The organism is Ruminococcus sp. YRD2003 (assembly GCA_900109435.1).
Classification (GTDB): Bacteria; Bacillota; Clostridia; order Oscillospirales; family Ruminococcaceae; genus Ruminococcus; species Ruminococcus flavefaciens_G.
Genome location: FNZT01000007.1, coordinates 57,672 through 225,196, shown reverse-complemented (window position 1 = coordinate 225,196; position 167,525 = coordinate 57,672). Strand labels below are relative to the sequence as shown.

Here is a 167,525-nt window from a genome sequence, read left to right as displayed (position 1 = left end):
ACAGTAGGTAAAAATACAAAGGCAATAACAGAGTACATACAGCGGCAGCTTGAAGAAGACAGAATGGCGGGTCAGCTGACATTGGACGATACAAACCCGTTTAACGGGTAAGCAGTAATAAAACGCAGGAAAACGTAGCCGCATGCGTCCGTGTTGCTACGCCTTTTCAGGCGTGGCTTGTACCATGAGCCCCTATGGGGCGTTTAAGGAAAAACCCCCGGCTCTGCCGGGGGATGTTTATTAGAAGTAAACTTAACTATTACGATTAGATTTATTTTAATACTGACTCATGTAGAGTGAAATGCATAGGGATGCCCATGTTCATGCGGATATTCAGCTCGCCCTGTATCAGTGGCATAAAGTAGCTCATCACCGCGTCGGTGATGTTGTTACCCGCGGAGTTGATGTACTCGCGCGGCAGGAACTTCTCCTTGTTCGCGATGAGGGAGGAGTCTGCCGCCTCGATAACGACCGTGTACGGCATATCCTTCACGCGGCGGAATGCCATCATCTTGCCCGTATTTCCCGCAAGCGCACATCTCACGCCCGCAGCTCCGACTGCCTCGGACTCGTCGATATCCGTGCGCGAGCAGAGGTGCGATGAGCAGCGCTGCATTACGTTGAGCTCGATAGAGCGCACCTTGCAGCCTATCTGCTCGCGTACCTGCTCCTCGAGATACTTGCCTATGCCAGAGAGGTACTTGTGTCCAAAGTTGTCGACTACTCCCGACTGCACGCCGTCAGGCACCTCCATGCCTTCCGATACCGCGACGATGACCGCCTTGTGCTTAGCCATCTGGTTGCGGACGTCGTTCATGAACTTGTCCAGCGAGAACTCTGCCTCGGGGACGTATACAAGGTGCGGAGCAGACTCGCCGAGCGCGTGCAGTACGGCGCTTGAAGCTGTCAGCCAACCCGCGTGACGTCCCATGACCTCGACGATAGTGACCGAGGGTATGCTGTATACCGAGCTGTCGCGGACTATCTCATGCATGGTCGCGGCTACGTACTTAGCCGCCGAGCCGAATCCGGGGGTGTGGTCGGTCACGCAGAGGTCGTTGTCTATGGTCTTGGGGATTCCGATGACCTTGATATCTATCTTCTTCTCGGCAAAGTACGCCGAGAGCTTGTCCACTGTGTCCATTGAGTCGTTTCCGCCGATGTAGAAGAATGCGCCTATCCTACGCTGTTTCATCGTCTTGACTATCTTCTTGTAGGTCTCCTCGTCCTCCTTGTAGTCGGGCAGCTTGTATCTGCACGAGCCGAGCACCGTCGACGGCGTCTGGCGCAGGAGCTCCATGTCGTCGTTGGTGTTGATGAAGGCTTTGAGGTCGATGAGGTGGTTCTCTATAATGCCCTCAATTCCGTTCACCGAACCGAATATTGCGTCTATTTTAGGCTCCTTGAGTGCCTCGCTGAATACGCCCACGAGTGAGGCGTTTATCGCGCAGGTGGGACCTCCCGACTGCGCTACTGCAATGTTCATCATATTGCTTCCCTCCGTTGTCGAAATACGAACGTATACCTTATTATAGCATACGACCGTAAAAAAATCAACATATTGAGCATTATTTTTGATGTTTAGAAGCTCTTCTATAATCGAATTCTTTGCCAATTCTAAGATGCGCTTTATTTGATGCCCGCGTTTTTCTGTACTTGACAACTGCATGTATATATGATACAATATTGATACAATAATAATTTTATGTATATCCAACATTGTGAAAGGAGGACGTATGGTGAAAACGCTCAGGATAGCGGGCTACTGCCGAATCTCGGTAGATGACGAGCTCGACCGCGACAACACCTCAATCGAGAACCAGAAGTCGCTCATTACTGATTATGTGACCCGCACTTTCCCCGAGGCGGAGCTCGACTTCTATGAAGACCGTGACCGTTCAGGCTACACTTTTGAGCAGCGCGAGGGCTATCAGGAGCTTCGCAAAAAAATGCTGCGACTGGAGTACGATATACTTATCGTCAAGGACTTCTCACGTTTCAGTCGTCGTAACAGTAAGGGACTTGTTGAGCTTGAGGATCTCCGTGACGCTGGAATGCGTATCATTTCAATAGGCGACAGCATAGACTATCCTACCTATGATGACTGGACGGCGATACAGTTCCGTTTCCTTATCAATGAGATGCCTGTTACGGACACTTCAAAGAAGGTCAAGTCTGTGATCAAGCGGCGTCAGGAGGAAGGCAAGTGGATATGTGCTGTTCCATATGGTTATATCATGCAGAATACCAAGACACAGAAGTTCATAGTGGACGAGCCGGCAGCAGAGATAGTACGTGAGGTTTTCAATCTCTACGTTCAGGGGTGGGGGTATCAAAAGATAGCACATTACCTGACCGACAAGCATATCCCGACTCCGAATATGGCAGAGAAAATGCGCCGTGAAGCAAACGGCGAGGAGTGCCATATCAAGGCAAAAGAGGCGTGGAGCGCTGTTACGATAAGCGAGATGCTTTCCAATGATTTCTACATCGGCACGCTCAGGCAACGCAAGTACAGGCGGAAGAAGATAAACGGAGAGCCGGAAAAGCTTCATGAATCTGAGCATCTTGTCTTTGAGAATAATCACGAAGCAATCGTGAACTACAATGTATTTTCTCAGGCGCAGGAACAGCAAAAAAAGCGCGGAACCGCCCACTATCGCGGCGTCAAAAAATATGATAATGTCTATTCGGGATATCTTTTCTGCGGAGACTGCGGATCTCCGATGTTTTCAATGAGCAGGTCAAATCTTCCGCCTGCATATCGCTGTGGAACGTATCACAGGCAAGGAGTGAAGGGCTGCACTTCACATCATACGAGAGTCGATATGCTTGATGGGTTGTTAAAAGAGTATATCAGGAAGGTTCGTGATAACTCTTCAGATATGCTTAAACAATTGCAGGAAGCAATTGACAATACTCAGACCGAGACTGATTCCAGTAAGAACCTTATTGATACTCTGGAACAGCAGATTGATGATGCAAGGCTTGAAATAAAAATGCTAACACGACAGCAAGCTCGTGAGGCGATGCTTCATCCGGAACGTGAAGAGATACTTAATGAAATCTATTCGGAGCAGATAGACGAGCTTACAATACGTATAGAAGGACTGAAAAACCAACTTAAAATGGCAATAGATAAGCACAATACGTTCATCCAGTCCAGTCGTATTGCGAAGAGAGTAATTGAGGTATTCGACGACATACTTGCAAAGGAAAGTCTATCAAAGAGCGATGTCGGCTTCATTATCGATAAAATAGTTGTTTACAATGACCGCATAGAGATTCGCTTGAAAGCAGATATAGACAGGCTTCTCCGCTGCGGAATACCTACCGAAGCCGTTCTCGTTGCGGCAGGAGAAAACGCAAATTTTGAGCAAGGCACGGAAATAACCGAAAATGAGCCGTTTATCGCCCAAATACGGAATAAAAAGGGCGATATTTTCCGTGTCAATGTAGTCAGTGACGGCGACCCCTTAGAGATATACACAAACAGCGAAGGCGAGGTCATATTCAAGAAATACTCGGCTATGAGTGAGCTGAGCGAGAACGCGGCAAACGTGGCGGAGGTCATGTACAAGACGGCGGGGTGTCCCGTGGTGATATTTGACAAGGACCACGTAGTCGCGTCGGCGGGAGTACCGAAGCGCGAGTTTGCGGAGCGCCGCGTGACGGGCCAGCTTGAGGAACTCATGGACAACCGCGGGCAGTTCTTCTGTCCCGACGGGCGGAGCAACAGCTTCTTCCCTGCGGAGGGCGTAGAGCGCACCGCAATTGCAGCCGTGCCGATAATCACGGCAGGAGACGTTTCGGGAGCAGTAGCCTTTATGACGTCGGACAAGGGCGCAGAGGCGACAGACTTGCAAAAGAGCCTTATCACGGCAGCAGCGCAGTTCCTTGCGAAGCAGATAGAATAAAGGACGCATTCCCTGCGCTGTTCTTAGCGAAAAATCGGATTACCGAGCCTGAAATAACGGGCTCGGTATTTCTTTGCCGCAAAGCTGTCCGAAGCGGCTCATGCGTGCGTCCATTTTATTGTGTATGGTATCTTCATGCAGGAGTGTCCTTTTGTAGTCCCCGAGTTACAGGATGATAAGCTTATTGCCAATGGAAACCGCTGCGTTTTGTGATAAAAACAGTAAAATATTGACATCTTCCGAAATATGCTGTATACTAATAGAAATAAATTTTTTGGGGAGGTACATACCATGAAAGACCTGATAGCTTACTGCGGACTCGACTGCGAAAAGTGCGAGGCCCGCACAGCCACGCTCAATAATGACGACGCGCTTCGCGAGAAGGTGGCGCGGGAGTGGTCTGAGATGAACTCCGCGGACATCAGACCCGAGATGATAAACTGCGACGGCTGCCGTGTGGAAGGCCGCAAATTCGCCTACTGCGAGTCGCTCTGTCCGATAAGGCGGTGTGCAATGGAGCGTCAGGTCGAGACCTGCGGTGAATGTCCCGAAATGCCGTCGTGCGAGAAGGTAGCAATGGTGACCGCGAACAGCGAGGAAGCTCTCGACAATCTGAAGGGGTGAGACAAATGGAGATACGCAGATTCCGCGAGGAAGACGCAGAAGCCGTCTCCGCACTTGTAATAAAAACGGTCAGGATATCCAACGTAAAGGACTACACTCCCGAGCTGATGGAGGAGGTCGTCAAGAATATGCAGCCTGCAAACATACTTGAGCGTGCGGGCTGGACCCACTTCTACGTCGTTGAGGACGAGGGCGGCATCATCGGCTGCGGAGCAATAGGACCGTACTGGGGCAAGACCGACGAAAGCAGTTTGTTCACCATATTCGTGCTGCCCGAGTATCAGGGCAGGGGAGCAGGCAGACTCATAATCGAAACGCTCGAGCAGGACGAGTTTTTCCTGCGTGCGAAGAGGATAGAGATACCGTCATCGATAACGGCAGTGAACTTCTACCGACGCATGGGCTATGACTACAAGAACGGCATAGCGGAGGTCGATGACGAGCACGTATACCGCTTGGAGAAGTTCAGATAATTGGAGACAGAAAGGAAATCAGACAATGAAAAGATGCATAATATGGGCAGTGATAATGCTTGTGGTACTGGCAGTTCTCAATATTATAGGGACTGTAGTCCACAAATTCGTGGTCTGCGATATGCTTACGCCGACCATGACGGGGTACGTGGCAAAGAGCGAGGAAATGCTCCACCCGCAGCTTAAGGAAAACGGCAAGACCAATGGTCTTGAGCGCCTTTACATACGCCAAATGCTTGACAACAGCCGCATCGAATCGGACGGCAGTATAATCCCCACCCTGCTTTTTATCGACATCAAAGCAGACCAGTCTATCATCTTGTTTGACGGTGATGGCATGAACCAGTTCTCGAAGGGCACGTTCGCCGCAGCCTACGAGGAGACCGAGGAAAAGCTGGACGGTATCAAGCGCACGATAGGACTTGTCTCCGTGGACGAGCTGTGCGGCTATGACGAGTCGAAGGAGCTCTGCGACGTGCTTGAAAAGCATATTGACGCAAATTTGCGGCTGGACTCCTACACCATCGACGACTATCTGGTAACGCCCGTGAAGGTAACGGTCATCGACGGCAGCGGCAGCGAGCTGAAGAGCATCGAGTTCCCGAGCAGCGGCGAAGTCATCGAGCGCGAGAACATCTACATTTACGGCGGTTCAGACCTTGATTCCGAGGTGGACAGGTCTGAGAGAAACAGCCTTTACACTGACATGAAGACCGCGTATCTCGGGGAGAGACGTGCCGATAAAATCGCTGAGAAGCTTGCAAAGAAGGTCGACCTGAGCCGCGACGAGACAGTGACTAAGTACAGGCTCGGCTTCGGACACGTCGCAACGCGGAGCTATGAAGTAGCGGACGGCAGAGCAATGGTATGGGTGTTCGACAGCAGCTACATGAAGAGCATACTGATATGGGCAGGGATAATATGTGTGCCCGTAACGCTGATAGTATTCCTCGTCGGACGCAGAAAGAAGAACGATTATTGACAGATACGGACCTGTCCCCTCGGGGGCGGGTCCTTTGCTTTTTGTGGAGTGAATGCCGTCTGCTCATTTTTTTCTTGCTATTTTCAGAAAAATATGGTATCATATTACTGTATGGATTGGCGGACGCGGCGTTCGCAGAACAGGAGCTTGCTATGAACATCAGGAAATCTCTCGCAATGCTTGCGGCAATGGCAGTTTTAGGCGCTGCTGCGGCGGGTTGCGGCAAGAGCGGCGGTGATAATGTGGAGTACGAGTGGAGTAACGTCGCGATAGGCGGCGGCGGTTACATTACGGGCATTGTTTACAATCCAACCGAGGAAGGGCTTGCTTATGTGCGCACCGATATCGGCGGAGCGTACCGCTTTGACAAGGAAAAGGACAAGTGGCTCCCGATAACCGACCACCTCGGCGGTGACGAGTGGAACCTCATCGGTATCGAGAGTATCGCCACCGACCCTGTCGAGCCCAACCGCGTGTATGCGGCTTGCGGCACATATATGGGCGAAAACGGCGCTATACTCTCCTCGGAAGACTACGGCAGAACGTGGAAGCGCTTCGACCTTGATTTCGGCTGCGGAGGCAACTGTTCGGGACGCGGAGTAGGCGAGAGACTGAAGGTCGACCCTGTAAACAACAGCAATGTATATTTCGGCTCGCGTACCCGCGGATTGTGGAAGTCCGAGGACTACGGCGAGACATGGAAAAAAGTGGAGACTTTCCCCGTGCAGGGAGACTACTATCAGGAGGGCAACGCCATCGGCGTGATGTGGGTCGAGTTCGACCCGACGAGCGGTGATGTCTATGCGGGAGCTGCACAGATGAACGGCGAGTGCGTGTACAAATCGTCGGACGGCGGCGCAACGTGGAAGGCTCTGCCCGCGAATAATGCAGGAATGTACCCGTTACAGGCGGTCATCTCCGAGAACGGGCATATGTACCTTGCCTACTCTGACACGGCAGGTCCAAACACCGACCCGAAAAACGGTGCAGTCTCCGCACTCGACCTTAAATCGGAAAAATTCGAGGACATAACCCCCGATGTCGGCGACGGCAGATACGGCGGCTTCGGAGGCATAACGCTCGACGCTCAGGCTCAGGATACCATAGTTGTGACTTCACTGAGCTTCTGGGACGACAGGGGACACAACATCTACCGCTCGCAGGACGGCGGAAAAAGCTGGTCTTCCCTGTATACAGGCAAGGAAAAGAACTACAAAATGGATGTGTCCGAAGCGGACTGGCTCACATGGGGGCGCGAAGAGGCATCTATCGGCTGGTGGACAGCAGCAGTGGCGCTCGACCCGTTCAACTCTGATAAGGTCAGCTACGGCACGGGAGCAACGCTCTACTCTACAGTCAACCTCACCGACCTCGGGAGCGGCACGCCCGTGACCATAGAATTCGATGCAAAGGGCATAGAGGAGACGGCTGTATTCGACATGGTGGCACCACCGCATGAGGACGGCAAGCCGCAGATGTACTCGATAATGGGCGACTTGACAGGCTTTGCGCATCTTGATGTGGAGACTCCGCCCGACGACGCTCACTTTATGAAGAACGGCAATGCTACGTCGGTCGCGTGCGCGTGGCTCGACAGCAATTACGGCGTGTATACGAGCGAGTCGAAGAAGTCGCTCAACTACACGACTGACGGCGGCGCTACGTGGAACTGTATCAAGTTCCTGCCCGAGAAGTCGCAGGGCGGCTATGCGTGTATGTCAGCGGACGGCGGGACGATAATATGGCGTCCGTCAGCACTCAGCGGAAAGTCGTATATGACCCCAGACTACGGCGAGAAGTGGTACAACTGCGAAGGACTGAGCATCGGTGCGACAGTCATCGCGGACAAGGCGAATCCCAAGAAATTCTACGCTGTCAGCAGCGGAAGCTTCTTTGTATCCGAGGACGGCGGCTACAACTTCAAGTCCACAGGCGCGATACTCACCGATAACAGCAAGCTTGTTGCCGTCGGCGGACACGAGGGACACGTCTGGGCATACAACGGCTCGCACCCGATGTACAGCGAAGACGGCGGAGAGACTTTCACCCTGCTGAAAACAGTGAATGCAAAGGCTCTGGGATTCGGCGCTCCCGAGAAGAAGGGCGGCTATCCTGCAATATATATCATCGGCAACGACAATGTTGAGGGCAACGCCTCTCCTCACGGCGACGGCATCTACCGTTCGACCGACAAGGGCAGGACATGGCAGCGCCTCAACGACGACAAGCACCTTTTCGGCAACATCACCCCGTCCATAACGGGGGACAGCGAGGTTTTCGGCAGGGTCTACTTTGCCACGAACGGCAGAGGAATAGTTATGGGAGATGTGGCAGAGTAAATGGCAGACAAGAAAAAAAACGCCTTTATCGCGGCAGGAGCTGTAATGACTGCGGCAGCGGTCGGCGTATCGGCAGTTCTGTCGACGGCTGTTGTAAGCCGTAAACGCTACCCCGTGTTCGGAGTGGACGTCTCGAACTATCAGGGCGAGGTCGACTGGCACCTTCTCGAGGAGCAGGGCGTACAGTTCGCGTACATCAAAGCGACCGAGGGCAGCGGACACGTTGACGAGTCCGCGCGGCGCAATATCGAGAACTCCGCAGACACGGGAATAAAGCGTTCATGCTATCACTTTTTCAGCTTTGACAGCAGCGGACACACTCAGGCGCAGAATTTCATCTCTACCGTCGGCAGGGACGAGATAGACCTTCCGCCCGTGGTAGATATCGAATACTACGGAGACAAGGCTTTCGATAAGCCGTCACGCGATGAGACGGAAGATGTGCTGATACCGCTCCTTGACGAGCTGGAGCAGTATTACGGCGTAAAGCCCGTGATATATACGACTCTGCCCGTGTACTTCCGCTATGTCAAGCCGATATGCGGCAGTGATTACCCGCTGTGGATACGCTGCAAACAGACCGAGCCCGACTTCGTTGACTGGACGTTCTGGCAGTACGACGACCACGGCGAGCTCGACGGCTACTACGGCGACGAGCGGTATATCGACTTCAACGTCTTCAACGGCACAGCCGAGGAGCTTGAAGAACTGACATTAAAATAATGTAGGGGCGCATTCTGTGCGCCCGCAAATATGCGAACGTCATACACGGGCGGCGAAACGCCGCCCCTACAAGATGTTAATTCAACCAAATGTAGGGGACGCCGCCCTCGGCGTCCCGCATTGAAACGTCAGCTATCGTGTTCGCAAACAATTCACTGGATTGTTTGCGAAGACCAAATTAATTGGAATTAGTTTTATGCCGCCCATAGAGCGGCACCAAGGACGCTGTCCTTGGAACCTGCGAGGCTCTGTCCTCGACCCGCAAGCCTTTGAAAAGGCTTGAGCGAAACTTTCGGTTTCGCGTTCAACTTTTTTTAATCGGCAGATACCTCCGCGCGAGAAGTTGTTCGTGCGGCAAATCATACACCACAGGAGGTCACAATGAGACCATTTGAATTGATACCGCCCATAAAGGACTACATCTGGGGCGGAACGAAGCTCCGCGAGGAGTTCGGCAAGGAGAGCGGACTTGAACGCCTCGCCGAGAGCTGGGAGCTGAGCTGTCACAAGGACGGCGTCAGCGTGATAAAGGGAGGGGAGTTCGACGGCATGACGCTTCCCGACTTCATCGCGGAGCACCCTGAAGCACTTGGCAAAAACTGCGGAAGATTCGAGTTTTTCCCTGTGCTGATAAAACTTATAGACGCGCGGGATGATCTCTCCGTGCAGGTACACCCCGACGACGACTACGCAATGCGCGTCGAGGGCGGATACGGCAAGACGGAGGTTTGGTACGTCATTGACTGCGAGGAGGGGGCAGAGCTGATATACGGCTTTGCTGAGGAGACCGACTCCGATACCTTCCGCCGAGCGATAGAGGAGGGGACTCTCCTTGATATCGTCAACCGAGTGCCTGTAAAAAAAGGCGACGTGTTCTTCATTGAGGCGGGAACGCTCCACGCGATAGGCAAGGGCATACTCATCGCTGAGATACAGCAGAACTCCAACACGACCTACCGTGTCTACGACTACGGCAGGCTCGGAGCCGACGGCAAACCTCGCGAGCTCCACATAGACAAGGCGCTTGACGTCACGAGGTGTACACCGCCGACCGTGAAGTACGGTCAGCCGAAAAGCGTGAATATGGCGGGTATGTGGCGGACTCCGATAGCGGAGTGCGGCTACTTCTCCACCGAGAAGTACGACATCTTCCGCAGTATGAGTGTCGGCAGTCCCGACAGCTTCACTCATCTGCTCTTCCTCAGCGGAGAGGCGGACATCGTGTATGACGGCGAGACCGTCCTGCACGCTAAAAAAGGTTCAAGCGTATTTGTTCCCGCAGGAGCGGATACGTGCGATATAAAGGGCAAATGCTCAGTAATAATCACAAAGGAATCCAGAGGAGGAAATCAAAAATGAAATATTACGTAGGAATCGACCTCGGCGGAACAAACATCGTTGCGGGCGTAGTTGACGAGCAGTACAACATAGTTGCCAAGGCGAGCACCAAGACCAATTGTCCGCGTCCCGAGAAGGAGATAGCGGAGGACATGGCAAAGATGGCTGTTCAGGCAGTCGAGAACGCAAATCTTACGCTCGACGATATTGGCTGGATAGGTATCGGTACTCCCGGTATCGCTAACAGTTCAACAGGCATAATCGAATACTCGAACAACCTCGGCTTCAAGGACACACCCATGGTGAAGTACATCAGTGAGTTCGTCGGCAGGAGCGATATCCCCGTATTCATCGAGAACGACGCAAACGCGGCAGCATACGGCGAATATGTAGCGGGAGCAGCAAAGGGCGCGACAAATGCGGTATGTATCACACTCGGCACAGGCGTAGGCGGCGGTATCATCATCGACGGCAAGATATATGCAGGCTCAAACTTCGCAGGCGCTGAGATAGGTCACACTGTCATTGAGGTCGACGGAGCACAGTGCTCATGCGGACGCAAGGGCTGCTTCGAGGCTTATTCCTCGGCTACGGGACTTATCCGCATGACCAAGGAGGCTATGGCTGAGCACCCCGACAGCATCATGAACAAGTCGGCAGAGGAGAAGGGCAAGGTCACAGCCCGCACATCGTTCGACTGCATGAGAGCGGGCGACATCTACGCAAAGGCGGTCGTTGACAAGTACATAAAGTACCTCGCAGCAGGTATCACGAACACTATCAACATCTTCCAGCCCGACGTACTCTGCATAGGCGGAGGCGTATGCAACGAGGGCGACCCGCTTCTCCTGCCTATGAAAGCGCTTGTTGAGAAGGAGGTCTATACCCGCAATTCTCCGAAGAATACGAAGATAGTGATAGCATCGCTCGGCAACGACGCGGGCATCATCGGCGCGGCATTCCTCGGACGCGCGAACGCATAATTATTATTGTAGGGGCGAGTTCCGCTCGCCCGCAAATTCGGCGAATAAATGTCGGGCGCACGGAATGCGCCCCTACATCGCTGATATCTTTGGCTATATGTTACAATTGCGGCGATGGCTGTTTGTGCATATAGCCAAATTTTGTATCACGGTGCAACAATTTCTGCCTTTTCCGACACCCTATTAGTGAATCGATTCAAAGGAGGGATTCGTATGAATGATTTCTCCACAGATGTGAAGCTCGCAAGAGGCGGCGACTCCGAAGCCTTTGCGCGGCTCTATTCTCTGGTTTATAAGGACTTGTACCACATTGCTTTGTACAGCCTCAGAAGCTCTCACGACGCCTGCGACGTTGTCAGCGATACAGTTCTCGACGCCTTCACAACGATAGGCAGGCTAAAGGACGAAAAGGCATTCCGCGGGTGGATAATGAAGATACTTTCCGCGAAGATAAAGCGCAAGCAGAGGGAATACTTCGCGAATACCGCCGAGCTCAAGGACGAGGAACTCCCCGAGGAGGAATTCGGCTACGAGAATGTCGAGCTCAGGGAAGCCGTCGGGCGGCTTGACCCGCAGTCGAGGCTGATACTGTCGATGTCGGCGCTCGAGGGATACACGGGCGACGAGATAGCGCAGATATGCGGCATGAACGCCGCTACCGTGCGCTCGCGGCTGTCGCGCATAAAGGAGCGGCTCAGACTTGAGCTGTCGGGTACATAATGTCCGAACTTGCGGATAACAGAAAGGTGATGCACTATGAGAGAAAATGATGAGAAGCTGAGAGAGATGCTCACGAGCGAGGAAGTCCCCGAGCAGCTCAGCCCCGAAAATATCAAGGTTATGCTCGACGAGAAGGCACCGAAGAAGAAGCGGAGCGGAATATCCATAGCGGGCAGGATAGCTGCGGGAGCGGCAGCCTGCGCGGTAGTAGCAGGCTCGTATGCGGGAACGGCGCATCTGATGAAGGCACACAAGGACAGCGGCAGCTCGTCCGTGAGCACTATTGACGGAAACGGCAAGACAAAGGTCAGCGGCAAGCGTGTCGAGGCTCCGTACATGAACGGCGCGGAGAGCTACGAGGAAGTATACGAGCTGATGGAGACAAGCGCTAAGAAGTGGGAGAAGCAGCAGAAGCGCATGGAGCAAGGCAACGTGACAGGCGGCTTCTTCAATTTCACGAATAAAGATAAAGAGGTTTCAGCCGTTGCTGATGCAGCAATGCCCGAAACAGTGTACGAAGAGGCGGAGGAGAGCGGCACTTCTGCTGTCCCTGCGACAGAGGCTCCCGATACTCCCGACTATTCCGAGACCTACGACCAGGAAGAGGGCGTGCGCGAGGCTGACATCGTCAAGACCGACGGCAAAAACATCTACTACCTGTGGAATGACCGCGTCGACTATTACTATGATGAAGAAACAGACGCGTATGTCAACTCCTTCGACCATAACTTCCCGAAAATGGACATTGCGACTGTAAAGGACGGCGAATTCACAGACTCCAAGGTCCTCGACCTCACCCCCGACCTCAGCGCATTTGACATAGAGGGCAGATTTAACGTTACCGTCAGCGATATGTACGTATACAACGATATGATAGAGGTCATCGGCTCGGTCGATGAAAGCGGAAAGACTTATTATTCCAACGGCGGCTACTATATAGACGATGAGGGCGTGTACCATCCGCCTGTCAGCAGTACGTTCGTCTCCTTCTACACCACGGGCGACGAGCCCGAGCTCATCGGCACGTATTTTCAGGACGGTTTCTACAACGACGTGAGGATAGCTCCCGACGGCTGTATGTACCTGATATCCACGTATAACACGGTCGATTTCAACAGCGTTGAGGACAAGAAGAACGTCGAGCGCTATATACCCTGCTGCGGCACGGACGACACGATACAGTGCATACCTCCCGAGGACGTACTGCTCCCGACAGAAGCACCCACGGCGAAAACTCTGCTCAGCTATACCGTCATAAGCGGTATCGACCTCAGCGAAGCGGGCACATTCAATGTTGTTGACAACAAGGCGCTTGCGGGTTTCACGGGAACTGTTTACAGCTCCGCAGACAACATCTACGCGGCAGTCAACAAAGGCGGCGGAGACTCCGATATCACGCGTATCGCGGTTGACGGCGGAACTATCGAGCCCATGGCTTCGGGTACGGTAGAGGGCTACGTGCTCAACCAGTTCTCAATGAGCGAGTACGACGGACACTTCCGTATTGCGACCACTATCAACAAGTACCACGATAACAGCTCGGTAATAGGCGACATATTCGGCACAAACGAGCCCTCATACACTGAGCGCTGCAATGCGGTGACAGTTCTTGATATGGACATGAACACCGTTGGCAAGATAAAGGACTTCGGAGCGGACGAGCAGATAAAGTCCGTGAATTTCAGCGGAGATATGGCATATGTCGTAACTTTCAGACAGACCGACCCGCTCTTTGCGATAGACCTCTCCGACCCGACAGAGCCGACTATCCTTGACGAGTACAAGATAAACGGCTTCAGCACCTATATGCAGAAGTGGGACGACGGACTGCTCCTCGGCTTCGGGGTAGACGCCGACGAAAACGGCTTGCAGAACGGCGTAAAGCTCGTTATGTTCGACAACTCAGACCCGAATGATCTCAGGGAAGTGGGCTTCTGCTCGCTCAATCGGTTCACTACGGATTCTGCGTATGTAAACTCAGTTGCGACATATGAGCGCAAGGCTCTGCTGATAGCTCCCGAGAAGAACCTCATCGGCGTACCTGTTCAGCTTTATGACGAGTATACCTACGAGTCGAAGTACAAGTATATGTTCTATTCCTACGAAGACGGCGAGTTCGTCCTTCGCGGCGAGGTCACCGACGTGTTTGATACTGAGCGTAATACCTCCGCAGACAGAGCGCTCTACATCGGCGATTATGTATATGTGCTCGCGGGCGAGAAGTTCATCTCTGCTGATATCGAGAATATCGGGATAGTTGACAGCGTGACTTTTGAGTGAGGAACAATGAAATAACTGACAGGGCAGCATATGTGTGCTTCCCCTAACTAAAAAAGTGGGCTGCCGAGCCGTGACCTTACGTTACGTATTTGGCAGCCCACGAAACTGCCCGAGGGGGCTCCACTCATCCGCCCTGTTTTTTCGAGCACTGAACTAATGGTTGCAAAATCCTTCAAAACATAGTATAATCATATCAGCACATAATAATGCAGGAGGTGTTCGCATGAACCAGCACACACGTTTCAATCTGCCTATCTGTCTCGCCGTCGAGGAGGACGCTTTCTTTCACTCCGACGAGATAATCAGACGCTATATCCCTGACATCATCGGTAAGAAGACCCTCGTGATATCCGAGGAATTTCTCATTGGCATATACAAGGAGAAGATAACCGATATCAGCCGCGATTTCGGCAATGCCGAGATATACGCAATGGGAAGCGCGAGCTTTGACGAGGCTGTTTCTATCGCCAAGAAGGTCTGCATCGAGGACATAAAGGTCATCATCGGCATTGGAGGCGGCAGAGTGCTCGATACAGCCAAGTACGCAGCTCATATAAGCAAGGCGGTCTATATCTGTATGCCGACCTCGCTCAGCAACGATTCCCTCGCTTCACCGTTTGCAGTTCTCGAGACAGAAGGCAGCGCCCGCAAGACACTCGACTGCAAGATACCGACGGCAATAATCGTCGATACCAATATGATAATCAACGCTCCCGAGACACAGACTCTCTCGGGAATAGGCGACACCATTGCCAAGCACACCGCCCTCTATGACTGGAAGCTCTCGGCGGCGCGGACGGGCTCGCAGGTGGACGACTTCGCCTATGCTCTCAGTCGCATGAGCTATGATTCCGTCTACCACTGCGACGAGCAGGATATGAAGAGCCGCGTGTTCATACGCATACTCTCACGCGCTCTCGTGATGGGCGGACTTGCAATGGAGATAGCGGGCTCGTCGAGACCGTGCAGCGGCAGCGAGCACCTCTTCGCACACGCTATCGAGGAATACTACCCCGAGATAAAGATATCCCACGGACTGGCAGTCGCTCTCGGAAGTGTGCCCGCGTGCATTTTTCAGGGACAGGACCCGAGCGGCATGATAAGCTTCTTTGCGGCGCATAACCTTGTCATCGACCCGAAGGCTTATGGTATCACGGAGGATATGTTTGCGGATATGTGGGAGAAAGCACGTACAGTCAGAGCGGGCAGGATAACCATACTCGACGACGTGAAGCACGACCGCGTACAGCTGAATGAGATATACGCAAGAATGACGGAGGGCAAATGAAAACAGGACTTATTTTTGATATGGACGGCACGCTCTGGGATTCCTCCGAGGGCGTAGCCGCATCGTGGACCGAAAAGGTGCGGGAGCTTGGCTATGACCGCCCCGCGATAACGAAAGAGGACGTTATGTCAATAATGGGGCTGACCATGGACAGGATAGCCGATATCATCTTCGCTGACCTGCCCAAAGACGAGCGTATGCGCCTTCTTGACCTCTGCTGCGCGCACGAGAACGACTATCTCCGTGAGCACGGCGGAGTGCTCTACCCCGACCTTGAAACCACGTTCAAGGCACTGAAAAAGGAAGGCTATGAGCTGTACATCGTCAGCAACTGTCAGAGCGGCTATATCGAGGCTTTTCTGGAGCATTACGGCTTCGGGCATTACTTCTCGGACATCGAGTGCTATGGCAACAACCTCAAAGGCAAGGGCGAGAACATCGCACTGCTTGCGGAGCGCAATTCCCTTGAAAAAGCATGGTATATAGGTGATATACAGGGAGATTACGATGCAACGGTGCAGGCGGGACTTGAGTTTATCCACGCCGCCTACGGCTTCGGCACGATAGAACAGACAGTCCCCGAGCTGGAGCGCTTCAGCGACCTGCCGAGGCTGCTGAAAACACTGAAATGACCTAAAGCGAGCATAATTTACACAAAAAAGGCAGTCCTCGCAGGACTGCCCTTTTTATGTTTCTATTCATCAATCTATATCAGAGTTTGCTTTTGGGGGAGCGCGGCTTACGCTGTTTACCCATTAGAGGCGGATAGTCAGCGCATTTGCCGCGCGATATAGGAAAGGAGGTAGTTATTCAGCTGCGGCCTCTGTTGCCTCTTCTACAACTTCCTCAGCTGCCTTCTCGTGAGCCTTGGGTCCCTTAGGTCCCTTGTCGTTCTTCTCGGGAGCCTTGGGAGCAACGGGCGGAACGGGCTTCTCAGCCTCGTCGGGCTTAGCGGGTTTCTCGGGAGCTACAGGCGGAACAGGCTTCTCAGCCTCATCAAGCTTAGCGGGCTTCTCGGGAGCAACGGGCGGCTCGGGCTTCTCGCCATCCTCGATAACGGGCTTCTCGGGAGCTACAGGCGGCTCGGGCTTTGTCTTGTCGTCCTTCTCGGGAGCCTTGGGAGCCTTGGGCTCAAGACCTTCCTTGATGAAATCGAACCATGAAGCCTTAGCGTCAGCGCTCTTGAAATCCTGAGCATCGATGTCGAAAGTCTCGTCGATCTTCTCGCAGATCTCGTGCTTGCCAACGTGCTTCTTCGGAGCGGGCTTCTCAGCCTCTTCCTTCTCCTCGGGCTTTTCAGCCTCTTCCTTTTCCTCGGGCTTTACGAGCTCGGGAGCAGTGGGCTTCTCAGCCTCCTCAGCGGGAGCAGCAGTCTCTTCCTCAGCAGCAGGAGTCGCCTCGTCCTCGGCAGCCTCTGTTGATTCAACAGCCTCAGCCTCTGTAGCAGTCTCGGTCGTAACCTCAACTGTCTCAGCGGGCTTGTCGTCAGAAAGTGTGATAGCAGCGAACGATGTCACGCCTGTTGCTGTGGAGAGGATGGATACTGCTGCGATAGCAGCGATGATTGACTTCTTGTTTTTCATGATGAATTACTCCTTTTTAATAAATTTTCGGTTTTGCTTTAGCTCTTTTCGAGCTTCTGTTAGTAGTTTACGGAGCACATTTCCAAAAAGCGGGGTAATTCAAAAAAATTTTTGAAATTTTTTTGTACGGAGCAGCTCATAAGCCGAAAAACAAGAAATATCCGCAAAAAAAGGCGGCAGAAGGGGATCCGCCCCTCTGCCGCCTGAAAATATTGTCACATTTCGGAGATGTCGTTGGCTGTCAGCCTTATGATACCGCCGTTTTCGAGAGCCGCATACGCAGCGTCGTTGTCATCGACGCGGATAACGAAAGATACCGACCTGTCAGACTTTCCGAGGAAAGCGTAAAGGTATTCGATATTGACGTTCTGTTCGCCGAGGATATCGAGCACGCGGCTGAGCTGTCCGGGAGTATCGGGGATAGTGATAGCAACTATCTCGGTCTCTGCTACGGCGTAAGACGCCTCTCTCAGAGTGTCGACAGCCTTGTCCGTATCATCGACTATCATTCTGAGTATCCCGAAGTCCTTGGTATCTGCTATGCTGAGGGCTCTTATGTTGATCCTGTGATTTTTGAGCAGTTTCATTACGCCTGTAAGCTGATTCGGTTTATTGTCCAGAAATACTGAGATCTGTTTTACATATGCCATTGAAGTTCCTCCTTGCAGATTATTTACGTATCGGAGCTTACTTCTCCTCGTATATTACGAGGGCGGAGAAGTCCTCGATAAACTCGTTTACGTGAGTCTGAGCATCATGGCAGAGACCTGCCGCAGTGCTGTACTTGATGTCGATTACCTTAACGGTAGCGATAAACTCGTTGATATCGTTCTCGAAGTTAGCATACTTCTCGTATTTCTCCTGAGCGGGCTGGAAGCTTGTTGAAAAGATCTTTACTTTCATGATAATTTCTCCTTTAAAATAAAATGTATAATTCGCGGCAGAAGCTCTGCCTGAATCACGTTACTTCTTGGCGGGCGCGTCGTGGAGCTTGCGCTTGTCTATGACGCGGACAGCCTTGCCTTCACTTCTTGTGATGGACTTGGGTGATACAAGGTGAACCTTGGGATTTATGCCGAGCATGGTCTTGATAGCGAGAGCGAGAGCGCGTTCCTGATCCTGCATATCCTTAACCTTGTCCGAGAACTGTTCGGGCTTCATCTCGACGCTGATGTCGAGGGTGTCGCTGTTGTTGACGCGGTCGACCTCGATGATGTAGTTGGGAGCGTAGCCCTCAGCGATGAGTACGGTCTCTATCTGCGACGGGAATACGTTTACGCCGCGGATTATCATCATGTCGTCGCTTCTGCCCATGGGCTTGGTCATCTTGACGAGTGTGCGTCCGCACGAGCACTTGCCCCTGCTGAGCACGCAGAGGTCGCGTGTGCGGTATCTGAGAAGCGGGAATGCTTCCTTGGTGATGCTTGTGAATACGAGCTCGCCGACCTCACCGTCGGGGAGCACCTCGCCCGTATCGGGGTCGATTATTTCGGGGATGAAGTTATCCTCGTTGATGTGCATACCTTTCTGCTCCGAGCACTCGAAGGCAACACCGGGACCGCTTGTCTCGGTGAGACCGTAGATGTCATATGCTTTTATGCCGAGTGACGTTTCGATAGTCTGACGCATTTCCTCAGTCCAGGGCTCGGCACCGAAGATACCCGCCTTGAGCTTGAGATCATCGGGAGATATGCCCATTTCAGCGATTGTCTCGCCGATATACGCCGCATATGAAGGCGTACAGCAGAGTATAGTAGCTCCGAGGTCCTGCATGAACTGTATCTGTCTGTCGGTATTTCCCGATGACATAGGCAGAGTCAGACAGCCGACCTTATGTGAGCCTCCGTTGATACCTGCACCGCCCGTGAACAGACCGAATCCGTAAGCGACCTGAACGACATCTTCATTGGTGCCGCCCGCCGCAGTTATAGCTCTTGCAACGCAGTTGTCCCACATATCAATGTCGTTCTGCGTATAGAATGCTACAACGCGCTTTCCCGTGGTACCGCTCGTTGAGTGAATGCGCACGCAGTCCTTCAGCGGAACTGCGAGCAGACCGTAAGGGTAACCGTCGCGCAGGTCGGCTTTGCTGATGAAAGGAAGCTTGTGCAGATCGTCGACGCTCTTGATATCCTCGGGCTTGACGCCTTTCTTATCCATGAGGTCGCGGTAGTACTTCACGTTGTCATACACGTGCTTGACTTGCTTTACGAGGCGTTCGCTCTGAAGAGCCTTCATGTCCTCGCGGGGCATCGTTTCGATGTCCTTGTCCCAATACTTTTCCATTGGACTTCATACTCCTTGTTAATTAAGATATTATGCATATCCAGAGATGTTTGGATCATTATGATATATACAAGGTATCAGTTTCCCGTACCCTCGTATTCGATGATGTTGCTGACGCGCACATAGGTGCCGTTGATATATGCGACGAGGTAGACCGTGTGCTTGCCCTCGCTGCCCTTTATCCACTGATATGACGTATCAAGGCTGAGTTCAGCCGCACCCGTGCGCGGATTTTCAGCCGACCGTCTGAGTACCTGGACCCCGTCAAGCTCTATATGCCAAGTAAGGCTTTGGAATCCGTCGTGTTCGTCGCGAGTGATAGTGCCGTCGTCGTTTCGGGTGAGGTGGAATGTCTCCACGACCTCGACCTCGTCCTCGCGCTTTTGTCTGTAGGAGAGGTAATCGAAGGGCTTACCGTCGACGGTCACGTCTGCGGCGCAGTTTTTGAAGGTAATAGATGTCTCTCTGCCGATAATGGCGCCGTAGTCATCACTGCCTCCCGATACTCTGCCCTGCACGCGGACATTCGTCCAGGTAGTCGTGAAGTATATCTCACCGCCTGCGATACCCGTACAAGCCGTGCCGCTTACGTCGGCATTCGTGAAGCTGATATCGTGCATCACCACGTCTGTACCATAGCCGATGAAGCCGCAGTCCTCATAGTCAAGCGCGATCTTCATACCGTTTATGTTATGACCTTTGCCGTCGACCTCGCCCGAGAATCGGTGATCGCCCGCGTTACTCCAGCCTATCGGCATCCAGTCGTAGCCCGTGAGGTCGATATCGTCCTCGAGAGTGATATTTACGGGAGCTCCGTCCTTGTTGATGCCGTTTACGTAGTAGACGGCAGAGGCAAGCTCTTCTGCTGTAGAAACGTGGAAATCGGGAGCATTGTCCTTAGCCCACTGCTTGTCGGCGAGCTCCATGATACTGCCCGTATCCCATTCGCGTTCCCAGTCGGTCTCGTATGCGGTCGCGTTGGCATCATAGGCGTATTTTGAAACGTCAAAGCCCCATGCGCCGTACCACTGATATGCGTCGGCGAGCAGGTAAACTCCCTGCTTGTCTATGTATGCGGAGACCTTACTGCCGTCGGTATCGAGCTTGAAGCCTTCTACAGTGTCGTAGGACTGTTCGTCCTCGTTATAGTAAAGCATCACGAGGTTTTTCTCGGGGATCCCGCGGAGCTGCTCCTTGTCGTAGACGAAGCACAGCTCGGGGTCGGTCACGGATTCATCGTAGGTTATCTCTATCGGCGGACCGACAAGTCCGACCACTCCGCTGGAGATGTAATCCACACCGTATAAGTCGTCAACGTTCGCGTGTCTCTTGATATTGCCGTCGCACAGACCCGAAAAGCGTATCTTGACTACCTCGGGTCTCTCGTCGTTGACGAGGGTCTTGGAGCAGGTCTGACGTTCCTCATAGCTGTTCGGGAGGTCGCTCTCCGAGTCGGCGGACGTCGTATCCGCCGCAGTTTCCTCGGTCGAGGGCTCCTCGTAGTATTCTATCATATCGGACTGGAATGGTCCGCAGGCTGTAAGAGAAGCCGCCAACGTCAGCGACAGGATAAATGCGCCAAATCGTTTCATAGCAATCCCCCCAAGAATTGATATTTCTGATTTGGAATCAGCTCAGACCGATTTTGCGTTGAGTCCGAGCTCGAAAGCCTTCTTGTTGAGTTCGAGGAACTTAGCGGGTACGCGGTCCTCGATAGCCTTCTGCCAGAGCTCCATGGGATAGTCCATGCGAGCTGCGAGGACGCCCATAAGTACAACATTTGAAGCCTTTGCCGTACCTGCCTGCTCTGCGAGAGAGAGGGCGTCTACCGCTACGAGCTCCGCGCCCGCAGCTCTGAGCTTGCCGACGAGGTCCTCGGGGTATTCAGCCGCGCCCGTGATGACGGGCATGGGGTCTATCTGCTGTGTGGAGGTGATGAGATGACCGCCCTTTTTGAGGTAGGGGAGACACCTTGCCGCCTCGAGCAGCTCGAAGGAGATAACAGCGTCAGCCTCGCCCTTCTCTATAATGGGCGAGTATACCTTATCGCCGTACTTTACGTATGTAACTACCGAGCCGCCGCGCTGGCTCATGCCGTGGACCTCGCTGACCTTTACGTCATAGCCCTGTGCGAGAAGCACGTCGCCGAGCAGTCTTGAAGCGAGCAGTGAACCCTGTCCGCCTACGCCGACTATCATGATTGATTTCGTTTCCATTTATATTACTCCTTTGATGTTATTTCGTATGAAGCATTTGCAGCTCTTCGTCCACGAAGCCTGCCGCAACGCCCTTGCTGTCTGTGAGGATATGTCCGTACTTGCCGTTTTTCAGGTACTCATCTATCATCTCGCAGAAGAGTTCCTGAGCGTGTTCCCGTCCCGTATCGTCCTCGTCGGAGGTATCGACGGTGAAGATGTTTTCCTCGCAGCTCCATATCTCCTCGCACGCCCATTCGCCCTCTTCGTCGTCTGGGTCGAATCGGTCGGATGCGATGAGCTGTGCCGCGTAGAGGTGTTCCTCGTCGGACTCCTCATAGAGGTTGAAGCAGAAAGCCGCTGCATCCTCGGGCATATCGTTATTTTCGAGGAGGTCGTCCAGCCAGTGGGCGAATTCCTCGTATATCGGTAGTTGTAGCATTTTCTTACCTCATTTTTTGTATCTGAAAAATTCGAGCTTGGAGCACGTCGGACATTCGTAGATGCTCACAGGAAGTGCTATCCAGCCTGTGCGTCCGAGCTGTATACGTTCTGTACTAATGTATTTCATTTCTATATTGCAGTACGGGCAGTTGATTTTTCTTATTTTCATGTTTACTCCTTATATGCGGAACGCCGAGGGCGGCGTTCCCTACTCTATAGCGCCATCTTGCACTGCTCCTTGCAGATGCCGCAGGCGGGGAGCCCCCGCAGGCAGCTTGGCTGCGGCTGTTTCATACAGTTTATTCGATGGCTCCGACCTTGCACTGCTCCTTGCATATGCCGCAGCCTACGCACTGAGTATGGTCGATGACAGCCTTGCCGTCTCTCATCGAGATAGCGGGACATCCGAGTTTCATGCACATCTTGCAGCCCACGCACTTTTCGGTGTTTACCTTGAAAGGCGGGTTGTGCTTGACGTACTTGAGCAGAGCGCACGGTCTGCGTGAGATGATAACGGAAGCCTCGTCAGCAGCGAGCTCCTCCTTTATCGCCGCCTCTGTCTCGGCGAGCTTGTACGGGTCTGTCACGCGCACGCGCTTGATACCGATAGCCTTGCAGAGCTCTTCGAGGTTTACAGCCGCAGCAGGGTCGCCCTTGAGGTTCTTGCCTGTTGTCGGGTTCTGCTGATGACCTGTCATGCCTGTGATTGAGTTGTCGAGTATGATAACAGTTGAATTTGAGTTGTTGTAAGCGATATTTACAAGCCCCGTCATACCGCTGTGCATGAAGGTGGAATCACCGATAACAGCAACGGTCTTGTGTTCGGACTCAGCTCCGCGAGCCTTGTTGAAGCCGTGGAGTCCCGAAATGGAAGCTCCCATACAGATAGTGGTGTCGATAGCGTTGAGCGGTGCTGCGGCTCCGAGAGTATAGCAGCCGATATCGCCCGAAACGGTAACGCCGAGCTTCTTGAGGCAGTAGAACAGTCCGCGGTGAGGACATCCGGGGCACATTACGGGCGGACGGACAGGGATATTGTCCTCGAGAGCCGAGAATTCCTTCTTTTCGCCGAGGAGCTTCTCGGCGATGACGGACTGCGGGAGCTCGCCTATGTAGCCGAATATCTCCTTGCCCTTTACGTTTGTGACGCCGATGTTGCGGCAGTGTGCCTCGATGATGCCGTCGAGCTCCTCGATGACGTACACCTGCTCGTACTTAGCAGCGAAGTCCTGTATCAGCTTCTCGGGGAGGGGGTTCACCATGCCGAGCTTCAGCACGGAAGCCTTCTCGCCGAGAGCCTCCTTGACGTACTGATAAGCGGCACCGTTAGTGATAACGCCGAATTCAGCCTTGTCGGATATCTCGACCCTGTTGAGGGGAGTTGTCTCAGCGTACTCGATGAGTTTCTTTGTGCGCTCCTCGACGAAAACGTGTCTGCCCTTTGCGAAAGCGGGCATCATAACGAATTTCTGCGGTGTCTTCACGTAGGGTTTGAGCTCAAGCTCCTGTCTGTCCTCTATCTCGACAATGCTCTGGGAATGAGCAACGCGGGTAGACATTCTCACGATGAACGGAGCATCGAACTGCTCGGAGAGCTCGAATGCGAGCTTGACGAATTCCTTGCACTCGGTCGAATCCGAGGGTTCGAGCATGGGCACCTTTGAAGCTATAGCGTGGTGGCGGCTGTCCTGCTCGTTCTGAGAGGAGTGCATACCCTGGTCGTCGGCAACGGCGATGACCATTCCCGCATTAACGCCCGTATATCCCGCGGTATAGAGCGGGTCAGCGGCAACGTTGAGTCCGACGTGCTTCATTCCGCAGAAGCTCCTTGCGCCCGCGATAGAAGCGCCCAGAGCAGTTTCCATTGCGACCTTCTCGTTGGGAGCCCACTCCGCGTATACCTCGTCGTACTTAGCGACCTCCTCGGTTATCTCGGTGGAGGGGGTACCGGGGTAGCTTGATACTACCTTACATCCGGCTTCGTACAATCCCCTTGCAAAGGCTTCATTTCCAAGCATGAGTTTCTTCATTTTATGTATTTCCTTTCGTGTTGAAAATATATGATATGCGGCTGACAGCAATTGTTGTCAGCCATTAGCTTTTAGCCGTTAGCCATTAGCTTGCGGTGTCCGCTGACGCGGACGATTTTTTAAATCATATCGCCGCAAGGCGATACCATAAGCTAAAGGCTAAGGGCTAACGGCTAACGGCTTTAATATTCACTGTCAGCCATTTAATCACGCATTATGAATTTTTTCTGAGCCACTTCGCGACGCCGTCCTCGGAGTTGGTGCCTATCACGATATCCGCCGCGTTCTTGAGCTCCTCCTTGGCGTTGCCGACGGCTATTTTCACGTCAGCCGCCTCGAACAGGCTGAGGTCATTGAGGTTGTCTCCGAAAGCGACAACTTTGTCAAAGCCGTATTTGTCACGCAGAAAGCGAATGCCGTTCGCCTTTGAGGCTTTGTCGGAGAACACCTCAAGGTACCACTCACCGTTGTACACATCGAGGTAGAATGCGTGGCTGACGCCATTTATCTGCTCTATCTCGCATTTCAGCGGATACAGGTCATCGTGCGGACCTGTAGTCGTGAAATAGACGGTATCGCCGTTTGCGAAGTCTGCAAGACGCGGCACCTGTACGAACGGCTTCTTGTATTCGTGCTTTCTGACCTCTGCGAAGCTCCGCATCACCTTTGTGGTGAGCTCGGAGTAATAGCAGGTCAGCCACTCGCCGTCGATACGGTACATAAAGCAGCGTATGCCGTGCCTCTCGAAGGCGGCGAGCACCTCTGCCGAAGCTTCGGTAGATATGTACTCGCTTTTTATGTAGCTTCGCGCCGCGATGTCGTATACGCTCACGCCGTTCATCAGCAGGCAGGGGACATTTATATCCAGCGCCGAGGTTATCGGCAGAGCAGAATAAATGCTTCTTGCGGTGGCAAAAGTGAAGTGCATACCTCTTGCGATGAGGGAGTTGATGACCTCCGCAGTATGCTTCGTTATCGCAGGCTCTGGACTTAAAAGGGTTCCGTCAAGGTCGGATACATACAGCGTTTTCATTTTCTATTCTCCTTCGGCGCATAGTTAGACACAATAATAGTATATCACAGTTTTATAAAAAAATAAAGAAATAAATGCTTCCTCTCCCGAGATTCGTTATTATACACGAATATCCCCGTTCATTCATGTGTATACTGCCCAAACCGAGCAGCGTGCTCAGCTTTGCACCATTTACAAAAAAAATGCGCAGATATTGCGCTAATAGTGTAAAATGCCAAATTTATCCCCGCCTATTGACTTGTTTCTGCTCGTATCGTATAATATTATCGGTGAAAGTCGATTCACCGCAAGCTGAAGAGTAAAAGCGAGTTCGTTAAGTGCCTGTCGGACGGGGAGTTGTCGGCAGGACGAAGGTGTCATACCGCGGTTCGCGCTTTGCATCCCGCTTCATAGGACAACTTACAAGAGGTACGCCTCCTTTTCTTGTCGTATGATGTGGAAAAGGAGGTTTTTTATGTATACTACAAAAGCAAAAAATTCGCCCGTGAACAACCTCAAGCTGTTCGGGAACGTCCGCGTGCTCATCATCGCGGCATTTCTCACCGCCCTCAGCGGTGCTGTCGGCAAGGTGTTCTCCATTGACGTCATGCCCTTCGCGAGAATAGGCATCGAGAATCTGCCGATCGTCATGGCGGGTATATGGTTCGGTCCATTTGTCGGCGGAGCAGTAGGTCTCGGAGCAGACCTGTTCGGCTGTCTGCTCAAGGGCTATCCGCCCAACCCCGTGACAACCGTAGGATTCATCAGCATCGGCGTTGTTTCGGGGATAGTGTCGATGTATATGTTCAAGAACAACAAGACGCTTGCTGTTGTTCTCGCTGACCTTGCGGGACACATCGCAGGTTCAATGGTTATCAAGACTATCGGGCTGTATTACCTCTTTGGCGGACAGTACCCGATAGCGATAATGTTCGCATGGCGGATCCCTCTGTATATAGGCATAGTAGCCGTTGAATCCTTCCTCATCGCCGTTATTATGAAAAACGAGGCGTTCTCACGCTGCCTCGACAGGATATGCAACCATGGAAAGATACGTTCAAACGCTTGAATACCTGAAGACCGCCGCTAAGAGAGGCAGCAAGCTCGGGCTCGAACGCATTACCGAGCTCTGTCGGCTCCTCGGCGACCCGCAGAACGAAACAAAGATAATACACGTGGCAGGAACCAACGGAAAAGGCTCGTTTTCGGCTATGCTCAGCCATATTCTCCGCGCATCGGGATATGTTGTGGGCACCTTTTCCTCGCCTGCGCTCACGGGCGTAACAGACAGTTTCCGAATAAACTGCCGCGAAATATCCCTCAACGTCCTTGACTGGGTGATGTGTGACGTCATCCCTGCGGCTGAGTCCATGGACGACAAGCCCACCGAATTCGAGGTGCTCACCGCCGCGGCATACGAGCTCTTCCGCCGCGTGGACTGCAATGTTGCGATAATCGAGTGCGGAATGGGCGGAGATACCGATTCCACGAACGTTGTGGAGTCGCCGCTGCTCTCCGTCATCACCAATGTAGCCCTCGACCACACAGCCTTCCTCGGCGAGACAGTCCGCGACATCGCGCGTCATAAGGCAGGCATCATCAAGGAGGGTAGACCTGTCCTCTACGGCGGCACCGACCTTGACGCATTCGAGGTCATAACTGTGGCTGCTTTTGAAAAGAATGCCCCTCTCAGCGTCACCGACCACTTTCGCACACTCGGCACGTCCACTGGCATAAACGGCACAGAGGTCGAGTTTGACGGATTCGGCAAGGCGCGCGTACCGCTTATCGGTACATACCAGATATACAATATCGCAAACGTCCTCACGGCTGTGGAGCTTCTTCGCCGTGAGGGACTGGATATCCCTGACGAAGCCATCCGCAGAGGTCTTTCCGAGACCAAATGGCACGGCAGATTCGAGCTCCTGAGCTCCGACCCCGTTGTCATATTCGACGGCGCACACAATCCCGACGGCATACGTCAGGCGGCGGCGAGCATCTGCCAATGCTTCGGCGGCGGAAAGGTTGCTCTGCTTGTCGGCGTGATGGCGGACAAGGAGTACGGGCTCTATCCGTCGATACTCGGACAGTACGTCAGCCGCGCATTTACAGTCAAGCCCGATAATCCGCGCGCTCTCGAGAGCAGCGTCCTTGCCCGAGAATTCACGCGTGCGGGCATAGAGGCGCAGAGCTTCACCGACTTCGGCGAAGGTGTCAGGGCGGCTTACTCCTATGCAAAGGAGAGCGGACTGCCGCTGATAGCGCTCGGCTCGCTCTATATGTACAGCGAGTTCTGCGAGGAGCTGGGCAAAATCGGAGTACAGTGACCCCGCTGCAAAATAATTGCAAATTATCGGCTGTTTTGTTTACAAATGCCGACTTTTATGGTATCATAGAAAAAAAGAAACAAAACGGAGGACAAAATGGCTTCGGCAAACAGAAAAAGCGCTCTCTTCAAGGTCATAGCGCTCCTTGAAGCGATGATAATACTCTTTATGGCAGTCGTTTTTGTCGGTTTTATATTCATTCGCGGCGGAAAGGATGCAGTACCGGCTGCCGAGCAGGACCCCGAGGTACGCACTCGTCCGGTCATAGAAAAAGAGGAGACCTACTACCAGCTCGACGGCAAAAAGATACTCATGCACGATACTACGCTCGGCGAGGTGTTCGTGCCTGTATACAGCGATGTGCCCGTCAGCGACATTGACACCGATAAGATAGTCACCCGCAACGGCTACTCCTTCTACATGGAGGGAGATACGGTCAAGTCGGTCACGGGTGTTGACATTTCCGAGCATCAGGGCGAGATAGACTGGGGCAAGGTCAAGGGCGCGGGTATTGACTTCGCGATGATACGCGCAGGATACCGCACTTATGGCGGCGGAGTAGTCACCATGGACGAGAGCTTCACCGACAACCTCGAAAAAGCTCACGCCGCAGGTATCGACACGGGAGTGTACTTCTTCTCTCAGGCGACCACCACCGACGAGGCTATCGAGGAGGCTGACGCTGTTCTTGATGCGATATCGGGCTATGAAATAAAGTATCCCGTTGTATACGACTGGGAGCTCATTTTTGACGACCACGCCCGCACAGATGACGTCGGCGTAGAAACGCTTGCTGACTGTTGCATCGCGTTCTGCGAGCGCGTCAGGTCGGCAGGATATACTCCGATGATATATCAGAACAAGTCCACCGCGATGCACAAGCTTGACCTGCCGCGGCTGAAGGACTACGACTTCTGGCTCGCTGAGTACGGCGACAAGCCTACATATTATTACAAGTACGACATCTGGCAGTATTCGAGCGACGGCACAGTTCCTGGAATAAACGGCAGAGTCGACCTCAACATCTGCTTCCGCGACTATTCGGGGACAGAGCAAACAGCTTCGGAAGATGGAGCAACGTAACAAACAGCCCGAGAATATTACATCTCGGGCTGTTTTTCTATACTGCTTCGCTTTTTCCGATGCTGAGCGCGAGCGCCGAGGCGAGAAAGAGCATCCCGATGACGAGACAATAGGCTGCCGACAGTCTGACGTGGGTATCCGAGAGGAGCATATATGTCCCCGCGAACAGCATATTCACGAGCATCCCTCCGAACAGGAAAAGACAGCTCATAAGGAGACTTTTTTTGCGCCCTACGGTGAGAAAAAGCACGAGAAGGGCGATATCCGCGCCCTGCAATGCAACAGTCAGGACCGAGAAGAACACAGCGAAGCAGAACGTTATCGCAGGGACGGTGTCGCTGCCGCGTTCGCGGGTCATGAGCGAGATTATCAGCGATGCTCCCGACGGTATCAGAGTGAGGAACATCAGCACACCGAGAGCAGTCCCCGCATATCCGACAAACCTGTTGACAGTAGTTTTCATTATATCTCCCCCTTTGCAAGTATTATACCCCAATCCGCAGCGTGTATAAAGATTGAAAATGTCACTACAGCAGTGACATTTGTCACTGCTTATAACATAGGAGAAGCCCTTGCGGAAGGAGTTTCTGAGCGATGAGCTTGTTTGCTGAAGATTATTTTTGTAAAACAACAGACAAAATCAGAAAAAATATGAAACCCCTTGACTTTTTTTTAGAGAAATTGTATAATAGAAATGCAGAGGCAGTGGGAGCTGAGGCTTGCTGCTGCACGTTCGGCATATAATACAATAGGAGTGATGTACAATGGGTCTTCTCGATAAGATCGGTGACGCGAGCAAGGGCTTGACTGATAAGACCAAAAGTATCTCTGAGGCAAATAATCTGAAGAGAAAGATACTGTACGAGGAGGAGCGTATCGTTGAGATATTTACCGATATCGGTAAGAAATACTACAAGAATCCCAACGAGGATCCCGCTAACCTCAAGGTGCTTTGCGATGACATTGATACAAGACGCAGAAGAATAAAGAAGATGAGATTCGAGCTCAACGGCATCAGAGGCTACAAGATCTGCCCCAAGTGTGACGCTGAGGTCAACGAGCGCTTCCAGTTCTGCGGACGCTGCGGAGCAAGACTTCCCGACATGGAGGACGATGATTTCATGTCGCTCGAGCCCAACGATTATTATACAGAGAGCAGCAATCAGTTCTTTAATGCAGATTCTAACCAGAATTACTAATACCAATTGGACTGTTGCACACAGGTGCAGCAGTCCTTTCTTTTTATAATTATGAGATTTTTAGACCTTTTTTTACTGCTTGTATTCTACAATCTTGTCCCTTTGTGGACAACGTTCACGGGCGTGCCTGTGGCTGCGAGAGTGGTGTTTACCGTCGTCATCAGCATAGTCTACCTTGTCATTCTGCTGCGCGGCGAGAAAACGCCGCTTAAAAGCTTCCGTATGAGGTCGCTGCGGCGCGGACTCAGCCTCACGTGGCTGACGGGAGCCTCGATACTCTGCGAATGGCTGATAATCGCAGTCTATATCATCCTCACACCGTGCGGAGCTGTTGCTAAGGCGTTCTCGGTGGTGATGCCTGTACTGGCGGTGCTGCTGACGTTCATAGTAGCGGTCGTGCGGACAGCTATCGGTTCAAAGCAGATGAAACTGCTTGATTATCTGCTGCTGTTCATTTTCTGGTGGCTGTTCCCGCTGAACCTCGTTTTGCTCGCCCACTTCTTCAGAAAGGCGCGCCGCGAATACTGGTTCGAGGCGGACAAGGCGGAGCTTGACATATCCCGTGCGGAGAACGAGATATGCAGGACGAAGTACCCGATAGTCATGGTACACGGTATATTCTTCCGCGACTGGCAGTTTTTCAACTACTGGGGCAGAGTCCCCGCGGAGCTCAAACGCAACGGCGCATTGGTCTACTACGGCAATCAGCAGTCGGCGCGCTCGGTACACGACAGCGCAGTGGAGCTGAAAGCCGCTATAATGCAGGTCATTGAGGAGACGGGCGCAGAGAAGGTAAACATCATTGCTCACTCAAAGGGCGGGCTCGACTCGCGCTATGCGATAAGCTGCCTCGGCATGGATAAGTACGTGGCGACGCTCACGACCGTAAATACGCCGCACAATGGCTGTGACATGGTGGATTTTCTGCTCGGGAAGGTGCCGGGGAAGATAGCTGACGGCATTGCCCGAAAGTATGACAGGATATTCGGCAGGCTCGGAGACAGCCGTCCCGATTTTATGGCAGGCGTGCGCGACCTCAGCGCCGTGCGGATGCAGTCGCTGAACAAGGAGATGCCTGATTCTCCCGCAGTCTCGTACAGGAGCTGTATGTCGGTGATGAAGTGCTTTTTGTCGGCGGGATTCCCGCTGTGCATCAGCTATCTCATCATCAAGAAGCTCAACGGACGCAATGACGGTCTCGTATGGGAGGAGAGCGCTAAGCACGGCCGTTTCCGACTTGTGGACACGAAACATATCCGCGGCATCAGCCACGGCGACGTCATCGACCTCATGCGCGAGAATATCGAGGATTACGACGTCCGCGAGTTCTACACGGGTCTCGTCGCGGAGCTGAAGAGAGAAGGGTATTAAAAGCGGAGCTCCTACATGAGCTGACGCGCTATCTTTCGGCATAAAAAATACGCGGGTATGCACAGCACGAACCACAGCAGACTGAACAGGGGACAGACCTGCCCAAGCACATTCAGCGGGATATCCGAATAATCCCACACCTGCCAGCCCATGATGATATTGTCGAATACTCCGACAGCAAACTCTATCGCCGTTATCGCGATAGTCCCGAGCAGACAGGTTCGTATCAGCGAGGTCGCAGGCCTGCTGCTCAGAGTATAAATGACCGCGAGAACTATCCCGCCCGTAATACACATTGTCCAGTGAGTATAGCCTCTTCCTGCAACCTCAATAAAAGCATACAGAAAGAATCCCATTAAAAACACAAAAGCATAGCGCGAAAGCTTCATAATACACCTCTTTACGGATAGTATTTGCAGCCGCGCCCTGATTATACATTATACATTTAGGAGTGAATATATGAGAAAAAGCTGCATAATAATGCATATATCAAGCCTTCCGTCCGAGTACGGCATCGGCAAAATGGGGCGCCACGCCTTTGCCTTTGTCGACTTCCTGAAAAGCGCGGGCGTGAAATGTTGGCAGATACTTCCGCTCTCGCCGACAAGCTACGGCGACTCGCCATACCAGTCATTCTCTGTGAACGCGGGCAACCCCTATTTCATCGACTTCGAGGTGCTTGAGGGCGACGGACTGCTCGAAAAGCATGAGTATTCGAGCTTTACGTGGGAGAGCGAGCCTGACAAGGTCGACTACAGTCTCATCTACGAGAACTGCTTCAAGGTGCTGAAGATAGCGTATTCTCGCTTCAAGCCGTCGAAATTCCCCGAGTACAAGCGTTTCTGCGACGAGAACAAGGAATGGCTCGACGAGTACGCGCTCTTCATGGCACTCAAATCGAAGAACGGCGGCAAGGCGTGGTACGATTGGGACCCCGACCTTGCAATGCATAAAGGCAAGGAAGTCACCGCCGCGAAAAAGGAACTCAAAACCGAGATAGGCTTCTACAGGTTTATGCAGTATGAGTTCGCGCGTCAGTGGTCGGAGCTGAAAAGATACGCCAACGACAGCGGGATAGAGATAGTCGGTGATATACCGATATACTGCGCTCTTGACAGCGTCGAGGCGTGGGCGGACCACAAGCTCTTCTGGTTTGACCGCAAGCGCCGTCCCGTATGCGTGGCAGGCTGTCCTCCCGACGAGTTTTCACCGACGGGACAGCTGTGGGGCAACCCGCTCTACGACTGGGACTATCACAGGAAAACGGGCTATAAATGGTGGATAGGACGAATAAAGTCCGCCGCGGAGCTCTACGACATCGTGCGCATCGACCACTTCCGCGGCTTTGAGAGCTACTACACCATTCCCTACGGCAGCGAGGACGCGACAGTCGGCGAATGGAAAAAGGGCCCCAATCACGAGCTGTTCAGGCTCGCGGAGGAGGAGCTCGGCAGGCTGAACATCATAGCCGAGGACCTCGGCTTCCTCACTCCCGAGGTACACGAAATGCTCAATAAATGCGGCTATCCTGGGATGAAGGTATTGCAGTTCGGATTCTCGGACGGCGAGAACGATTATCTCCCGCACAATTTCACGACGACCAACTGCTTCGCGTACACGGGCACTCACGACAACGAGACCCTCAACGGCTGGGTGGAGTCGCTTGACAAGAAGTCGCTGAAATTCGCGAAAAGATACCTCAATGTGCGAAAGAAGAGCGAGATACCAATGGCTGTCGTTCGCGCAGCATGGGGCAGTGTTGCGATGGTGGCGTGTGCGCAGATGCAGGACTTCCTCAACAGCCCGAGCAGCGACCGTATGAACACGCCCTCTACTCTCGGCGGCAACTGGCAGTTCCGCACAAAGGAGACTGACTTTACACCTGAGCTTGCAAAGAAGATAAAGAAACTGAATAGGATGTATAACAGGTGAAAAAAATAATTCTAACACTTACAGCGGCAGTCATGCTTACAGGCTGTACTGCTAAAAATACTGAAACACCTGAAAAATCAGAGCCAACAGCAGTTACGGTCAATGCCGAAACCGAAACAACTGCAAATAAAGAAGCATTGATAATAACTGCTGCCGAGAATACAATTCACGCTGAGACAGTTACCGAAGCTGTCACTGAGACATCAGCGGTCAGCGAAGAAGAATATGAGAGCGAACTGCATACCTCTCACATAGAGAACGTACCGATTGAGGAGCAGGCAGCTCTTGACAAGCTTCGTACAAAGTACGGCAAAGATTTCACTTTCATATGCAGAGATGTTCAGTGGGAGTTCATCGGCGTGCCGATACCCGAAAAGAAACCCACGACCTATACGCTTGAGGATGATGAGGGCAGACGTTTTTTAGCTTTCGGAACAGAGGACAGCGATGAGATAACCAGCGATAACTATACTTTCCCCTTGTACAAGGATGATCTTTTCGATCATACGAGGGACTATATCCGCAGCTATACTCAGGCTGGCAAGCTGTGGATACTGACTCCGTATAAGACCTGGCTGTCCTTTGAGGCACCTGCCGAAATGACGTATGAGGAGTTCTTTTCTTACTTCTGCCAGCAGGAGGGCAAGATCTTTGCAGACATACTCCTTCCCGAGGGAACGGAGCTGCCTGAGGAGCTGACGTCCTTTGACGGTCTGAACAGCATATATCTTGATGGCTTCGGATGCCCTGTCAATCTCGGAGTATACTATCTGCCGCAGAGTGATTATGACAAACTTGAAGATGTGACATACGGCGATATAGGCATCGACCGTGATCATCTGAAAGGCGCAAACGCAGAGATAAGAGTATCTTGATCAGAAAAACTGACTTCCGTGAGAAGTAAATGAATAATGGAGGAAAATGATGGATAAGAAAGTGTTTATGGAAAAATTCACTGGCAGACTGCCCAAGGATATCAAGTCCGCGACGCCCCAGCAGCTCCACAACGCGCTCGGCGAGACGGTCATGGAGCTCTATTCTGACAGGTGGAGCGTAGCACGCGAGGAGCACCTCAGCAAGCGCCGTGCCGCCTACCTTTCAATGGAGTTCCTCGTGGGGCGTGCGGTGTTCAATAATCTGCTCTGCCTCGGCATATACGACGAGGTCAATGACGCGTTCAAGGAGCTCGGGCTCGATCTTGCCGACCTCGAAGTAATTGAGGACGCCGCTCTCGGAAACGGCGGTCTCGGACGTCTTGCGGCGTGCTTCCTCGACTCGGCAGCAACTCTCGGTCTGCCTCTTGACGGCTACGGTATACGCTACAAGTACGGACTTTTCAAGCAGTCTATAGTTGACGGCTTCCAGCGCGAGGATATCGACGACTGGACGAAATACGGCGACCCGTGGTCACGCCGCTGTGACGAGGATACCCTCCTCATAGAATACAGCGGCCAGACCGTCAAGGCAGTGCCCTATGATATGCCGATTTTCGGCTGCCGCACCGAGAACGTGGGGACGCTGCGCCTGTGGCAGGCAGAGCCCGTCAAGGAGTTCGACTTTGACACCTTCAACAAGCAGGACTACCTTGAAGCCTCGAAAGAGAAGATATACGCGGAGGACATCTCGCGTGTGCTCTATCCCAACGACGACACCAACGAGGGCAAGAAGCTTCGTCTGAAGCAGCAGTATTTCTTCAGCTGTGCGTCACTGACGGACATTCTCCGCAAGCACAAGGCTCGCTTCGGAACACTCGACAACCTCGCGGACTACATTTCCGTGCAGCTCAATGATACTCACCCCGTCATCTCGATACCCGAACTTATACGCCAGCTCGTCGACAACGAGGGCTGGACGTTTGAAAAAGCTCTATCCACAGCCAAGAAGGTGTTCAACTACACCAACCACACCGTTATGCAGGAGGCTCTTGAAAAGTGGTGGACAGGACTTGTCGAGGAAGTGCTCCCGCGTATATACGAGATAATCATACAGATAAATGAAGAGCTCATCGCTGAGATGTACGCAAACGGCGTACAGAAGGACAAGACGAACCGCATAAAGATAATCAAGGGCGAGCTCATCCACATGGCGGATATGGCTTGCTATGCGTCGAGCCACATCAACGGCGTCGCGGAGATACACACGCAGATACTGCGCGATTCCGTACTCGCAGACTGGTACAGCCTTTACCCTGAGCGCTTCCGCAACGAGACGAACGGCATAACACAGCGCCGCTGGCTCGCGCTGTGCAACAAAGAGCTGTCGTCACTTATCACCGAAAAGATAGGCGACGGCTGGCTGACAGACCTCTCGCAGCTCCGCGAGCTGAGCAAGTACGCAGATGACAGCTCAGTCCTCGACAGCTTCATCAAGGTCAAGCAGACCAAGAAGCAGCAGCTCGCCGACTACATCAAGGCGCGCGAGGGCGTGGAAACAGACCCGAATTCCGTGTTCGACATACAGATAAAGCGCCTCCACGAGTACAAGCGCCAGCTTCTCAACGCCTTCTCTATCCTGTGGATATACTACGGCATCAAGGACGGCAGCATCACGAATTTCAAGCCCACCACCTTCATATTCGGCGCGAAGTCCGCACCTGGATATAAGCGTGCGAAGGCGATAATCAAGTATATCAACGAGATAGGGCGCATCGTGTCCACTGACCCCGATACCCGCGACCTCATCAAGGTCGTGTTCGTGCAGAATTACAATGTTTCTTATGCGGAGAAGCTCGTAGCGGCGGCTGATGTCTCCGAGCAGATATCCACCGCGGGCACTGAGGCGAGCGGCACGGGCAATATGAAGCTCATGCTCAACGGAGCAGTCACTCTCGGCACCTACGACGGCGCTAATATCGAGATAGTGCAGGAGGCAGGCGAGGAGAACAACTACATCTTCGGCGCGCGCGTTGAGGACCTCGCACGTATCGTCCCCGAGTACGACAGCCGCAGAGTATTTGCGGAGGACAAGATGATAAAGCGCGTGGTATCGTCACTTATTGACGGCACGGTGTCGGACGGCGGCAGCGGCGACTTCCGCGAGCTGTATATGTCTCTGCTTGACGGCGCGAGCTGGCACGCTCCCGACCACTACTATCTTCTCGGCGATATCCGCAGCTATGTAGAGACGAAGCTGCGCTGCATATCTGACTACGACAGCGACAGAGCTGCTTTCGCACGTAAGCAGTGGCTGAATATGTGCAATGCGGGCAAATTCAGTTCTGACAGAACTATAGCTGATTACGCGGAGAATATCTGGAATATCAAGTAAGACAAGAAGCCTGCATGGTCTGTACTCATACAGAAGCAATACGGAGTATTTATTGAGGGAAACCCTTTTGAAAAAGGGTTCTTCCTAAAACTTTCAATTTAAAATTTGCCCCTATGGGGTACTCTCCTGATACGAAAAGAGTTAGTCTTTCTTTTCAATGAGAGTCCCCCATAGGGGCAAAATTTTGACTAAAAGTCTTTGAAATGGGGGTTCTGGGGAAACCTTTCTTCAGAAAGGTTTCCCCGGATAAGTGTCCCGTATTGTTTTTGTATAGGTACAGCCCTTAGTAGGTGCCCTGTTGGATTTGCCGCTCGGCTTAGTTTGCAGGCAAACCTGATATGACCTTTGCGTCGAGCTTCTGGACAGCAAGAGCGTCATTTGCGGTTATCCCATCGCCGACGTTATAGCAGTCTGCATTCTTTTTCCCCGTCACGGAAAGCGCATACTTGTCCTTGTTGGCGATGAATTGCAGGATGGCGACTGCGTCTGAGACCGTAACTTTTTTGTCGCAGTTAGCGTCGCCTATGAGGAGTTTTTCCGTTATCTCAAATACTGCCGCGGTGTCGGGAATGGCAATTCCATTTGCGGAGATATCGCCCATAAGCTTCCATTCGTTACCGCTGTCCTGTAGGAATACGCGGATATCCTTGAGCTCATCGCCGCCGCCGACCCCGAAAATATCGAACGGAAGGCGGAATTCGACCGTGTCGTCCTGCCATTTGCACAGGCAGCCGTCATAGGAAGGCTTGTTGAAGTAGACAAAGCCGTTTGAGGCGTAGTAAAGCCAGAAATACTCGTTGTCGCTCGCACGGTGGAGCTGGATATTGAACACGGGAGCCTGTGCTTCGTTCGGCATTTTTGCCATGACGTAGAGGTACTCACCGTCTGCACGCACGGACATTTCAGTTTCGGTTTCAGAGTCGGCGACAACGTTTTCAGCAGTCCACTCGTTCGCGTGAGACACCGCACCGTCAACAGTAATGATATCTCGGTATGAGTACATTTTTGAGTTGGCACTGTCCCTGCATCCGACGACGCCGAAGCAGTTCCCCGAGGTCGGAGCGTCAGCCTTTTTCACGTCTATACAGCCGAGGAGGTTCGCTCCGAGCACGCCGTTCCAAGTGCCGTTGTTGGCAAACCTTACAGCCCCCTTGTCGGGAGCATCGGGAGTCGGCTCGTGACCGATATCAGCCTTGAAATAAACATTCCAGATACCCGTTTCAATATCGTCGGGGAGCTGTATGCTGAACGTATTCACTCTCTTGGTGCAAGAGCGCCATTCGCGGCAGTCGATATCAGTCCGCGCACAGAAGTACAAGCCGTCGCGCTCAAGTATCACGTAGGAGCGGCAGGGCGGGATAATGCCTGAAAAGCCTGTATTCTCGACCGTGAACCTCACGTCCGCAGTGCCGCCCTGCACTGTTTCCGAAGACAGCTCCGAGCTGCGGAGAACGAGCCTGTAGCCGAGGTGGTCGCGTATGAAATCGAAGGCAGACCTGCCGTAGTAAGCGGAGTTGGCAGCGCCCTCGACATCGCAGTCTGCTCCGAAGGTATAGTCCTTGTAGAGCTGAAAGATATTACTGTTTATGTAGCTGAGGTGGGTCTTGTACATTTCGGGGATAGCGTTCTCGGGGAGATAGGTGTCATACATCCGTGCAAATTCGAGGTCTCCCGAGAATTCACCGCCGAAGTAAGAGGTAAGGGTCTGCCGCCCGAGCCATTCCGTATCGGAAACGCGGTCGGCATATGTTCCGAGGTCGCTGTCGCTGCCCATATAGCCGTCGTCGTAGAGACCTATACGGCTGCGGTATCTCTGTATATCGGGACAGTATTTGCTCGAAGTCAGGCTGTCCACGAGCTCGCTGTCACTTATCTCCGACTGCTTTATACCTGCCCATTCAGCGAAGATATTCGGTGTTCTCACAGTTACGGGGACAGGTTCGGGCACTGCTTCGAGCAGCTTTTGCAGCAGCCTTGCCTTGTACTCGAGGGAGGTATACTTGCCGCCGTGCTGTTCGCCCCACTTGCCGACGAAGCCTGACTCCACGTAAACGAGCATATCGCCTGCTTTTCCGAAGAAATCGTGCTCGGCAAGCTGGTCGATGTGCGAGAGCAGCGCGTCAAAGCTTGCAGGCTCGGGATTGTCGGTACCGTTTGCATCATAGCGGAAGCGAACAGCTACGGTGCATCCGTTTTTGCGGCAGTTGTCGAAGGTCTGCTCCCACGATTTGAAAAAAGTTTCGTCGAGGGGGATATCCTTGCCCGCGGTATATGTACCGTCCTCGTTTTTCGTACCGTTCATGCCCGAAGAGAAAGCCCCGATGTCGATGAAGAACAGCACGAGCTTGGCAGAAGGCGAGTATACGGGAGTAGCCCCAGGCTTGCAGACTGCCCATATCGTATTCGTGTAGCCTGCCGCAGGATTGTTTATAGTTCCGACATATTCGGTGTAATCAAGTCCGCAGTCGGTGAGCGGCTGTGACTCGGCTGATGCAGAATATGGCAGCAGCGCCGCTGTAAATGCGGTGCAGAGCGCGAAGCCTGCCGCGCGATTTAAGACCTTCAGCATATCGTACCTCCCTCATTTTCCTTTTCGTTTCTCAAAGGCGTTTCAATTTTTGCCGTATGTAACATCATACATACAACAGAACTCACAAAGATTATATCACATTTTTCTCTTTTTTTCAAGGAATAAGCTCTTAGCCTGCCCCGCTGCTGTTTCGGAGCCGCAAGCCGAAAACATCTTTTTAAGGGATAGAAGCAGAAAAGGCACTTTCATATTATGAAAGTGCCTTTTCAAAAAGGTTAGGGCAATACCGCACAAAGCCTTCATGCGGGCTTTGTGCGGTGTTGCCTTAGGTCATATTACGCAAGAGCGGAGCGTGAATCCATTTTCTGTATCTCCAGCGCGTCGGCAGCTGTTACGCCGCCGTCGCCGTTGACATCAGCGTTTTTTCTGCCCTGTTCCGTGAGGTCGTATTTGTCGCGGTTGGCAATGAACTGCAATATCGCTACAGCGTCTGCCAGGCTCACTTTTTCGTCGCAGTTGGCGTCGCCCTTGGGCATGAACTGTTCGGTTACGGATGTATCCACAGCGGTATTGCGCTCCCAGCACTCCGGATAGTTTATCCTGATATATGCCATAGCGCTCATCACATCATAGAGGTCGCCGCTTATACCGTTAGAGTTGAGGTCGAATTCCTCATCGAGGAACTTGCGTATCTCTTTTGTGAGCTTTGTCTCATCAGCGGGAGTCTTTGCCCATATCTCTTTTTCGTACTGTTCAAGATATCTGTAGTCATCCTTGTCGATGACACCGTTTTTATTGATATCGGGCATATCAGCTGTGCCATTATCGACAGCTGAGCTCCACTCCTCATAGAACGAATTGAAGGTGTTTTCGTTGAAGCCGAGTTTAGTGGTCGTATAGCCGCGGCTGCCTGCGAACTGCTTGACAAAGCTGTAGAGATCTATCCTGTCGTATAACGGCAAGCCCTCACAGTTCGGACGCTCGTTAGTGTAGTATTCGGGAGTCGTATATATGAGTTTGAAATCGTTTCTCATGAAGAAAAGCTCTATCATGTTCTGGAAACCTATCCTTACAATGCCGTCGATACCCGCATTCTGCTGATAGCCCCAGCCATATAGGTTTTCGTACTCTCCGTTGACCATTTCAAGCTTTACGCAGTTCTTGAAGACAGTTTCGGTGATGCTGTCGGGGGAATTCGGATACTCCCTGTATTTGGTAAGATCAACAGTATCGGCATTGACGATAGCGTCATAATCTGCTCTGTAGACCTTATACATAAACTGGTATTCAACGTAGTCCTGCACATCGTGGAGGTCGAAAACTCCGTCGCCGTTGAGGTCATAAAGAGGGTCGAGGTCAGTAAAGAACTTATCTCTGATGGTGTTTAAAAGCGAATTGCGGCACCAGCCGACCTGTCCCTCGAATTTGTTGGCAAAGAGGTCGAAGCACTCAAAATCGTTGTAATAATCTACTTTAAAGTATTCGGGGCTGAGGGTATGTGTGAGGTGATAGCGGATAAGCAGGTCGGAATCCAGATGTGCGACCTGTATCGGAGAATAATACTTGCTCTTGCCGAAAAGCTCCTTATCGCGGATATCCTCTCTGTTTTCGAGGAATTCCCAAGCCTCATCCGAAATCGAGCTTCCGTCATATGAAATGATACGTTCTCTTGTGGACTCGGTAGTCGTTCCGTCGTCAGCTTCTTCGGGGTGTTCGATATAAAATCTGCGGGTCTCGTAGAAGAAGAGGAGCTCCGCATCACGCATATCGAGCTTGCCGTTGCGGTCGATATCAATGTCGATAAGACCGTTTTCTATCCTGTCGAACAACTCCTGTTCGGCAGGTCCGACATATTTTTCTTCCTCAGTATAGTATTTGCTGCCCAGACCGTATTTCTGTGCAGGGTCTTTGTATCCCGCATCCTCGGCGTAAACTCTGTTTGCGGTCATAGGTGTCAGCATAACAGCTGCTGACATTAAACTCAGTACTTTTTTCATGTCATAACTCCTTTCATCGGTCTGCATCTCAGTCGTAACAGGCTGAGCTGCGGTAGTTGGGTTAGCAGTTGTTTGTAAGGCAGCCGTGCCGCTGAACACTGTTTGCGAAGTTTCGGCAGCCTGCTTCTTCTGAGCAGTCGATACAGCTGTCTCAGCGACGACGGTTTTCATTGTCACGGCAGGTTGGGTCCGAGAGGATGAGCCTTCATCATTGACTGTGGTGGTACGGGTAGTTTTGGTGCTTCTGCTCGTTGCAGCCGTATCAGCATAGGAGGTAGAGCCGCTCTGAGGAGCTGTCTCCGTTTCGGCGGTAACGCTTTCGGTCACCACAGGGGACGAAGGGGCGGTACTGATATGCCTGTTCGGGACGTATTTGCCATTGCCGCCGAACATGAAGCCTGATACTCCGATAACGAGCAGGACTGCCGCCGCAGACAGAGCGAAGGTATAGTATCCGTGTTTTCTCGCGGGAACGTTTGCCTCATCAATGAGGTCGTCATCTATGTGGTTTATGCCCTCATAAAGCTTCAAGTCACTCATTGATATACCCCTCCTTCTGCAAATGTTCTTTCAGCTTTTTCCTCACACGGAAAAGATATGTAGCTACGGTTTTTTCGTTCATTCCGAAGAAGTCGGCGACCTCCTCGATAGACTCGGAGTACCAGTATCGGCGCACGAAAACCTTTCGGTACTTTTCGGGCTGAGCCCTGAGAAAACTGCTTATCTCAGCACCGAGCTGCTCGGCAGCGATGCTGTCCTCGATGCTTGAACCGTCAGCGATGCACTCTGACAGCTCATCCAGTGAAACAGCCATTTCGGAACTGCGCTTATCAGCGGTATTGCGCCTCAAAATGTTAAGGGCTGCATTCTTGACAAGTCTGCAAATATAGTTTTTCAGGCTCGCGGGGCGATTCGGAGGTATTGACCTCCATACGTCCATATAAGCGGAATTGACGCATTCCTCGCAGTCTTCCTGCTGAGAAAGAATGCCTCCTGCCACATGAAAGCACAGTCTCTCGTAGCTCTGCTTCATTTCGGATATAGCATTTTCATCTCTTTTCCATAACAGTTCAATGATAGATGCATCGTTCAAGGCTCAACCTCCTTTCTGAGGTCCTCTGACTATATAGACACCATTTATCGGAACACATTTCACTTTTTCCAAATTTATTCTTCTCCCGAATAAACATAGTCATTTTGGCATGGTTAAGCAGCGGGAGCAACAGTTCTTATTGCCATAAATGGCAAAACAAAGTTCAAGATAAATCTTCATGCACTTTGACAACCCAAAATCGGCTTTATCAGGCTGAAAAAAGATTATCCATTAATTCAATTATGCCATAAGAACAGCAAAAAATCAAGAAAAAAGGTCCTGCGATATCAGAGCAGTTTTTTCAAGTATTTGCTGTATACGCTTTGGCTATTGCCTGTGATACGTTTATTGTATTGGACAGAGCGGCATTCGTGTGTTATGATAAAAGCATAGAAACGACAAGGAGTGATACGATGAGAGTTAGAGTATATCAAATATTCTCGGAGCGAATGCGATGTTGCGCCGCTCATACGAACTGAAACAAATCAAAAAAGGATACAGGTGATAAATAATGAAGAATAACAGGTTAAAGTTTCTTTCCATACTTGCTGCTGCGGCTCTGTTCACAGGCTGCGGAGCATTAAACGAATCGAGCTCGTCTTCCGAGAGCAAGCCAGCCGCAACAACTTCCGAATCGACCGAGGCTGCCTCTGAGACAACAGAAGCTGCTGCGGAATCACAGACAGCGGAAGCTGTAGGAGCTCCCGAGAAGACGGACATCAACATCGGCTACCTCAACTCCACAGCTCATCTGCTCGCATTTGTAGCGCAGGAGGAGGGCTACTTCAAGGAGGAGGGGCTCAACGCAACGCTGACTCAGTTTTCGAGTGCAGCCGAGCTCATTAACGGTATCGAATCCGACAAGCTGGACGTTGCATTCATCGGCTCGGTCCCGACTCTGACCTTCCAGAGTCAGGGACATGAAGTCTCGATATTCGGCGGTGCGATGACTAACGGTCACGGCTACGTCATCAAATCCGAATTTACTGACAAGGACGAGGCAGGCGTGGAGGTCTTAAAGGGCAGAAACGTCGCCTCAGTCAAGAACAGCGTACAGGACGCCGAGCTCCAGATACTTCTGAAAAATGCGGATATCGAGATAGGCGAGGGTGACGACAAGGTCAACATCGTCTACTTTGACAGCCAGAAGGACGCATATGCGGCGCTGCTGAACAGCAGTATAGACGCGGCATCCGTTTACTCGCCGTATGCCTCGCTCGCTAAGTCGCAGGGCTACAAGGTGGTTTACTACTGCGCACACGAGGAAGCACTTAAAAACCAGCCATGCTGCCGTCAGGTAGCCAAAACAGCGGCACTCAGTGACAGACCGAATACGTACATAGCGCTTGAGCGCGCGTTTATCAAGGCATACCATTTCACTCAGACCGACCGCGACAAGACCATCAAGGACGTCAAGAAGTATATCGACATCGACGAGAACTTCATAGATACCGAGGTCTACGGCGGATACAGCGTATCGAGCCCCGACCCCGACAAGAAGGGCACTCTCACGCTGAAGGATACTATCATTGACCTCGGCTACACTAACGATTACGATATCGAGCCGCACTACAACACCGAAATATACAAAAAAGCCCTTGACAGCATAATAGCCGAAGGCACGGACGATATCTACAAATCACTGGAAGACCACTTCAACGAATTTGAATAACGCTCATTGTCGGACATCATCGCAGGCACATCGCTTGCGGTGATGTTCTGAGAGATATATGCAAAGTATGAAAAAAGTGTCCCCGATAACCGCAGATATGGGTCATCGGGGGCACATTGCATTATTATTTGCTTGGATTTGCAGCAAGTCCGTCAACGCTGTAAAAAGCGTATCTGATGTCCTCGCTCACAACTTTTAAGCTCTGCGGCGAAACGGTGAATTCGTAAGAACCTATAGACTGACTTTTACCGTTGTCAGGATTGTGGAGGAGAAGAGTGACCTTGAAATCACCTCTGTCGGTCTTGAAGTAGGTCGTATAGGATCTAAGTGCGGGAACAGTAAGGATCGAAGTCGTACGGTGCAGAGTCTCGTCGCCGTAAGTGATGATGTACTCCAGCGTGAATCTTCCCTTGCCGTTTACGGGGAAGGGAGTACGGAACGCGATACTGTCATCATCGGAGCTCTCATCGACGATGCAGCTCTCTGTCGGTGCGTCCTCGGGGGCGTCTGCGGAGACCACCTTGACCTTTATCTCAGCCTTGACATCGGGATTATCCACACTGTAAACAGTGACCACACACTCTCCGGCGCTCTTGGACGTTATCCAGCCCATATCGTCAACAGTAGCTATACTTGTATCAGAGCTCACCCACAGTTCGTCCTTGTTTGCGGCGGTGGCGGGGAGCATCGTAACGTACGAAATTGCTTTCTTGCCGAGCTCGATCTCAAACTCGGTAGCTGTGAGGTTTATCTTCCTCACCTTATTCGCGGGGAAGACCTTTACGCTGACATCAGCCTTGACGTCGAGGTTATCGGCGCTTCTTACGGTTATGGTGCATTCGCCCTCTCTGACAGCGGTGATATTTCCGTAGATATCGACAGTCGCGATCTTCGGGTCGCTCGACGACCATATCTCGTTCTTGTTGAGAGCTGTTTTCGGGAGCATCGTTACGTAGGAAATACCCATTTCGCCCACACTCAGCTCAATTGAAGTAACGCTCAGTTCTATTGCCGAAACGCGGCTGGCATCGAGGGTAGTTGCGGCAGTAGTGGTTGTCGGCTCTGTGGTCGAAGCGGCAGCAGTAGTCGCGGACTCCGCTGCTGTTGAAGCAGCAGTAGTCGCAGTCTCGGAAGATGTCGCAGTCGTTGTTGTATCGGCAGCGGACGTCGTTGCCGAGACGGAAGTCGTACCGCTCGTGACTGTTACCTCCACAGTCGCCTTTACATCGGGGTTGTTTGCACTTTGAACGGTTATCGTAGCTGTACCCGCGGATTTGGCGATGACCCAGCCAACGTTATCGACGATCGCGACGCTCTCGTCGCTGCTCGACCATATCTCGCGCTTGTCGGTGACTGTGGCAGGGAGCATGGTCACATTTGCCGAGAGCGCGCCCATTCCGACCTCAAGAGTGAATTCGGTGCGGTCGAGGCGTATCTCCTTCACCTTTTTCGTATCTGTGACCGTGAGTTCTACAGTAGCCTTAACATCGGGATTATTTGCGCTCACAACGGTAATGGTGCAGCTTCCCTCGCTCTTGCCCGTAACCCAGCCCTGAGAGTCAACGGTAGCCACTTTTTCGTCGCTGCTTATCCAAATCTCGCGCTTGTCGGAAGCAGTGAGCGGGAACATCGTGACGTTCGCGGAGAGCTTGTCCTCACCGACCTCAACGCTGCATTCCTTATTGCTGAGCCGTATCTCCGACACCTTGTCGGGGGCGGCGGCAGTGACGGTAGTAGAAGCGGGAGCTTCTGTTGTGGCAGCTGTTGTGGTCGAGGCGGTCGCGGGAGCCGATGAAGCGGTCGATGTTACAGCTGAGGCAGTCGTTGTGTTTGCAGGAGCGGTCGCAGTTGTAGAAGTCGTGGTCGCCGTACCTGTTTCCGACTGTTTCGGATCTGCAAGGTAAGCAGCTAAGTCCAGGTCTCCTCCGGTTGAGACATAGGAGTAGAAGCGGAGAACGTCAGAAGCGTCGGAGGAATCTATCTTTCCGTCCTTGTTGACATCCGCAGCCTCAGCACGCGAGCCTTTGAAGTATCCTTCCTGACTTGTCGAGAGCCTCGAATACTCAGCGAGTATTTCCGAAGCGTCCTTGGCGTCGACGGTGCTGTCGCCGCTGGTATCACCGAGAGCGAAGGTCACACCGCCGTCGTTTGCATAGGAGACGAGCCCTGTGCCCGTCGTGAGATTTGCAGCAGCCATCGCAAATGCGAGCAATACTGCCGTCAGATTCTTTCTTTTCATAGTCAATTCCCTCATCATTGATTTTGTTTCAAAAAAACGTACAGAAAAAATTATACATCTAAAATGTAAAAAAATCAATAGATTTTACGTATTGCAAGCGCATTTTCAGAGAATCGCACAAAAAAAGCACCCGCTTGTGCGCTTCCCTTAATGGAAAAAGCGGGTCACCGAGCCTCGAACTTGCGTTCTGAACTCAGTGACCCACGAAACTGCCCGAGGGAGCTCCCCTCTGCGGGTGCTTTTTAATCAGACTAAAGGCAACACCGCACAAAGCCCGCCTGAATGCTTTGTACTGGATATGCTTGCATATTTTCCGTCATCTTGCACAGAAATTCCTTGACATACGTCAGTATGCCTGCGGAATTTCTATACAATCTGACGAAAAATCTGTCGGCGCATCTCCAGCACAAGCTTTGTGCGGTATTGCCTTAAGTTGTTTTGGTGCGTTTTACAGACACCTTCGAGTTTGTAGTTACCCATACGTTGTCGTACTTGCAGGAGAATCTCGCATTCCAGCTGAACGAATCCGAAGTGATATTCGCATTCAGGAGGTCGATATCGACCATGATATCCTCGGGAGTCACCTCTGAGAGCACGTCCTCGGGACCCATTAACGTTATCTCGAGGCGCTGGCTCTGAACCTCGTACTTGTAGTTCGATGCGTCAGGCTCGTTGCTCGTATTGATGCGGCTCTTGTCGATTATCATCGGTTTCTCCACGAAGTCGGAGTCATTGAAGGTAACGGTTATCGCTTCGATGTTGGATACGTTCTCATAATCGGTACCCTCGAGCCTGCTGCTGAGCAGGAAGGTCTTGCTGAAGTCCTTCTTCAGCTCGCTGAGCGAGACCTTTCCGATATCGAGCTTGTCGGGTATCTCGGTCTGCGTGTTATTGCAGGCGAGGACAACCGAATCAGCCGAGAGGTTGAAGCGGATTATGCTTGTATCGAAGTTCTCGGGAGCATCGATTATCGAGACGAAGAGCTCAACTTCCTTCTGTGTGAGCACGGGCACCGTGATATCGAAGCGCGACTCACTGAACTTGAGCCCGCTCTGGTCGATGAGGGCGTTATCCTCGGTGTAGAGCTGGAGCTCCTCAGCGGAGACGACATAGGTTCTGTCGAGGCTGAGCTCCTTGTTTGCCACAGCATAGCACTTGGATATCTTGTCGAGCTGTGATGAAGGACCTGTTATGCGTATTACCGAGGGGTCGCAGGTCATATCGTTCTGGTCGACAGCCTTTCCCTCGACTACATGGACATTCGGCACCTTCGGAGCAACGTCGAATTCACGTGTATCTATTTTATCGAAGACGACGTTGGCGGTAGCAGGTTTCACGGACTTTATCTCATAGTTGATATTGCTCGCGCCCTTAATTTTGATAGTGAGGTTGCGCGAGCCCGCGCTCGAGACGGAATCGGCATCAATGTAAGCCTCAAGGTTCTCATTGTTGAGGTTGCCGACCTGGAGCTTGTTGCCGAGCAGTTCGACCGTCACCTCTTCAACATCCGAGGAGATGAAGCTGAGACCGTTGCTCTCCGCGACCGAGCCCGAAATATTGTGCGAGAGCGGGATATGCTCTATCGTCTTCTGGGAATCGGGGTACTGCGTGAGCGAGATTATCAGCCATACGAACACAGCGATTATGACCGAGAGTATCGCGAGTGCGAAGTTGCTCTGCATATGCTTTTCGCGGAATTCCTTGAGAAATCTCATTTATTCTTCCTCCTTTCAAATAAGGAGGAGATTTTTTTCTTGCGCTCTGTTCTCTCCTCACTTGCTGCGAAGAGCTCCTTTTCGAGCAGAGCCTTTAGCTTATCGCGTGTGAAGTCGCGGGTGAGCACACCGTTCATCGCGACGGATATCTGTCCTGTCTCTTCAGAAACGACGATGACGACAGCGTCGGAGTTCTCGCTCATGCCGATAGCGGCACGATGGCGCGAGCCGAGCTTCTTGTTGATAGCCGCATCATTCTGCGGTTTCGGCAGAAAGCACGCCGCCGCGAGTATCATACCGTCGCGCATTATCACAGCTCCGTCGTGGAGCGGGGTCTTGGGGTAGAAGATGTTCCCGAAGACCTCTTTGCTTGGGGTAGCATTGAGGATAGTGCCTGTCTCTATCTGTTCGCCGAGGCGAGTCTGGCGCTCACAGACTATGAGCGCGCCCGTACAGCTTGCCGAGAGCTCCACGCACGAGTCGCAAATCGCGTCGATGGCGGTCTCCCATCTCTGCTTGACGTCGCCCGAGAACGTACCGATGCCGAGGAGAGTAACTCCGAAGCGTGTGCGTCCGAATTTTTCGAGTGCGCGTCTCAGCTCGGGCTGGAAGAGGATTATCATCGCGATGAGACCGATGTCGAGAGCGTGACCGAGGATATATTTCATAACCTTCAGCTGGAAGAAGCTGCTGGCGAAATAAGCTGCTACAAGCAGGAGGATACCCTTTACGAGCTGACCTGCGCGGGTCTCGCGGATGAGCTTCATCAGAAGATAGATTATGTAAGCGAGAGCAGCGACGTCGACGATATCTCTCAGCTCTATCGTGCTGGTGAGGCTGAAGAACGCGTGCTGCATTTCATTGAACGAGGGCATCTTTCCACTTCCTTTCTTTTGCGGAGCCTGTCTTGGGCGAGCTCCTTTATTCTACATTTGGCAATTAATACCGATAAAAGCAGCGAAGCCGTCAGGCGGCCATTAAGGACACATTATATCTATGTACGTCCCCCGCGGAAACGAGGGACATCTCCTGCGGACATATCTCTCGCGTCCGCAGCGGCACACGCTGCCCATCATATATATTGTACCACAAATCGAGAATATTTCAATAGTTTTTTTGGATTATCACGTAATCATCACATACTTTTTATCAACTCGGCGAGCTTGTCGGCGTCCTCACCGCGGCTGAAATACGAAGGGGAGAACCGTACAGTGCCGTTTTCGGTGCCGAGAGCGGTATGTGCGAGTGCCGAGCACTGGTATCCTGCCCGCAGGCAGTACCCCTCCTCGGCGAGCCGTGCGGCGACATCGCCCGAGGTCATTCCCCTGATGTTGAAAGAAACTATCGGCACATAGCTCGCGGCAGGCGAGCGGTATACGGTTATGCGGCTGTCTCGGCTGAGCCCGCGCAGGAAGCGGCGGCAGACCGCGTCCTCATGGCGGCGGATATTGGCTATACCCGTCCGTTTTACGAAGCCGACCCCCGCCTTGAGCGACATTATGCCGATGACACCGACAGTGCCGCTCTCGAGGCTTTCGGGCGTGAGCTGGGGCTGACGCAGGCTCATCGAGTCAGTACCCGTGCCGCCCTGCATTATCGGAGCAACAGGGAAGCGCCCGTCCGTGACGAGCAGTCCCGTCCCCGTTATGCCGTAGAGCCCCTTGTGACCCGCCGTGCATAGGATGTTTATGCCGTCCGCGAGCTTCACGTCTATGACACCGCAAGCCTGAGCTCCGTCTGCGATGAAGCAGATATTGTGCTCGCGGCAGAGCCGTCCTATCCCGCGGAAGGGGAGTATCTGCCCCGTGACGTTGCTCGCGAGGGTGCATACTATCGCCTTTGTGTCGGGACGTATCAGTCTGCGAAAGCTTTCAAGCGTGCGCTCGTCCTCGGGGTAAACCTCTGCGACCGACAGCGTTATCCTGCCCTCGGCAGCGAGCTTTGCCGCGGGACGAGCCGAGGAATTGTGCTCAAGGCTGCTGATGATGAGGTGGCCGCCCTCTGCCATAATGCCCTGTATCGCCATATTCAGCGCGTGGGTACAGTTCATGGCAAAGACGGTATTTTCGGGCTCTGCACCGAAGAAGGAGGCTATCTCCTCACGTGCGGAGTACACCGCCTCGGAGGTCGCCGCCGCGAGCGCGTGCCCGCCTCTGCCCGCATTGCCGCCATAGTTGTCCATAGCCTCCCATACCGCTGCTTTTACGCAGTCGGGCTTGGGGTAGGTGGTAGCCGCGTTGTCGAAATTGACAGTCATGGCGAGCTGCCGTTTTCCCTCAGGACATACGGTATGCCGTACCTGTCAAGTATATGAGCGGCAGTGCGGCACTCCGCCCCGACGTGCAGGACGTACCCGCAGCCTGTACTGCGCCGCTTGATATCGCTCGGTATCCCCTTTGTCCTCAGCAGGCGTTCAGCCTTTTGCGCATAGGTGTAGGATGGCATCTCCAGAATACACTTGTTCATATTATCACCCCTGACGGGAGGCAGCGCTGTCGGTATTGCGGTACACCTCATTATATGCCGCGGACTCTCACATTGACATACCGCTGCCCTTATAGGGACGTCGCCTTGTGATAATTCACAGATTTCGGCTCGCAGATTTGTGCATCCATACGAAGTTTAAAGAAAACGCAAAATTTTTTCGTCTATTTACGGCTTGAAAGTCACTAATATATAGGCAGCACCGCACAGGGCTCATGCTGAAGAAACGAAAGCAGCTTCGGTGCAGCTCCGACAGGCAGTGGGAGGCGCGCAGTACTGCGGGCTAACAGCTCTGAGCAGGTCATGCTCAGGGAAAAAGGAGGATTATCAATGAAAAAGATACTTGCATTAATGTGTGGACTCGCGATGATATCGGGCTGCACAGCGTGTTCTGAAAAGGGCGGGAGCTCGGCAGTGCCCGTCAGCTCCGCCGAGCAGACGCTCTACAAGGAGGACAAACTGCCCGTCCCCGACGACTTCAACTACCCGAAGGCACTCATACCGACAGTTGACGGCAGGCTGATGTTCATCTACAACGATATGTACTTCGCCGACCGCGCAGTGCTGTACGATCCGCAGCTGAACATGGGCGAGAGCTTCGCCATTGAGCACGAAGAGGGTGAGGGGCTCTTGTTCTACGCGCTCTCCGATTCGGAGATAAAGGCGCTGAGCTCGCGTATTTCGGACAGCGAAACGGTGCTGTCGGTCAAGACATATTCGACGGACGGCAAGGTCACTTCGACAACGGAGCTCGGCGACCTCGGCGGGCGCCTCAGCATGAGCGACGTCCGCGTGGATCATGCCAGCTTCCGCGGAGATGACTGCCTCATCACCCTTGATAGCGCCGCAGTGATAGCCGACGGCAGCGGCAATGTGACGGACAGCTGCGACATCGACAGAGGCGCGAGCTACACCTTCGACCGTGACGGCGGCATAATTTGCAGTTTCGACAAATTCGCCACCCGCCTTGACAAGCTCCGCAAACCAAATGAGACGGAAATCTCCGAGAACCCTAACAGCTCGTCAATGCGAATAGCTCCAATTATGGGAGACGACCGCTATCCGGCGTATCTCATTCTCAACAACGGTGTCTACGGAATGAACGCAAAGGGTGAGAAGAAACTGCTTCTCAACTTCACAGCCTCGAATGTCAAGGCGTCGGAGATAATTGGTATCACGCCGTTTGGCGAGGGCAGATTCATAACCTGCACCGAAAGCGGGCTTCATCTGCTGACTGTCCGCCCCGACGACTATACAGATGACCGCGAGACAGTAATCGTCGGTATGCACAACCACGTCAACACGATGGAACTCGATATGGCGACCGACTTTGCAAGTCATTGCGACGGCTATCAGGCGGAGTTCCGCGAATACGAATACGGCAAGGACGACCTGTGGAGGGACATTCTCGCGGACGACTCGCCCGATGTCTATATCCCCTTCGACCACGGCGAGCTCTACAGGTACATTAATCTCGGAGCTCTCGCGGATTTCGGCGAGCTCCACGACAAATACGGCGGCATGAGCGAGGACGACTTCCTGCCGAATGTCGTCAGCGGAATGAAGTACAAGGGCAAGCTCTACTCGATGACGGGCTATTTCACGCCCCAGCTCAACATAGCCAAGCACGGCGTGCTCAGCCGCGAGCAGGCAAAGTGGGACTACGATGAATTCTACGACTTTGTGGCAGCTCAGCCCGCCGATATGTACCTCGCGGAGCACTACGTCATGGACACCCCCACGGATGTATTTACGTGGCTCTGCGGCGAGAACTGCGCCGACTGGATAGACTATGAAAAGGCGGAGTGCCGCTTTGATTCGCCCGAGTTCGTAAAGCTCCTTGAATTCTGCAAGAACGCAAACTGTATCGGCACCTACGGTGACAGCTACTACGCGAATATTACTGAGGAGCAAATGGCACTGGACGCGGGCGAGAACATGAATATGCTCGGAAACGAAAAGGCACTTTTCGGAAATATACTCGGCGGAGACAGGATTGATTCCTTTATGATGTCAGCCGCAGCTCACTCGATGTCCATAGACGATGCAACATTCATATCACCTCCGAATAACAGCCGCGGCGGGACGTTCAGAGTACAGGACGAATACTGCGTGCTGACGAGCGGAAAGTGTCAGCAGGGGGGCTGGGAGTTCGTGAACTATGCGCTGAGCTACGACGTGCTTTCCGACCCGTGGGGGCCGTGGGACTTCACCACGCGCAAGGACGCATTCGACTATATTTACAAAACCAAGTTTGATACGATGAATGCCGATGACAACAAGGTCTCATCGGCTGTGAACGGCTATCAATTCTCCTATTCCGATAACATAACACAGGAGCAGTTCGACTACATCAAAAGTGTCATACTCTCATGTGACAGGCTCGGCGTATGGGACGACAAACTCAGTCCGATACTCACCGAGGAGTTCGGCGTATATATCGCAGGCGAATCGACTGCGGAGCAGTGTGCCGAGCACATACAGAACCGCGTATCCCTCCTCCTCAGCGAGCAGTCGTAAGCACAACACAACAGAGACATTCGCTAAAGGCTGTACCTATACGGAATATTTATTGAGGGAGAACCCTTTTGAAAAAGGGTTCTCCCTCAAGGACGTTCCTTTAAAGAATGAGTTAGTCCTCTCTATCCAATATTTATACTTTATGATTACTTTTGTCTAAACATAATGATTTTTGCGTGTTTTACTTGTGTGGTTAATCGTTTCATATAGTTAGTACCGCACTTACGATACTGTTTGCAGGACTGTTTCTGCCTGTAATGCCATATTTACTGAGCTTTGCCGCCGGTGCAATGATATATGTGGTCGTTGAAGAACTGATACCCGAAATGTCCGAGGGCGAGCATTCAAACATTGGTGTTATCATGTTTTCGGTGGGATTTACGCTGATGATGATACTTGATGTTGCGCTCGGATAGCAAGGAAGTAAACTATCCTATACAAAAAATAGTGATAAAAAATTCGCCTGCATTTTTGCAGGCGAATTTTAATGAGGTGGTCTATATTCTATGGACTCAGGATCACTTTTTGATATTGAACGCACCCATACCGGGATAGCAGGCAGAAGCACCGAGCTGTTCCTCTATGCGGAGCAGCTGATTGTACTTAGCAACACGCTCGGAACGAGAGGGAGCGCCTGTCTTTATCTGGCAGGTGTTGAGCGCAACAGCGAGGTCAGCGATAGTAGTATCGGCTGTCTCGCCCGAACGGTGAGAGGATATTGCTGTGTATCCTGCCTTGTGAGCCATTTTGATAGCTTCGAGAGTCTCCGAGACAGAGCCTATCTGATTGAGTTTTATGAGGATCGAGTTGCCTGCACCGAGGGAGATACCCTTTGCAAGGCGTTCGGTGTTTGTTACAAAAAGATCATCGCCGACAAGCTGTACCTTGTGACCGATCTTTGCAGTCATCTTCTGCCAGCCCTCCCAGTCCTCTTCGTCGAGACCGTCCTCAATGGAGATTATCGGATACTTGTCAACGAGAGCCTCCCAGTGAGCGATGAGTTCATCGGAAGTGAATTCTTTTCCGCTCTTTGGCTGCTTATAGAAGCCCTTGCCCTTCTCGCTCTTCCATTCTGAGGAAGCGGCGTCCATAGCGATCATAAAGTCCTTACCGGGCTCGAATCCTGCTGCCTTTACAGCTTCGAGGATCTTCTCGATAGCTTCTTCGTCAGATGTGAGTTTGTTCGGAGCAAAACCGCCTTCGTCGCCGACTGCTGTGACATCGCCCATGTCCTTGATGAGCTTTTTCAGAGTGTGGAAGACCTCAGCGCACCAGCGCAGAGCCTCACTGAATGAAGGAGCACCAACAGGCATTATCATAAATTCCTGAGTATCGACAGCGCTGTCAGCGTGAGCTCCTCCGTTGAGAATGTTCATCATCGGAACAGGGAGCTTTGTGCCCTGAATACCGCCGAGGAAACGATAAAGCGGAATGTCGAGCGAAGCTGCGGCTGCTCTTGCACAGGCAATGGAGACAGCGAGGATAGCATTTGCGCCGAGGTTCGACTTGTCCTTTGTACCGTCAGCCTTTATCATAGCTGCGTCGATAGCGTAGATGTCGGAAGCGTCCATACCTGTGATAGCCTCGGCGATAACTGTGTTGATGTTCTCAACCGCCTTTGTTACGCCTTTTCCAAGATAACGTTCGCCGCCGTCACGGAGCTCGAGAGCCTCAAATTCTCCTGTTGAAGCGCCGCTCGGAGCAGTACCTCTTGCAACAGTTCCGTCTGCGAGGGTTATCTCAGCTTCGACAGTAGGATTTCCACGGGAGTCAAGTATTTCACGTCCCACAACTTTTTCGATTTCTAAATAGTCCATAGTCTTCTCCTGTTATTATATTTTAATGTGAATACTCACATTATTGACGCTTGCAGGCTCGTATATTCAGGATATTCGCACTTATCCTGTTATCTGAAAGGAGCCTGCAATAATGATATATTCTCTGTTAGTGTTTTCTAACACAATGATTATAGCATTATTCAGGGAGGATGTCAATTTGCAGATACAATATTTGTACAAACTAACAATTTTGCTGTTTTACTTTCGTTAGTTTAGTATAACCTCACGAAAATAAAGCATCTTCATTGACACCACGCATCGAAAGTGATACTATTATTGTGTTATAAAAAGCTAACGAGTAGGCGGTGAAAGCATGACGGAATACAGGCTGTTTCCTGATATTAGACTTTTTTATGGTTCGGACAGCCTTACGGAATACAGCGGAACGGAGATATGCTGCTGTACAAGCGGCATATGCGAATACAACATACGCGGCGAATACTACTACCTCACAGAAGGGAAATGCCTCATCACTGAGCGCTGTGAGGGGCAGTGTCAGGTCGTTCATTCGCCTGATTTCTGCGGTATATCGCTGCTTTTAGACTCAGGAGGCGATAGCGCAGGCGTTTCGGGGATACTTGACGTTTCAGGGATACTGAGCAGCACACAGCGGAAGTATACGCATATTTTCAGTGCGGACAGCAGAATGAAGGCGCTGTTTTCGGACATTACCGAGGAAGTCGGACGCTCGCGCACATCGGCTCTGAAAATAAAAGTTCTCGAGCTCCTTGTACTGCTCAGCGATCAGAGCTATCCTGAGATAAGGCACCGCAGCATACTGAAAAAGGCAGGCAGTTTCATCTGTCAGAGTGCCTTCACACATTACACTATCGCCGAGCTTTCTGAGCTTTCCGGTATAAATCCCACGGCGCTGAAAAAGGGCTTCAGTGAGTATTACTGCTGTTCGGTATACAGCTATGCGAAGAAGAACAAGATGTTCCGTGCTGCGAAGCTTCTCAGGGATACGGATATGAAGATCATCGACATTGCCGAGGAAGTAGGCTACTCGAACGCAAGCAAATTCTCATATGCGTTCCGTTCGGTGATGGGAGCCGCTCCGAAGCGCTTCCGAATGGAGCAGAACAAGGGTATCAGGCAGCAGGAATGCAGGAATATCTGCATTTCAAGCCATTAGCACCGTATATCAGCTTTCGGCTTTTTGGAGCGGAACAGACGTATCATATATGGTATCATAATATCAGCAAAGCTCATCTTCAAGATTATTTATGAGGTGATAATTATGATAAAAATGAAGGACATACCGTGGAAGCAGATCGGTCTTTTCGCAGGCGGCGTACTGTTCGGAACAGCAGGTATCCGCATACTTTCGAGCAAGGACGCAAAGAAGTGCTACACTCATGCAACGGCAGCTGTGCTGCGTGCAAAAACAGACGTTATGCAGACTGTTACAACGGTCCGCGAGAACTGCGATGACATACTCGCTGACGCAAAGGAGATCAACGAACAGAGAGCGCTGAAGGAAGAGGCTGACATTATCGCGGATGAATGTGAGGAAATAGCTGACGCAAGCGAAGAATAAGCAAAAAGCAGACCGCTCGGACGGTCTGTTTTTATAGGAGGACACAGATATGAAGTGTAAGATACTTCACGAATCAAAGGGGCGTATCCGTGTGCGCTTCTGTATGAAGCGTATGACGCTGAAGCAGGCTGATATTGCAGAATATTCACTGTATGCCGTATCAGGCGTGAAACGGGTACAGGTATTCGACCGCACCTGCGATGCTGTGATAGCATATAGCTGCCCGAGGGCTGAGATCATCAGTGCCCTCTCGCATTTCTCGTTCACCGATGAGAAAAATATATCTCTCGTTCCCGAGCATACAGGACGCGAGCTTAACCGTTGCTACGAAGACAAACTTGCAGGTCTCGTGCTGAAGCGGATAGTGAACAAGGTCATTGTACCGAAGCCGATACGTCAGGTCATAGCTGTATTCAAGGCGGCAAAGTACATCTGGCGCGGAATAAAATGTCTGCTCAAAGGAAAGCTTGAGGTCGCGGTGCTTGATGCAACAGCGATAGGAGTTTCACTCCTGCGCGGCGATTTCGATACCGCAGGCTCAGTTATGTTCCTGCTGAACGTGGGCGATATTCTCGATGAATGGACTCACAGGAAATCTGTCGATGACCTCGCGCGGACGATGTCGCTCGGTATCGAGCAGGTGTGGACGAAGACCACCGACGGTCAGGAGCTCCTGATGCCCGTGAACGAGATCAACAAGGACGATATGATAATCGTCAGGACAGGCTCGATGATACCTCTCGACGGAAAGGTCATCTTCGGTGACGCAATGGTGAATCAGGCTTCGATGACAGGTGAATCCGTACCTGTCCACAAGTCGGAGGGAGCGTATGTATACGCAGGAACGGTCGTCGAGGACGGCGAGTGTACCATCTGCGTTGAGAATACGGCAGGCGGCGGACGCTATGACCGAATCGTGAAGATGATAGAGGAATCGGAGAAGATGAAATCCGCCGCTGAAGACAGAGCATCACATCTCGCAGACAAGCTCGTTCCGTGGAGTCTCGGCGGAACTCTGCTGACGTGGCTGCTCACGCAGAATATCACGAAGGCACTTTCGATCCTTATGGTGGACTTCTCCTGCGCACTCAAGCTCGCAATGCCCATCTCGGTGCTTTCGGCGATGAGGGACTGCAGCCGTGCAGGCATCACAGTCAAGGGCGGACGCTTTATGGAAGCTGTTGCCGAGGCTGATACAATAGTATTCGACAAGACAGGAACGCTTACACATTCAAGCCCGAGAGTCGCCGAGGTCATCACCTTCGGCGGACGCGATGCGGACGAAATGCTGCGGCTCGCGGCTTGTCTTGAGGAGCACTATCCACATTCGATAGCAAATGCAGTTGTTTCCGAGGCAGAGAAGAAGGGACTTGTCCACGAGGAATTTCACTCGAAGGTCGAATACGTTGTCGCGCACGGAATATCGAGCACTGTTGACGGCGAGCGTGTACTCATCGGAAGCCATCATTTCATAATTGAGGATGAAAAGTGTGCTCCGCCGGACGAGCGTATCTTCCGTCATCTCCCGAAAGAGTATTCGCATCTTTATCTCGCTATCGGCGGCGAAGTCGCGGCAGTTATCTGCATCGAGGACCCTCTCCGTGCTGAGGCGGCAGACGTTATAAAGAAGCTTCACGAATCCGGTATCTCCCGTGTAGTTATGATGACCGGCGACAACGAGCGCACAGCTAAGGCGGTCGCAGAAAAGGTCGGCGTTGACGAATACCGCGCAGAGGTGCTGCCCGAGGACAAGGCAGCATTCATTCGTGCCGAGCACGAAGTCGGACGAAAGGTCATTATGATAGGCGACGGCGTGAATGATTCGCCTGCACTCAGCGAAGCCGACGCAGGTATAGCGATAAGCACAGGCGCAGCGATAGCGCGTGAGATAGCAGACATAACTATCTCAGCCGATAATCTGTATTCTCTCGTTGAGCTGAAACGTCTGAGCAGCGCGCTCATGGAGCGTATCGACTGGAATTACCGTACGATAATCGGCTTCAACGGAGCACTTATCGTACTCGGTGTGCTCGGAGTGCTCCCGCCTGCAACGTCAGCTCTCCTGCACAACGCATCGACGCTTGCGATAGGTCTGAGGAGTACGACCGAGCTGAAATAACCTGCTTTTTGTACAATAATAATACCGTAATATTGAATCGAAATAACGCCCCCTCCCGATGGTCACACGCAAGTGCAAGCTGTCGGGAGGACTTTTACTCTCATTTATAAATAATCATTGCTTCGTCTGTAGGAACTCTTTAAGCAGAAATGCGGTAAGGAATAATCATTATCCTAACAAAAATCTCCGAGGGAGTAGCTCCTCGGAGATATAATAAAACCGATGTTCGTTAGCAAACGTGGACTAAAAGTCTTTGGAAAGGGGCTCGGGGGGTGACTCCCCGCAGTGCGGGGAGATGTCGCGAAGCTACAGAGTGGACCGCCGCTGTTGGCGGAACCTTTCTTCAGAAAGGTTCCACCGATATATGTCCCGCATCGCTTCCGTACAGGTACAGCCTTTAGTGAATGTCTCTGTTTTCTGTTATTATCTGATCGGGAGCTCCGACTGCTTGTAGATACCCGCATCCACCTGCTGGATCACGAGAGCATCGTTCGCGGTCAGTCCGCCGACTCCGTCAACATCGCCATTTATTTTAGACTGCTCGCCAAGTCCGTATCTGTCTCTGTTGCCGATGTACTGGAGTATCGCGACCGCGTCCGCGACGGTAACTTTGCCGTCGAGGTTGACATCTCCGAGCATACCTGCCGCGATATTTGTTTCTGTAGACGCAGTGGTTGAAGTCTCGGTGACTGTAGCCGTGGTAGTAGTTGATGCAGTTGTAGTAGTTGTCGGTGCTGTAGCAGTGGTAGTGGTAGTAGTTGTAGTAGTCGTTGTTGTTGTTTCCGCCGACTGAGCGAGCTCGATGAACCAGTTCTGAGCGGCACTGCCGTCGATAGTCCACTCCTGTACGTTGCCGCCCTCTCTTTCGGCAGAGATACAGGAAGCGTCATTAGCTATCTTCGCGACGAGCTTATACGAGCCGTCGCTGTTTTTCACGGCTTTGAACTGCTGATTATCGCCGCCGTTGAGCGCATAGAGCTCGATATTGGTGCCGTCGGAGGTCTTTTTGCCGTTGATGTCGAGCGCGTAGGACGCTCCGTCGCCGAGCAGTGAAACGAAGGTATAGTACCCGTCTCCCGCGGCTTCCGCCCTGAACTGTGACTGAGCGCCGTTATAGCCGTTCTGCACAATATTTGTATTATTTGCGGGATTGGCGCTCTCCGCACCGAGGTACAGCCCGCTCTCGACGTTGCGCAGCACATATATCTGACCGTCCCGAAGCTCTGCGGCAGGCTGCGGGGTCACAACAGGCGCCGCAGTTGTAACAGTTTCGGAAGCAGCGGGAGCAGTTGTGACCGCAGGCTCTGTCGCATCGGGGATATCAATAACGGAGGTGTCGGGAGTGTTATTGAGCTTGACATTCGGTCTCTCAGGGAGAGCGGCATCGCTGCTGAGATAATAGCTCACGTGCGGAGGCTGATTGTAGCAGCTCTGCTCGCAGGCGACCTGTGCGCGGTATTGCATATCGTGCATAAAAGTGGTGAGGCGCACCTTCGTCGTGTCCGTGGTACACCAGATGCGAAGTTTCGAGTTGTCGCTCGTGCGGAGAATGAGTTCTTCTCGCCAGTCGCCGAACAGGTCGGCAGTGAGGCAGGGGACATTCTTCGAGCTGTTGTTTGCGGAGCAGTCCGCAGCGGTGAAGATGTTCTTATATGTGCCTGCGCCCGTCATCTTTGTGATCTTTGTACCGTCGAGGATCTCGCGTTCAAGGTCGCCGTCCCAGTAGATGAAGAAGTTCTGTGCGGGCTTGGAGCCAGCGATCTTCCTTCCGTTCGCATCGTAAACGTTGTTGTCGGCAGCTCCCCAGAATTCAGCCCCTTTATTGCCTGCCCAGACGTTGTCGGCGGCACATCTTCCGGTATCCTTTGCACCGTTGATATGGAAGAGACTCTTACCGGTTGCGGCGTCGTAGCAGGTCTCGCCGTACGGCTTGTCCTCGTGGCACTCCCACACCTCAAGCCCCTTGTTATCGGGAACAAGGTCGCCGACGTGCATGGCGTCGCCGTGTTTGTCGCCTGAGCACCAGAGCAGCTTGCCGTCATCGTCGATACAGGATGCTCCCGTCAGGACTTCCTGCTTGCCGTCGTTATCCACATCGGCAGCCATTACGTTGTGGTTGCCGTTGCCGAAGGCTCCGCCCTTGTTGCCGCTGTCGTATACCCAGCGCTTGACGAGCTTGCCGTCCCTGACGTCCACAGCCGACCAAGTGAGCCGCGTATAGTAGCCGCGCCCGTATACCGCAGAAGGGTGAACGCCGTCGAGGTAGGCGATACCGCTGTTCATGCGGTCGACGCGGTTGCCGTAGTTATCGCCCCATTCGCTGACCTTTCCGCGAGGAACGGGATAGTCTATGGTGTCGAGGCACTTGCCTGTCTGACCCTCGAACAGCGAGAGGTACTCGGGACCGTCGAGGATATATCCCTTGCCGTTGGCATAGTTTTTGCTGCCGTTGCCTATGACCTTGCCTGTACCGTCCTTAGTGCCGTCAGCGGTCTTTGTTATGAGTTCGGCTTTGCCGTCGCAGTCGAAATCGGCGACGCTCATCTGAGTGTAGTGCTGTCCCGCACGGATATTCTGTCCTATATCAATGCGCCAGAGCTGCTTTCCGCCGAGGGTATAGCAGTCGATATAGACCTTGTCGGTTTTGCCCTCCTGAGAGTTGTCCTTAGCGTTGGACGGGTCCCACTTGAGGAATATCTCATACTGTCCGTCGCCGTCCACGTCACCGACCGTGCAGTCGTTCGGCGAATACTGAGAGCCGGGACTGTTGAGCTTGATGTCGAAGTAGCTGCTGCCCGATGTGAACTTGCAGTTCTGCGAGTTCACGACCTTCCCGTCTTCAACGCAGTCAACACGGTACTTCGAGCTGGTGGAGCCGCTGTTGTCCTGATAGCAGGTAGCTTCGCCCGATCTGCTCGTATAGATGAGCTTATCGTCGCGGTAGAGCCTGAACTCCGCGCTGTCGGAGTCATTGGCGTTCCAGCGCCAGCTCACGAACATACCGCCGCCGTTTTTGACGGCGTAGATACCGCGGTCGAGGTACTCCATTATCGCCTTGCCGTTGCCTCCGACGCCATAAGCCGCATCAGCGCTGAGCGGAGCAGCGAGCGAGCCTCCGACGGAAGCCGCGACAGCTAACGAAGCGAGAGCAGCTGATAGTTTTCTTGCCTGTTTCATGATTCTGATCCCTCCTGAAAAAAATGTTGATTTCCACCGATTTACGTTTGCCTTAACACTATATTAACATTCGGTACATAATTTAGCAATGTACATTTTAATCATCAATTTGCAAATATATATCATTTTATATTTGACTTTCGTTACGATTTCTACTATAATTGTATATAAAGAGGATACAAAGGAGGGCGATCCCGTGCGAATAAATATGGTCGGCTGGAACTGGAAGCATCCCGAAGATTTCAAGATAGTCCGCCCGAACGGCGTTCACGGGATGCAGCTCATACTTGTCCGCTCGAAAGCGCGTATCGGAATGGGCGGAGAGACATACACGGTCGGAAAAACACCGTATTCATAGTTGAGAGCTGTTTCCCCCACGAATTATATGCCGACGGCGAAGAATATGCCGATGACTGGATAAGATTCGATATTGAGGACGGCGACGGTGATTTTCTCTCGGAGCTCGATATCCCTGCAAACACGCCGATACTGCTTGATTCCGACATAGTCTCGGAGCTGATAAGGCTCTGCACGGAGATATTCGATTCGGAAAAAGCAGAGAAAGACGAAACGCTGCGCAGTCTGATGAGGGCGATATTCCTACAGATAAAGAGCTGCTGTGACTCGGCGCGGCACGTCGGGAAAACGCACTACGACACCGAGCTCGACGCTCTGCGTCAGCAGATATACGACTCTCCCGACGCAGACTGGACAATACGGCTGTTAGCCGACAGACTGAGCCTGTCCGTGCCTCATTTTCAGCGCCTGTACAAACAGCGCTACGGCATTTCGTGTACCAAGGATATCCTTACGGGCAGAATGGAGCACGCAAAGCAGATGCTGATAAATACGGATAAGTCAGTAAGTGAGATAGCCGAGGAGTGCGGTTTCTCCGACTACGCACATTTTTCGCGGGTATTCGCGAAATACGCCTGTGTTTCGCCCGCTAAATTCAGGAAAGACAAGCATTGAATCGGATATCAGACAATGAAAGAAGCGCATCCCGAGCGAAGAGGGATGCGCTTTTTCGTCAGTATAAAGATAAGGAGCAGTTCTCCCGATATCGTCATCAGCAAGCCTGCCGCCGATCATTTGCTCACCGAGTGATTGAGCGTGCGCACCGCAGGCAGAGCCGCAAGCAGTGCTATGACGACATTAGCGGCTGCTGAGGCGGCGAGCGTGAGCGTACCTGCTGCCGCAGCATTCATATTGAGGATGAACCGCATTATCAGCTGATAGCCGACGACGCTCAGGAGAGTACCGCTGACAGCCGAGACCGACGAGAACAGCAGGCTTTCGAGCACTACGGTCCCCATGAGCTGTTTCCGCGTCATACCGACAGCTCTCATCATAAGGAGCTCGCGGCTGCGGTTGAGAGCGCTCGTGTTGATGGTGTTCATCATCGAGACAATACCGCAGAGCCATATCGACAGCATAAGAATGAGAGCTATCGTGACGATAGTTTTCACGAATTCGGTCAGTCCCGTGCCGCCCTTGTAGTCATCGTAGACATTATCCGTATAGAGCTCAAGAGCGTTTATGGCTTCTTTAGCGGCGGGATAGTGTTCGGCGTCCTTCACGAGAAGGTAAAAGTTCGCAGACATCGGCTTGCCGTCCTCCATGAGCTTCATAGCCTTGTTCATCGGCAGAAGTATGCTTGTACCGTAGTCAGCGTGAGCGATACCGCGTATCCTGACCTCCTCACCGTTATCTCCGACTAAGGTTATAGGCTCGGAGAGCTCGGTATAGCCGTAGCCGAAATTTCTACCGCCGTCGGGTCTTTGCTGCGGGAGTTTCAAAACGGCATCGCCCTTCTCGAAGTCCTCGAAGCTCACGCCGAGCAGCTCCGCGTAGGAGGTCTCGTCGCGCTCCTCATAGGGGATATTCATATCGCTGAGCCCCTTATATCCTGTCTCGAACTCATTTTTATCGACAGTATAGAGATTAACGGGGTAAATATCGCCCGCACCGTTTTCCTTCATGGGCGCTCCGTCATCGCCGAGCTTTTTTATCTCTTCTTCCGAGAGCACGATACTGCCGTGGCAGTTATAGTGCGAGGACTTGAAATTCCCGCTGTCCATGAGCGTTTTCTGAACTGTATCGACGTCTGAGGCGCTCAGATAGATGTAGAAGTCGGATGTAGGCTCGCCGATGTAATCCTTGACCTCGCCGTAGAGCGTGATGCCGAGCTGCAAACAGAGCGTGAATATCAGCACGCCGAGTGCCATAGCGACGGAGGAGATGATGAAGCGGCGCTTGGTGCGGAAGATGTTCTTGAACGTATAGCGTATCATGAAGCGTTTCGAGCCGAGGCTGAGCTTCGACTTCTTTTCCTTCGGCTTGCGCCCTGACTTCTTCTTCGTCTTTGGCTTGCCGTAGCTGAGAGCCTCTGCGGGCGTGAGCTTTCTTGACGCCCACATCGCTGAGGTGTAGGTGGAGATGAAAACGCCTGTCAGGCAGAGCAGGGTACAAATGAGCACAGTCAGTGGGCTGACATAGAATTCAAAGGTATCGAAGCCGACGCTTCTGAATGAATGGAAGACGTACCTGCACGCGAGTGTCGAGGAGACGATGCCGAGCGGCAGCGCAGTCAGCGCGTAGAACAGCCCCTCCGTGAAAACGAGGGTGGCGAGCTGCGCCTTTGAAGCTCCCATGATACGCAGTGCCGCGAACTGCACGCTTCTCTCCTGCACGGATATCTCGAAGGCGTTGTCGATGATGAAACGCGAGAAGAACCACACTATAAGGAGCAGTATCAGATAAGCGCCGATATACGGCACAGCCTTGCCGATACCGTCGATACTGCGGAACGAAGTCAGCAGATATGGCGTATTGAGTTCTATGCTGTAGCCGTGCATAGCGAATCTGAAATCGTCGTAGGCGTCGTCGTCCGTGAAGCCGAGGTCTTTGAGCAGCAGCTCCATATCGTACTCGAATGAGGCGTTCTGATTTGTGAGAACGAAGCAGCTGCCGCCGCTCTCGCAGCTGAAAGGGAGCTGTGAATCCTTCAGCGGCGAGAGGTCAACGTTTGAATCAAGTGCAGTAATGAGCCACATCGACGACGATTCAGGTGAAGTATAGTCGAAAGCCGCGATCTTCGCAGTTATTGTGATGGGAGAGCTTGTTTCGCGGTCATTCAGGTCAAAGCTGTCCATATCCGAGTACGTGTCGATAAGGCTTATCAGGCTCTTTTTGATGAGCCTTCTGCCGTTTCGCTCGGAATTGTCAGCCTCCTCGCCGTCGATGATGTAGTAGAACTCGTCCGATTTTGCGTTCTGTTCGGCGAGTGTCCTGCGAACGGAGAGCATCGGCTCGGAGTTCTCGTCGAGGGTGCCCATTTCGGGGGTTATCGTCATGGTTATCGTATCCCCGACCTCATAGCCCGCCTTTTCTATCCACCGCGGAGCAACTATCAGGTCCGAATCGAGCTTATCGGCATAAAGTGCGCTCGGGGTATAGGAGTTTTTGAATTTGAGGTTGCCGACACGGCTCGTTCGCATCACGGATGTTACACGTTTGGTCGTGCCGTTGTCGAGCTCGATATCGAAGAATCCTACGGGCTCACTCGGTTTCTGCGTAAAGCCGAAGTTATACCTGTCGGCAACGTAGATGTCGCACTTATCCACAGCGACATGATGGGATATTATCTCAGCCGCCTCGGGGACGGACTTCACGGTCTCGGAGCGCCCGTCCCTTATGGCATCGAGCACGCCTGAGAGATTAGCCTCCCACTCGCCGTTTTCCTCGGCTACGGTGTTGCGCACCGAGCGTATCGTGCTCGAGGTGTAGACGAGGAAGGTATTCAGCACGAACACCGACAGCGTGACGCTGAGGAACATCAGAGCCGTGCGGAGCTTCTGCCGCGTGACGTATTTGAGAGCAAGTCTGAAAAGGTGTTTCATCTCAGAGTCCCCTCGCTTTCGGTGAGGACGCCGTCCTGCATACGGAAAATGCGGTCAGCCTGAGCCGCGATGGAAAGGTCATGCGTGATGAGTATTAGTGTCTGTGCATACTTTTTTATCGAGCTTTTGAGTATCTCTATCATCTCGCGTGAGTTTTTGCTGTCGAGGTTTCCCGTCGGCTCGTCCGCGAGGATAAGTTCGGGCTTGTGAATCAGCGCACGCGCGAACGCAACTCTCTGCTGCTGTCCGCCCGAGAGCTCGCTCGGGTAGTTCCTGCGCTTGGACTTGAGCCCCGTGAGCTCGAGCAGCTCCTCGAGATAAGCCATATCGGGCTCGGTGCTGTCGAGATTGAGCGGGAGCACGATATTCTCCTCCACATTGAGCACGGGGATGAGGTTGTAGCTCTGGAATATGAATCCGATAGAGCGCCGCCTGTAGGTCGAGAGCTCGTTGTCCGACTTCCTTGTTATCTCGTCGCCGTTGAAGAATACCTTGCCCGACGTCGGCTTGTCGAGCGAGCCGATGACGTTGAGGAGAGTAGTCTTACCGCTTCCGCTCTCGCCCGTAACGGCGACGAATTCGCCGCGCCCGACCTCCAGCGACACATTGTCGAGCGCCATGACCTTAGTCTCGCCCTCACCGTACTGTTTAAAAAGCGAATCGGTTTTGATGATAATATTGTTGTCCATAAACAGACCTCCTTTCTTTATGAGGTCATTGTAGCACAGTAATCTTACGCCAAAGTTACAAAATGAAGGTCATCACAAATTTTGTTCCAATGCCTTTCTCGGAGTAGACGGTGATGTCGCCGCCGTGAACAACAGCTATTTTACGCGCTATGGAGAGCCCGATACCGACGCTCGACATATTTCTGCCTTTGGCGGCTCTGCCGAATCGCTCGAACAGCCTTGGTATATCCTCCTGCGGTATTCCCTTTCCGTTATCTGACACGGACAGCCTCACCACCGACGGAATCGACTCTGCTTCAACACGCACAGCAGTACATTCCGCGTGGTCGACGGCATTCTTGATGATGTTCTCGACCGCCTCACAGAGCCACGTCCTGTCGTGCGCGAATGTGATATCGGGACAGCTCACCTCCGCCGTTATCCTGTTCTCACGCAGCAGGGGAGCTAACCTCTTCACGGCTTCACCGCAGGTCTCCGCGAGGGACTGCGGCTTCATCTCGTACTCTACCGCATCCGCGTCGAGTTTGGCGAGCTTCAGTGCCGCGAGCACGAGCTCCTCCATACCGTCAACATTTTTCGTCATCTCGTCCGTGAGCTGTCTGCGGCGCTCGGGAGCGAGGCAGTCCACCTCCGCGAGAATATCGCTGTTGAGCCTTATCACCGCCAGCGAGGTCTTCAGCTGGTGGGAGAGGTCGGCGAGGAAATCCGCCATACTGTTCTTAGCCTCCGTGAGACATGAGTTTATATAGCCGAGCCTCCGTGAGGCAACGGCAACGCTGTCGGAGAGCCTCCGCACGCAGCTCATCTCGTCGCCGACAGTGACAGTTGAGCCTCCGAGCCTCTCCGAGAGCTCAAAGCACTGTACTCTCACTCGCTCGATACCTCCGTAAACGCGGAATATCTGAGTGAGGGCGAAGCCGAGCCACAAAAGACCTGCCGCCGCGAAAGCTCCCAGACCGCAGAGGAATATTTTCAAGCGCAGTTCACCGTACCCGCCCATGAGTCTCGGGTTCATATCCGCACTGATGCCGAAGTCCTGTGCAAGCTCGGCGCCTCGCAGCACGTGCTCCTCGTCGGGGACATCGGTGAATCGCTGTCCGCCGCTGAAAGCGAGAGCGCCTCTGATGCGCTCGGTCATGGCAGCGTCCGCGAGTGCTCCCGACAGCAGATACCACACACCCGCAAACAGTAAAAGTATGACCGCGAACATCAGCAGCATACGCCTCGGCTCGCGGTTATTTATCAGCTTGTCTGTTTTGTCCATTTGTAGCCCACACCTCTCTTGGTGATTATCTGACCCATCCCGTGCTCTTTCAGCTTGTCGCGCAGTCGGCTGATGTTGACAGAGAGGGTATTGTCATTGACGAAGCAGCCCTTTGAGTCCCACAGATAGTCGAGTATCTGCTCGCGTGTGAGAAAGCGTTCGCGGTTGAGCATGAGGTATTCGAGCAGCTTCTGCTCGACCGCCGTAAGCTCCATGTCGGGGAGTTCCACAGTGCATCTTCGCAGCACCGCACGCACCCGTGACAGCAGGACTTTCAGGCGAAAAGGCTTGGTGATGTAGTCGTCTCCGCCGAGGTCGAGCCCGCGGAGGATATCGGCTTCCTCGTCGTAGGAGGTCAGGAATATTATCGGGATATCCGAGTCTGCGCGTATAGTCCTGCACAGCTCGAATCCGCTTTTATCGGGGAGAGAAACGTCAAGAAGGACAATATCTGCATCCGCGAGCCTCGCTTCCGCCTCTGCCGCAGAGTAAGCCTGAATGACGCTGTGTCCGTCCGAGCCGAGCGCGAGAGCGATGCTGCCGCTCAGCGCAGTGTCGTTCTCAACGATAAGGATATCAGCCATACCGCACCTCCTGAAAGATGATACTATGTGAGTATTATAACACATAGCGTCGGCAAAGGCAAGGCATTTTGAAAGCATCGGGGGCTTTTTCCGCACCGCGTCTTGACTTTATGACCGAAATGTTATATAATAATAATGTATACTTTGGCGCTCTTCGGAGATAATAGCTTTACAACCATTTATCGGAGCGTGAAGTATGGAAAACGAGAAAAACAACCCGTCCGCAGAGGAAAGCGGCGGTCAGAACACAAAGCATCTCATCCACTGCCTGACAGTCATCGGGCAGATAGAGGGACACTACGTCCTCGCCGAGCAGAACAAAACGACCCGCTACGAGCACATAATCCCCGCACTCGTCGCCGTAGAGCAGGACAGGAGCGTCGAAGGGCTTATGATAATCCTCAACACGGTCGGCGGAGACGTCGAAGCGGGGCTCGCTATCGCCGAGCTCATCGCAGGCATGAAGACCCCGACGGTCTCGCTCGTGGTGGGAGGAGGGCACTCCATAGGCGTGCCGCTCGCAGTCAGTGCGAAGAAGTCGTTCATCGTGCCGTCGGCGTCGATGACGATACACCCCGTCAGAATGAACGGGACAGTGCTCGGAGTCCCGCAGACCCTTGCCTATTTTGACAAGATGCAGGACAGGATAATCAGCTTTATCACGCGAAACAGCCGCGTCCCCGAGGAGGAGCTCAGACAGCTCATGATGAATACCGAAGAGCTCGTGCTCGACGTGGGCTCGGTGGTAGACGGCGCAAAGGCAGTGGATATCGGGCTGATAGACAGCCTCGGCAGTCTCGGCGACGCCATGGACAGCCTTTACGAAATGATAGAAAGCTCGGACGAGCGATACAGATAGATAGAACAAATGAAGGAGAACAAAGCAATGCCCGCAAAGAAGAAAAAAGCACCTATGGGCGCGGATTTCCGTGACGAGGACCTCACGCCCAAGGGCAAGCCGAGAAAGAAGAAGGCAAACGAAGCTGCCGCCGAGGCGGAGGACGACAGAGAGCAGAGCCGCATATGGTCAGTGATACTTTTTGCGCTCGGCGTACTCATAGCCCTCATGACCTTTATCCCGGGCACCGCAGGGTGGCGCGGGATACATACATTCATGCTGGGATTATTCGGAATATCGGCTTTTCTCGTACCTGTGGTGCTGATATACACCTCGGTGCTCATCGGACTTGAAAAGAGCCGTGACAACGTCGCGGGAAAGGCGATACTCGGCATCGTGATGACCCTGCTGATATGCTCGGCGATACAGGTATTCATGGTCGGAGAGATACCGGGGCACTCGCTCGGCGAACACATCTCCAAGGTCTACCGCGACGGCACCCAGCTGCGCGGCGGCGGACTTGCAGGTCTGCCCATATCGGGTCTGCTGCTGTCGGTGATGGGCAAGCTCGGAGCGCGCATACTCACGGTGATACTCTTCTTCGTGATAGCACTGCTGCTGACGGGCAAGAGCCTCATCGAGTTCCTTGAAATGCTCGCATCGCCTGTAATATACGTGTACAAGCTGTTCACGGGCGAGGATGAAGAGCTTGCCGAGGAGGAAGAATCCGCCCCCTTTCCTGCCGCCGAGAAAACGGCAAGGATACGAAAGACGGCTGAACGTCCCGCAGTGAGCTCCGCAGAGGCCATCGGAGCCGCAGCCGTGACAGATAAGCAGGCTGTCCCGGCAGAGCAGCCGATAAAGCCTGCCGCCGATACAAAGGTCGGCGAGGACGAATTCAGTATGTTCTTTGATATACCGCTCCCCGACGAGAACAGGGAAGCTCCCGCAGCCGTGCCCGCCGCACCCGCACCTGCCGCGGAGAAGGCGCCTTCTTTTGATAAGCCCGCTGCTGACGCTGACGATATCGACATAGACATCGACCTCGAGAACCTCATCAACAAGGCTGCCGAGGAAAAGGCTAAGCGCGACGGCGAGACTGCGAACGAAGAGACAGAGGAGGAGCCGCCCGTTCAGCAGCAGCTCTACATACTCCCGGGCATAGAGCTTCTCACGCCGCCCGAGGTACGCTCCAATACAGCGGAGGCTGCCGCAGAGATGCGCGAGAAGGCTGACAACATCGTAAACACGCTGAAAAGCTTCGGCATAGACGTAAAGATACGCAACATCTACCGCGGACCGTCCATAACCCGCTACGAGATACAGCCTGGAGCGGGCGTCCGCGTATCGAAGATAAAGGGGCTCGAGGACGACATCTGCCTCAGTCTTGCAGCTCAGGGCGTGCGAATAGAGGCGCCTATCCCGGGCAAGGCAGCCGTGGGCATCGAGGTGCCGAACATCAACAAGGACACGGTAACGCTTCGTGAGATACTCTCCTCGTCCGAGTTCCGCAGTTCGCACAGCAAGCTCGCATTTGCTGTCGGCAAAGACATCACAGGCAATGCCATAGTCGGTGATATCACAAAGATGCCCCACGTCATCATCGCGGGAACAACAGGCTCGGGCAAGTCTGTCTGCACGCGCTCGATAATCATGAGCCTGCTGTACAACGCCAAGCCCGACGAGGTCAAGCTCATACTCATAGACCCGAAAATGGTCGAGTTCAAGGTGTTTGAGGGCATACCGCACCTGCTCATCCCCATAATCACACAGGCAGAAAAGGCGGCGGGCGCGCTCAACTGGGCGGTGCTCGAGATGATGCGCCGCTACAATATTTTCGCCGAAGTGGGCGCGAACGACCTCAAGTCGTACAACGAGCTCTCCGAGGAGGACGATGAGCTCGCCTTCATGCCTCAGATAGTCATTTTCATCGACGAGCTCGCCGACCTCATGCTCGTTGCGGGCAAGGAGGTCGAGGACTACATCTGCCGTCTCGCACAGATGGGACGTGCGGCAGGAATGCACCTTGTAGTTGCAACTCAGCGTCCTACCACGGACGTCATCACAGGTCTTATCAAAGCCAATATCCCGAGCCGTATCGCTCTCTCGGTAATGTCTCAGGTCGACTCGCGTACCATTATAGATATGGCGGGCGCGGACAAGCTCCTCGGAAACGGCGATATGCTCTATATGCCGATAGGAAGCGGAAAACCAATCAGAGTACAGGGCTGCTTCGCTTCGTCGAGGGACATAAACGAGACGCTCAGCTTTATCCGTTCACAGATGTCGGAGGAGTACGACAGCAACATCATCGAGGCTGTCGAGAACTATGTTCCCCAGACAGGCAAGGGTGACAAGAGCGGCTCGACCGACAGCGGATTCGAGGTCGGAAGTGACGAGGATTACATCATCAGAGCGGCGGAGGTCGCCGTAAACAACGGTCAGCTCTCAACGACCATGCTCCAGAAGAAGCTGAAGCTCGGCTACGCAAGAGCCTCGCGCATAATCGACGAACTCGAAGAGCGCGGTATCATCGGTCCGAGCGAGGGCTCGAAGCCGAGAAAGGTCCTGATGTCGAAGATGCAGTTCGACGACTGGAAGCTCAGAATGCAGGAGGATTGATATTATGCTGCTTGTCATATTCTGCGGTATAGCGGCGCTGTTTGCGGCGCTGGCGGCTTTTTCCGCATACAGGAAGCGCAAGTTCTACCGTGAGCACACACAGAAGATGTCGGCAAAGGTCACGTCCCACAGGCAGGTCATGCTCATGGGCGACAGAGCTTATGAGCTCATAGTCCTTGCCGAGAACTGCTTTACATACAAGATAACCACCACCTGCCGTGCGGCGAAGAAGCTTGTGGCAGGCAAGAGCGTGGATATCCTTGTGCCCGACAAGGCTGAGCCCGATACGGGCGACATCATCATGGAGGACCTCCAGAACAAGGAGGCTATGGGCATACTGCGTCCCGACGAGGCAGAGACTCTTGCTCTCCTGCGCGAGCTTGCCGAAGTTACGAGCAGAATGGGCAGCGTAGCCGTCCCCGAAGAGAAGCGCGTGATACTTTGTCAGGAGTGCGTGAGCCCGCTGGCTTTCTGGCGGAATGCCGCTGTTGCAGCCGTGTTCATGATGTTCAACGTAGTCATTCTCGTGACTATGATAGTCGAGAACAGATTTGAGTTTTAGCATCGGCATTGAATAATGAAAAGCAAAGGCGGTGATACCATGTACGAAGGCTTCTTACCGACGACAAAAAAGGAAATGGACGAGCTCGGCATAGAGCAGTTCGACTTCATATACATAACGGGCGACGCCTACGTTGACCACCCGAGCTTCGGTGCGGCTATCATCACCCGCCTTATCGAAGCGATCGGCTTCACCGTTGGTATCATCGCTCAGCCCGACTGGCATACCGACAGGGACTTCCGACGTTTCGGCGCTCCGAGGTATGCCTTCCTTGTGACGGCAGGAAATATCGACTCTATGGTCGCGCACTATACCGCCGCCAAGAGAAAGCGCTCCGACGATGCATATTCCGCGGGAGGAGTTGCAGGCAAGCGTCCCGACAGAGCGGTCATCGTCTACTGTCGGAAGCTGCGCGAATACTTCGGCGATGTGCCGATAGTGATAGGCGGACTGGAGGCTTCCCTCCGCCGATTCGCCCACTACGACTACTGGGACGACACAGTGCGCCCGTCCGTACTCGTCGACAGCGGAGCCGACCTTCTCATGTACGGCATGGGCGAGCACCAGATACGCGAGATGTGCGAGCGCTTCGCAGCAGGTGAGAGCATACACGATATGCACGATATCCGCGGCACCTGCTACCTCACCGAGCCCGTGAACACTCCGCTCGGAGCGGCACAATGTCCTTCCTTCGAGCAGGTGCGCGAAAGCAAGACCGAATACGCAAAGGCGGTAAAAATACAGTATGACTGGCAGGACGAGGTCTACGGCAAGACCGTAATACAGCGCCACGGGAAGATGATGCTCGTGCAGAATCCGCCCGCCCTCAGTCTCACGACCGAGGAGCTCGACTATATCTACAGCCTTCCCTATACACGGCAGGTACACCCGTCATACGAGGCGCAGGGAGGCGTCCCGGGCATCGAGGAGGTCCGCTTCTCCATCACTCATAACCGCGGCTGTTTCGGCTACTGCAACTTCTGCTCGATAGCTCTTCATCAGGGGCGCAGGGTAACAGTCCGCAGCGAGGAGTCGGTCCTTGCGGAGGCGGAGCGTATCACTAAAATGCCTGATTTCAAGGGATATATACATGACGTAGGCGGTCCGACGGCTAATTTCCGCCATACCTCCTGCGAGAAGCAGCTCAGCAAGGGCTTGTGCATGGGCAAGAAGTGCCTCGCGCCGACTCCGTGTCCCGCGCTGAAAGCCGACCACACCGAGTATCTCGCCATGCTGCGCAAGATAAGGCAGGTCAAGGGCGTGAAGCGCGTGTTCATACGCTCTGGCATACGCTACGACTACCTCATGCAGGACAAGAACGACGAGTTCATGCGTGAGCTGATAAAGCACCACGTAAGCGGTCAGCTCAAGGTCGCCCCCGAGCACTGCTCGGCTGTGGTGCTCGACAAAATGGGCAAGCCGCACATCGAGGCGTACAAGGCGTTCCAGAAGCGGTTCTACGAGATAACCAAGGGCATGGGCAAGGAGCAGTATCTCGTACCGTATCTTATGTCCTCGCACCCTGGGAGCACCTTGAATGAGGCGATAGAGCTCGCGCTCTTCCTGCGTGACAACCACATACGTCCCGAGCAGGTGCAGGACTTCTACCCGACCCCGGGCACGATATCCACGGCGATGTTCTATACCGAGCTCGACCCGTATACAATGGAAAAGGTGTACGTCCCGAAGACACCGAAGGAGAAGGCGATGCAGCGTGCTCTGCTGCAATACTTCCGCCCGCAGAACAGGGAGATAGTGCTCGAGGCTCTGAAAAGGGCTGGCAGGTACGACCTCATCGGTCCGTCGCCCAAGTGCCTCGTCGAGGACATGAAGGGCGGTGACAAGCGTTGGCAGAAAAAGGACGCCGCTCCCGACCGAAGGACATCACACAGGACAGGGAACAGCTCTTCAAGGAACTCCGCAATGAAGTCAAAGCACGGCGGAAAGAAAGGAACAGGCGGCAAAAAGCACTGAGCCTGTTCTTCATAGCAGTTTTCACGGTATGCCTCGTGCTGACGTTTATCCCGAAACAGCCTGTCTATCCCGCAGAGGGCGAGATGCAGGCGCATTTCATAGACGTCGGACAGGGCGACTGCATATACATAGCCGCGGGCGGGCAGAATATGCTCATCGACTGCGGCGAGGCTGACGAGTCGGTGCGGGTCGTGAGCTATCTCCGCGATATGGGCGTGAAACGGCTCGACTACGTCATCGGCACACATCCTCACTCCGACCACATGGGAGGAATGGACAGGATAATAGGAGCGTTCGAGATAGGAGAGTTCATCATCCCGCACCTCGACGACGAAGATATCCCCACGACCTCATATTTTCTCCGCTTCCTCGATGCCGCAGAGGAGCACCGCGTTAAGCTCACCGAAGCTGTCACGGGCAGCGAGTTCACAGTCGGCGACGCTCACTGCGAGATAGTCGCACCGAACAGCAAGAAATACGAGGATATCAACAACTATTCCGTGGGACTTGTCCTGCGGCACGGAAGCGAGAGCTTCATTTTCACGGGCGATGCGGAGGGAGTCGCGGAGCAGGAAATGCTCGACGGCGGCAGGCTCGGTAAAATGAGCGTATACAAGGTCGGCCATCACGGGAGCAGTTCGTCGAGCACGGCAGCATTTCTTGAAGTGATACGTCCCGAAGCGGCGGTCATATCATGCGGAGCGGGCAACGCCTACGGCCACCCGACCGACGCGGTGATGAAGCGCCTCTCGGCTTACACCGACAACATCTACCGCACGGACCTGTGCGGAAACATAGTTATCACGTCGGACGGCAGCAGTCTGCGCGTCGCGGCGGAAAGGAGCAGCAGATGACTATCGACAGATTTGAAGGCGACTATGCAGTGCTCGAGACTGAAGAGGGCATGGTCAATATCCACCGCGCGCATCTCCCGAGCTCAGCTCGCGAGGGCGACGTAGTTACCTACAGCAACGGCGGCTATACCGTCGACCGCGAAGCCACCGATGACCTGCGTGCGGAAGTCCGCAGCAGGCTGCACAAGCTGCTGACGGGCGAAGATGACTGATACTATTATAATAGGCGGAGGAGCTGCGGGCTGCATGGCGGCAGTGTATGCGGCGCGATACGGCAAGTCGGTGCTGCTTTTCGAGAAAAACGAAAATATCGGGCGCAAGCTCCGGATAACGGGCAAGGGGCGTTGCAACGTCACCAACGACTCCACGACGGAGGAGCACCTTCGCAATATCCCGACAAATCCGCGTTTCATGTACAGCGCGTTTTCAATGTTCGGTGCGGAGGAGACCAAGAGCTTCTTCGAGGAGCTGGGAGTCCCGCTGAAGACCGAGCGCGGCAGCCGAGTTTTCCCTGTCAGCGACAACGCCGAGGACATCGTTGCGGCATTCGGCCGCGAGCTGAAACAGCTCGGCGTGAAGATAGTACACAAGCGCGTGAGCTCGCTCGTCATCGAGGACGGCGCGTGCGTCGGAGTCAGAGCGGGCGGGGAGGAATACCGCAGCGGCAGTGTCCTCATCGCGTGCGGAGGCAAGTCCTACCCGAATACGGGCTCTACGGGCGACGGCTACACACTCGCGCAGAGTGCGGGCCACACGGTCACTGAGCTGAAACCGAGCCTTGTGCCGCTGGTCTCGCCCGATAAATACTGCGCGGAGCTGATGGGGCTCTCGCTGAGGAACGTCACACTTTCGCTGTACGACGGAGACAAGCGCATATTCTCGGAGCTCGGCGAAATGCTGTTCACCCATTTCGGCGTGAGCGGTCCGCTCGTGCTGAGTGCGAGCAGTCATATCCGCGATATGCAGCCGAACAGGTACAGGCTCGTTATCGACCTCAAGCCCGCTCTCTCGCCCGAGCAGCTCGACGCAAGGATACAGCGTGATTTTGCCGAAAATCTCAACCGCGACTTCATCAACGGAATACGCAGGCTCCTCCCTGCAAAAATGCTGCCTGTTATCGTGAAGCTGTCGGGGATAGCCCCCGAGCAGAAAGTAAACGGCATCACCAAGGAGCAGAGGCGGAGCTTCGGCGAGCTGATAAAGGCATTCCCCGTCAGGATATCGGGCTTCCGACCGATAGATGAGGCTATCATAACGAGCGGAGGCATCTCCGTAAAGGAGATAGACCCTAAGACAATGGAATCCAAGCTCTGCCGCGGGCTTTTCTTCGCGGGAGAGGTCATAGACGTAGACGCCTATACGGGCGGCTTCAATCTGCAAATCGCGTTCTCGACCGCATATGCGGCGGCGCTGTATCTGTGAGGCAATATGAAAAGAGAAGCATGGCAGCGGGTCTTCCGCTATATATTTGAATTTGTCGCCGCGGGCTTTTTCGGCTGGATATACGAGGTCGTGACGGTGTATATACTGTATCACCACTTCGTCAACCGCGGCATACTCCACCTGCCGATAGTGCCTATCTACGCCGTGGGAGCGTTCATACTGCTTGCGATGCTCGGCGAGCGTGAGAGGCATCCCGTTTTCGTGTTCATATTCTCGGCGGTGGTGACTACCGCATTCGAGCTCGGAGCATCATACCTGCTGGAGTTCATATTCCACAGGCAGTTCTGGACGTATGAGGGCTGGTGGGGCTCGATACAGGACCGCTCGAGCCTGATATCGAGTGGAATATTCGGTGTACTGGCGGTCGGGTATTTCTTCTGGCTGCACCCGCTGTCGGGAAAGCTGTGCGACAAGCTCCCGAAAGCCGTATGTATCGGCTTCTCGGTACTCGCATCGGGAGCGATACTCACCGACCTTGCGGTTTCCGTGAAGGGACTGCTTGAAGCAAAGCAGTGAGCGTAGGGGCGAGTTTCGCTCGCCCGTCAAAAAATGAATATGCGGGACGTCGAGGACGCCGTCCCCTACATAATAAACAACAAAATCGGAGGAAAACATCATGAAGACAATCAACATCGCTATCGACGGACCTGCGGGCGCAGGCAAGAGCACTATCGCAAAAATGGTATCAAAGAAGCTCGGCTACATCTACGTGGACACAGGTGCGCTCTACCGCACGGTAGCTCTCTATATCACCGAGAACAACATCGCAGACGAGGACATCGAGAAATCGCTCGCAAAGGCGGACGTTTCACTTCGTTTCGTGGACGGCACTCAGCGTGTATTCCTCGGAGACAGGGACGTTTCCGACCTTATCCGCACCCCCGCTATCTCCATGGCGGCATCCCGCACATCTGCTATCCCCGCAGTAAGGGCTTACCTGTTTGAGACTCAGCAGAAGATAGCCCGCGAGAACAACATCATCATGGACGGACGCGACATCGGCACGGTGGTACTCCCGAATGCGGACGTGAAGATATTCCTGACAGCCTCCGCCGAGGAGCGTGCCAACCGCCGCTACAAGGAGCTTGCGGAGAAGCCCGACTGTCCCACATATCAGGAGATACTTGACGATATCATCAAGCGCGACTACGCCGATATGCACCGCGAGATATCGCCGCTCAAGCAGGCAGATGACGCAGTCCTCGTCGACACGACAACGCTGAACCTTGAGGAGTCCGCAGAGGCTATCGTCAAGGTCATCGAGAGCAAGATAGGCTGATGAAAAAAGTTTCGTACAGGAGAGCCGTCCCGACAGACAAACCTGCGATAGAGCGGCTTTTCGAGGAGCTTCTCAGGACTGTCGGCGACGACGAAACGGACGGTTATGAGGAAGGGTATCTCGACAAGTTCTTTGGCGGCGGAGACGTGATATACGTCGCGGTGTCGGAGGATAAGGTCGTCGGTTATGTCTCGGTCGAACTGCACAGCGGCTTCGTATACCTCGACGACATATCGGTCACCGAAAAATTCCGCGGAATGGGCATCGGCACGAAGCTGATAAGCTTAGCGGAGCGGTATGCAGACGAGAGGGGAGCCTCCTCCGCGGTACTGCACGTCGAGAGGACGAATATATCGGCAAGGTATTTCTATCAGCGGCTCGGTTATACGGTCACAGACGACGAGGGGAGCCGCTTCAGAATGGCTAAACACATCAGGAAGGAATAGACAGATGTATTATATCGCGAAATTTTTTGTGCGGCTGTTTTTCCGCATCATATTCAACCTGCACTACGAGGGCAGGGACAATATCCCGCGCGGCGAGGCGGTCATATACGCCAGCAACCACCGCTCCAACGCAGACCCGCCGCTTCTCGGAGGCGGAGCTGTCGGGAAGTATGCCTTCATGGCGAAGGAGGAGCTCTTCCGAAATAAGCTGTTTGCGTGGCTGATACGCACTCTCGGAGCCTTCCCCGTTTCGCGCGGAAAGGGCGATATGTCTGTCATCGAAACGGCGATAGACAGGCTCGGTAACGGCAGGAGCCTCATGATATTCCCCGAGGGCACACGCTCGAAGGACGGCAAAGTCGGGCGCGGACATTCGGGAGCGGCGCTCATCGCCGCAAAGGCAGACCGCAGGATAGTACCCGTAGGCATCGTATACGGCGATAAGCTGAAATTCCGCACGAGGGTAACAGTGAAGTTTGGCAAGCCCATTGACCCGAAGGACTATGTCGAGCCCGCCGACGAGCCGAACCCGCGCCAGCTCGTCAAGCTGAAAAACCGCTATATGGCTGACATAAAGGAGCTCGTAGAGGGAACACCCGAGCCGAAGAACAAGGAGGAGAAGGAAAATGCGTGAGGTCACGGTAGCTAAGTCGGCAGGCTTCTGCTTCGGCGTAGACAGAGCCGTAAAAATGGTGTACAACGAGCTTGAAAAGAATTCAAAAGTAGCAACGCTCGGACCGATAATCCACAATCAGGACGTCGTTGACGATATGAAGTCGAGGGGAGCGAGGGTCATCGACGCGGTAGACGAGCTCCGCCCCGACGAGACGGTCGTTATCCGTTCACACGGAGTCGGCAGGGAAGTATACGAGCAGATAGAGGCAAACGGCAACCGAATGCTTGATGCGACCTGCCCGTTCGTATCGAAGATACACCGCATCGTAGCCGAAAAAACGAAAGAGGGCTACCTTGTCCTTATCGCAGGGGACGTGAATCATCCCGAGATACAGGGAATCATAGGTCATTGTGACCAAAATTATTACGTATTCAAGGATAACTTTGAGCTAAAACACCTTTTTGAAAAAAATGATAATTTTTTGGGAAAAAAGCTTGCATTTGTCGCGCAAACGACGTATAATATAGTAGTATGGGAAGAGTGTTTAAAGGTGATCCCCAAGAACGATCCCGATATTGTTATATTCGATACTATCTGCAATGCGACCGATACAAGACAGTCAGACGCGGCTGAGCTCGCTAAGAACTCTGACATCATGATCGTTGTAGGAGGAAGACATAGCTCCAATACCGTAAAACTGTACGAGGTGTGCAGCAGGTACTGCAAGACGTATCACATAGAAAATTCGGACGAGCTTTCATCTTTGAAGCTGCCCTGTGCGGGCAGGATAGGCATCACAGCAGGTGCATCTACTCCCGCATATATAATCAAGGAGGTACAAACCACTATGACAGAGAATGTAAATCTCACAGCAAACTCGGATGAGGAGATCGATTTCGCGCAGGCGCTCGACGAATCATTCAAAAAAATACATACAGGAGAGAAAGTAAAGGGTATCGTTGTAGGTATCGACAATGCAGAGATCACTGTTGACCTCGGCACAAAGCATACAGGCTACGTAAAGCTCGAGGATCTGACAGACGACCCTTCCAAGAAGCCCGAGGATATCGTTTCCATAGGCGATGAGATCGACCTCATTGTTGTCAAGGTAAACGACGCAGACGGCACAGCAGCTCTTTCCAAGAGAAAGGTAGACGAGCAGGCAGGCTACGATACTATCGTCAAGGCTAAGGAAGAGGGCACAGTTCTCGAGGGAACAGTTACACGTATAGTAAACAAGGGCGTAATCGTAAACTACCTCGGTGTCAGAGTATTCATCCCCGCTTCACAGACAGGCCTCGCAAGAGGTACTGACCTTGAGCAGCTCAACAAGCAGAAGGTACAGTTCAAGATAAAGGAAGTTGAAGAGGGCGGCAAGAAGAGAGCAGTCGGCTCCATCAAGGACGTTGACAGCGCAAAGAAGGAAGAGGCAAGAGCTAAGTTCTGGGAGTCTGCCGAGGTAGGCCAGACATTCACAGGCAAGGTAAAGTCACTCACAAGCTTCGGCGCATTTGTTGACCTCGGCGGCATCGACGGTATGGTACACATCTCCGAGCTCTCATGGAAGCGCATCAAGCACCCGAGTGAGGTAGTAAATGTAGGCGACACTATCGAGGTATACATCAAGGACCTCAACCGTGAGGAGAACCGCATCTCCCTCGGCTTCAAGAAGGCAGAGGACAATCCTTGGGAGGTATTCCTCTCGAAGTACAGAGTAGGCGATGTAGTCAAGGCTACTATCGTTTCTATCACAAGCTTCGGAGCATTTGCTCAGATAATCGACGGCGTTGACGGTCTTATCCACATTTCTCAGATAGCTGACAAGAAGGTAGACAATGTAAAGGATATCCTTACAGTCGGCGACGAAGTTGACGTTAAGATAATCGACATCGACGAGGAGTCAAAGAGAATAAGCATTTCTATCCGCGCTCTCCTTGAGGACGCTGAAGATGAAGCTGAAGAAGAGGCTCCCGCTGAGGAAGCATCTGCTGAGGACGCTGAATAATTTAGCTGAAAAAACGGAGGGCGTGATAATTCACGCCCTCTATTTGTATATTAGGAAGTGATATCATGGACGGAAAATTCTGCGTCGAGTGCGGCGCGAGGATAAGCATTGATGCGAGATTCTGCCGTGCGTGCGGCAGAAGGCAGCCCGAGATAACGATACCGCCCGAGCTTTTGGGAGCTCCCGAGCCTGTCAAAGCTGAGACGAAGGCGGTCGAAGCAGCGGCGGAAACGTCAGCTGAAACAGTTGAGACCAAGTCGGAAACGGCAGAGGAAAAAGCAGCAGAGGCTGAAAAGGCGGCGGTCTTTGAGCCCGACACCGATGCGGAAAAGCCGCCCGTGCAGCCCGCACCTGCCCCCGCGCCCAAGCCTGTCCCCGATATACAGAGCTATCTGAATAACGGCGAGCCGCAGCCTCAGAGAGTGGAAGCGATACCCGAGCCTAAGCGCGAGGGCGGCATCCACCCCGCATATATCCTGCTGATAGGCTGTGTACTGTTCATCGTTGCATTGCTTCTATGGGCGATATTTGCGACAAATAAGCTTACGATGACACATCAGACAAAGAGCAGACCGTCGTCGAGCGTTTCCATTGTCAAGCCGACCGAGCCCCCCGCGACCTCAGGGAGCAGAGATAAAGGCAAGAGCAGCTCATCAAACAGCAGGAGCGAGTACAGCGGCGTGAACGGCAAGTCAGTCGAGTACATTGAGAGCGGCGACTATACGGTAGGCGAGGGGATAGACGCTGGCGAGTACATCTTCGTCGCCGAGGAGATATCAATGTACGGAGATGGTGAGTCCGAGGAAGATGAGTATATCCCCAGCTTCTACGCAGGAGTGTATGAGAAAGCCAATGAGGAGGATCCTGTCCGCACGGGCTGGTATCAGATGTCAACATATATGAAGCTCGAAGACGGGCAGCACCTTCATTTCTCGTGGGCGAAGGCATATCCTGTGGACAGCTTTCACAGTGAGAACGACCCGTTCGAGCACGCAGGTATGTTCCTTGTCGGCAGGGACGTCAAGCCTGGCACCTACAGCTTCGACCTGCTCACCGACCAGGGGTATGAGAGCTACACCATCTATGACAGTATCGACGAAGTCATGGCAGACAACGACTTTGACGGGCACCATTACGGCATAGATAAGGACGACAAAGTGGAGCTCAGGAACGGACAGTATATCCAGCTTGAATGGTGCAGACTGAAAAGGCAATAAAAAATAAAGGCTGCGTGACCGAATGGTCATGCAGCCTTTTTCATTCAGATATTGATACTGCTGAGGTTCGTCCAGCCTTTCATGGCTTCCTCGGACTTATGGTACCAGCCGTTCTCGAAGAACAGGCACTTCGTCACATCCGAGCCGTAGATGTTCCACTCCTCGGGAGCAAACAGCAGCCCGAGAGCGGGGCAGCCTCCGCCGCAGTATTTGAAGTATTTGCACGCGTCGCACTTTGAGTTGTTTTTTCGGCGCTTGTGGACATTCGTACACGCCGTCTGCTGATAGAAACCATCTCTGAGGAGCTCCGCAAGAGGCGTAGAATGGAGATTCCCCATATGAATGCCGTGTTCCTCGAAGTAGCCTGACATTTGCAGACATGGAACGACATCTCCTCCCGAAGTCACACCGACCATACCGCGCACGCCCTTACAGACAGGCGCAGCCGGCTTATACTCGTCCTCTCCGAACATAACGGGCGCCAGCGAGTAGGTCTTGTCAGCGGGATATACGTTCATAAGCTGCCAGACTATCACGTTCATCTGCATACCGCTGTCCTTGTAGGCACGCATAAAATCGAGCATTGCCGCGTAGTATTCCTCTATGCCGAGGCAGCTTCCGGGCGAGTTCTTTTCCCAGCGCGGAGCCTCGGTAGTCCTGATGAGGCGCAGAGTCGACACGCCGATATCGTTGAGCTTCCTTGCCGTGGGCATAAGGGAGTCCAGATTGCGGCGGTGTACCTGAGTCTGCGACATCACATTGAAGCCGTTCCTCGTACAGAGCTCGATAGCGTCAAGCGTCCGCGCCTCCGCACCTTTTCTGTCTCTCATCCAGTCGTGGCAGCCTATGCCGTCGAAGGATATCTTGATCATGGGACGGCAGCCGACAGCATTGAACTCGTCGAGTATCTCCTGCGTGATGAAATAGCCGTTGGTATTGAGCTCGTCGATGAACATATCCCGCTTGTATATCTCGCGCACGATGTCCATGAAGCGAGGGTGGAGCATAGGCTCGCCGCCCGTGATAGTGAAGCTGTGGATACCGCAGTCACTTGCCTGGTCGAGCAGGCCGACCAGCTCATCGAAGTCCCATTCCGTCATCAGCGGAGCATTGTCCGCCGCATTGAAGCAGTGGAGGCAGTTGAAGTTGCACTTACCCGTTATCATGAGGTTGATCTTCGGGAAATAGCGGTGCGGGTAGCTTTTATGGCGCGACCACTCCGACATCTTTTCTCCGCGCCCGCATTTTCTTATGAGCGATCGGCTTTCGAGGCTCTCAGTCAGCTCTGAGGGCTCGATATCGTGTCCACCGTCGCAGAGGAGAAGGAGCTTGAATTCCTCATCGCTGAGCCAATGTGCGAACGGATCGTCTCTAAAGTAATACGCCTGCGGAACGAATTGCCAGCTCCGCAGGGCGATACTTTCTGATAATACGTAGAACAATTATCTTTTCTCGATGTGCCAGTCCGCGGATATGAGCACCTTCTTGCACTTGGGGCAGTATTTGCTTGCACCCGAGGGCTTGGGCAATCCGGCAGGAACATTTGTAAGAGTTGTTTTGCACTTGTTGCAGACCTCGACGTTCTTCTTGCTGCTGGTGCCGCAGCCGCCCGAAACGGATTCAAGCGCATCCGTAGGTATCTCGATGTCATTTTCTGCCACAAGGGTGTTGAACTCCTCGATAGACTTGCAGGCCTTAGCTTTTTCCTGTAATTCGGCGGGTAAGCCTTTGATAAGGTTTTCGATGTTGGTATTCATTTGAGGTTCCTCCTTAAAATAATAGGTGATTTTTCATCGTTTTTCGATGTGCCAGTCTGCGGATATGAGCACTTTCTTGCACTTGGAGCAGTACTTGCAGCTTCCCGATGGCTTGGGGAGACCACTGGGCACACCGCTTAGTGTTGTGCCGCACTTGTTGCAGACCTCGACGTTCTTCTTGCTGCTGTCCCCGCAGCCGCCTGACACGAATTCGAGCGCATCAGTAGGTATTTCGAGGTCGTTCTCGGCAGCGAACTGTGCCAGTTCGGCATTTGACTTGCACGCGCGGGCTTTCGCCTGCAATTCGGGAGAGAGCGATTTGATAAAGTTCTCGATTCCGATGTTTTCCATGGTCGATTCCTCCTTATGGATGAGATAGAGACAGTGCGTGCGGTACATATCACAGCACTGTCGCCGAAAGAATATGGGGATCATTTTTCGGGGCGGCGCCTCACAAGACCGCAAGGCAGACTTAGCGCAGCAATGACCCGCTTTCGAGCTCTTTCAATAGTAATACCCCAGTAATACGGGAATGGGTGCAGGGAGAGCGATATTTTTTCCGTACTATGCGGGCGTGCAATTTTTCCTTGACAAATCGGGATTAATATTGTATAGTTAAGATGTATAGGCGCGGAGCGAACCGCACCAAAAAAATGAGAGGGGTAATCTAAAATGAAGATGAAAAAAATCGCAGCCGCTGTCTCTGCCATGGCAATGTCAGCGAATCTGCTGACCGCTGTTCCGACAGTCGATGCAGCAGACAGCAGCTACAATTACGGAGAAGCGCTCCAGAAGTCCATGTTCTTCTACGAAGTGCAGCAGTCGGGCAAACTTCCCGACTGGAACAGCGTACCGTGGCGCGAGGACTCCATGGTCGACGAGAACGGCGTGGACACCGACAAGGTGCCGGGCGGCTGGTACGATGCAGGCGACCACTTCAAGTTCACGCTGACCAACGCATACTCGGTATCTCTGCTCGCATGGGGCTATCTTGAGTACGAAGACGCTGTAAAAAAGGCAGGGCTTGACGGGCTCTACAAGGACAATATGAAGTTCGCGATGGACTATGTGCGCGACTGCGACCTCGGCGGAGGCGAGATGATAGGCACTATCGGCGACAGCGGCATGGACCACAATACATGGTGCAGCGCTGAGGTGTACCTCCGCAAGCACCAGCTCAAGCAGGGCAACTGGGAGCGTGAGTACGACACCATCAAGAATTCGACGGTCGCTGCTCTTTCCGCAGCGGCTCTTGCACAGGGCTATATGATATTCGGCGACGAGGACTACCTCAAGCACGCGAAGGACCTCTTCGAGGGCGCCGACAAGATACGCGATGCCAAGGATATCGGCAACATGAGCGGAATGTACAACACCTCGACATGGCTCGACGACTGTATGTACGCAGCCTGCTGGCTTTACAAGGCAACGGGCGACAAGAGCTATCTTGACAAGATAGAGAAGGACTATGTTCCGAATTTCCCGCTTGAGAGCCAGTCCACCGACTGGAAGTATACATGGGGTCTCGCATGGGACGACACCACTCAGGCTGCGGCACTGCTCTATGCACAGCTCACAGGCAAGGAAGAGTGGGTGAAGCACATCGACAAGCATATCCGCTACTGGATGAACACAGGTGATTCCGACCTCAAGCCTTTTGAGGGAAAGGTAACAGCCGACGGTCTCTCGCACCTCACAAACTGGGGCTGTCTCCGTCACGCCTGCAACACAGCATGGCTGACAAAGCTTGCCTGCGATACTGTCCTCAAGGACAGCGGCAACGCTGATAAGTACAACAAGTGGGCTGACAGTCAGGTCAACTACTGCTTCGGCGACAACAAGCTCGGTCTCTGTTACGTTCTCGGCATGGGCGATAAGAACCCCAAGGCTGTACACCACAGAACTGCTTCGGGCATCCACGACGACCACTGGAACAATCTCGGTCAGGCATCAGGCGGCGATGAGGGCTGGCAGACCGAATATGCTCATACCCTCTACGGCGCACTCATCGGCGGACCCGACAGCTCGGGCAGCTACGATATGGATAAGATAGGCGTCGGCGACTACCAGTATTCCGAGGTCGCAGTCGACTACAACGCAGGATATACCGCAGTCCTCTGCGCAATGATAGACGAATACGGCGGAACACCGCTCGCAGACTTCCCCGTTAAGGAGGAGCCCAAGTGGGCAGAGTGGGAAGTTGCGGCAGTCATCAACGGCACAGCAGGCACTTCCTACACCGAGATAAAGGCATGGGCTATGAACCACACAGCATGGCCTGCAAGAGTTGCCAAGGACATCGAGTACAGATACTATTTTGATATCTCCGAAGCGCTTGATGCGGGTCTCTCGGTCGATGATATCAAGGTAGAGGGCAAGTCGCAGCAGTACAGCGAAGGCGAGCAGGGCTATGCTACGGTAACAGGTCCTTATCAGTACGACGGCAATGTCTACTACGCAAGCATAAAGTTTGAGGACGGCAGAGCTATCATGCCTACAGGCCAGTCCGAGCACCGCGACGAGGTGCAGTTCCGCATCTCCATCCCCGACGCAGTAGACGGCAAGCCTACTACAGGCGCATGGGATACCGCCAATGACTGGTCATACGCAGGCGGACTTGCCACGGCTACCGACCTCAAGAAGGCAGATTCGCTCAACGAGCACATCACCATGTACGTGAACGGCGTACTCGTATGGGGCGAGGAGCCCGACGGCACAGTTTCCACACAGTCCGACTACGTACCCACAAGGTCGGGGCTGACAGGCGGAAGCACCATACCGACACCTACGACTTCTTCGACCACGAAGTCGACCGCAACGACGACAACGACCACAGTGACCACGACATCCGTGACTTCTGCCGAGACCACTACCTCCTTTCGTCAGGGCGGAACGTCATCGACCGCCTCTGGCAATGATACTACTGTCTCCGCTGGCGGCGATGGTATACTCTATGGCGACGCGAACGTAGACGGCAAGGTAACGGTAGCGGACGCAGTAGCTATCCTCCAGCACATCGCCAACAAGGATAAGTACGAGCTCAAGAAGCAGGGCAAGATAAATGCCGACGTAGACGGCGTTGAAGGCGTAACAGCGAACGATGCGCTGATTATCCAGAAGAAGGACGCAGGGGTAGTAGATAAGTTACCTCATTATGCAGGAAAATAACAGCTTGCGAGCAATAAGAGAAACTTTTTGAAACAAATTCATATTCCATTAACAAAGGGAGATTCGTCTCCCTTTGTGTTTTTTATGTCTACTGGCAAAGTATACAAATTTTTGAGCGATACATTATGGAAATACACGAAATTACGGAAAGCTATTTACTTTTTTAGGCGGATATAATATAATATGAATGATGGATCAGTGCAACAATATATCCGCGTAGGGATTGGATCTATCGCAGTTTTCATACGATATAACCGCAATACGTGCACTGGTGTTGCGTTATAAACATTTTTATATTTTTTATTTTATCAGGGAGGGTATAAAAAATGCACAAGAAATTTGCAAAGGCTCTCACAGGAAGCATTATGGCAGCAGCCATGGCAGCTACTTCCGTAGCTGGTGTTCTTGCTCCTATGAGCGCAAACGCAGGTCAGCTGCTTGGTGCGACCGACTTCGAGGACGGCGTTGGTCTTCCTTGGCACACCTGCGAAACTAACCCCGCAAAGCAGAAGTTCGACATCATCGACGGTACTTATGTTGTTACTATCAAGAACAACATGGGCGGTAACGGAAGATGGGATCTTCAGCTTCGTCACAGAGGTCTTCAGCTCGTAAGCGGTCATACCTACAAGGTACACGCTGAGATCACTCCTTCTGCTGACGGTGAGATCTACACAAAGATCGGTGACTACGGCGGAGAGAACGAGTACTGGAACGATTCCGGTAACGGTGACTGGCAGGTAAGCAAGGTTACCAAGGGCAAGACTTTTGTTATTGATACAGAGTTCGTTGCAGGCAGCGGTCCTAAGCCTCTTCAGGACGGACCTGCTGAGTGGGCGTTCCACTATGCTTGTCATGCAGGCACAGACGGCGCTGCTCTCTACGGCGGTTCCGATAAGGGTATGCCTAACGATTCTACACTTACATTCGACAATATGTCACTCGAGGACGTAACAGGCAGCGACGGTGACTTCGATAAGACAAATGAGTTCGGCGTTATCAGACCTCAGTCCAACGTTCGTCTCAATCAGGTAGGTTACTATCAGGGCCTCAGAAAGAGAGCTTCTTATACATCAGATGCTTCCGAGCCTCTTGAGTTCGACGTTTACGATTCGACGGGCACATCTGTATACAGCGGCACTTCCACTGTTATCAGCGGCGACTACGATTCAGGTACTCCCAAGACTATGGATGCTGTAACAGATGGCGGCGTTAAGACAACAAAGTACAAGGACAGCGGTGAGTACGTTCACATTCTTGATTTCACAAAGCTCCAGAAGGGCGGTACAGGCTACTATATCGTAGTTAAGGACGATGTAGGCGTATCAGGTACACAGTCTGGTATCCTCAAGAACGCTTACGATACCAAGATCTCAGGCGACAAGGTAATGTGGACAAACTGGAAGACAGGTAAGGAATATCAGATGAACAAGTCACACGAGTTCGCAATTTCTGATACTCTTTATGACGGACTCCTCCGTGACTCCATGTCTTACTTCTATCAGAACCGTTCAGGTGTCCCGATAGAGGGCGACTACATAAAGAACGGCGATGCTGCTTCTCTTGCTCATACAGAGTGCGGTCATAAGAAGGATAAGGCTTACGTTCAGCCTAAGTGGATAAAGGCTTACTCAGGTAAGTTCGACGGTGATGAGAAGTATGATATAACTGCTTCGGGCGGTTGGTACGACGCTGGTGACCACGGTAAGTACGTTGTTAACGGCGGTGTTTCCGTATGGACACTCCAGAATATGTACGAGATGTCCAAGCACATCGGCGAAGAGGGTAAGTGGGCTGACGGCAAGTCGATGCTCATTCCTCAGAAGTATGACGTAAACAGCGGAGAGATCAGCTTCGACGGTACAAGCTCTCCTGATGTCCTCGATGAGGCAAGAGTTGAGCTCGAGTGGTTCTTCAGAATGATGGTCGACTCCACGGATCCTTACTTCGGCAAGGACGAAGGCATGGTTTACCACAAGCTCCATGACCACAAGTGGACAGGTCTTGCTATCCACGCTTGGAAGTACGAGGGCTTCGAGGATATGACACGTATCGTTAAGCCGCCTACGTACGCAGCTACACTCAACATGGTTGCTTGTGCTGCACAGGCTGCTCGTCTCTGGGAAGGCATTGATGATGACTTCGCTAAGGAGTGTCTCAAGAATGCTAAGATCGGTCTCGCAGCTGTTGAGAAGAACAAGGACAAATGGTACGGCAAGAACGGTACATCCGAGCAGCAGGACGACGTTAAGGGCACAAACGCCAAGAAGGGCGACGTTTACTTCGCTCCTCTCGATCAGGCTATCGGCGGTGGTCCTTACGGCGATACATATGTAACAGATGACTACTACTGGGCACTCTGTGAGCTCTTCGCTACAACAGGCGATAAGGAGTACTACGACAAGCTCATGGATTACAAGAACGAAAATGACTCTACAGGCGCTGACAAGGCTCTGAGCGTTACTTCTAACCTCGGCGGCGGCGAGAACAAGGGTTCATTCAGCTCGTTCAACTGGGGTTGTACATCAGGTATGGGTACTCTGTCACTCTACCTCAACAGCGACAAGCTCAGCGATGCTGACGCTAAGACAGTTAAGGATTCTATCGTTAAGGCTGCTGATAACTACATCGAGCAGGAAGATAAATCAGGTATGGGTATCCCGTACGTTGGTTCTACCTTCACTGATGAGATCAATATCGGTCTTGATGACAACGGCAAGCCGATCGAAGTTTCTGGTTATGAGTGGGGTTCAAACTCATTCGTAGCTAACAACGCTATCGTTATGGCTTACGCTTACGATGCTACAAAGGTTCCGAAGTACCTCAGCGGTGCTACAACTGCTATGGACTACATCTTCGGACGTAACGGAAATGACTTCTCTTACGTATCAGGTTACGGTGACGTAACTCTCCAGTGGCCTCACCACAGACTCTGGGCTAACGGCGTTGATCCTTCATTCCCGAAGGCTCCTGCTGGTGTAATGTCCGGTGGTCCTGGTGCTGGTATGCAGGATCCTTACGTAGGCGGTCTGGGCTTCAAGAGAGGTACTCTCGCAAGCCAGAAGTGCTATGTTGACTCTGCTGAGGCATGGTCTGTAAACGAGATCACCATCAACTGGAATGCTCCTCTTGCATGGATCACATCCTACCTCGAGGACGTAGCTCCCGGCGTTGTTGATGACGGTTCTGACAATCCTACAGTATCCACAGGTGCAACAACAGCATCTACAACAAAGGCTAATACAACAACAACAGCTGGCGGCGGCGACGAAGACACCCTCTGGGGTGACGCTAACTGCGACGGCAAGGTAACTGTTGCTGATGCTACAGCTATCCTCCAGTCTATCGCTAACGGCGATAAGTTCGCACTCAAGGCTCAGGGCAAGATCAACGCTGATATCGTTGACAACGGTCAGGGCGTTACAGCTAAGGATGCGCTTGCAATCCAGATGATGGATGCTAAGCTCATTGATCAGAAGGACTTCCCTGTAGCTTCTTCCAAGATCGATTCACTTTCCAAGTAATCGTAAATAGTGAAAGGGCGCTCATAAGAGCGCCCTTTTTTGTGTGTCCGATAAAACAGCTTGACATTTGTTAATTCTTGTGCTAAAATAATAAATGTACCGAATTTCGTTCGTACAGCACAAATCAATGAATTTTTGGAGGGATGATATGGACGAACTGCATTTTCCGCCGTCAGTCATAGCTGGAGCACTTTTAGAGGGATTCCTTGCAGTATTGCTGCCGATCGTGCTGCTAATTATCTGGCTGATAAAGACAAAAGCGAAGCTTGTGCCGTTCTGGGTGGGCTGTCTGGTATTTCCCGTGTTCGCGCTCATGATAGAGGGCGGGTGCGCGTTTGTGATTACCTTCATCGACAAGAAAACGCTTGGACTTCTCAGTGAACCTCTGCCGCTTTACATCTTTTCGTCGGCTATGGCTGGAATTTTCGAGGAGACAGGACGCCTCGTCGGCATGAAGACCCTCATGCGCAAGTACAAGGACAAGCGCGACGCAGTCACCTACGGCATAGGTCACGGAGGCATCGAGAGCATCCTGCTCATTGGCGGAGCTGCTGCGCTGACGCTGTTCATCGCGCTTTTCACGAATGCAGGAATGCTTGAACTGTTTACCGCGAACTACAACGATGAGCTGAAAGAGACCTTTCTGACGAACGTCAGGACGATGACGGAGAATACGTTTTCGACGTATATGCTCGGATTTTTCGAGCGCATTTCCGCAATAATCCTGCACGTATCCTTGTCAGTGCTTGTTTTTGCGGGTGTCCGCATCAAGGGCAAGCTGTGGCTCTATCCGCTCGCGATATTCCTGCATTTCGCGGCAGACTGCACAGTCATCCTTCCGAAGGTGCTTGATACACCGCTGTGGCTGTTTGAGCTGATATTCTTCGCGATAAGTGTAGCACTTGCCGTTGCGGTGGCAATTTACTACAAGAGCCTGCCTCAGGTGCTCGGCGACGAGTCCGCACCTCAGCTATAACAGAAAAACAGGCATAACAAAAAGGGCGTTCGTTAAGAACGCCCTTAATTATTGCGATTATCTTAAATCAGACACCGTACTTAGCAGTAGCAACGGGAACTCCGGGACCCATTGTAGAAGTAACTGTGCAGCTCTTGAGGTAAGTACCCTTAGCAGCAGCAGGCTTAGCCTTTACGATAGCCTCCATGAGAGTAGTGAAGTTCTCGTCGAGCTTAGCAGCACCGAAGGAAGCTTTACCGATGGGGCAGTGGATGATGTTGGTCTTATCGAGACGATACTCGATCTTACCTGCCTTAGCCTCTGTAACAGCCTTAGCGACATCGGGAGTAACAGTACCTGCCTTCGGGTTAGGCATAAGTCCGCGGGGACCGAGCACCTTACCGAGACGACCTACAACGCCCATCATGTCGGGAGAAGCGATAACAACATCGAAGTCCATCCAGTTTTCCTTCATGATCTTGTCTACGAGATCCATACCGCCGACGAAGTCAGCGCCTGCTGCCTGAGCAGCCTCATACTTGTCCTCCTTGCAGAAAACGAGAGCGCGAACAGTCTTACCTGTACCGTTGGGAAGTACAACAGCGCCTCTAACCTGCTGGTCAGCGTGACGTGAGTCAACGCCGAGACGGATGTGAGCCTCAATAGTCTCGTCGAACTTAGCCTTAGCGTTCTGGCAAACGAGCTCGAGAGCCTCAGCGGACTCATAAAATTTTGCAGAATCAACAGCCTTTGCGCTGTCAACATATTTCTTGCCGTGTTTCATTATATTTCCTCCTATAAAAGTGGTAATATCGGGATTTTTACCCGATTAGCGGAATTTTCCTCCCACCATTGAGAAGTCGGAACAGGGGATAGCCCCTATCGTCATTCAAGTTAATAATTAGTCAACAACTACAACGCCCATTGAGCGAGCCGTACCGGCGATCATGCTCATAGCAGCTTCGAGAGAGCCTGCATTGAGGTCAGGCATCTTTGTCTCAGCTATCTGCTTGATCTGCTCCTTAGTGATGTTAGCGACCTTAGTCTTGTTCGGAACTCCCGAAGCCTTATCGATCTTGCAAGCCTTCTTGATGAGAACGGCAGCGGGGGGAGTCTTAGTGATGAAAGAGAATGAACGGTCAGCATAAACTGTGATAACAACAGGGATTATCATACCGATTTCGTTCTTGGTTCTCTCGTTGAATTCCTTAGTGAATGCCATGATGTTTACGCCGTGCTGACCAAGAGCAGGTCCAACAGGCGGTGCAGGAGTAGCCTTTCCTGCTGCGATCTGAAGCTTAATGTAGCCAACTACTTTCTGTGCCATTGAATTCGCACCTCCATAAATGTGGTAAATGGCGAGGCAAGCTTGATTTTACCTCTCCCACTGAAGCCGACGCGGCTTCTTTTTTGACCTAATTAGTCCTCTACCTTTATGACCTGACTGATAGGCAGTGTGGTAGGGGTTTCTCTGCCGAACATTGATACAAGAAGATCAACTGTCCGTTCTTCGATGTTGATACCCTGAACGATACCGATGAAGCCGTCCATAGCGGTTCCTGAGATCTGAACGCGGTCGCCCTCCTTGAAGTTGACTTCGACGGTAGAAACGTCGATGCCGAAGGTCTTCTTGACCTCTTCCTCGGAGAGGGGAGTAGGTTCTGACGCAGGGCCAACGAAGCCTGTGCAGCCTCTGGTATTTCTGACGACATACCATGTATCCTCGGTAACAACCATTTTGACCAGAACGTAACCTGGGAAGGTCTTACGCTCTATTTCCTTGCTTTTACCGTCGGTGATCTCGGTCACCTTCTCGGTAGGAACTCTGACCTCCTGGATAAGGTCATGAAGCTTACGGTTTTCGACAACCTTTTCAATATTCTGAGCTACCTTGTTTTCATAGCCCGAATAAGTGTGGATAACGTACCACTTAGCTGCTTCTGACATATCTATCCTCCTCAGAGCTGATCACTTGCCAAGCGTATAGATGAAGCTGAGCAAGTGGAGGAATCCGAAATCAAGCGCGCCGACGATGATAGCGGAGCCTGCAACAACAGCGAGAACAACTGCGGTGTTGTTGATGACAGTCTGCTTCGTGGGCCAGACGACTTTTTTGAATTCGATCCTCAGGTCCTTGAACCACTTAGCAACCTTGTTTGGTTCTTTCTTGGACTTCTTTTCCTTCTTATCCTTCTTTTCGGAAGCTGTATTTTCCTTGTCCTTAGCCATTAAAATACCCTCCGATCACTTTGTTTCCTTGTGAAGAGTGTGCTTGCGGCAGAATTTGCAGTGTTTCATCATTTCAATTCTGTCCGGATCGTTCTTCTTGTTCTTCTTGGAAACGTAATTACGCTGTTTGCACTCAGTGCAAGCCAATGTAATTTTCACTCTCATAACGGCACCTCCTGAAAAAATATTTCCTCCGCGAGCGGAGGTAGGTCGTTTGCCTCCCTCTGCGGGGCATAAAAAATAACCCCAAACGAGGTAAAATCATTATAACACATAAAAACGCACTTGTCAAGGGGTTTTTGCCATTTTTTTGCAGAATGCCGCAGACAGAGAAACATCCCGAGGTTGTACAGCCTCGGGATGTGATGTTCTGATGAGATATCGGATAAGACAGGGTCAAGGCTTATCCCATTCTGCCGCCGCCCAGCTTTTTATCTATCCTTGCGAGCTTATCCATCAGCTTCGCATTTTTCGCGGCTTCTCTGGCTTCTTCGAGGCTCGGGAATGTCCCGATGACTTCGCCCTTGCTGTCGTCCCACACCTCATAATCTTCGGTTTTGTTACCGGAGGTAGGATTAGTGATAAATCCGCCCGAAACGCCGTTTAACTTTTCAAGGTCGAGCTCTTCGTTTTCAGGGGGGTTATTGATGTTATCGGTCATAGAGACTCCTCCTTACTCCATTTTTTTGCCGCCTTTAAAGATCGCGGCGTTATCAGCGAGCCCCATTGCCTGATCTGCTGCCAAGCCTGAAGCCAAGCCTGAAGCCAAGCCTGAAGCCAAGCCTGAAGCCAAGCCTGAAGCCAAGCCTGAAGCCATGCCTAACTTCATGTCGCCCATCATCATCTTGTCGCCCATCATCAGTTTACTATCGGCTAAAGCGAGCTTGTTATAATTGAGACCGCCGCTCACATTTTCGAGCTGTTCAAGGTCGAGCTCTTCGTTTTCGATGTTCTTGTTGATGTTATCAGTCATAATAATACCTCCTTGAAATCAATTATATGATTTGTTTACGGCTCTGCAGGGATTATCGCCAGACGACCTCGCTTTCGGAAAGCGGTTTTCCGCAGTGATCTGCATAGCATATATAGTTCTTTTTGCCGCCTTGTGTAGGAATGAGTACTGCCACTGCATTTCCGCAGTATTTGCAGTATGCGGCTTTTGGTGGTGTTGGAGTTCCGCAGCCTCCCGAAACAAGCTCCAGAGCGTCTTGGGGGAGTTCGAGGTCATTATCGGCGATAAAGGCGCTGAGTTCTTCCTTTGTTTTGCACTGACGCGCCTTTCCCTGTAATTCGGGGTCTAAACCTCCGATGTATTTTTCGATGTCAGCTTTCATAGTATTTTCCTCCTTGATAAAACTTGATTTGTTACTCTTTGATTATCGCCATTCGACCTCGTTTGAATTCAGGTGTCTGCCGCAGCCGTTCCAACAAACATAAGGGGCGCTTTGCATACCCTTTTTGTGTGAGTCTTGACAAATTAAATCGTATACCGCAGTGCCGCAATATTTGCAGTATGGCTTTTTCGGTGTAGAGGTTCCGCAGCCGCCCGAAACAAGCTCCAGAGCGTCTTCGGGGAGTTCGAGGTCATTATCGGCGATAAAGGCGCTGAGCTCTTCCTTTGTTTTGCACTGACGCGCCTTTCCCTGTAATACGGGGTCTAAACCTCCGATATATTTTTCAATGTCAGCTTTCATAGTATTTTCCTCCTTATTAAAATAGTTGGATACAGATGTATCTCAGGGAAGAGTTTTCAGTTTTTTGTCTGTGCTTATACCTTGTTCCTGTGCATATTGGAGAGCATCTTCCAAAGGGCCATTTGGCGTTATTTCTTTATTATTGTTTCCGCCGACTATTACAAAATTGCCTCCGCTCACATTTTTGAGCTGATCGAGGTCGAGATTTTCATTGTCTGGAATTTTGTTGATGTTATCGGTCATAGCGGACAACCTCCTCATATCGTGATTATATACATATTATATCATCATTTCGAAAATGTTTTGTTGACTATTTGTGAACTGACTGTAAACTCCTCTCAGGTCCTTTCACACGTAATACCTTATAAAACCGCGGTAAGTTGCAGTGTATCCGCAACTTTGTAATGTCCTACAAAAGAGAGGCACAGTCTTTGAGCATATTGACACTGTTCTGCGCTTTCCCGCTTCGCAGCTTTAAAGGAACATATGTTCCACGTGGAACAATCCAAACCTGTGTAAAAAAACACTTTTTTACTCTTTTTTCAGTGATAAACACTGTTTTTGACAACTTCAAAAAAATATGATATAATAAGATTTATTGTATATTAAAGGTAGTGAAACTTATGATATATCTCGACAACGCCGCCACCACAAAACCCTGTCCCGAAGCTGTGCAGGCTGCACTGGAGGCTATGACCGATAATTTCGGCAATCCGTCGTCTTTGCACAGGGCGGGACTGAACGCTCAGCTCGCTGTGGACAGGGCGAGAAAGTCGGTTGCGGACTCGCTCGGAGCGCTTTCCGACAACATAATTTTTACCTCGGGTGCGACCGAGAGCAATAACCTCGCTCTGCGCGGAATTTCCGCTGCCTACGGCAAAAGACGCCGCAGGATAGTCGCCTCCGCTGTGGAGCACGCCTCAGTGGACGAGACCCTCTCAGACCTCGAAAACAAGGGATTTGAGGTGGTCAGGGTGTCACCGCGTGAGGACGGCAGATTCTATGCCGAGGATTTCATCTCCGCCTGCAATGAGGACACCGTACTGCTGACGATGATGTATGTAAACAACGAAACAGGCTATATACTGCCAGTTAAAGAGGTGTTTACCGCTGTAAAGCGCTGCTACAAGGATATCATCACCCATACCGACTGCGTTCAGGCGTATATGAAGCTCCCCGTGAAGGCTAATCAGCTCGGTGCCGACCTCATTTCCCTGAGCGGGCACAAGATACACGGAGTCAAAGGCGTGGGAGCGCTGTACATACGCAGAGGAGTGCGGCTAATCCCCGTAGTTACGGGCGGAAAACAGGAAAAGGGCATTCGCTCGGGCACAGAGAGCGTGCCGCTGATATGCGCGTTCGGTGCGGCAGTGGAGAAGCTCTCCCCGACGATAAGCGAGCGATTTGAGCGCGTATCTGCGCTGAAAACGCGCCTGACAGAGCTGCTCTCCGCGATAGAGGGCGTGGAGGTCAATTCGCCCGCGGACGGCTCGCCCTACGTGGTGAATATCTCCGCGGCAGGCAAGCGCTCGGAGATAATGCTCCACTACCTCGAAAGCCGTGAAATATACGTTTCAAGCGGTTCGGCGTGCTCGAAGGGGCAGCAGAGCGGCGTGCTCGGGCAGTTCGGCATCACGGGCAAGCGCGCGGATTCGGCGCTCCGTATCAGCATGACCGCCGAGACCACCGAAGCCGAAATAGAGGCGTTTGCGCAGGCTCTTGCGGAGGGGATAGCCTCAGTGCGCGGGTGATGAGCAATTCGGAATGATTGTAGGGGCGCCCTTTGGGCGTCCGTGGGTCAAGATGATGTGCGGACTGCCAAAGGCAGCCCCTACAAGGAGATTACCAGTCGCCGCATAGGAGGCGTTATCATGGATGAGATTGAGAGCAGAGAGGAAAAGGTCAAAAAGCCGCTGAAAATACTGCTGATAGTTTTCGGCTGTCTGTTTGGCGTAGGCGCGGTGATACTTGTTTTATTATGCTTGATCTGGAGAAATACCTTTCAAGGGTATCAAGTGGACAGCGTAAACGGGAACACTACCACTTGCTACAGAGCTGTCACCAATCATATAACGGACTACTATGCCAAGCAGGGCAAGGAAGTTCCCACGGACAAGGAGTACATAGTCAAGGCTACATGGGGCAGGGATGGTCTTGTAACCGAGCCGTGCGAGCTGCTGCCCGAGAGCGGCGAAAACCAGTATTTCAGCTCTACTGTCCGAGATACCCACTACCTCCTTATAAAGTACAAGGCGGGAGGCGGATATGAGGCGTGGCTCGCGGAGAAGCCCCTCACGGACGATATGCTCCGCCCGTATGAAAGGGGCGAACAGCAGGAGATGTTCGGTGTGCTGAAGGGTACAAAGGACGTTATCGGCTATATCTGCTCGGACAAGCCGACTGAATATTATCACTAATTATAATAGTATAGGAGAAAGCTATGAAAGAAATAGTACTTGTAAAATACGGCGAAATGGTGCTCAAGGGACTGAACAAGAAGTCCTTCGAGGATATGCTCACTAAGAATATCAAGCGCAGACTCAAGCGTCTCGGTCACTTTCAGATGACGAGTGCACAGTCCACGACCTATATCACGCCTCTCGACGACGACATCGACCTCGATGAGGTAGTCGAGCGCGTGGGCAAGGTCTTCGGTATCGCGGCTCTGTGCAGAGCGTGCGTCTGCGAGAAGGATTTTGCCGACATCACCGAAAAGGCGATAGACTACTGCGGCGGTGTGCTTGGCTCGGCTAAGACTTTCAAGGTCGCGGCGAAGCGCTCGGATAAGGCGTTCCCGATGAAGTCGCCCGAGATATGCGCGGAGCTCGGCGGAGTGCTGCTCGAAAAGTTCCCGAATCTCACGGTCGACGTAAAGGAGCCCGAGGTCACGGTGACGGTCGAGATACGTGATACGAATGCCTACGTTCACGCCGAGAATATCAAGGGCGCGGGCGGTCTCCCCGTCGGGAGCAGCGGAAAGGCTCTCCTGCTGCTGTCGGGAGGCATCGACAGCCCCGTTGCGGGCTGGATGATGGCGAAGCGAGGCGTTCATATCGCGGCGATACACTACGTAAGCCCGCCCTATACCTCCGACCGCGCGCAGCTGAAGGTCGAGCAGCTCTGCGAGAAGCTCACCGACTGGTGCGGCGGCATAGCGTTCTACTGCGTGCCGTTCACGGAGATACAGGAGGCTATCAAGGACAACTGTCCCGAGGAGTTCTTCACGATAATCATGCGCCGTCTGATGATGGAGATCGCCCAGAGAATAGCCGAAAAGGACAACTGCCTCGCCCTTATCACGGGCGAAAGCGTCGGACAGGTCGCCAGCCAGACTATGGCGGCTATCGGCTGTACGGACGCCGTCTGCCGCATACCCGTGCTGCGTCCGCTCGTGGGTATGGACAAGACCGAGATAATCGAGATATCGCGTAAAATAGACACGTTCGAGACTTCTACCCTCCCGTACGAGGACTGCTGTACCGTGTTCACTCCTCGTCACCCGAAGGTGAGACCGCGCCTTGAGGACATCGAAAAGGCACAGAACAGCTTCGATTTCGAGCCGCTGATACAGAAGGCGGTCGAGGGCACGGAGATGAAAACGTTCAATTATTCCAAGTGATGCAAAATTGCTTGTAGGGGCGAGTTCCGCTCGCCCGAAGGTATCTGTTCGCTTTGCAGGAGCTGCCTTTGGCAGTCCGTCGATAATATGCGGACGCCCAAAGGGCGCCCCTACATGGATAAATGTAGACAATACAATTGCTGGGTAGGAGAATATCCGCCCGCATTATTGGATACACGGTCACATATTTTAAGTTTTGCACAAATTCAACATATGTTTTTTGTGCATAATGGCGCGAATGTGAACTAAGTCGGAACAGTTCAAGGTGATACTGTGAAACTTTTTCCCCAGACCTTGACAAGGAACGGGGGATAGTGTAAAATTATATAGATAAGGGGACAGCTGCGCCATGTGGGTACAGCTGCCGCAAACCACACGCGGAGGCTGAAATCAACTTATGAGCGATAATTACTTGGATAAACTGAATGAAGAACAAGCCGCCGCCGAGGCTTTGAGAAAAGCCGAAAGGATAAAGGCTATCAGGGATTCACTGCACCGCGGTGAAGAACTGAGGGAGACAACTCCCGTACAGGCTCAGCCCGCTGAGACCGCTCCTCCCGCCGAGGAGGAGAGCTTCGCCGAGAAGTTCAGACGCGTGAGAGAGAGCAAGCTCGCTGCGCAGAACAAAGCGGCTGAGACTGCCGCAGAGGTGAGGGCTCCCGAAGCGGAGGATGCTCCGTCTGAGAAGGCTGACGCACCTGCGGAGACTGCTGCTGCGGAGATGCTTGCGGCTGTTGAGCCTCCCGTGAAGTATCCCTCGCATGAGAAGCTGCCCGAAGAGCAGACCGATGTTCAGGCGGCTCCGCCGAGAGCAGCGGTCAGCCCGCTGAGAAAGCCGCGCGAGGCGTGGGCGAATACTCCCCATACCGAGCCGCGTATGCACACCGACCCCAAAAAGAAAAAGAAAAAAAAGAAGAAGCCCAAGACCCTCGGTCAGAAGCTGCGCGGACTCTTCCCCGAAAAGGGAGACAAGCCGCTTGAGATAGTCAGAAAGTTTGTGTTCCTCGGCTCGCTCGTGGCGATAGTCGTGTGCGGATATATGGTCGGCGACTACTACCTCGACCTCTGGCGCAGCCGTATGGAGTACAGCAATATCGACGATATCTACCGTACATATACGCCGATAATCACTTCCGTCGAGGACGATAAGCCCGCTGACGACAAGTATTACGACCTCCTGCCCGGTGCCAAGAAGCTCCTTGACATCAACTCCGAGGTCATCGGCTATATGACTATACCTACCATTGACGGCGAGCCGATAGTGGCTCTGCCCGTTGTGCAGGCAAAAGACAACAGCAAGTATCTCAACCTCAACTTCAAGGGCGAAGAATCCCGCGCGGGCGCGCTTTTCCTTGACTGGCGCAATACCTTCGACCACGTCGAGGACCACCGCCTCGCCGAGAAAAGCTCCGACAACCTTATCGTCTACGGTCATAATATGGCTGACGAGAGTATGTTCGGCGCGCTGAAATACTACCGCCGCAATGAGAATTACTACGAGAACCACCCGATAATCGAGTTCAACTCCAACTACGAGCAGTATACCTATAAGATATTCTCCTTCTTCCTGCTCGATGCCGAGGACGACAGCGATACCGAGTATGACTGCTGGAATACCCTCAACTTCGATGACGAGGACGAGTTTTATGATTTCGTCGACGAGGCGAAGAGAAGGACGCTCCGCACCAATGACGTCGATGTGAAGTACGGTGACCAGATACTTACTGTCTCTACCTGCAATACCGATGTCATCGGCAATGACCGCGGTCGACTCATTCTTATGGCACGCCGCGTCCGTGTGGGAGAGGACTTATATGAGGGTACCAAAAACAGCAAGGCCAACGAAAATATCAAGTGGCCTAATGTGTATTATGAGTCGCACCCAAATGAAAAATACGACCCGAGCAAGTTTGTTTCGTACAAACAGAGCGGGAATGACAACAGCAAAGCAAATATCGAGGAATGATTCAATTGAAAAGCAATGCAAAGCTTATTGCTGCCTGCGGAGCACTTGTCGCTGCGGCAGGTCTTACGGCAGCTTCCCTTTTCGGATGCAGTGAAAAGGAGGAACACATCGTCGGCAAGGCAGAGCCCGTAACACAGGTATCTACCGAGTCAACTACACTCCCCGCGTATGACTACGTCCCGTCCGAGACAGGAATGACAGAAAGAGCCAAGATGCTCCTTAAAGAGAATAAGGACATCGTTGGCTGGATAAAGATAGACCAGACAAAGGTCGACTACCCCGTTGTTCGCGACCCCGGTGAGATACCCGAGGGCGTGCCCTATTACGGCGGAGAGGCGTATGAGGTGAACTCGTATTATCTCGAGCACGGCGTTGACCGTCAGCTCCACCGCGAGGGCGCTATGTTCATGGACTTCCGTGACGACTTCGGGAGCGACGAGGCTGAACAGTCCGAGAATATCGTTATCTACGGACACAATATGGCGAATAATACCATGCTCGGCTCGATAAGAAGATACCGTCAGGACTATGAGTTCTTCAATTCGGCGCCGTTTATCGAGCTCAGCTCGAATTACAGGGATTACGACTATGTCATCTGCTGCTGCGCCATTACCAGCGGCCACACCTATACCGACTTCGGCTACTGGGATATGGAGGAGCTCAACGATGAGGAGACCTTCAACGAGTATATGACCCTCGCAAGAGGGCGTCAGCTCTTTGATACGGGCGTCGATGTCAAGTTCGGCGACAAGCTCCTTACGCTGTCCACCTGCTACGCCGATGAGGACAACTCGCGATTCATCATCATTGCGAGACGTCTGCGCGAAGGCGAAAAGAGCGGCTCTCTCGACACTATCGAGAGGACAGAGGAGTACAAGAAGGCACACGCGCCTACTGAGCCCGCCACGGAGGAGACCACCGAGGCGGCTCAGTAAGCATTACATATCCGGCGGTGCGGCGCTGTTTGCGCGGTACTGCTGTAAAGACTTTGAAAGAGGTGATAGCAATGAAGACAGAAACACCTTTTAAGAGGACAGTCGCTGCCATTGCGGGAGCTGTGATAGCTTTCACGGGCTCCGGCTATACCGCAAGCGCTGCTGATACGGCAGCGACTACAACTGCAACTACTACTGCTTCGACCGCTTCGGGCACTGCTGAAAGCACTTCCGATACCGACACTGCTGCTGTGGAGACTACTTCTGCGGCGGAAGAGCAGGAGGAGCAGCAGATAGAGTGGTACAAGGCTACTCTCGACGACTACGACGACAGCCTTTCACTCATCAGCTATGAGGCTTCTCCCGAATCGGGAAGCTCAGGCACCAAGAAGAAAAGCAAGAAGGCTACTCCTGTCGAGCTCAATGTTACAGGAGGCTATGTCGGCGATATACCGTTCTTTGAGAGCGAGCCCGAGATAGAGTCGACCCCAGGCAAGTTCGCGATAGTTACTTACGGCTGGGGACACGGTGTTGGAATGAGCCAGAATGGTGCGAATTTCTACGCGACCTACTCCGACTGGACTTATCAGGATATCCTCTTCCATTACTACCCAGACACCTATCTGATGGACACCTGCGTGGACGAGGATGACGAGATAACCGTCAACGGAGTCAAGGGCGATGTGCTCTCTATGGTGTCGCAGATAGTGTTCAACGAGGTCGGCGGAAGCATGAGCTATGAGGCTATCAAGGCTCAGGCAGTCGCTGTGTATACCTATTGTATGTACCATAACGGCGACGGAGCAGACCTCCGCTGCAAGCCGCACCCGCCGCAGGTCGTTGTCGATGCGGTAAGTGACGTGCTCGGGCAGGCTCTCTTCTATAACGATGACTATGCGCTCACCATGTTCTCGGCTTCGAGCGGCGGCATCACTGCCAACTGCTACGAGGTGTTCTGGGCTGACCTGCCGTATCTGAGGTCGGTTTCCAGCGACTATGACGCCTGCTATGACCCGCACTACGGTACGGTTACATATGTGGACGACTTCCAGCTCAGGAATATGATAGAGAAGGCGTATAACATCAAGCTCTCGGATGAGCCCGCAAGCTGGATACAGCCTGAGTATTCCGATGAGACAGGCTATGTCACCTATGTCAATATCGACGACCAGCTCACTGTAAAGGGCTATGAGTTCAAACTCGCGCTAAACCTGAAGTCGTCGAAGTTCAACGTGTTCTACACTCCCAGACCCGAGGGCGAGGCTATTCCGCACGGTTCCTCCGAGATAGAGGTAGTTGATGCGGATTACCGCTATACACCTGGTGTCGTTTATCCGAATAACCAACCGACCAATATCGGCGACCCGAAGGAGCCCGAGGAAACTACTGAGGAGACCACCGATACTACCGAGGAGACGACCGAGGAGACAAGCGAGAGCGCGTCAGAGCCGACGTCGGAGACTGAAACATCAGAAGGACCCACCGAGACAGCGAGCGAGGCTCCTGTCAGCGGGACTACAGATATTCCACAGGATACAGTTACCGTTTCATCAACATTGCAATAAAGCTACGATACTATATTAAGTAAGTCTTTGAGCAGCGGAAGTTCTCCGTCTGCTCAGAGACTTATTGCAGTTTTATGAGGAGTGAGAGCGGTGGGGGTGTAAGTTCCCAAAAAAATACCCGCTTTTTACCCATTGTGGGGGAAAGGGGTAAAAAATTTAAAAACATATGTTCGCATTTAAACCGCATATGATTAATATTTGAACAAAATAGATAAAAAACCGAAACCTTTGTTGATATATTTGTTGCACCTTTTTGGGCTTTCTGCTATTGAAATGAGCAAGCATTTCATTTATAATAGAAGAAAGGGGTGAGAAGAGGCATTCAGGTGCAAATTTGACCCACATTGAGGTGAAACGTTCCACCGTGAAGCAGGGAAGGTGAGGTGAAGGTCATGCGTCAGCCATTATGCGGCACGTTCAATCCCAGTATTGATTCAAAAGGACGTATGAGCTTCCCGAGCAAGCTCCGCGATATCCTCGGAGGAGAGTTCTATCTCTGCCTGAGTCATGACAAGCGCTACATTGCCGCTTTTTCCATTGAAGATTTTGACGAATATGCCAGAAAACTCTTCGAGCTTGGCACTGCTGCCGAGCCGCTGAGAAGAGAAGTCCTTGCCGGAGCCGAAAAGCAGACTCCCGATGCTCAGGGAAGAATATTTATATCCCAGAAGCTGAGAGAGAAAGCAGGTATCACGGGTGACGTGACGGTCATCGGCAACTATAACAAGGCTGAGATTTGGGCGAGCGACAGGCTCGAGGCTGCACAGACCGAAGTCAATGATGCAGAAATGAAGGCTCTCCTCGCTACGATCGCGCTCTGATAATTTTTATGCTTGTGCGGTCGGTCTGTTAGGGGACATATCCCGCAAAGCATATCAAAGGAGTTAGTCATGGAATTCAAGCATACCCCTGTTCTGCTCGCACAAACTGTTGACGGGCTGAACATCCGCCCCGACGGAATCTATGTTGACTGCACGGCAGGAGGAGGCGGACATTCCTTTGCAATAGCCGAAAAACTGAGCAAAACGGGCAGACTTATCGCCCTCGACCGCGACCCCGACGCCATTATGGCGGCAGGAGCGAGACTGGCGCAGTTTCCGAATGCTGCGGTGATACACCGCAACTATTCCGAAATAGACAGCGTGCTCGATGAACTCGGTATTGGCGGTGTGGACGGGATTCTCATGGATCTGGGAGTTTCTTCACATCAGCTCGATGAGGAGAGCAGAGGATTTTCTTATCATTCCGATGCGCCGCTCGATATGAGAATGAGCCAGAGCGGAATGAGTGCTGCGGACTTAGTGAATACCTTCGATGAGCAGCAGCTTGCGAAAATAATATTTGAGTACGGCGAGGAGAAGTTCTCGCGCCGCATCGCCTCGAATATCGTTCGCGCAAGAGAGACGGCTCCTATCGAGACTACACGGCAGCTCGCAGACATTGTCAGGGACAGTGTTCCGCAGAAGGCGAGACGCGATAAGAATCCCTGCAAAAAAACTTTTCAGGCAATAAGGATAGCGGTCAACTGTGAGTTTGACCACTTGTCGGAAGGTCTCGACAAAGCCTTCGCGCGCCTGAACCCTAAGGGCAGACTTGCTGTTATCACCTTCCATTCTCTCGAGGACAGACTTGTCAAGCAGAGATTCGCGGGGTGGTCTCGAGGCTGCATATGTCCGCCCGATTTTCCCCAGTGTGTATGCGGACGCAAGCCGCAGGGAAATCTTGTGAACCGTAAGCCCATAGAGGCTGACGAGACCGAGCTCGGAGAAAATCCGAGAAGCAGAAGTGCAAAGCTCAGGATAATAGAGAAAGCAGAAAGGAGCGCAGATGTCAATGGCTGAACGTGATTCGGTTTATCGCTACAGTGCGGACGTCTACAGCAGCAAGCCTGCTGAGAGACCGGAATCGCTGCCAAGTCAGGGTACACCTGCGAAAAGCCCGCAAATAACCATGAGAAAATATGAGGCTAAAAGCGGCTCACTGTTTACTGTTATTTTGGTATCTGCCCTTGCAGCGGCTCTGCTCGGTACTGTCATCTACAGCCTTAACAGGCGCAATACGATGTACAGTAAGGTTTCGGCTCTCAACAGTGAGCTGAATCTTGCCGAAGCGGAAAATGTCAGACTGCAGTCTGAGCTTGAAAGTCAGATGTCTGCAAAGAATATCGAGGATTATGCCGAAAATGTTCTCGGCATGAAGAAAGTCGATTCGTCTCAGATAAAATATATAGAGATACAGACAGATGACGTTGTAAGTATTCCTCAGCAGGACGAGAGCATTCTCGGTAAAGTCAAGAGCTTTTTTGAACACTGCGTCGAATATTTCAGAGGGTAGACCAATATAATATAAAAACAAGGCTGCCCGTAATTATTTTTAAATACTAACGGCTTTGAAAAATATATATGCCGTAGTGATAGTAGAACCAAGGAGATACAGCGAGTGATCGGAATACTCGGGAACGTTGCCCCTGTTCGGGAACGGATAATGCGAACAGGGGAGGACGCTCCCACGCCTGACAAGCGTTTTCGATACGGCAGTATCATAGAAACGGACATCACATAAAAAAAGAAGATGTTCAAAGGCGGGGCTCGACAACACCCTGCCTTATTCTATTTTATAGCGAAAGTAAAAAAAGCGCACAGTTTCTCTGCGGTTATGTTGAGGGACTGAAGCGATAAGCATAGAAAGAGTGAATTTATGGCTAATAAGAATCTTCCTTCAAGGTCAATGAAGCTGAGGACACGGTTCATAATGACATCGGTGTTCTTCGGGCTCTTTGCTGTTGTAGCAGGCAACTTCTTCAATATATCGGTGCTCAACAACAAGAAGTATCAGGCTATGGCCAACGACCAGCACTTCGGCTCGATAATCATTCCCGCTCACCGCGGCTCTATTTACGACGCTAAGGCTACTCCGCTCGCGAAGAGTGCGTCGGTATACAAGGTCTTCCTCGACCCCAAGCGCTTCCGCGAGGATCTGGAAAGCCTCGGGAAACGTATCGACAAGCAGAAGGCGGATATTGCAAGCGGTAATTTCCAGCCGAAGATAGAGACGACCACCAACGAGAACGGTGAGGAAGCACAGGTAGTTGTTACCAATACTCTGCCCGAGTCGGCGGAGGCGTTCCGTGCCGAGGCGGTGGAACTGCTCTCGTCAAAGCTCGGCATACAGCCCGAGAAGGTCTCTGCTGCTATGGAGGAGAACACGCAGTACCACGTGCTTCAGGAGCAGGTGGAAAAGCCCGTCGCGGATGAGCTGCTCAAATTCTTCAGCGACTACGGTATGACCTGCCTCAACGTCGAGGAGGATACCAAGAGGTATTACCCGCAGAATGAGCTCGCCGCTTCCGTTATCGGGTTCACGCACGCTGACGGATACGGTATCTACGGTATCGAGGCTTCCTATGACGATTACCTTGCGGGTACGGACGGCAGGACTATCTCTGCCAAGGACTCCAACGGAAACGAGCTCCCGTACAGGTACTCCAAGACCTATCCCGCCAAGAACGGAAATGATGTCTATCTGACCATTGATATGGAGATACAGTACATCCTTGAGGACTGTCTTCAGGATCTGGTGACTGAGTTCGAGGTGAAGAACCGCGCGTGTGCGATACTTATGAATGCGAAAACAGGTGCGGTTTACGGTATGGCGACATATCCGAGCTTTGACCTCAATCAGCCGCGTGAGATCGTCGACCATTCGCCTATAATCACCAATCAGAAGCTCACTCCCGAAGAGACCGAGAGCGCAATGCTCGAGCGTCAGTGGAGAAACAAGTGCATCTCCGAGATATACGAGCCCGGTTCGGTATTCAAGGTCGTAACGAGCGCATCTGCGTTCGAGGAGAACCTCATCGACTATGACCATGATTCGTTCATGTGTACGGGTTCGGTACAGCTACAGGGTGCGCTCAACGCCATCAAGTGCCATCAGGAGGGCGGTCACGGTCCGCAGGATTTCCAGACGGCTCTTACCAATTCCTGCAACCCCGCGTTCATGGAGATAGGCAGACGTCTCGGCGTGGAAAAGTTCTGCTACTACTTCAACGCTTTCGGACTCGACAGCAAGACGGGTATCGACCTGCCTTATGAGGTGTCGGGCAAAGGCTTCGACCCCTCAACAATGTCTAATGTAGACCTTGCGGTCTGCTCGTTCGGACAGGGCGAAACTATTACGCCCATGGAGATGATAACATCCTACTGTGCTGCTATAAACGGCGGATATCTGCTGCAGCCGTATGTGGTCGACAGGGTGCTCGATGAGGACGGGAACATCGTATTCAAGAACGAGCGCACGGTCAAGAGACAGGTCATATCGGAAGAAACATCCGCACGTATGCGCGACTGCCTTGAAAAGGTTGTTTCGGGAAGCGGCGGCGGAAACGTTACCATAAAGGGCTATTCCATCGGCGGTAAGTCGGGTACATCTCAGCGACTCATGTATACCGCTCAGGGCATAACCATGAACAAGGACCAGGAGGAGGACGCTTCGATACAGGAGTACGGCGCTTCCTACTGCTGTTTCACTCCCGCGGACGACCCCGAGATTATCCTCCTCGTCCTCGCGGATATGCCGAATAAGGACATCGGCTACTACGGAAGCAAGGTCGCTGTTCCTACGGCGCGAAACATTCTCACAAGGGTGCTCCCGTATATGGGGATAAGCCCCGAATACTCCACCGAGGAGCTCGCAAACCTCGATGTGAAGATACCTCTTCTCGAGGGTCCGCTCGAGGACGCGATAAATACGCTCTCGGGCTATGACATACAGTACAAGGTCATCGGCGAGGGCTCGTCGGTAGTCGCACAGTCGCCTGTTACGGGCTCTGTTGTGGCAAAGGGCGGCACGGTCTACCTCTACACGGAGAGCAATCATACCGTCGACTACACGGAGGTCCCCGACCTTGTGGGACTTGACCCGAGTATGGCGAATGATTCCATTATGTACTGCCAGCTCAACTATGTGGCGCGCGGAGCTTCCGTCAACCATGCGGGTGTCGCCGTGACAAAACAGAAACCCGAGGCGGGCAGCAAGGTCGCCGTGGGTACTACGGTAGAGCTTGAATTTATGGTATACAGCGGAGGAGACTGATATCTCCGCTGAAAGAAAAGAGAATATAACAAAAGAAACGGAGGCTGTAACATGAAACTCAGAGACATCATTGAAGACAACGCTGTGACGGCTGTCGGTGACGCCGAGATAACCTCGATAACCGACGATACGCGAAGGGTAGCGGAAGGCAGCCTCTTTGTCTGCATACGGGGCGCGAAGTTCGACGGACATGACGCCGCAAAGGAAATGCTCGAAAAGGGTGCGGCGGCTGTTGTCTGCGAGCGCGACCTCGGGCTCGGCGACAGGCAGATCCTCGTCCGCGATACCCGCGAGATGTGGGGATGCATCTGTGCGGCGTGGTTCGGTCACCCCGAGAGGAAGATGACTCTCCTCGGCGTGACGGGTACCAACGGCAAGACTACCACTACCAGCGTCATCAAGCACATACTCATGTATGCGGGCTTCAAGACGGGGCTCATCGGCACGATACAGAATGAGATAGGTGATGAGGTGCTCCACACCGAGAATACCACTCCGCTCACATATGAGTTTATGGAGGTGCTCGCGAAAATGGCCGAGGCGGGCTGCAAGTACGCGGTCATGGAGGTCAGCTCCTTCGGACTCTGCCAGAAACGCATTGGTCCGTCGCACTTCAAAACGGCTGTCTTCACCAACCTCACACAGGACCACCTCGACTACCACAAGGATATGGAGGACTACTATCAGGCGAAGAAAATGCTCTTCGATATCTGCGACGCCGCGATCGTCAATATCGACGACGAGTACGGCAGACGGCTCTTCGGAGAGGTCGCGTGCGAGAGGAAGTCTTTCAGCGTCAAGGGCAACGCCGACATCTATGCCGACGGCATAAAGATAAAGTCAACGGGCAGCAGCTTCTGGTACTGCTGCGGTGATAAGTCGTACCTCGTGAAAACACGTATCCCTGGGCTTTTTAACGTGTCTAACCTCACGGCTGCCATTGCGGTTTGTCTGCGCGAGGGTATCCCCGCCGAGACCGTGATAAGCGCTGTCGAGAACTACAACGGCGTTAAGGGCAGGTGCGAGGTCATTCCCACGGGACGCGATTTCACCGTCATCTGCGACTATGCACACACTCCCGACGCTGTCGAGAATATTCTCCGAAGCGTTAAGGAATACACCGAGGGCAGGCTAATCTGCCTCTTCGGCTGCGGAGGCAACCGCGACGCTGCAAAGCGTCCGAAAATGGCTAAGGCTGCGGCGCTGTACGCGGACAGACTGGTCGTTACCTCCGATAACCCGCGCAATGAGGACCCCGAGGCTATCATCAGGGATATCCTCGTCGGGCTTGAGGGTACTGATGTACCGTATGATGTGGTGACCGACCGCAGGGAAGCTATCTACCATGCGCTGAAGATAGCTCGGAAGGGCGATATCATCGTACTCGCGGGTAAGGGTCACGAGGACTATCAGATACTCGCGGGAATGGAGCATATCCACTTCGACGAGCGTGAGGTAGTCGCGGACGGACTGAAGCTGCTTTAATATTATCGGTAATATTATAAACGGAACGCCGAGGCGGCGTTCCCTACATTAAAAAAACTGGAGTTGTTATATCTATGTCTTTATGGATAATAAACCTGTTCACTGCGCTGCTGTCGTTCGCGATAGCAGGAATATCGGGCAAATGGCTGGTGCCGTTCCTGCACAGGATCAAGTTCGGTCAGCCTATCAAGACCGAGGACGGTCCCCAGTGGCACGCCAAAAAGCAGGGAACTCCCACTATGGGCGGATTTATGTTCATCATATCTACGGTGCTCACCGCTGTCGGCGGATACTGGGCTTACCGCATAAGATATGCACTTGATACTACGGCTCCCGAGACTCATCACGCCTTCTACCGTCTGCTGAGCGTCATCGCTTTCTCGCTCCTCTTCGGCCTGATAGGCTTCATCGACGACTATACCAAGGTCGCACGCAAGAACAACGACGGTCTCACTCCGTGGCAGAAGATAGTGCTCCAGACACTGTTCGGGCTCGGATTTCTCTTCATGATATACAAGTTCGGCGACGGCAGCACTGCGATAGACCTCGGCTTCTGGGTATCGCCTCAGCTCGGCATATTCTACTATGTGCTGATGATACCCGTTATCATCTACCTCACGAATGCGGTCAACCTCACCGACGGCGTTGACGGACTGTGCGGCTCGGTTACGTTCATTGCTATGCTGATATTCACGATATGCAGCGCTTTCCTGCGCGAGAACGAGATGTCGTGCTTCACTATGGCGCTCGCGGGAGGCTGTCTCGGCTTCCTTATCTGGAACCTCAACCCCGCTAAGTGCTTCATGGGCGACACGGGCTCGATGTTCCTCGGCGCCGCTGTAACAGGTGTGGGACTTGTGTTCCACAAGCACCTCGTACTGCTGCTGGTAGCTCTCGTATACATAATCGAGGCTCTGTCGGTAATGATACAGGTGGGCTACTTCAAGCTCACGAAGAAGCTCCGCTCCGACCATCAGGGTCAGCGTATCTTCAAGATGACGCCTATCCACCACCACTTCGAGATGAGCGGCTACAGCGAGTACAAGATAGTCATCACTTTCTCGCTCGCAGGTATAATATTCGGCGTTCTCGGGATAGTGACGCTCATCCTTAACAGCTAACATCCATTCAGGACTTCAGGAGGTCGCAATGGCACAGGCACAGACAAAAAAGAGAAAGAAAAAACGCGGCGGTATCCTGCGGTTCTTCATCGGAGACGGCAGGACGGGCGACATCAGTGTTGCCTTTTTCGCCTACGTTATGATACTGCTCGTGGTCGGGCTCGTTATGATGGCTTCCGCAAGCTATGCGTGGGCATACAGCGACTACGGCGATGGTCTTTATTACGCCAAGAAGCAGGCGATGTTCGCGGGAATTGGCTTCGTGGCAATGATATTCTTTATGAAAATGGACTATCATAATTTCAAGACGATAAAGCTCCCGCTGCTGAAAAGCTTCAATATTGCGGGAATATTCTACGTCGCGGTGGCAGGGCTGCTCGTGCTGGTACTGCTCATGGGAAACGACGAGGGCGGTTCTATGGGTGCTAAGCGCTGGATAGATATCGGGCCTATCAACCTCCAGCCCTCGGAGGTAGCGAAGCTTGCGCTCATCATCTACTTCGCTTTCAGCATGGAGCGCGACGGCAAAAAAATGAACGAGTTCAAGACGGGTATCGTCAAGTATGTGGTGCTGCTCGGTATTTATGTCGGACTTATCGCGCTCGAGAAGCATATCTCGGGTATCATGCTCATCGGCTCTATCGCCATTGCGATGATACTCTGCGGCGGCGCTAACTGGAAGCAGTATACGGCGCTCGGAGTGGCTGCAGCGTGCGGAGCATTCGGCTATGTATCGTGGCAGTCGAAGGTGCCAGGAAGCTACGTTGCCAATCGTATCGCTTCGTGGAAAGACCCCTTTTCGGACGTCCTCGACGTAACATGGCAGACTGCCAACTCTATAATCGCGATAGGCTCGGGCGGTCTCTTCGGGCTCGGACTCGGCAACTCCCGCCAGAAGTACCTTTACCTCCCCGAGACCAAGAACGACTTCGTTTTCCCCATAGTCTGCGAGGAGATAGGCTTCGTCGGAGCGCTTGCCATAATCATCGTATTCTTCCTCCTCATAATCGAGGGATATTCAATCGCTGTGCGCTGCAAGGACAGATTTGGTATGCTCATTGCGGTCGGCATAACCACTCAGATAGGCATACAGACCGTGCTCAACCTCGCTGTTGTCAGCAACCTCATACCCAATACGGGTATCTCGCTGCCGTTCTTCAGCTACGGCGGTACGGCGCTCGTCATGCAGCTTGTGGAAATGGGCATTATGCTCAATATCTCGCAGCACAGGTACTACCCTCCCGAGAATGAGGAGGTCGTACCCGTCCCCGAGCCGAATGACGGCGGAGATTACAACGAACCAAAAAACGCATAAAGGAGCGGTCTTATGAGAGTTCTCATCTCGTGCGGAGGCACGGGCGGACATATCAACCCCGGTCTCGCTATCGCAGATATCATAAAGTCGAAATACCCCGATACGGAGTTCCTCTTCGCGGGGACGCCCAAGGGCATGGAGGCGAAGCTCGTCCCGCAGGCAGGCTATAAAATGGAGACTATCAAGGTGGCAGGTTTCCAGCGCCGTATCTCTATCGAGAATATCGGCAGAAATGCCAAGGCTATCGCTTATCTTGCAGCTTCGGGCAGAAGAGCAAAGGCAATAATCGAGGGGTTCAAGCCCGATATCGCGATAGGTACGGGCGGATATGCTGCGGGTCCTGTGATACGCAAGGCTGCGAGAATGGGCATTCCTACCGCTATCCATGAGCAGAACGCCTACCCAGGTGTGACGAACCGTCTCCTCTCCAAGGAAGTCGACTATGTCATGCTCACCGTCAAGGAGGCGCTCGACTTCATGGACAAAAGCAAGTTCGAGTACAGCGTTACGGGTCTTCCCGTAAGGAGCAATATCAACACGCTGTCGAAGTCTGAGGCGAGAAAGAAGCTCGGCTTCAATGACGATTTCACGATACTCTCATTCGGCGGAAGTCTCGGTGCGGGCTGCATAAACGAGACTATGGAAGCCGTTATAAAGTGGCACGCGGGAAATAAGCTCAATATCAACCACATCCACGGCTACGGCGGCATGGGTAAGGACACTTTCCCGCAGGCTATGCAGGCGGCGGGCATTCCGCTGAAAAGCGACCGTCTGCGCATAACCGAGTACATAAACGATATGGACGTCTGCCTCGCGGCGGCAGACCTCGTTATCTGCCGCTCGGGTGCTTCAACGCTCGCAGAGCTCGAAGCCGCGGGCAAGGCGTCGATACTGATACCGTCCCCGATAGTCGCGGGCAACCACCAGTACCACAATGCAATGGTGCTCGGAAAGGCGGGCGCGGCTGTGGTCATCGAGCAGAAGGATGTCACCAACGAGAAGATTATTTCCGAGATTGAGGCTCTGTACAACGACCGCGACCGCGTCGAGGTCATGTCGCAGAGCGCGGCTGACCTCCACCTCAGCGACACGAATGAGCGCATTCTCGCGGTCGTTGACAAGCTCATCGCGAAGGGAAAGAAAAAATGAACTATGAGAACAGAGTCGATGTAAACGGCACCAAGCTCAACGTTTACACCGAGGGCGAGGGAGCTGTGACCATAGTATTCATGGCGGGCAGCGGCGTGACTTGTCCCGTGCTCGAATACAAGCCTGTTTACAGGCGGATGTCAAAGAAGTACCGCATTGCTGTCATCGAAAAGGCAGGCTACGGCTTCAGCGACGGCACCGACGAGCCGCGCACGATAGAGAATCTCGTTGCGGCTGACCGAGAAGCTCTGCGCAGGGCAGGAGTTGAGCCGCCATATGTGCTCGCGGCACATTCCTATTCGGGATTTGAGGCTGTTTACTGGGCGAATACCTACCCCGATGAGGTTAAGGCAGTGCTGAGCATGGATATGGGCGTGCCCGCGCTCGCAGTGGAGCAGTCTAAGGAGATAGGCGAGGAGAAGCGGCTCGCACAGCTTGACAAGTCATACAAGCTCCTGCAAAAGATAGCAAAGGACGGCTTGTTCGCGAAGCTGATAAAGAGCAAGACCGAGAATGTCTCGGGACTGATGACGGGCAATGAACTCACCGACGAGGAGAAGCAGGTCTACCGCAGGCTCTTCTACAAGAATATCGCCAACCGCGAATATTACGAGGAATCACGCCTCATGACCGATAACGCGAAGAAGGCTGACGATACGGGAGCGCTGAAATGTCCGTGCTGCTTCTTCATCAGCGATATGAAAACGCTCAGCAAGAACCTCAGCTGGCGGAAATTCGGACAGGATTTCGCCGAGAAATGCGGCGGCGAAGTGCATCTCTCCGACAAGGGGCATATGATGTACGCGCTCATACCCGACGAGATGGCTGATACATTCGATAAATTCCTACAGGCAAACCTGTGACATAAACACACCTCGATGCATAATATACACAAAAAGCTGCGAGGTGGTATTATGCAGAAATTCATCATTACGGGAGGGTGCCGTCTCAGCGGCGAACTGACTTTGCAGGGCAGCAAAAACAGCGCTCTTCCCATTATGGCGGCGGCTCTGCTCGGAGAGGGCGAGTCGGTGCTGAGGAACTGTCCGACACTGACGGACGTGTATTCCGCGTCGCGGATACTGAGCTGCCTCGGCTGTAAATGCAGTATTTCCGACGGCAATGCGGTCATTGACCCGTGCGGCGCGTCGGGCTCCGAGATACCCGAGGAGCTAATGCGCGAGATGCGCTCGTCTATAATGTTCATGGGGGCTATTCTCGGCAGGACGGGCGAGTGTACGTTCAGCGTGCCAGGCGGGTGCGAGCTCGGTCCGCGGCCGATAGATATGCACCTTGCGGCACTGAGAAAGCTCGGCGCGGATATTTCCGACTGCGGCGGACGCATACACTGCCGCATTGCAGGCGGGAGAGCCCGCGGTGCCAAGATAAACCTGCCATTTCCTTCGGTCGGAGCGACCGAAAACATTATCCTCTGCGCGGTCTGCGCCGAGGGCGAAACTATCGTCAACAACGCCGCCCGCGAGCCCGAGATATGCGATCTCTGCTCTTTCCTGCGGAAACGCGGCGCTGATATAAAGGGCGACGGCGAAAGTACGATCGTGATAAGCGGCACGGATAAGCTCCACGGCTGCGAGCATACTGTCATGCCCGATCGTATCGCGGGAGCCACATACCTCTCCATGGTCGCTGCGGCGGGCGGGGAGATAATACTGAAAAATACCTGTACCGCGGAAATGGAGCCCTTTCTCTCCGTGCTGGAGCAGACGGGCTGCCGCATTTATCCCGCGGAAAACAGGATATACCTCAGAAGCGGTGCGCGGCTGAGAGCTGTCCGTGACAGGATACGCACCATGCCGCACCCAGGATTTCCCACGGACGCGCAGGCTGTGCTCATGGCGGCGCTTGCGACTGCCGACGGAGCCAGCGTTTTTGAGGAGAATATTTTCGACTGCCGATACCGCCACACAGCGGCTCTGTGCAAAATGGGCGCGGATATCGAGGTGCTCGGGAAGGTCGCGGTCGTGCGCGGAGTCCCGAAACTGAGAGGCGCAGATGTTGAGGCTACAGACCTTCGGGGCGGAGCGGCAATGGCAGCGGCGGCGCTTGCTGCGGAGGGAACTACCTGTCTTAGCGGTATCTCGCACATAGACAGAGGATACGAAAAATTTGAGGAGGCTGTCAGCTCGCTCGGCGGGAGGATCCGCAGAGTGTGAGCGGCAGGGTTTGGTGTTAGTATGAACGACGTTGAGAAGACCAATATAGAAAGGAAGAACAGCGGCAAGCGTATGCGCCGCAGAAGACGAATGATGAGCGTGTATACCGTCGTGGTGATACTGCTCGTGCTGACTGTGGGCGTGACGATGTGCTTCACCTTTCTTTTCAATATTGACGAGATAGTCATCTCGGGCGAGTCCGAGACCTACACATACATGGAGATAGTGGAGGCTTCGGGTATCCACGCAGGCGACAATCTGCTCAGGCTCGATTACAAGAAGGCTGAGCAGCGCATCCTCGACTCGCTCCTATATGTCGAGACGGCGAAGGTCGACAGAGATTTCCCGTCAACCCTGAGAATAACGGTAACACGCTGTATACCTGCATATAATGTGCAGTATGACAAGGGAGTGCTGCTCGTCAGCCGCAACGGTAAGATACTTGCGGACAACAGCTTCTACACCGATACCGATAATCTCCCGATAATCTACGGCTTTGACCCTGCCGATACCGAGGCGGGCAAGCCTCTGCGTTCAAAGAATGAGAACAAGTACGATGCTTTCACGCAGCTGATAAGCCGTTTCGACAGGGACGACAATACGGATATCGCTTCTATAGACTTGTCAAATGAGTATGCGATAACTGTCAACTACAGAAACGGTCTGATGTTTAAAATGGGCAACTGGAACGATGTGGAGTATAAGCTCGACCTCGCCAGGGAAGCAATGAACGACGAGAGCGTAAAAGGCAAAAAAGGCTATCTGATGATGATAGGTTCGCACGTGTGCAGCTTCCGTCCGAGCGGCGAGCTCGCGGAGGAGACCGAGCCTGCGATCGTCACCGACGAGAACGGCATTCCTGTCAATACCACGACAACTACCACGACAGCCGCAGTTCCCGAGTATGACCCGCAGAATGACGGCGGAGACAATGATTGGCAGAACGGCGCTCAGGCTGACGGCGGCGAGGGCTGGTACGGCGACGATTTCGGCTATGGCGGTTATGAGAATAACGAAATATACGACAATCAGTGATGAAAACGTGCAAATACGCACGGAACAGGCAAAGAGTTGTTGTGCAAGCTGACGAAATTTTAAAAAATTTCGGTATTACTTGCAAAAATCCGAATAATATGCTAAAATGATATGTGTATTTATAGGGTGAAGTTTACTTAAAAGATACAGATAAATAAAAGTAGGAGGAGTTTCGAAAATGTCAGATTTTAATTATGAAGAGGCAATGGAACCCGATGTTAATATAAAGGTCATAGGCGTCGGCGGCGGCGGCGGAAACGCTGTAAACTGCATGGTCGATTCGGGCGTTAACGACATCGAGTACATCGCTATCAATACTGACGCTAAGGCTCTCAATAAATCCAAGGCTACAACGAGGATACCGATCGGCACTAAGCTCACTAAGGGCAGAGGTGCGGGAAATAAGCCCGAGATCGGTCAGCGCAGTGCCGAGGAGAACAGAGACGAGATCGAAGCACACCTCAAGGGCGCAGATATGATCTTCATCACAGCAGGTATGGGCGGCGGCACAGGTACAGGCGCGGCTCCCGTCGTTGCGAAGATCGCAAAGGAAATGGACATCCTTACTGTCGCTGTTGTTACCAAGCCCTTCCTCTTCGAGAGAGAGCAGAAAATGGCTCAGGCTGAAAAAGGTATCGCAGAGCTCAGAAAGTATGTTGATTCACTCATAGTTATTCCTAACGAGAAGCTTCTCGACGGCAAGCAGCAGCTCACAATGAAGCAGTCGTTCTCACTTTCGGACGATGTGCTCAAGACCGGTGTCAAGAGCATTTCCGACCTCATCGTTGAAGAGGGCTACATCAACCTCGATTTTGCGGACGTTTCCACCATCATGAGAGGCGCAGGCTACGCTCATATGGCTATCGGTCACGGTTCAGGCAAGGAAAAGGCAAAGGAAGCTGCAAACGCAGTTATCTCCAGCCCGCTGCTTGAGACTTCTATCTCCGGCGCTAAGAGGCTCCTTATCAATATCGCTATGTCAGAGGATGTTCTTTCTGCTGATGTTGATGAGGCTACAAAGATGATCACAGATACAGCTGCTGACGGCGTAGAGTTCATCTTCGGTACTGCATTCAAGGAGGATATGCAGGACGAGATGACAATTACTGTCATCGCGGCAGGTTTCGAGGATCCAGATGCTCCCGCTGCTGAGGAGGCTCCCGCAGCAGAAGGCAGCGACCTCGACAATATTATCCAGATAGATAATCCACTCATCGACGGTCTCGGTCTCGGCGGCAACGACCCCAAGCCCGTTTCCTCCAGCACGGATTACGACCTTGACGATATCCTCAAGATACTCGGCAACTGATCAATTGATAAGACAGGCGGCTGCATATGCTTAATGCAGTCGCTTTTATTTATATACGGTTTGTGAATATAGTAAATTGCACTAAAATCAACTAAAAAATTCTACATTTTAATGGTTGAATTGAAATCGTAATTGTGTTATAATTATTACAAGGCGTATTATCCCTTAATTTTATTCCGCACTTGCTGCGGGGAACGGAGTGAACCATGGACGAACCAACCGTATTACGAACCACCAAAATAGGTGGAGGCTTTGTAAAAGAAGACGTACTCACCTACCTCGATGAGCTGAATTCCAAGATCTCAGGCCTCGAGGAAGAACTGAAACAAGCCAAAGAATCAGGTCCTGCCGACCCGCAGGAGCTTCTCAAGTACAGGAATCAGGTCGATAACCTGCAGGAGAAGCTCAATGCTTCAAACAATGCGCTCAGAGCTGCCAAGAAGGAAAACGAGGACCTCCAGAAGAAGCTCGAAGAGAGCGAGAAGGTCATCGCTCAGCTCAGAACGGGCGGAGCTGCTCCTGCGGCTCATGCTGCGGGCGCTCAGATGAATGCTCAGACACAGGCTGCTCTTGAGGCTGCCAAGAAGGAGATAGACAAGCTCAGAGCAGAACTCAAGGCTGCAAATGACAAGGCTGCCGCTGCTCCTGCTGCCGCTGCTCCCGCAAATGCACAGATCACTGCTGCTCTTGAGGCTGCCAAGAAGGAGATAGACTCCCTCAGAGGTCAGCTCAAGACCGCTAACGATAAGCTCGCCGCTGCTCACACGGATAAGGCTGCTCCCGCAGGTAATCCCGCTGCTGAGGCTGAACTCGTTAAGGCTAAGCAGGATATCGCTAAGCTCACATCCGACCTCGAGGCTAAGACTGCTCAGCTCGAGGCAAAGATAAAGGAAGCTTCCGAGACGGAAGGCAAGATCGCAGAGCTCAATAAGGCTAAGGAGAGCGCTGTTGCCGATGCCGTTGCCAAGAAGGACGACGAGATCAAGAACCTCAATAAGGAGATCGAGGAGCTCAAGGCTAATGCAAGCAATCCCGCTGCTATGATGGGTACTCTCTTCGCTGAGGCTCAGAAGACCGTTGACTCGCTTAAGAAGCAGGCAGAAGAGGAAGCTAACTCTGTTACCAAGGAAGCTAAGGATAAGGCTGATAAGGTTGTCAGCGAGGCTCAGGCTAACGCTGACAAGACAGTTAGAGAAGCTAACGAGAAGGCTGACAAGACCCTCAAGGAGGCTACCGATACTGCTGCCAAGACTATCAAGGAAGCTAACGAGACAGCCGAGATGACTGTTGCAAAGGCTAACGCTGCTGCCGAGAAGACTATCAAGGACGCTAACGATCAGGCTAAGTCCACTGTTGATGACGCTAACAGCAAGGCTGACAAGATAAATGCCATGTCTTCTACTGTACGCCTTATGCTCGTTAATGAGATAGAGAGCGTGAACTCCAAGTTTGCGGATATCAAGTCTGCGATGGCTAAGCTCACAAGTCAGGCGACCGACAGAATGGACGAGGCTCAGAATATCATCGGCGAGGCTCGCAACTCCATTGAGCCCGAGGATAAGGCTACCGTTGAGAGAGCTTCCGCTCCTCAGGCTGCTTTCGAGGCTGCAAAGGCTCCTTCGGGTGCTACACCCACATTTGAGCCTGTCTCTGCCAAGGACGGCAAGAACTCCGTCGCTGATGAGGCATTCGCAAGAGTATCGGGCGGTTCATATAATAACGGCGGAAATAACAAGCCCGCTCACAACAATAACAACAATAGCAATAACAACAGCAGCGCTGCTCCCGAGCAGAAGGCTGCACCTAAGAAGAATAATTTCAGCTTCGATATGTCTGACCTTCTGAAGGCTGCCGAGGAAGAGGCTGCAAAGGAATCCGAATAAAATGACTGTGACGGCGGTCCTGTCATCACATGGACCGCCGCACGTTATTGTTTATCGCTCATCTGACCGCAAGGAGAACAGCCTGTGGAAGAACTGGATAGTATCAATGTTTACAGCGGAATGTCCGACGAGGAGCTCGCGGACAGAGCCGCGACCGATAAGCTCGCGTGTGAGACGCTTCTGCTAAGGTATACAAAGCTTATCTTTATCAAGGCGGCTGTGTATTCTGCTTCCGAGTCCGACCGCGATGACCTCTGTCAGGAGGGGCTTATGGCTCTTCTGAAGGCTATAACTTCCTACGATAAGGGCAGAAATGCGAAGTTCTCCACATTTGCGGAGGTGTGTATCGTCAACCGTATGCGCTCGGTGTGCGCGAGGGCGGCGAAAGCTCCCGCAGCGTGCGAGTGTATCGACGACTTCGGCGAGGAGATACTCTCCGAGAGCGAGACTCCCGAGAGCATCTATATGAACAAGGAGTTCTTCTCGGAGCTAAGAAGCGCTGTTGAGAATGCGCTTTCGGGTACCGAGCGGAGAGTGTTCGATACCGTGATACGCGGGGCGAGCTATAGGGAAACTGCGGAAAAACTCGGTATATCCGAAAAATCTGTCGATAACGCCATGCAAAGAGCAAGGCGGAAGATACGTGCGTATCTGAAATAAAAACGAACTGTTCGCCAAGAGTGCGGCAGCTCAGTATATGGCCGGGTAGCTTAAATCAAGAGCGTTGTTTATCAAAGGTGTCGGTGTGAGCCCGACTCGTGGTCCAAATATTATAAGCGAGGTATTGAAAATGTACGAAGACAAGACATTAGTCTGCAAGGATTGTGGAAACGAGTTCGTATTCACAGCAGGCGAACAGGAATTTTACGCAGAAAAAGGTCTCACACATGAGCCCCAGCGCTGCAAGGCTTGCCGCGACGCAAGAAAGAATGCGGGCAGAGCTGAGCGCGTTATGTATACGGGCGTCTGTGCTACCTGCGGCGGAGAGGCAAAGGTGCCATTCGAGCCCAAGGACGGCAGACCTGTATATTGCAGCGACTGTTTCGCTAAGCTCAATTCCGAGGGCTAATTAAATAGTACAAGCGCGGCGTGTCGGGCTTCGGCACGCCGAAATTTTTGATTTGCGGAGGTTTTTTATGCTCGATGTAAGATTGCAGACCTGCTTTGACCTTGTCGGAGGAGAGGGGATAGTGTGCGATGTTGGCACAGACCACGCTCTGCTCGCGGCGGAGCTGATACGCTCGGGGAAGTGCGAGCGCGTTATTGCGTCCGACATCAAGGAGGGACCGCTCGATTCCGCGCGGCGTACCGTAGAGAAGTATCAGATAACTGATAAGGTTGACCTCGTGCTGTCTGACGGGTTGGCGGAAGTGCCGCTCAATGGAGTCAGCGACGTCGTCATCGCAGGAATGGGCGGAGAGACTATCGCCGATATCATCGCTGCTGCCATAGAAAAGGCTCCAGAGGGCGTCCGCTGGGTGCTCCAGCCAATGACTAAGGCTGAAATACTGCGGAAAAGACTGTATGAGCTCGGGCTGGAGATCGTCGGAGAGCAGCTCGTCGAGGACGGGGACAAGCTCTATACTGTCATCGCAGCGGAGACTTCGCTGACCGACAGCCGCCTGACAGAATTTGAGGCGATGTACGGCTTCTTCGACGATGAACAGCCGCTGACCCGCAAGTACAGGCAGCGCGAGTCCGAGAGGCTGATGAAGATAGCGGAAAATCTCGAAAAATCGGGGAAAGCGAGCGAGTCTGCACACTATCGCGCTCTCGGCAGGAAGATGTCCGATGGAATAGACACCGTGAGTATGCAGCAGGTAGTGGAGCATCTCGACAGCGTCTACCCCTTCGCGAAACAGGAAAAATGGGACAACTCGGGGCTGCTCGTCGAGAATTCGTACATGGAGTGCAGTACGGTGCTCCTCTCTCTCGACATCAGCTGCGCGGCTGTCGCAGAGGCGGCAGGTAAGTGCGCTGACCTCATCATCTCGCACCACCCCGTTATATTCGAGCCGCGCAGACGCATCACACGCAGCGACCCCGTTTTCAAGCTTATCAGTGAGGATATCGCGGCGCTTTGTATGCATACAAACGTCGATAAATCGCCGCTCGGTACGAATGGTGCGATATTGCGCGAGCTGGAGCGCAGGTTCGGATTCGGCAGCGAGCCCGAATTCATCAACGACGAGGAGTGCGGTTACATTGTTACGCTTGCGGAGAGCGTCAGCTCAGCGGATTTTGCCGCGGCACTCAAGGATATGTTCGGCTGCGAGTTTATCCGCGCCTCTTCAGGAGCCGGAAAAGTGCATAAAATCGGTTTTTGTTCAGGTTCGGGAGGTTCTTTCGCCGCTGATGCTGCTGCTAAGGGCTGTGATACCTTCGTGACAGGCGACGTCAAGCATGATGTGTGGTATGAAGCGGAAAATTGCGGTATCAGCCTCTTTGACTGCGGCCATTTCCATACTGAGTATCCTGTCCTTGAGGAGATACGCTATGTGCTTGAGAAGAAATTCCCGCGGCTCGATGTCGAGATAGCGGAGAGCTCCGTCGACCCGTGCGTGTACTTCTGAGGTGGCGGATATGAGCGTGCTGATATGTCCTGTATGCGGGGAAATGCTCGAAAATACGGGGAAAAGCTATATCTGCCCGAAGCGGCACAGCTTCGATATCGCGCGGAGCGGCTATGTGAATCTGCTGCTCTCGAAGCATACGGGCAAGGCTGTTCATGGCGACAATAAGCTCATGGTGCAGGCGCGGCGGGTTTTTCTCAATAAGGGATACTATGCTCCGCTGTGTGAGGCTGTGTGCGAGGAGACCCTGAAATACGCGAAAAATAGCAGCGCCGTCCTCGACGCGGGCTGCGGGGAGGGGTTCTATACCTCCAATATCAGAGCAAGTTTTGACAGGTCGGATATTGCGGTCAAAATGTACGGGATAGACATCTCAAAGGTGGCTGTCGAGTACGCTGCCAAGCGCGACAAGTCCGTGAGATTTGCCGCCGCAAGTGTGTTTCACCTGCCTGTCGCGAGCGGGAGCTGCGATATGCTCGTCACGATGTTCGCTCCATACTGCGGCGAGGAGTACAGCCGAGTGCTGAAAAAAAGCGGCGTGATGATAATGGCGATACCCGCCGAGAACCACCTGTGGGAGCTGAAAAAGGCGATATACGAGACTCCGTACAGGAATGAGGTCAAGCCGTATGAGCTCGAGGGCTTTGAACATATCTCCGCCCGCCGTGTCAGCTTCACTATGGAGCTCCGCGACAGTTCGGATATCCGCAGCCTGTTCTCGATGACTCCGTATTACTACAAAACGGGCAGGACTGAGCAGGAACGTCTTGAAGCTCTTGCTGAACTGACGACACAGGCGGATTTTGAGGTGCTGACTTATCGCAAGAAATGAGGGGCGAAAGATGAAAATATTAGTCACTGGCGGAACGGTCTTTGCAAGCCGATACACTGCCGAATTTTTCGCGGCTAAGGGACACGAAGTCTATGTCCTCAACCGCGGAAGCAAGCCGCAGTCGGAGAATGTGCGCCATATCTGCGCGGACAGGCACTCCCTCGGCGACGTGCTGAAGGAGTACAGCTTCGACGCTGTGCTCGATGTGACGTCCTACAACGAGAATGACGTCCGCACGCTGTACAAGGCGCTCGGAGACTTCGGGAGCTACATCTTCGTCAGCTCGAGCGCTGTCTACCCCGAGACCCTGCCGCAGCCCTTCCGCGAGGACATGGAGTGCGGTCCGAATTCCGTCTGGGGGGCGTACGGAACCGATAAGCTCGCCGCCGAGGAATGGCTGCGCTCAAACGTCCCGAACGCCTATATCCTGCGTCCGCCGTACCTCTGCGGCGCGATGAACAATCTCTACCGCGAGGCGTTCGTCTTCGAGTGCGCCGAGGCGGGCAGACCCTTCTATCTCCCGAAGGACGGGCAGATGCGGCTGCAATTCTTCCACATCGGTGATATGTGCCGCTTCATGGAGTTTCTTCTCGACAAGCAGCCCGAGCAGCGCATATTCAACGTCGGTGACCCCGAAACCGTCACGTGTGAGCAGTGGGTACGCCTCTGCTATGCAGTTCTCGGCAAGGAGCCCGAGCTCAGATATGTGGGCGCGGAGGTGCCGCAGCGGAGTTACTTCCCGTTCTACGACTATGAATATGTCCTCGATGTGCAGGAGATGAGCAGGATAATGCCGAAAGTCACGCCGCTGACGGGAGCTCTGAATGAGGCGTTCCTGTGGTGGCGCGGAAACAGGGAGCTCATCGTTCGCAAGCCCTTGCTTGATTTTATTGCGAAGAATTTCGGATAGGAGCGGAAAATGGTAACAAAAGCGGAACTGAAACACGCGCTGAGAGGGCTCGGCGTGGAAAAGGGCATGATACTGGAGGTACACAGCTCGCTGAGCAGCTTCGGGGAGCTCGAGGGCGGTGCGATGACTGTCATCGACACGCTAAAGGAGCTCGTAACCGACGAGGGCAGCATCTTTATGCCCGCGCTCAGGCTCAGCAGGGAGCTCGCGCCGACCGATGCCGACAGACAGCTCGGCATTACGGTCAAGATAAAGGTGCTCGACCCCGATGCTCCGACGACTGCCATGGGCGTTATCGCGGATACGTTCAGGCAGCTCCCCGATACGGTCTGCGGCCGCGATACCATAAGCACGGCAGGCTGGGGAAAGTTCGCCCGAGAGGCTCTGACGGGCGGGCTCGACTATGCCATACACCACGGCGGAATGGCTCTGCTGCTCGGTGTGGACATTTACAAGCTCACTGCCATGCACTACGTTGAGCCGATAACTCCTGCTGACATCTGCGCGATATCAGCGACAAATGAGGCGATAGACCGCATTTATCCGCCCGATGAGTGGTTCATAGAAACCGCACACCCTCCCGTGAAGGCGTGGTACACCATACAGGCTATGGCATATGAGCGCGGACTCATAAAGGAGGCAATGATTGGCGGCTGTAAGGCGATGTTCTTCGATATTTGGTCGGTGGTGTCGCTGTATGAGAATGAGCTGAAAAATGACCCCTACGGACTGTGGGGCTTAAAACGAGAGGATTGATACTATGGCTCTGGACGGAGCATTTCTGTACGCAGTTAAGAACGAGTTGCAGCCGCTTGTCGGCGGTCGTATCGAGAAGATACACCAGCCCTCACGCGAGGAGGCTGTCATCTCCATACGCACACGCTCGGGCAGCAAAAAGCTCTATATTTCGGCGAATGCGGGCAGCGCGCGAGTTCATGTCACCGAGAAGTCGGTCGATAACCCGCAGACACCGCCGATGTTCTGTATGCTCCTGCGCAAGCGCCTCGGCAGCGGAAAGCTCATTGCGGTGCGGCAGGACGGGCTCGAGCGAATACTCTTCCTCGACTTCGAGTGCGTGAACGAGCTCGGCGACGTTGTGACGGTAACGCTCGCCTGCGAGATAATGGGCAGGTGCTCGAATCTTATCGTCATCGACCACGAGGGCAGGGTCATTGACAGTATCAAGCGCGTCGACGAGGAGATGTCACGCGAGCGAATGGTGCTGCCAGGGATGAAGTACACGCTCCCGCCGCGCGACGACAGGCTCAATTTCCTGACCGCCGAGCCCGACGAGATAAAGGAGCGCCTGCGTGAGGTGCAGCCCGCGGAGCTCTCAAAGGCGCTGATACGCGTATTCGAGGGGATATCGCCCGTGCTCGCGAGGGAGTGGACATTCTTCGCGGGCAGGGGGGCGGAGCTGCGCAGCGACACTGTTGACGGCGACCAGCTCGACCGTCTGCTCTTTGCGATAAAGTCCGCAAAGCAGAAGCTCACCGAGGGCGAGTGCTGCTTCTGTGTCGCCGCCGACAGAGACGGTATGCTCAAGGATTTCTCCTTTGTGCGCCTTAATCAGTACGGCACGCTCATGCTGACAAAGGAGCTCGGCTCGGCGTCGGAGCTCCTCGACTACTTCTACTACGAGCGCGACCGTGCCGCCCGCACAAAGCAGCGGGCAAATGACCTGTTCAAGCTCCTCGTCAATCTCACCGAGCGCACATCGCGCCGTATCTCGGCTCAGCAGCAGGAGCTCGCTGCCTGCGCGGAAAAGGACAGGTTCAAGCTGTGGGGAGACCTCATCTCTGCCAATATCTACCGCATACAGAAGGGCGACAGCTCCGCGGAAGTCGAGAACTTCTACGAGGAGGGCTGCCCGACGGTCAGCATTGAGCTCGATATCCGCAAGACTCCCGCTCAGAACGCGCAGAGGTACTACTCCGAGTACAAGAAGTGCGTGACCGCCGAGGAGAAGCTCGCGGGACAGATAGAGAAGGGCGAGGAGGAGCTTGCCTACCTCGACAGCGTGTTCGACGCCCTGACCCGTGCCGAATCCGAAAACGACATCATTCAGCTCCGCCTTGAGCTTGTGCAGCAGGGCTATATCCGCTCGGGAGGCGGAAAGGCGAAGCCTCCGAAGGCGCTGCCGCCGATAGAGTACAGGTCGTCGGACGGCTACACGATTCTTGTCGGGCGCAACAACTGCCAGAACGACCAGCTTACGCTAAAATTCGCGGAAAAGTCCGATATATGGCTCCATACGCAGACAATTACGGGCTCGCACGTCATCATCGTGACCGACGGTGCAACTCCCCCCGACAAGACCATTGAGGAGGCTGCGATAATAGCCGCCGTCAACAGCAAGGGACGCAATTCCACGCTCGTGCCTGTGGACTATTGCCTCGCGCGGTACGTGAAGAAGCCATCGGGTGCAAAGCCCGGAAAGGTCATTTTCACCAACTACAAGACCGCCTTCGTCAAGCCCGATACCGAGCTTGAGCAAAGCCTGAGAGTATGAGGCTCGGTGCTGATTTTTTCGCGCGGGATGTGCTTGACGTCGCCCCCGACCTCGTGGGAAAGGTGCTCGTGCGAAGACTGCCCGACGGCAGCGAGCTCCGCGAGCGCATAGCCGAGACAGAGGCTTACCGCGGTGAGGAGGACAAGGGCTGTCATGCCGCAAAGGGGCGTACTCCACGGACGGAGCTGCTCTTCGGCGAGAGCGGAAGGATATACGTCTACCTCTGCTACGGTATGCACTGGCTCATGAATGTGATAACGGGCGAGAACGGTCAGCCGCAGGGCGTGCTCCTGCGCGCGGGAGAACTGCACGACGGTCCCGCAAAGCTGACGAAATACCTGAAGGTTGACGGGAGCTTCAACGGCGAGCCTGTCGACGGGAATGAGAGGATATGGTTCGAGGATGACGGATTCCACCCGAGGATAAGGACGGCTCCGCGCGTGGGGATAGACTACGCGGGGGATTACTGGAAAAGCATAGAATGGCGTTTTATCGCAGAAAAGGAGGAGTGAACCGTGAATATCCGCGCAACAGGCTACGGCTCGGTGTATGAGAGCGGCTATAGCTTTCACCGAGATAATGAGGCGGGGGTTTTCCTGCTCGTCCACGCAAAAAGCCGTATCAGCTTCCGCTTCGGAGGCAGAAAAGCCGTGCTTCCCGAGGATACCCTCATCGTCTACGACGGGAGCTGCGATGTCGACTACGCTGCCGAGGACGACTTCCTTGTCTGCAATTGGCTCGTTTTCGATGCCGAGGGCGACAGCGAGTTCTTCGAGCCGCTCGAACTCATTTTCAATCTGCCGCTGCGCTTTGCCGATACCGACTTTATCGACGCCCTCATGCGAAATATCACGTCGGAGTTCTACTCGATGAACAGCCACAGACTGAAAATGACGGACGTAATGCTGAAAACGCTGCTGCTGAAGGTCGATGAGCAGTGCCGTCCGCGCGAGATAAGCCAGTCGTCGGCGGCAGAGCCTCACTATAATCTGCTTGTGGAGCTCCGCGAGAAGATCTACCGCAATCCGCAGAAGAAATGGAACGTCGACCTCATGGCGGCTGACGTGAATATGTCGAGGTCTTATTTCCAGCATATCTACCGCGAGGTGTTCGGCGTATCGTGCATGACCGACGTCATCAACGGCAAGATAGAAAAGGCTAAGGAGATACTCAGCGAGACAAGCTGTACCGTGTCGCAGGTGGCGGCGATGTGCGGCTATGATAACGAGGAGCACTTCATGCGCCAGTTCAAGAAAATAGTAGGGGTGACCCCGACGGGCTACAGAAAAAAGAGCTGAGAATAATCGTACAGGGCGGCGTTGATGAATGGAACGCCGACTTCGGCAACAAGAAAACGGACGTCAGAGACGTCCGTTCATTTTTTATGAATACTGCGCAAAGCCGTCAGACGGGCTTTGTGCGGTGATGACTTTACTGCAATGCTGCCTTGAGAGCTTCTGCTCTGTCGGTCTTTTCCCAAGCGACGCCGAGGTCCTCGCGTCCCATGTGTCCGTATGCCGCGAGCTGTCTGTACTGCGGCTTTCTGAGGTCAAGCATATTGATTATCGCTGTAGGTCTGAGGTCGAATACCTTCGCTACTGCCTCCGAGAGCTTGTTCTCGTCGACCTTGCCTGTACCGAATGTGTCAACGAGTATGGAGATGGGCTTAGCTACGCCGATAGCGTATGAAAGCTGTACCTCGCATTTGTCAGCGAGACCTGCTGCTACGATGTTCTTGGCTATATAGCGGGCTGCATAAGCTGCACTGCGGTCTACCTTCGTCGGGTCCTTGCCGCTGAATGCTCCGCCGCCGTGGCGTGAGTATCCGCCGTATGTATCTACGATTATCTTGCGTCCCGTGAGGCCGCTGTCGCCCTGTGGTCCGCCGACAACGAATCTGCCTGTAGGATTGATGAATATCTTGGTGTTTTCGTCCATGAGGTTTGCGGGGATGACCTCGCGGATAACGGTCTCTTCAATGTCGCGCCTTACCTGCTCGAGGGAGACATCAGCCGAGTGCTGCGAGGAAACGACTACTGCGTCTACGCGGACGGGAGTGTTGTCGTGGTACTCTATGGTAACCTGTGTCTTGCCGTCGGGACGGAGATAGCGCAGTGTGCCGTCCTTTCTGACCTCCGTGAGACGGAGAGCGAGCTTGTGTGCGAGGGATATCGGCAGCGGCATGAGCTCGGGAGTCTCGTTGCACGCAAAGCCGAACATGATGCCCTGGTCGCCCGCGCCGTTGGAGAGACCGTCGTTATCGCTGTTCTGCTCGCGGTACTCGAACGCCTCGTTTACGCCCATTGCGATGTCGGGCGACTGCTCGTCGATAGATGTGAGCACCGAGCAGGTGTGTGCGTCAAAGCCGTACTTTGCGCGGTCGTAGCCGATATCTGTGATGACCTGACGAGCTATCGCGGGGATATCCACTCTTGCCTTTGTGGATATCTCGCCCATGCAGAGCACCATACCCGTTGTTACTACAGTTTCGCAGGCAACGCGCGAATTAGCGTCCTGCTCGAGCATCGCATCAAGTACTGCGTCGGATATCTGGTCGCATATCTTATCGGGATGACCCTCTGTAACAGATTCCGAAGTGAAGAAAACCTTTTTCATTTTTGAACCTCCAATAAATTTGTGCCTTACCAAAAAGAAAGCGCGCCCCAAAAGACGCGCGTGCTGAACCTTGTTCATTGCTCCTCATCTTTCGGTATATACCGCAGGATTTAGCACCTTGAATATCAGGTTGCCGGGCTTCACAGGACCTGTTTCCTCCGCCGCTCTTGATAAGGTATGAACTAATTATACTACACCGATAGGAATTTGTCAATAGGTATCGAAAAATGTTATAGCAGGTTAACGGGAATGTGTTTTCAGTCTGTCAATGCTCACAGAAAATTTACCTTTATTGTCAATTTGTAACTGATTTTTAGATTGAATTCGCTGTAAAATAGTGATATAATACTATTAGATAGTTCCGACGGTGCTTTTCCATGTCCGCGGAACGTATTTTTACTGCAAAAGTAGGTGAAACGAATGCTGAACGGACGCAAGGTGGTTGCGCTCTGTACCTCAAGGCTGAACGATGTAGATAATATCAGGTTCATCATGCAGCTTAATGATGGACTGAAGAAGCTCGATTCGCTCCTCTTCATATACAACGTCAATACCGACCTTTACTGGAGCGATGATAATATCCGTGCCGAATCAGCTGTTTTCGGCCTCATTGACTTCAATATCACCGACGTTGTCATTATCATGTATGAGAGAATCAAGAACCAGACCATTACCGACAAGATCATCAGATCGGCTAAGCAGCATGATGTACCCGTTATTATGGTCGACGGTACGCGTGATGACTGCGTAAATATATGTTTTAACTATAAGAAGGGCTTCGAGGAGGTCGTGCGCCATGTCATAGAGTTCCACGGCGCTAAAAAGCCGCATTTCATGGGCGGCTTCAAGGACAATATCTTCTCCGACGAGCGCATGGAGGTCTTCAAAAAAGTCATCGAGGAGAACGGGATAAAGTTCACTAAGGATATGGTGAGCTACGGTAACTTCTGGGCTAAGCCTGCACGCAATGCTATGGAGGCACTGCTCGCAAAGGGGGATATCCCCGACGCCGTTATCTGTGCTAATGATATCATGGCGATAAATGTCAGCGCTGTGCTGTTTGAACACGGCTACAAGGTCCCCGAGGATATCATCGTCACAGGCTTTGACGGCATAGACGAGATAAATCTCTCTATCCCGCGCATGACATCGAGCTACTGCGGACCTGCGGCGGCTGTCCCGAAGCTTCTCGAGGCTGTCAGAGGTATATACGAGGACGGCGTGACTACAGGCTCCTATCTCGTTGAACCTGTGCTCGTGATACATAATTCCTGCGGCTGCGATAAGGTGGATGATGTTCTTCGCAACGGCATCCTGAGAAGCTTTAACGACCGTTTCTACCGCTATCAGGACGATAATATGATACTTGCGGCTGTCGCCGAGAGTATGCAGAGCTGTACGGATATCATTGATTGTGCCTGCAAGATGTTCACCGATACTATCAGGGATATGACCTGTATCATCAATAAGGACTGCATTGACTGCAAAATGAATTACTTCACGAAAAGCAAGCGTATGGATTTTGCGGACGAAATGTTCGTCTTCTTTGACAGCGATGTTGATAATTTCCGTCAGATACCATTCAGGCGCAGTGATATAATCCCTAACCTCGACAAGGTGCTGGAGGGCGGTAATCCTCTGATATTCAATGTCATCTCGTATATGAACGTGCCGCTCGGATACGTATGCTTCCATTTCAGAGACTACGATATCGTCGATTTCTGCAAGATACCGCAGATAGTCAACACTATCGGAAGCGGACTCGGCGGATTCGTCAACCTGAAATATCAGCTATACCTGACTGCTCGAATCGAGAAAATGTATAAGTATGACTCGCTGACAGGACTGTATAACCGCCTCAGCTTCAACAACGAGTTCGACAGGCGCAAACGCGATATAGGCGGCGAAAAGGTACCGATAATCGTTATCCTCGTCGATCTGGACGGACTCAAATATATCAACGACAACTACGGACACGGTGCGGGGGATAATGCCATTCGCACCGTTGCGGAGGCTCTGCGTGATTCAGTCCCCGAGGGGGCGATATGCGTGCGCTTCGGAGGAGATGAGATGCTTGCCGTAATTACGGGCGAGTGCGCACCCGAGCAGATAAAGCAGGGTATCAACTCCAGATTGACCGAGTACAACGCAAAGGCAGGGAAACCTTACATCATATCAGCGAGTATGGGCATTTATACTACCGATTCTACGCAGAATACCGACTTTGAGTTCCTCGTGAAGGAGACCGACGCCGATATGTATGCGGAAAAACTCGCCAAGCGCAGACATATTCAATGATCCATGCTCAAAAAGGGACTGTTGGATAAGGGCTGTACCTATACGGAAGTATTACGGGACATTTATCGGAGGAAACCTTTCTGAAGAAAGGTTCTCCCCAAATAAATACTCCGTATTGCTTCTGTATGAATACAGCCCTATCCAACAGTCCCTTTTGGAGCGGCTCGCCTTTGGTGCTGATTTATTATTTTATGCTTTTTCCCTTAACAGCGTCTTTGTGGGGCTGACCTTGCTCTTTGATTTTTTTCAGTTGATTCAGCTTCGTGTTAATAAGGGCGCTGACATTCTCGGCAAGTAAATCTACCTTTGCGACTGCGTTGATGCGCTTGCTCGCATTCTTGCTCGCATGGGCGCCCCAGTTGCCGGTGGCTTTCTTGTATTCGTTGTATCCCGCGGCAGCGCGTTTGGCATCATTTACCTGTTTCTGCATGGCTCGGAGAGCTTTTTCATACTCGCTGCGGGTCTTGCCGTTATTGTTTTTCTCATACTTCTTTTCGGCTTCTATCATGTCTTTATATGAGTTTGCCACTGCCGAAACAGCTCTGCATACCTGAGTGTATTGCGGTTTGCCGCGGAAGGTGAGAAGTCCGTTCGAGAGTTCCTGCGACGTGGAATAAATGGCGTCTTTAGCTTCAAGATAAAGCTGAACTTCCTGTGCTTGCGGCGGGAGTTTTTTCATCTGCGCTTCGCGCTCTTCTTTTAACTTATTCTCGCGTACTGATGAAAATCCGCGGACTACATTCAAATACTGTGTTGCCGAATCCATGAAAGCTCGTTCATCATCCATTTCAGGCGTGGTGTTATTCTCGCCGTGCGGTCTGTTAATGTCCATGCTGACAAATTGCTTCATTGTTTCAGAGGCAAGTTTCGTGCTTCGTTTCATGTCGAAGAAAACTCTTTTGTATTTCTGCTCAAGCTCTACTTTCTTCTTTAAATCGATTTTTTTTCCCGATTGCCTGATCTGAGCACGCTCCTTCTCGACGTCAAGGAGCTTATTGTAACTGTTTTTGACGGCATTGATCGAATTGCAGATGCCCTCGAGAATAGGCTTGTGCTCGGGCTTCGGTTTTAGGTATCCATAGTCTGTTGCTGCCTTTTTGAAACAATCATTGATGAGCGTCAAGGTATCGTTGTTTAATCCGAGTGTGATCTTTTGGGTCTTTCTTTTTATTTCTGCGGCTATTTCCTTATCGTTGTAGCCGCCTTCCTTCATTTGTTTCTTTATGTTTTCTACATCGTTTTTCTGCTTTATTATCTCCTTTTTCTTGGCTTTCATCTGTTGTTTCTGCATTTTCTGCTTGTCATATTCAAACTTATCCTTTTCATACTCCGAAAGTTTTAATTTCTTATCAGCGCTGTCTGCATTTGGGGGGATGACTATGATTTTGGAAGGATCAGGAGCGTTCGTTTTATTTTCAGCTTCGGGCTGAGCGTTCTGATTTGCGTTGGCATCTTGTTTTTTCGGCTGTTCCTTAGCTTGATTGTTCTTTTTAGGCATGATATATTCTTCCTTTCTCTGACATTGTCTGTTAAACAACTAAAATTTCCCGGTCGTCAGCTGTCTTTGAGGACCCGTCTGTTATATATACCCCTTCTATAAGCGATCGGGTGCAAAAAAGCAGATAATGCGCACCCGTTTTTTGTTTTTGCGGGTATTATTGTCAGAAGGCTGTTGCAAATCAAGCGAAAGAGGTGTTTATCATGCCGCCAAGAAAACCAAATGAAGCTAATTATTATATTGATGCCGGCTATGATCAGAATAGCCGGAAGGATACTATCTTTTCTTTGAACGGAGGGCTTAACGAGGAGATACTCACTACGGGTAATCTCGATGTTCTCAGAGAGTTCCTCAAGAATAATGTTACTTCTCTCAGCAAGGATGAGCGCGAATATCTGAATCTTCGCATCAAGTCACAGGAAGCGTTTGAGCGCGAAAAGACTAAGCAGGCGGCCAAGCTGGCAGCAGGTGAGGAAAAAAATTATCCCGAGATAAAGCAGGAAGGCAATTATATGAACCTCGACCTGAGATATCCCGGCAAACAAACCAGCTTTAACGGATGCTGGTCGTGTTCTCTCTCGCTGATGCTCAAGTCGAGGGGCGTAGACCTGACGCAGGAGCAGATACGTGGCTGGAGACCCGATTATAAGGCTAATAACGGCAAGTCGCTCGCATCCATACAGTCTATGTATGAGAGAAATGCCGATACTTCCGTAGCTATGGAAAACAATGCTGACATAGTTACGGATCTGCTGCCGAATACTTCGATGAAGACTTTGTTCTTCAATCCCATGGATCCCGATGCATTCGTCTTTTTTAATGAGCAAGGCAAGCAGATCCCTGCTACTCCAGAGCAGAAGAAGATAATTACCGACGAGATAAAGGCTAAGACAGCTCAGAAACTTCAGGAGCAGATTTGTGATGCTATTTTAGTGCATCATTCTCCCGTAGCCCTGACTATCGTCAACCACACCATTACCGTTACCGGAATCGACCCCATGACGGGTATGCTCATGGTACAGGATTCACTGCATGACCCCACCGATGATCTGGTCTCTATAGACAGTGTTGTCAGCGAATGCATCGAAGACGAGATCGTTTATGACGAATTGGGAAATCTGCATTTCAACAAGGCGAGCGGTCTTGCGGTGACATGGCTGGAGGACATTAATGTCCCGATGTATGAGCCCCGCAAGGAAAACCACATGAAGGTCGATTTCGGTATCGTTTCCGATTGCGTTACTGTTGATGATGAAGGCAAGGTCGGTGTACAGATACCTCCGAATCAGGATATATTCTCCGATATGGAAAGAGATATTGACGGTGTTGTCAAGAGCAAGCACATATCGGCAAATATCATGCTTGATACCACCGCTCTGACCCAGAAGCTGGGCGGAAAGACTCCGTATGCCTATGGTTCGCCTATACAGCTGACGAACGCTACATCCTTTTTCCCGTCAAAGCTCCACTACAAGGGCGACGTCAGGGAGAGAGAGAAGTATCTTTCGGGCGCTAAGGAGCAGGCGAAAGCGATAGAAGATAAGGGCGAGCTTTTCTCACTGCATTCGCAGTTCCTCGTAGATCGCGGTTATAAGGTGCTCCTGCTCGACCTCCGTGATACCTATTCTTCAAGCCGCTGGAATCCCCTCGGCGATATCTGGGATATGTATCAGGAATATGCAAGCGCGGGAAAGGGCATAATCGCTCACCGCGACAATATGGCGGATTACCCCGACCTCAAGCAGATGGACGGTCCCGCGGAGGAGGGGGCGCTCTGGGCTGAGTGGCGCGGCAATGCGTATGCCGACATAAGCCATTGTGTGGACGATGTTTCAGTCAAGCGTCAGCAGATATACGATGAGATGTACGAGGACCTCAACGACCTCGTCTCCGTTATATGCCCTGTCGAGAACGAGAAGGACCCCGTCTGGGAGAAGGGTGCGCGTTCGATAATAATGTCCACCTGCCTCGCTATGCTGGAGGACTCCGAAGACCCGCGCCTCGGCATGACAAAGGAGAAATTCAACTTCTTTAACATCAACAAGGCTCTTACAAACAGTGAGAACGAGTTCGCTACGCTGAAGGACTACTTCAACGGCAGAAGCAAGCTCTCACAGGCATATACCCTTTCGCGTCAGGTTATGTCAGCAGCGGATACGACGCTTTCGTCGTATATGTCGATCACGTTCGACAAGCTCAATATGTTCAATGACCGCGGTCTCTGCGGTCTGACCAGTGCAACGGATGTTGACGCGGCAGGCTTTGCCGAGCATCCGACAGCTCTGTTCATGAAGATACCAGATGAAAAGGATACCCGTCACGGACTTGCGGCTGTGTTCATCCTCTGTATGTACAAAGCGCTCATCAAGGTTGCGTCTTCGCGTGAGGACTTGTCCCTCCCGCGAAACGTATACTTCATTCTCGATGAGTTCGGTAATATGCCCAAGATCGAAAAATTCGACAAGATGATAACCGTTGGACGTTCACGTAAGATATGGTTCAACATGGTCGTACAGTCATACTCGCAGCTGTCGAATGTCTACGGCAACGAGGTCGCGGATATCGTTAAGTCTAACTGCGGTATGAAGATGTTCATCGGTTCAAACGATATCGGTACCTGCGAAGAGTTCTCGAAGCTCTGCGGTAATATGACAGTCCGCACGACGAGTACATCAGCGGGCATCGGAAGCAAGGAGGGCGATATCAACCTCTCCGCGCAGACGCAGGTGCGCCCGCTCATATACCCGAGTGAGCTGCAAATGCTCAACAACAAAGAATCTACAGGTAACGCTATCATCGTTACCTTCGGTAACTATCCTCTGAAAACCAAGTACACCCCCAGCTATAAGTGCCCTTACTATAAAATGGGAACAATGGATATGGGCGAGCTTCGTTCGCATATGTTCAAGGCAGACGAGGTCTATTATGACCTCGACCTTCGTAACGAGATCGTCCTCGGCACAGGCGAAGGGGAAGATGCCGAAGAAGAGGATGAGTAATTGAACATATTATAATAGTATAAAGGAGAGTTGGAAATGTTCCTGTCAAACCTGTTTGCAGTGCCTGTTGCTCTGGCTGTCGCCGTATCTTCCAATAGTATGGATATGGATTATGAGGGCGAAGTCGATGTTTATACAGGTCAGCCTGTTGGCAGCGAAGAGGCTGTAAACGAAAATATCATACCTCTCTCCGACGGGAGCTATTATGATGCGAAGACAAAAATGTTCAAGTATAATGTCGCCGATGCGAACGAGGGAGTTGCCGTAAGCGTTCCCGACGGAGCCGTTACAACGAGCGCCGTCAGTCTCGCGATCGACGATACCGTCCACGTAAAGCTCTACAGGGACGGAAAGGTGCTCGACGGCACAGACTTTTCAAGCATAAGTGCTTTCGGTTCGTATGCGGTAGTGGCTACAGGCACCGATTCGGAGGAGAGGCTCACATCCTTCACTGTCACTCCCGTGAAAACGGGAATGGTGAGCAGTCTGCGTCTTCCGTCAGACTTTGAGATAACGGAGGTAACTATCGACGGCGCTCCGCAGTTCATCAGGAGCTCGAACACCGTCGATTTCACGGAGGAGGGCTCCTATGTGGTATCATATAGATGCGTTCCCGCTGACAAAAACTTCGGATTGAAACTCGTTATTGACCATACCCCGCCTCAGGTCGTATTTGAGGGCGTAACAAACGGGGTGGCAAGAGGTCCTGTTGTGATAACGGGGCTGGAAAAAAGCGATACTATCGAACTGACCCGCGACGGAAAGAAGGTATCGTTCAAGCTCGATAATACCCTTCGCAGTCCAGGGGACTATGTCGCGATAATCACCGATGACGCAGGCAACTCCGTCACGGAAAAGTTTACTATAGGGATGTACCTGAACTATCAGGGCTTATTATTCGGACTGCTCGCCATAGCTGTCATCGCTGCGGCGGCAGTGTATATGTATCTGGCAAGAAAGAGACTGAAAGTGCGGTAATTTATGGATTTCTTAGATATAGATTTTGGCAGCGTCATAAAAAGCGGCTTTGACTATGTCATGTACAATTTTGTACATAAAGCGTTATATACTATCGAAATATTAGTCTGCCAGTTTATCGACTGGTTACAGCAGCTTTTTGGCATTTTTTCCGGAACTGCCACTGTAAAATACGGAGACGACGACCCCTATCTGATAGAGGTGTTCTTCAATAACTCGGCTATTGCGGGTGTTTTCCGCGGAATGGCTGCTATCGGAATAACTTTTGCGTTTATGTTCTCGATAATAGCGGTCATACGAAAACTGTTCGATGTGGACGACAAAATGAAGTCTACATACGGACAGATACTCCGCAGCCTGTTCCGCAGTATCCTGATCATACTCTGCCTTCATTTCAGTATGACGGTAGTCGTAGCGTTTACCAATGTTCTTATGACATCGGTAACTAAGGCTTTTGATGACGGCGAAGATAACACTCTGAAGCCTCATATCGACTTCACGGACGAGCAGTTCGCGGCTATGGCGCGTATATTCAATACCGTCGGAAACTATTCGCTCAACCCCTCGTACAAGAACCGATATAACCTCAATACCTGCTATAACGAGATACGCGGAGACCTCCGCTATCTTGCGGACACAGGTGTTTTCGACTTCTACTACGAGACCGTTGATTCAAACGGCAAGACAGTCAATACGTGGCAGTCGGTATTGCAGGATATAGCCGCTGCTGCGAATTATAACACCGAGGCTCCCGTGGATGTCTACAACGAGGCTATTGCAAATTCGCTCAGCAACTGTATGACTGTTATGAAAACAGACCCGAGCTTTCACGCGCTCAAGTCTTATGACAGGACTTACAAGTTCAAGAACGAGGACGTCGACCTCGGACGTGTGGTATTCCTCATCGGTACAATGGGTATAGGTAAGACAGCAGCAGCCCGAAACGAAGCGTTCAATAAGGCGCCAAAGTTCACCGATAACTGCCGTCTGCCCTACTATTACGGTATCAAGGACGCCTACGACCTCGACCAGGTCAATCAGGATTTCGATATCTCGTACGAAAAGACGAACTATATTGTCGTATTCTTCTCATGCTTCGTGCTGATAATCAATATGGGTATCATCATCGTATCATGTATAGTACGAATATTCAACCTGCTCTTCCTCTACATCATAGCTCCTCCTATCATAGGTATCATGCCTATGGACGACGGACAAAAATTCAAGCAGTGGGTAACGGCGTTCATTATTCAGGCATTCTCGGTATTCGCGACGGTCATTTCAATGCGACTGTTCCTGATATTCGTGCCTGTTATCATGAGCCCGAGTCTACAGCTCTCGGAAAATATCTACCTTGATATGCTCGGCAAGCTCATCGCTATCTGGGCAGGCGTTATCGCCGTTCAGAGAGCTAACGGACTTCTCACAGGTATCCTCGCTGACTCGGCAGGACAGCAGTCACTCTTCGCAGGCGATGTCGGAAACGACGTACGCGGCAAGATGATGGGTATGGCACAGGGCGCTCTCGGCCTCGGTGCTGCTGCCGGCAAGCTTGGTCTCAAGGGTGCATGGAAGGTAGGTAAGGGCACAGTCAAGACAGGCTGGCGCGGACTTGTCGGTGCAAGTGACGACGACGGTCGCCGCGGCATTGCAGGTACACTCAGAAACAAAGGTCTGCTCGGCGGTTTGTACGAGGGCAGCAAGTCCACAGCAAGCTGGGCAGGCGAAAAGCTCGGCGGATTGGGCTCAGGCGAGGATTCTACCAAGAATATCAACTCGGGCGCGAGCGAGAGCTTCCTTAAAAGCAATAGCGGCGGTAATGGACAGAGCGCAAGCTCGCTTATCGGCTCGGGCGGCGGAAGCGGCAATGGCAGTGGAAACGGCTCCGGCGGCCTGAAGAATCCTCCGCCTTCGCGTAAAGGCGGACAAGGAGGCGGACAGGGCAGCGGACAGAACGGTCCGCAGAAAGGCAATCTCGGCACTCAGATGCTGGGTGCAGCTCTTACAGGTGTCGCAAATACTGTTAACGCGGCAGGACAGCTTGCAGGAGAAACTGTCAATACTGTTACAGGCACAAATGCAGGCGACCTGATAAAGAATCCTACGCAGGCACTTGCTGATGGTGCAAATAAGGCTGATGAGGCTATGAACGGTCCTCAGAATAAGAACGATCAGCAGGGCGGTACGCAGAATAATACGAATCTGCCCAACAGAAGCAATGTCAGCCAGCAGGGCAGTGCGCAGAATAATACGAACCTGCCCAACAGAAGCAATCTCAGCCAGCAGGGCTCAGGTTCAGGCAGCAGCTCGTCAGGCAGCGCGAGCTCCTCGGGTTCGGGCGCGGGTGACGGCGGCGACAGCAATGCGGCTGCGTTCGGCAGAGGTGTTGCAACAGCTGCGGGATATGCCTTACAGGGCCTTGGAGCTGTTACATCGTTTGCGGGTGAACTCGGCGGCGGAATCGTAGAGGCAGGAACCGAGTTAGCAGGCGACGCAATAAACGAAATGACAGGTACTGAACTCGGCAATGTAGTGAAGGGCGCAGGAACCTTAGCAGGCGGCACGACCAAGGGCGTTACAGGAGTTGTTGGCGGCGCCGAGAGCTGGGCAGGCAAGGGCTTGAGGTCGCTCGGTACCAAGAGCGAGGACGGAGACAAGGGCAGCAATTCAGGAAACAAACCTCTTTCTGCTCCTCCTTCTCTGAATCCGCCGAAGTCGAATACTCAGAATCCGCCATCTCCGGCTCCGAGCACAACGTCAAATACGCAGAATACAAATCCCACGAGCAACAGTCAGGGGAATCTTCCTCAGTCGCAGTCGGGCATCGGCAGCATAGTGGATACAGCATCAAATCTGGCTGCAAACGTTATGGAAACATCATCTTTATCGGAAAGTGGTCCTGTTTCATCAGGTCAGCAGGATAAAAACCAGCAGGGCAGCGGACAGTCTCCGCTCGGAGTAGTTGGCGATGTATTGAATGCGGGAGTGAATCTTGCAGCAAACGCTATGGGCCTGCCGACACAGCAGGGCGGCGTTCAGTCGTCTGCAACAGATCATCAGGGCGGCGAACAGACATCGGAGACTCAGCCTTCTTCAGAAGCGATTACGCAGACTCCGCCAAGAAGAGGCAGCGTGAACACAAATCAGAGCAGAACTCCTTCGACGAGCTCGAATACAAATCAGAGCAGAACTCCTTCGACGAACGCGAATACAACTCAGGGCAGACCCTCTTCATCAAGCACAAGTACAAGTACACAGCAGAGCAGACCATTTACAGGCTCTATGCCCACAAATCAGTCGGGTACGGCTCAGCCGCCTAAGCCCGCTCAGCAGGGACAGACTACTCCACAGCAGACAAACAACACCCGCCCGCCGATCAATCCGCTCAATTCGGCTCAGGATGAGGCTACGGAGCAGAAGCTCCCGCACCAGGGCGGCGGCGTGATACCTGAGAACGAGAATGTCGTTCCGAATTACAGTTCGTCAAGCGGCGGTTCAGACGATTCCGATGATAAGAAGAACGGCAAGGATGAAAAGGGCTTCTGGAGCAAGGTCGGCGACAAGGCTGACGGCGCTGTCAAAACGACTGCTTCAGTCGGTGTATCGGCTGTCGAGGGCATCGGCTCCACCATTGAGGAATTCGGCGACTGGCTCTTTGATGTTCATGATGATAAAAAGGGCAGCAGTTCTTCAGTTCCTACGAACAATCAGCCGATGTTCAACAAGCTTGATGATAAGAAAGACGATGATGAGGACGACGATGATGACAGCTTTGGAGATTATACGCCTCCGCAGTATGGCAGCACCACGACGAGCGAGAGTTCAAATGATACGAATCAACCCTCGACTCCGAACACGACTCCTCTGAGCTCACCGCCTCCGCTGACGAGACCATCGGTAGACCCGAAGAGCAACAGCGGAAACAGTATACTGAATGATCTGGCGAACAACGTTTCAAACGATCCGCCGAAGAATCAGAACACAAACAGAAACAGCTAAAAAAGGAAACACTTTTACACGCGAAAAGGAAGGGAACAAAAGATGAGGCTGATCCCAGGTAAAACTAAGGTCAAAATAGAGTTATTCAAAGGCGTAACACTCGGCGATATCATCGTCGGGATCATTACGCTCGCTTTGGTGACCCTTGTTCTTCTTTCGACCTTTCCTTTTCGCGTAATTATAGCCATCGCTATCCTCATCACAGGCGCATGGCTCATCTTCCGTCTCGACACTGAGCCGAACTATGTGATAATGCTCAATGTTCTGAGATATTTAGCCTATCCCAAGCACTTCTGGCGTATCTTCACAGATGCTCATCTCGTCGCAGATACCCGGAAGGGCAAAAAGGGAGAGCAGTGGAATGAGTGGTTCGACGAAAAGGTCGAGGGCTCAGAGGTGCTCTCTGTCTCCGAGAAGATAGACAAGATCAAGAATGAGAAAAAACAGCACAAGGAAGAGGAAAAGCTCCTGAGCAGCAGCGACGTCGGCGACGAAAAGAAGAACGAGGTCTGGAAAAAGCGCAAGGAGAAAAGTGAAGCCAAAAAGAAGAATAAGGCTGAAAGCAGGGAGAACTATAAGAAGGAGAGCGGCATGGAGCAGCTCATCCCGTTTACAGGTATCGCTGACGGCTTTGTCGAGTACAACGGCAAATACTACGGTACTGTCATCGAGATAGACCCTGTAGAGTTCCGCTTCTTCAGTCAGCATCGCCGCAGCAATTCAATAGATTCTTGCTTCGGTCAGATACTGCGCTCTGTCCGCGACGACTACGCCGCAAATATTATCAAGATAGAGCGTCCCATAGTTTATGACAAATATCTCGAAAAAGAGTATGATAAATTAGACGAGCTCAGAGCTTCTTATGAGAACGGTCTGCTGACCGAGGCGGAGCTCCAGAGCAGAATAGAGATCCAATATGACCGTATCAATGGTGTAAGAGACCTGTGCTATACAAACAGGGTCATCCAGCCCTTCTATTACCTCGCGCTCTTCAACATTGATAAGAGACAGCTTCTTGTCGATACGAATGCTGCTCTGGCGTCTCTCCGGCAGGGGGAGCTCGTCGTTCGCAGACTCACGGAAGACAAGGAGCTTGCGGTGTTTCTTAAATATACCAATTCCCTTGACTTTGACGAGCACGAGATAGACAAGATAGACCCCAAGGATTACATCATCTGGGCTATGCCCGAGAGTGTGAATTTCAACTCAAGGTATGCGCGCATCAACAAGATAGTTACGCATGAGATGAGAGTTGTGAAGTATCCTGCTGTTGTCGGTGATGCATGGCTTGCGGGTGTAATGTCTATCCCAGGTACCAAGGTCGTAGTCAAAGCTACGCCCATGGATCGTACAAAGTCTATTCGTGCTATTGACCACTCCTTGCAGGAGCTGCGCGGTCAGTACAACAACACGAATATCGACTCAAAGATAATCGAGCTCCAGACACACATAGAGACCCTCAGCCACCTGCTTGCGACCTTGCAGCAGGACAACGAGTCGCTGCTCAGCGTCAACATCTACATCACGATGTATGACTCGGTAAGAACAGGAGAGATAGATGCAGAGGCTGTGAAGCACTCTGACCTTCCCGTTATCGCGGATATGAAAAAGGCTGTCCGCAGAAGCTGGCAGGAGACGGGCATGAGGCTCAATGCTCTCGATTTCAACCAGATACAGGGCTTTATCGGCTCGCAGGTTTCGGGCTATGACCCGTTTTTGAAGGATGGCAGAGGTATGCCTTCAAGCACTATCGCCGCAATGTTCCCGTGGATATATGCCCGCGTTTCCGATGAGGGCGGCATACGCCTCGGTACGCAGGACGGCGTGCCCGTATTCATCGACTTCTTCCGCCGTGACTCCGAGCGTGTCAATTCCAACATGGTCATCATCGGTAAGTCAGGTTCTGGTAAGTCGTACGGAACAAAGTCGATACTCACGAATATGGCGTCAGAGGACTCGAAGATATTCATTCTCGACCCCGAGAACGAGTATACTGAGCTTGCGCATAATCTCCACGGCAAGGTCATCAACGTCGGAAATGCTAAGTTCGGACGTCTGAACCCCTTCCACATCATTACAACTCTTGAGGACGACGAAGCAAGTGAGGCTGAAACAGGCGGAAGCTTTGCGGCTCATCTCCAGTTCCTCGAGGAATTCTTCAAGCAGATACTCCCCGATATCGACAAGGAGGCACTTGAGTACCTCAATTCGCTCGTCGAGCGTATGTATATGAACGCGGGTATAACGGTCGAGACCGACCTCTCAAAGCTTACAGCGAAGGACTACCCGATATTCGACGACCTGTACGATGTTGTGCTCGAGGAATTCGAGCGCACGAACAACGAATATCTCAGAACGATGCTCCAGACCCTTGTGAACTATGTATCGAAGTTCGCGGCAGGCGGAAGAAACGCCAATATCTGGAACGGTCCGTCATCTATCACAACGGATGAGAATTTCTCGGTATTCAACTTCCAGTCACTGCTTGCGAACCGCAATACCACCATCGCGAACGCACAGATGCTGCTGGTACTCAAGTATATTGACAACGAGATAATCAAGAACCGCGACTATAACCGCAAGTACAACCTGAAGCGCAAGGTCGTAGTCGTAATAGATGAGGCGCACGTTTTCATCGACACCAAGTTCCCCGTTGCGCTCGACTTCATGTTCCAGCTCGCTAAGCGTATCCGTAAGTACAACGGTATGCAGATAGTAATAACACAGAACATCAAGGACTTCGTGGGAAGCGAGGAGATAGCACGTAAATCCACTGCTATCATAAACGCGTGTCAGTACAGCTTTATTTTTGGACTTTCACCTAATGATATGGACGACCTCTGCAAGCTCTACGAGAAGGCAGGCGGTATCAACGAAATGGAGCAGGAACAGATCGTTACCGCTCCGAGAGGTATGGCATTCACCATTATGAGCCCGACGAGCCGTTCGTCCTTTATGGTCGATGTGCCGCAGTCCATGGTCGAGATGTTCGAGCAGCCAAGCTATCAGAGCCACTACTTCATCGGCGAGCAGGGAGCTGTGAACTGGGAGGACTTCATCGGTAACAGCCGTCAGATACACGATATCAACGCTCCCGCGAGGAAGGATGATAACGAGTTCGATAAGCTGTATGAGGAGCTCAGAGAATCGGGCTTCACATTCAGCGAGATCACTGCTGAAGAGGCAGACAGCCTGTATTCAGACAAGACCTCCGAGGAGGAGAGCAGCGGCGGCATCACTTTTGATGAGGTCGACACGCAACCTGATGAAGCTGATGAGGGTATTACTAATGAGAGACCTCACAGCAGAGAACACCACACAGGCTATCCTGCAACGGTCCAGCCTGTCCAGCCCGCCCAGCAGGCAGTCCAGCCTATGCTCGATATCGGTGCTATCCTTGCCGCAGTACGTGCGGAGGTCAAGCGTGAGATGTCGGCAGTTCAGGCTGCTCCGACTGCTCAGGTGAAACGGTCGGACGACCCGTGGGATTTCGATCCTATACTCTCAGAGGAGGAGGCGGCTCCCACAGAGATGTCCGAGCAGCCTGAAAGCACCGATGAGGGCTTCGGCGGCTATGACGAGGACGATGAGCCCGACTCAGGCGTCTATGATGATGCGGAAAATGATAATGGCTTCGACTATGATGACGACGAGGACGAGGACTACGATCTCGACGATGATAACGACTTCGACGATGAAGAAGATGATGACGATGATTACAACTTCTTCGATGAGGACGAAGATGAAGATGATGACGAAGACGAATATCACTTCTTCGACATGGATGAAGAGGAAGAAGATGAGTATGAGGACGACGATATGAACAGTGATCTCGACAGATACGACGACTATGAGGATGAAGAGTTTGAGGACGATGGATCCGAAGACGACGATGACGGTGAGTTCAGCTTCTACGACGACGAGTCCGACGATGACGAAGAGACCGACGAGTATGAAGATATAAGAGAAAGCCGCGATTATTTGTCGGATCACGATGAAGAGGCACTCAGATTCTACAACAGCGAGAACGGTTCAGACGATGAAGTGGACTCAGACTACGACGAGTACGAAGATGACGACGAGGACGACATTGACCTCGGCGAGGACTTTGACTTTGAAGAAGATGATGACTTCGACGAGGATGAAGAGGTCATCAGCGGCGAGGACGACTTCGAGGACAACGATGAGGAAGGCTTTACGCCTAAATTCGATATTATGGCGCTGCTCGACGAACAGCTCGGAAGCTACAGCGAGATGGACATCGTAGAGCGTATGGAGGAGATAGATGTCGTTACTATGGAGGTAACGCTCGACGACCTCACAGACTATATAAAGAAGGCAAGAAAGAGGAGATAATATGGATATCAAGCTTATCGACCGTGGTGAAAACGGCGAGCTCATTCTCACGGGAAGACTCGAGACCAAGAATGCAGATGAGGTCTGCGAGCTTTTTCTCAAGCTTGCCGACCGCTTCAAGGACCTGACACTTAATATGCAGGGATTAAAGTACATTTCGAGCGCGGGACTTCGCGTGCTTAAAAAGACATACATGAAGCTGCACAGCAACGGCGGCGAGCTCATTCTCAAAAATGTGCCGCCATATGTGAAAGAAGTGCTTGAAATGACTGGATTTACGGAGATATTGAACGTAAAATGAAAATGTTGAACTTTTATAAGGAAGCCGCCAAACGCTTTATAGCACTGGCATTGGCGGCGGGCATACTCGGTGTACCCGAGGGGTATGAGGCATTGCATCGAAGCAAGACAAAGCCGATGAAGACCTATACCTTCAGCGCACTTGCGACTGATGAAGGAAAGGATGACGATAAGTCAAATTTCAGTAAAGTCACGGGTACAGCTGTGGAGGATGACGAGCTCACGCAGGAAGCTACACAGACAACTGCTGCCAGAGCTGCGGGCTTTGAGGAGTATACCACTACGAGCGTGACTACTATCCCTTCAGGACCTGTTGCCTATGTCGGTGACCAGATACTCCAGATGGAGGCTGCGCAGCCGTGGGACGAGCCCGAGTTCGCCGAAAAAGTAAAGAAGGAAGAAAACAAAAAGATAGACGTTACCGTGCCCGACAAGGGGAATTATTCCAAGGCTGTCGGCAAACTGTCAACAGCCACTCCTATGGAGGAAGGGTATTACACTCTGACAGTCTCGACGGGTATGAACCCTGGTACAAATGTTGAATACTTTGTGGTTAGGTACATCGACAAAAAGGGTAATCCGCAGTCGAAGTACATCTTCCCGAAAACTCATTCACTCAAAGCTACGCATGACTTCATCACAGGCTTGACTACAAGCAGTGATGCGGCTAAGACTCAGATGGATGAGCTGGAAAAAAAGCATTCTGCACTTGAAAATTTCAATTATTCCGAGGAGACAGAGCCTGCAACAAAAGCTCTTGCTTCATGGACAGTCGATGACTTTATGTTCTATGCACCGAAGGGTCTGACAAAGATAACGAGCGTAGAGGCGTTCCTCTCAAAGGGCTCGTGGACCGTGCAGGGCATAGAAGTAAGCAAGGTGAACAGCCAGACCTATTACGGTGAGTACGGCTTCTATACAGGAAAGTATTTCCTTGCTATGGACAGAACAAGGATTTGTGAACTGAAAAAGAAGCAGCAGGGTACGCTCACTCTCTCGGCTGTCAGTGATACACTTATTAATATAGGCGGAAGCGATTCGATATATTTCGAGCTGAATACAAACTTTGACGACGCTCACATAGATAACCCTCTCGATGATCTCTATTCGATAAGGCTGGACATAGCCGACGAACTGAAATCAGGGATCGAGACCTATCTCAAGAACGACCCGTCAGACCTCAGCCCCGCCGCAAAGCTCAATCTTGAGCATATAGCTGTCGAGATAGAGTATCAGGATATAAACGGCTGGACAAGAAATGTTACTATGCCGTTCCTGCTGTCAGTTCTCGGACAGTATGAATTCTACAATGTTGAGAATCTGAGCATGACCAATGCCGAAGGCGGTAAAGTGGAAGGCATCGGAAATGTCAGATCCGTGGGCTTGTGTCAGCGCGGGGATACCGTGGCATTCACGGCGTGTCTGCCCGAATTCAAGTCGCTGATATCCACAAAATTATACGTTGGTTCAAAGGCTCGTGAAAGACTGAAGGAGACAGGCAGCATTCAGCTCTGCCCCGAGAAGAAGATCGAGGATCTGGAAGCCGAACTGGAAGAGGCGCGTTCTCAGAGCGAGCAGGACGATACCAAGATAGACAGTATCCAGAACAGCATACAGAGCGAAAAAGAAAAAATCGGGAATTACAGCGATCTGATATATCAGCTCGATAACGACGATATAGCTCTCTCAAGCATATCCATTTACGACGGTATCTGCGTAATGGGAAATACTCCCGATGTTACGAGCAATTCAAAGAAGTGGTACAGCTACACTACAGGCTTTGCGTTTAAAAGTGAAGCTCCGCTGTACTACAGCACCACGACCAAGGAAACAGGCTTCGTCCTTAATTCGGGAACAGCGGATACGTTCTCGATGAAGGCTTACAACCCCGATAATCCACTTATAGGCTATAATATGTCAGGCAGCTTTATGGTACGCATAAAGACCGATAATATAGTCGGCGCGGGTACGGCGGGCGAGACCTATGTCAAGCTCTCGTATCAGAACAGCTCGGGTGATATAGTCACTACGCGTCTCTATAATGTAAAGGACGAGGTAATGAACTATCTCGGCTACTGGCCGTCCGACAAAAGCGCGACGAGTGATTACGCTTATCTGCACGGAGTTGCCGAGAACAATATCGTTGAATTCCCTGTTCAGCTCGATGATGTCGTGGCTGTTACGGGAATAGAACTCTCGGTAGACAGCTACAGCGGCGACGAGTGGCAGGTCGACAGCGTTTCTGTCGCGGTCATCGACAAGATAGGCAGAAGGTACAACTTTGTGGATCCTGCCAATGTCGACTTAACGGCTAATACCATAAAGGACACGGAGGATATCAATGTTGAAATCCCGAAGGACGGCGATAATGTCAGATTAAGGTCTGTATTTGATGACAAATATATAGCATACGATGGCGAGCCCTCCGACGGAAAGAAAGTATACTTGGATACAAGTAATAACGCTACATTCAAGCTGAAATCCGTAGGGGATGGCTGGTATCAGTTCATAACGTCTCAGGACGATAAGTTCTGTCTTAACAGACAGGGAGAAAATAATACAGCGGACGATGCTGCAGTATGCCTTTTCAAGAATTCTGAGACCGACAATCAGAAATTCAAGTTAAAGGAAAACCGTGATGGTACCTTTACTATTATTATTGGCGGTACAGGCGAAAGATCCTGTCTGGACGTAGGTGATTTTGTAAATGGCAAACCCGGTGTTATACAGAATACTATCGGCGGAATGCCAAGAATGGTTGCTTCGGGCAGTTATGATTTCCAGAAGTGGTATGTTGATATCATACACGACAGCTCATACGTGCCACCTGCCGAAGGAACCGCTTCAGACACGGCAGCCGATGAGGAAACTCCTGCTGCACAGTCCTATTCAGAGATTAAGGACGGCGATATCATCTCGTTCAGGAATAAGAACAGCGGATTGTATCTGGCTGCCGATCAGGACTCTGATAAATATAATATCAATATCATTCAGGCAGCAGCCGAGGATCGTACTTACTATAAGGTAAGTAAAAACGGAGACTTTGCAGCGTTCCAGATGATGAATGGAGATAAAGTGTCGAGGAATTATATCAAGGCTCCGAGTGATGACAATGCGGAGACTGCGATCGCAAGAGTACCCTCCAATTTAATGCTGTTCAGGATCCATGATAGTGAAGACGGCACATTTACTATCGAAACAAGCAGCGGCGGCTTCAACCTTGACGTAAAGGACGGAGCAACAGAGGCAGGCGCCAACGTTGAAACGACCCATTCCTCACTCAATACTGACAGTCAGCACTGGTATATCGAGATAAACGGCGTTGACGTCATTACACCTGCCACTGCCGAAGCAAGGCGCAAAGCAGATGAAAAAGCAAGAGAGGAAGAAGAAAAAGCCCGTCAGGCAGAAATAGAGGCAAGGACAGTCAGAAAGTATGAGACTGTTGACCAGATAAACAACGGCGATATCCTCTATTTCAGAAATCAGCAGACAGACCTGTATATGTCGTACAGCGGCAAGCCTTCCGACAGAAACAATGTTTTCCAGGCAGAGCAGAACGAAGCGGCAGCTTTCAAGGCTGTAGAGCTCGATAACGGCTGGTTCCAGTTCGTATGTGTCGATGATGAGAACTTCGTCCTCGACAGGCAGGCTTCGGGCGGAAAGGAAGACGGAGCAAACATATTCCTCTTTACAAATAATGGCACCGAAAACCAGACCTTCAAAATAAAGAGCTTCACCGACGGAACCTTTATGTTCATTACAGGCAGTACAGACGAGGGTTCGTGCGTACAGGCTGAAAAGCTCGTCGGAGTCGGAGATGATATCAATCAGTGGACTGTCACAGGCGAAAGGGAACAGAGATGGTACGCCGAAAAGATGACCTCTTATGTTGAGGAAGAAACAGAAGACCCGACAAACGGCGGCAAGCTCGACCCGAATGCGGTAGTACCGTATGCAACTGACCTCAATCCCTATACCGCAGACGGAGATCATTCCGCATACTATGTGGCAAGAGAGGTAGTAATGACCGTTATCCCGCCGTTCCCGCTCAAGTACAAGGACGAGGACTCGAAGTCTCTCATCGTTGCGGGACAGTCGGTAACTTTCTCGTCGGGCAGAGGCAGGGTGATCAGGTCTGAGGACCTTAACTTCGATGATGTACGCTATTCGATGCCGTATGAGTACACTTCAAGAGATTACGGCTATACACGTACTTCCAAGACCTTCGACCTGATAGTCAAGGTCGCGGACGACCCGACCGCAGGCAATGTCAACGGCGATTCGGGCTCGAAGAACTACTTCTACTTCCAGCTCCTTTTCAAGTACGGAGGCAGCGCCCTCGTGCTCGCGAACCAGCAGCTCTCATCTGACGGATTCCGCGCGGGTATGGGCGAGACCTTCTCTATCTCGGTCAACCGCGATTACGGCGAGCTGACCTCGATACGCATCCTTCCCGAGGACGTTCAGGAGGACAGCGATATCTTCGATAAGCTCAATATCGAGCAGATCACTGTCACCGAGCGCGTATACGGCGATTCTTCAACACAGTACGTCGCAGACAACGTGGGCTGGATCGGTATCGACTATCACGACAGTGCCGAGGATTCCTCTATTCAGGGACGCTCGGGACGTACGATAGGCAATATATCAAAAACAGTAGGCATTTCCTACAAACAGACGGTAGTTAATTTCCTCGCAGAGATAAACACTCTCCCGTGGGATACCGACTATCTCCAGGTCGAGGGCAGCATCGCCTGCGACCTCGAATATATCGACATTGACGGACAGCCGCAGACGGCAAGCTTCGATGTTGTAAAGCGAATGGCTGAGTATATGAACAAGGCGCCGCGTGTCGCTGAGGCGGCAAGTGACGGCTCGAATGCTTCGCTGTTCACAAATATGGGGTGTATATCAGACCCGCAGTGGATGCTGAGACCTAATCATACCGACAGATTTATGCTTCCGTCGCTGCCGAATGCAAAAAGCCTTTCATCTATTACGTTCTATGCGACGAGCCGCAACAACAAACCAGGTAAATGGGTGATCGGCTCGGTGAGCATATCAAGAATTATCAAGGACGGCGGAATAGTAACGCTCAATTCAAACGGCGAGTATTACCGCACAATGGAGACCAGGGGCTTCTGTGAAAACAGAAAGGAACGCAAGAGGGAAGAGCTCTTCCTGCCTGCGGGTACAACGCAGAGCCTCAAGCTCAACTTCAACGAGAACATCATCGACTGGATCAACTACAAGACGGAGCTCTCTTCTGTTTCGAGACTTCCCGATTCGACCAACGATGAGCTGAATATCTACATCTATCCCGAGGACCCCGAACGCCTTAACATCACCAACACTGCCGTTAAGACAGCGGTACAGTATACGGTGCCTTATTCACAGGTAATGCAGGCTAAGCAGAGCACGCTCAGCGTAGCAAACAGCGGTACGGCTGATGCAGTATTCTATACGAAGGGTATGTCTGTTCCGAGCATGAATAACCTTGTGAAGATGGGTATACAGTGCAGAGATCAGTACGTTTTATTCGATTACGCTATAGTTGAGCAGGTAAGAGACGGTGTTGTTATCAACACGTATCACTTCAAGTTCCACGGAGAATCGGGACTGCTCGGTATCACCAAGACACCCGATGACTACACAACGGTATATGAACCGATGCAGCAGGTCGTTTCACTTTCACTTTCGGAGGATTCGACCGAGGCTGCACTGTTCGCGACGACCGATACAAACTCAAAGACAAGCAACATCGCGATAGCTATGCGATACACTTCAACTCTCGATCCAGGCAATACGGAGTATTATTCGCCGTACATTTACCTGACGGATATTGGCATAAACAAGATATATCCAGGCATGATGATAGATGTACCGTTCGATATACCGTATGTCAAGGATATCAAGGGATACAAGATAGCTTCGTTCGGCAACAATGTCAACGCGAAGGTCAAGGGCTCAATGGCTGTCAACTACAGGAACAGCAGCGCAAATGATGCTTCGGGTACGATGATAGGCGGAGTTTACTCGTCCAACGGTTCGTTTGACATCAAGAACGCGCTTATGGAGTATGACCTTGCAGCGGGTACAACGGGCGAGGGCAGTGTTGCACCGCTCAGTATCAGATTCAAGACGGCAAAGGCTATGAAGGGCGTTGAAAGCGGAACGACCACACCTGTTCGTGCGACCATCTATTACACCGACCAGATGGGTGCGGCGCAGACGTATCAGATCTCCGACCTGAGACGGTTTATCCAGCTTACCGATACCTCACCGAATGCCGTGACAGAAAACGATAACGACAATACCATTGCGAACTCGACCAATAATACTTGGAAGTTTGTGCGTGAGTTCGAGACGGATTCATGGAAGACCGTAAAGCTCTTCCTGCCCGAATGCGATGAGATCAAGAGCATCTGGGTATGCCCGTACGGAGGCGGAGATGTCGACGCTATGTGGTATCTCGAGCAGTTCAGCGGAACTCTCGGAATCGACAAGAGCATCAAACCTTACTCAACCTTTGACAGACTTATTGATGAGGAGCTCAAGGAGAGCACAGCAGGTACCGAGATAGCACTGTATGACGTTTCAATGTCAACTCAGCTGTTCGCAAACGGTGTGGTCACTCCTTCAACGAACCACTTCGCATCTGCAACGATAGAGAGCGGAGATGTAGCTAAGATAACTGTTAAGATCAGGGGCGGCGAAAGAAAGTATGCTGTTGATACATATGAGATAGTCAACGGCGTCAAAGTAAAGGCTCCCATAACTTTCGTATCAAATAAGACGGATACGGAGTTCTGGTTCACTCCTGATGAGAATGAAACAAGAGAAACAAAGAGCTATCAGATAAGCGTATATTCTGAGGATAACAAGTACGTTAGAGACGAGATATACGTTATGGTTCGTCCGAAGCCCGAAACTACCGCGACAACCGAAATCGCAACAACTACGACGGAGACCGCAGCTACCACTGCCGAGACAACAACTACCACAGCAGTGATAACGACAACTGCGGAAACAGAGGCTCCGCCCGAGACAACGGCTCCTGCCGAGACAACAACTGAAGCTGTCACGGTACCTACAGAGCCTGATACCGAGGAAAACCCCGAGGACACAACCGAGCCCGAGGAACAGTCGGAATAACAAAAGGCAGCACGGTCTGAAAGCTGCTTCAAGACAGGTATGGCTTCCTCTCCGTTACGGAGAGGAAGCATACTATTTACTGAACGACACAGCTTCGTTCTGCCAAAACAAGGAATGCTATATGAAAAATATCATTGAAAAAATACTGAGAAACAAGGTATTGAGGATCCTTATCCCCGCAGTGCTTATACTGGCGATAATCGCAGTAGTGCTCCAGATGACCTTTAAGGGCGGAGAAAAAACAACGGAAGAATCCTATTTCACGGAGTTTGATTATCCTGCGGAGGTCATGACGGACAATAAGGGACTGCATATCAAGCTTGACGGAAGCGAATCACCCGAACTCAGCTGGGAGATAGTCTCCGACGAGGAGCATATCACGGTCGATAAGGCAGGCAAGGAGGTCAACGGTCAGCTCGAGCTGCTTGTCAAGCCGCAGGCGGAGGGCTACGCAAACATAAACTGCAAGCGCAGCGGAAAGATCGGCGAGCTCGAGTATACAGCGGTCGATTTCAATATTTCGGTGCTGGTTTCGGCTGACGCAAGCGGAAAGCTAACTGTCTCCATATCCGATATGTACCAGACTTCTGCCGAAGCGGGAGCACTCGATTCAGAGACGCCCTTCCTCATTGACGGAATGTGGGTCATTTTCCCGAATGGCGGCAATTGGGAGATATTCCCCGAAAGCGAGGACCTTCCCGAAGGTCTCTACAGCGTGGACTTCACTACAAATGATGCGGGCTACAGGTGCGCGATTATCACCTTCGATCCCAATGTTGCTCCGAGCGATGATCTTGAACAGCTTGAGAAGGTGATTTCCGGCAGGCTCATTATCAGAAATACGGATATCGGCTACGAAAAGCATCTTTCATGTGCTGTCGGAGCTGACGGTATAATGGGCTTGAAAGTGGAGGACTAACATGCCCGAGAATTACTCAGAAAACAACATGAATACCGACATCAGTGACGGCTCGCAGGAGCAGGAGCTTACCGCGGAGCAGCAGAGAAAATATCATAGGCATGAGATAAAAAAGCTGCTTATGGGCAACCTTGCACGGCGCGAAGACGGCAAGTGCGTGCTCAGGAACGAGCTATGGGTGACTCCGTGGGGCGTCGGCGACGGTGCGCTCGAGACGCTTTTGTTCGGCGTATCGCGCAGGAAGTACAAATTCGAGACATCGCTGCGTAACCACACTCAGGCACTCTATCAGTCGGAGAAGGCAATGCACGACATCGGCAGCGTGCTGTATATGCATTCGGCTCCGGAGCTGAATGCCTGCTATATCAGGAGCATCGGTTTCCGTCCCGTGATACTTGCATTCGACGAAGAGGACGGTGAACTCGTGCTGCGCGCCTATAGCGGCAGAGCTCCGCTGACGTTTTTGTCTATCATGCACGCGGTCTCGAGATTCGAGAAGGCTCTGCCGTCTCAGATCTACCGACAAGGTAAAAAGAAAACCACAAGCGACAAAAACAAGAAGAAATAAAAACCGCAGTGTAAGGGCTGTACCTATACGGAAGTATTACGGGACATTTATCGGGGGAAACCTTTCTGAAGAAAGGTTCTCCCCCGAACCCCTTTCCAAAGACTTTTAGTCCAAATTTTGCCCCTATGGGGTACTCTCATTGAAAAGAAAGACTAACTCTTTTCATATCAGAAGAGTACCCCATAGGGGCAAAATTTAAATTGAAAGTTTTAGGAAGGGAGTTTGAGGGAGAACCCTTTTTCAAAAGGGTTTCCCTCAATAAATACTCCGTATTGCTTCTGTATGCGTGCAGCCCTTATGCTGCGGTTTTTCATTTATATATATCAGCCCTGCCACTCGGATTCTTCAACGCAGAAGAAATTGTTTGCCATATAGTATTTTACAGTGCTGTCGGAGCCGTCAGACTTGGAAACGCCTACGCGGTAATATGTGCCGTGCGTCTCATCGGACATTTTCTCGGAGCTGACTATCATATAGCCCTCGCCTGCTCTTTCGAGAGCATTATAGCCCGCGGACTGCTCTTCCATTGCTTCCTTGTGCTCATCGGACTGGACGTATTCCTGCCACTCCTGCTCGTTCTTCTGCTGAACATCCGATGGCACAGCACCGTCGGGATATGCTCCGTTTCCGACTACACAATAGTAGTAAACAGTCGGGTCCGAACCGTCGATCCTTGTGTAGCCGATGCGGTATGTATTTAACTCGCCGCTGCCGTTCTCAACGAGCTCAGTGCTTGCGATCTTGTAGTTCGAGCCAACGATATCGAGGACGGTATAGCCTGCGCTCTGCATTGCCATATCCTGCTTGTATCGGTCGGTAGTTACGAAGTAATCCCACTCCTCCTGAGTGAGCGGGTCACCGCTGTCTATTTTCTTCCAGAAAGCCTCGGAGCCGAGATAATCCGAGTCTGTGCCGTTTGCAGCAGCAGTAGACGTAGTTTCTGTGGAAGCCTTAGTCGTCACAGCAGCCGAGCCCGTGCCTGTAGCTGTTGTGGTTTCAGATGAAGCGGTCGTACTTGCAGACGTTGTCTTTTCTGCTTTGGAGCTTGAGGACGTATCCGTCTGTCCGCAGCCGCAAAGGAGTGCTGTCATTACCAGTGCCGCAATAAAACTTTTTTTCATTTCTGTTACCTCTCAAACTATTTTTATTTCGGCATTTCTGCCAACATAGATTATAGCACTTTTCCGAAAGAAATGAATGAACAATCTATGACCATTTGGTTTTTCTGCGATATGTTGATTATCGCTAAATCCAAGTGGTTATATTTGGCTATATTGCCTAAATATTAAATTCCCGAATAGGCGGGAAATAATGAACGAAATGCAAATTTTTCGCAGTTTTTGTTGCTATATCGGCTTGTGTATGATATAATATAATAGTATTATTATGTGGTGTTGTATCCATTTGCATACGAAAGGAGCTATCGGAAATGGAATTCAATGTTATAACAAGCGGAAACAAGATGGTGATAGAGCTCGAGGGACGCCTCGATACCATCACTGCACCCAAGCTCGACACCTACATCAGAAAGTCTCTCGAAGGCATAGGCGAGCTCTGCATTGATATGGAAAAGCTCGAGTACATCTCGTCTGCGGGACTGCGCGTGCTGCTCGCTGCTCAGAAGATAATGGACGGACAGGGCAGAATGGTAATCACGGGCTGCCGTGAGGAGATACTGGAAATATTTGATATCACTGGATTCACCGACATACTGACGATCGAATAAGGAGCCTGACTATGAAAACCGACATCATCACTGTATTCAGCGACCTCCGCGGACGCGAAGAAGCTATGGACACCGCCGAGCGCTTTGCTGCCTACAACGGCATCAAGGGCAAGGAGGCTATGCACCTCCGCCTGCTGACGGAAGAGACTATTTGCATGGTACATGGTATACTCGACGACTTTCGCGCCGATTTCTGGCTCGAGACCGAAAAGACCAAGCACGGACTGCTGTGCAAGATATGCCTCTCCGCTGACAAGCAGGCTAACAGGTTGCAGGAAAAGAAGATCCTCTCGGTCTCGACAAGCGGAAAGAACGAGAACGCCAAGGGCATCGCGGGCAAGATACGCGAGGTGCTCCGCCGCAGCCTTCAGACGGAATCGGCTGAGGACGAGCAGTTCCTCAAAAACATAAGCGACGCCTGTCTCGGCATGGGAACAGGAAGCGCAAACGTGGTAATGCCGAGCGCGAGCTTCTGGTCGCTCAGCCTGTACCGACAGAATCTTTCCGAGAAGAAGGGGGCTGAGTCGGAGGAGTGGGACGAGCTCGAAAAATCGATAATATCCAAGCTTGCAGACGAGGTGAAGGTCTGGCTCGAGAGCGACAGGACAGAAGTCGTTATCGAGAGATACTTCAATGTCTGAGCTGACAGACATAATACTTGAAACAGGAGGAAAGAAAAATGAACATCGAAAAAATCAGTGAATCAGGAAAACTCACGCTCAAGCTTGAGGGAAGAATAGATACCAAGTCCGCTCCCGAGCTCGATGAGCTTGTAAAGACGTCCCTTGACGGCGTTACCTCGCTCATTATCGACCTCAAGGAGGTAGCATACATATCATCGGCAGGTCTGCGCGTTCTGCTCATCGCACAGAAGCAGATGAACAAGCAGGGGGGAATGAAGATAATCAACGTAAGTGAGGACATAATGGAAATATTCGAGGTCACAGGATTCTCGGATATCCTTACCATCGAATGAATCGGAAAGGGAAAAACTTATGAAGGAATTATTTATCGAAGCTATAAAAGAGAATCTCGATCAGGTGCTCGCATTCGTTGACGAACAGCTTGAGGAGAAAGAATGCCCGATGAAGGTGCAGATGCAGATAGATCTCGCAGTGGAGGAGATATTCGTCAATATCGCGAACTACGCTTACGATCCCGAAACGGGTCCCGCGACCGTGAGAGTTGATGTAACTCCCGACGGTTCTGTTGTGACGATCACATTCGTTGACAACGGTGTGCCGTATGACCCGCTCGCAAAAGCAGACCCCGATATCACATTGTCCGCTGAAGAGAGACAGATCGGCGGGCTCGGGATATTCCTCGTTAAGAAGAACATGGACGATGTGAAGTATGAATACGTGAATGGCAGCAACATCCTCACTCTTAAAAAAGGCTTGAGAGGTGAAAAGCGTTGAAAAAGTTTCTGGGGATAACTCTGGGCGGACTTCACAGTAAAATTCTGGCGGTATTGCTGATATTCCTGCTGGCTATCGTAGGATTCAATACTACCGTCTCGATATACAAGACGTCTACGCTCTCTAAAATAGTCGATGAATCAGGCAAGGAACAGCGAGAGGCTATCGAAAAGGTCTCGGGAGAGACAATGCATAAGACGATAGAGAATTCGCTCAAGCAGATTAACGCCCTGCGCGCCGACAAGCTCGACGACGAATTCACCGAGATAGAGAACAACATCCTTTTGCTCCGTAATATGGCAAAGTATTACTTCGAGAACGCTGATAAGCTCGAGCCAGTATCCGTCCCCCTCCCCGACCCGAACAACGTGGACGACCTCGAGGTACACCTCCTCTATGAGGAGGGCGTGGATTATTCCCGCTCGGAATATGTCGGCATTGCAGGTCATCTGGTCGATGCGATGACGGCTATGGTTCAGACGAACGACACGATTGGAAGCTGTTATATCGGTCTCGCTGACGGCACTCACATCGGAGTTGCCAACGGCGGAGCTGACAAATACGACGAAAACGGTAAGCAGAAGCCCTATCCCGTCCGCCACAGACCGTGGTACGTCGGCGCTGTCGAAAAGGGTGACATCTTCTTCACAGGCGTTGAGCGCGACGCGTTCAACGGCTCGCTGAGCGTTACCTGCGCCGCTCCCGTCATCGTGAACGGCAAAACTGTCGCTGTTGTCGGCAGTGACATCGTTTTTGACGATATAGACGAGTTCGTCACCGAAGCGAACAGCAACGCTGAATTCATATTCGTGGTCAACAATAACGGTCAGATAGTCGCAGTTCCCGAAAACAACGGCATATTCAAGATCGAGGACTCCGAGACCGCGGAGGACCTCAGGACCTCCGACAACAAACAGCTCGCCGATTTTATCACACGTGCTCTCACGGAGCAGACAGGTCTTGAAACTGTGACACTCAACGACAAGGAGTACTATCTTTCGAGCGCACCGATGAAGACTGTAGGCTGGGCTGTCGTGTCGGTCGTTGACAAGGAGATGACGCAAATGTCGACCGATCAGCTCCTTACCGAGATAAAAAGGATAAATACAGACTCAGCTGATAAATTCAGAGACGGCATGAGCAAGCTGAGTATGATGTCAGTCGTCATAATCGTTCTGATAATCATAGTCGGCTCAATAAGCGCACTTATCGTTGCCAACAGGATAGTAAAGCCCATCACGGCTATGACTGATAATCTTACGGGAAAAGACGGAAACGGCACTTTCGAGATGAAGGATCTGTATCGCACGGGCGACGAGATACAGGTGCTCGCAGAGTCGTTCGACAAGCTCTCGAAGGACACCGTAAAGTACATTGAAAACATCACGGAGATAACCAAGGAAAAGGAACGTATCGGCACAGAGCTCTCGCTCGCGACCCAGATACAGGTAGGTATGCTCCCGCACATCTTCCCGCCGTTCCCGCACCGTCATGAGATAGACATATATGCGGTAATGGAGCCTGCAAGAGAGGTCGGCGGCGACTTCTACGACTTCTTCCTCGTTGACGAAGATCATCTCGGTCTGGTCATGGCGGATGTATCGGGCAAGGGTGTTCCCGCAGCCCTCTTTATGATGATATCCAAAGCGCTTCTCAAGAGCAATGCTATGCTCGGACAGTCGCCCGCTGAGGTGCTCATGAAGGTCAACAACCTCATCTGTGCAAACAATCAGGCAGAGATGTTCGTAACGGTATGGCTCGGCATCTTTGAAATATCGACAGGTAAGCTCACTGCTGCGAACGCAGGTCACGAATATCCCGCTCTCAAGCGCGCCGACGGAAGCTTTGAACTCTACAAGGACAAGCACGGCTTCGTTATCGGAGGCATGGAGGACGTCCGCTACAAGGAGTACACCATTGATATGAAGAAGGGCGACAAGCTCTTCCTCTATACTGACGGAGTGCCCGAAGCGACCGACTCGCAGGAGCAGATGTTCGGCACTGACCGTATGCTTGAGGCTCTCAACATCGACAATAAAGCTGATCCCGAGCAGCTTCTCAAGAATGTGCGCAATGCCGTGAACGGATTCGTAAAGGAAGCCGAACAGTTCGACGACCTGACCATGATGTGCCTCGAATACAAGGGCTCCGAGCCATTGGAGAGCAAACAGGAAAAGTAATGGAAAGTATCTACGAAAGCATAATCCATAGTATGTCGGAGGGCGTCATCGTTATCCTCTTCGACGGCAGGATAGACTTCTGCAATCAGGCAGCAGCCTCCGCCATTCAGCGTGATACCTCGCAGCTCGTCGGCAGGAGCATCGCTGAACTGATGAGCGAATCTGAAGAAAATGACGTCTTCTTCGAGCTTATCCTCGACGCAGTGTACTCAAAGGAGAAGGTAAGCAAGACCGTTCCCTTCTTCACAGACGACGATTTGAAGTATCTCCACGTCACTACGGCTCTGCTGACAGGGACGGACAAGGAGAAAGGCCTGATAATCGTTATCAGGGACATGACCGAGGAGGTCAAGCTCTTCATCAGCAACAAACGTCTTGCAAATCAGGTCATAAACCTTATGGACTCATTCGTGGAGGTAATGGTCACGGAGATAGAGGAAAGGTCGACCTATAACGCAAACCATACCAAGAGCATGGTACGCTACGCAACGGGCTATCTCGAGACCCTTCGCAGGGAGGGGAAGCTCGCTGATGTAACAAACGAGAATATCCACCCTCTGCTGATGAGCATATGGCTGCACGACATCGGCAAGCTGCTCGTTCCGCCCGAGATACTCGATAAGGCAACGCGTCTCGGCGACGGGCTCACCGAAGTGCTGCACCGCATCGAGACAGCGCAGCTCATGCTGCGATTGAAAATGTATCAGGAACCCGAAAAGCAGAGCAGTCATGAGGCTCAGCTCCGCAGGATAGATGAGGCGAAAGAGCTGATACTCTCCTGCAATTCCGCAGGATTTCTCGAAAAAAGCAGTATAGCGAAGCTCCGCGAGGCAGCAGGTCTGACCTGCCTTACCTCCGACGGAGCCTGCATTCCTCTGCTCAGCGATGACGAGCTCGAGAAGCTTATTGTCGTCAGGGGGACGCTCACGGCAGGCGAGAGAAAGGTCGTAGAATCACACGTGTCCTTTACCCGCGAACTCCTTTCAAAAATGGAATTCCGCGGAGAATACAAGCAGGTGCCGAAATGGGCAGCGGGACATCATGAGCTGCTCGACGGCTCGGGCTATCCCGATAAGCTGAACGCCGATTCCATTCCGTGGGAAACACGTCTGCTGACGATAATCGACGTGTATGACGCCCTTACAGCTGAGGACAGACCCTACAAGCCTCCGCTTCCTCCCGAAAAGGCATTCGCGATATTGCGGGATATGTCTGCGCATGGTAAGGTCGACGGCGGGATACTCGAAAGCTTTTATCAAAGCGGCGCGTGGAAACGGGAATAGTTCCCGACGGGTCAAACGCAAATAAGTCGGTGCATAAGGGCTGTACTTATACGGAAACAATACGGAGTATTTATTGAGGGAAACCCTTTTGAAAAAGGGTTCCGCTAACAGCGGCGGTCCCCTCTGTCGCTTCGCGACATCTCCCCGCACTGCGGGGAGTCACCCTCAAACTCCCTTCCTAAAACTTTCAATTTAAATTTTGCCCCTATGGGGTACTCTCCTGATATGAAAAGAGTTAGTCTTTCTTTTCAATGAGAGTACCCCATAGGGGCAAAATTTGGACTAAAAGTCTTTGGAAAGGGGTTCGGGGGAGAACCTTTCTTCAGAAAGGTTTCCCCCGATATATGTCCCGTAATGCTTCTGTATGAATACAGTTCTTACAGCACCGACTTATTTTTATGCCTTTACATGGCTGTTTTATTTCAAGCCCGGACCCTTTGCATGCTTTACCGTATGGTCGCGCTCTGTTTTTGATTTGGTCACAGTCTTCTGAGTCTTGTCTCTTGTGTTCGATAGTTCCTTCTTCACCGAGCCGCCTTCCTTAACGTTGGCTATGCGGTTTTTAAGAGCCTTTACGGCAGCAGGTTTCTTTTCGGCGTTATTCATTGCGGGAGCCGCGTGCTTCACGTTTTTTCTCACTTTATCCTTCAGGCTCCTGCGAGGCTCTTTCTGCTCGGGCTGACTGACCTCGGGCTCATTTACCGTGCTCTCTGCCTCTATGTTCTTTTCCTTGACACTGTCAAGCCTCTTCTCGGCCAGTTCGAGTATCTCCAGCGCAGCTTCAAAGCGTACCCGATTCTTCTTCAAAAGCGGCTTCCAGTCGGGAGCCTTGTTTTTTTCGGGATGCATCAGGTCGTCCCCGCGCTTTTTTTGTATATAGTTCTCGGCAGCCTTAACGATAGCTTTCAGATATTTTTCCTCATCGTGCTCGCTCGCATTGCCGTCGTTCTTTTCCATAAGGTAGATGTTGTACTCGCCTATCGCGCTTTTCAGCTCGTTCAGTTCGTCGGTCTTTTCACCGATGACCTTCCAATGCTTGGCATTCAGCCCCTTTGACGCCTTCAACAGATCATTCAGGAAGGTGTCGCTCTCGTCGCGGTTGCCGATGTACGACCATTCCTCGAGTATCTTCTCCTGCTCTTTGTGCTTTGCCTCTTCGAGCTCGAGTCTTGTTGCTTCGTCGACAGGCTCTTTTTCTTCTTTTTCGGTATTTTGGGGTTTCTCGACCTGAACGGTGCGCGGCTGATGATCCTCAAAGTACTCCCTGTGTTTATCAGCCTCAAGCTTTGCTTCAAGCTTGTCGTTCAGCAGTTCAAGGAGACTGAAATACTGCTGTCCGTTTTTGAGCTGTCCGTTTCGTGGACCGATGGCATGGTCGGAAAAGTAGCTGAGATTCCTGCCCGAGCGCAGCATATTTATGAAGCCCACGAGCCTCTGCATATCTTCGTCCCATTTTTTCTTTTTTTCATCCTCGTCCTCATCGGAGGAAGGCTCTAAGACCGAATTATCCCTCAATCCTTCGAGAGCTTCTCTCAGCTCGGTGTGCTCCTTGTACTCCTCGCTGTTCTTGTCCTCGTAAGAAAGGGCGTCGTAGGTGAGCTCCAGAGCAGAAGCAAAGGTGCCGAGGAGCTCCTGTTCCTCGGGCGAAAAGCCCTTGTTCCCGGTCTTTTTCATAAATTCTTCGTACGAAAGCGGCATAGCGGCGACCTCCATTAACAAAAATTGTGCCTGCAAAACGGCATTTATAGTAATACCCCCGCACGAGCCTTATCGGGTGCAGAAAAAGGGAAAAAAGCAAATAGTGATAGTCGGTGCATCAGTATTGTTTACAATTTGTTCATATTTTGTTGCACCCTCACGTTCTTTTATCAGGGTGTTACTATTAGCAAGCAAACTTCGACTTTTAAAGGAGGAAATTGATATGAGAACGTTTGAAGAATTGCTTTCAGCCTATAAAAATGACAAAACAGGTGTTCTGAACGAGTCGATGAACACTGTCGACTACAAGCTTCAGAATAAGGAATACGAGAATATTGAAAAAAGAAAAGAAAAAGTAAAGGAGTATATCTTTTTTCATGCAATGGCTGCCGAGGGCTTCCGTACTCCCAAAGATCCTAAAAAAGATACTGCCATAAAGCGTCTTTATGACGAGATGAATAAGAAAGACAGCACGATAGATAAGATCATAACGGCAATATGTAAGTCAAAAAGCTCCATTGCCCGTAATAATGCATTGGAATCAGGATTTTTCAAGGATGCCGTCTATAATTCCACAAAGATGAAGCGGAATATCAATCCCGACGCCGTTGCTGATTTCCTGAATTATGCGTCATCAGGCCCTAACGGACTCGACGCGTATTTACGCAGAACAAGAGGCGTGGGTCAGAAATTCCCGTCGTTCAATACATACAGACAGCCTGTTTTTACGACAGAGGAGATGGACGCCTACCAGCAGAAGAATCTCGGCGTCATCGAAAAAGGTGTCGCTGCCAAGCAGTTCACCGACGGCGTCGACAAGGTACAGATCGAACTCGGTAAAGCTTTCAGGTATATGCTCGACGATAATAGAAAGCGTCAGGAAGAGGCGAAGACAGACCCGAAAAAGAAACCGAGCGATTCATATCAGAAACTTATCAATGCTATCAAAGATCTTAATAGTAATATGTCAACAGGCAGTCCCCAATTAATATATGGTGCCATGACGGAACTAAAGGAAGCTGCTGAGAATTACAAGAATGAGCACAATGCTGTATTCAGGCTTACCAAGGGGCGTGCACGCCGCAACGCCGCCTCTGCCATAGCCGACATCGTCGAAAGGAATCTCAGTGAACTCGAGATCGCATTCAAGGCGGTAACGGGTGAAAGTATGGAGAGTGCGAGCAGCCCCACAAGGTACGATATACAGGAGGAATATACCAAGCCGTATGAGCTCTACAAGGGCAAGCTCGACTGTATGCGCATGGTAAACGAGAATACCTCAAAGATAACCGCAGGTTATCAGAAAATGCTTGAAAAAAAGGGCGCAGACAATAATAAGATCACCAAGAATATACTCTCGACCCGTATAACAGCCGAGCAGCTGAAGGAAAAGATCATCAATATGGATCCCGTGGACGCCCCTGTCATTCAGGGCGAGATAAAAAGAAGATTTTCACAGCCCGAGATCGAAGCCAAAGGTATGACCGTAGGTAAAACAGGTCACTTCAAAAACTATATGGAATTCAGCGACGGGAAGTTTAAACAGGAAAGCTATAAATATATTAAAGAATTCGTTCACTGTAAGGAAAACAAACTGTCTACAGATGATATTCCCAAACCTTCTCAAATAAGGGATAGTTATAATTTAGAAAAATTAGAAACAGAATATACCAAGAAGAATGCGGCTTCTCAGAGGCTCATGGCTGCTGAGGAGATGAACAATCAGAAGAAGGAGAATCAGAGGAAATACGATGAGGAAATGAGGAAGCTTGAGGAGGAGAAAAAACTGCTCCAAAAGCAGCGGAAGAAACGCCTGAAGGAAGATGAACTCAAGCGTAAGCAGCGCAAGACAGAGGAAAAGCAGCAGGAAAAAATAGCGGCTGAGGAAAAAAAGAAGGAGACAGCTCGAAAAAGGCGCGAGCCCAAGCAGCTCACAGAGCTGGATAAGCGTTATCTGAATGCGATAAAGGATAATCCAGAGCGAGTGAAAGAATTCAAGGAAAAGCTGCGCAAGAACAACTACATCTTAGAAGATGAGCCTGTGCCCGCACCCAAGAAGGAAAATAAAACTGTAGGGAAGAATGATCTCAAAACAGGAAGAAAGACTGTGTCGACGACCACAAACATTGATAAGATCAAACCAAAGAAGGGCTTTACAAAGTGATTCGCTGCGTTGATAAGCAAGGCGAAAGCCTTGTTTAAAAAGGATAAAATTAAAGAATTATGCCAAAAGCATAGAAAGTGAGGAAAACACAATGCCAACAAGCTATAGTCAAGTGAGTTCGGCTCTGAAAAATGCGCTGAAAGGTGTCAAGAATCAAAAAATCGTCTTGTCTGACGAATTCTCAAATTATTTGCAGGCCGTACAAGAACTTTCAGGTTTGCTGAATGATAGAAGCAAGAGAAATACTATCAATGAAGATGACCGTATTAAACTCTATGATGCTCTCATCGAGCTTATCGACTGCTATCAGTTCAACTACACTCATAAGGGCACTGAGATAGCCAGAGGCGAGGATTTTAAACTTTATCAGGAGTACACCAAAAACGTACAGGAAAAAATAGACGTTATCCTTAACAAAACAAAGGAAGAAAATTCCAAACAGGAAGATGTCAATATGCTCTTCGGCGGAACAATGAAAAAAGTTAAGGAGGCAGCGGAAGGCTTTATGTTCGAGCTGCGCCGATCCGCATCACAGCCTCAGATCGATCGATACTTCCAAGAGACCCTCGGTTTTGTTTCGGAAGCCGACGAACTCAAAGATTCGGGAGCATTAAGCGAGGATACGAATAAACTTATGCACGGTGTAGTGGTAGGCGCCTCAACCATCATCAACAATCCGCTGCTCACTCCCGAGACCAAGGAGGAGCTTGCGCGCGCATTTCGTAACTATACCCGCTCATATAAGGAGCATCTGTTCATCGAAAACCAGCGCAAGGCTATTCTTGACAGTAAAGTTGTCGAGGAAATGACTGCTTCAGCAAACAATCTGGGTGCAATAATAGACGAGGCAGTCAAACAGCTCGCATCTTCAAATAATAGTATAGTTAATGATGATATAGCGATCCTCAATAAATTAAAGGATGACATTCAAAAAGACACTAAATCCCTCAATGACGACCTCGCCGTTAACACGAAGGAGGCAAAAAAAGAAGAGCTTGATTTTATAGGGAAGCGCGAAGAGAAAAAATTCAGAGAGGCAGAGGATAAAGATGCTTTCAAGAAGGGCTATATAGAAAAAGGCGAGCGGGAGACAAGCAACCAGATAGCGCTGAGGAAAATTAAAGAAGATCAGTCCAGCCTTCTCGCGCAAACACCCTATATCGACGCGATATACGAACTTCTCGGCATAGATGAGAATTCACTTCCCGAAAATGATGTGACCTATGTTACCCATGGAGCAGATAATAAAGAGGTCACACATACGCGTAATTTGCGCAAAGAACTGCATGAACTCCAGTCTTTGGCTATGAATATGGCTCTTGTTACAGCCAAGTACTATGTCAAGTCCGAGGGTATGGACGAAAAGACCGAATACCTCAATCTGAATCAGCTCAAGGAATTAAATGAAGCATACGATAACTTCTACCGTGCAACCGTCAGATTCCAAAGTGCCGCACTCAGATCAAAAACGCTTAATAAAGAATCCGATATCTATAAAAAGGTCCAAAATGTACACTCACCATCTCTTGCTATCGGCGCCTCAATCCAGGAGGCTGTAAACTACATTGAGAAGTATGCACTCAAGGGCGAGCGTGAAAAGCACAAGCTCTTCTCGATGTATGAGATGATGGGTCATCCCAATCCCGACCTCGACGGAAACTTCACTGCTCAGGTAAAAAATGTTCTTGACATGAAGTCTAAGATCATCGATAACATAAATTCCGTAAAAAACCCCAATGCCGAGAAGGCAGCTAAAAAAGAGGGAAAGGTCCTCAAGGAATACGTTGAGGAAAAGATCAATAATATCGACTCCACACTTATGAATCTTACGGAGAATATCCTGCCCCAGACCTTCATTAACGACGGCACCGTCGATATTGAACGCAACAGAGACAACATACTCCCGTTTGTTGTCGGAAAGGATATCAAACAGCTCACAGCGGCTTACCGCGAAGCTTTCCTTGCAATGAACGAATTCATGATCGTTTCCAATAAGCGAATGGAGACCAACAAAAAGGTCGAGGGACGCAAGCATATGGAGGATTCTGAGTATCAGTTCTACGAGGCTCTGCTTCCTGTATATGAAAAGGTAAAGAACAGATACCTGCTGCTCACCTACCTGGATAAGCCGGAACCGGAAAAAGGAAAAGAAAAGAAGGCTGATGCTCAGAAAAAGGGTGCAGATGCTAAAAATGGACAGGAGCTTTCTGTCGAAGAGCAGGCTCAGATCGAGACTCAGAGGATCGTTGATGAGCTCGGTCACGAATTAGATGCCTACAACGATCAGATCCAGAAGATCAAGGAGAAAGCAAGAGAAGAGGCTGAAAAAGAAGCCGCTAAGGAAATAAAGGCGGAAGAGAAGGAATTTAAAAGGCTCCAGAAGGAAAACAAGAAGAATAAAAAACCGATCCAACACAGGGACTTCTCAAAGGAACTTGCTGAAAGGGTCGCCAAGAAATACAAGGAAAAGGTCGCCCAGAGAGTTGAGAAGAATAAGAAGGGAGAACAGATACGTGAATTCTACGATTATGTTCTGACCTGCAAGGAGATGTACAGAACGAACCAGCTCCTGCCGCAGTTCCTGCTTGATGACCACAAGCAGCCCCGTATCTCAACTATCCTTTCCATGCACCAGAAGAAAAAGGATATCGACTATGCTATCGAATTCGAGGAAAAGCTGACCAAGCAGCCCTGGAAGGACGGAAAACGCGATTTCAGCGAGATAACAAAGGATTTCAGGAAGCACAGGATGCAGCTGGGTACTGATGACAAGATAATCCAGTTCAATACCAAGGACGACTACAAGCAGTTCGAGAGGGTCACTCACGATACTATCAAGGGCTTCTTCCCGCCAACAGAAGAAAAGATATCCTACAACGGTCTTCTGAGAGTTGTCAATAAAAAGACGAACAAGGCGGTCGGCTATGGCGAAGGCGACTTACCAGCCG

General features: G+C 51.9%; 133 protein-coding genes, 1 pseudogene and 2 riboswitches (1 of these 136 only partly in view). Of the genes and pseudogenes, 90 read left to right on the top strand and 44 right to left on the bottom strand.

The features are described from left to right. Positions 1 to 271: 271 nt before the first annotated feature. Complete coding sequence (locus BMX22_RS07205; protein WP_074741809.1) at positions 272 to 1,486, bottom strand: 6-phosphofructokinase; 1,215 nt, start codon at positions 1,484 to 1,486, stop codon at positions 272 to 274. A 250-nt stretch (positions 1,487 to 1,736) separates the two neighbouring features. Between BMX22_RS07205 and BMX22_RS07200 the strand changes: the two genes are divergently transcribed. From BMX22_RS07200 to BMX22_RS07145, 12 genes are all read left to right on the top strand, one after another. Next, the gene (locus BMX22_RS07200) at positions 1,737 to 3,917 is read left to right on the top strand and encodes a stage V sporulation T C-terminal domain-containing protein (protein ID WP_074741804.1); all 2,181 of its coding nucleotides are present in this window, start codon (positions 1,737 to 1,739) and stop codon (positions 3,915 to 3,917) included. A gap of 291 nt (positions 3,918 to 4,208) precedes the next feature. Then, positions 4,209 to 4,541 carry a DUF3795 domain-containing protein gene (locus BMX22_RS07195; RefSeq protein ID WP_074741803.1) on the top strand — a complete coding sequence of 111 codons (333 nt, stop codon included), beginning with the start codon at positions 4,209 to 4,211 and terminating at the stop codon, positions 4,539 to 4,541. 5 nt (positions 4,542 to 4,546) lie between these two features. After that, positions 4,547 to 5,014 carry a GNAT family N-acetyltransferase gene (locus BMX22_RS07190; RefSeq protein WP_074741802.1) on the top strand — a complete coding sequence of 156 codons (468 nt, stop codon included), beginning with the start codon at positions 4,547 to 4,549 and terminating at the stop codon, positions 5,012 to 5,014. Between the two features lie 25 nt (positions 5,015 to 5,039). Further along, a complete protein-coding gene (locus BMX22_RS07185) occupies positions 5,040 to 5,996 on the top strand; it encodes a hypothetical protein (RefSeq protein ID WP_074741801.1) in 957 nt (318 codons plus the stop codon). A 152-nt stretch (positions 5,997 to 6,148) separates the two neighbouring features. Continuing rightward, positions 6,149 to 8,335 (top strand): hypothetical protein, encoded by a 2,187-nt coding sequence (locus tag BMX22_RS07180; protein WP_074741800.1) that lies wholly within the window; start codon positions 6,149 to 6,151, stop codon positions 8,333 to 8,335. Continuing rightward, positions 8,336 to 9,058, top strand: a complete 723-nt coding sequence (locus BMX22_RS07175; RefSeq protein ID WP_074741799.1) for a GH25 family lysozyme — start codon at positions 8,336 to 8,338, stop codon at positions 9,056 to 9,058. It begins immediately after the preceding gene. A gap of 381 nt (positions 9,059 to 9,439) precedes the next feature. Then, complete coding sequence (locus BMX22_RS07170; protein WP_074741798.1) at positions 9,440 to 10,417, top strand: type I phosphomannose isomerase catalytic subunit; 978 nt, start codon at positions 9,440 to 9,442, stop codon at positions 10,415 to 10,417. Continuing rightward, complete coding sequence (locus BMX22_RS07165; protein ID WP_074741797.1) at positions 10,414 to 11,379, top strand: ROK family protein; 966 nt, start codon at positions 10,414 to 10,416, stop codon at positions 11,377 to 11,379. The genes BMX22_RS07170 and BMX22_RS07165 overlap by 4 nt, the downstream gene beginning before the upstream one ends. Positions 11,380 to 11,592: 213 nt before the next feature. Further along, the gene (locus BMX22_RS07160) at positions 11,593 to 12,099 is read left to right on the top strand and encodes an RNA polymerase sigma factor (RefSeq protein WP_074741796.1); all 507 of its coding nucleotides are present in this window, start codon (positions 11,593 to 11,595) and stop codon (positions 12,097 to 12,099) included. A gap of 36 nt (positions 12,100 to 12,135) precedes the next feature. After that, on the top strand, positions 12,136 to 14,379 hold the full coding sequence (locus BMX22_RS07155; RefSeq protein ID WP_074741795.1) for a beta-propeller domain-containing protein: 2,244 nt from the start codon (positions 12,136 to 12,138) through the stop codon (positions 14,377 to 14,379). Positions 14,380 to 14,602: 223 nt separating this feature from the next. Further along, positions 14,603 to 15,667: an iron-containing alcohol dehydrogenase family protein gene (locus BMX22_RS07150; RefSeq protein ID WP_074741794.1), complete on the top strand. Its 1,065-nt coding sequence runs from the start codon at positions 14,603 to 14,605 to the stop codon at positions 15,665 to 15,667. Next, positions 15,664 to 16,299 carry an HAD family hydrolase gene (locus BMX22_RS07145; RefSeq protein WP_074741793.1) on the top strand — a complete coding sequence of 212 codons (636 nt, stop codon included), beginning with the start codon at positions 15,664 to 15,666 and terminating at the stop codon, positions 16,297 to 16,299. Before BMX22_RS07150 ends, BMX22_RS07145 begins: the two co-directional genes overlap by 4 nt. A gap of 174 nt (positions 16,300 to 16,473) precedes the next feature. Here the strand turns inward: BMX22_RS07145 and BMX22_RS07140 are convergent, their stop codons facing one another. The 10 genes from BMX22_RS07140 to BMX22_RS07100 form a co-directional block, all read right to left on the bottom strand. Beyond that, on the bottom strand, positions 16,474 to 17,250 hold the full coding sequence (locus tag BMX22_RS07140; RefSeq protein WP_074741792.1) for a hypothetical protein: 777 nt from the start codon (positions 17,248 to 17,250) through the stop codon (positions 16,474 to 16,476). A 215-nt stretch (positions 17,251 to 17,465) separates the two neighbouring features. Further along, positions 17,466 to 17,900, bottom strand: a complete 435-nt coding sequence (locus tag BMX22_RS07135) for an ACT domain-containing protein (protein ID WP_074741791.1) — start codon at positions 17,898 to 17,900, stop codon at positions 17,466 to 17,468. 37 nt (positions 17,901 to 17,937) lie between these two features. Beyond that, on the bottom strand, positions 17,938 to 18,153 hold the full coding sequence (locus BMX22_RS07130; RefSeq protein WP_074741790.1) for a sporulation protein Cse60: 216 nt from the start codon (positions 18,151 to 18,153) through the stop codon (positions 17,938 to 17,940). A 60-nt stretch (positions 18,154 to 18,213) separates the two neighbouring features. After that, complete coding sequence (locus BMX22_RS07125) at positions 18,214 to 19,536, bottom strand: phenylacetate--CoA ligase family protein (protein ID WP_074741789.1); 1,323 nt, start codon at positions 19,534 to 19,536, stop codon at positions 18,214 to 18,216. Between the two features lie 77 nt (positions 19,537 to 19,613). Further along, the gene (locus tag BMX22_RS07120) at positions 19,614 to 21,128 is read right to left on the bottom strand and encodes a hypothetical protein (RefSeq protein ID WP_074741788.1); all 1,515 of its coding nucleotides are present in this window, start codon (positions 21,126 to 21,128) and stop codon (positions 19,614 to 19,616) included. A 42-nt stretch (positions 21,129 to 21,170) separates the two neighbouring features. Then, complete coding sequence (locus BMX22_RS07115; protein WP_074741787.1) at positions 21,171 to 21,752, bottom strand: indolepyruvate oxidoreductase subunit beta; 582 nt, start codon at positions 21,750 to 21,752, stop codon at positions 21,171 to 21,173. Positions 21,753 to 21,771: 19 nt separating this feature from the next. Further along, a complete protein-coding gene (locus tag BMX22_RS07110; protein WP_074741786.1) occupies positions 21,772 to 22,173 on the bottom strand; it encodes a hypothetical protein in 402 nt (133 codons plus the stop codon). Between the two features lie 9 nt (positions 22,174 to 22,182). Further along, entirely contained in the window at positions 22,183 to 22,344 is a 162-nt protein-coding gene (locus tag BMX22_RS16405) for a hypothetical protein (RefSeq protein ID WP_177172982.1), read from the bottom strand. A 130-nt stretch (positions 22,345 to 22,474) separates the two neighbouring features. Then, positions 22,475 to 24,205 (bottom strand): indolepyruvate ferredoxin oxidoreductase subunit alpha, encoded by a 1,731-nt coding sequence (gene iorA / locus BMX22_RS07105; RefSeq protein ID WP_074741785.1) that lies wholly within the window; start codon positions 24,203 to 24,205, stop codon positions 22,475 to 22,477. 214 nt (positions 24,206 to 24,419) lie between these two features. Then, entirely contained in the window at positions 24,420 to 25,238 is an 819-nt protein-coding gene (locus BMX22_RS07100) for a Cof-type HAD-IIB family hydrolase (RefSeq protein ID WP_074741784.1), read from the bottom strand. A gap of 292 nt (positions 25,239 to 25,530) precedes the next feature. Further along, positions 25,531 to 25,628: riboswitch (THF riboswitch) on the top strand. A gap of 64 nt (positions 25,629 to 25,692) precedes the next feature. Between BMX22_RS07100 and BMX22_RS07095 the strand changes: the two genes are divergently transcribed. The 3 genes from BMX22_RS07095 (at position 25,693) to BMX22_RS07085 (ending at position 28,627) form a co-directional block, all read left to right on the top strand. Next, positions 25,693 to 26,286 carry a folate family ECF transporter S component gene (locus BMX22_RS07095; RefSeq protein WP_074741783.1) on the top strand — a complete coding sequence of 198 codons (594 nt, stop codon included), beginning with the start codon at positions 25,693 to 25,695 and terminating at the stop codon, positions 26,284 to 26,286. Continuing rightward, complete coding sequence (locus tag BMX22_RS07090; RefSeq protein ID WP_074741782.1) at positions 26,261 to 27,544, top strand: bifunctional folylpolyglutamate synthase/dihydrofolate synthase; 1,284 nt, start codon at positions 26,261 to 26,263, stop codon at positions 27,542 to 27,544. Before BMX22_RS07095 ends, BMX22_RS07090 begins: the two co-directional genes overlap by 26 nt. Before the next feature lie 96 nt (positions 27,545 to 27,640). Further along, positions 27,641 to 28,627 (top strand): glycoside hydrolase family 25 protein, encoded by a 987-nt coding sequence (locus tag BMX22_RS07085; protein WP_074741781.1) that lies wholly within the window; start codon positions 27,641 to 27,643, stop codon positions 28,625 to 28,627. A gap of 37 nt (positions 28,628 to 28,664) precedes the next feature. On the opposite strand, the gene BMX22_RS07080 is transcribed toward BMX22_RS07085, so the two are convergent. Beyond that, positions 28,665 to 29,090, bottom strand: coding sequence for a hypothetical protein (locus BMX22_RS07080; protein WP_074741780.1), 426 nt, complete (start codon positions 29,088 to 29,090; stop codon positions 28,665 to 28,667). 301 nt (positions 29,091 to 29,391) lie between these two features. Here BMX22_RS07080 and BMX22_RS07075 point away from each other — a divergent pair, with 301 nt between their 5' ends. After that, the gene (locus BMX22_RS07075; protein WP_031562285.1) at positions 29,392 to 29,826 is read left to right on the top strand and encodes a zinc ribbon domain-containing protein; all 435 of its coding nucleotides are present in this window, start codon (positions 29,392 to 29,394) and stop codon (positions 29,824 to 29,826) included. 129 nt (positions 29,827 to 29,955) lie between these two features. After that, entirely contained in the window at positions 29,956 to 31,197 is a 1,242-nt protein-coding gene (locus BMX22_RS07070) for a triacylglycerol lipase (protein ID WP_207645875.1), read from the top strand. Positions 31,198 to 31,208: 11 nt separating this feature from the next. Here the strand turns inward: BMX22_RS07070 and BMX22_RS07065 are convergent, their stop codons facing one another. Beyond that, positions 31,209 to 31,586 carry a putative ABC transporter permease gene (locus BMX22_RS07065; RefSeq protein ID WP_074741779.1) on the bottom strand — a complete coding sequence of 126 codons (378 nt, stop codon included), beginning with the start codon at positions 31,584 to 31,586 and terminating at the stop codon, positions 31,209 to 31,211. Between the two features lie 70 nt (positions 31,587 to 31,656). Between BMX22_RS07065 and malQ the strand changes: the two genes are divergently transcribed. The 3 genes from malQ to BMX22_RS07050 are packed head-to-tail and all read left to right on the top strand — an operon-like array spanning position 31,657 to position 36,396. Beyond that, a complete protein-coding gene (gene malQ / locus BMX22_RS07060; RefSeq protein ID WP_074741778.1) occupies positions 31,657 to 33,129 on the top strand; it encodes a 4-alpha-glucanotransferase in 1,473 nt (490 codons plus the stop codon). Continuing rightward, complete coding sequence (locus tag BMX22_RS07055) at positions 33,126 to 34,004, top strand: membrane lipoprotein lipid attachment site-containing protein (RefSeq protein WP_074741777.1); 879 nt, start codon at positions 33,126 to 33,128, stop codon at positions 34,002 to 34,004. The genes malQ and BMX22_RS07055 overlap by 4 nt, the downstream gene beginning before the upstream one ends. 49 nt (positions 34,005 to 34,053) lie before the next feature. Next, positions 34,054 to 36,396, top strand: coding sequence for a glycogen/starch/alpha-glucan phosphorylase (locus tag BMX22_RS07050; RefSeq protein ID WP_074741776.1), 2,343 nt, complete (start codon positions 34,054 to 34,056; stop codon positions 36,394 to 36,396). 316 nt (positions 36,397 to 36,712) lie between these two features. Here BMX22_RS07050 and BMX22_RS07045 read toward each other — a convergent pair whose 3' ends face one another. The 3 genes from BMX22_RS07045 to BMX22_RS07035 form a co-directional block, all read right to left on the bottom strand. Further along, positions 36,713 to 38,965 carry a DUF4832 domain-containing protein gene (locus BMX22_RS07045; RefSeq protein WP_074741775.1) on the bottom strand — a complete coding sequence of 751 codons (2,253 nt, stop codon included), beginning with the start codon at positions 38,963 to 38,965 and terminating at the stop codon, positions 36,713 to 36,715. A gap of 296 nt (positions 38,966 to 39,261) precedes the next feature. Further along, entirely contained in the window at positions 39,262 to 41,463 is a 2,202-nt protein-coding gene (locus BMX22_RS16825) for a dockerin type I repeat-containing protein (protein WP_074741774.1), read from the bottom strand. Then, positions 41,456 to 42,016 (bottom strand): RNA polymerase sigma factor, encoded by a 561-nt coding sequence (locus BMX22_RS07035; protein ID WP_074741773.1) that lies wholly within the window; start codon positions 42,014 to 42,016, stop codon positions 41,456 to 41,458. Before BMX22_RS07035 ends, BMX22_RS16825 begins: the two co-directional genes overlap by 8 nt. Before the next feature lie 511 nt (positions 42,017 to 42,527). Here BMX22_RS07035 and BMX22_RS07030 point away from each other — a divergent pair. Then, positions 42,528 to 43,688 carry an ABC transporter substrate-binding protein gene (locus tag BMX22_RS07030; protein WP_074741772.1) on the top strand — a complete coding sequence of 387 codons (1,161 nt, stop codon included), beginning with the start codon at positions 42,528 to 42,530 and terminating at the stop codon, positions 43,686 to 43,688. A gap of 124 nt (positions 43,689 to 43,812) precedes the next feature. Here the strand turns inward: BMX22_RS07030 and BMX22_RS07025 are convergent, their stop codons facing one another. The 5 genes from BMX22_RS07025 to BMX22_RS07005 all read right to left on the bottom strand — a co-directional run bounded on the left by BMX22_RS07025 (position 43,813) and on the right by BMX22_RS07005 (position 50,108). After that, on the bottom strand, positions 43,813 to 45,927 hold the full coding sequence (locus tag BMX22_RS07025) for an Ig-like domain-containing protein (RefSeq protein ID WP_074741771.1): 2,115 nt from the start codon (positions 45,925 to 45,927) through the stop codon (positions 43,813 to 43,815). Positions 45,928 to 46,355: 428 nt separating this feature from the next. Next, on the bottom strand, positions 46,356 to 47,642 hold the full coding sequence (locus BMX22_RS07020; RefSeq protein WP_074741770.1) for a YbbR-like domain-containing protein: 1,287 nt from the start codon (positions 47,640 to 47,642) through the stop codon (positions 46,356 to 46,358). Then, entirely contained in the window at positions 47,639 to 48,517 is an 879-nt protein-coding gene (gene cdaA, locus BMX22_RS07015) for a diadenylate cyclase CdaA (protein ID WP_074741769.1), read from the bottom strand. The genes BMX22_RS07020 and cdaA overlap by 4 nt, the downstream gene beginning before the upstream one ends. Before the next feature lie 260 nt (positions 48,518 to 48,777). Further along, on the bottom strand, positions 48,778 to 49,899 hold the full coding sequence (locus BMX22_RS07010) for an aminotransferase class V-fold PLP-dependent enzyme (protein ID WP_074741768.1): 1,122 nt from the start codon (positions 49,897 to 49,899) through the stop codon (positions 48,778 to 48,780). Further along, a complete protein-coding gene (locus tag BMX22_RS07005; RefSeq protein WP_074741767.1) occupies positions 49,896 to 50,108 on the bottom strand; it encodes a DUF3343 domain-containing protein in 213 nt (70 codons plus the stop codon). The genes BMX22_RS07010 and BMX22_RS07005 overlap by 4 nt, the downstream gene beginning before the upstream one ends. Before the next feature lie 348 nt (positions 50,109 to 50,456). On the opposite strand from BMX22_RS07005, the gene BMX22_RS07000 reads away from it, so the two are divergent. Together BMX22_RS07000 and BMX22_RS06995 are read left to right on the top strand one after the other, a co-directional pair. Continuing rightward, a complete protein-coding gene (locus tag BMX22_RS07000) occupies positions 50,457 to 52,646 on the top strand; it encodes a hypothetical protein (RefSeq protein ID WP_074741766.1) in 2,190 nt (729 codons plus the stop codon). A gap of 221 nt (positions 52,647 to 52,867) precedes the next feature. Beyond that, positions 52,868 to 53,062, top strand: a pseudogene (locus tag BMX22_RS06995) (ZIP family metal transporter); the annotation flags it as partial. A gap of 102 nt (positions 53,063 to 53,164) precedes the next feature. Here the strand turns inward: BMX22_RS06995 and eno are convergent. After that, entirely contained in the window at positions 53,165 to 54,463 is a 1,299-nt protein-coding gene (gene eno, locus BMX22_RS06990; RefSeq protein ID WP_074741765.1) for a phosphopyruvate hydratase, read from the bottom strand. 334 nt (positions 54,464 to 54,797) lie between these two features. Here eno and BMX22_RS06985 point away from each other — a divergent pair, with 334 nt between their 5' ends. The 3 genes from BMX22_RS06985 to BMX22_RS06975 all read left to right on the top strand — a co-directional run bounded on the left by BMX22_RS06985 (position 54,798) and on the right by BMX22_RS06975 (position 58,143). After that, positions 54,798 to 55,619, top strand: a complete 822-nt coding sequence (locus BMX22_RS06985; protein ID WP_074741764.1) for a helix-turn-helix domain-containing protein — start codon at positions 54,798 to 54,800, stop codon at positions 55,617 to 55,619. 114 nt (positions 55,620 to 55,733) lie between these two features. Beyond that, complete coding sequence (locus BMX22_RS06980; RefSeq protein ID WP_413777957.1) at positions 55,734 to 56,024, top strand: DUF6110 family protein; 291 nt, start codon at positions 55,734 to 55,736, stop codon at positions 56,022 to 56,024. Positions 56,025 to 56,073: 49 nt separating this feature from the next. Further along, positions 56,074 to 58,143, top strand: a complete 2,070-nt coding sequence (locus BMX22_RS06975) for a heavy metal translocating P-type ATPase (protein WP_074741763.1) — start codon at positions 56,074 to 56,076, stop codon at positions 58,141 to 58,143. A 423-nt stretch (positions 58,144 to 58,566) separates the two neighbouring features. On the opposite strand, the gene BMX22_RS06970 is transcribed toward BMX22_RS06975, so the two are convergent. Continuing rightward, a complete protein-coding gene (locus BMX22_RS06970; RefSeq protein WP_081349116.1) occupies positions 58,567 to 61,320 on the bottom strand; it encodes an RICIN domain-containing protein in 2,754 nt (917 codons plus the stop codon). Between the two features lie 196 nt (positions 61,321 to 61,516). Between BMX22_RS06970 and BMX22_RS16820 the strand changes: the two genes are divergently transcribed. Both BMX22_RS16820 and BMX22_RS16815 read left to right on the top strand, forming a co-directional pair. Further along, the gene (locus tag BMX22_RS16820; RefSeq protein WP_318259704.1) at positions 61,517 to 61,678 is read left to right on the top strand and encodes a hypothetical protein; all 162 of its coding nucleotides are present in this window, start codon (positions 61,517 to 61,519) and stop codon (positions 61,676 to 61,678) included. A 227-nt stretch (positions 61,679 to 61,905) separates the two neighbouring features. Then, positions 61,906 to 62,292 carry a helix-turn-helix domain-containing protein gene (locus tag BMX22_RS16815; protein ID WP_318259703.1) on the top strand — a complete coding sequence of 129 codons (387 nt, stop codon included), beginning with the start codon at positions 61,906 to 61,908 and terminating at the stop codon, positions 62,290 to 62,292. Positions 62,293 to 62,408: 116 nt separating this feature from the next. On the opposite strand, the gene BMX22_RS06960 is transcribed toward BMX22_RS16815, so the two are convergent. From BMX22_RS06960 to BMX22_RS06945, 4 genes are read right to left on the bottom strand one after another with little or no spacing between them, the layout of a single operon-like run. Continuing rightward, entirely contained in the window at positions 62,409 to 65,222 is a 2,814-nt protein-coding gene (locus tag BMX22_RS06960) for an ABC transporter permease (protein WP_074741761.1), read from the bottom strand. Further along, the gene (locus tag BMX22_RS06955; protein ID WP_074741760.1) at positions 65,219 to 65,911 is read right to left on the bottom strand and encodes an ABC transporter ATP-binding protein; all 693 of its coding nucleotides are present in this window, start codon (positions 65,909 to 65,911) and stop codon (positions 65,219 to 65,221) included. The genes BMX22_RS06960 and BMX22_RS06955 overlap by 4 nt, the downstream gene beginning before the upstream one ends. A gap of 55 nt (positions 65,912 to 65,966) precedes the next feature. After that, positions 65,967 to 67,175, bottom strand: a complete 1,209-nt coding sequence (locus BMX22_RS06950) for a sensor histidine kinase (protein ID WP_074741759.1) — start codon at positions 67,173 to 67,175, stop codon at positions 65,967 to 65,969. Beyond that, positions 67,154 to 67,759: a response regulator transcription factor gene (locus BMX22_RS06945; protein ID WP_074741758.1), complete on the bottom strand. Its 606-nt coding sequence runs from the start codon at positions 67,757 to 67,759 to the stop codon at positions 67,154 to 67,156. Before BMX22_RS06945 ends, BMX22_RS06950 begins: the two co-directional genes overlap by 22 nt. 196 nt (positions 67,760 to 67,955) lie before the next feature. Between BMX22_RS06945 and BMX22_RS06940 the strand changes: the two genes are divergently transcribed. The 13 genes from BMX22_RS06940 (at position 67,956) to BMX22_RS06880 (ending at position 81,615) form a co-directional block, all read left to right on the top strand. Continuing rightward, positions 67,956 to 68,618 (top strand): ClpP family protease, encoded by a 663-nt coding sequence (locus BMX22_RS06940; RefSeq protein ID WP_074741757.1) that lies wholly within the window; start codon positions 67,956 to 67,958, stop codon positions 68,616 to 68,618. 27 nt (positions 68,619 to 68,645) lie between these two features. Next, entirely contained in the window at positions 68,646 to 71,219 is a 2,574-nt protein-coding gene (locus tag BMX22_RS06935; protein ID WP_074741756.1) for an FtsK/SpoIIIE family DNA translocase, read from the top strand. Positions 71,220 to 71,223: 4 nt separating this feature from the next. Continuing rightward, on the top strand, positions 71,224 to 71,781 hold the full coding sequence (locus BMX22_RS06930; RefSeq protein WP_074741755.1) for a hypothetical protein: 558 nt from the start codon (positions 71,224 to 71,226) through the stop codon (positions 71,779 to 71,781). A 39-nt stretch (positions 71,782 to 71,820) separates the two neighbouring features. Then, complete coding sequence (locus BMX22_RS06925; protein ID WP_074741754.1) at positions 71,821 to 73,755, top strand: YgiQ family radical SAM protein; 1,935 nt, start codon at positions 71,821 to 71,823, stop codon at positions 73,753 to 73,755. A gap of 83 nt (positions 73,756 to 73,838) precedes the next feature. Continuing rightward, a complete protein-coding gene (locus BMX22_RS16810; protein ID WP_081349115.1) occupies positions 73,839 to 74,609 on the top strand; it encodes a ComEC/Rec2 family competence protein in 771 nt (256 codons plus the stop codon). Next, positions 74,606 to 74,821 carry a DUF3006 domain-containing protein gene (locus BMX22_RS06915; RefSeq protein ID WP_074741753.1) on the top strand — a complete coding sequence of 72 codons (216 nt, stop codon included), beginning with the start codon at positions 74,606 to 74,608 and terminating at the stop codon, positions 74,819 to 74,821. The genes BMX22_RS16810 and BMX22_RS06915 overlap by 4 nt, the downstream gene beginning before the upstream one ends. Further along, positions 74,814 to 76,031 carry an NAD(P)/FAD-dependent oxidoreductase gene (locus tag BMX22_RS06910; RefSeq protein ID WP_074741752.1) on the top strand — a complete coding sequence of 406 codons (1,218 nt, stop codon included), beginning with the start codon at positions 74,814 to 74,816 and terminating at the stop codon, positions 76,029 to 76,031. The genes BMX22_RS06915 and BMX22_RS06910 overlap by 8 nt, the downstream gene beginning before the upstream one ends. A gap of 6 nt (positions 76,032 to 76,037) precedes the next feature. Continuing rightward, positions 76,038 to 76,568, top strand: coding sequence for a putative ABC transporter permease (locus tag BMX22_RS06905; protein ID WP_074741751.1), 531 nt, complete (start codon positions 76,038 to 76,040; stop codon positions 76,566 to 76,568). Positions 76,569 to 76,668: 100 nt separating this feature from the next. After that, a complete protein-coding gene (gene cmk / locus BMX22_RS06900) occupies positions 76,669 to 77,331 on the top strand; it encodes a (d)CMP kinase (RefSeq protein WP_074741750.1) in 663 nt (220 codons plus the stop codon). After that, a complete protein-coding gene (locus tag BMX22_RS06895; protein WP_074741749.1) occupies positions 77,331 to 77,777 on the top strand; it encodes a GNAT family N-acetyltransferase in 447 nt (148 codons plus the stop codon). The genes cmk and BMX22_RS06895 overlap by 1 nt, the downstream gene beginning before the upstream one ends. A 4-nt stretch (positions 77,778 to 77,781) precedes the next feature. After that, a complete protein-coding gene (locus BMX22_RS06890) occupies positions 77,782 to 78,411 on the top strand; it encodes a lysophospholipid acyltransferase family protein (RefSeq protein ID WP_074741748.1) in 630 nt (209 codons plus the stop codon). Continuing rightward, positions 78,404 to 80,398 carry a bifunctional 4-hydroxy-3-methylbut-2-enyl diphosphate reductase/30S ribosomal protein S1 gene (locus BMX22_RS06885; RefSeq protein ID WP_074741747.1) on the top strand — a complete coding sequence of 665 codons (1,995 nt, stop codon included), beginning with the start codon at positions 78,404 to 78,406 and terminating at the stop codon, positions 80,396 to 80,398. Before BMX22_RS06890 ends, BMX22_RS06885 begins: the two co-directional genes overlap by 8 nt. Before the next feature lie 65 nt (positions 80,399 to 80,463). Further along, positions 80,464 to 81,615: a zinc ribbon domain-containing protein gene (locus BMX22_RS06880; RefSeq protein WP_074741746.1), complete on the top strand. Its 1,152-nt coding sequence runs from the start codon at positions 80,464 to 80,466 to the stop codon at positions 81,613 to 81,615. Positions 81,616 to 81,659: 44 nt separating this feature from the next. On the opposite strand, the gene BMX22_RS06875 is transcribed toward BMX22_RS06880, so the two are convergent. Genes BMX22_RS06875 through BMX22_RS06865 form a run of 3 tightly spaced genes read right to left on the bottom strand, consistent with a single transcriptional unit; the run spans position 81,660 to position 83,723 of the window. Further along, positions 81,660 to 83,057: a radical SAM/SPASM domain-containing protein gene (locus BMX22_RS06875; RefSeq protein ID WP_074741745.1), complete on the bottom strand. Its 1,398-nt coding sequence runs from the start codon at positions 83,055 to 83,057 to the stop codon at positions 81,660 to 81,662. Continuing rightward, on the bottom strand, positions 83,058 to 83,372 hold the full coding sequence (locus tag BMX22_RS06870) for a hypothetical protein (RefSeq protein WP_074741744.1): 315 nt from the start codon (positions 83,370 to 83,372) through the stop codon (positions 83,058 to 83,060). 33 nt (positions 83,373 to 83,405) lie between these two features. Next, positions 83,406 to 83,723, bottom strand: a complete 318-nt coding sequence (locus BMX22_RS06865) for a hypothetical protein (protein WP_074741743.1) — start codon at positions 83,721 to 83,723, stop codon at positions 83,406 to 83,408. A 321-nt stretch (positions 83,724 to 84,044) separates the two neighbouring features. On the opposite strand from BMX22_RS06865, the gene BMX22_RS06860 reads away from it, so the two are divergent. The 3 genes from BMX22_RS06860 to BMX22_RS06850 all read left to right on the top strand — a co-directional run bounded on the left by BMX22_RS06860 (position 84,045) and on the right by BMX22_RS06850 (position 91,040). Next, the gene (locus BMX22_RS06860; RefSeq protein ID WP_074741742.1) at positions 84,045 to 86,540 is read left to right on the top strand and encodes a glycoside hydrolase family 9 protein; all 2,496 of its coding nucleotides are present in this window, start codon (positions 84,045 to 84,047) and stop codon (positions 86,538 to 86,540) included. 326 nt (positions 86,541 to 86,866) lie between these two features. Further along, entirely contained in the window at positions 86,867 to 90,064 is a 3,198-nt protein-coding gene (locus BMX22_RS06855) for a glycoside hydrolase family 9 protein (protein ID WP_074741741.1), read from the top strand. A gap of 148 nt (positions 90,065 to 90,212) precedes the next feature. Next, positions 90,213 to 91,040, top strand: a complete 828-nt coding sequence (locus BMX22_RS06850; protein WP_074741740.1) for a YhfC family intramembrane metalloprotease — start codon at positions 90,213 to 90,215, stop codon at positions 91,038 to 91,040. Positions 91,041 to 91,107: 67 nt separating this feature from the next. Here BMX22_RS06850 and rplA read toward each other — a convergent pair whose 3' ends face one another. From rplA to BMX22_RS06800, 10 genes are all read right to left on the bottom strand, one after another. Then, positions 91,108 to 91,803: a 50S ribosomal protein L1 gene (gene rplA / locus BMX22_RS06845; protein ID WP_074741739.1), complete on the bottom strand. Its 696-nt coding sequence runs from the start codon at positions 91,801 to 91,803 to the stop codon at positions 91,108 to 91,110. A gap of 117 nt (positions 91,804 to 91,920) precedes the next feature. After that, complete coding sequence (gene rplK / locus BMX22_RS06840) at positions 91,921 to 92,346, bottom strand: 50S ribosomal protein L11 (protein ID WP_074741738.1); 426 nt, start codon at positions 92,344 to 92,346, stop codon at positions 91,921 to 91,923. A gap of 92 nt (positions 92,347 to 92,438) precedes the next feature. Beyond that, positions 92,439 to 92,966: a transcription termination/antitermination protein NusG gene (gene nusG, locus BMX22_RS06835; RefSeq protein WP_074741737.1), complete on the bottom strand. Its 528-nt coding sequence runs from the start codon at positions 92,964 to 92,966 to the stop codon at positions 92,439 to 92,441. A gap of 21 nt (positions 92,967 to 92,987) precedes the next feature. Beyond that, complete coding sequence (secE, locus tag BMX22_RS06830) at positions 92,988 to 93,248, bottom strand: preprotein translocase subunit SecE (protein WP_074741736.1); 261 nt, start codon at positions 93,246 to 93,248, stop codon at positions 92,988 to 92,990. Positions 93,249 to 93,263: 15 nt separating this feature from the next. Next, the gene (rpmG, locus tag BMX22_RS06825; protein ID WP_031562231.1) at positions 93,264 to 93,413 is read right to left on the bottom strand and encodes a 50S ribosomal protein L33; all 150 of its coding nucleotides are present in this window, start codon (positions 93,411 to 93,413) and stop codon (positions 93,264 to 93,266) included. Positions 93,414 to 93,651: 238 nt separating this feature from the next. After that, positions 93,652 to 93,909 (bottom strand): hypothetical protein, encoded by a 258-nt coding sequence (locus tag BMX22_RS06820; protein WP_074741735.1) that lies wholly within the window; start codon positions 93,907 to 93,909, stop codon positions 93,652 to 93,654. Positions 93,910 to 93,921: 12 nt separating this feature from the next. After that, positions 93,922 to 94,221: a hypothetical protein gene (locus BMX22_RS06815; protein ID WP_074741734.1), complete on the bottom strand. Its 300-nt coding sequence runs from the start codon at positions 94,219 to 94,221 to the stop codon at positions 93,922 to 93,924. Positions 94,222 to 94,273: 52 nt separating this feature from the next. After that, positions 94,274 to 94,582 carry a hypothetical protein gene (locus BMX22_RS06810; RefSeq protein WP_074741733.1) on the bottom strand — a complete coding sequence of 103 codons (309 nt, stop codon included), beginning with the start codon at positions 94,580 to 94,582 and terminating at the stop codon, positions 94,274 to 94,276. 42 nt (positions 94,583 to 94,624) lie between these two features. Then, on the bottom strand, positions 94,625 to 94,942 hold the full coding sequence (locus tag BMX22_RS06805; protein ID WP_074741732.1) for a hypothetical protein: 318 nt from the start codon (positions 94,940 to 94,942) through the stop codon (positions 94,625 to 94,627). Positions 94,943 to 94,984: 42 nt separating this feature from the next. Next, entirely contained in the window at positions 94,985 to 95,185 is a 201-nt protein-coding gene (locus BMX22_RS06800; RefSeq protein WP_074741731.1) for a hypothetical protein, read from the bottom strand. Between the two features lie 380 nt (positions 95,186 to 95,565). Between BMX22_RS06800 and BMX22_RS06795 the strand changes: the two genes are divergently transcribed. The 29 genes from BMX22_RS06795 (at position 95,566) to BMX22_RS06660 (ending at position 127,717) form a co-directional block, all read left to right on the top strand. Beyond that, the gene (locus tag BMX22_RS06795; RefSeq protein ID WP_074741730.1) at positions 95,566 to 96,693 is read left to right on the top strand and encodes a cysteine desulfurase family protein; all 1,128 of its coding nucleotides are present in this window, start codon (positions 95,566 to 95,568) and stop codon (positions 96,691 to 96,693) included. A 120-nt stretch (positions 96,694 to 96,813) separates the two neighbouring features. Continuing rightward, positions 96,814 to 97,359 (top strand): hypothetical protein, encoded by a 546-nt coding sequence (locus BMX22_RS06790; RefSeq protein ID WP_074741729.1) that lies wholly within the window; start codon positions 96,814 to 96,816, stop codon positions 97,357 to 97,359. A 23-nt stretch (positions 97,360 to 97,382) separates the two neighbouring features. Further along, the gene (thiI, locus tag BMX22_RS06785; protein ID WP_074741728.1) at positions 97,383 to 98,561 is read left to right on the top strand and encodes a tRNA uracil 4-sulfurtransferase ThiI; all 1,179 of its coding nucleotides are present in this window, start codon (positions 97,383 to 97,385) and stop codon (positions 98,559 to 98,561) included. Between the two features lie 397 nt (positions 98,562 to 98,958). After that, on the top strand, positions 98,959 to 100,527 hold the full coding sequence (srtB, locus tag BMX22_RS06780; RefSeq protein WP_074741727.1) for a class B sortase: 1,569 nt from the start codon (positions 98,959 to 98,961) through the stop codon (positions 100,525 to 100,527). A 5-nt stretch (positions 100,528 to 100,532) separates the two neighbouring features. Beyond that, positions 100,533 to 101,462: a class B sortase gene (locus tag BMX22_RS06775; RefSeq protein ID WP_074741726.1), complete on the top strand. Its 930-nt coding sequence runs from the start codon at positions 100,533 to 100,535 to the stop codon at positions 101,460 to 101,462. Positions 101,463 to 101,533: 71 nt separating this feature from the next. Beyond that, entirely contained in the window at positions 101,534 to 103,027 is a 1,494-nt protein-coding gene (locus BMX22_RS06770; RefSeq protein ID WP_074741725.1) for a SpoIID/LytB domain-containing protein, read from the top strand. A 392-nt stretch (positions 103,028 to 103,419) separates the two neighbouring features. Then, positions 103,420 to 103,848 (top strand): division/cell wall cluster transcriptional repressor MraZ, encoded by a 429-nt coding sequence (locus tag BMX22_RS06765; RefSeq protein ID WP_074741724.1) that lies wholly within the window; start codon positions 103,420 to 103,422, stop codon positions 103,846 to 103,848. A gap of 69 nt (positions 103,849 to 103,917) precedes the next feature. Continuing rightward, positions 103,918 to 104,868, top strand: coding sequence for a 16S rRNA (cytosine(1402)-N(4))-methyltransferase RsmH (rsmH, locus tag BMX22_RS06760; protein WP_074741723.1), 951 nt, complete (start codon positions 103,918 to 103,920; stop codon positions 104,866 to 104,868). Continuing rightward, positions 104,861 to 105,361, top strand: coding sequence for a cell division protein FtsL (locus BMX22_RS06755; protein ID WP_074741722.1), 501 nt, complete (start codon positions 104,861 to 104,863; stop codon positions 105,359 to 105,361). Before rsmH ends, BMX22_RS06755 begins: the two co-directional genes overlap by 8 nt. Positions 105,362 to 105,466: 105 nt before the next feature. Continuing rightward, positions 105,467 to 105,589 (top strand): hypothetical protein, encoded by a 123-nt coding sequence (locus tag BMX22_RS16805; protein ID WP_318259702.1) that lies wholly within the window; start codon positions 105,467 to 105,469, stop codon positions 105,587 to 105,589. Positions 105,590 to 105,724: 135 nt separating this feature from the next. After that, positions 105,725 to 108,121: a penicillin-binding transpeptidase domain-containing protein gene (locus BMX22_RS06750; protein WP_074741721.1), complete on the top strand. Its 2,397-nt coding sequence runs from the start codon at positions 105,725 to 105,727 to the stop codon at positions 108,119 to 108,121. Positions 108,122 to 108,172: 51 nt separating this feature from the next. Further along, positions 108,173 to 109,606, top strand: coding sequence for a UDP-N-acetylmuramoyl-L-alanyl-D-glutamate--2,6-diaminopimelate ligase (locus BMX22_RS06745; protein WP_074741720.1), 1,434 nt, complete (start codon positions 108,173 to 108,175; stop codon positions 109,604 to 109,606). A 74-nt stretch (positions 109,607 to 109,680) separates the two neighbouring features. Continuing rightward, on the top strand, positions 109,681 to 110,727 hold the full coding sequence (mraY, locus tag BMX22_RS06740) for a phospho-N-acetylmuramoyl-pentapeptide-transferase (protein WP_074741719.1): 1,047 nt from the start codon (positions 109,681 to 109,683) through the stop codon (positions 110,725 to 110,727). A gap of 28 nt (positions 110,728 to 110,755) precedes the next feature. Continuing rightward, positions 110,756 to 112,042: an FtsW/RodA/SpoVE family cell cycle protein gene (locus BMX22_RS06735; RefSeq protein WP_081349112.1), complete on the top strand. Its 1,287-nt coding sequence runs from the start codon at positions 110,756 to 110,758 to the stop codon at positions 112,040 to 112,042. Positions 112,043 to 112,054: 12 nt separating this feature from the next. After that, the gene (murG, locus tag BMX22_RS06730; RefSeq protein WP_074741718.1) at positions 112,055 to 113,191 is read left to right on the top strand and encodes an undecaprenyldiphospho-muramoylpentapeptide beta-N-acetylglucosaminyltransferase; all 1,137 of its coding nucleotides are present in this window, start codon (positions 112,055 to 112,057) and stop codon (positions 113,189 to 113,191) included. Then, positions 113,188 to 114,054, top strand: coding sequence for an alpha/beta hydrolase (locus BMX22_RS06725; protein ID WP_074741717.1), 867 nt, complete (start codon positions 113,188 to 113,190; stop codon positions 114,052 to 114,054). Before murG ends, BMX22_RS06725 begins: the two co-directional genes overlap by 4 nt. Positions 114,055 to 114,105: 51 nt before the next feature. Next, on the top strand, positions 114,106 to 115,365 hold the full coding sequence (gene murA / locus BMX22_RS06720) for a UDP-N-acetylglucosamine 1-carboxyvinyltransferase (RefSeq protein ID WP_074741716.1): 1,260 nt from the start codon (positions 114,106 to 114,108) through the stop codon (positions 115,363 to 115,365). 21 nt (positions 115,366 to 115,386) lie between these two features. Continuing rightward, a complete protein-coding gene (locus BMX22_RS06715) occupies positions 115,387 to 116,400 on the top strand; it encodes a cell division protein FtsQ/DivIB (protein WP_074741715.1) in 1,014 nt (337 codons plus the stop codon). Positions 116,401 to 116,578: 178 nt separating this feature from the next. After that, positions 116,579 to 117,709, top strand: a complete 1,131-nt coding sequence (ftsZ, locus tag BMX22_RS06710; protein ID WP_074741714.1) for a cell division protein FtsZ — start codon at positions 116,579 to 116,581, stop codon at positions 117,707 to 117,709. Positions 117,710 to 117,915: 206 nt separating this feature from the next. Next, positions 117,916 to 119,592, top strand: a complete 1,677-nt coding sequence (locus BMX22_RS06705; RefSeq protein ID WP_074741713.1) for a hypothetical protein — start codon at positions 117,916 to 117,918, stop codon at positions 119,590 to 119,592. Between the two features lie 84 nt (positions 119,593 to 119,676). Beyond that, positions 119,677 to 120,252, top strand: a complete 576-nt coding sequence (locus BMX22_RS06700) for a sigma-70 family RNA polymerase sigma factor (protein ID WP_074741712.1) — start codon at positions 119,677 to 119,679, stop codon at positions 120,250 to 120,252. A 130-nt stretch (positions 120,253 to 120,382) separates the two neighbouring features. Then, on the top strand, positions 120,383 to 120,661 hold the full coding sequence (locus BMX22_RS06695) for a zinc-ribbon domain containing protein (protein ID WP_074741711.1): 279 nt from the start codon (positions 120,383 to 120,385) through the stop codon (positions 120,659 to 120,661). A 67-nt stretch (positions 120,662 to 120,728) separates the two neighbouring features. After that, positions 120,729 to 122,165, top strand: coding sequence for a Nif3-like dinuclear metal center hexameric protein (locus BMX22_RS06690; RefSeq protein ID WP_074741710.1), 1,437 nt, complete (start codon positions 120,729 to 120,731; stop codon positions 122,163 to 122,165). Positions 122,166 to 122,175: 10 nt separating this feature from the next. Then, positions 122,176 to 122,997, top strand: a complete 822-nt coding sequence (locus tag BMX22_RS06685) for a putative RNA methyltransferase (RefSeq protein WP_074741709.1) — start codon at positions 122,176 to 122,178, stop codon at positions 122,995 to 122,997. Between the two features lie 10 nt (positions 122,998 to 123,007). Further along, on the top strand, positions 123,008 to 123,907 hold the full coding sequence (locus BMX22_RS06680; protein WP_074741708.1) for an NAD-dependent epimerase/dehydratase family protein: 900 nt from the start codon (positions 123,008 to 123,010) through the stop codon (positions 123,905 to 123,907). A 9-nt stretch (positions 123,908 to 123,916) separates the two neighbouring features. Then, the gene (locus BMX22_RS06675) at positions 123,917 to 124,663 is read left to right on the top strand and encodes an AAC(3) family N-acetyltransferase (RefSeq protein WP_074741707.1); all 747 of its coding nucleotides are present in this window, start codon (positions 123,917 to 123,919) and stop codon (positions 124,661 to 124,663) included. A gap of 4 nt (positions 124,664 to 124,667) precedes the next feature. Continuing rightward, complete coding sequence (locus BMX22_RS06670; protein ID WP_074741706.1) at positions 124,668 to 126,419, top strand: Rqc2 family fibronectin-binding protein; 1,752 nt, start codon at positions 124,668 to 124,670, stop codon at positions 126,417 to 126,419. After that, positions 126,416 to 126,931 carry a DNA-3-methyladenine glycosylase gene (locus BMX22_RS06665; RefSeq protein ID WP_074741705.1) on the top strand — a complete coding sequence of 172 codons (516 nt, stop codon included), beginning with the start codon at positions 126,416 to 126,418 and terminating at the stop codon, positions 126,929 to 126,931. Before BMX22_RS06670 ends, BMX22_RS06665 begins: the two co-directional genes overlap by 4 nt. A 3-nt stretch (positions 126,932 to 126,934) precedes the next feature. After that, positions 126,935 to 127,717 carry a helix-turn-helix domain-containing protein gene (locus BMX22_RS06660; RefSeq protein ID WP_074741704.1) on the top strand — a complete coding sequence of 261 codons (783 nt, stop codon included), beginning with the start codon at positions 126,935 to 126,937 and terminating at the stop codon, positions 127,715 to 127,717. Between the two features lie 133 nt (positions 127,718 to 127,850). Here the strand turns inward: BMX22_RS06660 and metK are convergent, their stop codons facing one another. Further along, a complete protein-coding gene (gene metK, locus BMX22_RS06655; RefSeq protein WP_074741703.1) occupies positions 127,851 to 129,035 on the bottom strand; it encodes a methionine adenosyltransferase in 1,185 nt (394 codons plus the stop codon). 81 nt (positions 129,036 to 129,116) lie between these two features. After that, a riboswitch (SAM riboswitch) is annotated at positions 129,117 to 129,212 on the bottom strand. Between the two features lie 243 nt (positions 129,213 to 129,455). Here metK and BMX22_RS06650 point away from each other — a divergent pair. After that, positions 129,456 to 131,333, top strand: a complete 1,878-nt coding sequence (locus tag BMX22_RS06650) for a diguanylate cyclase domain-containing protein (protein WP_074741702.1) — start codon at positions 129,456 to 129,458, stop codon at positions 131,331 to 131,333. Positions 131,334 to 131,517: 184 nt separating this feature from the next. Here BMX22_RS06650 and BMX22_RS06645 read toward each other — a convergent pair whose 3' ends face one another. Further along, positions 131,518 to 132,831 carry a hypothetical protein gene (locus BMX22_RS06645; RefSeq protein WP_074741701.1) on the bottom strand — a complete coding sequence of 438 codons (1,314 nt, stop codon included), beginning with the start codon at positions 132,829 to 132,831 and terminating at the stop codon, positions 131,518 to 131,520. A gap of 287 nt (positions 132,832 to 133,118) precedes the next feature. On the opposite strand from BMX22_RS06645, the gene BMX22_RS06640 reads away from it, so the two are divergent. From BMX22_RS06640 to BMX22_RS06605, 8 genes are all read left to right on the top strand, one after another. Next, complete coding sequence (locus tag BMX22_RS06640) at positions 133,119 to 135,830, top strand: type IV secretory system conjugative DNA transfer family protein (RefSeq protein WP_318259701.1); 2,712 nt, start codon at positions 133,119 to 133,121, stop codon at positions 135,828 to 135,830. Positions 135,831 to 135,866: 36 nt separating this feature from the next. Next, positions 135,867 to 136,808, top strand: a complete 942-nt coding sequence (locus BMX22_RS06635; RefSeq protein ID WP_074741699.1) for a hypothetical protein — start codon at positions 135,867 to 135,869, stop codon at positions 136,806 to 136,808. A gap of 3 nt (positions 136,809 to 136,811) precedes the next feature. Further along, complete coding sequence (locus tag BMX22_RS06630; protein ID WP_074741698.1) at positions 136,812 to 140,807, top strand: Mbov_0396 family ICE element transmembrane protein; 3,996 nt, start codon at positions 136,812 to 136,814, stop codon at positions 140,805 to 140,807. A 42-nt stretch (positions 140,808 to 140,849) separates the two neighbouring features. Further along, positions 140,850 to 145,163 (top strand): VirB4 family type IV secretion system protein, encoded by a 4,314-nt coding sequence (locus BMX22_RS16395; protein WP_074741697.1) that lies wholly within the window; start codon positions 140,850 to 140,852, stop codon positions 145,161 to 145,163. A gap of 1 nt (position 145,164) precedes the next feature. Further along, positions 145,165 to 145,464: an STAS domain-containing protein gene (locus BMX22_RS06620; protein WP_074741696.1), complete on the top strand. Its 300-nt coding sequence runs from the start codon at positions 145,165 to 145,167 to the stop codon at positions 145,462 to 145,464. Continuing rightward, positions 145,461 to 152,621: an RICIN domain-containing protein gene (locus BMX22_RS06615; protein ID WP_074741695.1), complete on the top strand. Its 7,161-nt coding sequence runs from the start codon at positions 145,461 to 145,463 to the stop codon at positions 152,619 to 152,621. Before BMX22_RS06620 ends, BMX22_RS06615 begins: the two co-directional genes overlap by 4 nt. A 121-nt stretch (positions 152,622 to 152,742) precedes the next feature. Beyond that, positions 152,743 to 153,540, top strand: coding sequence for a hypothetical protein (locus BMX22_RS06610; protein WP_074741694.1), 798 nt, complete (start codon positions 152,743 to 152,745; stop codon positions 153,538 to 153,540). A gap of 1 nt (position 153,541) precedes the next feature. Continuing rightward, positions 153,542 to 154,108: a hypothetical protein gene (locus BMX22_RS06605; protein WP_074741693.1), complete on the top strand. Its 567-nt coding sequence runs from the start codon at positions 153,542 to 153,544 to the stop codon at positions 154,106 to 154,108. 323 nt (positions 154,109 to 154,431) lie between these two features. Here BMX22_RS06605 and BMX22_RS06600 read toward each other — a convergent pair whose 3' ends face one another. Further along, a complete protein-coding gene (locus BMX22_RS06600) occupies positions 154,432 to 155,229 on the bottom strand; it encodes a hypothetical protein (protein WP_074741692.1) in 798 nt (265 codons plus the stop codon). Positions 155,230 to 155,537: 308 nt separating this feature from the next. Here BMX22_RS06600 and BMX22_RS06595 point away from each other — a divergent pair, with 308 nt between their 5' ends. The 6 genes from BMX22_RS06595 to BMX22_RS06570 are packed head-to-tail and all read left to right on the top strand — an operon-like array spanning position 155,538 to position 160,715. Beyond that, a complete protein-coding gene (locus BMX22_RS06595) occupies positions 155,538 to 155,834 on the top strand; it encodes an STAS domain-containing protein (RefSeq protein ID WP_074741691.1) in 297 nt (98 codons plus the stop codon). An 11-nt stretch (positions 155,835 to 155,845) separates the two neighbouring features. Next, positions 155,846 to 156,475 carry a hypothetical protein gene (locus tag BMX22_RS06590; RefSeq protein ID WP_074741690.1) on the top strand — a complete coding sequence of 210 codons (630 nt, stop codon included), beginning with the start codon at positions 155,846 to 155,848 and terminating at the stop codon, positions 156,473 to 156,475. A gap of 38 nt (positions 156,476 to 156,513) precedes the next feature. Beyond that, positions 156,514 to 156,810, top strand: a complete 297-nt coding sequence (locus BMX22_RS06585) for an STAS domain-containing protein (RefSeq protein WP_074741689.1) — start codon at positions 156,514 to 156,516, stop codon at positions 156,808 to 156,810. A gap of 19 nt (positions 156,811 to 156,829) precedes the next feature. Next, the gene (locus BMX22_RS06580) at positions 156,830 to 157,252 is read left to right on the top strand and encodes an ATP-binding protein (protein ID WP_074741688.1); all 423 of its coding nucleotides are present in this window, start codon (positions 156,830 to 156,832) and stop codon (positions 157,250 to 157,252) included. Then, positions 157,249 to 159,432, top strand: a complete 2,184-nt coding sequence (locus tag BMX22_RS06575) for a SpoIIE family protein phosphatase (RefSeq protein ID WP_074741687.1) — start codon at positions 157,249 to 157,251, stop codon at positions 159,430 to 159,432. Before BMX22_RS06580 ends, BMX22_RS06575 begins: the two co-directional genes overlap by 4 nt. Next, complete coding sequence (locus BMX22_RS06570; protein ID WP_074741686.1) at positions 159,432 to 160,715, top strand: HD domain-containing phosphohydrolase; 1,284 nt, start codon at positions 159,432 to 159,434, stop codon at positions 160,713 to 160,715. Before BMX22_RS06575 ends, BMX22_RS06570 begins: the two co-directional genes overlap by 1 nt. Before the next feature lie 417 nt (positions 160,716 to 161,132). Here BMX22_RS06570 and BMX22_RS06565 read toward each other — a convergent pair whose 3' ends face one another. Next, positions 161,133 to 162,413, bottom strand: a complete 1,281-nt coding sequence (locus tag BMX22_RS06565; RefSeq protein ID WP_074741685.1) for a hypothetical protein — start codon at positions 162,411 to 162,413, stop codon at positions 161,133 to 161,135. A 223-nt stretch (positions 162,414 to 162,636) separates the two neighbouring features. On the opposite strand from BMX22_RS06565, the gene BMX22_RS06560 reads away from it, so the two are divergent. Both BMX22_RS06560 and BMX22_RS06555 read left to right on the top strand, forming a co-directional pair. Beyond that, a complete protein-coding gene (locus BMX22_RS06560; RefSeq protein ID WP_074741684.1) occupies positions 162,637 to 164,577 on the top strand; it encodes a hypothetical protein in 1,941 nt (646 codons plus the stop codon). Between the two features lie 217 nt (positions 164,578 to 164,794). After that, positions 164,795 to 167,525: the start of a hypothetical protein gene (locus tag BMX22_RS06555; protein WP_074741683.1), read on the top strand. Its footprint extends 3,239 nt past the window's final position; 2,731 of the gene's 5,970 nt are visible here — the first part of the coding sequence; it begins with the start codon at positions 164,795 to 164,797; its stop codon lies beyond the right edge, outside the window.

What these genes read in the sequence shown, in the direction of transcription:
- BMX22_RS06620 (WP_074741696.1), top strand. Translation starts at nt 145,165, where the DNA reads ATGGATATCAAGCTTATCGACCGTGGTGAAAACGGCGAGCTCATTCTC.
- BMX22_RS06680 (WP_074741708.1), top strand. Translation starts at nt 123,008, where the DNA reads ATGAAAATATTAGTCACTGGCGGAACGGTCTTTGCAAGCCGATACACT.
- BMX22_RS06820 (WP_074741735.1), bottom strand. Translation starts at nt 93,909, where the DNA reads ATGACCGATAACATCAATAACCCCCCTGAAAACGAAGAGCTCGACCTT.
- BMX22_RS07010 (WP_074741768.1), bottom strand. Translation starts at nt 49,899, where the DNA reads ATGACTGTCAATTTCGACAACGCGGCTACCACCTACCCCAAGCCCGAC.
- BMX22_RS06890 (WP_074741748.1), top strand. Translation starts at nt 77,782, where the DNA reads ATGTATTATATCGCGAAATTTTTTGTGCGGCTGTTTTTCCGCATCATA.
- BMX22_RS07065 (WP_074741779.1), bottom strand. Translation starts at nt 31,586, where the DNA reads ATGAAGCTTTCGCGCTATGCTTTTGTGTTTTTAATGGGATTCTTTCTG.
- rplK (WP_074741738.1), bottom strand. Translation starts at nt 92,346, where the DNA reads ATGGCACAGAAAGTAGTTGGCTACATTAAGCTTCAGATCGCAGCAGGA.
- BMX22_RS06725 (WP_074741717.1), top strand. Translation starts at nt 113,188, where the DNA reads ATGAACTATGAGAACAGAGTCGATGTAAACGGCACCAAGCTCAACGTT.
- BMX22_RS07185 (WP_074741801.1), top strand. Translation starts at nt 5,040, where the DNA reads ATGAAAAGATGCATAATATGGGCAGTGATAATGCTTGTGGTACTGGCA.
- BMX22_RS06750 (WP_074741721.1), top strand. Translation starts at nt 105,725, where the DNA reads ATGGCTAATAAGAATCTTCCTTCAAGGTCAATGAAGCTGAGGACACGG.
- BMX22_RS06800 (WP_074741731.1), bottom strand. Translation starts at nt 95,185, where the DNA reads ATGACCGATAACATCAACAAAATTCCAGACAATGAAAATCTCGACCTC.
- BMX22_RS07030 (WP_074741772.1), top strand. Translation starts at nt 42,528, where the DNA reads ATGAAGAATAACAGGTTAAAGTTTCTTTCCATACTTGCTGCTGCGGCT.
- murG (WP_074741718.1), top strand. Translation starts at nt 112,055, where the DNA reads ATGAGAGTTCTCATCTCGTGCGGAGGCACGGGCGGACATATCAACCCC.
- BMX22_RS06930 (WP_074741755.1), top strand. Translation starts at nt 71,224, where the DNA reads ATGCTGCTTGTCATATTCTGCGGTATAGCGGCGCTGTTTGCGGCGCTG.
- BMX22_RS06950 (WP_074741759.1), bottom strand. Translation starts at nt 67,175, where the DNA reads ATGGACAAAACAGACAAGCTGATAAATAACCGCGAGCCGAGGCGTATG.
- BMX22_RS06870 (WP_074741744.1), bottom strand. Translation starts at nt 83,372, where the DNA reads ATGAATACCAACATCGAAAACCTTATCAAAGGCTTACCCGCCGAATTA.
- BMX22_RS06810 (WP_074741733.1), bottom strand. Translation starts at nt 94,582, where the DNA reads ATGAAAGCTGACATCGAAAAATACATCGGAGGTTTAGACCCCGAATTA.
- iorA (WP_074741785.1), bottom strand. Translation starts at nt 24,205, where the DNA reads ATGAAGAAACTCATGCTTGGAAATGAAGCCTTTGCAAGGGGATTGTAC.
- BMX22_RS07170 (WP_074741798.1), top strand. Translation starts at nt 9,440, where the DNA reads ATGAGACCATTTGAATTGATACCGCCCATAAAGGACTACATCTGGGGC.
- BMX22_RS07195 (WP_074741803.1), top strand. Translation starts at nt 4,209, where the DNA reads ATGAAAGACCTGATAGCTTACTGCGGACTCGACTGCGAAAAGTGCGAG.
- cdaA (WP_074741769.1), bottom strand. Translation starts at nt 48,517, where the DNA reads ATGCCCTCGTTCAATGAAATGCAGCACGCGTTCTTCAGCCTCACCAGC.
- BMX22_RS06590 (WP_074741690.1), top strand. Translation starts at nt 155,846, where the DNA reads ATGAAAACCGACATCATCACTGTATTCAGCGACCTCCGCGGACGCGAA.
- eno (WP_074741765.1), bottom strand. Translation starts at nt 54,463, where the DNA reads ATGGACTATTTAGAAATCGAAAAAGTTGTGGGACGTGAAATACTTGAC.
- BMX22_RS06935 (WP_074741756.1), top strand. Translation starts at nt 68,646, where the DNA reads ATGCCCGCAAAGAAGAAAAAAGCACCTATGGGCGCGGATTTCCGTGAC.
- BMX22_RS06960 (WP_074741761.1), bottom strand. Translation starts at nt 65,222, where the DNA reads ATGAAACACCTTTTCAGACTTGCTCTCAAATACGTCACGCGGCAGAAG.
- BMX22_RS07120 (WP_074741788.1), bottom strand. Translation starts at nt 21,128, where the DNA reads ATGAAACGATTTGGCGCATTTATCCTGTCGCTGACGTTGGCGGCTTCT.
- BMX22_RS07205 (WP_074741809.1), bottom strand. Translation starts at nt 1,486, where the DNA reads ATGAACATTGCAGTAGCGCAGTCGGGAGGTCCCACCTGCGCGATAAAC.
- BMX22_RS06675 (WP_074741707.1), top strand. Translation starts at nt 123,917, where the DNA reads ATGGTAACAAAAGCGGAACTGAAACACGCGCTGAGAGGGCTCGGCGTG.
- BMX22_RS07190 (WP_074741802.1), top strand. Translation starts at nt 4,547, where the DNA reads ATGGAGATACGCAGATTCCGCGAGGAAGACGCAGAAGCCGTCTCCGCA.
- BMX22_RS06580 (WP_074741688.1), top strand. Translation starts at nt 156,830, where the DNA reads ATGAAGGAATTATTTATCGAAGCTATAAAAGAGAATCTCGATCAGGTG.
- BMX22_RS07045 (WP_074741775.1), bottom strand. Translation starts at nt 38,965, where the DNA reads ATGCTGAAGGTCTTAAATCGCGCGGCAGGCTTCGCGCTCTGCACCGCA.
- BMX22_RS06975 (WP_074741763.1), top strand. Translation starts at nt 56,074, where the DNA reads ATGAAGTGTAAGATACTTCACGAATCAAAGGGGCGTATCCGTGTGCGC.
- ftsZ (WP_074741714.1), top strand. Translation starts at nt 116,579, where the DNA reads ATGTCAGATTTTAATTATGAAGAGGCAATGGAACCCGATGTTAATATA.
- BMX22_RS07075 (WP_031562285.1), top strand. Translation starts at nt 29,392, where the DNA reads ATGGGTCTTCTCGATAAGATCGGTGACGCGAGCAAGGGCTTGACTGAT.
- BMX22_RS07110 (WP_074741786.1), bottom strand. Translation starts at nt 22,173, where the DNA reads ATGCTACAACTACCGATATACGAGGAATTCGCCCACTGGCTGGACGAC.
- BMX22_RS06910 (WP_074741752.1), top strand. Translation starts at nt 74,814, where the DNA reads ATGACTGATACTATTATAATAGGCGGAGGAGCTGCGGGCTGCATGGCG.
- BMX22_RS07165 (WP_074741797.1), top strand. Translation starts at nt 10,414, where the DNA reads ATGAAATATTACGTAGGAATCGACCTCGGCGGAACAAACATCGTTGCG.
- BMX22_RS06940 (WP_074741757.1), top strand. Translation starts at nt 67,956, where the DNA reads ATGGAAAACGAGAAAAACAACCCGTCCGCAGAGGAAAGCGGCGGTCAG.
- BMX22_RS06925 (WP_074741754.1), top strand. Translation starts at nt 71,821, where the DNA reads ATGTACGAAGGCTTCTTACCGACGACAAAAAAGGAAATGGACGAGCTC.
- BMX22_RS06790 (WP_074741729.1), top strand. Translation starts at nt 96,814, where the DNA reads ATGGATGAGATTGAGAGCAGAGAGGAAAAGGTCAAAAAGCCGCTGAAA.
- BMX22_RS07050 (WP_074741776.1), top strand. Translation starts at nt 34,054, where the DNA reads ATGGATAAGAAAGTGTTTATGGAAAAATTCACTGGCAGACTGCCCAAG.
- BMX22_RS07200 (WP_074741804.1), top strand. Translation starts at nt 1,737, where the DNA reads ATGGTGAAAACGCTCAGGATAGCGGGCTACTGCCGAATCTCGGTAGAT.
- BMX22_RS06570 (WP_074741686.1), top strand. Translation starts at nt 159,432, where the DNA reads ATGGAAAGTATCTACGAAAGCATAATCCATAGTATGTCGGAGGGCGTC.
- BMX22_RS06880 (WP_074741746.1), top strand. Translation starts at nt 80,464, where the DNA reads ATGGACGGAAAATTCTGCGTCGAGTGCGGCGCGAGGATAAGCATTGAT.
- BMX22_RS07020 (WP_074741770.1), bottom strand. Translation starts at nt 47,642, where the DNA reads ATGAGATTTCTCAAGGAATTCCGCGAAAAGCATATGCAGAGCAACTTC.
- BMX22_RS07005 (WP_074741767.1), bottom strand. Translation starts at nt 50,108, where the DNA reads ATGAACAAGTGTATTCTGGAGATGCCATCCTACACCTATGCGCAAAAG.
- BMX22_RS06905 (WP_074741751.1), top strand. Translation starts at nt 76,038, where the DNA reads ATGAAAAGAGAAGCATGGCAGCGGGTCTTCCGCTATATATTTGAATTT.
- BMX22_RS07125 (WP_074741789.1), bottom strand. Translation starts at nt 19,536, where the DNA reads ATGGAAAAGTATTGGGACAAGGACATCGAAACGATGCCCCGCGAGGAC.
- BMX22_RS07095 (WP_074741783.1), top strand. Translation starts at nt 25,693, where the DNA reads ATGTATACTACAAAAGCAAAAAATTCGCCCGTGAACAACCTCAAGCTG.
- BMX22_RS16405 (WP_177172982.1), bottom strand. Translation starts at nt 22,344, where the DNA reads ATGAAAATAAGAAAAATCAACTGCCCGTACTGCAATATAGAAATGAAA.
- BMX22_RS06945 (WP_074741758.1), bottom strand. Translation starts at nt 67,759, where the DNA reads ATGGCTGATATCCTTATCGTTGAGAACGACACTGCGCTGAGCGGCAGC.
- BMX22_RS06795 (WP_074741730.1), top strand. Translation starts at nt 95,566, where the DNA reads ATGATATATCTCGACAACGCCGCCACCACAAAACCCTGTCCCGAAGCT.
- BMX22_RS07100 (WP_074741784.1), bottom strand. Translation starts at nt 25,238, where the DNA reads ATGAAAACGCTGTATGTATCCGACCTTGACGGAACCCTTTTAAGTCCA.
- BMX22_RS06615 (WP_074741695.1), top strand. Translation starts at nt 145,461, where the DNA reads ATGAAAATGTTGAACTTTTATAAGGAAGCCGCCAAACGCTTTATAGCA.
- BMX22_RS06715 (WP_074741715.1), top strand. Translation starts at nt 115,387, where the DNA reads ATGAACGACGTTGAGAAGACCAATATAGAAAGGAAGAACAGCGGCAAG.
- BMX22_RS06565 (WP_074741685.1), bottom strand. Translation starts at nt 162,413, where the DNA reads ATGCCGCTTTCGTACGAAGAATTTATGAAAAAGACCGGGAACAAGGGC.
- BMX22_RS07000 (WP_074741766.1), top strand. Translation starts at nt 50,457, where the DNA reads ATGAAAAAGATACTTGCATTAATGTGTGGACTCGCGATGATATCGGGC.
- BMX22_RS06695 (WP_074741711.1), top strand. Translation starts at nt 120,383, where the DNA reads ATGTACGAAGACAAGACATTAGTCTGCAAGGATTGTGGAAACGAGTTC.
- srtB (WP_074741727.1), top strand. Translation starts at nt 98,959, where the DNA reads ATGAGCGATAATTACTTGGATAAACTGAATGAAGAACAAGCCGCCGCC.
- BMX22_RS07025 (WP_074741771.1), bottom strand. Translation starts at nt 45,927, where the DNA reads ATGAAAAGAAAGAATCTGACGGCAGTATTGCTCGCATTTGCGATGGCT.
- BMX22_RS07145 (WP_074741793.1), top strand. Translation starts at nt 15,664, where the DNA reads ATGAAAACAGGACTTATTTTTGATATGGACGGCACGCTCTGGGATTCC.
- BMX22_RS07115 (WP_074741787.1), bottom strand. Translation starts at nt 21,752, where the DNA reads ATGGAAACGAAATCAATCATGATAGTCGGCGTAGGCGGACAGGGTTCA.
- malQ (WP_074741778.1), top strand. Translation starts at nt 31,657, where the DNA reads ATGAGAAAAAGCTGCATAATAATGCATATATCAAGCCTTCCGTCCGAG.
- BMX22_RS07155 (WP_074741795.1), top strand. Translation starts at nt 12,136, where the DNA reads ATGAGAGAAAATGATGAGAAGCTGAGAGAGATGCTCACGAGCGAGGAA.
- BMX22_RS06585 (WP_074741689.1), top strand. Translation starts at nt 156,514, where the DNA reads ATGAACATCGAAAAAATCAGTGAATCAGGAAAACTCACGCTCAAGCTT.
- BMX22_RS06745 (WP_074741720.1), top strand. Translation starts at nt 108,173, where the DNA reads ATGAAACTCAGAGACATCATTGAAGACAACGCTGTGACGGCTGTCGGT.
- murA (WP_074741716.1), top strand. Translation starts at nt 114,106, where the DNA reads ATGCAGAAATTCATCATTACGGGAGGGTGCCGTCTCAGCGGCGAACTG.
- BMX22_RS06645 (WP_074741701.1), bottom strand. Translation starts at nt 132,831, where the DNA reads ATGCCTAAAAAGAACAATCAAGCTAAGGAACAGCCGAAAAAACAAGAT.
- BMX22_RS06805 (WP_074741732.1), bottom strand. Translation starts at nt 94,942, where the DNA reads ATGAAAGCTGACATTGAAAAATATATCGGAGGTTTAGACCCCGTATTA.
- BMX22_RS06605 (WP_074741693.1), top strand. Translation starts at nt 153,542, where the DNA reads ATGCCCGAGAATTACTCAGAAAACAACATGAATACCGACATCAGTGAC.
- BMX22_RS06665 (WP_074741705.1), top strand. Translation starts at nt 126,416, where the DNA reads ATGAGGCTCGGTGCTGATTTTTTCGCGCGGGATGTGCTTGACGTCGCC.
- BMX22_RS07150 (WP_074741794.1), top strand. Translation starts at nt 14,603, where the DNA reads ATGAACCAGCACACACGTTTCAATCTGCCTATCTGTCTCGCCGTCGAG.
- BMX22_RS06855 (WP_074741741.1), top strand. Translation starts at nt 86,867, where the DNA reads ATGCACAAGAAATTTGCAAAGGCTCTCACAGGAAGCATTATGGCAGCA.
- BMX22_RS16395 (WP_074741697.1), top strand. Translation starts at nt 140,850, where the DNA reads ATGAGGCTGATCCCAGGTAAAACTAAGGTCAAAATAGAGTTATTCAAA.
- BMX22_RS06770 (WP_074741725.1), top strand. Translation starts at nt 101,534, where the DNA reads ATGAAGACAGAAACACCTTTTAAGAGGACAGTCGCTGCCATTGCGGGA.
- BMX22_RS07175 (WP_074741799.1), top strand. Translation starts at nt 8,336, where the DNA reads ATGGCAGACAAGAAAAAAAACGCCTTTATCGCGGCAGGAGCTGTAATG.
- BMX22_RS06670 (WP_074741706.1), top strand. Translation starts at nt 124,668, where the DNA reads ATGGCTCTGGACGGAGCATTTCTGTACGCAGTTAAGAACGAGTTGCAG.
- mraY (WP_074741719.1), top strand. Translation starts at nt 109,681, where the DNA reads ATGTCTTTATGGATAATAAACCTGTTCACTGCGCTGCTGTCGTTCGCG.
- BMX22_RS06895 (WP_074741749.1), top strand. Translation starts at nt 77,331, where the DNA reads ATGAAAAAAGTTTCGTACAGGAGAGCCGTCCCGACAGACAAACCTGCG.
- nusG (WP_074741737.1), bottom strand. Translation starts at nt 92,966, where the DNA reads ATGTCAGAAGCAGCTAAGTGGTACGTTATCCACACTTATTCGGGCTAT.
- BMX22_RS07180 (WP_074741800.1), top strand. Translation starts at nt 6,149, where the DNA reads ATGAACATCAGGAAATCTCTCGCAATGCTTGCGGCAATGGCAGTTTTA.
- BMX22_RS06685 (WP_074741709.1), top strand. Translation starts at nt 122,176, where the DNA reads ATGAGCGTGCTGATATGTCCTGTATGCGGGGAAATGCTCGAAAATACG.
- BMX22_RS06560 (WP_074741684.1), top strand. Translation starts at nt 162,637, where the DNA reads ATGAGAACGTTTGAAGAATTGCTTTCAGCCTATAAAAATGACAAAACA.
- BMX22_RS06705 (WP_074741713.1), top strand. Translation starts at nt 117,916, where the DNA reads ATGGACGAACCAACCGTATTACGAACCACCAAAATAGGTGGAGGCTTT.
- thiI (WP_074741728.1), top strand. Translation starts at nt 97,383, where the DNA reads ATGAAAGAAATAGTACTTGTAAAATACGGCGAAATGGTGCTCAAGGGA.
- BMX22_RS06860 (WP_074741742.1), top strand. Translation starts at nt 84,045, where the DNA reads ATGAAGATGAAAAAAATCGCAGCCGCTGTCTCTGCCATGGCAATGTCA.
- BMX22_RS06985 (WP_074741764.1), top strand. Translation starts at nt 54,798, where the DNA reads ATGACGGAATACAGGCTGTTTCCTGATATTAGACTTTTTTATGGTTCG.
- BMX22_RS06980 (WP_413777957.1), top strand. Translation starts at nt 55,734, where the DNA reads ATGAAGGACATACCGTGGAAGCAGATCGGTCTTTTCGCAGGCGGCGTA.
- BMX22_RS07160 (WP_074741796.1), top strand. Translation starts at nt 11,593, where the DNA reads ATGAATGATTTCTCCACAGATGTGAAGCTCGCAAGAGGCGGCGACTCC.
- BMX22_RS06610 (WP_074741694.1), top strand. Translation starts at nt 152,743, where the DNA reads ATGAAAAATATCATTGAAAAAATACTGAGAAACAAGGTATTGAGGATC.
- BMX22_RS06595 (WP_074741691.1), top strand. Translation starts at nt 155,538, where the DNA reads ATGGAATTCAATGTTATAACAAGCGGAAACAAGATGGTGATAGAGCTC.
- BMX22_RS06970 (WP_081349116.1), bottom strand. Translation starts at nt 61,320, where the DNA reads ATGAAACAGGCAAGAAAACTATCAGCTGCTCTCGCTTCGTTAGCTGTC.
- BMX22_RS07080 (WP_074741780.1), bottom strand. Translation starts at nt 29,090, where the DNA reads ATGAAAACTACTGTCAACAGGTTTGTCGGATATGCGGGGACTGCTCTC.
- BMX22_RS06600 (WP_074741692.1), bottom strand. Translation starts at nt 155,229, where the DNA reads ATGAAAAAAAGTTTTATTGCGGCACTGGTAATGACAGCACTCCTTTGC.
- BMX22_RS06690 (WP_074741710.1), top strand. Translation starts at nt 120,729, where the DNA reads ATGCTCGATGTAAGATTGCAGACCTGCTTTGACCTTGTCGGAGGAGAG.
- BMX22_RS06915 (WP_074741753.1), top strand. Translation starts at nt 74,606, where the DNA reads ATGACTATCGACAGATTTGAAGGCGACTATGCAGTGCTCGAGACTGAA.
- secE (WP_074741736.1), bottom strand. Translation starts at nt 93,248, where the DNA reads ATGGCTAAGGACAAGGAAAATACAGCTTCCGAAAAGAAGGATAAGAAG.
- BMX22_RS06865 (WP_074741743.1), bottom strand. Translation starts at nt 83,723, where the DNA reads ATGGAAAACATCGGAATCGAGAACTTTATCAAATCGCTCTCTCCCGAA.
- BMX22_RS16810 (WP_081349115.1), top strand. Translation starts at nt 73,839, where the DNA reads ATGCAGGCGCATTTCATAGACGTCGGACAGGGCGACTGCATATACATA.
- BMX22_RS06955 (WP_074741760.1), bottom strand. Translation starts at nt 65,911, where the DNA reads ATGGACAACAATATTATCATCAAAACCGATTCGCTTTTTAAACAGTAC.
- BMX22_RS06815 (WP_074741734.1), bottom strand. Translation starts at nt 94,221, where the DNA reads ATGACTGATAACATCAACAAGAACATCGAAAACGAAGAGCTCGACCTT.
- BMX22_RS07135 (WP_074741791.1), bottom strand. Translation starts at nt 17,900, where the DNA reads ATGGCATATGTAAAACAGATCTCAGTATTTCTGGACAATAAACCGAAT.
- BMX22_RS07085 (WP_074741781.1), top strand. Translation starts at nt 27,641, where the DNA reads ATGGCTTCGGCAAACAGAAAAAGCGCTCTCTTCAAGGTCATAGCGCTC.
- BMX22_RS06735 (WP_081349112.1), top strand. Translation starts at nt 110,756, where the DNA reads ATGGCACAGGCACAGACAAAAAAGAGAAAGAAAAAACGCGGCGGTATC.
- BMX22_RS06635 (WP_074741699.1), top strand. Translation starts at nt 135,867, where the DNA reads ATGTTCCTGTCAAACCTGTTTGCAGTGCCTGTTGCTCTGGCTGTCGCC.
- metK (WP_074741703.1), bottom strand. Translation starts at nt 129,035, where the DNA reads ATGAAAAAGGTTTTCTTCACTTCGGAATCTGTTACAGAGGGTCATCCC.
- BMX22_RS07130 (WP_074741790.1), bottom strand. Translation starts at nt 18,153, where the DNA reads ATGAAAGTAAAGATCTTTTCAACAAGCTTCCAGCCCGCTCAGGAGAAA.
- BMX22_RS06755 (WP_074741722.1), top strand. Translation starts at nt 104,861, where the DNA reads ATGGCTGAACGTGATTCGGTTTATCGCTACAGTGCGGACGTCTACAGC.
- BMX22_RS06630 (WP_074741698.1), top strand. Translation starts at nt 136,812, where the DNA reads ATGGATTTCTTAGATATAGATTTTGGCAGCGTCATAAAAAGCGGCTTT.
- BMX22_RS07090 (WP_074741782.1), top strand. Translation starts at nt 26,261, where the DNA reads ATGGAAAGATACGTTCAAACGCTTGAATACCTGAAGACCGCCGCTAAG.
- BMX22_RS06885 (WP_074741747.1), top strand. Translation starts at nt 78,404, where the DNA reads ATGCGTGAGGTCACGGTAGCTAAGTCGGCAGGCTTCTGCTTCGGCGTA.
- BMX22_RS16815 (WP_318259703.1), top strand. Translation starts at nt 61,906, where the DNA reads ATGAGGGCGATATTCCTACAGATAAAGAGCTGCTGTGACTCGGCGCGG.
- BMX22_RS06650 (WP_074741702.1), top strand. Translation starts at nt 129,456, where the DNA reads ATGCTGAACGGACGCAAGGTGGTTGCGCTCTGTACCTCAAGGCTGAAC.
- rpmG (WP_031562231.1), bottom strand. Translation starts at nt 93,413, where the DNA reads ATGAGAGTGAAAATTACATTGGCTTGCACTGAGTGCAAACAGCGTAAT.
- rsmH (WP_074741723.1), top strand. Translation starts at nt 103,918, where the DNA reads ATGGAATTCAAGCATACCCCTGTTCTGCTCGCACAAACTGTTGACGGG.
- BMX22_RS06765 (WP_074741724.1), top strand. Translation starts at nt 103,420, where the DNA reads ATGCGTCAGCCATTATGCGGCACGTTCAATCCCAGTATTGATTCAAAA.
- BMX22_RS06850 (WP_074741740.1), top strand. Translation starts at nt 90,213, where the DNA reads ATGGACGAACTGCATTTTCCGCCGTCAGTCATAGCTGGAGCACTTTTA.
- cmk (WP_074741750.1), top strand. Translation starts at nt 76,669, where the DNA reads ATGAAGACAATCAACATCGCTATCGACGGACCTGCGGGCGCAGGCAAG.
- rplA (WP_074741739.1), bottom strand. Translation starts at nt 91,803, where the DNA reads ATGAAACACGGCAAGAAATATGTTGACAGCGCAAAGGCTGTTGATTCT.
- BMX22_RS16825 (WP_074741774.1), bottom strand. Translation starts at nt 41,463, where the DNA reads ATGAGTGACTTGAAGCTTTATGAGGGCATAAACCACATAGATGACGAC.
- BMX22_RS07140 (WP_074741792.1), bottom strand. Translation starts at nt 17,250, where the DNA reads ATGAAAAACAAGAAGTCAATCATCGCTGCTATCGCAGCAGTATCCATC.